186 protein-coding genes, 1 tRNA gene and 1 pseudogene (2 of these 188 running past the window's edge) are annotated in these 230,686 nt (G+C 34.5%); 85 read left to right on the forward strand and 103 right to left on the reverse strand.

The genetic code is table 11. The features are described 5' to 3' along the window. The 3 genes from NCC77_RS15510 to NCC77_RS15520 form a co-directional block, all read right to left on the reverse strand. Window positions 1-631, reverse strand: partial view of a beta-1,3-glucanase family protein gene (locus tag NCC77_RS15510; RefSeq protein ID WP_250836402.1) — the 5' end (the start) only. Its footprint begins 2,024 nt before the window's first position; 631 of the gene's 2,655 nt are visible here — the first part of the coding sequence; the start codon lies at window positions 629-631; the stop codon falls past the left edge of the window. A gap of 127 nt (window positions 632-758) precedes the next feature. Then, entirely contained in the window at window positions 759-4,070 is a 3,312-nt protein-coding gene (locus tag NCC77_RS15515; RefSeq protein ID WP_250836403.1) for a family 16 glycosylhydrolase, read from the reverse strand. Window positions 4,071-4,356: 286 nt separating this feature from the next. Then, complete coding sequence (locus NCC77_RS15520) at window positions 4,357-7,356, reverse strand: triple tyrosine motif-containing protein (protein ID WP_250836404.1); 3,000 nt, start codon at window positions 7,354-7,356, stop codon at window positions 4,357-4,359. A gap of 569 nt (window positions 7,357-7,925) precedes the next feature. Between NCC77_RS15520 and NCC77_RS15525 the strand changes: the two genes are divergently transcribed. After that, the gene (locus tag NCC77_RS15525) at window positions 7,926-8,444 is read left to right on the forward strand and encodes a hypothetical protein (RefSeq protein WP_250836405.1); all 519 of its coding nucleotides are present in this window, start codon (window positions 7,926-7,928) and stop codon (window positions 8,442-8,444) included. Window positions 8,445-8,557: 113 nt separating this feature from the next. Here the strand turns inward: NCC77_RS15525 and NCC77_RS15530 are convergent, their stop codons facing one another. Then, window positions 8,558-9,205, reverse strand: a complete 648-nt coding sequence (locus NCC77_RS15530) for an HAD family hydrolase (RefSeq protein ID WP_250836406.1) — start codon at window positions 9,203-9,205, stop codon at window positions 8,558-8,560. Between the two features lie 213 nt (window positions 9,206-9,418). Between NCC77_RS15530 and NCC77_RS15535 the strand changes: the two genes are divergently transcribed. Further along, window positions 9,419-10,588, forward strand: coding sequence for a BT3233 family polysaccharide utilization protein (locus NCC77_RS15535; protein WP_250836407.1), 1,170 nt, complete (start codon window positions 9,419-9,421; stop codon window positions 10,586-10,588). 122 nt (window positions 10,589-10,710) lie between these two features. On the opposite strand, the gene NCC77_RS15540 is transcribed toward NCC77_RS15535, so the two are convergent. Continuing rightward, entirely contained in the window at window positions 10,711-11,778 is a 1,068-nt protein-coding gene (locus NCC77_RS15540; RefSeq protein WP_250836408.1) for a substrate-binding domain-containing protein, read from the reverse strand. A 124-nt stretch (window positions 11,779-11,902) separates the two neighbouring features. Between NCC77_RS15540 and NCC77_RS15545 the strand changes: the two genes are divergently transcribed. The 12 genes from NCC77_RS15545 (at window position 11,903) to NCC77_RS15600 (ending at window position 33,041) form a co-directional block, all read left to right on the forward strand. After that, on the forward strand, window positions 11,903-12,352 hold the full coding sequence (locus NCC77_RS15545; protein WP_250836409.1) for a NanQ anomerase/TabA/YiaL family protein: 450 nt from the start codon (window positions 11,903-11,905) through the stop codon (window positions 12,350-12,352). Between the two features lie 3 nt (window positions 12,353-12,355). Continuing rightward, window positions 12,356-13,018, forward strand: coding sequence for a bifunctional 4-hydroxy-2-oxoglutarate aldolase/2-dehydro-3-deoxy-phosphogluconate aldolase (locus tag NCC77_RS15550; protein WP_250836410.1), 663 nt, complete (start codon window positions 12,356-12,358; stop codon window positions 13,016-13,018). Window positions 13,019-13,164: 146 nt separating this feature from the next. Next, window positions 13,165-13,977: an SDR family oxidoreductase gene (locus NCC77_RS15555; protein ID WP_250836411.1), complete on the forward strand. Its 813-nt coding sequence runs from the start codon at window positions 13,165-13,167 to the stop codon at window positions 13,975-13,977. Between the two features lie 118 nt (window positions 13,978-14,095). After that, the gene (gene uxuA / locus NCC77_RS15560) at window positions 14,096-15,280 is read left to right on the forward strand and encodes a mannonate dehydratase (RefSeq protein WP_250836412.1); all 1,185 of its coding nucleotides are present in this window, start codon (window positions 14,096-14,098) and stop codon (window positions 15,278-15,280) included. Window positions 15,281-15,556: 276 nt separating this feature from the next. Then, complete coding sequence (locus tag NCC77_RS15565; protein ID WP_250836413.1) at window positions 15,557-17,185, forward strand: hypothetical protein; 1,629 nt, start codon at window positions 15,557-15,559, stop codon at window positions 17,183-17,185. A 167-nt stretch (window positions 17,186-17,352) separates the two neighbouring features. Next, window positions 17,353-21,438 carry a two-component regulator propeller domain-containing protein gene (locus NCC77_RS15570; protein ID WP_250836414.1) on the forward strand — a complete coding sequence of 1,362 codons (4,086 nt, stop codon included), beginning with the start codon at window positions 17,353-17,355 and terminating at the stop codon, window positions 21,436-21,438. A gap of 339 nt (window positions 21,439-21,777) precedes the next feature. Next, window positions 21,778-24,780: a SusC/RagA family TonB-linked outer membrane protein gene (locus tag NCC77_RS15575; protein WP_250836415.1), complete on the forward strand. Its 3,003-nt coding sequence runs from the start codon at window positions 21,778-21,780 to the stop codon at window positions 24,778-24,780. Between the two features lie 12 nt (window positions 24,781-24,792). Next, window positions 24,793-26,313 (forward strand): RagB/SusD family nutrient uptake outer membrane protein, encoded by a 1,521-nt coding sequence (locus NCC77_RS15580; RefSeq protein WP_250836416.1) that lies wholly within the window; start codon window positions 24,793-24,795, stop codon window positions 26,311-26,313. A 278-nt stretch (window positions 26,314-26,591) separates the two neighbouring features. After that, the gene (locus tag NCC77_RS15585; protein WP_250836417.1) at window positions 26,592-27,782 is read left to right on the forward strand and encodes a glycoside hydrolase family 88 protein; all 1,191 of its coding nucleotides are present in this window, start codon (window positions 26,592-26,594) and stop codon (window positions 27,780-27,782) included. Window positions 27,783-27,862: 80 nt separating this feature from the next. Next, the gene (locus tag NCC77_RS15590; RefSeq protein WP_250836418.1) at window positions 27,863-30,277 is read left to right on the forward strand and encodes a glycoside hydrolase family 2 protein; all 2,415 of its coding nucleotides are present in this window, start codon (window positions 27,863-27,865) and stop codon (window positions 30,275-30,277) included. 213 nt (window positions 30,278-30,490) lie between these two features. Beyond that, the gene (locus NCC77_RS15595; RefSeq protein ID WP_250836419.1) at window positions 30,491-32,290 is read left to right on the forward strand and encodes a glycoside hydrolase family 2 protein; all 1,800 of its coding nucleotides are present in this window, start codon (window positions 30,491-30,493) and stop codon (window positions 32,288-32,290) included. Window positions 32,291-32,477: 187 nt separating this feature from the next. After that, window positions 32,478-33,041, forward strand: coding sequence for a DUF2911 domain-containing protein (locus NCC77_RS15600; RefSeq protein ID WP_250836420.1), 564 nt, complete (start codon window positions 32,478-32,480; stop codon window positions 33,039-33,041). Window positions 33,042-33,338: 297 nt separating this feature from the next. On the opposite strand, the gene NCC77_RS15605 is transcribed toward NCC77_RS15600, so the two are convergent. The 3 genes from NCC77_RS15605 to NCC77_RS15615 are packed head-to-tail and all read right to left on the reverse strand — an operon-like array spanning window position 33,339 to window position 37,166. Then, window positions 33,339-35,543, reverse strand: coding sequence for a xanthine dehydrogenase family protein molybdopterin-binding subunit (locus NCC77_RS15605; protein ID WP_250836421.1), 2,205 nt, complete (start codon window positions 35,541-35,543; stop codon window positions 33,339-33,341). A gap of 7 nt (window positions 35,544-35,550) precedes the next feature. Continuing rightward, window positions 35,551-36,531 carry an FAD binding domain-containing protein gene (locus NCC77_RS15610; RefSeq protein ID WP_250836422.1) on the reverse strand — a complete coding sequence of 327 codons (981 nt, stop codon included), beginning with the start codon at window positions 36,529-36,531 and terminating at the stop codon, window positions 35,551-35,553. Further along, window positions 36,528-37,166 carry a 2Fe-2S iron-sulfur cluster-binding protein gene (locus NCC77_RS15615; protein WP_095930758.1) on the reverse strand — a complete coding sequence of 213 codons (639 nt, stop codon included), beginning with the start codon at window positions 37,164-37,166 and terminating at the stop codon, window positions 36,528-36,530. The genes NCC77_RS15610 and NCC77_RS15615 overlap by 4 nt, the downstream gene beginning before the upstream one ends. Window positions 37,167-37,578: 412 nt before the next feature. On the opposite strand from NCC77_RS15615, the gene NCC77_RS15620 reads away from it, so the two are divergent. Further along, window positions 37,579-38,730 (forward strand): cysteine desulfurase family protein, encoded by a 1,152-nt coding sequence (locus NCC77_RS15620; protein WP_250836423.1) that lies wholly within the window; start codon window positions 37,579-37,581, stop codon window positions 38,728-38,730. A 297-nt stretch (window positions 38,731-39,027) separates the two neighbouring features. Here NCC77_RS15620 and NCC77_RS15625 read toward each other — a convergent pair whose 3' ends face one another. The 4 genes from NCC77_RS15625 to NCC77_RS15640 form a co-directional block, all read right to left on the reverse strand. Beyond that, the gene (locus tag NCC77_RS15625) at window positions 39,028-39,645 is read right to left on the reverse strand and encodes a nucleotidyltransferase family protein (protein ID WP_250836424.1); all 618 of its coding nucleotides are present in this window, start codon (window positions 39,643-39,645) and stop codon (window positions 39,028-39,030) included. Continuing rightward, entirely contained in the window at window positions 39,620-40,744 is a 1,125-nt protein-coding gene (locus NCC77_RS15630) for an XdhC family protein (RefSeq protein WP_250836425.1), read from the reverse strand. The genes NCC77_RS15625 and NCC77_RS15630 overlap by 26 nt, the downstream gene beginning before the upstream one ends. Before the next feature lie 149 nt (window positions 40,745-40,893). Beyond that, entirely contained in the window at window positions 40,894-41,364 is a 471-nt protein-coding gene (locus NCC77_RS15635; protein ID WP_250836426.1) for a copper resistance protein NlpE, read from the reverse strand. A gap of 56 nt (window positions 41,365-41,420) precedes the next feature. Then, on the reverse strand, window positions 41,421-42,164 hold the full coding sequence (locus tag NCC77_RS15640) for a response regulator transcription factor (RefSeq protein WP_250836427.1): 744 nt from the start codon (window positions 42,162-42,164) through the stop codon (window positions 41,421-41,423). A gap of 134 nt (window positions 42,165-42,298) precedes the next feature. On the opposite strand from NCC77_RS15640, the gene NCC77_RS15645 reads away from it, so the two are divergent. Both NCC77_RS15645 and NCC77_RS15650 read left to right on the forward strand, forming a co-directional pair. Continuing rightward, window positions 42,299-43,048: a DUF1349 domain-containing protein gene (locus NCC77_RS15645; RefSeq protein WP_250836428.1), complete on the forward strand. Its 750-nt coding sequence runs from the start codon at window positions 42,299-42,301 to the stop codon at window positions 43,046-43,048. Between the two features lie 145 nt (window positions 43,049-43,193). Further along, window positions 43,194-43,526, forward strand: coding sequence for a YegP family protein (locus NCC77_RS15650; protein WP_250836429.1), 333 nt, complete (start codon window positions 43,194-43,196; stop codon window positions 43,524-43,526). Window positions 43,527-43,595: 69 nt separating this feature from the next. Here the strand turns inward: NCC77_RS15650 and NCC77_RS15655 are convergent, their stop codons facing one another. From NCC77_RS15655 to rhaT, 7 genes are all read right to left on the reverse strand, one after another. After that, a complete protein-coding gene (locus NCC77_RS15655) occupies window positions 43,596-44,183 on the reverse strand; it encodes a LutC/YkgG family protein (RefSeq protein ID WP_250836430.1) in 588 nt (195 codons plus the stop codon). After that, window positions 44,176-45,576 (reverse strand): lactate utilization protein B, encoded by a 1,401-nt coding sequence (locus NCC77_RS15660; RefSeq protein ID WP_250836431.1) that lies wholly within the window; start codon window positions 45,574-45,576, stop codon window positions 44,176-44,178. The genes NCC77_RS15655 and NCC77_RS15660 overlap by 8 nt, the downstream gene beginning before the upstream one ends. Window positions 45,577-45,763: 187 nt before the next feature. Next, window positions 45,764-46,504 (reverse strand): (Fe-S)-binding protein, encoded by a 741-nt coding sequence (locus NCC77_RS15665; RefSeq protein ID WP_111289572.1) that lies wholly within the window; start codon window positions 46,502-46,504, stop codon window positions 45,764-45,766. A 96-nt stretch (window positions 46,505-46,600) separates the two neighbouring features. Beyond that, window positions 46,601-47,962, reverse strand: coding sequence for an FGGY-family carbohydrate kinase (locus NCC77_RS15670; RefSeq protein ID WP_250836432.1), 1,362 nt, complete (start codon window positions 47,960-47,962; stop codon window positions 46,601-46,603). A 65-nt stretch (window positions 47,963-48,027) separates the two neighbouring features. Beyond that, a complete protein-coding gene (locus NCC77_RS15675; protein ID WP_250836433.1) occupies window positions 48,028-49,302 on the reverse strand; it encodes a sugar isomerase in 1,275 nt (424 codons plus the stop codon). Window positions 49,303-49,688: 386 nt separating this feature from the next. Continuing rightward, the gene (locus tag NCC77_RS15680; RefSeq protein WP_250836434.1) at window positions 49,689-51,833 is read right to left on the reverse strand and encodes a bifunctional aldolase/short-chain dehydrogenase; all 2,145 of its coding nucleotides are present in this window, start codon (window positions 51,831-51,833) and stop codon (window positions 49,689-49,691) included. A 25-nt stretch (window positions 51,834-51,858) separates the two neighbouring features. Further along, window positions 51,859-52,908 carry an L-rhamnose/proton symporter RhaT gene (rhaT, locus tag NCC77_RS15685; protein WP_250836435.1) on the reverse strand — a complete coding sequence of 350 codons (1,050 nt, stop codon included), beginning with the start codon at window positions 52,906-52,908 and terminating at the stop codon, window positions 51,859-51,861. A 389-nt stretch (window positions 52,909-53,297) separates the two neighbouring features. Here rhaT and NCC77_RS15690 point away from each other — a divergent pair, with 389 nt between their 5' ends. Beyond that, the gene (locus NCC77_RS15690) at window positions 53,298-54,338 is read left to right on the forward strand and encodes a GntR family transcriptional regulator (protein WP_250837173.1); all 1,041 of its coding nucleotides are present in this window, start codon (window positions 53,298-53,300) and stop codon (window positions 54,336-54,338) included. Between the two features lie 87 nt (window positions 54,339-54,425). Here the strand turns inward: NCC77_RS15690 and NCC77_RS15695 are convergent, their stop codons facing one another. Then, window positions 54,426-55,604: a serine hydrolase domain-containing protein gene (locus NCC77_RS15695; RefSeq protein WP_250836436.1), complete on the reverse strand. Its 1,179-nt coding sequence runs from the start codon at window positions 55,602-55,604 to the stop codon at window positions 54,426-54,428. Window positions 55,605-55,826: 222 nt separating this feature from the next. On the opposite strand from NCC77_RS15695, the gene NCC77_RS15700 reads away from it, so the two are divergent. Further along, on the forward strand, window positions 55,827-56,582 hold the full coding sequence (locus NCC77_RS15700) for a response regulator transcription factor (RefSeq protein ID WP_250836437.1): 756 nt from the start codon (window positions 55,827-55,829) through the stop codon (window positions 56,580-56,582). A 256-nt stretch (window positions 56,583-56,838) separates the two neighbouring features. Here NCC77_RS15700 and NCC77_RS15705 read toward each other — a convergent pair whose 3' ends face one another. From NCC77_RS15705 to NCC77_RS15780, 17 genes are all read right to left on the reverse strand, one after another. Beyond that, window positions 56,839-57,015, reverse strand: coding sequence for a histone H1 (locus NCC77_RS15705; RefSeq protein ID WP_008467640.1), 177 nt, complete (start codon window positions 57,013-57,015; stop codon window positions 56,839-56,841). A 307-nt stretch (window positions 57,016-57,322) separates the two neighbouring features. Then, on the reverse strand, window positions 57,323-58,645 hold the full coding sequence (locus NCC77_RS15710) for a rhamnogalacturonidase (protein ID WP_250836438.1): 1,323 nt from the start codon (window positions 58,643-58,645) through the stop codon (window positions 57,323-57,325). A gap of 25 nt (window positions 58,646-58,670) precedes the next feature. Continuing rightward, window positions 58,671-59,960, reverse strand: coding sequence for a DUF4861 domain-containing protein (locus NCC77_RS15715; RefSeq protein ID WP_250836439.1), 1,290 nt, complete (start codon window positions 59,958-59,960; stop codon window positions 58,671-58,673). Window positions 59,961-60,166: 206 nt separating this feature from the next. After that, window positions 60,167-60,607 carry a hypothetical protein gene (locus tag NCC77_RS15720; RefSeq protein WP_250836440.1) on the reverse strand — a complete coding sequence of 147 codons (441 nt, stop codon included), beginning with the start codon at window positions 60,605-60,607 and terminating at the stop codon, window positions 60,167-60,169. Between the two features lie 153 nt (window positions 60,608-60,760). Next, window positions 60,761-61,294 (reverse strand): YcxB family protein, encoded by a 534-nt coding sequence (locus NCC77_RS23040; protein ID WP_432442325.1) that lies wholly within the window; start codon window positions 61,292-61,294, stop codon window positions 60,761-60,763. Between the two features lie 213 nt (window positions 61,295-61,507). Next, window positions 61,508-62,251, reverse strand: a complete 744-nt coding sequence (locus NCC77_RS15725; RefSeq protein WP_250836441.1) for a rhamnogalacturonan acetylesterase — start codon at window positions 62,249-62,251, stop codon at window positions 61,508-61,510. A gap of 300 nt (window positions 62,252-62,551) precedes the next feature. Next, on the reverse strand, window positions 62,552-63,907 hold the full coding sequence (locus tag NCC77_RS15730; protein ID WP_250836442.1) for a glycoside hydrolase family 28 protein: 1,356 nt from the start codon (window positions 63,905-63,907) through the stop codon (window positions 62,552-62,554). Between the two features lie 75 nt (window positions 63,908-63,982). Continuing rightward, window positions 63,983-65,983: a pectate lyase gene (pelA, locus tag NCC77_RS15735; RefSeq protein WP_250836443.1), complete on the reverse strand. Its 2,001-nt coding sequence runs from the start codon at window positions 65,981-65,983 to the stop codon at window positions 63,983-63,985. 7 nt (window positions 65,984-65,990) lie between these two features. Further along, entirely contained in the window at window positions 65,991-67,580 is a 1,590-nt protein-coding gene (locus NCC77_RS15740; RefSeq protein ID WP_250836444.1) for a glycoside hydrolase family 43 protein, read from the reverse strand. Window positions 67,581-67,727: 147 nt separating this feature from the next. Next, on the reverse strand, window positions 67,728-68,948 hold the full coding sequence (locus tag NCC77_RS15745) for a glycoside hydrolase family 88/105 protein (RefSeq protein WP_250836445.1): 1,221 nt from the start codon (window positions 68,946-68,948) through the stop codon (window positions 67,728-67,730). Window positions 68,949-68,970: 22 nt separating this feature from the next. Next, a complete protein-coding gene (locus NCC77_RS15750; RefSeq protein WP_432442326.1) occupies window positions 68,971-70,176 on the reverse strand; it encodes a glycoside hydrolase family 88/105 protein in 1,206 nt (401 codons plus the stop codon). A gap of 9 nt (window positions 70,177-70,185) precedes the next feature. Further along, a complete protein-coding gene (locus NCC77_RS15755; protein ID WP_250836446.1) occupies window positions 70,186-71,406 on the reverse strand; it encodes a glycoside hydrolase family 88/105 protein in 1,221 nt (406 codons plus the stop codon). 4 nt (window positions 71,407-71,410) lie between these two features. Beyond that, the gene (locus NCC77_RS15760) at window positions 71,411-72,376 is read right to left on the reverse strand and encodes a DUF4861 family protein (RefSeq protein ID WP_250836447.1); all 966 of its coding nucleotides are present in this window, start codon (window positions 72,374-72,376) and stop codon (window positions 71,411-71,413) included. A 14-nt stretch (window positions 72,377-72,390) separates the two neighbouring features. Next, window positions 72,391-73,329, reverse strand: coding sequence for an alpha/beta hydrolase (locus NCC77_RS15765; RefSeq protein WP_250836448.1), 939 nt, complete (start codon window positions 73,327-73,329; stop codon window positions 72,391-72,393). 99 nt (window positions 73,330-73,428) lie between these two features. Continuing rightward, window positions 73,429-75,102 carry a RagB/SusD family nutrient uptake outer membrane protein gene (locus NCC77_RS15770; RefSeq protein ID WP_250836449.1) on the reverse strand — a complete coding sequence of 558 codons (1,674 nt, stop codon included), beginning with the start codon at window positions 75,100-75,102 and terminating at the stop codon, window positions 73,429-73,431. A 13-nt stretch (window positions 75,103-75,115) separates the two neighbouring features. Next, the gene (locus NCC77_RS15775; RefSeq protein WP_250836450.1) at window positions 75,116-78,244 is read right to left on the reverse strand and encodes a SusC/RagA family TonB-linked outer membrane protein; all 3,129 of its coding nucleotides are present in this window, start codon (window positions 78,242-78,244) and stop codon (window positions 75,116-75,118) included. Between the two features lie 30 nt (window positions 78,245-78,274). Then, a complete protein-coding gene (locus NCC77_RS15780; RefSeq protein ID WP_250836451.1) occupies window positions 78,275-79,714 on the reverse strand; it encodes a glycoside hydrolase family 28 protein in 1,440 nt (479 codons plus the stop codon). Window positions 79,715-80,002: 288 nt separating this feature from the next. Here NCC77_RS15780 and NCC77_RS15785 point away from each other — a divergent pair, with 288 nt between their 5' ends. Continuing rightward, the gene (locus NCC77_RS15785; RefSeq protein WP_250836452.1) at window positions 80,003-81,031 is read left to right on the forward strand and encodes a LacI family DNA-binding transcriptional regulator; all 1,029 of its coding nucleotides are present in this window, start codon (window positions 80,003-80,005) and stop codon (window positions 81,029-81,031) included. Window positions 81,032-81,302: 271 nt separating this feature from the next. Here the strand turns inward: NCC77_RS15785 and NCC77_RS15790 are convergent, their stop codons facing one another. From NCC77_RS15790 to NCC77_RS15825, 8 genes are all read right to left on the reverse strand, one after another. Continuing rightward, complete coding sequence (locus NCC77_RS15790) at window positions 81,303-82,925, reverse strand: UxaA family hydrolase (protein WP_250836453.1); 1,623 nt, start codon at window positions 82,923-82,925, stop codon at window positions 81,303-81,305. A 32-nt stretch (window positions 82,926-82,957) separates the two neighbouring features. Further along, window positions 82,958-84,403, reverse strand: coding sequence for a tagaturonate reductase (locus NCC77_RS15795; RefSeq protein WP_250836454.1), 1,446 nt, complete (start codon window positions 84,401-84,403; stop codon window positions 82,958-82,960). A 220-nt stretch (window positions 84,404-84,623) separates the two neighbouring features. Continuing rightward, window positions 84,624-85,292, reverse strand: coding sequence for a bifunctional 4-hydroxy-2-oxoglutarate aldolase/2-dehydro-3-deoxy-phosphogluconate aldolase (locus NCC77_RS15800; RefSeq protein WP_250836455.1), 669 nt, complete (start codon window positions 85,290-85,292; stop codon window positions 84,624-84,626). A 12-nt stretch (window positions 85,293-85,304) separates the two neighbouring features. Then, window positions 85,305-86,324: a sugar kinase gene (locus tag NCC77_RS15805; RefSeq protein ID WP_111425577.1), complete on the reverse strand. Its 1,020-nt coding sequence runs from the start codon at window positions 86,322-86,324 to the stop codon at window positions 85,305-85,307. A gap of 178 nt (window positions 86,325-86,502) precedes the next feature. Further along, window positions 86,503-87,903, reverse strand: coding sequence for a glucuronate isomerase (uxaC, locus tag NCC77_RS15810; RefSeq protein WP_250836456.1), 1,401 nt, complete (start codon window positions 87,901-87,903; stop codon window positions 86,503-86,505). A gap of 24 nt (window positions 87,904-87,927) precedes the next feature. Continuing rightward, entirely contained in the window at window positions 87,928-88,719 is a 792-nt protein-coding gene (locus tag NCC77_RS15815; RefSeq protein WP_250836457.1) for a gluconate 5-dehydrogenase, read from the reverse strand. A gap of 1 nt (window position 88,720) precedes the next feature. Beyond that, a complete protein-coding gene (gene kduI, locus NCC77_RS15820; RefSeq protein WP_250836458.1) occupies window positions 88,721-89,560 on the reverse strand; it encodes a 5-dehydro-4-deoxy-D-glucuronate isomerase in 840 nt (279 codons plus the stop codon). Window positions 89,561-89,658: 98 nt separating this feature from the next. Then, window positions 89,659-91,128: an MFS transporter gene (locus tag NCC77_RS15825; RefSeq protein ID WP_250836459.1), complete on the reverse strand. Its 1,470-nt coding sequence runs from the start codon at window positions 91,126-91,128 to the stop codon at window positions 89,659-89,661. A gap of 409 nt (window positions 91,129-91,537) precedes the next feature. On the opposite strand from NCC77_RS15825, the gene NCC77_RS15830 reads away from it, so the two are divergent. After that, window positions 91,538-92,476, forward strand: a complete 939-nt coding sequence (locus NCC77_RS15830) for an alpha/beta hydrolase (RefSeq protein ID WP_250836460.1) — start codon at window positions 91,538-91,540, stop codon at window positions 92,474-92,476. Between the two features lie 88 nt (window positions 92,477-92,564). Here NCC77_RS15830 and NCC77_RS15835 read toward each other — a convergent pair whose 3' ends face one another. The 3 genes from NCC77_RS15835 to NCC77_RS15845 form a co-directional block, all read right to left on the reverse strand. Then, window positions 92,565-93,923 (reverse strand): PepSY-associated TM helix domain-containing protein, encoded by a 1,359-nt coding sequence (locus NCC77_RS15835; RefSeq protein WP_250836461.1) that lies wholly within the window; start codon window positions 93,921-93,923, stop codon window positions 92,565-92,567. A 137-nt stretch (window positions 93,924-94,060) separates the two neighbouring features. Next, a complete protein-coding gene (locus NCC77_RS15840; protein WP_250836462.1) occupies window positions 94,061-95,293 on the reverse strand; it encodes a DUF4374 domain-containing protein in 1,233 nt (410 codons plus the stop codon). A gap of 24 nt (window positions 95,294-95,317) precedes the next feature. Beyond that, entirely contained in the window at window positions 95,318-97,708 is a 2,391-nt protein-coding gene (locus tag NCC77_RS15845; RefSeq protein WP_250836463.1) for a TonB-dependent receptor, read from the reverse strand. Window positions 97,709-97,815: 107 nt separating this feature from the next. On the opposite strand from NCC77_RS15845, the gene NCC77_RS15850 reads away from it, so the two are divergent. From NCC77_RS15850 to NCC77_RS15880, 7 genes are all read left to right on the forward strand, one after another. Beyond that, window positions 97,816-98,847: a helix-turn-helix domain-containing protein gene (locus NCC77_RS15850; protein WP_250836464.1), complete on the forward strand. Its 1,032-nt coding sequence runs from the start codon at window positions 97,816-97,818 to the stop codon at window positions 98,845-98,847. Between the two features lie 528 nt (window positions 98,848-99,375). Further along, a complete protein-coding gene (locus NCC77_RS15855) occupies window positions 99,376-99,690 on the forward strand; it encodes a hypothetical protein (RefSeq protein ID WP_250836465.1) in 315 nt (104 codons plus the stop codon). Window positions 99,691-99,805: 115 nt separating this feature from the next. Further along, the gene (locus NCC77_RS15860; protein ID WP_250836466.1) at window positions 99,806-102,067 is read left to right on the forward strand and encodes a CocE/NonD family hydrolase; all 2,262 of its coding nucleotides are present in this window, start codon (window positions 99,806-99,808) and stop codon (window positions 102,065-102,067) included. A 15-nt stretch (window positions 102,068-102,082) separates the two neighbouring features. Further along, window positions 102,083-102,643, forward strand: coding sequence for a 2'-5' RNA ligase family protein (locus NCC77_RS15865; RefSeq protein WP_250836467.1), 561 nt, complete (start codon window positions 102,083-102,085; stop codon window positions 102,641-102,643). Between the two features lie 182 nt (window positions 102,644-102,825). Beyond that, window positions 102,826-103,749, forward strand: a complete 924-nt coding sequence (locus tag NCC77_RS15870) for a helix-turn-helix domain-containing protein (RefSeq protein WP_250836468.1) — start codon at window positions 102,826-102,828, stop codon at window positions 103,747-103,749. Window positions 103,750-104,065: 316 nt separating this feature from the next. After that, window positions 104,066-104,788, forward strand: a complete 723-nt coding sequence (locus NCC77_RS15875; protein WP_250836469.1) for an SDR family oxidoreductase — start codon at window positions 104,066-104,068, stop codon at window positions 104,786-104,788. Window positions 104,789-105,130: 342 nt separating this feature from the next. Then, a complete protein-coding gene (locus NCC77_RS15880; protein WP_250836470.1) occupies window positions 105,131-105,895 on the forward strand; it encodes an SDR family oxidoreductase in 765 nt (254 codons plus the stop codon). Between the two features lie 535 nt (window positions 105,896-106,430). On the opposite strand, the gene NCC77_RS15885 is transcribed toward NCC77_RS15880, so the two are convergent. From NCC77_RS15885 to NCC77_RS15895, 3 genes are all read right to left on the reverse strand, one after another. Then, window positions 106,431-106,904, reverse strand: a complete 474-nt coding sequence (locus NCC77_RS15885; protein WP_250836471.1) for a hypothetical protein — start codon at window positions 106,902-106,904, stop codon at window positions 106,431-106,433. A gap of 124 nt (window positions 106,905-107,028) precedes the next feature. Beyond that, a complete protein-coding gene (locus tag NCC77_RS15890) occupies window positions 107,029-107,733 on the reverse strand; it encodes a LytR/AlgR family response regulator transcription factor (RefSeq protein ID WP_250836472.1) in 705 nt (234 codons plus the stop codon). Continuing rightward, entirely contained in the window at window positions 107,730-108,767 is a 1,038-nt protein-coding gene (locus NCC77_RS15895; RefSeq protein ID WP_250836473.1) for a sensor histidine kinase, read from the reverse strand. The genes NCC77_RS15890 and NCC77_RS15895 overlap by 4 nt, the downstream gene beginning before the upstream one ends. 172 nt (window positions 108,768-108,939) lie before the next feature. Between NCC77_RS15895 and NCC77_RS15900 the strand changes: the two genes are divergently transcribed. From NCC77_RS15900 to NCC77_RS15920, 5 genes are all read left to right on the forward strand, one after another. Then, window positions 108,940-110,325 carry a TolC family protein gene (locus tag NCC77_RS15900; protein WP_250836474.1) on the forward strand — a complete coding sequence of 462 codons (1,386 nt, stop codon included), beginning with the start codon at window positions 108,940-108,942 and terminating at the stop codon, window positions 110,323-110,325. A gap of 12 nt (window positions 110,326-110,337) precedes the next feature. Beyond that, the gene (locus tag NCC77_RS15905) at window positions 110,338-113,628 is read left to right on the forward strand and encodes an efflux RND transporter permease subunit (RefSeq protein ID WP_250836475.1); all 3,291 of its coding nucleotides are present in this window, start codon (window positions 110,338-110,340) and stop codon (window positions 113,626-113,628) included. Between the two features lie 213 nt (window positions 113,629-113,841). Then, window positions 113,842-114,930: an efflux RND transporter periplasmic adaptor subunit gene (locus tag NCC77_RS15910; RefSeq protein WP_250836476.1), complete on the forward strand. Its 1,089-nt coding sequence runs from the start codon at window positions 113,842-113,844 to the stop codon at window positions 114,928-114,930. A 249-nt stretch (window positions 114,931-115,179) separates the two neighbouring features. Further along, the gene (locus tag NCC77_RS15915) at window positions 115,180-117,060 is read left to right on the forward strand and encodes an SIR2 family NAD-dependent protein deacylase (RefSeq protein ID WP_250836477.1); all 1,881 of its coding nucleotides are present in this window, start codon (window positions 115,180-115,182) and stop codon (window positions 117,058-117,060) included. Between the two features lie 61 nt (window positions 117,061-117,121). Continuing rightward, entirely contained in the window at window positions 117,122-117,814 is a 693-nt protein-coding gene (locus NCC77_RS15920) for a hypothetical protein (protein ID WP_250836478.1), read from the forward strand. 325 nt (window positions 117,815-118,139) lie between these two features. Here the strand turns inward: NCC77_RS15920 and NCC77_RS15925 are convergent, their stop codons facing one another. Further along, a complete protein-coding gene (locus NCC77_RS15925) occupies window positions 118,140-120,620 on the reverse strand; it encodes a hypothetical protein (RefSeq protein ID WP_250836479.1) in 2,481 nt (826 codons plus the stop codon). 4 nt (window positions 120,621-120,624) lie between these two features. Further along, window positions 120,625-121,395, reverse strand: a complete 771-nt coding sequence (locus tag NCC77_RS15930) for a hypothetical protein (RefSeq protein WP_250836480.1) — start codon at window positions 121,393-121,395, stop codon at window positions 120,625-120,627. A 646-nt stretch (window positions 121,396-122,041) separates the two neighbouring features. On the opposite strand from NCC77_RS15930, the gene NCC77_RS15935 reads away from it, so the two are divergent. Then, window positions 122,042-122,551: a hypothetical protein gene (locus tag NCC77_RS15935; RefSeq protein WP_250836481.1), complete on the forward strand. Its 510-nt coding sequence runs from the start codon at window positions 122,042-122,044 to the stop codon at window positions 122,549-122,551. A 48-nt stretch (window positions 122,552-122,599) separates the two neighbouring features. On the opposite strand, the gene NCC77_RS15940 is transcribed toward NCC77_RS15935, so the two are convergent. Then, a complete protein-coding gene (locus tag NCC77_RS15940; protein ID WP_250836482.1) occupies window positions 122,600-122,833 on the reverse strand; it encodes a hypothetical protein in 234 nt (77 codons plus the stop codon). 517 nt (window positions 122,834-123,350) lie between these two features. Here NCC77_RS15940 and NCC77_RS23025 point away from each other — a divergent pair. Beyond that, window positions 123,351-123,536 carry a GIY-YIG nuclease family protein gene (locus NCC77_RS23025; RefSeq protein ID WP_349306056.1) on the forward strand — a complete coding sequence of 62 codons (186 nt, stop codon included), beginning with the start codon at window positions 123,351-123,353 and terminating at the stop codon, window positions 123,534-123,536. Between the two features lie 274 nt (window positions 123,537-123,810). Here the strand turns inward: NCC77_RS23025 and NCC77_RS15950 are convergent, their stop codons facing one another. Then, window positions 123,811-124,359: a type 1 glutamine amidotransferase domain-containing protein gene (locus NCC77_RS15950; protein ID WP_250836483.1), complete on the reverse strand. Its 549-nt coding sequence runs from the start codon at window positions 124,357-124,359 to the stop codon at window positions 123,811-123,813. 458 nt (window positions 124,360-124,817) lie between these two features. Between NCC77_RS15950 and NCC77_RS15955 the strand changes: the two genes are divergently transcribed. The 10 genes from NCC77_RS15955 to NCC77_RS16000 all read left to right on the forward strand — a co-directional run bounded on the left by NCC77_RS15955 (window position 124,818) and on the right by NCC77_RS16000 (window position 135,657). Beyond that, window positions 124,818-125,495: a response regulator transcription factor gene (locus NCC77_RS15955; RefSeq protein WP_250836484.1), complete on the forward strand. Its 678-nt coding sequence runs from the start codon at window positions 124,818-124,820 to the stop codon at window positions 125,493-125,495. Beyond that, entirely contained in the window at window positions 125,492-126,850 is a 1,359-nt protein-coding gene (locus NCC77_RS15960; RefSeq protein ID WP_250836485.1) for a sensor histidine kinase, read from the forward strand. The genes NCC77_RS15955 and NCC77_RS15960 overlap by 4 nt, the downstream gene beginning before the upstream one ends. Window positions 126,851-126,947: 97 nt before the next feature. Then, window positions 126,948-128,234, forward strand: a complete 1,287-nt coding sequence (locus NCC77_RS15965) for a TolC family protein (RefSeq protein ID WP_250836486.1) — start codon at window positions 126,948-126,950, stop codon at window positions 128,232-128,234. A 25-nt stretch (window positions 128,235-128,259) separates the two neighbouring features. Next, window positions 128,260-129,348, forward strand: coding sequence for an efflux RND transporter periplasmic adaptor subunit (locus NCC77_RS15970; protein WP_250836487.1), 1,089 nt, complete (start codon window positions 128,260-128,262; stop codon window positions 129,346-129,348). A 33-nt stretch (window positions 129,349-129,381) separates the two neighbouring features. Continuing rightward, window positions 129,382-132,486 (forward strand): efflux RND transporter permease subunit, encoded by a 3,105-nt coding sequence (locus NCC77_RS15975; RefSeq protein WP_250836488.1) that lies wholly within the window; start codon window positions 129,382-129,384, stop codon window positions 132,484-132,486. Window positions 132,487-132,685: 199 nt separating this feature from the next. Next, window positions 132,686-133,129, forward strand: coding sequence for a hypothetical protein (locus tag NCC77_RS15980; RefSeq protein WP_250836489.1), 444 nt, complete (start codon window positions 132,686-132,688; stop codon window positions 133,127-133,129). A 267-nt stretch (window positions 133,130-133,396) separates the two neighbouring features. Beyond that, window positions 133,397-133,732, forward strand: coding sequence for a hypothetical protein (locus tag NCC77_RS15985; protein WP_250836490.1), 336 nt, complete (start codon window positions 133,397-133,399; stop codon window positions 133,730-133,732). Between the two features lie 84 nt (window positions 133,733-133,816). Next, window positions 133,817-134,611, forward strand: a complete 795-nt coding sequence (locus tag NCC77_RS15990; protein ID WP_250836491.1) for a helix-turn-helix domain-containing protein — start codon at window positions 133,817-133,819, stop codon at window positions 134,609-134,611. 258 nt (window positions 134,612-134,869) lie between these two features. After that, window positions 134,870-135,292 carry a DoxX family protein gene (locus tag NCC77_RS15995; RefSeq protein ID WP_250836492.1) on the forward strand — a complete coding sequence of 141 codons (423 nt, stop codon included), beginning with the start codon at window positions 134,870-134,872 and terminating at the stop codon, window positions 135,290-135,292. A gap of 20 nt (window positions 135,293-135,312) precedes the next feature. Next, window positions 135,313-135,657: a dimethylsulfonioproprionate lyase family protein gene (locus NCC77_RS16000; protein ID WP_250836493.1), complete on the forward strand. Its 345-nt coding sequence runs from the start codon at window positions 135,313-135,315 to the stop codon at window positions 135,655-135,657. 82 nt (window positions 135,658-135,739) lie between these two features. Here NCC77_RS16000 and NCC77_RS16005 read toward each other — a convergent pair whose 3' ends face one another. Beyond that, window positions 135,740-136,177, reverse strand: coding sequence for a cupin domain-containing protein (locus NCC77_RS16005; protein WP_250836494.1), 438 nt, complete (start codon window positions 136,175-136,177; stop codon window positions 135,740-135,742). 1,049 nt (window positions 136,178-137,226) lie between these two features. On the opposite strand from NCC77_RS16005, the gene NCC77_RS16010 reads away from it, so the two are divergent. The 11 genes from NCC77_RS16010 to NCC77_RS16060 all read left to right on the forward strand — a co-directional run bounded on the left by NCC77_RS16010 (window position 137,227) and on the right by NCC77_RS16060 (window position 148,817). Then, window positions 137,227-137,820, forward strand: coding sequence for a TetR/AcrR family transcriptional regulator (locus tag NCC77_RS16010; protein WP_250836495.1), 594 nt, complete (start codon window positions 137,227-137,229; stop codon window positions 137,818-137,820). Window positions 137,821-138,067: 247 nt separating this feature from the next. Further along, window positions 138,068-139,285 (forward strand): efflux RND transporter periplasmic adaptor subunit, encoded by a 1,218-nt coding sequence (locus NCC77_RS16015; RefSeq protein WP_250836496.1) that lies wholly within the window; start codon window positions 138,068-138,070, stop codon window positions 139,283-139,285. A 12-nt stretch (window positions 139,286-139,297) separates the two neighbouring features. Next, window positions 139,298-142,462 (forward strand): efflux RND transporter permease subunit, encoded by a 3,165-nt coding sequence (locus NCC77_RS16020; RefSeq protein ID WP_250836497.1) that lies wholly within the window; start codon window positions 139,298-139,300, stop codon window positions 142,460-142,462. 323 nt (window positions 142,463-142,785) lie between these two features. Further along, window positions 142,786-144,204 (forward strand): TolC family protein, encoded by a 1,419-nt coding sequence (locus NCC77_RS16025; protein ID WP_250836498.1) that lies wholly within the window; start codon window positions 142,786-142,788, stop codon window positions 144,202-144,204. A 405-nt stretch (window positions 144,205-144,609) separates the two neighbouring features. Next, window positions 144,610-145,071, forward strand: a complete 462-nt coding sequence (locus tag NCC77_RS16030) for a hypothetical protein (protein WP_250836499.1) — start codon at window positions 144,610-144,612, stop codon at window positions 145,069-145,071. A gap of 244 nt (window positions 145,072-145,315) precedes the next feature. After that, window positions 145,316-145,921, forward strand: a complete 606-nt coding sequence (locus NCC77_RS16035; protein ID WP_250836500.1) for a Crp/Fnr family transcriptional regulator — start codon at window positions 145,316-145,318, stop codon at window positions 145,919-145,921. 75 nt (window positions 145,922-145,996) lie between these two features. Further along, window positions 145,997-146,728, forward strand: coding sequence for a GNAT family N-acetyltransferase (locus tag NCC77_RS16040; protein WP_250836501.1), 732 nt, complete (start codon window positions 145,997-145,999; stop codon window positions 146,726-146,728). 300 nt (window positions 146,729-147,028) lie between these two features. Further along, the gene (locus tag NCC77_RS16045; protein ID WP_250836502.1) at window positions 147,029-147,409 is read left to right on the forward strand and encodes a DoxX family protein; all 381 of its coding nucleotides are present in this window, start codon (window positions 147,029-147,031) and stop codon (window positions 147,407-147,409) included. Window positions 147,410-147,422: 13 nt separating this feature from the next. Further along, window positions 147,423-147,632 (forward strand): hypothetical protein, encoded by a 210-nt coding sequence (locus NCC77_RS16050; RefSeq protein WP_250836503.1) that lies wholly within the window; start codon window positions 147,423-147,425, stop codon window positions 147,630-147,632. A gap of 180 nt (window positions 147,633-147,812) precedes the next feature. Next, complete coding sequence (locus NCC77_RS16055; protein WP_250836504.1) at window positions 147,813-148,322, forward strand: DinB family protein; 510 nt, start codon at window positions 147,813-147,815, stop codon at window positions 148,320-148,322. Window positions 148,323-148,349: 27 nt separating this feature from the next. Further along, on the forward strand, window positions 148,350-148,817 hold the full coding sequence (locus tag NCC77_RS16060; RefSeq protein ID WP_095931613.1) for a DUF1440 domain-containing protein: 468 nt from the start codon (window positions 148,350-148,352) through the stop codon (window positions 148,815-148,817). Between the two features lie 91 nt (window positions 148,818-148,908). Here the strand turns inward: NCC77_RS16060 and NCC77_RS16065 are convergent, their stop codons facing one another. Beyond that, on the reverse strand, window positions 148,909-149,070 hold the full coding sequence (locus NCC77_RS16065; RefSeq protein ID WP_008467744.1) for a DUF1328 family protein: 162 nt from the start codon (window positions 149,068-149,070) through the stop codon (window positions 148,909-148,911). Window positions 149,071-149,340: 270 nt separating this feature from the next. Here NCC77_RS16065 and NCC77_RS16070 point away from each other — a divergent pair, with 270 nt between their 5' ends. From NCC77_RS16070 to NCC77_RS16105, 8 genes are all read left to right on the forward strand, one after another. Continuing rightward, window positions 149,341-150,399, forward strand: a complete 1,059-nt coding sequence (locus NCC77_RS16070; protein WP_250836505.1) for a glycoside hydrolase family 130 protein — start codon at window positions 149,341-149,343, stop codon at window positions 150,397-150,399. Beyond that, window positions 150,380-152,650 (forward strand): glycosyltransferase, encoded by a 2,271-nt coding sequence (locus NCC77_RS16075; RefSeq protein WP_250836506.1) that lies wholly within the window; start codon window positions 150,380-150,382, stop codon window positions 152,648-152,650. The genes NCC77_RS16070 and NCC77_RS16075 overlap by 20 nt, the downstream gene beginning before the upstream one ends. A gap of 264 nt (window positions 152,651-152,914) precedes the next feature. Beyond that, the gene (locus NCC77_RS16080) at window positions 152,915-153,673 is read left to right on the forward strand and encodes an MlaE family ABC transporter permease (protein WP_250836507.1); all 759 of its coding nucleotides are present in this window, start codon (window positions 152,915-152,917) and stop codon (window positions 153,671-153,673) included. 4 nt (window positions 153,674-153,677) lie between these two features. After that, window positions 153,678-154,454 carry an ABC transporter ATP-binding protein gene (locus tag NCC77_RS16085; protein WP_432442327.1) on the forward strand — a complete coding sequence of 259 codons (777 nt, stop codon included), beginning with the start codon at window positions 153,678-153,680 and terminating at the stop codon, window positions 154,452-154,454. Window positions 154,455-154,477: 23 nt separating this feature from the next. Beyond that, window positions 154,478-155,314 (forward strand): MlaD family protein, encoded by an 837-nt coding sequence (locus tag NCC77_RS16090; protein WP_250836509.1) that lies wholly within the window; start codon window positions 154,478-154,480, stop codon window positions 155,312-155,314. Window positions 155,315-155,495: 181 nt separating this feature from the next. Next, the gene (locus NCC77_RS16095; protein WP_250836510.1) at window positions 155,496-158,315 is read left to right on the forward strand and encodes an AsmA family protein; all 2,820 of its coding nucleotides are present in this window, start codon (window positions 155,496-155,498) and stop codon (window positions 158,313-158,315) included. Window positions 158,316-158,317: 2 nt separating this feature from the next. Further along, window positions 158,318-158,833: a low affinity iron permease family protein gene (locus NCC77_RS16100; protein ID WP_250836511.1), complete on the forward strand. Its 516-nt coding sequence runs from the start codon at window positions 158,318-158,320 to the stop codon at window positions 158,831-158,833. Then, window positions 158,830-160,029, forward strand: a complete 1,200-nt coding sequence (locus NCC77_RS16105) for an NAD(P)/FAD-dependent oxidoreductase (protein WP_250836512.1) — start codon at window positions 158,830-158,832, stop codon at window positions 160,027-160,029. The genes NCC77_RS16100 and NCC77_RS16105 overlap by 4 nt, the downstream gene beginning before the upstream one ends. Before the next feature lie 77 nt (window positions 160,030-160,106). On the opposite strand, the gene NCC77_RS16110 is transcribed toward NCC77_RS16105, so the two are convergent. After that, on the reverse strand, window positions 160,107-161,060 hold the full coding sequence (locus tag NCC77_RS16110) for a bifunctional helix-turn-helix transcriptional regulator/GNAT family N-acetyltransferase (RefSeq protein ID WP_250836513.1): 954 nt from the start codon (window positions 161,058-161,060) through the stop codon (window positions 160,107-160,109). A gap of 468 nt (window positions 161,061-161,528) precedes the next feature. Next, complete coding sequence (locus tag NCC77_RS16115) at window positions 161,529-162,554, reverse strand: helix-turn-helix domain-containing protein (RefSeq protein WP_250836514.1); 1,026 nt, start codon at window positions 162,552-162,554, stop codon at window positions 161,529-161,531. A 160-nt stretch (window positions 162,555-162,714) separates the two neighbouring features. On the opposite strand from NCC77_RS16115, the gene NCC77_RS16120 reads away from it, so the two are divergent. Together NCC77_RS16120 and NCC77_RS16125 are read left to right on the forward strand one after the other, a co-directional pair. Continuing rightward, window positions 162,715-163,200, forward strand: coding sequence for a DNA-deoxyinosine glycosylase (locus NCC77_RS16120; RefSeq protein WP_250836515.1), 486 nt, complete (start codon window positions 162,715-162,717; stop codon window positions 163,198-163,200). A gap of 300 nt (window positions 163,201-163,500) precedes the next feature. Beyond that, a complete protein-coding gene (locus NCC77_RS16125) occupies window positions 163,501-163,935 on the forward strand; it encodes a DUF6526 family protein (protein WP_250836516.1) in 435 nt (144 codons plus the stop codon). Window positions 163,936-164,598: 663 nt separating this feature from the next. Here the strand turns inward: NCC77_RS16125 and NCC77_RS16130 are convergent. Both NCC77_RS16130 and NCC77_RS16135 read right to left on the reverse strand, forming a co-directional pair. Then, on the reverse strand, window positions 164,599-166,020 hold the full coding sequence (locus tag NCC77_RS16130) for an MATE family efflux transporter (protein ID WP_250836517.1): 1,422 nt from the start codon (window positions 166,018-166,020) through the stop codon (window positions 164,599-164,601). A 60-nt stretch (window positions 166,021-166,080) separates the two neighbouring features. Further along, window positions 166,081-166,557 carry a MarR family winged helix-turn-helix transcriptional regulator gene (locus NCC77_RS16135; protein ID WP_250836518.1) on the reverse strand — a complete coding sequence of 159 codons (477 nt, stop codon included), beginning with the start codon at window positions 166,555-166,557 and terminating at the stop codon, window positions 166,081-166,083. Window positions 166,558-166,731: 174 nt separating this feature from the next. Between NCC77_RS16135 and NCC77_RS16140 the strand changes: the two genes are divergently transcribed. Next, window positions 166,732-167,643 (forward strand): hypothetical protein, encoded by a 912-nt coding sequence (locus tag NCC77_RS16140; protein ID WP_250836519.1) that lies wholly within the window; start codon window positions 166,732-166,734, stop codon window positions 167,641-167,643. 359 nt (window positions 167,644-168,002) lie between these two features. Here the strand turns inward: NCC77_RS16140 and NCC77_RS16145 are convergent, their stop codons facing one another. The 6 genes from NCC77_RS16145 to NCC77_RS16170 form a co-directional block, all read right to left on the reverse strand. Then, window positions 168,003-170,021, reverse strand: a complete 2,019-nt coding sequence (locus NCC77_RS16145) for a glycoside hydrolase family 97 protein (RefSeq protein ID WP_250836520.1) — start codon at window positions 170,019-170,021, stop codon at window positions 168,003-168,005. 25 nt (window positions 170,022-170,046) lie between these two features. Continuing rightward, entirely contained in the window at window positions 170,047-171,291 is a 1,245-nt protein-coding gene (locus NCC77_RS16150) for a glycoside hydrolase family 99 protein (protein ID WP_250836521.1), read from the reverse strand. Between the two features lie 291 nt (window positions 171,292-171,582). After that, on the reverse strand, window positions 171,583-173,094 hold the full coding sequence (locus tag NCC77_RS16155; RefSeq protein WP_250836522.1) for a RagB/SusD family nutrient uptake outer membrane protein: 1,512 nt from the start codon (window positions 173,092-173,094) through the stop codon (window positions 171,583-171,585). Between the two features lie 28 nt (window positions 173,095-173,122). Then, complete coding sequence (locus NCC77_RS16160) at window positions 173,123-176,137, reverse strand: SusC/RagA family TonB-linked outer membrane protein (RefSeq protein WP_250836523.1); 3,015 nt, start codon at window positions 176,135-176,137, stop codon at window positions 173,123-173,125. A gap of 28 nt (window positions 176,138-176,165) precedes the next feature. Further along, the gene (locus NCC77_RS16165; RefSeq protein ID WP_250836524.1) at window positions 176,166-177,248 is read right to left on the reverse strand and encodes a hypothetical protein; all 1,083 of its coding nucleotides are present in this window, start codon (window positions 177,246-177,248) and stop codon (window positions 176,166-176,168) included. Window positions 177,249-177,256: 8 nt separating this feature from the next. Then, the gene (locus NCC77_RS16170) at window positions 177,257-177,778 is read right to left on the reverse strand and encodes a DUF5004 domain-containing protein (protein WP_095931634.1); all 522 of its coding nucleotides are present in this window, start codon (window positions 177,776-177,778) and stop codon (window positions 177,257-177,259) included. Between the two features lie 482 nt (window positions 177,779-178,260). Here NCC77_RS16170 and susR point away from each other — a divergent pair, with 482 nt between their 5' ends. Next, window positions 178,261-179,859: a SusR family glycan utilization regulator gene (gene susR, locus NCC77_RS16175; protein ID WP_250836525.1), complete on the forward strand. Its 1,599-nt coding sequence runs from the start codon at window positions 178,261-178,263 to the stop codon at window positions 179,857-179,859. 132 nt (window positions 179,860-179,991) lie between these two features. On the opposite strand, the gene NCC77_RS16180 is transcribed toward susR, so the two are convergent. From NCC77_RS16180 to NCC77_RS16220, 9 genes are all read right to left on the reverse strand, one after another. Next, window positions 179,992-181,215: a sterol desaturase family protein gene (locus NCC77_RS16180; RefSeq protein ID WP_250836526.1), complete on the reverse strand. Its 1,224-nt coding sequence runs from the start codon at window positions 181,213-181,215 to the stop codon at window positions 179,992-179,994. A gap of 305 nt (window positions 181,216-181,520) precedes the next feature. Beyond that, complete coding sequence (locus NCC77_RS16185; protein ID WP_172426956.1) at window positions 181,521-182,807, reverse strand: Glu/Leu/Phe/Val family dehydrogenase; 1,287 nt, start codon at window positions 182,805-182,807, stop codon at window positions 181,521-181,523. Between the two features lie 453 nt (window positions 182,808-183,260). Beyond that, entirely contained in the window at window positions 183,261-184,115 is an 855-nt protein-coding gene (locus NCC77_RS16190) for an EamA family transporter (RefSeq protein WP_250836527.1), read from the reverse strand. Between the two features lie 105 nt (window positions 184,116-184,220). Then, window positions 184,221-185,684: an AAA family ATPase gene (locus NCC77_RS16195; protein WP_250836528.1), complete on the reverse strand. Its 1,464-nt coding sequence runs from the start codon at window positions 185,682-185,684 to the stop codon at window positions 184,221-184,223. Between the two features lie 164 nt (window positions 185,685-185,848). Next, window positions 185,849-186,967, reverse strand: coding sequence for a vWA domain-containing protein (locus NCC77_RS16200; protein ID WP_250836529.1), 1,119 nt, complete (start codon window positions 186,965-186,967; stop codon window positions 185,849-185,851). Between the two features lie 106 nt (window positions 186,968-187,073). Next, entirely contained in the window at window positions 187,074-187,472 is a 399-nt protein-coding gene (locus tag NCC77_RS16205; RefSeq protein ID WP_250836530.1) for a YchJ family protein, read from the reverse strand. Further along, window positions 187,444-187,677, reverse strand: coding sequence for a hypothetical protein (locus tag NCC77_RS16210; protein WP_095931642.1), 234 nt, complete (start codon window positions 187,675-187,677; stop codon window positions 187,444-187,446). Before NCC77_RS16210 ends, NCC77_RS16205 begins: the two co-directional genes overlap by 29 nt. An 86-nt stretch (window positions 187,678-187,763) precedes the next feature. After that, window positions 187,764-187,910 (reverse strand): hypothetical protein, encoded by a 147-nt coding sequence (locus NCC77_RS16215; protein ID WP_095931643.1) that lies wholly within the window; start codon window positions 187,908-187,910, stop codon window positions 187,764-187,766. Then, entirely contained in the window at window positions 187,910-188,452 is a 543-nt protein-coding gene (locus NCC77_RS16220; RefSeq protein ID WP_250836531.1) for a hypothetical protein, read from the reverse strand. The genes NCC77_RS16215 and NCC77_RS16220 overlap by 1 nt, the downstream gene beginning before the upstream one ends. 87 nt (window positions 188,453-188,539) lie before the next feature. Between NCC77_RS16220 and NCC77_RS16225 the strand changes: the two genes are divergently transcribed. The 10 genes and pseudogenes from NCC77_RS16225 to NCC77_RS16270 all read left to right on the forward strand — a co-directional run bounded on the left by NCC77_RS16225 (window position 188,540) and on the right by NCC77_RS16270 (window position 196,405). After that, complete coding sequence (locus NCC77_RS16225; protein ID WP_095931666.1) at window positions 188,540-188,785, forward strand: hypothetical protein; 246 nt, start codon at window positions 188,540-188,542, stop codon at window positions 188,783-188,785. A 362-nt stretch (window positions 188,786-189,147) separates the two neighbouring features. Beyond that, window positions 189,148-189,588 carry a KTSC domain-containing protein gene (locus NCC77_RS16230; protein WP_095931645.1) on the forward strand — a complete coding sequence of 147 codons (441 nt, stop codon included), beginning with the start codon at window positions 189,148-189,150 and terminating at the stop codon, window positions 189,586-189,588. Between the two features lie 262 nt (window positions 189,589-189,850). Then, entirely contained in the window at window positions 189,851-190,612 is a 762-nt protein-coding gene (locus NCC77_RS16235; protein ID WP_248727376.1) for a DUF4369 domain-containing protein, read from the forward strand. 18 nt (window positions 190,613-190,630) lie between these two features. After that, window positions 190,631-191,017 (forward strand): annotated as a pseudogene (locus NCC77_RS16240) (TlpA family protein disulfide reductase); the annotation flags it as partial. Window positions 191,018-191,457: 440 nt separating this feature from the next. Then, window positions 191,458-191,538 (forward strand) — tRNA-Tyr (locus NCC77_RS16245). A gap of 302 nt (window positions 191,539-191,840) precedes the next feature. Further along, the gene (locus NCC77_RS16250) at window positions 191,841-192,131 is read left to right on the forward strand and encodes a transposase (protein ID WP_250836532.1); all 291 of its coding nucleotides are present in this window, start codon (window positions 191,841-191,843) and stop codon (window positions 192,129-192,131) included. A gap of 11 nt (window positions 192,132-192,142) precedes the next feature. Continuing rightward, window positions 192,143-193,006, forward strand: a complete 864-nt coding sequence (locus NCC77_RS16255) for an IS3 family transposase (RefSeq protein ID WP_250837175.1) — start codon at window positions 192,143-192,145, stop codon at window positions 193,004-193,006. 438 nt (window positions 193,007-193,444) lie between these two features. After that, complete coding sequence (locus tag NCC77_RS16260; protein ID WP_250836533.1) at window positions 193,445-194,365, forward strand: AraC family transcriptional regulator; 921 nt, start codon at window positions 193,445-193,447, stop codon at window positions 194,363-194,365. 129 nt (window positions 194,366-194,494) lie between these two features. Further along, a complete protein-coding gene (locus NCC77_RS16265; RefSeq protein ID WP_250836534.1) occupies window positions 194,495-195,418 on the forward strand; it encodes a helix-turn-helix domain-containing protein in 924 nt (307 codons plus the stop codon). A gap of 48 nt (window positions 195,419-195,466) precedes the next feature. Continuing rightward, entirely contained in the window at window positions 195,467-196,405 is a 939-nt protein-coding gene (locus NCC77_RS16270; protein ID WP_250836535.1) for a helix-turn-helix domain-containing protein, read from the forward strand. A 10-nt stretch (window positions 196,406-196,415) separates the two neighbouring features. On the opposite strand, the gene NCC77_RS16275 is transcribed toward NCC77_RS16270, so the two are convergent. The 11 genes from NCC77_RS16275 to NCC77_RS16325 form a co-directional block, all read right to left on the reverse strand. Then, window positions 196,416-197,036 carry a pyridoxamine 5'-phosphate oxidase family protein gene (locus tag NCC77_RS16275; protein ID WP_250836536.1) on the reverse strand — a complete coding sequence of 207 codons (621 nt, stop codon included), beginning with the start codon at window positions 197,034-197,036 and terminating at the stop codon, window positions 196,416-196,418. Window positions 197,037-197,139: 103 nt separating this feature from the next. Continuing rightward, window positions 197,140-197,574, reverse strand: coding sequence for a DoxX family protein (locus NCC77_RS16280; protein ID WP_250836537.1), 435 nt, complete (start codon window positions 197,572-197,574; stop codon window positions 197,140-197,142). 122 nt (window positions 197,575-197,696) lie between these two features. Next, the gene (locus tag NCC77_RS16285) at window positions 197,697-198,386 is read right to left on the reverse strand and encodes an isochorismatase family protein (RefSeq protein WP_250836538.1); all 690 of its coding nucleotides are present in this window, start codon (window positions 198,384-198,386) and stop codon (window positions 197,697-197,699) included. Between the two features lie 89 nt (window positions 198,387-198,475). After that, window positions 198,476-199,450, reverse strand: coding sequence for an alpha/beta fold hydrolase (locus tag NCC77_RS16290; RefSeq protein WP_250836539.1), 975 nt, complete (start codon window positions 199,448-199,450; stop codon window positions 198,476-198,478). 42 nt (window positions 199,451-199,492) lie between these two features. Continuing rightward, a complete protein-coding gene (locus NCC77_RS16295) occupies window positions 199,493-201,289 on the reverse strand; it encodes an amidohydrolase (protein ID WP_250836540.1) in 1,797 nt (598 codons plus the stop codon). A gap of 16 nt (window positions 201,290-201,305) precedes the next feature. Continuing rightward, window positions 201,306-201,995, reverse strand: coding sequence for an alpha/beta hydrolase (locus NCC77_RS16300; protein ID WP_250836541.1), 690 nt, complete (start codon window positions 201,993-201,995; stop codon window positions 201,306-201,308). A 341-nt stretch (window positions 201,996-202,336) separates the two neighbouring features. Beyond that, window positions 202,337-203,131, reverse strand: a complete 795-nt coding sequence (locus NCC77_RS16305) for an alpha/beta fold hydrolase (RefSeq protein ID WP_250836542.1) — start codon at window positions 203,129-203,131, stop codon at window positions 202,337-202,339. 115 nt (window positions 203,132-203,246) lie between these two features. Then, a complete protein-coding gene (locus NCC77_RS16310) occupies window positions 203,247-204,593 on the reverse strand; it encodes an alginate export family protein (RefSeq protein ID WP_250836543.1) in 1,347 nt (448 codons plus the stop codon). Window positions 204,594-204,675: 82 nt separating this feature from the next. Then, on the reverse strand, window positions 204,676-205,125 hold the full coding sequence (locus NCC77_RS16315) for a DoxX family protein (protein ID WP_250836544.1): 450 nt from the start codon (window positions 205,123-205,125) through the stop codon (window positions 204,676-204,678). Between the two features lie 11 nt (window positions 205,126-205,136). Further along, window positions 205,137-205,544, reverse strand: a complete 408-nt coding sequence (locus tag NCC77_RS16320; protein ID WP_250836545.1) for a hypothetical protein — start codon at window positions 205,542-205,544, stop codon at window positions 205,137-205,139. A 51-nt stretch (window positions 205,545-205,595) separates the two neighbouring features. Further along, on the reverse strand, window positions 205,596-205,895 hold the full coding sequence (locus NCC77_RS16325) for a phosphoribosylpyrophosphate synthetase (RefSeq protein ID WP_250836546.1): 300 nt from the start codon (window positions 205,893-205,895) through the stop codon (window positions 205,596-205,598). A 313-nt stretch (window positions 205,896-206,208) separates the two neighbouring features. Here NCC77_RS16325 and NCC77_RS16330 point away from each other — a divergent pair, with 313 nt between their 5' ends. From NCC77_RS16330 to NCC77_RS16340, 3 genes are all read left to right on the forward strand, one after another. Next, window positions 206,209-206,790, forward strand: a complete 582-nt coding sequence (locus NCC77_RS16330; RefSeq protein WP_250836547.1) for a TetR/AcrR family transcriptional regulator — start codon at window positions 206,209-206,211, stop codon at window positions 206,788-206,790. 96 nt (window positions 206,791-206,886) lie between these two features. Beyond that, entirely contained in the window at window positions 206,887-207,939 is a 1,053-nt protein-coding gene (locus NCC77_RS16335) for a proline iminopeptidase-family hydrolase (RefSeq protein ID WP_250836548.1), read from the forward strand. A gap of 37 nt (window positions 207,940-207,976) precedes the next feature. Further along, window positions 207,977-209,044, forward strand: a complete 1,068-nt coding sequence (locus tag NCC77_RS16340; RefSeq protein ID WP_250836549.1) for a TlpA disulfide reductase family protein — start codon at window positions 207,977-207,979, stop codon at window positions 209,042-209,044. Window positions 209,045-209,159: 115 nt separating this feature from the next. Here NCC77_RS16340 and NCC77_RS16345 read toward each other — a convergent pair whose 3' ends face one another. The 5 genes from NCC77_RS16345 to NCC77_RS16365 all read right to left on the reverse strand — a co-directional run bounded on the left by NCC77_RS16345 (window position 209,160) and on the right by NCC77_RS16365 (window position 213,290). After that, a complete protein-coding gene (locus NCC77_RS16345) occupies window positions 209,160-210,143 on the reverse strand; it encodes a type I glyceraldehyde-3-phosphate dehydrogenase (RefSeq protein ID WP_250836550.1) in 984 nt (327 codons plus the stop codon). Window positions 210,144-210,282: 139 nt separating this feature from the next. Beyond that, a complete protein-coding gene (locus NCC77_RS16350) occupies window positions 210,283-211,044 on the reverse strand; it encodes a sulfite exporter TauE/SafE family protein (protein ID WP_250836551.1) in 762 nt (253 codons plus the stop codon). A 2-nt stretch (window positions 211,045-211,046) separates the two neighbouring features. Beyond that, a complete protein-coding gene (locus NCC77_RS16355) occupies window positions 211,047-211,949 on the reverse strand; it encodes an alpha/beta fold hydrolase (RefSeq protein ID WP_250836552.1) in 903 nt (300 codons plus the stop codon). Between the two features lie 17 nt (window positions 211,950-211,966). Further along, the gene (locus tag NCC77_RS16360) at window positions 211,967-212,836 is read right to left on the reverse strand and encodes an alpha/beta fold hydrolase (RefSeq protein ID WP_250836553.1); all 870 of its coding nucleotides are present in this window, start codon (window positions 212,834-212,836) and stop codon (window positions 211,967-211,969) included. 43 nt (window positions 212,837-212,879) lie between these two features. Beyond that, complete coding sequence (locus NCC77_RS16365) at window positions 212,880-213,290, reverse strand: nuclear transport factor 2 family protein (RefSeq protein ID WP_250836554.1); 411 nt, start codon at window positions 213,288-213,290, stop codon at window positions 212,880-212,882. Window positions 213,291-213,831: 541 nt separating this feature from the next. On the opposite strand from NCC77_RS16365, the gene NCC77_RS16370 reads away from it, so the two are divergent. Together NCC77_RS16370 and NCC77_RS16375 are read left to right on the forward strand one after the other, a co-directional pair. Then, a complete protein-coding gene (locus NCC77_RS16370; RefSeq protein WP_250836555.1) occupies window positions 213,832-214,758 on the forward strand; it encodes a helix-turn-helix domain-containing protein in 927 nt (308 codons plus the stop codon). Between the two features lie 102 nt (window positions 214,759-214,860). Further along, window positions 214,861-215,799: a helix-turn-helix domain-containing protein gene (locus NCC77_RS16375; RefSeq protein ID WP_250836556.1), complete on the forward strand. Its 939-nt coding sequence runs from the start codon at window positions 214,861-214,863 to the stop codon at window positions 215,797-215,799. Between the two features lie 25 nt (window positions 215,800-215,824). Here the strand turns inward: NCC77_RS16375 and NCC77_RS16380 are convergent, their stop codons facing one another. The 5 genes from NCC77_RS16380 to NCC77_RS16400 all read right to left on the reverse strand — a co-directional run bounded on the left by NCC77_RS16380 (window position 215,825) and on the right by NCC77_RS16400 (window position 220,365). Then, complete coding sequence (locus NCC77_RS16380; protein WP_250836557.1) at window positions 215,825-216,802, reverse strand: AraC family transcriptional regulator; 978 nt, start codon at window positions 216,800-216,802, stop codon at window positions 215,825-215,827. A 696-nt stretch (window positions 216,803-217,498) separates the two neighbouring features. Beyond that, window positions 217,499-217,660, reverse strand: coding sequence for a hypothetical protein (locus NCC77_RS16385; RefSeq protein ID WP_250836558.1), 162 nt, complete (start codon window positions 217,658-217,660; stop codon window positions 217,499-217,501). A 66-nt stretch (window positions 217,661-217,726) separates the two neighbouring features. Continuing rightward, entirely contained in the window at window positions 217,727-218,728 is a 1,002-nt protein-coding gene (locus NCC77_RS16390; RefSeq protein ID WP_250836559.1) for an NADP-dependent oxidoreductase, read from the reverse strand. 82 nt (window positions 218,729-218,810) lie between these two features. Continuing rightward, on the reverse strand, window positions 218,811-219,578 hold the full coding sequence (locus tag NCC77_RS16395) for an SDR family oxidoreductase (protein ID WP_250836560.1): 768 nt from the start codon (window positions 219,576-219,578) through the stop codon (window positions 218,811-218,813). Between the two features lie 61 nt (window positions 219,579-219,639). After that, the gene (locus tag NCC77_RS16400; RefSeq protein WP_250836561.1) at window positions 219,640-220,365 is read right to left on the reverse strand and encodes an SDR family oxidoreductase; all 726 of its coding nucleotides are present in this window, start codon (window positions 220,363-220,365) and stop codon (window positions 219,640-219,642) included. Window positions 220,366-220,465: 100 nt separating this feature from the next. Between NCC77_RS16400 and NCC77_RS16405 the strand changes: the two genes are divergently transcribed. Beyond that, the gene (locus NCC77_RS16405; protein WP_250836562.1) at window positions 220,466-220,879 is read left to right on the forward strand and encodes a winged helix-turn-helix transcriptional regulator; all 414 of its coding nucleotides are present in this window, start codon (window positions 220,466-220,468) and stop codon (window positions 220,877-220,879) included. 118 nt (window positions 220,880-220,997) lie between these two features. On the opposite strand, the gene NCC77_RS16410 is transcribed toward NCC77_RS16405, so the two are convergent. Further along, window positions 220,998-221,729, reverse strand: coding sequence for a DUF3108 domain-containing protein (locus tag NCC77_RS16410; RefSeq protein ID WP_250836563.1), 732 nt, complete (start codon window positions 221,727-221,729; stop codon window positions 220,998-221,000). A gap of 354 nt (window positions 221,730-222,083) precedes the next feature. On the opposite strand from NCC77_RS16410, the gene NCC77_RS16415 reads away from it, so the two are divergent. Beyond that, window positions 222,084-223,388 carry an MFS transporter gene (locus tag NCC77_RS16415; protein ID WP_250836564.1) on the forward strand — a complete coding sequence of 435 codons (1,305 nt, stop codon included), beginning with the start codon at window positions 222,084-222,086 and terminating at the stop codon, window positions 223,386-223,388. A gap of 222 nt (window positions 223,389-223,610) precedes the next feature. On the opposite strand, the gene NCC77_RS16420 is transcribed toward NCC77_RS16415, so the two are convergent. From NCC77_RS16420 to NCC77_RS16440, 5 genes are all read right to left on the reverse strand, one after another. After that, window positions 223,611-224,351 (reverse strand): trypsin-like serine protease, encoded by a 741-nt coding sequence (locus NCC77_RS16420; RefSeq protein WP_250836565.1) that lies wholly within the window; start codon window positions 224,349-224,351, stop codon window positions 223,611-223,613. Between the two features lie 213 nt (window positions 224,352-224,564). After that, window positions 224,565-227,015 (reverse strand): glycoside hydrolase family 3 C-terminal domain-containing protein, encoded by a 2,451-nt coding sequence (locus tag NCC77_RS16425; protein WP_250836566.1) that lies wholly within the window; start codon window positions 227,013-227,015, stop codon window positions 224,565-224,567. Window positions 227,016-227,139: 124 nt separating this feature from the next. Then, a complete protein-coding gene (locus NCC77_RS16430) occupies window positions 227,140-228,030 on the reverse strand; it encodes an alpha/beta hydrolase (protein WP_250836567.1) in 891 nt (296 codons plus the stop codon). Window positions 228,031-228,043: 13 nt separating this feature from the next. Further along, window positions 228,044-229,084, reverse strand: a complete 1,041-nt coding sequence (locus tag NCC77_RS16435) for a nucleoside hydrolase (RefSeq protein ID WP_250836568.1) — start codon at window positions 229,082-229,084, stop codon at window positions 228,044-228,046. 127 nt (window positions 229,085-229,211) lie between these two features. Further along, window positions 229,212-230,686, reverse strand: the 3' portion of a protein-coding gene (locus tag NCC77_RS16440; RefSeq protein ID WP_250836569.1) for a glycoside hydrolase family 3 protein. The gene runs 838 nt beyond the window's last position; the window shows 1,475 of its 2,313 coding nt (coding positions 839-2,313); the start codon falls outside the window, past its right edge — the gene reads right to left on this strand; it ends in the stop codon at window positions 229,212-229,214.

Raw genomic sequence — 230,686 nt, forward strand, 5'->3', positions numbered from 1 at the left:
CGGCAACAATATCAGCGTGTTTTTTCAAGTCTCCCACTTTCTTTTGGTAGCCGTTAGCACCAAACAATTCCAATCCCATTGGATATTTGTATGAATCGACTCTTGTTGGATTTCCGAAAAAACCATATTGATTATTGGTCAATTCGATCATTTCATACAAAATTCCCTGATTTGGGTCTGTTGCGTTCTGCGGATTTGGAGATGCATATCCCGAAGGTGCTCCGCTGGCTCCAAAAAAGTAAAAATAAAGCTGAGAACCTTTAGAAATAAAAACTCGACATCCTGCAATTAATGGCAAAGTGAAGGTTTTGTTTGGAATTTCACTCAGTTTTGTAAAACATGCCGCATATTTTGAGTTTTGTCCCGGTCCTGTGTTTCCGCCGTAAGTGGGTCCTGTAACAGTATTATAAGAAGCATTCATGGGTAAAACCTGACTTGTCTTGGCATTGACCCAAACGTGGTTTCCTGTGGTATAATCGATTCCTACAATCGCAACATATAGGTCGCTGTCGGCAAATGTCGAATTATTACTAATCGTAAATGGTACAGGCCCTTGAGCATGTATTAGGCTTGAAAACACTAAAAAAAGTGTCATCAAAAAAGAAAATCTTTGAAGTCTAATTTTATTCATATCTAAATAATTTTGGGGTTACATAATAATTAGATTCTAAAACTAAAGTCATTTTCAAATGACTAAATAATTCCGTCAGGTACAACCGGTATGCCCTCCTTGAATTGCACCCAACGGATTTAAAAAATTATTTCTTAATTAACTTCTTACTCCAACTCTTTTGATCTGATTTGAAGTTCAGAATGTAGATTCCTCTGCGAAGTTTACTCACGTCTATTACACTTTCATTCCCTTGAGGTTTATTCTGTAAAATCAAAGTTCCAGAGTTATCATAGATCGTGATCACTTTATTGTCTAAGTTTTCAGGAGATGAAACTTGAACATAGTTTGTTGTCGGATTCGGATAGACTGCAAAAACAGTTTCTTCTTCCTGAGGCTCTTCGGCAACATTCAAAGCCATTCTGGCCGTTGACGAAGATCCATAAGCTTCAATTTCATACAATGAATATCCGTAAGGAGCTAAAGCTTTTGCTGTACATAAAATGCGAAGATATCTTCCTGTTCCGCTTACCGCTAAATCATCCGTTCCGCCATCGCTTGCCGTTTGTGTATTGATCGTTTCATTTTCTGTAAAAACATTGTCAGTTGAAAGCTGTATTTTATACTGAGTTGCATAAGCAGCTTCCCATTTTAAAACTACTCTGTTAAGTGTGTAATTGCTTCCTAAATCAACATAAATCCATTCGGTTGCATTGGCAAAAGAACTCGCCCATCTTGTACCTCCATCTCCATCTGTTGCTTGGTTTGCAGTAAAAGTCGCATTTTCTAATGTCGAAGCCGTTGCTGTTTTAGCCAAAGCTAAATTCACATTTGGAGTTTCTGTAGAGGCTAAATTTAAAGCTCTCAGATTATCAAAATAATAGGTGTTTCCAGAATTGGTTCCCGGTTCAAACAAGAAAACAAAACGGTTGACATCATTGTCTGGAGTTGAAGCGTCTGGCGTGCTTACATACGTAAAAGTAATAGTATGCCAAACGTTGCTTTGTTTTACAACTCCCTGATAAATACTGTGTCTTCCAACAGGATAATTGGACGGAACCGAGGCACTACTTTCTGCCTGCCAAGAAATAATAGATCCAACTGGAGCAGAAGTGTAAACATCCATTGCAAACTTTTTTGTTCCCGCTTTAAAATCACCTATGTTGTTTAAAGTCGTGTTGAAGGAGAAATTATCATATAATTCAGTCGATTTGCGAACGTATTTTCCAACATTAGAAGAAGTATTGATTCCGCTTGCATTTGGATTTGCTGTATTTGCCGTATAAGTTCCAATAGCATCTCTAAACGTGATATTGTGAATCGTTTGATAATCTTCATATACTACACCTTGCGTAAAAGTATCTGGAAGCTTAGTCGATCCAATTCTAATATTATCAAAATAATACGTATCGCTTGTGTACGAACCCGAATTAAACAATAAAACCATTTGATTCACTGCCAGATTCGAAGTTCCAGCATCCGGACTGGAATTATAGTAGAAAGTTAATGTTTCCCATTGGTTTTGTTTGGTTGTAATGGCTACGTAACTACTATTTCTTCCTGTCGGATAATTAGCTGGAAGCGAAGTGGCGCTATTTTCAAAATTCATACTTACAACCGTACCAATTGGCGCCGTTGTATAAACATCAATCATAATTTTATTGGTCTGACTTTTGAATAATCCCGCATCTTCAATTGAAGTTTGTGTATTAAAGAAAAGCACATCATACTGTTCTGATGCATTTCGAACATACTTCGCCACATTCGCGGAAGCATTAACCGAATTAGAACCTGGATTTGCCACAACAGAATACGTTCCTGTCGTAGTTCCTTTTACAATTTTATTTGCTCCGTCATAATTTTGCAAAACATCTGTGGCAATAATTGGTTTTTCTGGAGCTGCTTTTGTCAGCAGATTATCAAAATAATATGTTGCTCCAGAATTTGAATTCGATTCAAAAAGAATCACCACATTATTAATCGCTAATGCGCTCGTATTTGGATCGATTACTTTTTCAAATTCAAATTCAATCGTTTCCCATTTGTTCTGAACTGTTGTCGTAGCTTTAAAACCACTATGTCTTCCTGACGGATAATTGGTTGCAGTTGTTACATTGCTGTTTTCTAACTGCATCGAAATTTTTGTTCCAACTGGCGCCGAAGTATAAATATCAAACGAAAGTCTTTTTCTTCCGTAAACATAATCGTTCGCGTTGGTAATGGTTACGTTTCTGATATTCAAAACATCGTACAATTCGCTTGAATTTCGAACGTATTTTCCAACCAAAGCAGAAGTGTTAATTCCTGTAGCCGAAGGATTCGCAACAGCTTCTGTTAGAACTCCCGTTTTTATAGGATATACTACATTTCTATTACTCTGAAAATCATCATGTACTTTTTCAACTGGCAATGCTGGCTCGGTTGTAACAGCAAGTTTGTAAGTATTGACATTACAGCCAGAAACTGTTGCTGCTACAGAAACATCTCCTCCAGAGGTTCCCCAATTTACAGTAATCGAATTGGTTCCCTGTCCTGATGCAATTGTTGCTCCTGCTGGAACTGTCCAGTTATAGGTCGCCCCCGCAATTGCATTTACAGAATAGGTTTTACTAGTTTCATTTTGGTACACTTTGTTATCTCCTGCTACCGCATATTTAAAACTCCCATCGTAAACACGAACATAATCGACTTGTAATTTTGCTGGGAAATCACCTGGAACTGGCGCTACTCCCGCTCCATTTACACTGGTATAAGGCGTTCCTGCGCTACCAACAGCAAGGTTTAAAATGATATAAAACTGACTATCGTTAAAAGGCCATCCGCCATTAACGGTCGTATTTGGAGTTGCGGTATGAAATAAAACATCATCAACAAACCATTTGATAAAATTTGGTCCCCATTCTACCGCATAAACATGAAAATCTGAAGATAAATCTGTTGGAGAACTATAGCTTCTACCTGTAAAATGATATCCGTTTCCATCATAATGGATCGTTCCGTCTACAGATTGCGGATTTCTGTGTTTGGCTTCCATAATATCAATTTCACCCGTAAACGGCCAATTTCCGTTTACAGGAAGCATCCAAAAAGCGGGCCACGCGCCTTGTCCGTTAGATAACTTCATACGGGCTTCAACCCTTCCATATTTTAGAGAATACTTTCCTTCTGTAGTTAATTTTGAAGAAGCATACGGCTGATCTGGAAATGAAGCGCTCGGCTCATACTTTGCCTGAATGTTCAAATAACTGTTTGCGCCTTCTTTTACAATTGTCGCCTGATTCGGATCGTAGCGCTGTGCCTCAGCGTTTCCAAATCCGCAGAGCGACGGACAGCCATTTCCTGAGATGCTTTGCCATTTGGTCAAATCTACCGTAGTGCCATTAAATTCATCCGACCAGACAAGCGTATTGCATTGGGCCTGAGTTTTAAGAAATGGCAACAGTACAAATAAAACTGCCACACAAAATTGTTTTAATAAATAGGAATTGCTTTTCGGTGGTTGGCCGAAAAAAAAGTCTTTTTGCTTCATTTTAAATAGGTTTTAGTTAGTAAATGTTATTTCTTCAATACAAATCATTTAAAAAAAATAGTTTGTATTTTCCGACAATAACAAAGCAATATTAACTAAAAAATCAGGCAAGACTTACATTTTGGAGTACGGTTTGACTACGGTACTATCGAAGAAATGTAACAAATCATCGATGAAATGCATAAAATCACTTAAAATTTTACTTAAATGAGAAAAATTAAAAATTGAGAATAAATTCGGTGATGTTTGTATCTGATGGAAGCTGCAATTTTTTACGAATGCGATAACGGGTATCTTCAACACCACGAACCGAAATTCCTAAAAGCGGAGCAATTTCTTTTGTATTGAAGTTCATTCGCAAATATGCACACAATCGCATATCGCGCGGAGTCAATTCTGGGTAACTCGATTTTAGTCGCTGCATAAAATTATCATGCAATTGATTAAAGATTTCTTCAAATTCATTCCAATGTTTGTCTCCCTGCAATTCGTGGTCAATCAATTTGTTGATTTTCGTCAGCAAACTGAAATTTACATTCGAATCATTCTTCTTATCAATCTCTCCGATTAAATCTTTAATCGAAAGCAAAATCTCATTCAAATGAATTAAATTGACTGTATTTGAAGCTACTTTAGCATTTTTAAGATTTATCGTCGTTTCAAGATTCTCTCGAACAATAGCCATATTCTGTTGTTCGAATGTCAGTTTCTGTTCGTTAAGTTCTGCACGGCTTCGAAGCAATTCTCTTTCCTGATTCTCTATTAATTGACGGCGTTGACGCTCAGCAACAGATTTCTGATATCTCACAATGAAATAAATTACAATACTATAAAGCGCAAAATAAAATAAGTAAGCCCAAAAAGTTCTGTACCAAGGCGGTAAAACTTCAAATCGAAAAACAGCTTCTTCGCTAACCACATCATACATGTTTTTTGCTCTTACATGAAAAACATATTCGTTTTCAGGCAAATTGGTATATTCTTTTTCTGTTTGCAGACTATAATCTGACCATGTTGGCTCAAAACCTTCCAGCCAATATTCGTATTTTGTTGCATCGGCATCTTCAAAACAAAGCGATGCAAAAGAAAAATGAAGCGCATTGTTAGAATACGCTAATACGGTTGAAAGTTTATCTTTTACGGATACCGTTTTGTTTGGAAGAACATCATAACGGCTGGAAAACAGTAAACTATCTTTTGGAAAAATGCATTTTACTTCTGAAATAACCGCTTTATATTTCGTTTGATATTTTTTGTTTTTAATGGCACTGTAATGAATCAAACCTTCTTGCGTTCCAAAAAATACATCACCACTTTTTGTCGTTTGAATATTTTCGAATCCAGGAACATATAGGTATCGAAGTTTTCGAAAAGGAAGTTCGTCTGTCTTGAAACTTCCGTTTTTCTGTTTGCTCATTTTTCCTGTATTTTCACTAGAAATGTACCATATATTATCCTGCTGATCTGGTTTTAATAATCGGATATGATTTTCTAACCCAAGATATTTCTTGAAAACGGGATCTGGAATCATTTTTTTTGAAGATACATCTTGTCTGTAAACGCCTTTTGTGGTTCCAAACAAAATCTGATTATCGATTTTAAAGGTATTCAAAAATAAACTCGACGGAAAACCATTTTTGTCATTATAAAACTGAATATCAGCAACTGAATCATACACTGCATTGAATTTCAATTTATAAATTCCTTTATAACCGTGCGCAATCCAAATATTTCCTTGTTTATCGGTTTCCATAATTCTGCTGCTTTCTTCAAACCCTTTTATTCGATGCTGAAAAACCCACGAACCGTTTATTTGTTTCAGAAGATACAGTCCAGTATAACCGCCAACAAGAAGCAAATCAGGACGATTCGGGATTAGGATTCCTTGCCAAGCGCCATCAATTTTAGCCAACGCTTTCGCGGAATTTCCACTGACTTTAAATATCCCGTTTTTTTCAAATGCTAATAACGAATTGCCGAAAACACCCACATTCCAAACATTTTCAGACATTCCAGAAATATGCTGAAAAGTTACATTTTCCCTTTTTCCGCTTTTGTAAGCTTCCCAATCCAACCAAAATAAGCCGTTATCTGTACCGATATACAATTTATTATCGTAAATCTGACTGCAGTAAATTTTGGTTTCAGAATTAGAACTATCTATAATTTTTGATAAAGGAGATGAAATCTGAATTAATGAAATTCCGCCTTTGAGCGTGACCCACAGATTGCCTTCCTTATCGATTTTAAAATTGGTAACATATTCGTTCTGAAGTCCCATTTGTTTGTCAATATGCTGAATCAAATGACCTTCACTATCAATAACTATCAACCCCGATTGACGGGTTCCGATTCCGAAATATCCATCAGAAAGTTCAATTCCTGCCGAAATCTGATTTTGTTTTAATAAAGGATCAACTTCGGTTATAAATGGTCTAATCTGTTCTCCATCGAAGATAAAAAGACCATTTTTTTGAGTTAATAGCAAAAGTCCGTTTTGGGTTAGAAAAATCTTTCGAACCTGTAATCCAACAAACTGCTCACTATTTTCAACTGGAATTAATTCATTTCCTTTCAGCTTTAATAATCCTTTTCCATTGTCTGTAGCATAGATTTCTTTTCCCACTTCGAAGAAATCATCAAAAGAGGTTTTGGCATTTATTACCTTGATTGTATTGTTTTTGTAAATAAAAATCCTTTCGTAAGAGAAAAAAACAACTTCATTATTTCGAATTACAGTGTGAAGTACATCTCCAAAATTTCGAACCGATTTAGGAAGCAGTTTTACTAAAGAAGTATATTGATATTGCCCATTTGGAAGCCGAATCACAAACCCGAAATCACCTTGTGCGCCAACATACATTGTATCGTTTTTATCAATTGCCATCGAGCGCACCATACTTCGGTTTTCTGGCTGTGTCACAATCGCCCAACGCACACCGTCGAATTGCATAACACCAAAATGATTGGCAAAAAACATCATGCCTTTGGAATCTTGCAAAACATCCCAATTTTCTGATGCGGCTTTATAAACCTTCGGACTATAATTGGCTATAAAAGGAACCCCAATCTTTTTGATTTGAGAATGGATAATCGAAGAAAATAATAGGAATAGAAGTAAAATTCTAGTTTTAAATTTCATCATTCTGCTGTGTCTGTAGGTTAAGAGCGACTTTGGGAAATCACTGCCTAAAAAAGATTCTTTGGGAAAAATCATTCTTTGGGGCAAAAAACATTTTTTTTAAATGTAGTAATAACAATTATTCGATATTACCAAATCAAAAAAGAGAATGTCGAAACTCAAATATATAAAATTTTATTTTAATGCAACAAATTACATTTTAATAAGAGAATTTGATAATTAGAAAATGTGGTAATTAGATAATTTGATAATTAGAGAATGTGGTAATTTGATAATTGAACTTTGACAAGGTTCAAAAAGATGTTATTCATTCCGTTGGAATGTCTGGTTGGTAGATTTTTTTTTAATGAGATTCGGAGGTACACGTTCCGTAGGAACGTTTGAATACGCAAATAAAATTCATTTCACAAAACAGGTGTCCCTATAGGACATTATGCAAATTTATCATTGTTTTTTTTCTACCTACCAGATATTCCTAACGGAATATTTTTTTTTAAACAAACCCGACGAGTTTTAAAAACCTGTCGGGTTTAATTTAAAACCTGAAACTTGAAACAAAACATACATCCCAAGTTTCTTTCTTACAAATTGAAAGAAAAAACCTATTTGTTGTTATATTTGCTAAATTAAACATTTTGGCAATTATGAATAATTTTACATTACAGCTTTTAAAACAAATAGAAGATTATGCAAATTCAAAAGGTTTTTCAAAAATAGGAAAGATGTCATTTCGAAAAATAGAATCTACAACAATCGAAAATCTTTGGTCAATTCAGATTAGAAAAGGAAGAGCACCATATATGAATTATGATTACGTTTCAAGTACTGCAGGTATTTACAGTAAGGTTGTGAGAAAACTTGAAAAAAAAATCATAAGCGATTTTTTAAATAGTTATCCATTAGTAGGAGGCGCTACTGGACTATTTACAGATTTCAATGAATATGATGAATTTGCTGTTTTTGATAATGAGACCTTAAATATAACTTTTGAAAAATTAATTTTAGAATTTGAAAATGGTGGTTTAGCCCTATTTAATAAATTCAATACTCTAGAAAATATTATTTCAGGAATTGATTCAAAACATTATTGGTTTTCTGATTATTTTAAAAATGTTACTATAAGACAAAAAATCACTATAGCTTGTATGCTATTTGTTAATTAAAATAAACAACATGCCATTAATTGGTTAGAAAATAATTTACAAAATGAAATAGAAGAAAAAATTTTATTAGAAAAGTTTAGCGCTATTTAGTCTTAATTTAAATATGAATACTTTCATTTAAGACTAAGTTTCTCGCTCAACTCCTGGTAAGTGTAAAAAAGCTCTGCTCCTTCTTCTTTTAAATCATCATTATTGAAACCATTGGCAAAACCATAAACTTTAAATCCTCCTCTTACTCCTGCTCTTACACCAGCTTTACTGTCTTCTAAAACAATGCATTCTTTTACCTCAAAACCCATTACTGCAGCGGCATGAAGAAATATTCCTGGTTCGGGTTTCCAGCTCCCAATTTGATACGAACTGAATATTCGATCTTCGAATTTATCCAGCAATCCTGCCACTTCAAGATTCAAACGAATTTTATCTACTGGTCCGCTAGAGGCAACGCAATATGGAATTTTTAATTTTTCGATATTTCGGATAAAATCAACAATTCCTTCCATTGGTTTTACCTGAGTTTTAAAAGCTTCAAAACTCTTTTCGCGATATTGAGTTTCAAAATTTTCTGGAAGTTTCTGATCGATTGCTTCTTCAATATGTCTGAAACAATCCTTTAGATTTCGGCCATTAAAATATCTATATGCATCTTCCAATTCCATTTCGAATCCGTGTTCTTGCGCCATTGCAAGCAAGATTCCGTTACCGATTTTCTCTGTATCGACCAAAACTCCATCACAATCGAAAATTATGCATTTAACCATTTGTCTTGATTTTCATTTAATTATAAATTCTCCTGAAGTCAAAATCAGGAAATGTAAATTACAAAAAATAATCTAGTTCTTTCCTAAAGCTTTTCTGCTCATTTTCAGCATTCTGTACAGAATTACTCCTATTCTGTATTTTCAATTCCGTTTCAATTTGTACTTTTATAATCCTATCAAACCTATTTTTTAAAATATTAAAACCAAAGAATTTTGAAAAAACATCTTTTTATCATAACCATTCTGACAGCCAATTTTGCTGCTTTTTCTCAGAATAAAATCATCACAATTTCAAATTCATTAAAAGTTGACAGAGAATTTGAAACCATCGAATTGACTAAAAAGTCACTTGGACTAAATGCCAATTCGAGACTTGAAAATTATGCCGTAAAAGACATTAGCAGTAATACTTTCTTAGAAACTCAAACCGTAGATAATGATGGCGACGGAAATGCAGATATTTTGCTTTTTCAGCCCAAAATCAAAGCTGCTTCTAAACAGGATTTTGAAATATTAGTTGGCACAAACCCTAATGCTTCAAAAGTAGTTAGCTGTTATTCTCGTTTTGTTCCAGAACGCACAGACGATTATGCTTGGGAAAACAACAAAGTGGCTTTTAGAACTTACGGCCCTGTAGCTCAGAAAATGGTTGAAGATAAAATTCCGGGCGGAACATTAACTAGCGGAATTGACGCGTGGCTAAAAAGAGTAGATTATCCAATCATTAATAAATGGTACGGAAAAGCCACAAACGGAACCGGAACGTATCATAAAGATACTGGCGAAGGTTTGGATAATTTTCACGTAGGTGACAGTCGCGGTGTGGGCGGAATTGCTGTAAACGTGGATGGAAAATATTATTTCTCTAAAAATTTCATCAGCTGGAAAACCATTACAACAGGGCCTATAAGAACGAGTTTTATTCTGACTTATGCCGATTGGGATGCAAAAGGCAATAAAATAACGGAATCAAAATTAATCAGTTTGGATTACGGAAGCCAGCTTTCTCGCTTTGAAATCAATATTACGGGAACCAAACAAATTGCTGCCGGATTAACGCTTCATGATAAAAAAGGAACAATCGGAACAAATGTAAAAGAAGGTTGGCTGAGTTATTGGGAACCTATCGAAGATTCTGAAATTGGCACTGGTTTAGTGGCTCCAAAAAACACTTTATTAAGTTATGACAATCATGTAACAGACGAAAAAGATCTGAGCAATCTGTACGGAAATATTGCTGTTAAAAACAATAAAGCCATTTATTATGTTGGTTTTGGATGGAAAAAAGGAAGTCCGTTTCAAACTAAAAAAGAATGGGAAAAATATTTGAGCTCTTTTGCGGAAAAGGTTAATAATCCTTTGATTGTGAAGGTTAAGAAGTGATTTTTTTGCCACTAAGGCACAAAGTTTTTTAAACATAGCCCGTGGTTTCAACCACGGGAACACGATATATAATATCAATTCGTTTCCCGTGGTTGAAACCACGGGCTATACTTGAAATGTATTTATCTTTTATCAGCAAAATAATTCTCCTTCAAAATAATCTCCAACGGAATATAATGCGTTCGCTCAGTCTCTTCTTGTAGAACCAATTTCTTATACAAATAATTAATACCCATATAACCTTGATCTTCGGGTCTTTGATTGATTAAAAAATCAATTACGCCTTTGTTTAAATATTCGATATTCTCTTTCAACAAATCAAAACCAATAATTCGAACACCTTTTATATTGTTTTTTTCTAAAAATTCGGCAACAATATACGCTCGGGAATTAGGTACAAAAACGCTGTTTACACCAGAAAACATTTCTAAACTCAATTGATCGATTCCCGAATCTTTTAAGGTAAATTCAGAAAATTTAAAATTGGTCAATTCATCGTGGTCTTGAAAATACGAATAGAAACCTTTTATACGCTGCTGATAGACAGAAGTACTTTCGATTTCTCTAGTAATCTTAAAAATTAAAACTTGTCGCTCATTTTTTACGGCAAAACTAATTAATCTTCCAGCTAAATAACCGCTCTGAAAAGCATCTTGCCCAACATAAGCATGTTCGTTTTCTTCAGAAATATTCGAATCGATCATCACAATCGGAATATTCTTTTTTTCATATTCCTTTAAAAACTGAACAGAATCTTCGTAAAAAATTGGCGCAAACAACAAACCATCGCAATCAAACTCCAATACTTTTTGAGCCGATTCTTTAAACGATACCAAATTATAATCGTAGAAAAAATAATCCAATACAATTCCGAATTTGCTGAATTCCAAAGCTGCTTTTTCTATTCCGTCCGTCTGACTTTTCCAATATTCTAAAGTTTCCGATTTTGGAAGGAAAACTGCAAAATGAAACTTTTTGTTCAGTGCTAGATTACTTGCCAAAATATTTCGGGTATAACCAAACTCTTCAATTATTGCATTAACCTTATCTACGGTCTCCTGTGCTACTTGTCCGCGTTTGTGTATAATCCTGTCGACAGTGCCGGCAGAAACATTAGCTAGTTCGGCAATTTTTTTAATTGTTATGATATTGATTCTTTTTAAGTTAAAAAAATAAAAGTAGTCGGGCAAAATTAATTTATTTTATTAAAAATAAGTTGTTTTACATCACTTTTTGCATACATTTGTAAAACACCGTGTGCGCACACGCAAATATACACATAACATCAAAAAATAAAAATAATAACCAATAAAAATGATACTAGACTCATTACAAAATGCACCAAAATACTATGGTCTGCATCCAAATTTCAAAAAAGCTTTTGATTATGTAAATCAGAATGACATTGCCAATCTTGAAGAAGGCGCCTTTGAAATTGGAGAAGGTTTAAAACTAATTGTAATTGTTGGACAAGGAAATACAAAAGAAGAAGCCGTAAAAGGATTTGAATGTCATGATAAAAACATCGATATTCAAATTTCGATTAAAGGACCTGAAACTTTTGCGTGGAAACCGAGAGAAAAATGTGTAAATCCAAATGGCGACTACAGCGATGAAAGAGACGTTCGTTTCTTTCATGATGCACCAGATACTTTTTTTGAAATGCAGGAAAAACAATTTACTATTCTTTTTCCAGAAGATGTTCATACCGCAATGATTGGTGAAGGAACACTGAAAAAAATCGTTATTAAAGTAAAAATATAAGTCATGAGCACTATTCAGAATTCGATTGATGTCATTGTAAAACAAGGAATGCTTCCTTTGTATTTTAATGCAGACGAAAGCAAAAGCATCACGATTTTAAGAACACTTTACAACGCGGGAATTAGAGCGGTTGAATATACAAGTCGAGGTCCAGAAGCGCTTTCCAATTTCAAAAAAATGGTTGAAGTAAGAAATGCTGAAATGCCAGGAATGCTTTTAGGAATTGGAACCATCAAAAATTTAGCGCAAGCAGAAACGTATTATTTAACTGGAGCCGATTTTTTTATAAGCCCAGGATTTGTTCCTGAAATTGCTTCGTTTTTAATTTCTAAAGAAGTTTTATACGCGCCAGGCTGTATGACTCCAACTGAAATTATCGCAGCCGAAAATGCAGGAGTAAAATTTATTAAGCTTTTCCCTGGAAACATCTTAGGGCCAGATTTTATGAGTGCCATCAAAGATGTTTTTCCAAACTTAATTTTTATGCCAACTGGAGGCGTTGATACAACACGCGAAAGCATTGAAACTTGGTTTAACGCGGGTGTTTCTGCTGTGGGAATGGGAAGCAAATTAATTAGCAAAGAAGTAATGGAATATGGTGCTTACGAGACAATCGAAAAAGAAACCAAAAGGGTTTTGGATTTGATAGAAACAATCAAAAGTTAAATTCCAAATTTAAAAACCCAAATTCCAAACTCAATACGAACTGATAGGGCTAAATAAATCAAAAAAGTAAAAATTAATTATACAAAAATGTACTTTATTTCCAAATTGGAATTTGGAATTTAAAGTATTGAAAATTAGAAATTAAAATGGATTCAATATTTAATTTAAAAGGAAAAATTGCCTTAATAACAGGTGGTGCTGGAGTTCTAGGAAGCAGATTTGCAAATACCTTGGCACAACAAGGTGTAATTGTCGGAATCGTTTCTCAATCATTGGAAAAAGCCGAAAACACAGTAAAAGCCATAGAAGCAAACGGCGGACAAGGTTTTGCAGTTCAGGCGAATGTTTTAAATAAGGAAGAAATAGAAAAAGCCAAAGATTTTATTGTTGAAAAATACGGCCGTCTAGATATTCTAATTAATGCTGCAGGAGGAAACATGCCAGGTGCAACGATTCAGCCTGATCAATCTGTTTACGATATGAAAAGCGATGATCTGCAAAAAGTCATTGATTTAAATATTATCGGAACTATGCTTCCAACTCAGGTTTTTGCCGAACTTTTTGCGAAACAGAAATCAGGAAACATCATCAATATTTCATCGGCTTCAGCACAAAGACCTTTAACGAGAGTTGTAGGTTATTCTGCTTCCAAAGCGGCAATCGACAACTTTACACAATGGATGGCGGTGGAACTAGCTCAAAAATATGGCGAAGGACTTCGTGTAAACGCTATTTCTCCTGGATTCTTTATTGGCGAACAAAACCGTGCTTTATTACTGACTCCAGAAGGAAAACTGACTCCAAGAGGTGAAAAAATTATCGATCATACGCCAATGGGAAGATTTGGAACTCCAGAAGATATTGACGGTGCGCTTTTATTTTTATGCAGCGATATGTCAAAATTTGTTACTGGAACTATCTTAAAAGTTGATGGCGGGTTTGCTGCAACAAGCATTTAAGATTTCAACCCTTTCCTGCAAGGTTTCCAAAACCTTGTAGGTTTAAATTGTAGATTATTATAAATTAAAATACCTACAAGGTTTTAGAAACCTTGCAGGAAATAAAAAAACATAAAAAATGGAACAAACATTAAGATGGTTCGGACCAAATGATCCTGTTTCTTTACAAGATATCAAACAAACCGGAGCAACCGGAATTGTAACGGCTTTACACCACATCCCAAATGGAGAAGTTTGGAGCATTGACGAAATTATTAAGCGAAAAGTTGAAATCGAACACGAAAACGGTGATCCTAAAAAAGGAGCTTCTGGGTTAACTTGGTCGGTTGTAGAAAGTATTCCGGTTCATGAAGACATTAAAAAACAGACTGGAAATTATCTTCAATATATTGAAAATTATAAAGAAAGCATTCGCAATCTGGCTTTGTGCGGTATCAAATGTGTTTGTTACAACTTTATGCCTGTTTTAGACTGGTCAAGAACCGATTTATCGTATACAGTTGAAGACGGATCAAAAGCTTTACGTTTTGATATTAATGCTTTTGCTGCTTTTGAATTGTTTATTTTAAAAAGACCAGGTGCAGAAAACGAATATTCTGAAGAACAAAAACAAAAAGCAAAAAACTATTTTGAAGCCATGACTGCCGAAGATAAAGTAAAATTACAGCAGAACATTTTGGCTGGACTTCCAGGGGCTGAAGAAGCTTATTCTGTGGAAGATTTCTTGGTTACCTTAAGTGCTTATAATCATATTGACAGACACGCTTTAAAGAATAATCTTTTTCATTTTCTGAAAGAAATTATTCCGGTTGCTGAGAGTAAAGGCGTTTTGATGGCGATTCACCCAGACGATCCTCCTTACCCAATTTTAGGTTTACCAAGAGTCGTAAGTACCGAAGAAGATTTGATGGAATTAATGAACGCCGCTCCTTCTCCATCAAACGGATTTACAATGTGTACAGGTTCTTATGGTGTTCGCGCCGATAATGATTTGCCTGGAATTGTGAGACGTCATGGCGACAAAATGAATTTTATCCATTTAAGAAGCACGCAGCGCGATGAAGAAGGAAGTTTTTACGAAGCAAATCACTTAGAAGGTGATGTAGATATGTACGAAGTGGTAAAAGCCATTTTGGAAGTTGAAAAACGAAATAACAGTCAATTGCCAATGCGCCCAGATCACGGACATCAAATGCTGGATGATTTGAAGAAAAAAACAAATCCAGGTTATTCTGCAATTGGCCGTTTAAGAGGCTTGGCAGAATTGCGAGGTCTTGAATTAGGGATCAAACGATCTTTATAATTTGTTTGCCACGAAGGCGCTAAGACGCATTTTTTTTTAAAAGCCACAGATTAAAAGATTTTTTTTTTACGCAGATTGGACAAATTATAGCCGATTTTTTTTGAATAAATTATCTGCGTTTATCTGCTTAAATCTTTTTAAATCTGCGTGAAACAAAAAACTTTGCGTCTCAGCGACTTTGCGAGACTAAAAACACAAAGCTTTAAAAATCTTAGCGTCTTAGAGCCTTCGTGGCAAAACAAAAAAAACTAACTAACCACAAACAACCACAAAACCATGATTCGCCAAGCCATTCTTATATCCTGTGGCTTTTTTATAAACACTTTGTTGGCACAGGAAATACCCAAAATTATTACTTCAAAAACCAATTATCTTCCAGATTTTAGTTACGCAGGATATCACTTCGGCGAAAGCCAGATTCCTGAAACTAATGGAAAAGTTATCAATGCAGTTGATTTTGGCGTAAAAGCAAATGACCATTTAGACGATTCAAAAGCACTCTTAAAAGCCTTTAAAGCCGCGAATGCTGCTGAGGGAAATGTCATTCTGCAATTACCAGCTGGAAGCATTATCTTAAGTGAAATTCTCTATATCGAAAGAAGCAATTTTGTACTTCGCGGTGCAGGTTCTAACGAAAACGGAACTGAAATCTATTGTCCAAGACCGATGATGTATCTTAAAGATTCTGATGTTTTGGCTGAACTTCGCGAATATTTAACCACTTTTGACAAAAGACAGCGTGAAGCAGAAAACAATATCGATTTGCCTTTCTCGCAATATGCTTGGTCTGGAGGTTTTATCTGGACACAAGTTCCGGGCGAACGCGTAAAATCGTATTTGGATAAATACGAACCAGAGTCTAGTCCGTTGGCGAAAGTCAGTTCGGGAAAAATAGGCGAGCATGTTATTACGGTTTCTGACATAAAAGATTTAAAAGTCGGCGATGTTGTAGAATTGCAGCTTTTTAATAAAGATGGCGAAAATGGCGAAATCATCAACGATTTATATCAAGGAGCAAAAGTAAAACCTGGTTCGCATCATTGGAAATTTCCAAAACTTCCCATTGTGAGACAACAGGTTGAAATCATTAAAATTTCGGGTTCTAAAATTACTTTAAAAACACCTTTAACCATTTCGATTAAGCCAAGTTATCAGGCACAATTGGTCGAATGGAAACATTTAAACGAAGTCGGTATCGAGCATCTCCGTTTTACGTTTCCTGATATTCCGAGAGTTGCACATCATGTTGAACCTGGCAATAATGGTATTTTCTTGACTCGTCTTTTCAACAGCTGGGTTAAAGATGTCAAAATCACCAATGCCGACAGCGGAATTCTTGCCGAAGAAGTTGCTAATGTTACCATTCAAGATATTACAACCGATGGACCGCATTTATCGCATTACACCGTAACTTTAGGCGGCGTGCACAATATTTTGGTTAAGAATCTCAAAATCTATAATTCTGCCGTCCATCCTTTAAGTTTCAACACTTTTGCAACTAAAAATGTGTATCAAAACTGCGAGATATTTACTGACCCACTTCTAGATCAGCACTCGGGAGCTAATCATCAAAATTTATTTGATAATATTACCGTTCACATAAAAACAGACAAAAATAATAGTTACGCTTTGTTTGGAGGTGGAGGAGCGGATTATTGGAAACCTTCTCACGGTCCTTTCAGTACGTTTTGGAATCTGAATGTTCAGGTGGAAAATCCTGATGCATCCAAACCAGTTTTATTATACGGAATGAAAGACGGCGCTTTAGCAAGAATCATTGGCGTTCACGGAAATGCAAAATTTGAAATCAAATATGACATTGATCCATATATTGAATTTTTGAATGTGCCAATTGAGAAGATTCCTTCTTTGTACGATTATCAATTAAATAAACGTTTGAAATAGGCTAAAATATCTGCCACAGATTAAAATGATTTTTTTTAGCCACGAATTCACGAATTATTAAAAAAATTAATTCGAACAATTCGTGAATTCGTGGCTAATTTTCAACACACAGAAAAACAATCTTTATAATCTGTGAAATCTGTGGCAAAAAAACAAAACTAAACGCTATGAAATATAAAATAGCTTTTCTCGCAATTGTATTTGTTTTCGGAAATTTGTTTTCCCAAAATAAATACCGTCTTAAAAATTTCTCTACGACAGACGGGCTTTCGCAGAGTTCTGTCATTGCCATTCATCAGGATAAATTTGGGCAGATGTGGTTTGGAACCCGCGATGGTCTTAATAAATATGATGGAAGCCGATTTACAATTTTCAGGAATGATGCAACTGATAAATTTTCGATCAGCAACAATGATATTTTAGCCATTGAAGAAGACAATTCAGGAAAAATCTGGGTAGGAACTTATAACGGATTAAACTGTTATGATCCCGTTTCGAATCGTTTTACAAGATATCTTCATACCAAAGCCAATCATACTATAAGTAATAATGCGGTTTGGAGTATTAGGGAAATTGGCGGTGAAATGTGGTTTGGAACTTCAAAAGGATTAACGATTTTTAATAAAAAATCAGGATTATTTACTTCCGTTTTTCATTCCGATGATGATGCTTCTACCCTTCCGAGCAATAATATTTTAAGCATTCTAAAAACCAAAAAAGGCGAAATCTGGATTGGAACAACGAAAGGTTTATGCCAATTGACCAGTCGAAAAAATGGTAAATTATCTTTTAAAAATTATCCTTTAAATGCAACCGATTTATTAAACGTACAATCAGTTATTGAAGACAAAGACGGTAGTTTGTGGGTTGGGACAAAAAACAAAGGCCTTTTAAAATTCGATCTAAAAGAAAAAGCTTTTGTTTCTTTTTTACCGGCTGAAAAATACCGCGAAATCAATACCGACATTCGTTCTTTAGTAATTGACCATCAAGGTTCTCTGTGGGTTGGCGCTTATGACGGAATTTATATTTTAGGTAAAGAGAAAAATATTCAAAAAATCAATAATAGCAATAATGCCAACGGAATCGACAAAGTAAAATCTATTTTTATGGATAAAAAAGGTTCGATCTGGATTGGCTGTTATTACAAAGGCGTAAATCTGTGGGACGTTTCGAATGTCAATTTCTCCAATTACAATCAGAATTCTAAAAAGATTCCGTTGAGTTTTGATGTGGTGAGTTCTATTATTTCAGATAAAAACCAGAACATTTATTTTGGAACTGAAGGCGGTGGAATTAGCATTTACAATACAACTACCGAAGCTGTAAGTTATATCAATAGTAAAACTGGACAAACTCATAAAAATGATATCAAGGCCATGTGTCTTGCAGACGATCATATTTTATGGATTGGAACTTTTTCGAAGGGATTGTCGGCTTACAATACCATTTCCAAAAGAATGGAAGATAATAGAATTGCATCTGATTTAACCGAATTACTGAAAGAAAGTGGTGTTTATTCTCTTAAAGCTGAAAACAAAATTTTATGGATTGGAACTTTTGGTAAAGGTTTAATTCGTTACAATACATTAGACAAAACCTTCCAAATTATTGGAAATGATACTTCAAAACCTGTTTTTCTAACCAATAATATGGTTCGTAGTATTTTGATCGACAAACAAAATTCAATCTGGCTCGGAACACAAAATGGTCTAAATCGTATTTCGCTTCAAAATTTTGATTCTAAGAAATACCAAATACAGCATTTCTTTTATGATCATTCGGCTTTGTCGGGAGATGATATTTTGACTTTGTTTGAAGATTCTCAGAATAAAATATGGGTGGGAACAAAAGCTAAAGGGCTTCATGTTTTTGATGGAAAAAAGTTCACCAGAATCAATCTTAGAATTGGAAATACGGTTATTACCTCTATTCATTCGATTTTAGAAGATGATGATAAAAACTTATGGATCAGTACTAATCAGGGAATTATCAAGTACAATACAATTAAAAAATCGGTTGTCATTTATGATCAGAAAGATGGTTTGGCGAGTAATGAATTCAACGATAATTCGGCTTTAAAATTAGGTTCCAATCAGTTTTATTTTGGAAGTCCGTCGGGCGCAACTTTTTTCGATGCCACAAAAATTTCCTTGAATAATTATGCTCCTCAGGTTTTAATTACCGATTTGAAAATTAAAAACGAAACGGTAAATGCGCATGATAAAGACGGAATCTTAGAACAGAGCATCGGCTATACTAAAACAATCACTTTGGATTATGACAAGGCGAATTTCTCAATCAGTTTTGCGATTCCAAATTACATTCGATCTAAAAATAACCAATACAGTTATCGTTTGGTTGGTTTGGAAAATAACTGGACAACTACTAAAAACAGTGAAGCTAATTTTGCGATTCAAAATCCGGGCACTTATACTTTTGAGGTTCGAGGCGCCAACAATGACGGCGTTTGGAATCCAACTCCAACGACTTTAACCGTTATTGTAAATCCAGCTCCATGGCGCAGTATTTGGGCATTTATGTTGTACGGAATCATAATTGGTTTAGGTTTATATGGTCTGATTTGGATTATGAAATCGAAAGCGAGATTGAAACAAAAACTCGAACTGGAATATCTGGAAACGCAGCGTATTGAAGAAAACAACAAACTGAAACTAGATTTCTTTACCAATATTTCGCATGAATTTAGAACGCCTTTAACTTTGATTTTAGGTCCGTTACAACAAATTTTAGCCGATTACAACGGAACTAACGAAATGTATAAAAAACTTTTGGTAATTGAAGGAAGCGCGAATCATCTGTTGAGTTTAATTAACCGTTTAATGGATTTTAGAAAACTAGAAAATCATCAGGTTACGCTAGAATCTGCAAACGGAAATATTGTCAAATTTACCAAAGAAATCTTTCTCTCATTTATCGAATATGCCAAAGACGGCGGATACGATTATACGTTTGAAACTGAAAACGAAGAGATTCTAGTTTATTTTGACCGATACAAGCTCGAACGCGTATTTTATAATTTGATTTCGAATGCTTTTAGATATACTCCAAAAGGCGGTTCGATCAAAATTAAAATCAACCACGATCAGCAGAATCTGTTTATTGCTGTTGAGGATTCGGGCGTAGGAATTGCCGAGGAACATATTGACAAAATATTCGATCTGTTTTTTGAAGTTCCGACACACAATCAGGTTCAGAAAAACTACAATAAAGGAACAGGAATCGGGCTTTCGATCGTTAAGAACATTGTCGAGCTTCATAAAGGAAAAATTGATGTTATCAATAAACCTTCTGGCGGAGTTGTTTTTAAAGTGACTTTACCGCTTGGGCGCGAACATCTTTTGGACAGCGAAATTATTCCTGATTTTAAAATCAGTGATGATATTGCACAATATACAGCCCAATTAGAAACTTCAGAAATTGTAGAAAATGATGACATTGAAGATTTAATTGTAAACGAAGAAAAGCAGACGGTTTTAATTGTTGAAGATCATAAGGTCTTGAGAAAGTTCATGAAAAACCTCCTCAAAAAAGACTACAATATTATCGAAGCCGAAAATGGTAAAATTGCTTTAGAGAAAGCTTTAAAATTTGTTCCGAATCTGATTATCAGCGATGTGATTATGCCAGAAATGGTAGGAACTGAATTGTGTTCACGAATCAAAGAAAACATTAAAACCAGCCATATTCCAGTTATTCTGCTGACTTCAAGATCTTCATTGGTTTACAAATTTGAAGGATTAGAAAGCGGTGCCGATGATTATATTAGTAAACCATTCAATTTAATGGAATTCAGGCTTCGCGTTAAAAATCTTCTGAATACAACGGAACGTTTAAGAATCAAATTTTCAAGTGAAGACAGTTTTATTCCGTCAGAAATTACGGTTTCTTCTCTGGATGAAGAATTATTGAAAAAAGCATTCAAGATTGTAGAAGAAAACATTTCAAACGAACAATTTGATATTCCGTTTTTCTGTTCAGAATTAGGCGTAAGCCGAACGATGTTATTTTTAAAAATCAAAGCTTGGACCAATTGCACGCCAAATGAATTCATACATGAAATAAGATTAAAACGTGCGGCTCAATTATTAGAACAAAATAAATTGACGGTTTCAGAAATCAGTTATAAAGTCGGTTTCAACAATCCGAAATACTTTAGCAAATGCTTTCAGAAAAAGTACGGTGAAACTCCATCTCAATACGCTGACAAATTTTACGAAAAAACCTTCTGATGTATTCCTGCAAGGTTTTCAAAACCTTGTAGGTATTATTCAATACTGCCAAACGCTAACCTTGTCGCTATTTATACCTACAAGGTTTTGAAAACCTTGCAGGATTAATTATCATAAATTTTAAAAACCTAGTGTTTTAAAGACTTTAAAAAGGGTATCTGTATTTTTAGATACCCTTTTTTGTATTTCTATTTCTTTTTCGGCCTATACATTTGTGGTATGAAAATCAAAAAAACAAAATTCTTATTGCTGCAAATTTTCTTTGTCATCATCATAATCGGAATGAGTTTATTGCTTTTCTACTTTATCTAACTTATTAACCTTAAAACCAAAAAATGAATGTTTACAAACCACAAAAACAAATCGTTTAAATGGTGTTTTCTAGTATCTTTTTTACTGGTAAATATCGTGATGCATTCACAGGAACGAAAAGTAACTGGAAAAATAACTTCCAGCGAAGATTTGCTCGGGCTTCCTGGTGCTAATGTCTATATCAAAAACTCCTCTGTAGGCGCTTCTGCCGATATGGATGGAAATTATACTGTAATTGTAGGAGAGAAAAATGCTGTTTTAGTTTTCAATTTCGTAGGATTTCAATCGGTCGAAGTTCCAGTTGGAACCAAAAATGTTATCAATGTAAGTTTAAAACCAGATACAAAAGCGCTTGACGAGGTTATTGTAGTAGGTTACGGAACACGTAAGAAAAGTGATATTACGGGATCTGTATCTTCTGTAACGGCAAAAGAACTGACGGCTTTTCCTGTTTTAAATGCAGAACAAGCTTTACAAGGTCGTGCAGCGGGTGTTTCGGTAATGACCAATAATGGTGGCGAACCTGGAGCTCCTACAAAAATTAGAGTGCGTGGAGGAACTTCTATTAATGCCAGCGGAGATGCACTGATTGTCGTAGATGGCTTTGCAGGTGTTTCTATGCCAGCTCCTCAGGACATTGCTTCTATTGAAGTTTTAAAAGATGCTTCAGCAACTGCCATTTACGGATCTCGTGGATCTAACGGGGTTATCATGGTAACGACTAAAAAAGGAAAACCAGGAAAACCAGTAATTGAGTTTAGCAATTCAACTTCTATTCAATCCGTAAACAATAAATTAGATTTATTAGATGCAGATCAATTTGCGGCTTATAGAAAGAGTTTTACTACGCACACGCAAGGTCCTGCAAATACAGACTGGCAAGATGAGATTTATCGTGAAGGAATGATTTCGAATACGCAGTTGTCTTTCTCAGGCGGATCTGAAAATATCAGATATTATGTTTCTGGAACGTATTTCAACCAAAATGGAGTTGTAATCAATTCTGGAATTGACAAATACACAATTGTAGGTAATCTTGAGGCCGATTTAACTCCAAAATTTAAAGTAGGTTTAAATACTTTCACAAGCAAGCAGAACAAAGAAGGAATTGTAAGTCAGACAAGTGCTGGAGGAACTGGTGCTGCAGGTGTAATTGCTTCTGCCTATCGTTTTATGCCAGATAAAGGAATTTACAACACGGACGGAACTTATACCACAACGGCTCCAATTGGTGACGATATTGATAATCCATACGCAACGGCAATGGAAAATATTTTGGAAACTGTTTCTATTGTAAACCGAAACAATTTCTTCGCTCAATATCAAATTACTAAAGATCTTGATTTTAAAACTACTTTAGGTTTAACCGATAATAATTCGCAAACTGGAAGGTTTATTCCTTCCACTTTAATTGCTGGAAAAAACATCAAAGGAGAAGCTTCTGTAAACAACACAAGATTTTCTTCTTTCTTAACAGAGAACTATTTGACTTTCAAACGCGAAATTATCGACAAAGGAATGCTGACAGTTCTTGGAGGATACTCTTACCAGAAAAATAAAAACGAAAATTCGTATGCCGCTTCAAGAGGATTTTTGACGAATACGAATTCATACAGAAATTTAGGTGCCGGAACTGTTTTCTTGAAACCTGATTCTGGTTTATCTGAAACTGAATTAATCTCTGCTTTTGGAAGGTTGAATTTTGATTATGCCGACAAATATCTATTGACATTTACAGCAAGACGTGACGGTTCTTCAAGTTTTAGTAAAAACTACAAATACGGAACTTTCCCTTCTGGAGCAATTGGATGGAACATTAGTAAAGAAAACTTCTTAAAAGACAATAAAACGGTTTCAAACTTAAAATTAAGAGCAAGTTACGGAGCAACAGGAAACCCATCCATTGGTGCCTACTCTACTCTTTCTAGATTTTCTGAAATCTATTATGTAAGCGGTGACGTGATTACCAATGCGGTTCAGCTGACTTCATTAGACAATCCAAACTTAAAATGGGAAACGTCTTATCAGCAGGATTATGGTATCGATTTAGGTTTATTTGATAATAGAATAAGTATTACGGCAGATTATTATAAAACGATTACTAAAGATTTATTGTTCAACAGACCGCTTCCTGGAATTTCGGGAATTGCTTCTCAGCTTCAAAACGTGGGTGAATTAGAAAATAAAGGATGGGAATTAGGTATTAATACCAGAAACTTTATTGGTTCTGATTTTACTTGGTCAACAAACTTTAATATTTCTTCAAACAAAAACAAAGTTTTAAAATTGGCTGATAACAAAGATCTTTTAATCAACTCTGCTCCTGGGCATTTCTTAGCAACAGAATCGCAGATTTTAAGAGTTGGACAGCCAGTAGGTTCTTTCTTTGGATTTATTTATGATGGCGTAATTCAGCAAGGTGAAGCGGTTTTGCCAGGAAACTTTGAAACTGTTGCAGGTGGCGAAAAATTTAGAGATGTAAATGGCGACGGAAAACTGGATTCTCAAGACAAAACAATCATCGGAAATCCAAACCCAGATTTCATCTTCGGATTCAACAATGATTTCACTTATAAAAATCTTGACTTGAATATCTTCTTTCAAGGTTCGCAAGGAGGTCAAATCTTAAACTATACTTTGATGGAACTAGCTTCTGGAAACAACAATGCAACAACAGAAGTTTTAGATGCTTGGACACCAACTCACACTGATACTAATGTTCCTGCAAATGCAGCAAGAACTAAAAGAATCACTTCAAGATTTGTTTATGATGGAAGTTATATCCGTTTAAAAAACGTTTCTATTGGATATAGTTTAGATGAAAAAGTTGTTTCTAAAATGGGATTAAGCAAAGTTCGTTTTTACATCAGTGCACAAAACCTTTGGACAATTACAGATTATCCAGGTACAGATCCAGAAACAAACTACTTAAATGACACAAATTCTAGAAGTAATACCAATTTAGGATTGGATTATGGAGGATATCCAAACGTAAGAACATTTACAGCAGGATTCAATTTAAAATTTTAATCTAAAACAATTATGAAAAAATATATAGCTCTTCTTTGCTTTGGAACAATGGCGTTTTTTAGCTGTTCTGATCTAGAAGAAAAACCAATAGGAATTATTCGTCCAGAAAACTTTTTTAATAATACAGATGATTTACAGGCTGCTGTAAATGGCGCTTTTGCCAATATTGGCCACAATAATTATTGGGGAAGAGAATTTACAATTGCCCTTATGCTTCGTGACGACATGTCTGATATTGGCGACAGAACAACGCAAGCGGCTCGTATTGATGTAAACGATATGTCAATGAATGATACCAATGCGCTTGTCGCCAACTTTTGGCCTCAATCGTATGTAATTATCACAGCCGCAAATCAGGCGATTGAAGGTGCTAAAAAAACACCTGGTGATCCAGCAAAAGTCAACGCTATTGCGGCTCAAGCGTATTTTGCAAGAGCATTTGCTTATTATCATTTAGTGCGTCTTTTTGGTGATATTCCGTATGTTGATTTTGTAGTGAATGATGTGAATCAGGTAAACTCAATTGGAAAAACAAAAGAAGCAGATGTTTATCCAAAAATTATTGCCGATTTAGAATTTGCAAAACAATGGCTGGAGGATAAACCAAAAGTGAAAGCTGTTCCTGGAAAAGGTACTGCTGCAGGTTATTTAGCGTCTGTTTATTTGACTTTAGGAAATTTTCAAAAAGCATATGATGAAGCAAAATTTGTAATTACCAACGAAGCTAAATTTGGTTTAGGTTTGGATGCTGATTTTCAGGATTTATTTAACGCTACTAAAACAGCTACTTTAAAAGAGCCACTTTTCACAATTGACTTTAATAACTTAACATCAGGAAATTATGGTCAGGATTATACCGCCTTTTTTACTGGATCTTTAAAAGATGATAGCTATAGCTACGGACAAGGATTCTCTGTTGCCGTTCCGTCTTTAAAAGTGTTCAATACTTGGGATCAGAGAGATTATAGAAGAGCGGTAAGTTTTGATACCATTATCAGAAAGAAAACCGGACCGGGAGGAGCATTACAAGTCTTTCCTTCAAGCGATAACGAAAAAGCACCTCGCCCACACATTGCCAAATATTTCCGTTTTCCAGGAAAAGCAGGTGCTAACGGAAGAACTTCTCAGCACAACTACATTACCATGCGTTTTGCAGAAGTTTTGCTGACGGCAGCAGAAGCTTTAAACGAAATTAATCCGGGAACAACAGAAGCTAATGGTTATGTAAACCGTGTTCGTGCAAGAGCAAGAAACAAAGCGGGTAAATTAGTTTCTTTTCCAGCAAACGTAACTCCGGGCTTATCTCAGGCAGATTTCAGAAAAATGGTTATTGATGAAAGAAGATTAGAGTTGGCTTTTGAATATGTAAGATGGTACGACATTAAAAGACTTAAAATCGGACCAGAAGTATTTGGACCAGATGGCTTAGAACCACATGCTAATTTTGATCCAAACAAAGATTATTTATGGCCGTTGCCGGGAACAGAGTTGGCTATTAATCCAAATTTAAAACCAAATAATCCTGGTTATTAATTGAACGCGGATAACACTGATTTGTTATTGCAATGATTATAATGTTTTAGTTTCACGCAAATTAAAAAAGGATTTTAGCAGAGAGCGCAGATTTTTAAACGTATTTTAAAATTTCAATAATCTTATAAATAGATTATTCAAAAAAATCTATTTTAAATCTGCTTCAATCTGTACAAATCTGCGTGAAATAAAAAAATCCGCACAATACACATCTTCGCGATAGCGAATCCGTCAAATCCGTGTCTAAAAATCACGATCACAATATATATTATTTTAATATGAAGAATGTCAGTTTCATTTCTTTAATTCTTGGGTTTGCATCGCTGGTAACAGCGTGCAAATCCGGAATTAATACTCAGACAAAAACTACCTCAGCAGCGACAGAAAAACTGGAAACGCGTTACAAAATGTTACTCGATTATCCTGTAGATTCTATGTCTATGCCTAGAAGTATGAATATAAAAACTCTTGAGATTCGCAAAGTGCCGTCGAGAGATTGGACAAGCGGCTTTTTTGCTGGAAATCTTTGGCAATTATACCGATTAACAGGCGATTCAAAATATAAAGAACAAGCTCAAAAATGGACTCCTTTCAGCAAAAAAGAAAGTGTCAATAGTAATTCGCATGACGTAGGTTTTAAAGTGTTTTGCAGTTTTGGAGAAGCGCTGAAAGTGGAAAACAAGAAAGAATACGAAGCGGTAATTGTTAAAGGCGCCGAAACTTTATGCACAAGGTTTAATCCAAAAGTGGGTTCTATCCGTTCTTGGGATTTCAACAAAGAAATTTGGGATTATCCAGTTATCATCGACAATATGATGAATCTGGAATTGCTTTTTGAAGCATCCAAAATATCTGGAAATCCAAAATACCGCGATGTTGCAATTAAACACGCCAATACAACTTTGAAAAATCAGTTTAGAGAAGACAATTCATGTTACCACGTTATCGATTATAACCCAAATACGGGTGAAGTTAGAAAGAAAACCACACTTCAAGGTTACAATGACGATTCGGTTTGGGCACGCGGCCAAGGATGGGCAGTTTACGGATTTACTATGTCGTATCGATATACAAAAGATCCTGCTTATCTAAAACAAGCAGAAGCAACTGCGAAGTTTTTTATGACAAATAAAAACCTTCCAGAAGACGGAATTCCGTATTGGGATTTTAAAGATCCTAGTATACCAAATTCAGCACGCGATGTTTCGGCTGCAATGGTGATGGCATCTGCTTTATATGAATTGCATAGTTATACCAAAAATGACAGTTATCTGGCTTTCGCCGATAAACTGATGGCCTCGGTACAAACGGATAAATATATTTTAGATACTAAAATTAAAGCACCGTTCCTATTTGATCACAGTACAGGAAACTGGCCAAAACATGATGAAATTGACGAACCCATAATCTACGCCGATTATTATTTTTTGGAAGCTCTATTAAGAAAAAGTGACAAAGTAACAAAGTAGCAAAGCTTTTTTGCCTTTGTACTACTGAACCTTGGAACCTTGAAATCTTTGAGCCTTTGAACCTCTGAACCTAAACACACATGAAGAAATATCAACACAATACATTTTCAATTTTTGCGCTTTTTGTTTTGTTTCAAATTTGTCTGAGCAGTAGTTTTGCTCAGACAAAAATGAACATCAATGACAATTGGCTTTATTTAGAAAATGACACTCAAAAACTAAACGAAGCGCAAAAAGCTTCCAACTGGACTTCTTTAAACTTACCGCACACTTGGAATGCCGAAGATGCAACCGACCTCTATCCAGGATACAGACGCGATGCCTGTTGGTATCAGAAGAAATTAAATATTGCGCAAATCGATAAAAACCGTGTTTATTCATTATACTTTGAAGGTTCAAATGTAACCACAAAAGTATATTTAAATGGCAAAGAAGCTGGTTCGCATATTGGCGGTTATATTGGCTTTTCAATAGACATTACCAACTTTATTAAAGAAGGAAACAACGATATTTTTGTTCGTGTGGATAATAGTTATGATATTGAAATTATTCCGTCTCAAAAAAGTGATTTCTTTATTTATGGCGGAATCACGCGCGATGTGTGGCTGGTTTCGAAATACAAAAATCATATCGAAAATATAAAGATTACAACACCTGAGGTTTCTGCCAAAAAAGCTTCGGTGCAAATTGTTTCTTCTTTTGTAAACCCTGAGAATTCAAAAGATTTATCGTTAACCGTAACACTTAAAACTCCGAAAGGGAAAAAAGTGGCAAGTAAAACCGTTTTAGTTTCAGAAAAAACTTCAACCATCACTTTTGAAAACATCAAAAATCCAGAACTTTGGGATACCGAAAAACCAAATCTATACCGACTTTCTGCTGTTTTATCAGAAAAAAATCAGATTAGGGATAGTGTTTCTGAAAAAGTAGGTTTTAGATGGTTTGAGTTTAAAGATCATGGTCCGTTTTACCTTAACGGAAAACGTTTATTAATTCGCGGTACACACCGTCATGAAGAACAAGCTGGAGTTGGAGCTGCCATGAGCAACGAACAGCATTGGGCCGATATGAAATCGATTAAGGAAATGGGCGCTAATTTTGTTCGTTTAGCACATTATCCGCAAGATCCAGAGATTTATAAAGCTTGCGATGAATTAGGATTATTGGTTTGGGATGAATTGCCGTGGTGCCGCGGCGGAATTGGAAATGAAGTTTGGAAAACGAATACCAAAAATATGCTTGAGGAAATTATCAATCAAAATTACAATCATCCGAGTATTATCATTTGGTCTTTAGGAAATGAAATCAATTGGCTTCCTGATTTTCCTGATGGAGATAACGCGGATAAAACCAATGTGTTTTTAAATGAATTGAATGATATCGCTCATAAACTCGATCCGACAAGAAAAACGGCCATCAGAAAATATTATGAAGGATCGCATATTGTAGATGTCTTCTCTCCTTCTATCTGGTCGGGTTGGTATTCGGGAAGTTATAAAAGCTACCAGAAAGCAATTGATGTTTACAAAAAAGAATACAAGCATTTCATTCATGCTGAATATGGCGGCGACAGTCATGTTGGGCGTCACAGCGAAAATCCTGTTACTGGCGAAAATGTAATAAAAGCTGAAGGTTGGGAAGAAGCGATTGTACAGACTAAAGTCGCTAACATTGCTCAAATTGGCGATTGGAGCGAAAACTATATAGTTGATTTGTTTGATTGGCATTTGCATATATCCGAGAATGATCCAACGTTTGTGGGTAATATTCAATGGGCATTTAAGGATTTTGCAACGCCGTTACGACCGGAAGACGATATTCCGTATATGAACCAAAAAGGGCTTACGGATCGAAACGGGATTCCGAAAGATGCCTATTATGTTTTTAAAAGTTATTGGGCAAAAGAACCTTTCGCTTACATCGAATCGCATACTTGGACAGAACGTCAAGGTCCAGAAAATACGCCAAGAACAATCAGCGTTTTCAGTAATTGTGAGAAAGTGACTTTATTCCACGACGGCAAATCATTGGGAGAAAAACAGCGTAATCTTTCCCTTTATCCTGCAAATGGTTTAACTTGGGATGTCAATTTTAAAAAAGGAGAAAATATCCTAATTGCCATTGGTAAAAATAAAGATGGTAAAACGGTTTCTGACACGATAAAAGTCAATTATCGTTTCAATAAAAATGATACGGCTTCTTCGCTGCAATTATCATCAGAAAAATTAAAAAACGGCAATTATCTGGTTACGGCAATTGCAATTGATAATAATAATTTACGCTGTTTGGATTATGAAGCGAGTGTCTATTTTCAATGTCTAAAAGGCGGAAAAACATTAAAAAACCAAGGAACACCAACGGGAAGTGAATCTATTAGAATGGCAAACGGAAAAGCTTCTATAGAGGTTATCCCTGACGGTTCTGGAAATCCGATTGAAATGACGGCTTTGAACCAGAGTTTTAAAGGGGAATATTTGAAGATTCCAGTTGAGTGAAAAGATCCTAAGCTACTAAGGTTCTAAGATTCTAAGTTTTATCGCCTAGTTTGTCATCCTGACGAAGGAAGGATCACACTAGAAGCTCCGCAATCTTTGTCACCAATCTTTGTAGAGTTACGAGTGTGATCCTTCCTTCGTCAGGATGACAAAAAAGAGAAAACTTCATGCCTTAGCGCCTTTGTGGCAAAAAACATAATAAACAAATTTACAATGAAAAAAATTCTAACATTAATATTCCTCACATCGTTCGCAATTGGACAATCCCAAGGTTTAATTTCTAACGTTCCCAACCGAAACGCTACTTCTTTAAACGGAATCTGGAATTACATAATTGATCCGTACCAAACTGGCTTTTACAGCTTTCACCTTGACCAATACGACAAACAGGAAAAACCAGCAAAAGGAGCATTTTTCACGAATTATCATGCTCAAAACAAACAGGAATTGGTAGAATATGATTTTGATAAATCGCCAACAATTACGATTCCTGGCGATTGGAATTCGCAGGTTACAGAACTGAAATATTATGAAGGAAATGTATGGTTTAAAAAGTCTTTCGATTACAATTTAGCACCCAACAAACGTCTGTTTTTATATTTGGGCGCTATCAACTATAAAGCTGATGTTTATTTAAACGGAAAGAAACTAGGAACTCACGAAGGGGGTTTTACGCCATTTAATTACGAAGTGACTTCGATTGTTCAGCCAAAAGACAATTATTTGGTTATAAAAGTGGATAATACACGCCATAAAGAAGATGTTCCGACTGTTAATACTGATTGGTGGAATTATGGCGGCATTACACGCGATGTAACTTTAATTGAAGAAGAAGCATCTTTTGTAGAAGATTACACTATTCAGCTGAAAAAAGGCAATGCGAATGTTATTTCAGGATTCGTCAAGATCAACAATTTAGATGCATCAAAAAATCAGATTTCGATTGCTATTCCTGAATTAAAAATCAATTACAAAGGAAAAGCCGATAGTAATGGAATTTTAAGCTTCGAAATTCTAGCAAAAAAGATCTCTTATTGGTCGCCAGAAAATCCGAAATTATATGATGTTACCATTGACTTTAACGGAAAAAAATTAAATGACAAAATTGGTTTCAGAACAATTGAAACACAAGGTGATAAAATCTTATTAAACGGAAAAGCAGTCTTTTTAAGAGGAATCTCTATTCACGAAGAAAATGCAAAAGGAGGACGTGCTAATTCTGAAGAAGATGCGGTACGTTTACTAAATTGGGCAAAAGAATTAGGCTGTAATTATGTTCGTCTGGCACATTATCCGCATAACGAAAACATGGTTAGAGAAGCTGATAAAATGGGATTAATGGTTTGGGAAGAAATTCCGGTGTACTGGACTGTTGAATTTACTAATAAAAATACGTATCAAAATGCCCAAGATCAATTAACGGCTGCTATTACAAGAGATAAAAACAGAGCGAGTATTGTGATTTGGTCTATGGCAAATGAAACTCCAGTTTCTGACGCTCGAAATACTTTTATCACGAATTTGGTCCATCATACAAAATCATTGGATAATACAAGATTAATTAGCGCCGCTTTATTAACGCATAACGGAAAGATTGACGACGAAATTGGCAAATCTCTTGACATAATTGCTTTCAATCAATATTTAGGCTGGTATGGCGGTAACTTAGAAAATGCTGAAAAAACATTCTGGACTACACCATACAACAAACCTGTTTTCGTTTCTGAATTTGGAGGTGATGCAAAAGCGGGCTTTCATGGAGAGAAAAACGAACGTTGGACAGAGGAATATCAGGAATATTTATACATTCAGAATCTAAAAATGATTGAAAAGATTCCTCACTTAAGCGGAACAAGTCCGTGGATTTTGGTTGATTTTAGATCTCCGAAAAGATTGCTTCCCGGTATTCAGGACGGTTACAATCGTAAAGGTTTAATTTCAAATGATGGTGAAAAGAAAAAGGCGTTTTATATTATGCAGGATTGGTACGCAAAAAAGAAAAAGGAATATTAAAAAATTATTCTAACAGAACGTTTATCTGTAGAGACGCACTGCAGTGCGTCTCTACAGAAAATAGGATCGGAAATAAAATTGTTTTATCAAAACTGTTACCAATTCATTAACAAAAAACAAACTGTAAATTATATGATTTTTCTTCATTATTAACTTACTTTGTAGTTATTCTAAAAATTGTAATCCTATGAAAAAAATTTATTTACTGGCAGTTACATTATTTGCTGCCTTTACAGTTCAGGCACAAGAAGTGGTGAAATTTGCTCCATTAGATAACAGCCCTGTTGATATTTCTTATTTCCCAAACAAGGCAGTTAAATTCAAAAAAACAGATAATCCAAATCCGATTATCAAAGTTACTTACGCAAGACCTTCTGCAAAAGGAAGAACTATTTTTGGCGATGTTGTAAAGTTTGGAGAAATCTGGAGAGTTGGTGCTAATGAAAATACAGAGATTAAATTCTACAAAGATGTAACTATTGGCGGTAAAAAAGTTCCTGCAGGATATTACAGTTTATTTGCTATTCCAGAAAAAGATAAATGGACGATCATTATCAATAAAGAATTGGATTTATGGGGTGGTTATGCTTATGATGAAAGCAAAGACGTCGTAAGAGTTTCTGTTCCAGTTAAATCTGTAAGCGAAACGATCGAAGCTTTATCTATTGCTTTTACAACTCAAGGCAATGTAACAAATCTTGTTATTGGATGGGATAAAACAACTGTTGAATTACCAATTACGGTTAAATAAGTTTTAATGATATATGCCACAAAGGCACGAAGTCGCAAAGTTTTTTTAAGCTTTGCGACTTTTTTTGTTTACTCAAAAGACATTAAGATTTATGCAAGATCTTAAAGCTTTATCACGCAATCTTGTCATTTCGACGAAGGAGAAATCTCCGTAAGTAGCTCCGCAGTAATAATCCATTCTTTGTCGAGTTTCTCGCGAAGATTTCTCCTTCGTCGAAATGACAAAAATGAGGTTACTCACAAAAAAATCCCTTTAAGATCTTATTCTCAAAGGGATTATTGTAATTGTTTTTTATGCTTAAACCTTAGCGGTCTCTATAATTTTATCCAATGTAATTGGCAAATCTCTAACACGTTTTCCAGTTGCATTAAAAACGGCATTTGCAATTGCTGGTGCCATTCCGACTAAAGCTGTTTCTCCTAAACCTTTTGTTCCCATTGGGTTACTGATTGGGTCTTTTTTATTAACGAAGAACACTTCTTGTTTTTCTATATCTGCATTTACAGGAACATGATAATCAGCGAAATTGTTGTTGATTGGACGGCCAAAACGATGATCGATTTCTAATGCTTCCATCAATCCCATTCCGATTCCTCCCACTGCTCCACCAAACATTTGTCCCGCAGAAGTTTTTTGGCTGATTACGGTTCCAATATCAGCACAAGACACAACATGAGCCAATCTTATTTTACCCAAATTCGGATTCACTAATACTTTCACAAAATGAACCGAAAACGAATAAATGGAATATTTCTTCGCTTCTTCTGCGGCTTTAGAAAGATTTTCTACTTCAAAATCTTCCAATTTATTACTGCTTAAGAGCGCCGCTAATGTAACCGATTTAGATTTGTCTTTTTTGGAAGAAACTGCACCATTTTCAAAAGTTAAATCTGTGAGAGCGATTCCTTTTAAAGCAGGATTTTTACTTCCCAATTCAATTATTTTATTCAGCAATAAATTGCAAGCATCATGAACCGCCGAACCAACTGATGAAGTCGTTGCCGAACCACCTTGTGTTGGACCTTTTGGCAAACCGCTTTTTCCCATTTCGATAACTACATTTTCAGCTGGCAAACCAATTACTTCAGCTCCAATAGCAGTCATCATAGTTGCCGTTCCTGGTCCCATATCATTTACACTGCATTGCAATACCAAATCTCCATTCGCAGAAAATTTTGCTTTTACAGAAGTTGGGCTTCGATAACAGCCGAAAGTTCCAGTTCCCATTCCGTAACCCACTAGCCAGTTTCCTTCTTTAACAGAACCGGGTTCATTTTTACGGTTTTTCCAGCCAATACGTTCCATTCCGCCTTCGTAACATTCTAAAAGAAATTTACTACTCCACGGTTTATTTTGTTCCTGATCTTTTTCGGCATAGTTCAGCTTACGAAATTCAATCGGATCTAGGTTTAATTTATAAGCCAATTCGTCCATTGCACTTTCTAAGGCAAAAGAACCTGTCGCCTCGCCTGGTCCACGCATCCAGATTGGTGTGCACGTATCCAAAGGCACAATTCTATAACGTGTCGAAACGTTTGGGCAATCATAAATAAATCGGGACATGTTTACCGTTCCTTCCATGAAATCTTCATAGCTCGAAGTCATTGCAACAGCTTCATGCGTTAGTCCTGTCAGTTTTCCCTCTTTTGTTGCGCCAAGCCCCATTTTCTGAATCGTGTAAGGTCTGAAACCAACATTGGTAAACATTTGCTCGCGATGCAGCACTAATTTAACTGGATGATTTAGTTTTTTGGCTCCAATTAAAGCCGCGATTTCATACGGCCAAGTGTGCAATCCCATTCCGAATGCACCGCCAAGATATTCAGCATGAACTTCAACATCTTCGACAGGCACTCCAAAAACTCCGGCAACACTTCTACGCGTTCCCTCGACACCTTGACTTTTGGTATATAAAATGGGTTTATTTCCGTCCCATTTGGCTATGATATTTGCCAATTCCATCGGGTTATGGACCTCGGTTGGAATCGTATATTCGGTTTCCAAAATAACCTCAGCATTTTTATAACCGTCATGTTCACCACGATGGTAATCATTTCCTTTATCGGTTTCGACTTTCTTTTCTTTTTCAGCCGCTTTTTTAAGTTCTGTCGAATGTTCTTCTTTAAAATAATCGGCTTTAATTAAACTCGCCGCATATCGCATACGCTCAAAAGTATCGGCAATCACCAAAGCAATGGGCTGATCGTAATACAAAACCGAATCGTCCTTGAAAATCTGCAAGGGCTGACCAAAATTATGCTTGTCTTTTGCTTTTTCGTAGCCAACAGGTTTATCCACATTTAAATGCGTAATTACAGCCAAAACTCCTGGCGCCCATTCCGCTTTTTTAGTATCAATCGTTTTAATTCTTCCTTTTGCAATCGTACTTCCAACCAAGCAGGCATAAACAACGCCTGCTGTTTTATATTCTGCCGAATAAGTCGCTGAACCCGTTACTTTAGCAAATCCGTCAACTCTATTAATATTACTTGTCTTGCTCATAATTTAATTATTTTGATGCTGCTATTGTAAGTGCTTCTGCTACTGCATTCTCTCCAAGCGTTATTTTAAAATTATTATCCCCGAATCCTTTTGCGCCCTTCATAGACAAATGGCCTGCTTGTTTAAATAGATCTTCAGAAACTGTTTTTCCCTTCAGGAATTTTTCTGTTTCAGTCAATCTCCAAGGTTTATGTGCCACACCTCCCATAGCCAATCTGACATCGTTTATGGTGTTATTTTTTATATCTAAAGCGACAGCAACAGACACTAATGCAAAAGCATAACTCGTCCTGTCACGAACTTTAAGATAATGCACATTTTTGGTAAAATTATTATCTGGAATTTCAACAGCAGTAATCAATTCTCTGCTATCAAGCGTATTGTCTTTTTCTGGTGTATTTCCAGGAAGTTTATGAAAATCAGTAAACTTAATTTCTCGTTTTCCTTTTGGACCATCTACCAAAACTGTTGCATCGAGCGCTGCCAAAGCCACACACATATCACTTGGATGAACCGCAATACAACTATCCGAAGTTCCAAAAACAGCCGCCATTCGGTTAGAACCGCCAATCGCCCCGCATCCGCTTTTTGGAACACGTTTGTTGCAAGGCATATCGGTGTTGTAATAATACGAGCATCTTGTTTTCTGCAGCATATTACCTCCAACTGTCGCCATGTGACGAATTTGCTGAGAAGCTCCAGCAGCTAATGCTAACGCCAACAAAGGATATTTGTCTTTAATAGAAGCATCTTCGGCAACCTGACTGTTTTTTGCCAATGCACCAATAGAAACTTTTCCTTTTAAGAACTCTATTTTCTTTAAATCTAATCCGTTAATGTCTACTAATTTATCTGGAGCGACGATATTCTTCTTCATTAAATCCACCAGATTTGTTCCTCCAGCAATAAACATAGAAGAATCATCTTTGGCTTTTCCTGTAATTGCCGAAGACGACGACAAGGCTTTAATTATCTGAAAGTTTTTCATATCTCCTTCCCTCCTTCCTTCACTTCAGTTATAGCGTCAACTATATTATGATAAGCACCGCATCTACAGATGTTACCACTCATATATTCACTGATTTCTTCTCTACTGTTAGCGTGACCTTCTTTGATACAAGCAATTCCCGACATGATTTGTCCTGGAGTGCAATAGCCGCACTGAAAACCATCATGCTTGATAAAAGCTTCCTGCATTGGGTGCAGTTTTTTACCTTTCGAAAGTCCTTCAATCGTAGTTACCTGCGCATTTTGTTGCATCGTCGCCAAAGACAGACACGACAAAATTCTAGTTCCATTTACGTGCACCGTACACGCTCCACATTGTCCGTGGTCACATCCTTTTTTGGTTCCTGTAAGCTGTAACTGTTCGCGAAGCAAATCCAATAACGTAGTTCTTGGCTCAATATTCAGATTGTGTTTTGTGCCATTTACTTCAATAGAAAGCGGTACTGTTTCTAAATATTCCGCTATTTTTTCATCCCATTTCTTTTCTGTAGCCATTACCAATGAAGGCGGCGTCAGGGCAAGGGCGGTAAAAAGTCCTGATTTCTTTATAAAGTCACGACGCGAATTGGAATCTTCGGGTGTTACTTTATTCTGATTTGTTTTTTTAGAAGCCATTCAGTCTATTTGTTAAATTAGCATATTCGCTTTTGTCATTCTAACAAATTTAGCGATCTTATGTAAGAAAAAATTATAAAATTCAAACATTACTCTTATTTAGAATAATTACAATTTCTTTCTTTTTTTTAACCGCAAAGAGCGCAAAGGGTTTTCGCAAAGTTCGCTAAGTTATTTTTCTCTCGCAGATTTGGCAGATAATGCAGATTTTGAATACGATGAAAAGATTTACACAGATTCTTTATGGTAGAAATAAATAAAAAATCTGTTTAGATCTGCAAAATCTGCGAGAAACAAAAATTATACACATTAAAATTTTGCGTTCTTTGCGAAAACCCTTTGCGCCTTTGCGGTTAATTTTTTCAAGTAGATTAATTCTGAAATTGTATTTTTACTGAACTAAGCCCAAATTATGCCACAACAAAAAATCATTTATCTCGATAATAACGCCACAACTCGTGTTGATGAACGAGTTTTGAATGCAATGCTTCCGTATTTTACTGATTTGTATGCGAATTCAACAGGAACACATTTGGCGGGATTAACGGTCAAAGAAGCTATTGAAAACGCAGCATGGCAAACGGCTGATTTAATAAATGCCGATGCAGAAGAAATCATATTTACTTCGGGCGCGACTGAGGCAATTAATCTCGCAATTAAAGGTTTAGCCGATCAAGACCGAAAACATATCGTTACCATTCAGACCGAACATAAAGCGGTTCTGGAAACCTGTCACTTTATGGAAAGTATTGGTTTTGAAGTAACTTATCTTCCTACTAATTCCGACGGACTTTTAAGCCTTGAACTTTTAGAAGAAATAATCACAGATAAAACACTGGTTTTCATTGGAATGTTTTCTAATAACGAAACTGGTGTCATAAAAAACATTAGTGCAATTTCTAAAGTATTGAAAGCCAAAAATGTGCTTTTTATGTGCGATGCTACACAGACTGTTGGAAAAATTCCTGTTGATGTAAAAAAACTCGAAATTGATCTTTTGACTTTATCCGCACATAAATTTTACGGTCCGAAAGGAATTGGCGCTTTGTATATTTCAGCGAAAGCCAAAATAAAATTGTCTCCTCAAATTCTCGGAGGCGGACAGCAAAGAAAATTACGAAGCGGAACATTAAATGTTCCTGGAATTATAGGTTTAGGAAAAGCATCGGAAATTGCTGTAAATGAATTAGAAAAAGATCAAAATAGAGTTTCTCTATTACGAGACAAACTTGAAAAAGGTTTGTTGCAATTTGAAGGTTCTTTTGTAAATGGAAATATAGAAAACAGAATTTACAATACTTCTAATATTTGTTTTCCAGGCGTGAATTCAGAACAGCTAATTTTAGCTTTAGGAAATATTTCTGTTTCGAATGGCGCTTCTTGCTCTGCGGTTACTTCTAAGCCTTCTCACGTTTTAAAAGCAATGGGCTTGTCTGACGAAGAGGCTTTGAGTTCGATTCGTTTTAGTTTGGGAAGATTTACTACGGATGAAGAAATTGATATTGCTATTGAGCGTGTTTTGAGTTTAACTAGGCAATTTGCCACGAAGTCGCTAAGACACTAAATTTTTTTTATATATTTTTAATCTCGTAAAGTCGCAGAGACGCAAAGGTTATTTTTTGTCATCCTGACGAAGGAAGGATCACACGCGGGAGCCGACAAAGATTGAGGATTTACTTTATGGAGTTTCTAGTGTGATCCTTCCTTCGTCAGGATGACAAACTGGGATCTAGAAATCTGTGTAAAAAAAAACTTTGTCACTCTGCAACTTTGTCCCTTTCTTCAGGATGACAAACTGGATCTAGAAAAGCCGTGTAAAAAAACTTTGTCACTCTGCAACTTTGTCCCTTTGTCCCTTTCTTCAAGAGATCAACTTAAAATAATCCTCCTCTGTATCAATATCAATATTCCCTTTTTCAAAAAGAACAGAAACTACATCTTCAGCATATTTTTTAATGAGCTTTTTAGCGCCTTCTTGTCCTTTTAATCCCAGAAGTTCTTGAAAGTATTTTTTGTGAAATAAAACCGGTGTTCCTAAAGTTTCAGAGTAAGCCGAAGCTGCAATTCCTTTTTTGGTTTTATTGGCTTGAGTAATTAAATTTTCAAAAACAGCATTTGTCACAAAAGGCTGGTCGCAAACTGCTAAAATGCATTGTTCACAATCTGGATTTAAAAGCAATAATTCCTTAATTCCTTTTACAATTGAAGAAGACATTCCGTTTTCCCATTCTGAATTAAAAGAAAATGTTATTTCGGGCAAATCAAGCTCTTTTTCAATTAAATTATGGTTTGAACCTGTTACGACTATTACAAACGAATTTTCGACCTTCAAAGCTTCTGAAATCGTGTTTTTCAGTAAAGTTGATTCTTTATATTCCAGCAATTGTTTGGGTCTGCCTAATCTGGAAGAATTCCCCGCCGCCAAAATAATAATGCCTGTTTTATTTTGATATCTATTCTCCATAATGAATTTCATCATGAATTTTGCCTTCTTTATATTTCAGCGAAGTTCCTATTCTTTCTGAAGCTACAGCTTTTATTTCGGAAACAATCGATAAAGCGATTTCTTCTGATGTTTCTGCGCCAATATCGAGCCCAATTGGAGTATGAATTCTTTTCATCTGCTCTTCGCTTACTGTTATTCCTTCGATCGAAAGATCATCTAGCATTCGGTTGAATTTTGACTTCGGACCTAAAATTCCGATATAATGAAAATCGGTTTTTAGCAACTCTTTTAAAACTGCTAAATCATATTTGTAATTGTGCGTCATCAAAGCAAAATAGGTCTGATCGTCAATAACAATATTCTCTAAAAATTGTTCTGAATTTACCACCGAAACTTGATCGGCTTTAGGAAAACGCTTTTTAGTTGCATGCGTTGTGCGTCCTTCGCCAATAGTAATTTTCCAGCCTAAAATTGAAGCCAATTTTGCTAAAGGCTCAATGTCGTTTCCTGCACCAGCAATTACAAGCGAAATAGAAGGTTTTATGTATTCGATTAAAGCTTCGTTGTCGTTTTCTTCCTGAAGTTTTTTCACTACAGAAGTTTTGGTTTTCAGCACTTCTTTTACATCCGAAATTAAATTTAAAACTTCGTTATTATGATTTAAAACAGGACTGTCTTTTCTAAAAAACAAAGTTGTTCCAATCTGAAAAGCATTTCTTTTCAAAGAAAAAACAGTTACAATTACAGCTTCTTTTCTTTCTAATTCCAATTGCTGCAAAAGCTGAATTGGGTTATTTGAAACCTCTTCGTCAATATATTCAAAAAGAATATGAACGATTCCGTTGCATCCGAGCTGTAAACCAACTTCCGCATCATCTTCGTTATTCGTATTGTAAGTAACTAATTTATTTTGTTTTTGATGGATTGAAAGAAGTGCTTTTCGTAACGCGTCGCCTTCCAAACAGCCACCACTTATTGCACCGGTCAATTCTCCATCTTCTGTAACCAGCATTCGAGCGCCAGGCTGTCGATATGACGAACCTTCAACTTTAACGACCGTTGCTAGAGCTGTTTTTTTTCCTTCGGATTTTGCTTGCGAATAGGCTTTAAGAATTTCGTTGATTTCTTTCATAGATACTTCTTCATCAATAGAACCTTAATATTGATGATACTTTATTATTAGCCTAAAAGTAAAAAAATATTACAAACTTAAACACTGCAAAGTCATTTAAGTTTGTAATATTCTTTTTGAAAAGTCTTATTTAAACTGCCTAAATTATTTTATTCATTTAATTCTAAAAAATAATTCAGCTTAGACTTTATTATTTTTTTGTTTCGGTCTAACAGATACAGTTTTTCGGGATTTTTACTGTAATAACCGTAATAAACCTGATCTTTTTCTGGTTTATCCCAGTTTAAGATATAGATTGTTCCATCAGGATCTTTCTCTAAACCTCTTTCAGTATTGATATTGCCTTTTTCTTTAAAGTTTTTTTCAGGCTGTTTGCCTTTGTATGTACTAGATAGTTGGAATGTATTATCTGCAACATCAATTTTTAGAACCGTTTCTATTCCTTCACAATCTGCACATGGCAGCGTTCCTTCATAAACAGAAATAGTATCATCTGGTTCGTTTTTTTCATTACTAGTGATAGTATCTGTCAAAACAGCATTATTTTCATCTTTACTGTTTTTAGAATTACAAGATGCTATAAGAGCCGATGCAAAAGCAAGAATAATTATTTTTCTCATAATATTTTTTTTCTTCAAATATAAGGAATATTCTTACCTAAACAATAAATTTAAATTTACAGCGATATCACTCCCATAATAATAGCAGTCTGTACGGCCTCGGCGGTATTGGTTACTTTTAATTTTTCAATAATATTTTGTCTGTGGCGTCTTACAGTGTAAACCGAAATATGCATTTCTGTCGCAATTTGTTCACTTTTATTTCCTTTTGCTACACTGGTCAAAACCTCTATTTCTCTTTTTGAAAGTATATTTTCTGTATTGTTTTTATACTTTTCTGGTTCGATTACTTCGCCTGTTTGAATATTAAAAATTTTCCCGTCAATTCCATTTCGAGGCTGCAAATCTGTTGATGGCAGATATAAACACAATGCAAGAGAAATACTTCCGTTATTAAATGTGTTCAAATAAATCGTACGGTGATTTATGTACGTGATTTTACCGTTAGAATCTTTCATTCTCAGACGACTTAAAGTACTGTAATTACTATATTCTTCTTTTGGAATTTCTTTTAAAAACTGATAAAAATTGAGTTCTAAAACATGACGTTCAACCAAATCATCTGAATTAATTTTAGTAAAAATACATTCTTCGAAGGCAGAATCAATTACCGTATTTTCATCAGGAAGTCCGAAGATAGAACCAAAGCTTCCTGCGTAAATATAACTTTTGTCGGATTGATAATCGGACAAAACTGCTACACATTGTTCTATTTTGACATAATTGATAACAAATTGCTTGTACATTTCGATATCACTTGTTTCTCCAATTTCAAATTTTTGTTCTAAAAACGTAGTCATTAATTGGTTTTCTATTGAAGAATTTTGAGGCATTGGAAAGTATAATTGGTTAATTTTAGGTATTGCCTCTTTATTGAAGCCATTCTATTTTTGGAAAACTAAAAATATCACTTTCTATCCCAAAAAAATAATCTATGAAAACATTTTTTTACCACGCCATTATCCTCCTTGGTCTTTCTGCTTTAACGAGCTGCAATACTAAAAATGAAACTGCAAAAACAGCCATGAAAGAAGAAACCAAAACAGATTCTGTATTTGTAAATGGTTCTCCTTGCAATATTAAATTGTCTTCTATACATTTTACAAAAGCAGTGAACGGTGCTGATACTTTAATTAAAACTGAAGCTAACGAAAAAGTCATTTTTAAAGCTGGCGAGAAATCTGATTATTTTTCTGATCCAGACGGAAAATTGTCGAATACAACAGCGCCAATGCTTTTATCTGAAGTAGACAATACAAAACCTTTTACGCTTACCGCGAAAGTTACGCCTGAGTTTACAGAAAAAGGATTGTATAATGCTGGCGTCTTATATATTTATGTGAATGATAGTTTTTATCAAAAATTTTGTTTCGAGCAAGATGAAAGAGGAAATCATCGAGTTGTAACGGTTCGAACAATGGGTACTTCTGATGATAACAATCACGATATTGTAAAACAGCCTTTTGTTTACATGAAAATTTCTTCTGACACAAAAACAGTCGCCAGTTATTATTCGTTAGATAAAAAAAATTGGCAAATGGTTCGTTTATACAAAAACAATTATCCTAAGAAAATCTGGATGGGAATTAGTACTCAATGCCCAGTAGACAAAGGAACGCAGAGTATTTTTGAAGAAATTAATCTGGAAGAAAAAAGTGTTTCTGATTTTCGCTTAGGAATCTAATCTTGATCTTTTAAGTTCTTGAACAAAAACAAATTGTTATTGTTTACATAATTATTTTTTCAAATTGACGTATGATTTATATTACTAAGTTTTGTATTTTTATCTATAGCAAAATAAATATTACCTAACTTTAATAATAAACTACATGGGAAAATTTGTAATTACTACTAGAGCTAACGGAGAGTTCCAGTTCAATCTAAAAGCTGGTAATGGCCAAACCATTTTAACAAGTGAAGGCTATACTACAAAAGCGGCCTGCAACAATGGTATTGAATCTGTTAAAAAAAATGCACCAGACGATGATCGTTATGATAGATTAGAATCTAAAAGCGGAAAACCTTATTTTAATTTAAAAGCAGGAAACGGACAAATCATTGGTTCTAGCGAAATGTACGAAAGCACTTCTGCGAGAGAAAACGGAATCGAATCGGTAAAGAAAAATGCTCCAGATGCAACAATTGATGATCAGACAGCTTAATTAAAAACTGTTTTAGAAATAAAAAAGCGAGGAACATTCCTCGCTTTTTCTTTATAAATATGTGGTTTATTAATCCAATAAAAACACAATCAACCCTCTTGCGCCGTGTGCTCCAAGAACTAATGACTGCTCAATATCAGCTGTTTTTGAAGGCCCTGCGATGAAAGTTCCAAAACCATATTCCATGTTTCCAATTCTCTTATACGCTTGCTGCATTGTTGGAACAAGATCTTTTTTATGAACGATAATCGCTAAATACTGCGCGATAAAAGGTGCAACTCGCTGTCCTAAAATAGCATCCGTTACCCAAAGTCCGCTGTTTTCTGCCACTCCAAAATGTGCTTTTACAACCGTTAATTCAACATCTTGAAGCGAATGCGGATCAACTGTTTTCCAATCTAAAGAAGCAATCTCAGAAAGTTCTGGAAGCGTTGTAATTAATCTTTTCTCCAGATTGTAATTAGATTTAATGTAATTGATAATTTCATTATAATCAGCAACTTCTACAGGATCGCCTCCAATTCCTTTTAAAACTGTTTTGTAGGTTTCTAATACATCAAATTGTTCAGAACCTAAAAGGTTTAGATCAGGCAGTTCTGCAACCTCATTAGGCTGATTCAGTTTTATTCTTTTTAAAATTTCGCCTTTACTACTCATTCTTTTTATTTTTAGATTCTTTCGACTTTTTCTTGTACCATTCTCTAAAAGATTCTTCTGGAACATCTGGCATTTCACGCTGATCGTACCATTTATTCATTTTATTATTAACCATTCCTGGAACGTTCTTCATTACAAATCTTCCCGATTTTCCAGCAATATTAAAAACCGTTGGATTCGCCAGTACAGTCGCCATCGTTTTCATCGCAACCGTTTTGGCAGTTGGCGTATGTCCTTCTTTCACCAAAACCTGACGCCATTTGTACAATTGATCGTGAATATCAATTTTCACCGGACAAACGTTGGTACAAGAACCGCAAAGCGTACTTGCAAAAGGCAGATCGGCATTTTTGCTCATATCTAAATTTGGTGCTAAAATAGAACCAATTGGCCCTGCTACCGCATTATGATAACTATGTCCTCCGCTTCGTCTGTAAACTGGACAAGTGTTCATACAAGCTCCACAACGAATACATTTTAAGGAATTTCTAAAATCTTCTCTTCCTAATTGTGTGCTTCTACCGTTATCTACAATGACGATGTGCATTTCTTTTCCATCTCTTGGTTTTTTGAAATGACTTGAAAAAGTGGTGATTGGCTGTCCCGTTGCGCTTCTTGCCAATAATCTCAAGAAAACACCTAAATGTTCTCTTTTCGGAATCAGTTTCTCGAATCCCATACAGGCGATGTGAACGTCTGCTAAATGCGCGCCCATGTCGGCATTTCCTTCATTCGTACAAACCACAAATTCCCCTGTTTCAGCAACCGCAAAATTGACTCCTGTTAAAGCCACTTTTCTAGTCAAGAAAGTATTTCTTAAACTATGGCGAGCCGATTCTGTCAAATATTGCGGATTGAAATTTCCTTTTTCTGTTCCTAAATGTTCGTGGAAAGTTTCACTTACATCTTCTTTCTTTAAGTGAATGGCCGGAAGTACAATATGGCTTGGCGGTTCTTTTCGAAGTTGCACGATATATTCACCCAAATCAGAATCGATTACTTCAATTCCTTTTTCGGCTAAATAATCATTTAAATGGCATTCTTCTGTAAGCATCGATTTGGATTTCACCATTTGCTTTACATCATGTTTAGCCATGATCGAATGCACAATTTCGTTATGTTCTTTGGCATCGGCTGCCCAATGTACAATTATTCCGTTTCGTTGCGCATTTGCTTCAAATTCAACTAAATAATCATGAATATTAGAAAGCACATTAAATTTAATTTGAGAAGCGGTTTCGCGCAACAATTCCCAATCTTCAATTTGATGTGCTGATTTATCTCTTTTAGCACGCACAAACCATAGCGTTTCATCGTGCCAGTTGACACGCTCTACGTCTTTATTAAATTTTGCTGCGGCTTCGCTGTGCGGTATTATTTTTTCTGATGACATCTTTTGTCGGTTAAAAGTTGTTTTACCATTAAGGCATTAAGTAAATTAAGCTAAACTTTATGAACGCAATTTCTTAATGATTAAAAGAAAATTAAGTTTTTTAAAATCACTTAAATCTCTTGTTTTTTTTACCAATAAATTTTTAAACCAAGCTTTATGAACTTAATATCTTAATGGTAGAAAAAAATTAGTTTTCGAGTGAATTTAATATTTCAGCAATATGAATGGTTTTAATTCTGCTTTTTTGCCTTTTTAGAATTCCATCCAAATGCATTAAACAAGACATATCTCCACCTGTAATATAATCCACATCATGACTTTCGTGATCTTTAATACGATCTTGTCCCATTTTTACAGAAACTGCTTCTTCGGTAACGCAGAACGTTCCTCCAAAACCACAGCATTCATCTTTTCTCGTTAAAGCCACCAAATCAAGGCCTTCAATATTGTGTAATAATTGTTCAGGCTTAGAGAAAAATGGTGCGTTTAATTCAGACATTTGCGAAAGCTTTAATCCGCGCTGACCGTGACAGCTTACGTGCATTCCCACTTTAAACGGAAATTTTCCGTCTATATGGTCAATTTTTAAAACGTCGGTTATAAACTCAGTAAGTTCGTAAACTGTATTTCGAATTGCTGTTGCCTTCTCTTCTTGTTTTTCGTCATGCAAATGGTCTTTTACATGCAAAACACAACTTCCAGAAGGACAAACTATGTAATCAAATCCAGAAAAATTGGCAATAAAATTGGCGTCGCATCCTTTTGTTAAATGCGCATAACCGCTATTAGCCATTGGCTGTCCGCAGCAGGTTTGCCCCATCGGAAATTCGACGTCACAACCTAATTTTTGTAGTAATTCGTAGGTTGCGATTCCTACTTTTGGATAAAATTGGTCGACATAACAAGGTATAAAAAGTCCAATTTTCATGTTGTAGTATTTAGTGTGTTGTTCATTTAGGCGTGTACTGTAAAAATGTAAAAAATACGTTTCTCAGCAAATTTACAACATACAGATCGTTTTTACCTAATGTTTATAGAATTTCAAGTCAATTAAATCGTTCTGAATTGGTTTCGGATTCCAGTTATCGTGAATAGCCAAAGCTGCACCCAAAGCACTCGCCTGTGCCATCGAAGCAGCATAGACTTCAATATCTGGAAAAGCTTCTGCCAATAAATTCATATAAATGGAATTTTTACTGAAACCTCCATCCACAAAAATCTTTTTTACCGGACTATTATGAATGACCAAATTGGTAGAAAAAACTTGCTGTTCTACCAAATCCAGCATTAATTGATGATAGGCTGTTTCGTAATTTTTATAATGCGAAAGATCTCTTTTTTGAAAAGGGCATTCTTTTAAAATATCAAAATTATATTTCTTAGGATAAAAAATTTGATAATTAAGTGCTCGCAAATTGGCTACAATCTTCTTGTCAAAATAAACTTCTTTGTAGGTATCAATTGGAACATTAAAGTGCTGCGCCAAACGTTTGGTTTGCACTTCGTGTTCGTTTCCTGCAAATAAACGTGCCGCTTTTACGGGTTTCTCTGTGTACTGCATGTAACACAAACAATCGTTTTGCGATTCGTCAAAAGTTAAAGGCTTATTATTGAAAGGATTCAAAGAAATACTCCAAGTTCCTGTAGACAACAATACAAAAGGTTCTGTAAAATTGATTGTATACGGAATAATGGCCGATGAACTATCGTGAAGACCAACTCCAATTGCCAGATTATCGCGAGTCATAATGACATCTTTTCCAAAATGAATTGGCGGAATTTTTTCTGAAATTCCTTCTTCTTTCAGCCATTTATGATATTTCATTTTTTTGAAATTCCACAAATTGGTATGACAGCCAATACTGGTAATATCAGCGTAGGCTTCATTCGTTAAAAGAAAACTTAAAAACTGTGGCAAGTGCAAGCAGTATTTTACTTTTTCAAAAATTTCCGGTTTTTCTTCTTTCAATCGGTAAATCTGCATTCCCGAATTTAAGCTGCCTAAAACCGGAGAAGCTGTTTTTACAGCAAACTTCTTCTCTCCTTTATATTTTTCATAGAAATTAGCTTTTAAATCCTCTGGATAATCTTTTAGATAATTATACAGAGGAGTTAAAACTTTTCCGTTTTCGTCTATATAAACAAAACTCGCTCCGTAAGTGCTGAAATTGATGGCTTTTAAAACATAATCTTTAAGCTCTTTTATTTCAGATAATCGATCTAAAATCCAATTTTTAAGTACTTCGATATCTTCACACGGAAATCCGTCTTCGTCTTTGGTTTCTTCCAGATTCACCGATTTCTCCCAGACAATTTTATAATTTTCGTTAAATAAAAAAACCTTTTTGTTTGTTTTACCAATATCAAAAATCGCAACTACATTCATTCTTTTTAATTGTAAATTGTTAATTATCAATTGTCAATTTATAATTAACAATTAATAATTGATAATTATAATCCCGTTGCCATTGTTTTTAAACCTCTTTCCTCGATCAGATTTTGTCTTACTTGAATCGAACGATATAATGCTACCGGATTTAAAGCTGCTCCACAACGTAAACGAGCTTCTGCTACAAGAGCGCGAACATCTGTACGGAAAGCATTTTGAAGAATTTCTTGTGCTTTTACCACATCATTTTCTTCTTGCGCTTGTTCCAATGCTTTTCTATCTACAGAAAGTGCCTGAGCATAAGCGATCATAATTGCCTCAACAGATTGCAATAAATCTTCTAATGGATCTTTGATATTATGAGAAGCGTCGATCATCCAACCTAAATCTTTGGCGTGATTCATTCCTCTGGCATCCATTCCTTCAACCAATTCATTGAAAATCAAGAATAATTGATATGGTTTTAAAGCTCCTGCAGTTAAATCGTCATCACCATATTTTGAGTCATTAAAGTGGAAACCTCCTAATTTGTTTTCCATCAGTAATAAAGAAACGATTTGCTCAATATTAGCATTTGGAAGATGGTGACCTAAATCGACTAAAGTCTGCGCTTTGTCGCCTAACTTTTTAACATACGAATAAGACTGCCCCCAATCTGCTACAGTCGTAGAATAAAAGTTAGGCTCAGCACATTTGTATTCTAAAAATAATTTCCAGTTTGAAGGCAATGCATCGTAGATTTCCTCTAAACTTTCTAAAGTATTTTGATATGCTTTTCTGAAGTTTAACTGTCCTGGGAAGTTAGAACCGTCAGCTAGCCAAATGGTTAAAGACTCAGAACCTAATTCGATTCCGTGCTTAATAACCTCAATATTATGAGCAATTGCTTGTTTGCGAACCGCTTTGTTTACATTTTGTAAAGAACCGTATTTGTAAGTGTGCTCAGAGCTTGCTTGATCTTGAAAAGTATTCGAGTTCATGGCATCGAATTTTAACCCATGCTGATTTGCAAGTGTTCTGATTGCTTTATAATCAGTCGGGATATCCCACGGAATATGAAGTGAAATAGCTCCCGAAGCATTGTTTAACTTGTGAAGCAAACCAACATCTTCGATTTTTTCTTCTAAAGAACGAGGTTCTCCTCCTCCAGCGAAACGTCCAAATCTTGTTCCTCCTGTGCCTAAAGCCCAAGATGGAATGGCAATTTGAAAATCGATTAATTTTTGAATAATCTCTTCTGTATCATTAATTTCTGAGGCTGTAAAAACTAATTTATTCTGGTGTTTTTTGATTAAATCTTCGTTATGAGATTCGATGTGGTTTGATCCGATTAACATAGTTATTGATATTTTAATAGAGTTACAATATATAAATTTTATATGTTTAGTATATTTTTTTTAACACATAGAATCATAGGCTCATCTTAATCTTCAAAGGCGTGTCACTTGCATCAACACACATAGCTATGTGTTAATCACTAGTGATTTTTTTTAAACTTTTAATCTTAATAAAAAAATCTATGTTTCTATGTGTTTAAATATTTTTTCAACTTATAAATTTTATAGCAGTAAAACTCTGGTTGTACTTCACTTTTTTGTTAAGTTTTCTTTGTTAAAGCGAATTGTTATATGCTAAAAAAATCTAACGTTCGAAAGAATCGAACGCTAGACCACAAAAAACCACTTTTGCTTAAACAAACTTATATAAAAAACCTAAACAATCTTTATCTATAAAAGCCCATGGCTACGCCACCGTCTACGTTTAATGCATTTCCTGTAGATTTACCAAGTAAACCTCCAACAAAAGCATAACAAGCGTTAGCAATATCATCTGGCAATATGATTTCATTTAATAACGTACGTTTTGCATAGTAAGCCGGAAGTTCTTCAACTGTAACTCCGTATGCTTTTGCACGACCTTCTGCCCATCCGCCAGACCAAATATTAGAGTCTGAAATTACAGCATCAGGATTTACTGTATTGACACGAATTTTATCTGCTCCAAGTTCTGCAGCCATTAAACGTGTTAAGTGCGCCTGAGCAGCTTTAGCCGAACCATAACCAGGGTTATTCGGACCTGCAACTACAGCGTTTTTAGAAACGATATTTACAATATCTCCTCCAAAACCTTGTTTACGCATTACTTCGATTCCAGCTTTAGAAACAATAAATTGTCCTTTAACCAAGATATCATATAATCTATCCCACTCTTCAAGAGTATGTTCTGCAATAGATTTAGAAATACTGATTCCAGCATTATTCACAACAATGTCAACACCTCCAAAAGCTAAACAAGCTTCATCTAATGCCTTTTCTGTGCTTACTTCGTCTGTAACATTCAACAAAGTGCTAGAAACGGCATCTTTACCAAAAGCTTTAATAAACTCAGCAGAAGCACCTTGCAAACGCTCTTCGTTAATATCGTTGATTACCACACAAGCACCTTCTTGAGCGAATTTTTTAGCGATAGCTTTACCAATTCCGCCCGCAGAACCAGTAATTAAAGCTACTCTTCCAGACAATGCTTTTGGTTTTGGCATACGCTGTAATTTTGCTTCTTCTAGCAACCAATATTCAATATCAAAAGCTTCTTGGTGCGGTAAAGAAGTATATTCTGAAACTGCTTCAGCACCTTTCATTACGTTTACAGCATTGATATAATATTCAGATGCCAAACGCGCCATTGTTTTATCTTTAGCAAAAGTGAACATACCAACTCCTGGATATAAAATCACAACTGGATTTGGGTCACGCATTGCTGGCGAGTTTGATTTTTTACATGCATTGTAATAGTCTTTGTACATGGCACGGTAAGCCTCAAAAGCAGGAGTTAATTTTGCTTTAACAGCTGCAACATCAGACAAATCTTCGTTGGGATCTAATTCTAAAACCAATGGACTGATTTTAGTTCTCAAAAAGTGATCTGGACAAGATGTTCCTAATGGAGCTAATTTTGAAAGATCATTAGAATTAATGAATTCCAAAACCCTTGCATCATCTGTATAATGACCAATCATTTGGCGCTCTGACGAACAGAAACCTCTTAAGATTGGAGCTACTTTTGCTGCTTTTAATTTACGATCTGCTTCTGGAAGACTATCAATTTTTTTACCTCCAAAAACTGGACGTTTCTTTCCGTAATTATCTTCTAAGTAAGAAGCACATTTCTCGATTACTTCCAGCGTATTAATATAACTATCAAACGCAGTATCTCCCCAAGTAAATAAACCATGAGAACCTAACATGATTCCGCGTAGTTTTTTACCGTTTTTTTCTGCTTCTTCCAAACAAGCTCTCAACTGAAGACCAAGATCAAATCCTGGACGCTGCCAGCCTACCCAACCAATTTCTCCATTAAATAATTCTTCTGTGATTTTCTTTCCATCTTTAGCAGCAGCGATAGCAATTGCCGCATCCGGATGTAAGTGATCGATATGTTTGAACGGAAGAAAACCATGTAAAGGTGTATCAATAGAAGGTGCTTTAGAAGCTAAATCAAAAATACAGTGATTGAACAATTCTACCATTTCATCTTCAAACTCAATACCTCTGTAAACATTTTCAAGGTTACGAAGTCTGTCCAAATACAAAGCCGCACAACCTGATTTTGTCAATGTTCCGATATCTCCACCAGAACCTTTAATCCACATTACTTCAGAAGATTCTCCTGTAAGGGGATCTTTGTCTGTAATTTTCACAGAAGTGTTTCCACCTCCGTAGTTGGTCAATCTTAAATCAGCCCCTAACAAGTTAGAACGATAAATAAAAAGCGCTACTTCATCACCTGCTAGTGCTGCTGCCTTAGCCTCATCCCAAAGGTAGCTTACATGCTTAAAATTCATATTATTAATTGTGTTTGTATTCGACATATAGTATTTTAATTATTTCTTGTATTTATAATGAGTTACCAATTCCTACCAAAACGATTGCAAGCATAATAAGTCCGATTCCCCAGAAAAAAGTTCTTAAAGTTTTTTTAGAAACTCCTTTCCATTCTTTCAAATAAAATCCCCAAAAGTTTGCTGTTAAAATGATGGTTGCCATATGCAGAATCCATGAACTGGCACCATTTCCAAGTTTGCTTTCTCCCATTCCGTAAAAGAAAAACTGTAAAAACCACATGGTTCCAGCAAGAGCAGAAAACAAGACATTTTTAGTTATTGGAGTCGATTTGTCGGTGTAATTTTTAATTGATTTGTTTTTAAAATTCAAATATAGACACCAGATAAAATTGGACGTTAACCCTCCCCAAAGCAAAACCACATAAGTCACGTTGTTTTGAAATAACGGATTTGCACCATTTACTACAGCATGTTCTGCCATAGATTTTCCAGCTTCGATTCCGTAATTAAAGAAGGAACTCAAAATTCCTGAAATCACGGCTACAATCAAACCTTTTACTAGGTTGAAGTCTTTGTCTTTATCTTCGTGACCTGTTGCAAAATCCTTCTCTTTCAGCATTCCTGCTTTTCCAGAAATGGCAATTCCTATTAGATATACAACCACACCCAATAAAACGATCTGACCACCAGTATTAGTAAGCATGTGCGAAAATGAAATCTTACCCTCTGTTGGAACAATATCATAATAAATGGATGGAACCAAAGCTCCAAATGCAGAGCAGAATCCTAACGTAATTGAATTTCCTAAAGACATTCCTAAATAGCGAACGCCCAAACCATAAGTTAAACCGCCAATTCCCCAAATTAAACCCATTGTAAAAGTGAAGGTTTTTATTGATGGAGAAGCTGCCGCAATAATTTCTGTAAAATTTGGAATCGTTAAGTAAGCTGCAATTGGCGGAACAATCAGCCAAGAGAAAAATCCTCCTACAAGCCAATAGCTTTCCCAAGCCCAGTCTTTTACTTTTTTAAAAGGCATATAAAAACTACCTGAAGAAAATCCTCCGATAGAATGAAAAATGATTCCTAATAATGATTCCATTTAATAAATTTTAGTTTTTGGTTTGTTAGATAGTGATTTGGTTTTGTAAAATAAGAGAATGTCAAAAACAAAACTGTCCTGTACTATCCTTTACAGATTTTATATTTTTTGTTAAAACTAAAGATTATTAGAAATAACGGCCTACAATTATTGGGTAAATAAATTTAAAATGGCTATTTTAGCAATCGATTTCGTAATTATTGATTCTACATTAAGGTCAAAATTTAGAAATCATAAAAAAAAGATTACAAGCCTTGACGAATTCTCTTTTTTATGACAAAAATGATTCTGTGAATTAGATTCTTTTTGAAAAAAGAGATTTTTTAAAAAATTATTTAGAATTAAAATGAGTTTCGCTGAAATGCGGAATAAATTTCCTCACAATGAACATGATTAAACTTATTAAAATAGACGAAGACTCTCGAGTTCCTAAATACAAACAAATTGTTGACTCTATTCTTCAGAACATCGCCAACGGAAATTTAAAAATCAATCAAAAAATTCCTTCTATAAATAGTTTCAGCGAAGAATTCTATATGTCTCGCGATACTGTTGAGAAAGCCTATAATATTTTAAAAGAGCGAAAAATCATTTCTTCCATTAGAGGGAAAGGCTATTACATTACTCGAACAAAATTGGAATCTAAGGTCAATATTTTGTTTTTGACCAATAAATTGAGTTCGTATAAAATGAAAACCTACAGCTCATTTATTGATACTTTGGGCGCAAATGCACATGTTGATCTACAGATTTATCACTGTGATGAAACTTTATTCTTAAATATCTTAGATAAGTTTGAAGGCGCTTACGATTATTATGTTATTACAACGCACTTTAAAACAGATGAATTAAAACATTTGAGCTTTACTGATGATGTTGTAAATGCCATTAAAAAAATCCCACAAGAAAAACTCGTAGTTTTAGATAATATAAAATTAGGAACAGGTAACGATGTCATTAAGATTTACCAGGATTTTGAAAATGACATTTATAATGCCTTAAAAGAAGGTCTTTCTAAAATATCAAAATACAAGCGTTTAATTCTAGTATATCCTGATAAAGCGGTTTATCCTTATCCGAGAAGAATTTTGCACGGATTTAGAAAATTCTGTGTGGAACACGAAATCAATTTTGAAATTCTGAGTGAAGTTTACGATGATATGATTCTTAAAAAAGGAGATTTATTTATCACTATTGAAGAATCTGATCTAGTCAATTTAGTGAAACAGATTCGCGATGAAGAGTTTGTTTTAGGAAAAGATATAGGTGTCATTTCATACAACGATACCCCTTTAAAAGATTTGCTTGGCATTACTGTAATGTCAACTGATTTTAATGTAATGGGAGAAACTGCCGCAAGAATGATTTTGAACAAAGAAAAAGGTCAGGTAAAAGTGCCTTTTAATTTTATTGATAGAAATTCGATTTAATCTAAGATGCTAAGATACTGAGATACTGAGATACTGAGATACTAAGATACTGAGTTTTTTTTCTTAGCGCCTTAGAAACTTAGAAACTCATTTTTTATCATATGGAATATATTGATCCCATTCCCATGGTGTATAGGTGTCTTTTATTCCTGTTTCCAGTAAATACTTAATTATTTTTCCTGTTGGATAACTGTTCGACATGATGACCATTGCAGTTCCTTTATCTTGAAAAACAATTCCGTAGTGCTGAAAGCCTGATCCCTGCCCTTCTTTAAAAGCGCCATAACCATACGGGCTCTTTACTAATCCCCAGCCTAGACCGTATGAAAGTTCTGTTTTATCATTCCAGTTTCCATCTTCTAATGCTCCTGGTCCGAACTGGTTTTTAGAACGAATGCGAATCTGTGGACTAAACATTTCTTTGTATGATTTAGCATTCAATATTTTTTTATTCAAAATTGCTGTTATAAACTTGCTATAATCTTCTAACGTAGTTTCTAGCGTTCCTGCTCCTCTGGGTGCATTGTCTTTGTCTTTTTCCTGCATTTTTCCGTTTTCATCATATCCGTAGGCATAATCTTTTTCGAATTTCTCTTGCCATTTATAACTTGAATTTGACATTCCTAGCGGTTTGAATATTCTTTCCTGAGCCATTTCTTCTAAGGTTTTTCCAGTAATTTTTTCCAAAACCACTTGAAGATAGGTAAGCCCTTCACCCGAATAACTGTACCTTGTTCCTGGCTCAAACTTAACTTTGAGCTTTTCATCAGATTCAAACCAACGCCAGTTCGGCAAGCCAGAAGTATGATCGAGACACATTCTAGCAGTTATTTTTTTATATTCTGGATATGATTTTAATTCTGTAAAATCTTCGTGCCATACTTTAAAATCATATTCATAAATTGGTTTCGGAAGATAATCCTGAAGTGGCTTGTCTAATGTTATGACTCCTTCTTCTGCTAATTTCATAACCAAAACAGCAAAAACCGCTTTACTCAAAGAAGCTCCATAAAGATTAGTCTGCAACTCTAACTTCTTTTTGGTTTCGACATTACTAAAGCCAAAAGTCTTCATGTAAACAGGTTTTTTGGCATTAAACACGGTTATAGCCAATCCTTTCACATCGGCTTTGCTCATCAGGTTTTCAATAGTGGCGGTCAAACTATCGGTAGAAATTGTACTTCCGTCAAGCCTTTTTATGGTGGAATTTTGTGCTTGAACGGCAATTATACTTATAAAAAAAATGATTAAAAGAAGATTTTTCATGATTTTGATTTATTAAGCATTAATTAATCAATTCACTCAACTTTCACACAAAGCCTTTTGAGCAATATGTTTACCTCAAACAACTTGGTAATAAGTCAAGTAAAATGATTAAGAATTTTATAATTATTTTAAACCCCATTTTTTATTATATTTCAGTCCATATAATCATACAAATATATTCGGCAGAAAAACATAAGGCAATACTTATAAATAACCATTTTTATGAAAAACATAAAAGATGATTTGAGCAAACAGCTTTTGGAGCAAAAAAACTCAAGAAACTTAAATAATAAAAAGGTTTTAAAAACGTGTCAGGAAATGGCACAAAATTTTGCTGATTTAGAAAATGGCATTGCCGTTTTAAGCGATTTATACAACAATAAAAGTTACATCTATTCGGGCAAAATTGCTCAAGAACTTGAAATTTTCAAAGAAGATCAAGTGCAAGAAATTGAGAGTATTTGGGAAGAAGAGCTTTTTGGCAAATTAAACTCAGATGATGTACTGCAAAAATATCTTTTAGAACTTCATTTTTTTCAGTTCATAAAAACGATTCCGACTGAGGAACGAAGAAACTTTTGTGTAATCAGTAAATTAAGAATGAATGACGAAACCGCAGGGAAATCTTTATTGCACAAAATGTTCTATTTTTCAAATCAGTACGAAGATGTAGAATTGGCACTTTGTTTTTATAATTTTGATTTTTCACTAGCCCTTGACTATGAAGGTGCAATAATAAATACTGCAACTGGAAATATTGTAAAACAGAATGTGAAAGAAAATGAATTCTTTCTTTCTGCAAGAGAAAAAGAAATTCTTAAAATGCTTCAAGCAGGAAAACAAAGTAAAGAGATTGCAACGATCCTATTTATTAGCATCAATACTGTAAGCCGTCATCGGCAAAATATTTTGGAGAAAATGAAAGTTAATAATACCGCCGAAGCATGCTCCATTGCCACTAAGCTAAAGTGGATATAGTTTTTTTTAAAAGATGCTAAGGTTCTAAGATGCTAAGATTCTAAGTTTTTTTAGAAGTTAAGAGAAATTCTTAATTCTTAATTCTTAATTCTTAATTCTTAATTCTTAATTCTTAATTCTTAATTCTTAATTCTTAATTCTTAATTCTTAATTCTTTATTCTTTATTCTTTATTCTTTATTCCTAACCCTTAACTCCTAACTCTCAAAACTTTTCGACAAAAAAAAACCTCGTCGATTGACGAGGTTTTAGTTGTATTATTTTTTTGATTCTTCGATAGAAACTTTTCTAAACTCTTTTAAAAGTTTTTCAATTTCTAAAGTTGATTTACGTGCTCTTGGTCCAGCAGCTTTAATTCCTTTTTCAGTCAAAGATTCAGCTTCAGCTTTGAATGTTTCAATTTCGGCGTTGATTTTTACTAATAAATCTTTCATGCTTATATATTGTTAAATTAAGCCACAAAAATAAAAGTTTGTGTGATAGTTACAACAATTTTGCTGTTAAATTTAATGCAGTTTTTCATTCATTTCCTTTACAATAAATTGACTTCTGTTCTTTATTAAAAACCAGCAAATATAATACATTAGCAATCAACAACTTACTTTGAAAGTGTTTTTATAACAACTGTTTTAATACTCTCCAGAAAGTATCAAATTAAAAGTAATTTCATCCAAAAAGATGGCTTATACCTCTTCTATTTGTTAATTTTTGAGCGGAAAAATTCCTCAAAAAAGGAAAATTTTACTCAATAAGAGTCTTGTTTAGGTGCACATTCTTTAAAACAAGTCCGTCTATAATGCTTTTATCCATCTTAGTTTTTACAGACTCTATATTTAGATTTTCAAATCTAAAATTACTCAATCTCACATTGGGATCTTTTTCCACACCATAAAAATTAGTGCACTTAAGATTGATATTTTTTAAAGTAATCTGATCGCCATAAGATAAAGGAACATCTTGACGGTTTTTCAAATCATAAAACTGTCGCCAAGCAAAAATGGCAAGTCCAGTTTCTGCTTCACCTTGAATGTTTTCGACTACAATATATTCGTATCGCTGTGGCGTGTCTGGTCTCATTTTTAGCCACAACATTCTAGAAGCTCCTTTTATTTGGCTATTTCTAAAAATTACATTTCGATTGTGAATCGCTTCACTTCCATTGGTTAAAGCCGAATGGCAAAATCCAAATGTACAATCCTCAATTATAATGTTTTTATTAGGGCCGTTATTTGGATCTTTATCTGCGTAAGGGCCTTTTCCTCCTTTCAAAGCAACTGCGTCATCATTTACGGACATATAGCAGTTTTTTATCAAAACATTTTCGCAGACATCAAGATCAATGGCATCGGTACTTGGCGCTTTAATTTCAATATGTGGCGAAAAGATGTAAAGATTCAGCAGTTTTACATTATTACATTTATAAAAGTGATTCGTCCAAAATCCTGAATTAATCAATTTTACATCCTGAAACTGAACATTTTTTGAATTCCATACAAAAATTAATCTTGGCCTAGAGACTTCAAGATTCGTGCAATCAGGATTCTCACTACGTCTTTTCCAGAAAGTTTCCCAAAACTTTTTTCCATTTCCGTTTATTGTTCCTTCTCCCGAAATAGAAAAATGATCTACCCCATAAGCATTCACCAAGGCGGGAAAATAATCCAGATTTTGTCCTTCCATTCTTGAAGCCATAATTGGATAATCAATAATGTTATCCGAGCCTTTTAAAACTGCTCCTTTGGCTAAATACAAAGTCGTTTTAGGTTTAAAGAATAAAGCGCCGCTCAAAAATACTCCTTTCGGTACTACAATTACACCGCCACCATTTGCCGATGCAAGATCAATTATTGCCTGAATGGCTTGCGTTTGGATTATTGTGCTGTCTTTTTTAGCTCCAAAATCTGTTATACGATATTGCTTTCCTAAATCCTTTAATTGCAATTTCTGATCGTTTTTAAACCAGCTGCTGATGGGGGTGCCATCAGGAAAAACATCAGTTACCTGCTGCGAGAAAGAAAAATTCAATCCGCTTATAAAAGCTAAAACAATTAAAAACTCTCTCATTTGTACAACAGCCTATCGTTTCAAATTACTTTACTTCGATTTTTATTTTAGCAGAAAGCTGTTTGGCTAAATTGGTCACATAATTAGTGAAAAATGCAGAATCATTAAAACCTTTATCTGCACTCAATTCCCAAGCTGCAATCGCATAATAACTAATTTCTTTCTTATTATCAACTTTTAATTTTGCCAAATACGAATCAGTCAGCTGTCCTGTTTTAGGAGCTTCAATATAACCTTGATAAATATTTGCAGGAACTAAAATCGCTGTTCCTAAAATCCATTGGCGTTCATAAGTCAAATAATCGTGCTGAATTAGACATACCCAATCTCCAGCTTCTATAACCTGTAGCGGATTTTTATTATTCAAATTAGAAATTGCAGCCAGAAATGTCTCTTTGCCTTTAATACCATCTATTGAAACAGTATTTTTATAACCATACATTCCAGGCCAAATAGAAGTTGTTTCCTGTACTTGATAAAGATTTCCAGAGGCTTTCCAGTTTTGATAATGGTAGCTTAAAACAGAGTTTACCGGTCCTTCTGCAACAATTTTAAAAGTCGTCTTTTCTACATTATTTATGGTGTCATTACCTAAAATTCCAAGTCGGTTTATTTTATTGTCAATCAGCAATGCATAACCGCCTAAACCAACAGAATTCCCAACAGGAAAAATATCTCTTCCCCAATCGTACATTACGTGATAATTATCTTCAACCGCGCCTTTACTATTTATCCCAACGTTTTCGGGCGTTATTCCTGGAAGCTTTTTCCCAAATACATCTTTAGAATTTCTTCCATCTAGATAATGTCTAAAACCAACTTTGTCATTCTCCCAAGTCGGTCCGTCTGTTTGGTATTTTTGATAACCTAATTTTTTATGAACCTGATTTGCCATTAAAACCTCTTGTGTATCTGGATGAACAGGAAGATCCTTTCCTTCTCTTTTTCCAAAACGCGCACTGGTTTTTATCGTAAACTTCGGATCTATATCAGACCATTTTAACTGAATGACTTTTTCTTCGTTTGCTGAAAAATCAGTTGTAAAGAAAAGTTCATCCCATTTTCCATCGCCATTAAGATCGTTTGTCTGGGCTGGAATCGTATCTTTTTTTGAAATTAAAATAGGGAAAACTCCTTTTACATTGCTTTCTCCTATATTCTCTCTTTTTATAGAAATTGCTTTTTGCGAGAGCGCCTGAGAACTACTATTTTTTAAAACAATTGTTTTTACTGATACATTTTGAGAAACTTTGCAACTCGCTAATAATACTGTAACTAAAGTAATTGGAAGATAAAATAAGACTCTTTTTTTCATACTTTTTTTATTCTTTATTTTTTCAGAACAATTTAAGATTTTTAATTGTTATATTAACACTTAAAAATCAAAAACTTTAAAAAAAACTGAAAATCAATATAAAATAAAAAGCAGGATAACGAACAACAATTACCCTGCAATTTAAACACATTATTATCAAATAATATGATCGAAAAAATATAAAAAATAAAATAAAATAAATTACTTCACATTAAAAAATACATTGCTTTGTAATATTCATTAAACTTTGATTGTGATGGATTAGATGGCCTCACTGTCTTTTGTTCTTTTTTGAAATCTAATTTCTTTTTCAAAAAGAGCTTTACTTCTTTAAAAATTTCACGACTCGTTTTTGATTCATCAAACAAAATCAAATTATTGATTCCCTCTAGAAAAGATAAGCTCCTGTAAAGTTGCCCATTAAACAAACAAACCAGAGTATTTGCTCTTTTTTCCTCTTGTAAAAAACTAAGCAATTCTTCTCTCTTATAAACTACATAAATAGTTCGATCATATTGATTTTTTGTCCCTTCACATTGATCAGTAAAAGATTTTTCTAAAAATTCAAACTCATCTTTAAATTTTCTTTTAAACATTTTTAGAAAAAAACCTTGATTATCAACCACTAAAACTCGCTCCTTTTGCATCCTTTTGTTTTTTTAAAACAGTAAACCCTTGATTAATTGAAGGATTCACTACTAAAATATGTAGCAAAATTAGAGTGGCATAGATAATTCATTAGCTCCAATAAGCCATAAAACAATCAGAATAAGGTATTTGATGTGGTTATTAAAAATGCATTAGACCTTTATCACATGCATCACATGATTTTCAACAAATGAAACCAATTCTTCAATCTTTTGACAATTGTGATCTTTCTTTGAAATAGAAATTATATAAGCATTTCTTTCTTTTACATAGAGAAAAAGGAAATTTTTAGTCGAAATAACTTTTTCAATTTTTGTCCATTTATGTTTTAAGTCTCTTAACGGAGATCGAACGCAAACATCAGAATAGGTAAAAGTGAGTTTATATCTGCTATAAAATTTGTGATACTGGATAAGCCATTTTGTTAGGCAGAAAATCTTTCTAGAAATAGCGTCCAGAAAAAAGAATTGAATGACTACTAAAAAAACAAGTGTAACGAGACAACTTATCAGCCATTGAAAAAAATCAGCTTCATCAATAAAATCAAGAAAAAGCACAATTAATGCCACGACGAAAAAAACATAGATTAGACGCTCTTTAAACAAGTGTTCAAAGTACATTTTGTTAAGTTTTCTAATTTCAGAAATATTTAACTGAAACTCTAATGAAAAATTAGCCGCTTTCATAATTTTTGTCTTCTTAGGTATATTATTCAAGGCAAAAGTATATCAACAAAAAAGTACTAAATAGACTTAGAAGCTTTTATAATATTAAAATAGGGCAATATTTATTTCTTTAATCTTTACTTTTTTATCTTCTTTTTACATGAAATACCAAAAACAAAAAAGGGAAAATACAAATTTCCCCTTCCTTTTAATTACTTTAAACTTAAAAACGTTTTACTTAATTCCGCTTTTTAGATTCTTTAGCGAAGCGTCTTTCGAAAGCTTAATTTGGTTAATTACTATTTCAGCGATTTTATTTGCTCCTAACAAGGAAAGGTGCGTATCATCAGCTTTATCTGTATCATAAAAAGCATTTTCTCCCGCTTTGAAATGGAGATGAAGTTGCTTTGATTTTTCTGGCCCGTAAGATTGTTCTAATAATTCAGTGTAGTACTCTAAATCTATAAAAGGCACATTGTACTCCTGTGCAACCAATCGGGTTTCTAAAGGATAATCACCATGTGTTGGTACTAAAACTCCCTTTTCGTTAAAGTTACGTCTTGAAATAGAAGTTAATAATATCGGAATAGCACCTTTTTCTCTACTTTCTTTTACAAAACGAATTAGGTTGTATCTGTAAGCTGTATGCGGATTGGTGAAACGTACTGAATCTTCTATTTTCTGATCATTATGCCCAAATTCTATAAAAACATAATCTCCTTTTTCAAGTTTGTTATAAACAGAATCCCAACGTTTTTCATTGATAAAGCTTCTAGTGCTTCGTCCGTTTACTGCTTTATTGATTACTGTTATGTTTTCTTTGAAAAAAGGCTGCAATACCTGAGCCCAACCATGTTCTGGATTTTTATCCGGATCTTTTTTATTTGCCATTGTAGAGTCTCCAATGCAATACAAGGATGTTTTTTGGGCAAAACTTACTGTGGTGATAAGTAACGCTAGAAAGATATATTTTTTCATTTTCTTTTGTTTTTTTTAATGCTGAGTGGTTGTATTGCGAAGTGTTTTTTTAACGCAAAGTGCGCTAAGGTTACGCAAAGTTCGCTAAGTTTTTTATTCTTTATTTACTTTGTCAATGAGGACACAAAGCTTTGTGGATATTCTTTATGTAGATGCACTGCAGTGCATCTCTACGAAAAATCTTTGAATCTCTGAACCTTTGAGCCTTTGCCTCCTTTTATTAAACCTTTGCGAACTTTGCGCTTTCTTTGTGTGCTTTGCGTTAAAAAAAACGCTTAGCTATAAAATGAGGTTAAAAATCTAATGCTTTGAAACTGCTGTAGGCACTGTTGCTCTTTTACCTATAAAAACATCTGTCATTAAAACGTTTTCTGCGTTTTCATTCGAGAGTGCATTTTTGGCTTCTTTGATTTCTATGTTTTTTAAAGAGATATTCTTGATTTTTTTATCTGCAAATCCTTGAATTACGATACCAGATTCTGATGCTTTGTTGCAAGTGATATTAGAGAAATATACATTTGATATATCGGATTGATAACCTTTGCCTTCTCCGTGATAATTTGACGTAATGTATAGACAATCTTCTACTTGATCCAATTGAATATTTTGAACAAATATATTTTTGATATAACCTCCACGATCGGCATTGGTTTTTAAATAAATGCCTCTTTTTAAATATCCTGCCGTTTTGCAATTTTCTACAAATACATTCTGAACTCCAGCCGACATTTCGCTCCCGATTACCACACCATGAAGTCCTTTAAAATTGCAATTTCTAATTACAATATTCTCGCTAGGCGTTGCTGCATTAGCTCTTCCTTCATGATCTCTTCCTGCTTTTATGGCAACATTGTCGTCTCCGTTGTCAAAAGTGACATTTTCAATTAAAACGTCTTTTGCGTATTCTGGATCGATTCCGTCATTATTGTGATTTAAGGATTTGTAACTTATCCCGCGAATGGTAATACTTTCTGATTTTAAAAGATGCAGACACCAAAACGGCGAATTTTCGATTCTGATATTTTCGACTAAAATGTTTTTGCAATTTAAAAACTGAATCATTTGTGGTCTTAAAAAATAGCCTTCTCCAAATTTTCTTTCTTCTAATGGAGTGTTATTGTGATTCATTTCACGGCTTCGGTTTTTGCCTTCGTTTTCTTTTGCTTTAAAAGTTTTCCAAGTCTTTCCTCCTTCTCCGTCAATTGTTCCTTCTCCAGAAATGGAAATATTCGTGCAATTATTAGCATAAATAAGCGGACTGTAATTATACAACATCGTCCCTTCCCAGCTTGTTAAAACCATTGGAAGATAATCTTTCGGATTATCACTGAACTTTATTTTAGCCCCTTTTTCAATTCTAAGGTTTACATTGCTTACAAAATGTATCGGTCCGTTGATTTTATAAATTCCTCTTGGAACTATAATTGTTCCGCCTTTATTTTTTTTGCACAAAGCCATTGCTTTATCAAAAGCCTTTTTATTATCTGTAATAGAATCGCCTTTGGCACCTAATGTCAAAACATTAATCCGATAGGAAGTTATTATTGGAAGCTGAATTCGTTTCACAATAGAATCCACTTTAGCTGACGGAAAATCGCTATTCTGTGCAAATGATGCCCACGAAAGGAAGATTAGAAAGAAGTATTTGAAATTCATGTTTTTTTATTTTAAGTGCGTGCTAGTCGCAGTCCCAGTCCCAGTTTTCGGTGCCGACTGAAACTGCGACTGAGGCTAAAGAGAATACCAATTCGCAATCTTATCTTTAAGGATATTGTCTATCGAATATTGTGTTGCTTCTTTTTTTGAAAGCTGAAACGACCACTTCACTCTTTTAGATGGCTGAAAACCTTCGCCAGTGCAATTGTATTCGGCATAAAAAGCTTTTTTTTCAGCTTCTGGTTTAGACCAATTTTCCCAACCCTCTGGTTTTATTTGTTTTCCCATTTCGCAGTTTATAAAAACTGTTTTGGCATAAATACGCCACGGCCTTCCTAAATACACCTCTTTTGCCTCTGGATCTGCGGTCAGTTTACAATTTTTGAAAACAAAACCAAACGAAGTTCCTTCGGGGGTTGAAGCTGCTGTGATATAAGAACTTTTTATACTGTGAATAGTGCAATTTTCAAATAGAGCTGTTGCGCCTCCAAATATAAAATCGGTTGTTCCTTCAATATAACAATCTTTAAAATATTGTTTGGCATCTTTTCCAGACAAGTACAAAGTATCTTGATTTCCTAAAAGTCTACAATTCGTAATCTTAGCGCGATTAGCTACAACTGATAAAGCAATCGCTTGTCCGTGTTCGCCAGAAGTATTTTTAATCGTTAGATTTGATGCTGTAAAATCGTCTCCTTCAACCAAAAGTGTATAGGTATAAAAAGTGCTGTTTCTGCCTAAAGCTATTTTTGAAAAATTATCATCAAAAGTAATAATGGTATTTTCTTTACTTTCACCTTTTAGAAATACATGAGTATTCCATTCTGGAATTCGAACTTTTTCGTTGTAAATTCCGTTTTTAATAAAAATAGTTACTTTCTCATAAGGAAAAGCCGGTGTCGCATAAATTGCATCCTGAATTTTGGTAAAATCTCCCGAACCATCTTGTGCTACAGTAATATAATCTATAATTTTCTTTTCGGCTGCCCCTACTTTTGTACCGTTTTTAACTGCCCAGTCTGGAAATCTTTTTAAAACTTCCTGAGGTGCATCTGAGTACCATGAATAGCCATTTCTTCTTTCTGATCCTATTTGATCCAATGCTTTTTTTCTGATTCCGTCACGGTCACAAAAGAAAGGTTCATTGGTTTCCAAATCCATAAATCTTGCCCAGATTGGTTTGGCATTTGTTGCTGGAATCATTTTTTTATCTACAATTTTTCCAGCGTCGTTTAAAACTCTTTTTTCTTCTAAATTGGTAATTTTAGTTTTTCCGAACCATTCTACAGCGCTTTTTACACCGGTAACAACTTCTCTTGACGGTTTGTCAATCGACATTAAAAGCAATACTATTTTTGCTGATTCATAACCGCTTAACGAAGCCAATTCAAAAGCTCTTGCATTTGCTGGAGCCAAAGTCACTTCATCATGCTGCGCGCACCAGGCGGTTAAAACGCCATTTTGCTTGTATTGTGTTTTTAAAATACAATCGATTCCTTTATCAAATGATTTTCTGCATTTTTCCACAATTTCTTTTGAAGGTTTAATACTGTAATAATCCGATTCGTCTGCTACGGCTTTTATTACGTTCATAATATTAACCATCGAATCATCATTGTAAGTAATGTGCGTATAATATCCTTTTTTTAACGGATAAAACTGAGGCCATCCTCCGTTTGGATATTGAGCTTCCAAAAGATAATTTAGCCCCTTTAAGAAAGATTCTCTGTAACGTTCGTCTTTGACCTGCGCATACATTCTAGACATAAAAAGCATTTCCTGACAAGTTGCTCCGTTATCGGTAGTAGTTTCGACAGTTGTTTTTTTAAGAGCAATCAAATCTTTTTTCTGCTTTTCGTTCAGCTCATCCTGCATTTGAATATTTTTTGGCCAGCCTCCTATATCTCTTTGGTAGAGCAGTACATTTTCTGCTACTCTTTTTGCGTCTGCGGTTGCAAACCAAGCGGCATCACTCTTGCGAATAACATCTGACCATCTTTTATAAGTATTCTGAGCATTTACAGCAAAACTGCAAAGGCATAAAAAAAGCATTATTTGTTTTTTAAACTGTATCATTTCCTAGCTATTTTGTTACTCTGAACCAATCAACAGCAACATTCCCTGAATCATTTTTAATTATCTCGCCTAGAGCAAAAACTCCGACTTTAGCTCCAATCCATTTTCCTTCTTTAGCAGTAAAATCTTTTCCTATGGTTTGGTAATTTTTATCGTCTAAACTATACGAAAAACTACAGATTGCACCTTTGCTAATTTTTACTCTTAAATAAATTGTGTTTTGCTCAATTAATACAGGCTTGGTTTCAGTCTCTGAAACCGTTTTATCAAAAGTTCCTGTTTTCTGATTCAGATATAATTTTCCGTTCTCATTTTTGAAATTCAGATAACTATAATCCAAGCCCATAACGATCAAACCTGTACTTTCTCCATTTAATCTTGCGTTAAAAGTCAATTTTGTAGTCGCCGTAAATTCTTCTGCTGGAAATTTTTGCAAGAGTAAATTTGGAGCATTAAAAATATTTTTGGTTGTGGTATTGCAAAACAAATTCAAATAACCCAAACTAGTTGGAAAACCAAAGTTGGTCTGTTTATTTGCCTGCCATTGCCATTGCAATCCTAATTTTGGCTCGTTAAATTCATCTGAAGTTGCTGGAACTTCAATCGGATATTTTTTGCCAACATTTGGTTTCTTGTACGTTGTTACAGGCTCGCCTATTCCATTTTTATCGAAATCTTCTCCCATAACCGGCCAGTCATTCACCCATTTCATTGGTTGCAGATGCACAATTCGTCCATAAGCGCCTTTATCCTGAAAATGGAAAAACCAATCTTCGCCTGTCTGAGTTGTTACCCAAGCCCCTTGATGCGGCCCATTTATTGCGGTCGAACCTTGTTCTAGAACCTTCTTTTTTTCATAAGGTCCGAAAACATTTTTCGATCTTAAAACAGTCTGCCATCCTGTTGGAACTCCTCCTGCTGGTGCAAAAATGTAATAATATCCATTTCTTTTGTAAAATTTTGGCCCTTCAATTGTGCCTTCGCTTTCGTGTCCGTCAATAACCATAACTTCATCATTATTCACTACCGTTCCTTCAGGATTCATAGTACATACAACTAACAAACTTTTAATCTGAGCGCGGCTTCCTGCAAAAGCATGCACCAAATAAGCTTTGCCATCATTGTCCCAAAGCGGACTCGGATCTATCAATCCAACTCCTGCTTTAACTAAAAGTGGCTCAGACCAAGGCCCTTCCGCTTTTTTAGCTTTTATCATATAAATTCCGAAATCTGGATCTGGATAATAGATGTAAAATTCGTTGTTGTGATAATTGATGCTTGGCGCCCAAACTCCGTTTCCGTGCTGTACACTATTGTAGGTTTCAAATGGAGGCTGTTTAGCCAAAGCGTAGCTTATAATTTTCCAATTTACCAAGTCTTTTGAATGTAAAATCGGTAACCCCGGAATACAATTAAAAGAAGAAGCTGTCATATAATAATCATCGCCTACGCGAACAACATCTGGATCTGAATAATCGGCATGAATAATCGGATTGGTGAATGTTCCATCTCCGTTATCTGGCGTCCAGACTTGTGCGGTATTCTTCTGGAAAGGAATAATGCATAATAGGAATAGGATGATTTTTATGTTTTTCATTTTTAACTGTTCTTTTTTTTTAAACCCGACAGGTTTTAAAAACCTGTCGGGTTTGTAACTTGCTTATTCTTAAGAGTTACTTTGAGATGCTTCGACTTCGCTCAGCAAGACAAAGCTGAACATTCATAACTCATAACTTCAAAAAAATTATCTATTCAATTCCAAAGCTGCCAAAATAAATGGCCCTGTTGCTTTAGGGTCGTTGTCTTTTTTTCTTTCGTTTACGTAATATTCGTAAGATCCGTCACGATATGGATTACCACCTAAACCTGCTACTTGGCAACAGTTTGTTAATGTAATCCCTCCATCTTGATCTACTTTTTTGATTAATACAGTTGTTAATCCGTCAAAAGCTTTGTTGGCTGCTTTTTTAAATTTAGATGGCAAATATCCTTTGTTTGCTCCTTTTGCAAAAGCATATGAAAACATTGCAGATCCAGAAGCTTCTAAATAATTGTCTTTTTCACCGCCTTTATCTGTAACTTGATACCACAATCCAGATTTATCTTGGAATTTTAGTAAAGCCTCAGAAACATTGTTTAAATACTGAATCAACTCTTTTCTTTTTGGATGATCTTTTGGCATGTAATCTAAAACATCAACCAAAGCCATTACATACCAGCCCAAAGATCTAGACCAGAAGTTTGGAGAGTTTCCTGTTTCTTTATTTGCCCAAGGCATTTGTTTGCTTTCGTCCCATCCGTGGTATAATAATCCTGTTTTGGGATCTGTTGCTTTAAGCTGAATCACTTCAAATTGTTTTGCGATATCATCAAAGCTTTTTCCGTTTTCGAATTTAGCTGTGTATTCTGCGTAGAATGGCTCTCCCATATACAAACCATCCAACCACATTTGGTTTGGATAAATTTGTTTGTGCCAGAATCCGCCGCTTTGTGTTCTTGGCTGTTCTGAAAGCTGTTTACGAATTAATTGCAACGCTTTTAAATATTTATCTTCTTTTGAACTAGCATATACATCAAAAAGAAGACGTCCTGGCAATACTAAGTCAATATTGTATTTTTCAAATTCATACGTAGTAATGCTTCCGTCTGCCTGTACAAATTGGTCGACATAACTTCTTACATAAGCTTTATATCTAGGATCTGGATTTTTTTTGTAAAGCTCTTCTATTGAATGTAAAACTAAAGCGTGAACATAATCCCATTTTGGTTTCTTAGCATCATCTATCATATACGATTCTGGATGGCGTTTCATCAATGTCAAGGCCATTTTATCAGACCATTTTGCATTCTTTCCAATCAAAATCTCTTTTGCTGGTTCCTGCGATGTTACTTTACAACTTGTAATGGTCATAAAACAAGCCATCAAAATCGACATAAAATAACTTTGCTTTCTACTATTTTTCATTTCAAAATTTATTTAAATTCTACTATTTTTCTAATTCAACTGCCGCTAAAATAAAAGGCCCTAATCCATGGGAATTATCCACTTTTATTTTTTCGCTTATATAATATTCATAAGATCCATCACGATAAGGATTTCCTCCTAACCCTGCACTAGCACAAACTTGAGTAATATGTATTTCTCCGTCTGGATCTACCGTAACCAATTTCTTTGTAATTCCGTCAAATCCTTTTTCTGCTAACTTTTTATAGTTTTTTGGCAAATACCCTTTTTTTACTCCTTTTGCAAAAGCGTAAACAAACATTTCAGAACCAGACGCTTCAAGGTAATTTCCTTTTCTATTTCCAGCATCTGTAACTTGATACCATAATCCTGATTTATCTTGATATTTTGCAACAGCTTTCGAAATCTCATTCAAATACTGGATAAGTTCTTTTCTTTTCGGATGTTCTTTTGGCATAAAGTCTAAAACATCAACCAAAGCCATCATATACCAGCCTATAGATCGAGACCAAAAATTGGGAGATGTTCCCGTTTCTTTATTAGCCCAATCCATTTTTTTACTTTCATCCCAAGCATGAAAAAGAAGACCCGTTTTTTGGTCTAAAGTATGCTGGTGAATCTGCTCAAACTGTTTTGCAATATCATCAAAACTTTTTCCTTGTTCAAATTTAGCTGTATATTGTGCATAAAAAGGAGTTCCCATATACAATCCATCCAACCACATTTGATTTGGGTAAATTTTCTTATGCCAAAAACCTCCGGAATTTGTTCTCGGATGCGTTTCCAATTGTTTTCTTAAAAGCTGCAACGCTTTAAGATAACGATCCTCTTTGGTTTGTTTATAAATTTCAAAAAGTCCTTTGCCAGCATTTATATAATCAATATTGTAATCGTCTAGTTTATAATTTAGAATATCACCCGAATCGTTTATAACTGTTTCGTAATACTCTTTAACGTAATTGAAATAAATAGGATTATGTGTTTTATTGTACAGATTCTCAAAAGCAGTCATAATAAGACCTAACTTATAATCCCATTTTGGTTTTTCGTTATTATCAATCTGCCAAGCTTTTGGGTCACGCTTCATAATAGAGAGAGCCATTCTTTCAGACCACTTTAAGTCTTTAGAAATAACCATTGTCTTTTCTTGAGCTCTTGCATTCATAAATGAAAACAGCAGACTAATAATTACAAGCAGTAAACCAAAATATTTTTTCTTTTTATCCATTAAAAACATTTATTTATCCAATTCGATCGCACTTAATAAAAAAGCCCCCAATCCAATTGCACCGTTTTCTTTTGTTTTAGAAAGTAGATAATAACTGTTTGTTCCGTCGCGAAATGGTTTTCCGCCCAAACCTACATTTGATGAAACATTCAAAACATTCACTTCTCCTTTTTTATCTACTTTCACAAATTCTTTTACAAAATTGTCAAAAGATTTTTTAGCTGTGGTTTTGTAGCTTGAAGCCAAATAGCCTTTATTAGCTCCTTTTGCAAAAGCATAAATAATCATTCCAGAAGCTGATGGTTCTACATAATTTCCGTACAATTCTGGTTTATCAGCAACTTGATACCAAAGTCCGTTTTCGCTTTTGTATTGATTCACATTTTTGGCAATCTGATTCAAATACTCCACCAGAACTTTATGTTTTGGGTGCGATTTCGGGAAATAATCTAACGTTTCGACCAGCGCCACCATGTACCATCCAATTCCTCTTCCCCAGATTGTAGGCGAATTTCCCGTTTGTTTATCTGCCCACGCAATCTCTTTACTTTCGTCCCACGCTTGGTAAACCAAACCTGTTTTTTGATCTACAAGATGATTCTGAACCAATTCAAATTGTTTCGCAATATCATCCAGACTTTTTCCCTTTTCGTACTTAACAGTAAACTGCGCATAAAAAGGTTCAGCCATATACAAACCGTCAATCCACATTTGGTTTGGGTAAATCTGTTTGTGCCAAAATCCTCCGCTTGGTGTTCTCGACTGACTTTCTAACTGATTTCTAAGCTGCCCAATAATCTTCAGATAGCGAGAATCTTTTGTTATATCATATAAATTAAACAGCAGTTTTCCCGGATTTAAACAATCAATATTATACTCATTGATATCATATTTTTTGATATTTCCCGTACTGTCAATCATTCCATCAACATATTCTTTGATGTAATTCAGGTATTTTTTATGGTTTGTTTTTTGATATAATTTTTCAAATCCCGACAATACAAAACCCATTTTATAATCCCATTTTGGCTTTTCATTTCCGTCAAGCTGCCAAGCATTCGGATATTTATTTAAAATAGAAAGTGCTGTTCGTTCCGACCATTTTAAATCGTAAGGAATAACATTTTTTTCTGTACTTGTTTGATTTTGCGCATTGATTTTATTTCCAAAAATCAGCAGTAAAACCAGAATATTTCCAAAAATGAACTTTGTAGAAAGAGATTTACGCATAAAATTACATTTTGCCTTTTTTATTCAGTACTTCTAATTGTTTGTCTAAATATTGTGCAAATTCTTCTTTTGTTTTGATTCCGTTTACTTCTTGCTCCCAAGCCCCTAAAAGGTAAAAAGTCACTGCTTTTGTAGTTGGTTTAAAAACTAAAAGATAATCTAAATCTGTATCAGCAATATTTTCGATAGTACTAATTTCATAAAAAATTGCCATTCCTAACTTGTCTGGAACCAAAGATTGTTCTCCGTAAGTTGCCAAATATGCCCATTTTTTATTTTTGCTTTCTTTTTTAAGCAATTCACCCGTTTTTGTCTTAACAATTCCCGTACAGATTCCTTGTATTGCTTGCGAAGCTTTAATTGTATGCTGTGTATAAAGCTGATCTGGCTTAATAGTCAATTCTGAAATAAAATCAATCTTATCTGAAGCTGTTTTCCATCCATAGTAATTTACTTTTACTATAGATTCGTTCGATTTATTAGCCACTGTTGCAATTGTTGAATCTACTTCACGGAAGTGCAATTTTTCGCTGTTTAAATAACGATCGATAGAACCAATTCCGATTCCTTTTCCAGCTTTTAAAATATCAGCTCCCCAATCGCTCATATTGTGATAAGAATCAAATCCGTCTTGACCTACAAGTGGAAGGATGTTCTCTGAAGTCTTTTTTCCGAAGATATCGATAGCATTTCTCCAATCTAAATACAAACGGTATCCAATTCTGTTATTTTCCCAGCCTGGCCCTTCGTAACGAATGTCGAAAGAGTGATCTGTATGTTCAGGAGCCAATTTTAATCGGTCCACATTTTTAAAAACAGTGCCGCCTTTATACTTTCTTCCTTCCCATTTTCCGTCTGTTTTTGCAGATATTTCGGCGTAAGTTTTGTTCTTTTTAATATCGTATTTCTGCGCGTTTATGGCAGTTAAACCCGCGAAAAATAAAATTGCTGTGGTGATTTTTGCTTTCATTTCTGTATTCTATATTATTTAAAAATTTTATCTAAAAATCGTACACTGTACGTGATTGTTTGTGTAAACCAAGGATCATAAAACCAAAATGAATGTGGCGAATCTGGAATCGTCTGCACTTCATTGTAGATTTTATAATTGTTCAAAATCTGAATCATATCGTCTCTTCCTGCATGAAATCTCGGAATACTGCTGCAGATGTATAATACGGGCGGTGTATTTTTGTCTGTATGACTTAGTGCCGAGGCATTTTTCCAATTTTCTGGTATCTCATCTGATTTTCCTCCTAACCAAAATGCTGCCATATCTCCTTCTGATGATTCTGGATGCTTGAATGCCAAAACGCCGTCAACATCTATTATGGCATGAACTTTTGAAGAAGAACGGCTTTTAAAATTTTTATCTTCAAAAAGCAGATAATTATTTGTTGTACCAATCAAAGCTGCCATTTGCCCTCCCGAAGAACAGCCTAAAACCGCAATTTTGTTTGGATCTACCTTAAATTTCGCCGCATTGTCTTTTATAAATTTTATTGCATTCTTGACATCAATAACACCTTCAGGATATTTTGCCTCTAATGATAATCTGTATTCGATTGCAAAACAAGAATAGCCTTTTGCTGCAATTTCTTTTCCTATAAACTGCATTTGGCTTTTGTTTCCCGATCTCCAACCTCCGCCATGAATCAGAATCACTGCTGGATTTTTTTTCTTTTTTGTGTTGATAAAAGCATCAAAATGCAAAACACGATCTTGCTCTTGATTGTAAACCAGATCGAACATTTCTTTGACATCTGGATTTGCTTTTATTTCTGGAATTGTAATAAACGGATGCTTCTTAATTAACTTAGCGTAAGTGCTTTTTATGGTATACGACGTATCTACTTGGTACTGCTGACTTTGCATTACAAGGACATTAAAAAACAACACTAAGATTAACTTAAATTTTTGCATTTTTAATCTTTACTTTTTAGTTAAGAAAGGAGTTCGACTATAGTCAAACTCCTTTTTAACTACTTCAAAAAACATAGTTCTCAAAAAACTAACAAATTACTAATAACCAGGATTTTGAGGAAAATCTTTATTCTGATTCAAATCTAAAGCTGATTGTGGAATTGGTCTTAAAATTTTAAGCTTTCCATCTATACCAACAAAATTTGCTTCTTTAATTTTATAATTATGAGCTGAAGCTCTTGCTACTAAAGTTCCTGTACGTTTTAAGTCGAACCAGCGTTTGTATTCTCCTAATAGTTCACGTCCTCTTTCGTCTAAGATATAGTCGATATTAAATTGAGTTGCAGTTGCATTGGCAACACCTGCTCTTCTTCTTACTTCATTTAAACGAGCTAATCCTGTTCCTGGATTTCCTGCTTTTAAATAAGCTTCTGCTGCAACTAAGTACGTTTCTCCAAGTCTAGAAACAATAATATCTCTTGTACTTACAGGCCCTGTACTTGATGGAGTAGTTGGATCTGGATCGTCAAATTTCTTAACTGGAATAGTATAACAGTCTAAGTTTTTAATTAGCGTATGAGCTGCAGAATATTCTCCCCAAGGGTGATATACAAATGTCGAAGCTAATCTAGAAGCATTAGTTGTCATATAAGCCGCTTTATCTGCCGCTGTAAACCATTTTGGCTCGTAAAAATGTCTTATTTTTAAAGAAGATGGATTTGAGCTTCTGTAGTACGGATAGTATAAAATAGTTTTTGTAACTCCGTTTGTTGTTTCAGGTCCTTCTAAAATTTCAGTCATGAAAGTAGCATTCCATCTTGCATCACCTTTTTCATATAAGCCTAAAGCATAATCTGTTGGACATAAATTATAACTTCTTAATGGAGCTCCTGTTTCTGCTCCTCCTAAATAAGAACTGAAATAGTAAAACTGATTGTTCCCCAATTTTGTCGGATCTGTACTTGTAGAAGCTTTATCGTATTGCACAGAAAAAATCGTTTCTGCATTTAGATCATTTCCTGGTTTAAATAGTTGATCGAATGCAATTGCTAAAGTTTGACCTGCAATTGCTGCATCGGCGTAAGTCGCTGCTTTAGAGAAATCATCTGCTTTTCCGAAAGTTTCATATCCTCTTGTTAAATATACTTTTGCCAATAAATCGTTTACTGCTCTTTTATTTACTCTTCCTGTAGTACCATAAGCCGTAGTTCCAACATTCGCCAAAGCAAAATCTAAATCTGCAATAATTTGTGTGTACACTTCCTCAGCAGTATTTCTTGTAAAAGATAAAACTGGAGTGGTAATATTATCTAAAACAATCGGCACACCACCATAAGTCTGCACTAATAAGAAATAAGCATTTGCTCTTAAATAACGTGCCTCACCAACAAGTGTATTTAAATTTGGTGTCTGTTCTGTAATTGTAGAATAATATACCGTCTTGTTTACTGCTTGAATCTGCTGATAACAAGAAGTATACAAATCGGCTACGTTGTCTGACGAAGGAATTAAAAGTGTATACTGGCTTAATCCTGCTGGTTCTGGAGTTCTTCCTTCAGCATACATATCGGTTCCTGCTTCAAAAAGCCATGGGTTTCCGCCATAAATTCCTTTTAGCCAAGCATAGTTTGTGTTAACCAATAACTGGAATCCAGATGCTGTTTTATATGTTGCGTCTGCCGGTACAAAAGAGCGGCTATCTTCTTCAATATAATCACTACAAGAACTTACAGCTGCAGCGATTATTCCTATCATTACTAATATTTTTTTCATTTGAATATCTTTATTAAAATTTAACACTTAATCCTAATTGTGTAGTTACTGCCGCTGGTCGGTTTACTCCAAAAGGAGAAGCTGCCCATTCTGGATCATAACCATCAAAATCTGTAAACACAAATGGATCTAGAACATTCACATAAATTCTGAAATTAGAAATTTTTAGTTTTTTCAATAATTCAGAATCTAAAGTGTAACCTAAAGATATATTTTTGATTTTCACGTAAGAAACATCTCTATAATACCCAAAAAGAGAAGACCAATAGGCTCCTGCACCTGTTGCAACAGGTCCTGGTCTTGGGTTTGTATTATTTGCATTAGCCTCGATTCCTGTACCATTTGTTGGAATAAAGTAATCCATTGCTATTTTTTGACGTCCTCTATCGCTTACATCGGCAAAGTTTTGGTGGAAAGTACTTAAAACAGTCTGCCCTTGGCTTGTTAAGACAGAAAAATTAAAATCAAATTGTCCGACAACTAATTTAGAATATAAACTTCCTTGCCATTCTGGATTTGGATTTCCAATTACTGTTCTATCGTCTTGATTAAATTTACCATCTCCGTTTAAATCTTTTGGTCTTGCCTGTCCAGGAGCCATTCCGTAAGAGGCTGCCTGAGCGGCTTCGCTTTCTTGCCAAACTCCATCATAAACATAATTGTAATTTGGGTTTAATGGCGCGCCAAGTATCAATTTGTTTCCAATATCACTTACTTTGTCCTGATTGTAAATTGACTCTAATTTATTTACGTTTTTAGTAAAAGTAAAAGTCGTTTCCCAAGTTACTTTTCCAGACTTAATGTTTTTTGTAGTTAATAAAGCTTCTATACCTTTATTGCTAACAGATCCAACATTTGCAAACGTATTTTTCCAACCTGTTTCTGATGGCAATTGCTGTTTGTAAATCAAATTATCTGATAATCTATCGTAAACATCAATTGTACCCGAAATTCTATTTTTTAAGAATCCAAAATCAAGACCTAAGTTGTATTCTCTTGTTTTTTCCCAAGTTAAATTTGGATTTGCCAAATTCTCTGACTGCCAACCTGGAATAACATTTGAACCTTGCGCATAGAATGTCTGTTGGTTTAAAAGTGCTTGAGATGTATAAGGAGCTACGTTATCGTTTCCTGTATAACCAATACTAGCACGCAATTTTAAATCTGAAACAACTGAGCTGTTTGCTAAAAATGATTCTTTACTAAGTTTCCATCCTAAGGCTAATGATGGAAAACTTTCCCATTTGTTACCTTCAGATAAAACAGACGAACCATCCCATCTTGTAGAAGCGGTAATCAAATATTTGTCTTTAAATGCATAATTTAAACGCACTGCATATGAGTTTAAGGTATTTTTCGCAAAAGCCGATCTTATTACATAACTCGTTTGCGCACCAGAACCCATATTATCTGTTCCAACATCAAAAGGCTGACTATTAGAATACATATAAGAGTTTTCGTCTGTATTTGAATACAAACTTTGCAATAATAAAACACTTACATCGTGAACTTCATTGAAAGTATGTTTCAAATCGATTTGATTGTCCCAAGTATAATTGAAGTTGTTTATGTTTTCTAAAGTTGCTGAGTTTTTTCCGTTTAAGGTTACCCCTGCATTTGTTTGTGCAGTGTAAGCTTTAGAATTTTGAGTATCCATAATTCCTGCAGCAAATGTTGTTTTGAACGAAAGCCATTTTAGTGGCTGATATTGGAAATACGCGTTTCCTACAGTTTGCCATGTTTTTTCTGTTTGAGAAGAATTTGCAATCTCCATTAAAGGGTTCACTGTAGACGTTTTGTTAATTGCCCAAGAGCCATCAGGATACGTTAATTTTCCAGGCAAGAAAAATAAAGTTCCTACTTTCTCATTTCCTTGCGCATCAACTGCCCATGGAGACATAAGCGGGCTTAATCTAAATGCATCTTGCATTGCCAAATCACTTCCTAATTGATTATCTAATCTTGCGATTGTAACGTTTACTCCTGTAGAAAATTTGTCGTTTATTTTATGATTTAACCCTAATTTAAAAGAGTATTTATCTGTAGCATCATTTTCAATAAGACCACGATCACTCTGAATTCCGAATCCTAAGTTATAGCTTAAACCAGAATCTGAACGTCCAGAAATATTTAAATAATTATTCTCTGTCATTCCTGATTTAAGTACCGCATCATACCAGTCAAAATTGTAACCGCTGTTGGCACGAGAAACCAATAATGGACTTTGGTTTCCAGCTAAAGATGCTAATTGAGCTGGCGTTTGTGTAAGAGGCGTTGCGCTCATGTAAGCAACTTGATGGAATTTCCACCACTCTTCTCCGGTCATCATTTTTGGCAATCTAGTCGCAATTTTATTTCCGTAAGAAGTGTCAAAAGTTACACTGATTCCTGCTTTTGCGCTAGTTCCGCTTTTTGTTGTTACGATAATAACCCCGTTTGATCCTCTAGAACCGTAAATTGCAGCAGAAGAAGCATCTTTTAAAACATCCATTCTGGCAATATCCTGCGGATTTAAGAAATCAATTCCATCCATTGGCACACCATCTACAACGTATAAAGGCGAAGAACCAACCACACTTGGATTATTGGAATCTGCAATTAGGGAATTATTTCCTCTAATTACTACTTTAAATCCGTCTCCCGCACGTCCCGATGAAGATGAAATCTGAACCCCAGGCGTACTACCTTGAATAGCCTCTAAAGGATTGATCGTATTTCTTTCGGTGATAGTGGCAGCACTAATGGTACTAACAGATCCTGTAAGATCTGTCTTTTTTACAGAACCGTATCCTACAACCACAACTTCTGTTAATGCGTTTGATTGTTCTGCTAAACTTACATTGATTTTAGTTTTTCCAGCAACATTTACTTCTTGTGTCTGAAATCCTAAATAGCTAATTATTAAAGTCGCTTTACTGTTTGATACATTAATTTTGAAACTTCCTTCAAAATCTGTCGAAGTTCCGTTTTTTGTTCCCTTTTCATTAATGTTTACCCCTGGCAGCGACATACCTGTAGCGTCGGTAATCTTCCCTTCAATTGTTGTTGACTGTGCGTAAATAGAACTGCACAGCAAAAAATTCAGGAAAAAGAAAAATACAAAGTACTTATCTTTTTTCTCAGATAATTGTTTAATACTCATGTGGTTTAAAGTTTGGTTAATTGATAGTGTTTAATTGTTGATAGATTCTACTTTTTTCTCATTAATATAGGTATTTATAAAATTTATGTTTTTTACGTTTTTTAATAAATAAACAGAATCTACTTTCTGGATTTTTACATTTTTTAGTGTAATATTCTCTACTGGAGATGCTGCATAACCTTCTGCCCAAACGCTGTATTTTCCACCGTTTTTTACAGTTACATTCTCTAAGCTTACATTTCTGATTACTGGAATAAAGTTTCCTGTTTGAGATCCGTATACATTGTAAAACATGTTTAGTTTTAAAACACATTCTTTTACAGTTCCCACTTCTAGATTTCGTACATAAATATCTTCAATGACTCCACCTCTTTTCGAATTGGTTTTGATACGAATGGCACGATCTAAATGCGGACTATCCATAACACAATTTTCAACAAAAACATTATTTACTCCTGCTGAAATTTCGCTTCCAATTACAACACCGCCATGACCATCGATCATTTTGCAGTTTTGTACAATGATATTTTTACTTGGTATTGCCACTCTTCTACCATCTCCGTCACGTCCTGCTTTTATAGCAATACAATCATCCCCTGTATTGAACGTGCAGTTTCTGATTAAAATATTCTGCGAATATTCTGGATCGCAGCCATCATTATTAGGACCATGGCTATTAACCGTTACTCCGTCAATAATCATGTTGTTTGTTTTTATAGGGTGTAAAATCCAAAAAGGCGAATTAATAATTTTTACATCTTTTATTAAAGCCGTATTACATTCAAAAAACTCAATGAAATTTGGTCTTAAGTAGCGTCCTTCACCAAAAATTCTTTCTGAAACTGGAATTCCTTTTTCTGCCATATCTACCAGAACTTCACGATTCGTTGGATCGTTCTGAGACGGAATCCCTTTTTTCCACCCATAATCTTTTCCTCCCGACCAGATCCACCAATTGGTACTGTCTGCTTGACCGTTTAAGGTTCCCTTTCCTGTAACAGCAATATTGGTTTTGTTCTTTGCATAAATAAGCGGAGAATAATTCATGACTTCCGTTCCTTCCCAAGAAGTATGAACAATAGGATAATCTTTCGGATTTAAACTAAAAAGAATCTCAGCATGATCTTCTAAATGCAAATTGACATTATTTTCTAAATGAATGGCTCCTGTTAAATATTTTCCGTTTGGAACCAAAACTTTTCCTCCACCATTTTTTGAACACTCTTGTATTGCTTTTTGGAAAGCCAAAGTGTTTAACGTTTTTCCATCTGCAATAGCACCAAAATCATTTATGTTATATACTTTATCTGAGAAATGCGTTTGAGGAATGCTTTTTATCACTAAATCCATTCTTTTCCATGGATTCTCTGAAGAAATTGAAGAAGAATATCTAGCGCACGATGCTATCAAAAGCCCTAAAGCAGCTAAAAAAAGAATCTTTTTAAATGTGATTATCTTATTTGTAGTCATTTGCACAGATTTTTCTTATTTGAATATCAAAAACATCAGGTTTTATGTAATCGATTACACGAAAGTAGAAAAATTGTTCTAAGAGACCAAATTAATTTAGAAAAAAATTATATATTTAATTTTTATTACAAAAATTAATTACATTTAATGCAAAAAATTAGATAATTTATTATCATTGTAAAATCTAAAACGTTTGAGTTTTTCAATACGGTAATCGATAACAATTTTTATTAAGTAATGAAAAAAAATGTACTTTTGTCTAAAAATAATCCGAAAAACTTTTTTTGAATGAGTGAAAAAGTAACTATTTACGATATTGCTGAAAAATTAAACATCACTGCTGCAACTGTTTCCAGAGCGTTAAACAATAATCCTAAAATAAAGGAAGCGACGCGAGAGTTGGTAATCAAAACTGCTGCTGCGATGAACTATAAGCAAAACAAACTTGCTTTAGCTTTAAAAAGCGGTCGAAGTAATAATATCGGAGTTATTGTTCCGCGTATTGACAGCAATTTTTTTGCTTCTGTAATTCGAGGAATCGAAGAAGAGCTTTATCCTCATGGCTATCAAGTTATCATTTGTCAGACGCATGAAAGCATAAAAAGAGAAAACGAAAACCTTCATACATTAGTAGATGCACAAGTAGATGGTATTATGATGTCGGTTACTGGTATTTCAGATGAGAATGATAGTGCATTCAGAAATGTATTAGAAAAAAATGTACCGCTGATCTTTTTTGATAGAAGCAAACACATTGATGGAGTAAGTTCTGTAACCATTAATGACTTTAAAGGCGGTTATTTAGCAACTAAACACTTAATAGATGAAGGTTGCAGAAATATTGCTCATTTCTCTGGAGATCAATCGTTAGACATTTTCAAAAACAGGTTTTTAGGATACAAACAAGCTTTATTGGATAACGGACTTCCTTTTAACGAAGAGTATGTTATTTTTACTAAAAGTAGCGTAGAGGCCGGTAAAGATGCTGTGGATAAACTTTTACAATTAGAAACTCCTCCAGATGCTATTTTTTCTTCGAGTGATTTCGCTGCTTTAGGAGCAATACAAGAGCTAAAAGAGCGAAATATCAGTATTCCGAGTGAGTTTTGTGTTGCGGGTTTCAGTAACGAGCCTTTTACAAAATTCATGGAATTATCAATCACCTCTGTAGATCAGTCACCATTAGAAATGGGAAGAATGTCTGCGCGCGTTTTCTTAGAACAAGTAGACAAAACAGATACCATTAAAATAGAAAAGAAAGTTGTTCTTGCACCTGAATTACATATTCGTAAATCTTCTACACGAACTAATTTTTAATATTTTTTTTACCATATAAGTTATATAAGCCCGTTTTAGAATGGGCTTTTTTTTATGAAAGCTTCGGAGAAGCGAAATATTTTTTTTCAACCTAAATACATGTCCCTCCTCTGGAGCTTTATGTTGCAACCGGTTAATCTTTTGCTATAAATATTTCGCTTCTCCGAAGCTTTCTCAAAAAAAAAAAAAAAAAAAAAGACGCACTATTATTGTGCGTCTTCTATATAAACCTTTGTCACTTTGTATCTCTGTACCTTTGTACCTAAAAAACTTAAAGTGACACCCCTCTTTTCCAAGGAATAAAATCGTTCTGATTTAAAATTGCTGCTTTTGTTTTAATAGTACCACTTGCAACATCAATAATAAATTCTAACATTTCGTCAGCCATTTCTTCAATTGATTTTTCTCCAGTGATAATTCCACCAGTATCAATATCGATAATATCAGACATTTTGTTTGCTAATTGCGTGTTTGATGAAATCTTTACAACCGGTGCAATTGGGTTTCCTGTTGGAGTTCCTAATCCTGTTGTAAACAATACCATATTAGCTCCAGAACCAACCATTGCAGTAGTACATTCTACGTCATTTCCTGGCGTACATAACAATGTAAAGCCTGGTTCGTTAATATATTCTCCATAATCAAAAACACCTGTAATTGGCGATGTCCCACCTTTTTTAGCAGCACCAGCCGATTTCATAGCATCTGTAATCAAACCGTCTTTAATGTTACCTGGAGACGGATTCATATCAAATCCTGAACCTGCATCAACAACTGTTTTTTCGTACCATTTCATTAAGTCTAAGAAACGTTTTCCATCCTCATCATCTATGCAACGATTTACTAATTCCTGCTCTACTCCACATAATTCAGGAAATTCAGAAAGAATTGTAGTTCCTCCCAAAGCAACTAAATGATCAGACAATACTCCCAAGGTTGGGTTTGCAGAAATCCCAGAGAATCCGTCAGATCCACCACACTCTAAACCAATTCTTAGTTTAGATAATGGAGCTGGCTCTCTCTTAATTTCGTTTGCCTTTTTAATGGCTTCAAAAGTATCTTTTACCACACTGCTCAACATCGTTTCAATTGTTCCGATAGATTGCTGATCGTAAATTAAAACAGGTTTTTTACTGTTTGGATTAATCGCATCTAAAGCTTCTTTGAAAATTGAAATTTGAAGATTCTGGCATCCTAAACTTAAAACCGTTGCTCCAGCCACGTTTGGATTGTTTACATATCCAGCCAAAAGCTTCGCTAAACTATGAGAATCTTGACGAATTCCACCACAACCACCTTGGTGCGTGATGAATTTCACTTCTATATTATTAAACAAATTAGCATCGTTTGAAGCTTCTTGATTTCCTGCTCCACCCGTTTCTGATTTTACCAAAGAACGCAACAATAACTGATAATCGTTCTCTTTTGGCTTCATCAATTCCTTCTCAAAAATATCTTTTAAGATTTCGATGTTTCTGTTTTCACAAAAAACTAATGGAAAAAACAACCATACATTTTCTGTTCCAACCTGCCCATCTTCTCTATGATAGCCCTGCCACGTTCTGTCTTTCCACTTGTCCACATTTGGAGCATTCCAGCCAATAGTTTCAGTTTTACCTGTAACTTTATCGCTTTCGTGTTTTACATTTGCAGTAGAAAGCAAACCGCCTTTTTCGATTTTAGAGCTTGCCTTTCCTACTAAAACACCATACATAATGATTCTGTCCCCTACATTAAAAGGAACCATTGCAATCTTATGTTTCATTTTTACATCAGACTCTACGGTAATTGATTGTCCTTCAAAATCAATCACTTCGCCTGCAGTAAGATCCACCAAAGCAACCGCAACATTGTCGGTTGAGTGAACTTTTATTAATTTTTTCTGCGTTGCCATAATTAACCTTTGTTCTTTTTGTTGTGTTTTTTTTATTTTATTCTTTCTTGAAACTTAGCAAAACCAGCTTCAATTCCATTTGAATCTATTTCTTCTAAAGCAATTGTAATTGCTCTTGTTAAACCTGGAATTTCAGTTAAATCCTGGTCCCAGAAACCTTTGTTTTGTAATGTTAAACGAGCAATTTTCTCGTAATCATCAGACTTCCAAAGTCCGTTAAAGAATGTTGTAATATCTTCACCATCTTTAACTGGTAAACTTTGACCATTCCAAGTTCCTTTGTAGAAACGAATTAAGCTCGCTAATGAAAAAGTCAAATTAACAGGTAATTCTTTGTTTGCCTTATAATATCCTAATAAACTAGGCAAAACTCTTACTTTGAATTTTGATACAGAATTTAATGCAATATCAGCAAGTGCATGTTTGATAAATGGATTTTTAAATCGATCCATTACTTCCTCAGAATAGGCCGTAATTTCATTTTTGTCCATATCAAGAGTTTCACTAATTTCACTAATAACGCTATTTACAAATTTTCCTGTAAAATCTCCGTTAACAGTTTCCATTACTAATTTATTACCATGCAAAAGTGAAAAAGGAACCATTGCTGTATGCGCACCGTTTAAAATACGAACTTTAATCATTTTAAAAGGACGTATATCATCAACGATTTTTACATTCAAATCTGTTTTATGAAAAGGCAATTTTGCTTTTAGATCATCTCCACCTTCAATAGCCCAAAGGAAAAAAGGTTCAGCGGCAACAATTAAATTGTCCTCATAATCTAATTTATTATTGTATTCTTCAATTTCAGCTCTTGGATATCCAGGAACAATTCTATCAACCAAAGTACTATGATACGTACAAGCATCTGATACCCAAGTTTTAAATGCATCCTCTAATTTCCATAAATCAACATATTGCAAAATATATTTTTTAAGCGTCTCAGAGTTATAATCAATTAATTCACAAGGAATTATTGTAACTCCTTTAGAAGCATCTCCATTAAAATGTTTAAATCTTTCATACAATAAAACCGTCAATTTTGCAGGAAATGACACTGGTGGATGCATGTCTGGAGTATCACTTTCAATAAATTCAATTCCAGCTTCTGTAGTATTAGAAACAATAAACTGAAGTTCTTCTTCTTTGGCTAAAGCCAAATAATTTGCAAATTCAGTATATGGGTTTATAGTTTTTACAATATTATTAATTAACTGAATATCTTGTATCTTTTCACCTTTTTTGATTCCGTTCATAAACAAGGTATAAAGACCGTCCTGAGCATTAATCATATTTACCATACCGTCTTTCAAAGGCTGAACTACTGCAATACCGGCATTAAAATCAACTTCTTTATTTAATTTGTCAAAAGCATAATCAACAAAGGCTCTTAAAAAGTTACCTTCTCCAAACTGAACTACCTTAATTGGCTGTAACTTTTCTAATCCTGTATTTATTCTATTTAATTTTTTCATTTTAAATTTTCTTTAATGCGTTATAAATAACCATTTATAAACCTTATTTCTTCATTTCTGCCTTTAAAATTGTAAAAGAAGCATCACACTCGATTGAGTAAAATAAAAGCTGCTGTGAGGAATGGCGGACTCCATTTTTCAAGCGCAATGCTCTATTACAATCTCTAAAAATCTAAAAAAAACTTATAAAATAAGGAGTTAGGCATGATTACCCCTTAATCTATTTTCTAATATCTTTTATAATGTCAAGAACCTGTTTCACTTTTGCAGTTAGTCCGTCGAAGTCTTTGTTATCCAAAATATCTTTTGAAATTAATTGCGAACCTAAACCAACACAAGTTGCACCGGCATTCAACCATGAACTTAAACTTTCAACCGTTGGATAAACGCCTCCTGTCGGCATAATGTTGGTCCACGGACATGGACCTTTTATCGCTTTAATAAACTCTGGTCCGTAAGTATCAGCTGGAAATAATTTTACAATTTCACAGCCCAATTCTTCTGCTCTTGCAATTTCAGTCAAAGTACCGCAACCTGGTGACCAAAGCACTTTTCTGCGATTACAAGCTATAGCTATATCTTCTCTAAAAACAGGTGTTACAATAAAATTAGCTCCTAAACTCATGTACAATGAAGCCGAAGCTGCATCTGTAATAGAACCAACTCCTAGGATCATTCCTGGTAGTTCTGCCAAAGCATATTTATTTAAAGCTCCGAAAACTTCGTGAGCAAAATCACCTCTGCTTGTAAATTCCATTAATCTGGAACCTCCGTCATAACAGGCTTTTAAAACTTTTTTACTCAACTCAATATCAGAATGAAAAAACAACGGAACCATACCATTCTCTTTCATTGTCTGAGCTACTTCAATTCTTGAATATTTTGCCATTTTTATTTAAAATTATCTCGATACTAATGCAGAACCATCACCATCAATCATATTTTCAACTTCTTTTAAGGTAACCAAGTTGTAATCTCCTGCAATGGTATGTTTTAAACAGCAAGCTGCAACTGCAAAATCTAATGCTCTCTGGTTATTATTATATTCCAATAAACCGTAGATCAATCCGCCCATAAAGGCATCTCCACTTCCTACGCGATCTACAACAGGAGTAACTTCTTTTACTGCTGCGCTGTAAATTGCTTTTCCGTCGTATAAAATTCCGCCTATTCTCTGATGAGAAGCACTAACAGAATAACGAAGCGTCGTTGCAGCGATTTTCAAGCTCGGAATCAATTCAAACAATTTATCATATACAGCTGGAAGCGATTTTTCATCCTGATAATTCGGATTTACTTTCGGAATTCCTAACATAAAATATGCGGTATCGATATCTCCTAAAATCACATTGCTGTATTTTAGCATTTCTGGCATTACCTCACTTGGAGTTTTACCATATTGCCAAAGTTTTGATCTATAGTTTAAATCGCATGAAATTTTAATTCCTTTTTTATGAGCGACTTTAATCGCTTCTAAACAAGCTTCTGCTGCACTTTCTGAAATCGCTGGTGTAATACCGCTCCAGTGAAACCATTCTGCACCTTCCAAAACTTTTTCCCAGTCAACTTGTCCTTTTTGGATAGTTGACATAGCACTGTGAGCACGATCATAAACGACATTACTTCCGCGAGTTCCTGCACCTGTTTCTAAAAAATAAATTCCTAAACGCTCTCCTCCGTAAACAATGTTTTTAGATTCGACATTCATTTTTCTGATTTCTTTTAATGCAGAAAAACCAATTTCATTTTCAGGCAGTCTGGTAACAAATTCAGCATTTACGCCATAATTAGCCAACGAAACACATACATTGAATTCTCCGCCACCATACGTAGCACCAAATGCTGTAGATTGCGAAAAACGTAAATGTCTTTCTGTCGATAAACGCAGCATGATTTCTCCAAATGCAACTACTCTACTCATATTATCTTTTTTAAATTTTACCATTAAGGCATTAAGAAAATTAAGCTTTACTTTATGTTCTCTTTGCTATTAAAGGTTAAGTTTATTAAGCCCACTCGCTTAATTATCTTTATTATTTAAGTAACTATTTATTAAACCAAAAACTTAATTTTCTTAATGCCTTAATGGTTCAAAAAAATTAAAATTTAAAATATTCTTTAGCGTTGTTGTATGAAATATCAGAAACTAATTTCCCAATCCATTCCATATCGTTTGGAAGTTCTCCTCTTTTGATTTCGTCTCCCAAAAGATTACATAAAATACGTCTGAAATATTCGTGTCTTGGGAACGATAAGAAACTTCTAGAATCTGTCAGCATTCCAACAAAACAGCTAATTAAGCCCATGTTTGAAAGCGCGTTCAATTGTTTTGTCATTCCATCTTTCTGATCTAAGAACCACCATCCAGAACCAAACTGTACTTTTCCGCGAACGCTTCCGTCGTTGAAGTTTCCAATCATCGTTGCCATAACTTCATTATCAGCAGGATTTAAGTTATAGATAATCGTTTTAGTCAATTTATCTTTACTGTCTAAAGCATTTAAGAAAGCAGATAATTTTTGTGCTTGCGGATAATCTCCAATAGAATCCCATCCTGTATCCGGGCCTAAGATTCTGTGCATACGTGCATTGTTGTTACGCAACGCTCCTAAGTGAAATTGTTGCACCCATCCAAACTCATGATAAGTTTGTGATAAGAAAACCAAAATAGCACTATGGAATTTTAAAACTTCTTCTGGAGACAATTCGCCATTTTCTCTTTTCTTTTTGAAAATAGCATTTACTTCACTTTCTGTATAATTCTCAAAATCAATTTGATTCAATCCGTGATCACTTAATTTACATCCGTTTGCATTAAAGAATTCAATTCTTTTTCTTAATGCCGAAAGTAAATCAGCATAAGTATTAATTGCAACTCCGGACACATCCCCTAATGTGTCCAGATATGCATTATATCCATCATTAGCAATTAAGATGGCTTTATCAGGTCTGAAAGCCGTACTCATCTTGATTCCAGTAGAATTGTTAGCGAATTTTTGGTGAAATTCTAACGAATCAATTGGATCTTCTGTAGTACAAACTAATTCAGCATTTACTTTTTTAAGAAGGTTTTGCGTACTGTATGCTTGAGAATTTATTTTCTCAGAAGTTTCGATATAAATTTTCTCTGCCGATTTCTCATTCAACAAATCATAAATATCAAAATAACGAGCCAATTCTAAATGCGTCCAGTGATACAACGGATTACGCATTGTGTACGGAACTGTTTTTCCCCAGTTTAAGAACTTATCTTTATCTGAACCATTTCCAGTTACAAACTGCTCGTTGATTCCCAATGTACGCATTGCACGCCATTTGTAATGGTCACCATTAATCCAAACTTGTGTTATATTATCAAAGATTTTATCTTCTGCAATAAACTGCGGATTTAAGTGATTATGATAATCAATAATCGGCTGATTTTTAGAGTAATTATGGTACAACTCTTCAGCATATTTATTTTCTAATAAAAAATTATCGTGTATAAATTTCTGGCTCATGTCTTTTAAAATATAATTTGAAAATTATTCTTCGTTTGAAGGTTTTCCGATTGTTGCAAGGATTCCACCGTCAACATATAAAATGTGACCGTTTACAAAATCACTCGCTTTAGATGATAAAAATATCGCTGCTCCTGCCAAATCGCTTGGATCTCCCCATTTTGCTGCTGGTGTTCTGCTGATAATAAAATCGTTAAATGGATGTCCATCTACACGAATTGGTTTTGTCTGTTCTGTAGCAAAATATCCAGGACCGATTCCGTTAATCTGAACATTGTATTTTGCCCATTCTGTCGCCATGTTTTTCGTCAGCATTTTCAAACCTCCTTTTGCAGCAGCATAAGCAGAAACGGTATTTCTACCCAACTCACTCATCATAGAGCAAATGTTGATGATTTTTCCTTGTCTTCTTTCAATCATTCCTTTGGCAACATGCTTAGAAACGATAAACGGACTTACAAGATCAATATCTACCACTTCTCTGAAATCTGACACTTCCATATCTAGCAACGGAATTCTTTTGATAATTCCAGCATTGTTGATTAAGATATCGATTGGTCCAACTTCACTTTCAATTTTCGCAACAGCTGCTTTAACTTCTTGTTCTTCTGTTACATTAAATTTGTAACCAACTGCATTGATGCCTTCACTTTTTAATTCTGCTACAGCATTGTCAATTTTTTCTTGAGAAGAATTTCCATTCACCACAATTGTTGCACCCGCCTGACCTAATCCTTTTGCCATTGCCATTCCCAGTCCGTGCGTACTTCCTGTGATCAAGGCAACTTTTCCTTTTATATCAAATAAATTTGTCATCTTATCTTAAATCAGTGATTTTACAAACATCCATATCTCCGTAATCTAAGTTTTCACCAGCCATTCCCCAGATAAATGTGTAATTGCTAGTTCCAGAACCTGAGTGAATAGACCAAGGCGGAGAAATTACTGCCTGATGATTGTTCATCCAGATATGTCTTGTTTCCTGCGGCTGTCCCATAAAGTGACAAACTGCTTGATTTTCTGGAATATCCAAATAGAAATAAACCTCCATTCTACGATCGTGGACGTGCGCTGGCATTGTATTCCAAACACTTCCTGGTTTTAATTCTGTCATACCCATTTGCAATTGGCAAGTGGTTACCACGCTTCCAATAATCATTTGGTTTACCGTACGGTGATTTGCCGTTTCCATTGTTCCTAATTGCAGTTTATTAGCTTCAGCTAAACTTACTTTCTTAGTAGGATAAGTGGTATGCGCTGGTGCAGAGTTTAAATAGAATTTAGCAGGATTGTTTTTGTCGTCACTTTTAAAAACCACTTCTTTATTTCCAGCTCCGATGTACAAAGCATCTTTAAAACCTAACTCATACGTTGTTCCTTCTACCACAACCGAACCGCTTCCTCCAACATTGATGATTCCTAATTCTCTTCTTTCTAAAAAATAAGGAGCTTTAAGTGGATCAATAGTTTCTAGAGCTAAATCGCCTTTTACAGGAACTGCAGAACCTGCAATGTATCTGTCGTAGTGTGAATAAACCAATACTACTTCATCTTCCTGCATTAAGTCATCAATTAAGAATTCTTCTCTCAATTGCTGTGTATCATACTTTTTAACAGCTTCAGGGCTTGACGCGTATCTTGAACTATATTTTGTCATAATTTTAATTTAATGTAATCGATTGCACAAAATTATATTTTTATATTTAAATAGCATAATTGAAACGAAAAAAATATTTCAAATCTATTCATTTTTCTTTATAAATCAGTGATTGGGCTATATTTAGGAACCAATGATTTCATTACAATCCAACCAGTTAGGTAGCAAACAGCACAAATGGAGAAAATAATAAAATATCCAGCCTCAATTCCTTTGAATCCCATAAAGACCATATTGGTATCTTTTGCATAATCAAACAATACTCCAGATCCTTTATTAATCAATGTTGAACCCACACCACCTGCTAAACCTCCAATTCCGGTTATGGTTGCAATGGCTTTTTTTGGAAACATATCTCCTACTGTTGTAAAAATATTTGCCGACCAAGATTGGTGTGCTGCACCTGCAATTCCGATTATAATTACCGGAACCCAGTAACTGATATATCCTAAAGGCTGTGCGATTAAAGCCAACAATGGGAAAAATGCAAAAATTAACATCGCTCTCATTCTTCCTTCGTACGGATTCATTCCTTTTTTCTCTACGAAATAAGTTGGAAGCCATCCTCCAATAATTGACAATAATGTGATCATATATAGCACAAATAAAGGAAGTGCAGCTTCTGTAGAATCCATTCCGTAAACAGAACTCAAATAAGCAGGAGTCCAGAATAAAAAGAACCACCAAACCCCATCGGTCATGAATTTACCAAATGCAAAAGCCCACGTTTGTTTGTATTTAAAACATTCCATTAAAGAAACTTTTGAAGTCGTTTCTGGAACATAACCAACTAATTTACTGTCGGCAATATCATCTTGCTGAATATAAGCTAATTCTTCTGCCGTAACTTTAGCATGTTTCTCTGGTTTATCATACATAAACATCCAGAATCCCATCCAGACAAATCCTAAAGCTCCGATGATAATGAAAGACATTTCCCAACCGAAAGATTTTGCAATAAACGGAATGGTAATTGGCGCCGCTAAAGCTCCAACTGTTGCTCCCGCATTGAAAATACTAGTTGCAAAAGCTCTGTCTTTTTTAGGAAAATATTCTGCTGTCGTTTTAATTGCCGCCGGAAAGTTTCCTGCTTCTCCAACTGCTAAAACGAAACGAGCAAAAATAAATAAAGCCACACTTACATTGATTACCAATGCTGTATCGCTTATTGTGCTGATTATTTCTTTTGAACCGTGAAACCCTACAAACCATTCTCCTGTAATAATTCCTGAAGTCGCGATACCGCAGAAAGCATGAAGACAAGCTCCTACAGACCAAATTCCGATTGCCCAAAGAAATCCTTTTTTAGTATCTAACCAATCTACAAATCTACCTGCAAACAATAATGACACCGCGTAAAAAATAGAAAATAAAGCGGTAATATTTCCGTAGTCGTTATTGGTCCAGTGAAATTCTGGCGCAATAAAATCACTCCAGGTTAAGGAAAGCACTTGTCTATCCAAGTAATTGATTGTAGTTGCAAAAAATAACAATGCACAAATACTCCAACGGTATTTTCCTGTGGTTTTTACACTCTGATTTACTGCAACAGTTTCGGTTTGATTCATAGTAAGTGGGTATTATAGTTTTTGTAATTTTTGGTCATCTTAAAAGACTATATTTACTGCTTTCTAAAAATATTAAAATCAATAAATTAACACCTTCAAAGAAAAATAATGTAATCGATTGCACAAATATAGTTTTTAATCTGTACAATCCAAATAATATTGTATAAAAAATTATTTTAGCTCCTTAAATAAATACATTACATAAAAAAAAGAATACAAAATTACACATTAAACAATATATTTGTTAAAAGCCAACAGGTGAAATTCATACTTTTTAAGGGGTAAAATTGTCCTGAAATTCACAATTAAAAAAAGAATTTTTCATCAATTTTCGATAATCTAGGCCATCGGTTGTATTTTTTGAAGCAAAAAACGTATAGTATTACAAACCAAATAATTATAAATTAAATTGAAAACTACAAGAACACAATTTTCAAGAGGAATCACGTTGAGTTTTCTTCTTTTTTCAGGGCTATTTTCTATGAGCGCACAAAATCAAGTAATCCCGTTATGGAATAAAATTCCAGATGAAGTTAAAGCAGCCAATTACAAAGAAAAACCAGAACTAAAAGACGGAAAAATACAAAGTACAAGTCAGGTCTCTGTTCCTACTTTGAGTATTTTTATTCCTAAAGAAACCAAACCAAATCAGACTGCTGTTGTAATTTGTCCGGGTGGCGGTTACACGCATTTGGCTTTTGATAAAGAAGGCACAAAAGTCGCTGAATGGTTTAATAGCTTAGGGATTACGGCATTTGTTTTAAAATATAGAATGCCGACTGATTTAACGATGAAGAACAAAAACGTTGGACCATTGCAAGATGCTCAGGAAGCTATTCGTTACGTAAGACAAAATGCAGCAAAATGGAATATTGATCCTAATAAGGTTGGAATTTTAGGTTTTTCTGCTGGAGGACATTTGGCTTCAACGGCATCCACTCATTATGATGATAAAGTTTATGAATCTGCTTATAAAGTAAGCGCACGTCCTGATTTTTCGCTGCTAATTTATCCTGTGATTTCTATGGAAAACGAAATTACGCACAAAGGTTCTCAAACCAATCTGCTTGGAGAAAATCCGTCAAAAGAATTAATAGATTCTTTTTCTAACGAAAAGAAAGTGACCTCTCAAACGCCTCCTACTTTCTTGATTCATGCTACAGATGATACGGTTGTTATACCCGAAAACAGTATTAATTACTATTTGGCTTTAAAGAAAAATGGAGTCTCAGCAGAGTTGCACATCTATGAAAAAGGCGGTCACGGATTTGGATTAGGAATAAGCGACACAAACAAATTCTGGACTAGAGATTGTGCTGAATGGCTCAAGGCAAACGGATATAATTAAAAAACAGAAAGGCAAAACTTTTACAAGTTTTGCCTTTTATCAAAAAAAAAAAAACAAAAAAGGAATTATAAAAACCAATTTAATATGTCTAAGCAGTAATTTCTTGTTCTGCTGTATTTTTCAATTTAGGAGCGGGAATTGCTTTGCTTGCCACTTTTGGTTTTGCAGCAGGTTTCTTTTTACCAAATTTCTGTTTTCCCCACCAGATAATAAATCCTGTAATGGGTAAACTGGCAGAAATTAAACTCGCCAAAAATGCAATAATTTTACCCGTAAGTCCAAGAACGCTTCCTACGTGAATGTCGTAATTCATACGTCGGATTTTGTCCGGAATATTAGCTTCGATATACTTTCCTGAAAAAGGAGTTTTAATCGAAATTTCCTTCAAGCTTTGCTGATCAAAACTATAACGATCCATGTTATAAAAAGTGTTTTTTTGCTTGTAAACAAAAGCACCAATCGGGTCCGCAGGTTTTCCTGGAATACTAATCATGATTCCGGCTGCCTGAGGATTTTCTTTTCTTAAACTCAATAAAACTTTATCCGCTGTTGTGATATTAAACTCTTTTACATTGGTTGTATCAGATTTTGGAGATTCGCGGTTTTCAACCAATGGTTTCCCTCCCGAAGTTACCCAATACAAAGATTTACTCCACCATCCAAAACTCCATACCAAGCCTGTTACGGCAATAAAAAACAGGAAAATACAGCTGTAAAAACCAAATACATTATGCATGTCATAATTAACACGTTTAAAACTGGCATCCCATTTAATTTTAAAACTTTTATCTATAATGGATTTGATCCATTTGGTTGGCCACCATAAAACGATGCCCGAAATTAATAATACAACGAAAATTAAAACTGCAACTCCAACGATTGGTCTTCCAATATCATAAGGAAGCCACAATGCACGATGTCCGTTTAAGATCCATCTGAAAAAATCTGGTGAGTCTCCTCTAGAAAAAGTCTTAACATTTAACACTTCACCCGTATACGGATTCATGTAAACGCTTATAAAAGTTCCTTGTCTCCTTCCTCCTTTACCCTTCTTTTCCTTTCCTTTTCCTTTTTCGCTAGGTTTTCCTTGAGGTTTCAGTTCCGATTTTGCCTTTTCGTTATTTTGGGCTAGCTCTTTTTTTCTTTCTCCTCTTTTTTGTTCTCCTTTTTCACCTTCTTCTTTTTTCTCAACAAAATAACCTACAATCGCAGCTTCATCTTTTGCACCAAAAGTTACACTGGTAGCTTTTTTATCTTTCATTTTTTTATCGGCAATCGAAACCAATTGCGATGGCAGTAAAAATGCTTCTTTCTGAGGTTTTACAAAACGCCAGTCTTCAATAAAATCTTTGATTTCATTTTCGAAAACATAAATACAGCCCGTAAGACTGACAATAACTACAATAATTCCAGATGCCAAACCGAGCCACAAATGCAGCCAAGCCATGATGCGCTTAAAAAGCGACTTTTTACTTTTTTTCTTATTATTTGGTTTTGAAGAAGAAAACATAATTGGATAGATAAATAGGATAAATAAAAAAACCGCAAGTCCCCATAAAATAAGGACTTACGGCAAAAAAAATATTAGTATTTTAATTTTTGGATTGCAGTAATTTGTCCGCCTTCCACTTTCATACCTTTTGTTGCAACAGCAGTTGTACCGTTGATTGAGTAAATCCAGTTTCCGTCAGGAGTATTAATACCTACAATTGCAGAGCTTCCATCTTCTGAAGTAATATTGTAACGGCTAGTTACAGAAGTTAATGTTTCTGGAGCACCTGTTACCCAAGTAAATGTTTGGTTGTAAACATCGGCAATTGCCATTTTAACTGCACCGTTGTTTTTTCCAACATTTCCGTACATTAACAATAAGAATTTACCTTTTGAAATGTAGCTTGTAGAAGAAATTTTATATCCTCCAGATTTTTCTTGAACATTAAAGAAGTATGATTGATCAAACTCTGTAGTTCCTTTTTTGATTCTCACAACCGCAGACGGTTTTGTAGAAGTCATTACAGCATTGCTTGTAGCAATCGCTCCAGAGAAACCGTAAGCATCTCCATTTTCATCTTGGAATAATCCGTTTGTGAAATAAGCTCCCAAATAACTTGTACGGTTATCTTTGATTACTTTTTCTAACTTCAATTCTGGGTAGTTGTAAACAGCAACCCAAGTACTATCTGGATTTGCAGTTCCGAAGTTGTCTACACCGTCTCCTTTAATACTCATATAAGGCATGTACACTTTATCTCCCACTTGAGTTGCCCAAGTAAAGAAAGCTCTTTCTCCATTTTTAGCCAATACTTTAGTGTCTTGTTGCGCTTCACCTGTAATAAGCGATTTTGTAGCATCAATTTTGTACATAGAAGCAATAGAAGCACCACTTCTTGGAACTTTAATCGTTAAAATATCTTGGTTTACAGCAGCAAACACGTGTACCGTTTCTGCTTGAAAATCAGATTTCTTAACTAGTTTTCCTTCAGAGTTTAGGTTATAAGTGGTAACAGCTCCAGGGTTTCCTTGTCCGTAAAGTAAACTAAAGAAATTGTTTTGTGCTGTAATGTAATAACGGTATGTTCCGTCTTGCTCCAATCCGTTTCCTGTAGTCGTGATCACTCCAGTAGATACATCGTCTGCAGTTAATAAATAATCTGCAATTCCTGCTGCTCCAGTTGTTGCAGTAATAATATATTTCGTTTTTCCTGTATCGTTTCCTCCGCCAGTTTCATCTCCTGATTTATCAGAATCACTGCTGCAAGAAAATGCTGTAAAAGCTAAAACAGCTGATAATAAAGCTAATGTTGTACTTTTTTTCATTGTATTATGGTGTTTGTATTAAATTTAATTATTTGATTTACTGAAGTAATATCTCAACTTGATGTAAAAAGCTCTACTTGGTTTTTGTAAGGAGAAATTATCGTAAAGCTTATTGTCTAAAAGGTTTTTACATTCTAAAGCAATATTGTATTTTCCGTTTGCCATCGTATAAACGGCATTCAAATCATGACTAAACTGTTGTGGAATTTCCAGTTTGCTGTCTTTGCTTCCCATACTTGGCCAAGACAAATAGTAAGTGTGCACATAAAGCAAGTTGTAACCAACAGAAAGATTGTTTCCTTTTTTCCAAACATTATTAAAGAACATTGTCGCATCTGCATTACCAAATAAATAAGGCATATTCGGAATCCTGTCATTATAGAAAGGAGACACATAGTTCTGGTTAGGCTCGTACATTGTTTTGTTTCTAATGTTTTGATATGTAGCATTGAAACCAGCCGTAAAACGATTCCCGTACGAATATCTTACCTCACCATCAATACCATAATTCGTCACTTTTCCCTGATTGACATTGGTCGTCATGGTTTGATTATTATTCAATGTCGGACGAATAAAATCTACTGCATTTCTATGCAAAAGATTTACATCAAATGATAAAGCATTCTTTTCGCTGAAACTCGTCTGATAACTTGCTCCTAAATTATAGTTGTTGCTAGATTCTGGTTTCAAAGCAAGATTTCCTTCTAAGTTGTCATTGACATTACCAAATATTTCCTCTGGACTTGGCAATCTATACGTCTTTTCATAAGAGGCTTTAATCTGCAGATTACGTTTTAAATAATAACTCGTAGCCGCTCCATAACCCGTTGTAGAAGTATGGTCTACATATTTCTGATAAGCAATATCTCCTGTAGCTCCTGATGGATTGTAACTTCTAGAATAAGTAGTTTTTAATGAATAATCTTTTAAGAATACAGAAGTACTCCACTTATCATTGTAATCTAATTTATACCCCAATCCTAAAACATTTTTCTGCGTTTTTTTAGGCTGTTTATAAACCAAGGATTCAGGAACCAACTCGTCACTTTCTTTACGATCGAACGTATTAAACGTATTATTGACCATAAAAGAGTGTCTGTCATTAAGCGTATAAGTCGCGTTGGCTGTTGCTATACCATTGTTGTTATAGAACTTACGAAGCGTTCGGCTTCTTTCTCCTCCTGCTCCTTCATATTGTTTGTAATCGCCAAACCAATTGTATCTTCTAAAAACAGTATCAATATTCTGTTCGTAACCAAAATTGTAATTACCTGTTACATTTACATTAAGGCCTTTAGTAAACAAATCTTTTACCTGATATTTTAAAGTTGGCATTACAATGCTTCCTTTTCTGTAAATCTTTCCAAAAACGCTTACCATTCTTGCACCAGTCTGAATATCTGCTTGATTTTCTCCGCCAGTAAAACCAATCATTAATTTATCGGCATATTTTTTACCCGTTACCCCAACATTTACAATCACTGTTTCGTTGCGATATTTATCGTGAAAACGCCTCACTCTCTGGTTTGGGAAATAAGCACCCGTATTTAAATCGGCTACATCTACATTTACCCAATAATTATTATCTGAATAGTTCTGAAAAGCATTAATTTCTGTTGTAAAACCGCTTTTTGCCGTATAACCCGCGTTTATGCTTGAACGATGCGTATTAAAAGATCCGAATGAATAAGAAGCATCTACAAAAGTTCTTGGCTTACTATTCGTTACAATATTTATTGCTCCACCCAAAGCATCTCCTCCTAGCCAAATTGGCACAACTCCTTTGTAAACCTCTACACGATCGGCAAGATTGATCGGAATATTATTCATCTGAAAAGAAGAACCAAAATTATCCATTGGAACTCCGTCAATAAAAACTTTAATTTGATTTCCTGAGAATCCGTTTATAGAAAGCTCCGATCTAGAGCCTACTCCACCCGCTTCACGGTTACGAACCCCAGATACACGGTCCAAAGCATGTGATAAATCTAAAGTTGAGTTGTGCAGTTTTTTAGCATCAATAGCAGTTACACTATAAGATTGTTTATTTACTTTATCCGTTTGAGATCTTCCCAATACGGTTACACTTTCTAATTCCTGCAATTCGCCTTCCATTTTAATTAAAACATCCAAATTGCCTGAAACTTCAATCTGTTTTTTCTGAACCGCAAATCCCATTGCGGAGATTTTTAATGTATGTTTTCCTGATGGTACATTTTTTAAAATATAGTTTCCGTTTTCATCTGAAATAACACTTAATCCTGTTTTTTCGATGATAACTGTTGCAAACGGAATTGTTTCTCCAGAATTTTCAACAACTTTTCCAGACACTGTGAAACCTTGATTTTGCTGGGAAAATGATAAGAACGTGGTTAGAAAAAATAAACTGGCAAATAAAAATTTTTGAGTTGACATATCTTTAATTAGACTAATTATAAATAACTTTGCTGCAAAAGTACCATCAACGTCTCCAAAAAAGATAGGGAAAAACGGATTATTATTTTGTAAAAACGGATTATATTTTGAAAATCAAAGCCACTCTTCTAACTTCTCAAACGCCCATCATTAAAATTCAAATTGGAGATAAATATTATCCGAAAAGTATTTTAACCGAAGAAAATGTTCATATTGAAAATGACCATTCGGAAAAAATAATTAGTCGCCATTTCATAACCGACGGATTAGTTCTATTGGATACGCAATTGTATTTCTCCAATTCTAAAACTATTCTTTTTGAAATTGACGAAGAATCAATTGTTATGAATTTTATTTATAGCAGTAACATAGAAACCCATATTGATCAATTGGAAAGCGAAAAGTATTCTAAAGAAAATACGCACAATATATTTTACACTGATAATTTTAAAGGATCATTTAAAATTCCGGCTCACAAAAATGTAAACTTTCTTTCCATTATTCTTTCCAAAGATTTTTATTACAACATCATCAACGAAGATTGGCAGCTGCATGAAAAATTTTCAAAAAAAATCCTTCAGAAACAATCCGGCTATTTAACCTCAAAATATCTTCCATTTACGCCAGCAATTCAGTGGGTGACTTCTGAAATAAAAAATTGTACTCGAGAAGGTCTTTTAAAAAGAATTTATATCGAAAGTAAAATTAAAGAACTTTTTATTCATCAGCTTGAAACGCTAATTATCAAACCTTTGCAAATAGATAAAATCAACCAAGAAGATTATGATAAACTTTTAGAAGCCAAAAAAATATTAGAAAATGATTATAAAAACACGCCCACTCTACCCGAACTTTCGAGACTTATTTCATTAAACGAATTCAAATTAAAAAAGGGTTTTAAAGCTTGTTTTGGAACCACTGTAAAAAGCTATATCATTAAACTTAGGATGGAGCATGCCAAAGAATTATTTCAAGGCAAAACAGCTACAGTGAGCGAAGCAGCATATAAATGCGGTTATAAAGACGTTTCTCATTTCTCGGCGGCTTTTAAAAGCTATTATGGATTTTCTCCTCAGAAATTTAAAATCAACACCGATATCATTCAGTTTTGGTTTCTCGCCTTTTCATTTATATGCTAAAAAAAAAAGGGTTTTAAAATTCAGTCCGTCGACTTCCTCTTAAAACCCTTAATAAGACATTAATGTATAATCTAAACTTTTATACAAGTACCCACGATCAAATGAATATGTCAAAATTTAATTCAAAAAAAATGTTTCTCCAAAAAACATGAATTAGTTAAAATCTAAAAAATGATATTCTAAAAAAGGTAAAAACAGCATTTGTTTTTAAATTTCAACATGCCAAAAGTAAAGCCCTAAAAAGAGAATACCTTACGGTTTTCCTCATTGAATCAAAAAATTAACAACATTATTTACAATTAAAAACCTTAAGTTATTGTACTGCAAAATATTGTCAAAATATACTTTAACGAAATTTTAGCATAATAAAATATCGAATTCATACATAAAACCTGAAAAAAGAGCCGAAAAAAAATATTTCTTGTCCTAGATTAAGTCTCTTTTTCCCAAACCCTCCTACATTTGTATATAATTCATTAATTAGATAAATAGAATCTCAGAACTTTAGCATATTAGAACCTCAAAAAAATGAAACAACTGCAATTTTTATTACTCGGAAAAAACGAAGCTATTTTAGCTATTTTACTTCGTCTCGTTAATGCAGATGAAAACTGGAATGCCGTAGCTTTTAATAATGAAAAAGAAGCGCAAGAATACTTTCAAAAAAACACCATTGATATTGTTCTTTTGAGTTCTGCAATTGAAGATCATGTAGAAAAAGAATTTACTTCTTTCTGCCTAAAAAATCAGCCTAATGTTGAAGTAATTGAGCATTTTGGAGGCGGAAGCGGTTTATTGAAATCTGAAATTCTACATCGATTACATCTAAAAGGAAAGATTTAGTTACTTATTTTTTTCTTTTAAACATAATAAAGATCCACTTGTCGATTATAAGAAATTTATGCTATTTTTGAGAACACAAATTTAAACCAATACCTCAAAAAGTAAGTTTCTTAAGATGAAAAAAAGCATCATTCTTTTATTAATTTGTTTTTCCTTTCAAATAGGAACTTCACAAAAAATCTATTTCGAAAAAAGCAATTACAAAGACAGTATAACTCTTAGCAAAAGCATACCTCTTCTTGCCAAAAAAGTACTTCCACTTTATAAAAATCCAAGCAAGGCTTCCTATTTAGACAATTATGCCAGAATACAATCTGTTGCAGGAGATTTTAAAGGAATGCACGAGACTTTTGTGACCTATTCGCAAGAAATTTTAGGCGATAGTATTGCCAATAGACCTTTAGGGTTTATTTACAAAATTTATGGAAAAACAGCATCAAAAGAACCTAAAACAAAAGCTGATTTTGAAAAAGTTTTTACAACTGAGTTTTACAAATTATACAACACATTAAATACAGATGGAAAAAGCTGGGCAGAAGGATATTATGAATTAAAATTATCCGACATTAAAAAAGATTTTGAAACACAGCTTAAAGCGGTTCAAGATAATGACAGCATAAGTGTAGAAAATGCAGCGCAATTGTGCCGACAATATTCTCGCTATTTGATTTTAAGCAAAACACTTTCTATTGCTCATAAAATAATTGCAAAAATCGAAGCCGATACTTATATAATGGAACGCGATATCATTATTACATTGCCCAACGGAAGTACTATTTCTGCCACTATGGTCAGACTTAAAAATGTATCCGAACCACAGCCTGTTGTAATGAAATATAATATCTACGCAGGAAATGAAGTAAGCGACTGCAAAGAAATTGCGAATATGGGCTATGTAGGTTTTGTTGCCAATACTCGAGGCAAACGTTTAAGCAATGATCCAATAGAACCTTACGAACACGATGGCGATGATGCGTATCATATTTTGGACTGGGTTAGCAAACAGCCGTGGTGCAATGGTAAAATCGGATTATACGGTGGCAGTTATTTAGGTTTTAGCCAATGGAGTGCGGTAAAAAAAGTACATCCTGCTTTAAAGACAATTGTCCCTTTGGTTTCGGTAGGAGCTGGAATTGATTTTCCGATGCAAAATGGTATTTTTATGAGTTATGCCTTAAAATGGATTCATCTGGTTACCAATACCAAATTAACAGATCTCAATAGCTTTTTGAACAGCAAAAAATGGGACGAAGTTTTTACGCAATATTATAAAACCGGAGCGAGTTTCCGTTCCTTAGACAAAATTGAAGGCAATCCTTCTCCTTTATTTCAAAGATGGCTAGAACATCCTGCTTATGATAGCTACTGGCAGAATATGACGCCTCAAAAAGAAGCTTTTGCTAATATTAATATTCCGATTTTAAGCACAACTGGTTATTACGATGACGATCAGCTTGGGGCGATGTACTACTACAATCAGTACCAAAAATATAATAAAAGCGATAATTATTATCTTATAATCGGGCCGTATGATCATGGCGGTTCGCAAGGAACTCCTCGAAAAGAATTAGGAGGATACACCATCGATGAGGCGGCAAATATTCCAATTAATGCCATTATTTTTCAATGGTTTGATTATATTTTGAAAGGTGCAAAACGTCCTGAAATTTTGAAGGATAAAGTAAACTTTGAAATTATGGGCAAAAATGAATGGAAAAGTGTTTCTTCGTTAGACAAAATGCACAATGAAAACCTAACCTTTTATTTAAGCGGTAGCAATTCGAAATACTCCTTACAAAAAACAGCTCCTAAAAAAGCCGTTTCTATTAACCAAACGGTTGATTTTACAGATCGATCTGAAATTAATATCTATAATGATGACTACGTAAATGGGTTTCCTAAAGTTATAGATTCGATTTTTAAACCAGAAAAACATCTGTTGGTTTTTGAAAGTGATCCTCTTGAAAATGCAACTATAATTAGCGGTTCCTTAAAAACATCGTTAAAAATAAGCACCAACAAAAAAGATATTGATGTAGAAATACAGCTTTACGAAAAAACAGCCAAAGGTCAATATTTTGCTTTAACCAATAATTTGCAAAGAGCAAGTTTTGCAAAAGATAGAACCAAAAGACAATTATTGACTCCTAATAAAATAGAAACAATTGACATTGAACAAACTTTTATAATTTCTAAAGAATTAGAAAAAGGAAGTTCGATTGTAATCGTATTAGGAGCTAACAAAAATCCAAACTGGGAAGTTAATTACGGTACCGGTAAAAATGTGAGCGACGAAACCATTGCTGATGCTAAAGAACCTTTACAAATAAAATGGTATTCTGACAGCAAAATCATAATTCCGATTTTAAAATTGTAAAAATATTTTTCAGTTATGGAAAAAACATATTCGGTTGTATTTTATTCTAAAGGATTAGTAGAGCCAGTTAAAAAATTGAAAGATTTTTTGAAAAGCAAAATCGATTGGTACAACAGCTGCAATTCTGAAGCGCATATTACGATTTGTGAGTTTACAATTGAAGAGTCTCAATTTGATTCAATCAGACAAAAGCTTTCTAAAGTTTCGGATACTTTTTCGCCTTTTGAAGTGTCTTTAAATCACTTTGATTCTTTTCCGAATGCTGGCGCTTTTTTTATTGGTGTAAATGAAGATTCAGAAAAAAATCTTGTTCCAATTATGAAAAAGATTCATGAAACTTTGAAGTTTTTAAAACTCAAAAAAAGCGACAATCCGCATCTATCATTAGGACGCCGATTAACTCCCGAAAATCTGAAAATTGCTTCTGAGCTTTTTACCACAATTGATCTTCAATTTGAATGCAATGAAATTATTTTAAGGGAATTTGATCCCAAAGTAAAACAGTTTTTTGTGATTGATGCTTTTCCTTTTGGAAGTAATCCAGCACCTGAGTTTGTGCAGGGGAGTCTTTTTTAACCGCAAAGGCGCTAAGATTTACGCAATGCCCGCCAGGTTTAAATTCTTTGCGAACCTTGCGAAAAAACTTTGCTCCTTTGCGGTTAAATAAGCGCAAAGCAAAACAACCTGAAACTTGAAACCTGAAACTAAAAAACAAATCACTCATTTTTTCGTATATTTGAATTTTGCAATTCACAAATATGAAATCCCTAGATTCCTTTTACCAAGATATTACCGAAGGCTCAACTGTTGATCCTACTTCATTATTGCCAAATGACATTCAGAAAGAAATCGGGCATTTTAATGTTTTCGATATCAAAGAACTTTTGGAACGTATGAAAGGAAAACCTGGAATGCCTTATGACCGCAGAGCGTATTACAAAATAAGTTTAATTAGAGGCCACAATAAAGCGGAATACGCAGACAAAGTAATCGAAATCGAAAAACAGGGATTGCTATTTGCAACACCAAAAATTCCTTACAATTATTTGCCGCAAGACACCAATCAAGGCGGACAGTTTTGTGTTTTTACGAGTGAATTTTTATCTAAAAACAAAAGCGGAATTGATTTGGACGAACTCCCAATTTTCGCTTCAGACGGATATCCCATTTTTCAGCTTTCTGACGAAGAAGTTGAAGAAGTTGCTTTGATTTTCAACAAAATACAAAAAGAAATCAACTCGGATTATATTTATAAGTATGATTTAATTCGAAATTATGTGGCGGAGTTAATTCACTTCGGACAAAAATTACAACCGATTACAGCTTTATATTCTAAGCACAATTCGGCAGCAAGAGTTTCTTCTTTATTTGCTGAATTGTTAGAAAGACAATTTCCTATTGAATCTCCAAATCAGCGATTAGAATTGAGAACAGCGAAAGATTTTGCCGAAAGATTATCTGTTCATGTGAATCATTTAAATAAGGTTCTAAAGGAAAACACCGGAAAAACCACAACCGAATTAATCAGCAACCGACTGACAAATGAAGCCAAAATACTTTTAAAACAAACCGATTGGAACATCTCTGAAATCGCTTATTCGCTTGGTTTTGAAGAATTAGCGCACTTTTCTAACTTCTTTAAAAAGCAAACTTCATTTACGCCGATTGCTTTTAGAGCTTAAATTTTGTTTCAGGTTTCAGGTTTCAGGTTTCAAGTTGATATTCTTTGTGAGTTTTAACCGCAAAGAGCGCAAGGTTTTTTCTAAGCTTTATGTTATATAAACATAATGTTCGCAAAGCTTTACGTAAAAAACTTTGCGAACCTTGCGTAATCCTTAGCGTTCTTTGCGGTTAAACCTGAAGCTTGGAATTTGGAACTTCTAAAAATTGGAATTTATCACTCGTGATTTGAATTTCGCAAACATCCATTTGATATTTACAACTCCCCAACTCTACTTCGCTCCTACCTTTGTCTCATCAAATTAAAAGAACGAAAAGATGAATGTATCAGACAACAAAATCTTAATAACTGGCGGTGCAAGCGGTATCGGACTTGGACTTGCCGAACGATTTATTCAGGAAAACAATACCGTGATTATTTGCGGAAGAAGAGAATCTGTTTTAAACGACGTAAAAGCAAAATTCCCTTCCATCATAACAAAGGTTTGCGACTTATCTGTAGAACAGGAACGAATCGCACTTTACGAATGGATTGCAACAAATCATCCTGATTTAAACGTTTTAATCAATAATGCGGGAATTCAAAAATGGGTTTCGGTTACTGATGCTGATTTTTACGAAAGCATGAAAGCTGAAATCAGCACCAATATTGAAGCGCCTTTACATTTAACATCCTTATTTATTGAGTTGCCGTCGCTAAAAACAGTGATGAATGTAACTTCTGGATTAGCTTTTTCTCCTTTTGCAAAAGTTCCGGTTTATTCGGCTACAAAAGCATTTTTTAGATCTTTTACTCTTTCGCTTCGTCATTTATTAAAAGAAAAAAATATTGAAGTAGTCGAAATTATTCCACCAGCATTAAATACCGATTTAGGCGGAATTGGTCTTCACGATGCACATCCAAGCGTAAGCAGTTTTATCGAATCTATTTTCGAGCAACTAAAACAAGGCAAACAAGAACTGACTTTCGGCACAAGCGAAACCAGATTAAACGCAAGCGCAGAAGAGTTACGAAATCATTTTAATCTGATGCATCCATAGTTTAAATTTAAACACATAGAAACATAGATTTTTGGAGTGAATAAAGGCGTTTCGCTTTTAATAAAACACATAGCTATGTGTTAGAAACTAGTTTCTTTTTGTAATCTTTTAAAGAGAAATAAAATCTATGTTTCTATGTGTTTAAAAAATATTCGAGCTGTAAAGATCTTCGACTACGCTCAGACTGACAAACGAAAGTAAAATACAATAAATAAAAATAATCATTGTCCTCCTGAGCGAAGTCGAAGGACATTGGTGCTGTAAAAGTCTTCGACTCTAGACTGACAACAAAAAACAGTAAGTAATTCACAATTAACCATTCACAATTAACAATTAAAAAAGATGGCAGTAAACACAAAAATAGCTCTAGTTACAGGCGGTAGCAGAGGTTTAGGAAAAAACATGGCAATAGCAATTGCAAAAAAAGGACTTGATGTAATTATCACATACAACAGTAAAAAAGAAGAAGCTGATTTAGTAGTAAAAGAAATTGAAAGTTTAGGTCAAAAAGCGGCTTCATTACAATTAAACGTAGCTGAATCAAGCACTTTTGATTCTTTCTTTCAAGAAGTAGAAGCAACTTTAAAAAGCACTTTCAAAACCGATAAATTTGACTTTTTAGTAAACAATGCCGGAATCGGAATTCACAATTCTTTTGTTGGGACAACCGAAGCTGAGTTTGATCAATTGACTAATATTCAATTTAAAGGTCCATTTTTCTTGACTCAAAAAGGATTAAACGTAATGAATGACGGAGGCGGAATTGTAAACATTTCGACAGGTTTAGCTAGATTTTCTTTCCCGGGTTATGCGGCTTATGCATCTATGAAAGGCGCTATTGAAACTTTAACCAAATATCAGGCAAAAGAATTGGGAGCAAGAAAAATTAGAGCCAATGTTGTGGCTCCTGGCGCTATCGAAACTGATTTTGGAGGAGGTGTAGTTCGCGATAATGAACAAATGAACCAGCAAATTGCTTCTGTGACGGCTTTAGGAAGAGTTGGTCTTCCTGATGATATTGGCGGTGTTGTTGCCTTTTTATGTACTGAAGATGCAAGATGGGTAAATGCTCAAAGAATCGAAGTTTCTGGCGGAATGATGTTGTAAGAGGTTTCAAGTTTCAAGTTTCAAGTTTCAAGTTTCAGGTTTCAGGTTTAACCGCAAAGAACGCTAGGGATTACGCAAGGTTCTCAAATTTCATAGACAAAGCTTTGCGAACTTTGCGTTTATATAACATAAAGCTTAGAAAAAACCTTGCGCTCTTTGCGGTTAAAACACACAAAGAATGCCAAGGTTTGCGCAAGGTTCTCAAATTTCATAGACAAAGCTTTGCGAACTTTGCGTTTATATAAACATAAAACTTAGAAAAAACCTAGCGCTCTTTGCGGTTAAAACACACAAAGAATGCCAAGGTTTACGCAAGGTTCGCAAAGTTTTTACATAAAGCTTTGCGAACTTTGCGTTTATATAACATAAAGCTTAGAAAAAACCTTGCGCTCTTTGCGGTTAAAACACACAAAGAATATCAACTTGAAACTTCAAACTTCAAACCTGAAACAAAAAAACATAAAACAAAACCCGATAAGTAACCAAAAACTCATCGGGTTTGTCATTTCAAATAATATTTGAATTAGTAAAGCATTTAGTTTTTTTCTACAGAGACATTAAAACCTCCCTCTGCGTCAAAAACAATATCATAAAATTTAGTATCTTTTTCTACACCGACTTCGTAGGTTGTTTTTTTCTTATCGTCTACCACCATTGCAATTTCTAGAATCGCTTTTGCTTTATAATTCTTTTTTAAATACGACTGTGCTTTTATCGGAAGCTGTTTAAACGGGATCTGCAATTCATACGCTTTCATGTTTCCGAGATTATCGTAAATCGCTACTGCTTTGGTTCTGTCATCTACATTGTATCGCGCTTCATACCTGATCTCATCTGCGTCGTCACCAACATATTCTTCCGACCAGACTGGTACTTTTCCCGGATATTCCCTTTCAAAAGCAAATCGGATTTTTTCTGGAGGCGTGACCACTTTTTTCATATTGGTTCCCTCCTGCGCAATTAAAAAACTACTGCATAAAAAAGTAAAAGACAAAAGCACGTTTTTCATAGTTTCATTTTTTAAATTAGACTTTAATAACGTATTAAAATTACTACTTTTTTATTTAAGATAACATGAAGAAATTAACATTTTTCATCTGCACGAAAAACGCCTTTAAAATCAAAGCTTTAGATTACAATTCAAGCTTTTTTAATCGGTCTGTTAGTTCTCTTTTATACGTAATTCCGATTGGGATTCTTTCGTTTTTAATGACCACAAAATCTTTTTCGGTTGCATCAATTTTATCCAGCGCTACGATGTACGATTTATGAATACGCATAAAACTCTTTTCAGGAAGACATTTTTCAAACTCTGTTGTCGTGATAGAAGCCAGATACGTTCTCTTGATGGTATGAAGTTTTACGTAATTACCAAAACTCTGTGCGTATAAAAGCTGGTCCAATTCAATTTCCATTAAATAACCATCAACTTTTACACTTACTGAATTTACAGTTTCTTCTGTCTTTTGTTTGGTACTTTCAGTAGCAAAAAAACGGTCAATTGCTTTTAGAAATCTTGGAAAATAGATTGGTTTTAATAAGTAATCAATCACGCCGTAATCGTAGCTTTCCAATGCAAATTCAGAATAGGCTGTAGTTAAAATAGTTTTGGGATGCGTTGGAAGAATTTTAAGCAATTCCATTCCTGAAATTTCAGGCATATTGATATCCAGAAACATTAAATCGACTGAATTCTCTCTGAGGTAATTCATCGCTTCAATGCCGTTATAGCCTTGAAAAACCAATTCTAACTGCGGGTTCTGTTTAATGTAATTAGCCAGAACATAATGTGCAGCGGGTTCATCATCAATTATAATACATCTTTTTGTTTCTCTCATCCTACAAACTTTTTTAGCTGTATTTCTAAATCAACAATGTAAGTCTTTTTATCGTCCTGAATATCTAATTTATAATCTTTTCCATAAATTAAATTCAAACGTTCGATCGTGTTTTTTAAACCAATTTTAGTCGAAATCACATCATTTTTCTTCGGAATTGAATTGGTAACATGAAGATGCAATAATCCATTTTCAACTTTAATAGCAATTTTTACAAAGCAGTTTTCAATAGCGCAAGTTCCGTGTTTAAATGCATTTTCTATAAACGCGATTAAAAGCATTGGCGAAATTTTATACGTATAATCTTTGTCTACCTTACTGTCAAAAGTAATATCACAGCGATAACCAACACGTTCTTTTTCCAACTGAACATAACTGTTTATAAATTCGAGTTCGTCTTCTAAAGAAACACATTGTTTACTATTGCTTTCTAATTGATAACGCATTAACTGCGAAACCTTCATAATTAAATCTGGCGTTCTGTCTGGAAATTCCAGACTGATTCCGTACAGTGTATTAAAAGTATTGAACAAAAAATGCGGATTTAATTGTCCTTTCAATGAATTTAATTGCATTTGATTGAACAATAAAGCCGCATCGGTTTGTTTTCTGTGAATACGATAAAACTTAAAAACAATAATCGGACTCAGAATGCAGACCAAAGTTCCTAAAACACTCGCCAATTGGTACGCATAACTTCTCTGATGCGAGTTTTGGTACAAATGGCATTTGGCAAACATATCCATCCTTGTAATTTCATACAAAATGACAGAAAATACAAAAACTCCAAAAAGCGTTAAAATGATATAGGTAAAAGGTTTGTTTGCTTTGAATAAAATAGGAAGCAGAAAAAAGCGATTAAACTGGGCATGCATGTACAAAACGCAATAGAAAAATATACCCATTGCAATAGAAATGAATGAACTAAATAACATCCAATCATTTTTTAGGGTATATATTGTAAAGGAGAAAAGGACAACGGCAACTTCTTGCCACCATTTGTTATCCAGTATGTTATCGATTTTTTTGTTCATTCTTAATTTTAAAATAGTTTACAAAGTACGAACAAATATTTAATTAATTTTTTCAAAAAATGACCAATTCAATTCGTCATTTACTAGTGCAGTACATCACTTAACCTGACTTTTATCAGTATAAGAGAAATAAATTTGTTTCATCAAAAACATTTTATATCACCTTGAGTTTATGTATTTCAAAAAAATTACCTTATTATTTTTATTGATTTTTGCCTCAATCGGTTATGCTCAAACCCTGTCTTTAAAAGAAGCATTAAAGATAGGTCTTGAAAACTACGGTTCTATCCGAGCAAAAAACAATTACACCAATGCATCAAAAGAGACTCTAAAACAATCTCGCCGTGATTACCTGCCAAACCTTAACTTATCGGCACAGCAGGATTATGGAACCGTAAACGGACAAAACGGACCGTTGTACGGTTTTGGAGGTTTAGGAGTTGCTTCATCAGGACTTCCGTTACCAGAACAAAACTGGAATTCGGCTTTTGGCGCACTTTATTTAGTCAACATGAACTGGGATTTTTTCACTTTCGGAAAAACACAAGAAAAAATCAATTTATCTAAAATTGATGTTCAGGCTAAAGAAAAAGATTTACAGCAGGAAAAATTCCAGCAAGAAATCAAAATTTCGGCTGCTTATCTCAATCTATTGGCGAGCCAGAGATTAGTGATTTCACAGCAAAAGAATTTAGATCGTGCAGAAGTTTTCAAAAAGACTGCTGCCGCACGAGTTAAAAACGGATTATTGGCTGGAGTAGATTCTACTTTGGCTACAGCCGAGGTTTCTAAAGCTAAAATCGCTTTAAACCTTGCTAGAAACTTCGTAAAAGAACAAAACAACAAATTAGTCGATTTAATGGGCGTTGCGCCTCAGGATTTCGTTACAGATACTTTATTTGTAACTCAGATTCCGAAGGAATTAGTAACAAAAGAAGCTTCTACAGATAGTCTTCACCCTTTATTACAATTCTATAAAACGAAAATCGATTACAGCAACCAGCAGGTTAAATTGTATAAGAGATTTTATTATCCAACCATGAGTGCTTTTGGGGTTTTACAAACCAGAGCTTCGGGATTTGAGAATACTTATGCTACAGACCAAAATGCCTTTAGCAGAAACTATTGGGATGGCGTAAATCCGGATCGTACCAATTATTTGGTCGGTGTTGGAATTACATGGAATCTAACCACTCCTTTCAGATCAAGCAAACAAGTTAGCGCTCAGAAATTTGTTTCTCAGGCTTTGCAGGAAGAATACAATCAGGCCGATAGAGAATTGAAATCGCAATTGAATTTTGCCGAAGATAAGATCAAAATTACTTTAGAAAATTATGCTGAAGCGCCAATTCAAGTTGATGCGGCAAAAAGAGCTTATGTTCAAAAATCGACTTTATACAAAAACGGTTTAACTGATTTGACTGATTTAACACAAACGATGTATGTTTTAAATCGTGCTGAAATCGATCGAGATATTGTCAATAACAATGTGTGGCAATCGTACTTATTGAAAGTCGCTGCAACAGGAAATTTTGACTTATTTATAAATGAATTTTAATTATAAATCCTAATGAATTTAATACGTTTTGCACTCCGCAAACCCATTTCCATTTTAGTATTGGTTGCGGGTCTATTTTTCTTCGGAATTGGTGCCATCAAAGACATTAAGGTAGACATTCTGCCCAAAATGAATTTGCCGGTTATCTATATCGCGCACCCATTTGGAGGTTACACGCCAGACCAGATGGAGGCTTATTTTGCCAAAAACTACGTAAACGTTTTACCTTTTTCGAACGGTATCAAATCGGTAGAAACCAAAAATATTCAGGGGTTAATGATTATGAAATTAACCTATTATGAAGGAACCAACATGGCTCAGGCTGCTGCCGAGTTAAGTGCGCTTTCGAACAGAATTCAGGCGGCTTTTCCTCCAGGAACACAGCCTCCGTTTATCATTCGTTTTGATGCTTCTTCATTGCCAATTGGACAATTGGTTTTGAGCAGTAAAATACGTTCAAACAACGAACTGCAGGATTTAGCCAACGTTTATGTTCGTGCTTCCTTTACTGCAATTCCTGGATTATTATCTCCAGCTCCTTTCGGCGGAAGCCCAAGAACTATTGAGGTAAACGTAGATCCAGATTTATTGCGTTCTCATAATATGACGCCAGACCAGATTGTTGATGCGATTCGTTTGAACAACCAAACGGCTCCGTCTGGAAACGTGCGTATGGGCGATAAAAACTATATTACGCCAACCAATAATACGATTAAAGAAGTTAAAGATTTTGAACAGATTCCGTTATTCAAAGGCGGCGTTCAGAACTTAAAATTAGGCGATGTTGCATCTGTAAAAGACGGTGCCGATATTACGGCAGGTTATGCTTTGGTAAACGGAAAACGTTCGGTTTACATTAGTATTGCAAAAGCGGGAGACGCTTCGACTTGGGATGTGGTTCAGAAATTGAAAAAAGAACTTCCTAAAATTCAAAGTACGCTTCCTGAAGATGTAAACATTACGTACGAATTTGACCAGTCGGTTTATGTAATCAACTCGGTTAAAAGTTTGATTACTGAGGGAATTATCGGTGCGGTTCTAACGGGTTTAATGGTTTTATTATTCTTGGGCGACCGTCGTGCGGCATTAATCGTAATTATGACGATTCCGATTTCGATTATATCTGGGGTTTTATTCCTGAAATTATTCGGACAGACGATCAACTTAATGTCTCTTTCAGGATTGGCTCTTGCAATTGGTATTTTGGTGGATGAAAGTACAGTAACCATCGAAAATATTCACCAGCATCTCGACATGGGAAAACCCAAGGCACTCGCCATTTGGGATGCCTGTCAGGAAATTGCTTTGCCTAAATTATTGATCCTTCTTTGTATTCTAGCCGTATTTGCACCAGCATTTACCATGGTCGGAATTCCAGGAGCATTGTTCTTGCCATTGGCTTTAGCGATTGGATTCTCAATGGTAATTTCATTCTTGCTTTCGCAGACTTTTGTTCCTGTAATGGCCAACTGGATGATGAAAGGTCATGAAAAACACGCACACGAACCAAACATTACAGACGATGAGGCAGAATTTAACGCCTGCGGATTAACGCCTGAATCGGAGCAAAATTTAATTGGTCAGAAAAAAGATTTGGTTGAAAGAGAAGATTTCAACAACGACGGAAAAGTAAGCGGTTTTGAAAAATTCAGAAATCGTTTCATGCGAACTTTAGATCGTTTGTTTGTTCATAAAAAAGCAACGACTATAATTTATCTAACGGGATCAATTATTCTGGCGATTGTATTTCTTACTTTTATCGGAAAAGACGTTTTCCCGAGAACCAATTCAAGTCAGTTTCAGTTAAGAATGCGTGCGGTTGACGGAACGCGTTTGGAAAGAACAGAAGAACAAGCCAGAGTTGTTTTAAAAGAATTGGAAAAAATGGTGGGTAAAGATCATATCGGAATTACGTCTGTATATGTCGGCCAGCACCCTTCTCTATTCTCGATCAACCCGATTTATCTGTTCATGGCAGGTTCTCACGAAGCGGTTTTCCAAGTGAGTTTAAAAGACTATCACGAAGATATGGACGATTTTAAAGATGAGTTTAGAGCAAGACTTAAAAAAGTATTGCCAGACACTAAACTTTCTTTTGAGCCAATCGAATTGACGGATAAAGTTTTAAGCCAAGGTTCTCCTACTCCAATTGAGATTCGAGTAGCTGGAAAAGACAAAAAACGAAACGAATTGTACGCCACTCAAATTGTAGACAAACTAAAAGCGATTTCGTATTTCAGAGACGTACAGATTGGTCAGCCAATTCATTATCCAGCAATGAACATTGATATTGACAGAACCCGTGCTGCTGAATTGGGAGTTGACATGAATGATATTTCACGTTCATTGGTTGCTTCAACCTCATCTTCTCGTTATACAGAAAAAAATAACTGGGTAGACGAAAAAGCAGGATTATCATATTCTGTTCAGGTTCAAGTGCCTTTGAATAAAATGAAAAGCAAAACCGATATTGGAGAAATTCCGGTATTGAAAAACTCGCTTCGTCCTGTTTTAAGCGACGTTGCCAAAATTACACCGGGATTTGTAAGCGGTGAAAATGACAATTTAGGGGCCATGCCATACATTACCGTTACGGCAAACATCTACCAAACCGATTTAGGTACGGCATCAAAAGATGTGAGCAAAACAATTAGCGATTTGGGCGAATTACCTCGTGGTTTATTTATCACGCCAATTGGACTAAGTACTGTATTGACTGAAACATTAAGCAGTTTGCAAACGGGGTTATTGGTTGCCGTTTTCGTAATCTTCTTAATGTTGGCCGCTAATTTCCAATCGTTTAAAGTTTCGCTGGTTATTTTAACAACAGTTCCTGCGGTAGTTTTAGGATCTTTATTAATGCTGACACTTACAGGTTCAACGTTGAATTTACAATCGTATATGGGAATCATCATGTCGGTTGGGGTTTCTATTGCCAACGCCGTTCTTTTGGTTACGAATGCCGAACAGCTTCGAAAAATAAACGGAAATGCCTTAGAATCTGCGCGTGAAGCTGCTGCATTGCGTCTTCGTCCGATTATCATGACTTCGGTTGCTATGATTGCGGGAATGTTGCCAATGGCAATTGGACACGGCGAAGGAGGCGATCAGGTTTCTCCGTTAGGAAGAGCGGTTATTGGCGGATTATTATTTTCTACTTTTGCCGTATTATTAATCCTTCCGCAGATATTTGCGTGGGCACAAGAAAAAACATCGACAAAATCTGTTTCTTTAGATCCTGAAGACGAAGAAAGTATTCATTATATCTCATCAATAAGTAAGTCGAAAGTTGGAAAGTCATAACTCGTTGAGTGTAATTATTTTTTTAAACACACAGAAACATAGATTTTAGTTTTAAATAAAAAAAGGTAAAAGAAAAAACTAGTTTTCACACATAGCTATGTTTGTTTAAAAAAGTGAAACGCCTTTTATGCACAAAGAAAAGCTATGTATCTATGTGTTAAAAATAATTAATCCTAAAGAGTTAAAAACATATTCATTATATAAAACCAAAAAATGAAAAGTAACATTATAAAATCATCTGCATTATTATTTACAGCACTAGTTGTATTAAGCGGTTGCGAAAAGAAAAAAGAAGAAACTGCGAAAGCAGAAATCGAACCTAAAGTAGAAACTTTCGCTTTAGCGAAAGAAAAACTAACAACCGAATTGCGTTTACCAGCCGAATTAACAGGTTTCCAACAAGTTGATTTGTATGCAAAAGTGAGCAGTTTCGTAAAATTATTGAAAGTTGATATTGGTACGAAAGTAAAAAAAGGACAACTTTTGATTGTTTTAGAAGCACCAGAAATCAGTTCGCAATTGGCTGCAGCCGAATCGAGATTGAAATCGATGGAAGCGATTTACGCAACCAGCAAAAGCACTTACAACCGTTTGTATGAAACAAGCAAGGTGGAAGGAACGATTTCTAAAAACGATTTAGAAATGGCAAGCGGTAAAAAGAATTCTGATTACGCACAACTTCAAGCGGCAATTGCGGCGCATAAAGAAATTGCGATTATGAGAGGTTATCTTGAAATTCGTGCTCCTTTTGATGGCGTTGTAGCGGCTAGAAATGTCAATTTAGGTACATTTGTTGGTCCGGCAGGAAAAGGTTCAGATTTGCCTTTATTGACGATTCAGGAGCAAAGCAAATTACGTTTGGCGGTTTCTGTTCCAGAATTGTACACCGGATATTTACACCCAGGCGACGAAATGAGTTTTAATGTAAAATCGTTACCTGAAACTTTTACCGCTAAAATTACCAGAATGTCTGGCGCTTTAGATTTAAAATTACGTTCTGAAAGAGTTGAAATGGACGTTCACAACACCAAAGGAAATTTATTGCCTGGAATGGTTGCCGAAGTTTTGTTACCGCTTAACGCGAAAGACAGTACGTTTGTAGTGCCAAAATCGGCGGTGGTGAATTCTGCGGAAGGTTTATATGTGGTGAAAGTAGTAAACCACAAAGCGACAAGAGTTGACATTAAAAAAGGAAGAGAAATCGAAGATAAAATTGAAATTTTCGGCGATTTGACTCCAAACGATAAACTGGTAAAAATTGCCAGCGAAGAAACTAAGGAAGGCGATGTCATAAACGAATAATACCGATTATGTATTCAATACAGTCTAATAAAAATTAGACTGTTTTCATACTATATCGGCATTAATAACCTGCGTTTAGTCTTCATTTTAGTGATTACCATAAACTGTACGCATTCTTAGGAATGCAAATTTAAAAATTTGCCTTAGGACAGCTCTTCATTAATTTGGGGGGCTGTTTTTTTATAAACATAAGTAAGTTAATAATAGAAATATTATTAAATTGGTCAACTATCTTAAATTACAATAAATATGGCTAAAGAGAGAGTTTTTGAACTTATAAGAAATGAAGAAGTTGTTTTGTTTATCGGAGCTGGAATGTCTATATCTGCAGGTTATCCATCTGGTGCAAAACTTGCCGAAATCTTGCATGAAGGTCTTACAACGGAATTAAAAAAAGATATATCATTAAATTATGATTTACCTAAATTAACTGAAGAAATCTGTAATATGAAGACTGGAAATAAAAACTACTTATTCTCATCTCTGAAAAAAGTATTTCAAAAACCACCTACCTCAACAGAAACTCATCAAATATTAGCTAAAATCCCTCATTTTAAAAGTATTATAACTACGAATTATGATACTTTAATTGAATCCACAAATACTAATATTGAAGTTATAAGAAAAAGTGCTGATTATACAATTGTTGACCCTAAAAAAACATTACTTTTTAAAATACATTCTGATCTTACAGACACAGAAAATATTATCTTAACTACTTCAGATTATAATAATTATTTTTCAAGATCAAAAGAAGATAGTGTATTTTGGAATGCAGTTAGAGATAGACTTGCTTCTAATCATATATTGTTTATTGGATATGGAATGGAAGATTCTAATATCAATGTTTTACTTGATAAAATTTTACAAGAATTAGGGGCGAACAGAAAAGAACTCTTCTTTGTGTCCCCATCTATACCTCCTGCTAAATTAAAGTATTTTCAAAGAATAGGAATTGAGTATATTGAATCAACTGGTGAAAAATTTGTGAATGAGATATATGAAGATTTAAAATTAAATTATTTTCCAAATTTAACAAAAGGAGTTGGTGTCGCTGGAACAGCTTTGGATTTTGCAAATGCAAATCAAATTAATGTTACGTTAAGTCAAAAAGATCAAAGGATAGAAATTGGAGATATAAAATCTACCAACGAAATTAGTGATCATAAAATTGAAGTTAAATTTGAGATGCCAACAAGTGAAGAATCAATGAATATTCTAGCTTCAATTAATGGCAAAAATTTTGAAGATGTCTATTTAGATAAAAATTCTTTAAAAGAATTTAATCTATTTTTTAAAGGTTTTCGGTTTAAAACTGAAGAAGACATTCAAAATCTTATAATAAAGAAACTACCTGTTTTTGATTTTAATATGCACATTATTTTCGAAGACGGTTTTGAAATTGATAATTATCCTTTCAAATTATTTGTTATTACTCCAGGTGAAAATGAGGCGCATTTAAAAATTCAACTTGAAGATTTTACAGTTATTATAAAAATTGAATTTCAAACAGAAAAAGATTCAACAAAATATAATCTAGAAATTTTTCCTAGCGAACAGATAAGATCAACTAATTCTGGTTTTAAATTCTATAATATGCTATATAAAATTATTTCTAATCAGAAGTTCAAAATTTATAAGGAAAATGAAATCTTTTACAATTACATACCGAAAATCAAATTTGAAGATGATTCATTAGATGCTAAACTGCTACTTAAATATTTTGAAGATCTTAAGAAAATAGAAAAACAATTTAATCTAAAATTTTCAAAAATCAATCTTGAAAAAAAATTTGAAAAACTTGTTAAAAATATCTTAGCTTATATTGATAAAACATCATTTACAGAACATTTTGTGGGAGAATCTTTTGGTATTGAAGGTCAAAAAAATTTTGAACATTTAATTAGTCTTGATGGAGGGGATTTATTTCTGACATGGGCGAATAACAAAAAAACAATAATTGATTTATATGACAAAAAATTTGATTTAGGTTATTTACATTCTTCTATACATGATGGTTATATTGAAAATTTGAAAGATTTACAATTATCCAAAACAAAGGATATATTTCTAAAAAGTAGAAGTGGATTAATTCATTTTAGATATGAGGATGAACAAAGTATAATGTAGTATTTTTTTAAGTTTAAGAAATATAGAAATTAATTAATTCTCACAGAAACTTTCAAATGATATGCTAAAAATTGATGAATATAAAATAATACGAGACTTTATAAAAAAGAAATCTTTGTTATTAATGGATCATGAAAAGAAGAATCATGCAAGAACTGGAATAGCAATAAATAATTACAGAACAACTGAAATTAATGGAAAAATATACTATTTAATTCCAACAAATTTATTTACAGCCATAGTAGATAGATATCTTGGAATTGCAAGTGCAAAATATCCAAATCAATTTGGAACTGGCAACGCAAATGACGTTATTAAGGCCATATATGATTTAGAGCCTTGGTTTGATTTAAATAGATTCAATGAAATTTTAAAAACTGAACAATTCTGTTACGTAGTAGAAGTAAAAGATGGAGTTATTAATAAGAAACTACTCCGAATTGATTTATATCGTGATATCAAAGAAAATAAAAATGGTGGTTTTGACTTTGTAGGTGGTGTATTTCATTGCTATAAACATTTTAGTTATGAAGGGAATCCATTATCAACAAGTAAAGAAATAAATGATATTAAACATCCTTCGGTACTTATATTTAAAATAATTACTGCTTTTTTTCAAGGCGATGTAACAGTTGTAGATAAATTTACGTCGTATTCCGAAGTAGAGATTAATAATAATGAAAAATTGAAATTAGTATTTTATTATGAACAAAATACAGAAGTTTTTTTTGTGAAAACTGTTCATAGAATATAAGTATTTCGATTATGAAAAATTAAAAACCTCGATCTTAAAAAATCGAGGTTTTTCCATTTTATAAATCTTACTCCTCACTCAAATAAGGATTCAAAATCTCCGCCAATTCATTGAGCCAATAATAATTGTCTTCAAAATTGGTTAGACCAATTTGGAGGGTTTCGTGTTGTCGCATTACGCCGAGAGCTAAAATGCAATTTACTTGTCTTAAGATTTTAGTCCTATCTTCGGGAGCGATGCTATGGTTAAAAAATCAATCAGCCTGTTTGAAAGTCTTGATAAGAACCGGATCAAAAGATTTAAAAATTGCTCTAAAGACAATCTATTAAAACTTGAGATACACTAAATAACCCACTTGAAATTCGCCATATCCATTGGTTCCCCAATCAGATGTATTTGTATAACGATACCTAAAGAAAAACTTATTATCCCCTTTTGGCGAAGGTGCATAGTAAGTACCCAATTCAAAACGATGTAACCATTTTGATGTAAGCTTTTGCTCGTCCACAAAATCTTTTTCTGAACTTACCGTATAAAACTCTTCATTATTAGGTACAATGGCCTTAAAAGGTCTGAATCTCAAATAAGCACCAAAACGTTCTTCAGGTCTAATTCTTAAAATAAAATCTGGATATGCTCTTATCATATTAACGTTTTTATCAAATCGCTTGGTTACATCGGTTGCCAATGTATCTACTACATTTACTCTTCCATAATGTATACCAGCATTCAACTCAATACGTGCTTTGAGTAACGGAAAATCGAAAGAAGCTATATTTAAGTCAGCACCTACGGAAGTGTTTTCATACTTAATCATGTCTAAAAAAGTAACATATCTATCTGGACGATACTCATTATTCACATAGCGATCTGCATATTTGACCTGTAATTGCCTGTCCTCATCACCTATTTTAGCCCAGGTTAAATTAAAATTGATATAATTAGCGAGACCGAAATTAGAACTTCTTCCTATCCCCAATTCCATTCTTTTTGTCCAAAGTGGAATATTTTTTTCAACTTCAAATTGCAGCAATCCGTTCGGATTTGCTTTCTTTAGGCCTAAAAAATCACTATAGATATTAACGTTTAATATTTTTGAAGAGGTTTCCTTTTTCAACTCAACTGCATTGCTTTTCGCAAAATCGTCAGATGGTAAACTCACCACTTGATCTTTGGGACTAAAGTCTAAACGGTCATTTTGATGTCTTTGAACATATAGTGTTATAACATTCGTTACAGGCAAAGAGAATATTTTTTCAGACCCTTCAAAAGCATATAAAGTATATTTATGTAAATCGGCAAAATCTGATTTTGAGCTAAACCCTATTGGAAATTCATTTTCAAATTTTAATTCTTTGCCTATAATATTGTTAAAAATTTCCTTCACGATGCGTTCATTATAGAAATTTTCGAGCATTTTTTTTATATCGTTGTACTTAGTGTTATTATCATTGAAAGATCTAATCAGATTTTCATCAATAAATGGAAGTTTTACTCTTCCTACTGCTGTTATGTGTTCTATAAAACCATCGTTGATATCTATCTCAATAGTTTCTACATCAAAATTCCACAATGGTATTTTCTTGATTTTTAATCTACGTTCTGATATGAAATCATCTATATCATTTTGAATATTTTTTATCTCAACTTCATTTGTTTTGATTATGACGTTAGATTCATTTATTTCCACATTCAAATTATCTTTCTCATTTTTTGCTTTTTTGGAATCCTCCAATATGCTAGCAGGTATTTTTAACGAAAAATCATTATAAAACTTGGATATTGAATCCATTTTTCTAGCTTTAGTTTCTATTTTTTCTATTTTTTTTATATCTGCATCAATTAATGTCTTTTTATTTTTATTAACTTCTTCCAATGACAAAATCTCTTCTTTACAAGATATATAATACATCAAAAAATCATCTTTACAATATCCTTGAATTTGATATACATTATAAAGCTCTTTTAATTTTTTTTCTGCATAATGTTTAAATTTTACTCGGGCTCTATAAGTTCCTGAACCTTTGGTGTTTTTATAAAAATCAGAAAATAATTCGTATTTATCAAAATCATATACAAATTTCATAAATTCATCTCCTTTTCCTATGCTCTCTTTCTCTTTATTCTCTTTCTCCTTTTCTTCCTCTTTCTCTTTGCTCTCTTTCTCTTTATTGTCTTTCTCTTTATTCTCTTTCTCTTTATTCTCTTTCTCCTTTTCTTCCTCTTTCTCTTTATTGAAAATAATATCCCTCAAATCTTTTGCACGTTTAGTAAAATAAACATCCGCATCAAAACCTTCAATATTCTTTTTTGTAATTGTAGTGTTTAAAGAATATTTTAAAACACCTGCAACAGGCTCTGTATCATACGCAAAAGCAGTAATGACTAATGCATTAAAAAATTGATAAATGTTTCTGACATCCTGAACTGCAATTTTCTGTTCTTGAGAGATGGGAGTATCACTTAAATTCTTGATACGCTTTTTTATAATTTCATAGGTGTTTTCAACATCATTCTCTTTCGGTTTAATGCTGTTAATTGCATCAGTAAGATGTGTTCCAAAAGAAACTTCGGTAAAAGGGAATACCTGGAAACTTATTTCCTTACCATCATTATTAATCAATACCTCATCTTTAGCGTTTTTTAATGTAAATGTTAAATTATTGACTGAACTGGCCGCAGCATAAATCATAATCGTTTCTGTTTTATCCTTATCTGAAACAGAAAAATTATAGGGCTGTATTTGTTTTTGGGCATGTAAGCCTAATACTGTAAAAAGAAAAAGAAAGTGTAGTTTTAGTTTCATAAAATCAGTTTTGGTGAGTTAGATTAAATTGTAGTATGCGCTTATTACTTTCTTCAGTAATTGACACTTTACCAGATAAGTTTGTTCCATTTAAATTTAAAAGGTCACTGGTAATATTTACTATTGGAGATAAATTGGTGCCATCTCTTTTCAGAATTTTACCCGAAATCATATTTCCTGTGTTAATATTTCCTTGTAAAACCACTATATCATCCTCATCATCATCTTCAACAAAAAACATAAATTTTCCTTGATAATCTATATATCCTGTACAGGTAAGGCTTTTTAAAAATTCATTACCATCGTTGTAAATATTTAGTTCCCCTTTATAAAATCCGTTTAGTTTGTGGTCAGAAATAGCATCATTAAAATTTAAAATCGATGCGATAACATTGTTGTCTGAAAACAATAGGTTTGTCTGTTCCATTTGAATGTCGGCCTGGCTTTCATTTTTGCTTAAACTTAAAATATCACCTCTCTCAATAAAGGAAAGATTATGATAGTTTTTTTCATTTTTATTGAATGCTAGAACAATAAATTCTCCTGAAATATCGGAGTCACTTATATTCCTTAAAATCAAACCATTATTATAAGGAATAATAGAGCTACTGTTTTTTGACTGTTGAGAAAAATCAAAGCTAATTCTATTGGGAATAATGTAAGAGTATTTTTTGGGTGTTAATTCAGGCTCTAAATACGTATCATTTTGACAAGAACTAAAAAAGACAAATAACGATAGAAAAAATGCATTAATATATAGATAACTTTTACTCATAAATTGATTAATTAAGGTTAGTAATAAATAACTTTTCCAATATTGGACTATCATTTAGTTAATGTAAATAGAAATAAACTCAAAAAAACAACAATTTTTAACACTATATCTTTTAAAAAAATGAAATCTTAACTAATAATTGGAAATGGTAGACAACTACAAGATTGCAACGAACAGCGAGAATGAATATCTGATATGATCAAAATTATAGGAAATGAATCAATCAGACATAAGTATTTATACCTGATTTTTAGCGTTTTAATTATATTTACTTATGCAACCCACTAAGCTAAGGTTAAGCCGAGAAACATTTTATAAAAACTAAAAAAATATGATATTAACATCTGATAAAAATATCTACAAACGAAACGAATAGTGCTTGGAGAAACCCAATGATAGATCAGATTTGCAATCCGTGCCCGCAAAGTAAGGAACATATTTTATCTTTAAGAACTAAAAACCTCTACCTTAAAAAATCGAGGTTTTTCCATTTCATAAACTCTACTCCTCACTCAAATAAGGATTCAAAATCTCCGCCAATTCATTGAGCCAATAATAATTGTCTTCAAAATTGGTTAGTCCAATTTGGATGGTTTCGTGTTGTTGCATTGAGAATTACTAGGAAAACGATAAACTTTTTATAAATTTGATTTTCACAAATAACGTTCGGTCTATTAAAATCAATAATGTATGCCTTCTGAAAGTATTAGAATATAAATATGGAAAGCTTTGGGTCAAAGATGGCTTTTTGTTGGTATTTTATATTTTTCTCTTTGACGAACTAAAAAATGATAATAAATATTTAATTGAACTAAAAAAGGAACTCGTTCAAAACATCGATAATATATTTATAGACATGTTTGCATTTCTTGATTTTAATGAGTTTATAATTTCAGATGAAATAAAAAATATTTTAATAAATCATATCGAAAACATAATTTTAAAAATGGACGAAGAAACTAATTATTTTTCACTAAAAAATTTAGACGAAATATTATCTCAGGTCAGAATTTATCATTTAGAAAATTTGGATTATGAGCCTTCACAGGAAACGATAAGCGGGCAGTATTCAAAGGATTTTAAAGAAGTAAGGAATAATTACATAGAAGAGTTCGCTGATATAAAATCATTACTTGAAAAAGACTATCGTATTTAAATAAAAAACCTCGATCATAAAAAATCGAGGTTTTCCATTTTATAAGCCCTACCCCTCACTCAAATAAGGATTCAAAATCTCCGCCAATTCATTGAGCCAATAATAATTGTCTTCAAAATTTGGTAGCCCGATTTGGAGGGTTTCGTGTTGTCGCATTACGCCGAGAGCTAAAATGCAATTTACTTGTCTTAAGATTTTAGCCATATCTTCTGGATCTATAATATGGTTAAAAAAATCAATCAGCCTTGTTTCGGCTTCTTTGGAAAGGGTGTTGTTTTTCATAAAGTGAAGAATTTAAGAAAAACCCTCATACCTTAGCAGTCTTACGCTTCTTCACGGCGTCAAAGTCCTTTCGGAGCTTTACTACATAGCACGAGGGCAAATTTTATGTTGTCTTAATGTGAAGATTTAAGAACTTCAAATGTAGAGAAAACTATTTTAAAAAGAAAGATTTTTCTTTCAATCAATATATTGCTTTTATCAAATATACTAAATCTATATTTCAGGAGGTATTAATCGCATTTTTGTCATTTCGACGTAAGGAGAAATCACACTAGGAACTCTGCAAAGTATTTCGACAAACTTTGTCGATATGCGCGTGTGATTTCTCCCTTCGGTCGAAATGACAAACAAGTAAAAAATATGTATATTCGTACAAAAAAAATAAAATGTTTAATCCTCAAATTGACTTTCATACTTATTACATCTACATAATAATAAATGAACATCGAACATCTTTTCACATTGGCGTACCAATAATTTAAAACAAAGATTGGCAAAACATAAAGAAAACATAGACTTGAATATAAACAGTTTTGCGGCAAAATATAATATTCAGTTTTTAGTTTATTACGAAAAATTCACTTGGATACAGGAAGCAATCGCCCGAGAAAAAGAATTAAAAAAATGGCGAAGAGATAAGAAAATTGAATTGATAAGAAGTTTTAATGAAACTTTTGAATTTCTTAATTTTCATTTTGAGTAAAAACATATATCTCATAATGTTTGTTAGTTCTGAAATTGTCATTTCGACGTAAGGAGAAATCACACCAGAAATTCTACAAAGTATTTCGCCAATCTTTGTCGATGTACGAGTGTGATTTCTCCCTTCGGTCGAAATGACAAACTGGAAGCAAAACGACGAAACAAATTTTAGGATGATCGAAGTCAAAGCACCACAATATTTATAAAAAAAATGCAAGACCAAAATTGATCTTGCATTTTTTATAATTTGATAAATCTAAATAGAAATTTCTTTTTTAGACTCTCTGGCGCTCATGAATTCCTTCTTTAATTTCTTCCACCATTTTTTTATTAAAAGCGGGTAAATCATTTGTGTTTCGGCTGGTTACTAATCCGTTGTCTACGACTACTTCTGAGTCTTCCCATTGTGCTCCGGCATTTTTCAAATCGTTTTTAATAGAGAAGAACGAAGTTACTTTTCGACCTTCTAAAACATCCGCATCTACCAGAATTTGAGGTCCGTGACAAATAGCGGCTACTGGTTTTTTACTTTCAAAAAAGGAACGTACAAAATTTACTGCCGCTTCTTCTCTTCTCAATAAATCAGGATTTATTACTCCTCCTGGAATAACCAAAGCATCGTAATCGGCTTCATTTGCCTGATCTAATACGACATCAACATTGTATTCGTTGCTCCAATTTCCGTCTTTCCAAGATTTGATTGTTCCAGATTTCAAACTGACGATATCTGCATTCCAACCTTGCTCTTCCAGATACGCTTTAGGCGATGCTAATTCTGATTCTTCAAAACCGTTTGTTGCTATTATGGCGATATTCTTTTTCATAATTATACTATTTAAAATGTTATTAATTTTGATTTAAGTTAAAATTAGTTATTTCAAACAGTCAGCAGAAATACACGCTGTTAAAGCTTTCTTTAATAAAAGTTAATTAATTGGAAATCAAATTTTTATTAAAAATTAAACTAAAATTATATAAGATTGATGTCGATTTGGTTTAGTATTTTATACCGTGTTTTTGTCATTTCGACATAAGGAGAAATCACACTAGAAACTCTGCAAAGTATCTCCAATCTTTGTCAACAAACGAGTGTGATTTCTCCCTTCGGCCGAAATGACAAATAATGCGTTTACAATAAAAAACTTCAATAACGTATATGACCTTATATGGTTCAAAAAAATAATTGCTATTTTTGATAATCCTATTTTTTTGAAAACAACTTATCAGATGATTAAAACATTTCCGTTTTAGTCAAAACAGCAACCATTATAATATACCATTTATGAATGTTTTACTCATTGAAGATGATAAACGCATTAGCGAATTTATAGTAAAAGGTTTGGAGGAAAACAACTTTACTGTGCATCTTGCCGAAACGGGTGAGATTGCCAGAGATCTCATTCAACAGGATATTTGGGATATTATTTTAATGGATATTATGCTTCCAGGAATTGACGGAATTCAGTTGGTAAAACTAATGCGTTTCAAAAAAAATCATACACCCGTTTTAATGTTAAGCGCTTTGAGCGACACCGATGATAAAGTAACGGCTTTAGATTCCGGTGCCGATGATTATTTGGTGAAACCGTTTCATTTTAAAGAATTAATTTCGAGAGTCAACGCGCTTACGCGAAGAACTAAATTTAATTACGACAAAGTAGAAACCTTATACAAATTAGGAACTTTAACCATAAATCCTGAAGAACATAAGGTTACCGAAAATGGTAAACTAATCGATTTATCGCCAAGAGAATATAAACTGCTTTTGTATTTATTAGAAAACAGAAACAAAGTAATCCCGAGAACGCAGATTTTAAATGCCGTTTGGGGAATTAATTACGATAACAACACCAATGTTGTAGATGTTTATATTTCTTATTTAAGAAACAAAATTGAGCAAAACCATAAATTTATCCATACCATAAAAGGAACGGGATATATGCTTAAAGAAGAGTTATGAAAATACGCAATAGATTTACCTTAATATCGTCTCTTACGTTTAGCGTTGTCTTTGTGATTGCTTCCTTTATCACGTATTTTTCTTTCTACAGCTATTCGGAAAAGATTGTCTATAACGAACTGCAAAAAACATGCTTATTGACGGGGATTTTCTATCTCGAAAAAGACGAATTGCCCGAAAATCAGCATTTGCTAATCGGTCAGCAATTCAGGGAAAATTCGCTGGAAATCATTACGCGTGTATACGACAATAAAAATCAGATTGTATACGGCGACAAAACAATCGACAACAATATCAATGCAGAAAGATTAGATTATATTCGGAAAAACAGAAAGCTTAGTTTCAAATCCAAACATCATTTTTATTTCGGAAGTTATTACCATGATAACCAAGGGGATTTTGTAGTTTTCGTAAAGAAAAACGACGTCGAATTTAAAACCATGACTGACCGATTGCAAATCATTATGATAATGGTTTTAATCATCGGGTTAGTTACGATTTATATTGTGAGCCGTGTTCTTTCTAATCTGGCTTACAGTCCGATAAAAAATATTATTGATCAGGTAAACGAAATTCAGGCTTCGTCACTAGATCGTCAGATTGTTTCTCCAAATACCAAAGACGATATTCAGGAATTGGTAGAAACGTACAACAATTTGTTTACCCGTTTATCGGATGCTTTTATCATCCAGAAAAACTTCATCAATTATGTTTCACATGAATTTAAAACGCCTTTAACCGCAATTTCAGGAAACTTAGAAGTGTTTGCTCAAAAAGACAGATCAAGCGTTGAATACAAAGAAATGTCTGAAAAAGTATTAGAAAATGTCTATCAAATCGAAGATACCATGAATACTTTGATGATGCTTTCGGGCTTGCGAAACAATACAGAACTCAACGAAATTTTCAGGGTTGATGAATTGGTTTGGGACATTAATGATCAATTGCCTGCCATTTACGATCTAAAAAATGCTCCGATACAAATCGTTTTGGAAGTCGCAAACGATAAACTGCTTTCGATAAAAGGAAATAGCAACGAAATCAAAATCGCTTTATACAACATTATAGAAAATGCCCTAAAATATTCTAACGGAAATCCTATCAAAATAAGTCTGCTGGAACAAGACAATCAGCTCAAAATTGTCATTGAAGACCGCGGAGCCGGAATTAGCGAAGACGACTTAACTTTCATTAAACAAACCTTTTACAGAGGCAAAAATGTAAAAGACATAAAAGGGAGCGGTGTCGGACTTTCGCTGGCCAATATTATCTTCAAACAAAACAATATCGATTTTAATATTGCATCCAAAAAAGACCAAGGAACCACGATAACGCTACTATTTCCGAGACTCTAATCGTTTTCTAATGTTGCTCTAACCGTCTTATAACACACATCAAATTAAGGGCTAATATGTCGCCAATAACTTTGCGACATCATTAAAACAACTTAATTTGAAACGTTTACTTTTAACCTTACTCGTAATTGTATCGCACAAAGGTATGGCGCAGATTGCTGCCATAAACGATACAATTGTGCTGTCCAGAACACAGGCCGAGGCTTTGTTTTTGGAAAAGAATATTTCTCTTATTTCCGAAAAACTGAACATCGATATTGCCGATGCACAAGTGATTCAGGCAAAATTATGGCCCAATCCTACGCTGACTATCGGTGAAATCAATCTTTGGAACAATGCTACTGCACAGCAATTGCCTCCTTTATGGGGAAATTTCGGAAAGACTTCACAAGTCAATGCAGAACTGGAACAACTGATTCAGACTGCTGGAAAAAGACGAAAAATGATTGCGATGGAAAAAGTGGGTGTTGACATCGCCAAAGAATATTTCAAAACTTTTTTACGTAATCTAAAAATCGAATTCAGAAGCAATCTTACGGAACTGCAATACAATCAAGCACAAGAAGCGATTTATAAAAAACAGCTTTCTTCTATGCAAACTTTACTGAAAGCTTACGGAAATCAGGTAAAACAAGGCAATGTGGGCAAAGGCGAATACTTCAGGCTAAAAGCAACTGAACTTCAATTCTTAAAAGAAATAACCGATTTGCAAAAGGAAAATAATTCGTTGCAGAAAGAGCTTAAAGTTTTAATGAATCTTCCGCCAACAAATTATATCAAACTTACCGATGAAGGTTTTGTTCCTGATAACAAAAACATAGACAACATAAACTTAGGCAATCTGATGGCTTCGGCTGTAGAAAACCGACCTGATATGAAAGTGCTTAAACTCGGAAACGATTATAACAACAACAAGTACAAATACGAAAAAGCCATGCGAACACCAGATGTTACACTTGGTGTGAGTTATGACCGTGGAGCGAGTTTAATGAATGATTTTGTGGGAGTTGGTTTCTCTCTTGATCTTCCTTTCTTTAATCGAAATCAAGGGAATATAAAAGCAGCAAAACTGGCAATTGATCAAGGGAAATTATTGGCCGAAGAAAAAACGATCACTATACAATCTGAAGTTTTGCAATCGTATGAAAATTTATTGGTTACAAAAAAATTGTACGACAGCGTTGAAGCTGATTATGAAGGAGATTTGGACAAACTTCTGGAAGCATATCGCAAAAACTTCCTTCAAAAAAATACCAGCATGCTTGAATATCTTGATTTTGTTGATGCTTATCTAGACAACAAATCGATCCTGCTAAATTCTAAAATGGACCTGAATAAAAATCTGGAAGAACTGCGCTATATCTCAGGTCAGGAAATCAACTAAATCTAATTTTCAAATACAAAAACAAATGAAGAAATATATTGTACTCCCAATTGTTGGGTTAATGCTCGTTTACGGATGCGGCAAAAAAGAAGAAGTTAAAGAAACGAAAGAAGAAAAGTTTTGCATCGATAAAGATTTAAAAGAAAAAATCACCATCGAACCAATTCAAAAACGTTCTGTGAGCGAATCGATAAATCTTACCGGAAATATTACGTACAACGGCGATCACGTTGTTCAGTTTAACAGTCTTGTGGAAGGAATTATTACCAAAACTACTTTTTCATTGGGTGATTATGTTCGAAAAGGACAAGTTCTGGCCGAGATAAAAAGTACCGAATTAAACAGCATGCAGTCTGAAAGCAAATCGCTTCAATCGCAGATCACTGTGGCACAACGCAATTTACAAGCTGCAAAATCAATGTTTGACGATGGAATTTCGTCACAAAAGGATTTACTGCAAGCACAAAGCGAACTGGATGTTTTAAAATCTTCCCTTGAAAATGTAAAAGCCAATCTGGCAATGTTTAGCGCGAGTAGCGAAAGATCTGTTTTTCTAATTAAAGCGCCTACAGAAGGTTATATCGTAGACAAAAACATAAGTCCAGGAATGCAGATTACAGACGGAAGCGAACCTCTTTTCACCATTTCTGACTTAAAAGAAATCTGGGTTTTGGTGAATGTATATACGAGTAACTTAAAAAACGTATCTGAAAATATGCCTGTAGATGTTACAACACCAGCGTATCCGGGAGAAATTTTTAAAGGAAAAATAAAAATGATGTCCAAAGTTTTTGATGCCGAGGAACATGTTTTGAAAGCGAGAATTGTAATGGAAAACAAAAACTTAAAACTAAAACCCGGAATGACCGCAGATATCATTATTGATAAAAGTCTAGGCGGAGATATGCTAGAAGCTGTTCCTGCAAAAGCCGTGATTTTTGACAACAATCGTGATCATATTTTAATTTATAAAGATGATTGTACAATCGAAACCAGAGAAATTAATCCGATAGTTAAAAACAACAACTGGCTTTATTTTAAAAACGGAGTTAAAGAAGGCGAAATGGTAATCACCAAAAATCAGCTTTTGATTCACGAAAGATTAAAAAACTAATTATCCTCAAAACGGATAAATACAATACAAGACATGAAAAAATTTGTACAAGGATTAGTTGCTTTCTCGCTAAAAAACTCGCTCATCGTTTTTTTCCTGACCGCAATATTACTAGTCGCCGGTATCGTGAGTTACATTCACACACCAATTGAAGCCTTTCCCGATGTAACCAATACAAGGGCAAGAATTATTACACAATGGCCAGGAAGAAGTGCCGAAGAAGTAGAAAAATTCATCACGCTTCCGATTTCTAAACAAATGAATACGATACCGAAAAAAGCCGAAGTTCGTTCTATTTCGCTTTTTGGATTATCGGTTGTAACCGTATTATTTGATGATGGCGTAGAGGATTTTTACGCACAGCAATATGCTTCAAACCGTATGAGCGGACTTGATCTCCCCGAAGGAGCCGATGCAGAGATTGATCCGCCTTCTGGAGCAACGGGCGAGATCTTTAGATATGTTATTAAAAGTGATTTGCCTATAAAAGAAATTCAGGCCATTCAGGATTGGGTTATTGAAAGAGAATTGGTAGCCGTTCCCGGAGTTGCCGATGTGGTGAGTTTTGGTGGTGAAGAAAAAATGTTCGAAATCAAAATTAATCCAACGCAATTAGAAAATTACAATCTTTCGGCTTTAGATGTTTACGAAGCCGTTTCGAAAAGTAATATCAATGTGGGCGGAGACGTTATTCAGCGTGGCGATCAGGCTTATGTCGTTCGTGGCGTTGGGTTAGTTAATAAAGTCGAAGATATTGGCAATATTTTAATCGAAACCAAAGGCGGAGCTCCCGTTTTAGTAAAACACGTAGCAGAAGTTTCGATCTCAGCAAAACCAAGATTAGGACAAGTCGGTTTAGATGAAAATGATGATGTAGTTGAAGGAATTGTCGTAATGCTTCGTGGAGAAAATCCGGGTGAAGTAATTAAAAAACTTAAAGAACGTTTGACGGAACTTAACGAAAGAGTTTTACCCGATAATGTCAAAATTGTTCCGTTTATCGATCGTACCGAATTGGTGAATACAACCGTAAAAACGGTTACTAAAAATCTTGTTGAAGGTATTTTATTGGTATCGTTAATCGTGTTTATTTTCCTTTACAACTGGAGAACTTCATTGATTGTGGCTTCTGTAATTCCGCTTTCTTTTTTGTTTGCTATTGTAATGCTGAGAATTCAGGGATTGCCTGCCAATTTAATTTCGATGGGAGCGCTGGATTTTGGATTACTGCTCGAAGGAACGCTCGTTATTGTCGAACAAGTCTTTGTCTCGCTCGAAAAGAAAGCACATAAAGTGGGAATGGAACGCTTTAACAGCATGAGCAAAATGGGATTAATTAAGAAAAGTGTCGGCAGCGTTGCGACTTATATTTTCTTTGCCTTAATCATTTTGATTGTGGCGTTGATGCCTATTTTCTCTTTCACGAAAGTAGAAGGAAAAATGTTCTCTCCCCTAGCCTTTACCTTAAGTTATGCGCTATTAGGATCATTGCTTTTATCGCTTACCTACGTTCCTGCAATGTGTAAAGTCATGCTGACCAAAAACATTGTTGAGAAAGAAAATATGATTTCGCGTTTCTTTAGAGAAAACCTTTTTAAACTGTTTCAATGGAGTACCAAACATCGTAAAGCTACTTTTTATGCCTTTTTAGCTTTATTAGCGGTTTGCTGTGCAAAGTTTGCTTTTTACGGATCAGAGTTTATACCGAAACTGAATGAAGGTGCTATTTATGTAAGAGCGACATTGCCAAATAGTATCAATCTTGACGAATCGGTGCGATTGACTAAAGAAATGAAAGCCAAGATTAGAAAGTTTGAAGAAGTAAAATTTGTGCTTTCGCAAACCGGAAGACCAAACGACGGAACAGACCCTACTGGATTTTTTAATATCGAATTCCATATCGAATTAAAACATAAAGACGAATGGAAACACGATATCAGTAAAGAAGAATTAATTGCCGAAATCAAAAAAGTACTCGATGTATATCCCGGAATTGCCTTTGGTTTCAGTCAGCCCATTCAGGATAATGTCGAAGAATATGTTGCCGGAGTTAAAAGTCCGCTCGCGATTAAGATTTTTGGAAGTGATCTTTTTCAATTGGAAGAAATGGCTGCAAAAGTTGCCAATTCAATCAAAGACGTAAAAGGAATTGAAGATATTAATGTCTATAAAAACATTGGTTTACCAGAGTTAAGAATTCAGCTTGACGACGAAAAAATGGCGCGTTACGCGGTTACCACCGCCGATGCGCAAGCCGTAATCAGAATGACAATTGGCGGACAAGCGGCAACCAAATTTTATGATGACGAAAAGATATTTGACATCATGCTGCGTTTTGAAAAAGAATATCGTGATTCTAAAGAAAAAATTGAAGGGATACTTATTCCGACCCTAAATGGTAAAAAAGTGCCGTTAAAAGAAATTGCAACGGTAGATTATAAAACAGGTCCAACCTTTATTTACCGTGAAGGAAACAGCCGTTATATTGCCGTAGGATTTAGCATTGAAGGACGAGACCTTGGGAGTACGATTGACGAAGCGCAGAAAAAAGTTGCTGCTGAAGTCAAACTTCCTAAGGAAAATGTGATGAAATGGGCGGGAGAATTTGAGAGTAAAGAAAGAGCAACCAAACAATTGGCGATGATTATTCCTGTGGTTTTGGTTCTAATTTTATGCCTGCTGTATTTCAACTTTGGAAATTTCAAAGACACCATGATTGCTGTAACTGCTATGCCTTATGCTTTTATCGGTGGATTCCTATCGCTTTGGGTAACGGGAACTGTATTCGGAATCTCGGCGGGAATTGGATTTATTATTCTCTTTGGTGTGAGTGCCATCGACAGTATTGTCCTCATTGGAATGATTAGGGAAAATATGCGAAACGGAATGCATTTAAGAGACGCGATTTCGCACGGAATTCACAGCAGAATTCGACCTATTGTGATGATTGCCCTTATGGGATCTTTAGGATTATTGCCTGCTGCGTTATCCACCGGAATGGGTTCTGAAGTGCAAAAACCACTAGCCATCATGATTGTGGGCGGATTAATAACGTGTATGATTTTATCGCTTACCGTTTTACCGCAAGTGTTCTACTGGTTTTACCGTAAAAAAGATCCAAGCAACACAGCATCTTAATCTTACTTCTATATCAATTGAAAAAGCACCTTTAGACATTTGGTTTATAAGGTGCTTTTATTGAAATAGAACGAATCGTAAAAATACCCTATAATGATACAATTAAAACTTTTAAGGGTGTATTATTAAAAAAACACATTTTACAAAACATCAACTAAGTAATTTAAAACCATAGTATTCTTTTTTAAATTTTCTTTTTATGAAACAGAAATCTGACCATCAAAAAGCTGGCGAAATAGCAGAATCGGAGTTACTGCATCATGTCAGACTTAGTATCAATCCGAAGTTTCAGGATTGGGTTTTATTTAAAAACGGAACGTATATCATTTTTGAACATGCAGAAGAAATTCCCGATTTAAAAAGTGTTGCGCTAAAATTTATGGAAGAATTTGGTCCTGTTTATATAGGAGAACGTTCTGAAGAATTTGATGTCACCGATTTAAAAAATACAGAAGGCTGGATTGTTTCTGGACATGGATATGGAATGTATACGTATGTAAGTCCGCAAGAAATAAAATCTAAAAAGCCAGATACAATAACCATTGGTTTGTCAGGTCGAGGAAAAAGAGATTTAGACGGCAGAAATCCTATTATTATTCATATTAATAGACAAAATTGTCAGCAAAGAGACTATGAAAGATGATATTGTAAACGAATGACTTTTATTATGTTTTCTTTCTGGCAGATTACAAATTACTTTACACATTCTTAGAAATATCACATTCTATTTTTTTTTGCAATTTACTCAAGGACAGCACCTCATTGGTCGCTGTCCTTTTTATTTGCTTTTTTTTAAAACTACTCTTTTTATTCAAAACTTTTAACTTTAAAAAAAACTTTTTATAATACTATTAGTAAAATGTGTAATTTTAATTTTACTGTTTCAAAGACAAATCAAATTCTAACTCTTATGCCACTAACAAAAAAAATCACAGAATTAACGTCCAAAAAATACAGCACCAATATTACTATTATGGGTGACTATGAGGGCAGCAACAATACTTCGATTCTCGACAATGACAACGGGACAATCTTAGTTGTTTCAGATAGAGACCAATTCTATTTTAGAGACCAGCAGCGTAATCTCTGGCTGTCAGTTCTAGATTCATTTCATATAGACGGAAAACAACATCATCCAGAACTTGGAGATTCTTATACACTTAATCACGGAGTACAGTACAGTTTTACAACAAAAGAGACAATTGTAGAAATGGCTTCCAATTATTTTGAAAGGCATGCAGATTGATATTGCGAAAGAATTAAAATAAATTCTCAAAATACTATTTTAGCTATCGATAGCTATCGGGATTGTGATTAAATAAAAAAACAAATGATTGATATAAAGACGTTTGAACAGGCAGAAGATTTAAAACATCCTCGGCGTGTATTAAAATATGTCCTTCTTTTTTGTACATCTGGCGAAATAACGCTTTCGGTAGATGAAAACGAATATCTAATCACAAAAAATTCGGTCTTAACGATAACGTCTGGTCAAATTCATTTTATAAAAAACAACAGCAATGCAACCGGATTTGTTCTCGAATTTACCTATGATTTTTTCTGCAAAAATGATAACGACATCGAGCTCATTTTCCACAACAGTTTGTTCTGCCATTTTGCAATGAATGAAGTGATAAAAGTAGATGACGACAAATTGGTTGTCGATGCTTTACAGCTTATTCAGCAGGAAATTGCCCAAAAACCGTATCAATATCTCATTTCTATTCATTCTAGAATTCAATTGATTTTAATCGAAATCAATCGTTCTAAAATAAAATTAGGAGAAGAAATCTACAAACCAGACGCTTTGTTTCTTCATTTCCTAGAAGCTATTCGAGGGAATTTTCATAAAAATCTTTCGGTAAATGAAATTGCCAATTTAATCGGCACAACCGAAGCCAAATTAAACGAACTCTCTAAACTGCATTGCAATAAAACTGCACAAAATATCATTTTTGGACTGATAATTTCTGAAGCAAAACGTTTGTTTACTTATGAAAAATTATCGGTAAAAGAAACCGCTTATGCTTTAGGTTTTAATGATCCTTTCTATTTTTCAAACTTCTTTAAAAAACACACAAATATTTCTCCGAAGTCGTATAAAGAGAAAGTTGTTCAATTGTAGCTGTTTTACAAGTTTTTTCCTTTCGTTGCAAAAATTGCTCGCAAAGTCGCAGAGTCGCAAAGTTTAGATAAAAACTTAAAAAAAATGCTTTGCGACTTTGCGACTTTGCGAGATTAAATAAAAACATTTTGACTTTGTTTCTATTTGCAATTGCACTGTACATAAAATTTAATTACATGCTTTTCCTAGGATTCTCTATTCTTTAAAAAGAGCCACTGTCTGATCTTTGTATCTGAATAATTACTAATAAAATAGTTTATGAAAAGATATCAGGATTATGCCATTTTCCTTTTACGAATCGCAATGGCAATTGGATTTTTGTCTGCGGTTTCGAGTCGGTTGGGTTTATTTGGGAAACAATCTTCAGGCTGGGAAAATTTTCTGGCGTACGCCGAACAAGTAAATTCTTTTTTACCTAAAAGTTTTATTCCGTCAATTGCAATTATCAGCACTTTTCTGGAGACCTTATTTGCTGTTTTATTGCTGATTGGGTATCAGACTAGAAAAACTGCTCTTGGCGCTTCTGTCTTAACTTTTCTATTTGCGCTGGCAATGACTTATTCTTTCGGAATAAAAGATCCTCTTGATTATTCTGTTTTTGTCTTTTCTATGGGCGCTTTTCTCTTAGCAACCGCCGACAAATACCGATGGAGTTTGGATGAATATCTTTTGAAAAATTAACTAATTAAATTTGAATAATTATGGAAACTAAAATCACAAAAAGCAATGAATTAGAGTGGAAACCACTTCAAGAAGAAGGTGTAAAAACAGACGGAATTTATGCTAAAGTATTGCGCTTTGATGCAGCTACTAACCGTCCACCTACTTTTCTTTTAAAATTTGAGCCCGGCGCGTCCTACCCAAATCACGTGCATCCCGCTGGCGAGGAAATTTATGTTTTAGAAGGCGAAGTACGCTCTGGAAAAGACGAATTAAAAGCTGGCGATTATTTGTACATGCCACCAGGAAGCACGCATTCTGTATTTTCTAGAACTGGCTGTACGCTTTTGTTTATGATTCCTGAAGAAGTTGTGGTATTGAAGTAAATAAAATATTCAATAGCCTCCCGAACAGCTGCGTAAAGTAAGAGACATTTGCGCAGCTCTTACAAGATATTACAAAAGATTTTTACCTCAAATCTTTTTTAATGACCAAATATTTCAAATCTGTTTTCCCTGTATTACTAATTCCGTGCTCAGCATTTGGCGGACAATAGAAACTGGTATTTGGACCAGCTGTAACGGTTTTTCCGTCCAAAAAGAATTCAGCTGTTCCTTCTAAGATATAGAAAAATTCTTCTTCCGGATGATGATGTGGTGCGTGCGTCGATTTTCCAGGTTCGACAATGCTCATTTTTAAAGTGTTTTCCTGAGTGAAATCTTTATTGGCAAACCAATATTGATAACCAACCTTCGTTTTGGTGGCTTTGTTTATATCAAAATGATTGACACAGTTTTCTATTGTGTATTGTGGTGATGCAGTTTCTTTTTTGATTTCCTGAGAAAAAGTCTGCTGGAAAAATAAAACTGCAATTGTGGTTTTTAGGATAGTTAGAGTTTTCATCATTTTTTGTTGTAATGTTACGAAAAAAATTGAATACAGACAGTTGCATTCATGTTTTTGTCATCCTGAGGAACGAAGGATCACACTAGGAATTCCGCAATCTAAATCGACAATCTTTGCCGAGCTACTTACGAAGCTCCCTCCTTCATCGGGATGACAAACTAAATGGAAATTCTAATCTTTGTCGATTTGCGCGTGTGATCCTTCGTTCTTCAGGATTACAAACTCAATATTAAAATCATTTTCTACAAAAGTCCCAGAGGGACGAAATATTTATAGAAATAATGATTCCCTTTTTACAAGAGCCCTAGCAGGGCGAAACATATTTAGATTTACGATAATGAATATGTCGCTCCGCTGGAGCTTTTTGTAAACCGCGTATCAAACAATCTATAAATATTTCATTCCTCCGGAATTACACGGGATGAGAATTTTGTGCTTTGTTTATTTGTGAAATTCTAATCTTTGTCGACTTGTGAGTGTGATCCTTCGTTCCTCACGATGACAAAATCAACATTAAAATCATTTTCTAAAAAAGTCCCAGAGGGACGAAATATTTATAGATGGTTTGATTCCCTTTTTAAAAGAGCCCTAGCAGGGCGAAACATTTTTAGATTTACGATAATGAATATGTCGCTCCGCTGGAGCTTTTTTGTAAACCGCGTATCCAACAATCTATAAATATTTCATTCCTCCGGAATTATACGGGAAGAAAATCGATCTTGTCCACCTTGACAAAGTTTGAAATTTTGTCAAAATTCTAATGAAAAAATACATGTTCTCTCCTAGCCCCGATCGAAATGGCATCTTTTTGTGGTGGGGTTCACCACAAAAAATATAATGTAGAGCGGGACAAATGATCTTAAAAGTCGAAAAACATCTGCTCCAAAAAAAAATACATCAATTAAAAGTTCAATAAAATAAGGACCTCGAAAAGAATTTTAAAAACACTTATTGTACGATAAGAAAATATTATGATAAAAATATTTTGAAATTCGAAAATCTGCCATACATTTGCCTAACAGTGTTAAACGATTTAATACTTGAATACAATGGCTAGCAAAGATCGAATTTTAAGACAAAAAGAAGAGACAAGGAATAATATCCTTGGCGCTGCTTATGATATCGTAAAAGAAGAAGGCTGGAATGGTTTGAGTATGCGTAAAATTGCCGACAGAATCGAATATACTGCTCCTATTATTTATGAATATTTCTCAAATAAAGAAGCAATTTTAGAAGAACTGACTGGCAAAGGCTTTATCAAACTGACAAAAGAATTGCAAATTGCAATTGATAAGTTTGAAAAACCTGAAGATCAATTGGAAGCCATGTGGATGACTTACTGGGACTTTGCTTTTACTAATACTGAATTATATCAACTGATGTTTGGTGTTCAAATGACGTGTTGCGCACAGCGATGTTCGGCTCAAGAGGGACCTTACAAATTATTCACTCAGGTTATTGCTGAAGTAATGAAAGACAGTAATCCGAGTCAAGATATCATTAAACAAAAATATTTTACTTTCTTTTCTGTTATTCATGGTTTAATCGCCATCAACATCATTAACAAGAGTGATATTTTAGAAACAATAAATGCTCAGATTTTGAAGGATGCCATTGGTGGTATCATAAAATCTATACAATAAAAAATTTTCCAATTTTACTTAACAGTGTAAAATGATTTAAACGGGATAATATAAAATCCTTTTTTTTATAACTTTCGCTTAACACTGTTAGAAAATTTAATAAAGGTAATAAAAGCTCTTTTTTTAGACTTTTACTTAACATCGTTAGATAATTTAATACTGATTCGAAATAGAATTGGAAAGGCTTACTGTATGGAAATTTGTGCACTTTTACTTAACAACGTTAGATAATTTAATTCAATTAAATATGAATCCCGAGAATGCCAGAATACCAAAGAATTTTATCCGAGAAAATGTTCAACCAATTAAAACCACTATGAAAATGAAAAATGTAATTATAACCAGTTTTATTCTGGCCTTAGTATTAAGCAGCTGTGGCGACAAAAATCAAGCGCCTACTGCTCCACCTCCACCGGTTTTACCAGTTTTAGCAATCACAAGTGCCAATACCACTACTGATGCTGAATATCCTGCTTCTATACAAGGAACTGTTGATGTTGAGATTCGTCCTCAAGTAAGCGGAAACCTAGACAGAATTTTTGTTGATGAAGGTGCTTACGTAAGCAAAGGACAAACTTTATTCAAAATCAATGAACGTCCGTTTCGCGAACAGTTAAACAATGCTTTAGCAAGTTTACACGCAGCAGAAGCTGCTTTGATCAACGCTAATTTAGAAGTTGACAAATTGACTCCGTTAGTTCAGAACAAAGTAGTTTCTGATTATCAGTTAAAAACAGCTAAAGCTTCTCAAAAAATTGCTGCTGCCAATATCGAGCAAGCCAAAGCAATGGTAGGTTCTGCTAAAATTAATTTAGGATACACTAACGTAACTGCTCCAGTTAGCGGATACATTGGTAGATTACCTAAAAAGCAAGGAAGTTTAGTTTCTGCTTCTGATGTTGAAGCGTTGACTACTTTATCAGATGTTCATGAAGTATTTGCTTATTTCTCTTTGGGTGAAACTGATTTCATCAACTTCAAAGAGCAATACAAAGGAAATTCACTTGGTGATAAAATTAAAAAATTGCCTCCAGTTACTTTGATCTTGGCAGATAACAACGCTTATCCTCAAACAGGAAAAATCGATATGGTTGACGGTCAGTTTGATAAAACTACAGGTGCAATCACAATTAGAGCGACTTTCCCAAATGCAAACGGAATTTTACGTTCTGGAAACACAGGAAGAATCAGTTTAGGATTACAGCATGATGATGCGATTTTAGTACCGCAGTCAGCTACAGTTGAAATGCAAGACAAAGTATTTGTTTTCACTGTAGGTAAAGATAATAAAGTGACTAAAATGCCTATCGTAGTAGTAGGTAAAAGCGGAACCAATTATTTAATTAAAGAAGGTGTAAAAACGGGTGACCAAATCGTGCTAAGCGGTATTGACAAACTTCAGGACGGGCAAGCGATTCAGCCTGAAAAATCAACTAAAGTTGCCGAAGTAACTAACAAAAAATAATCAGAAGAAATAATGTTCAAAATATTTATACAAAGACCTGTACTGGCAACCGTAATTTCCATTTTATTGGTGATTCTGGGGGTATTAGGTTTAACTAAACTGCCTTTACAACAGTTTCCTGATATTGCGCCTCCATCGGTTTTGGTAACGGCGGTATATCCGGGAGCCAACGCAGAAACGGTTTTACGTTCTGTGGCACCTTCTATCGAAGAATCTATAAATGGTGTAGAAAACATGACATACATGAGTTCTACAGCCAGTAACGACGGTACTTTGGCTATTACAGTTTTCTTTAAACTGGGTACAGATGCCGATCAAGCTGCGGTAAACGTACAAAACCGTGTGGCTCAGGCAACGAGCCAACTTCCTGCGGAGGTTGTACAGCAAGGTATTGTTACGGCGAAACAACAAAATAGTTTCATCATGGCAATTGGTATGTACACCGAAGATGAATCAAAATACGATCAGACTTTCGTTGCCAACTATGCACAAATTAATATTATTCCGGAACTAAAACGTATTCCGGGTGTAGGTTCTGCTAGTATTTTTGGTGGTGTAAAAGATTACTCTATGCGTGTTTGGTTGAATCCAACACAAATGTCAACTTATAAAGTGACGCCAAGTGAAGTTATGGGCGCTATCCAAGACAAAAGTTTGGAAGCGGCTCCAGGGAAATTTGGAGAGCGAAGCAAAGAAGTTTTTGAATACGTTATTAAATACAAAGGGAAATTAACTAAACCAGAAGATTATGAAAATATTGCTATACGTTCTAATGCAGATGGCTCAGTACTTCGCTTAAAAGATGTAGCGAGAGTTGAATTGGGTGCTTACTCTTACAACAGTTTAACTCGTTTAAATGGTAAAAAAGGAATTGTAATTGGGGTTATCCAGTTAGCTGGATCTAACTCAAATGATATTCAGATTGCCATTAACAAAATGATGGAAAAGGCCTCTAAAGATTTTCCAAAAGGCATCAAACACAATATTTTCTATAGTACAAAAGTATCTCTTGACCAATCTATCGAACAGGTTGAGCATACGTTAATAGAAGCTTTTATACTGGTATTTATTGTGGTATTTATCTTCTTGCAAGATTTTAGATCAACATTAATCCCGGCCATTGCTGTACCTGTAGCAATTTTAGGAACGTTCTTCTTCATGCAGTTATTCGGATTTTCGATCAACCTTTTAACGCTTTTCGCATTAATTCTGGCGATTGGTATTGTGGTCGATGATGCCATTGTGGTAGTCGAAGCGGTGCATGCGAAAATGGAGCACAAACGTTTGTCTCCAAAAATCGCAACCCATGAAGCAATGCACGAAATAACGGGTGCTATTATCTCGATTACGCTGGTAATGGCTGCTGTATTCCTGCCGGTTGGTTTTATGGAAGGCTCAACAGGAGTTTTCTATCGTCAGTTTGCCTTTACTATGGCGATTGCAATTGTAATTTCGGCTGTAAATGCCTTAACATTGAGTCCTGCGCTTGCAGCATTATTCTTAAAAGATAATCACGGAGCTCACGATCAGGACACGCCTTATGTAAAAAAAGGATTTAAAGAGAAATTCTTTACCGCTTTCAACAGCAGTTTTGAATCGTTGACAAACCGTTACACAGGCGGACTTAAATTCTTAATTAGAAGAAAATGGTTAAGTTTAGGCGGATTGGCTTTAATTACATTGGCAACATTGGTAATGGTAAAAACAACTCCTCAAGGGTTTATTCCAACAGAAGATCAAGGATTTATTGCGATTGCAGTAAATACGCCATCTGGAACATCATTGGACGGAACTCAAAAAGTAATGACTGAAGCTGAGAATACTTTAAAAGCATTAGACGCTTCTCGATTTGTAACCGCAATTTCAGGTTTCAACTTATTGACCAACTCTACAAGTCCATCTTCTGCTGTTGTATTCGTATTGCTTAAACCAAACGAAGAACGCGGCGAAGTAAAAAACATTGACGAAATCATGAATCAGGTTCGTGGTAAACTGGGCGCTATTTCTGGCGGAAGTTTCTTCGTATTCAGTTTCCCTACTGTTCCCGGATTTAGTAACGTTGAGGCTTTAGATTTAGTTCTTCAAGATAAAACAGGAGGAAAACTGGATAAATTCAGCGGTATTTCTCAAAACTTTATCGGTGAATTAATGAAACGTCCGGAAATTGCAGTTGCCTTTACCTCTTTCAAAGCAGATTATCCACAATTGCAATTGGAAGTTAACGACGAAAAAGCAAATCAATTGGGTGTTAATGTAAAAGACATTCTACAAACGATGCAGGCTTACTTTGGTAGCGCACAGGCATCTGACTTTAACCGATTTGGTAAATACTACCGTGTGGTTGTTCAGGCCGATATCGAAGACAGAGCTGATCCAACAGCAATTGACAGAGTTTTTGTAAAAAACAAAACAGGCGAAATGGTGCCAATAAATACATTAGTTAAACTAACTCGTATTTATGGTTCAGAAACCGCTTCTAGATACAATTTATTTAACTCAATTTCTATTAATGCGATTCCGAAACCTGGATTTAGTTCTGGAGACGCCATTAAAGCCATTGAAGAAGTAGCAGCACAACAATTACCTGCAGGTTACGGGTTTGAATTCTCGGGCCAGACTCGTGAGGAGATTTCTTCTGGAGGGCAATCGGCTACAATTTTCTTATTGTGTTTGATATTCATTTATTTCTTACTTGCTGCACAGTATGAGAGTTATATCCTTCCTCTAGCCGTTATCTTATCGATCCCTGCAGGTATTTTTGGAGTATTCGTTGCTATTGGTTTAACTGGAATTGAAAACAATATTTACGTACAAGTTGCTCTTGTCATGCTGATCGGACTTCTCGCCAAAAATGCCATCTTGATTGTGGAATTCGCGGCGCAGCGAAGAAGATCAGGACAAGGTTTAGTAGCAGCTTCAATCATGGCAGCAAAATTACGTTTGCGACCAATTATCATGACGTCTCTTGCTTTTGTGGTAGGTTTAGTGCCAATGATGAGTGCCAAAGGCCCATCTGCACAAGGTAACCACTCCATCAGTATTGGGGCAGCTGGAGGGATGCTTTCGGGAGTAATTCTAGGATTATTTATTATTCCTGTTTTATTCATCATCTTCCAGCATTTACAAGAAAAAGTGAGCGGAAAACCAATCGCTGTAATTCATAACGAAGAAAAATAATAAATGGAAAACTATATTACAACCCTACTTGTCGCCATCATATTTGGCATCGGATATATATCGTACAGAATCTCAAGAGATCTAGAAAGTAGAAAAGATACGTGTACAGAAATTTAACCTTTTTGGGAAAAAATATTTTAACACATAGAGACATAGATTTCTTATTTCGAAATAAAGAGAATAAAAGAAACTAGTTTCCACACATAGAAAACTATGTGCATTAAAATAAGTGAAACGCCTTTTTTAAATCCTCAAAAAACTATGTTTCAATGTGTTTAAAAAACTAAACCCAACGGATAAAAAAATTTTAATAAAAAGACTAAATGAAAAATCATATAACCAAAATCGTGACCTTCGCCATTCTGATCACGACTTTAATATCCTGTAAAGTCTCAAAGGATATTGAAACTCCAAAAGATGCATTTCCTGAGAATTTCAGGAATGCATCGGTTTCGAGTGATACAACCAGTATTGCCGATATGGAGTGGAAAAACTTCTTTACAGAAAAAGATATTATAAAATTAATTGACAGTGCCGTTGCGAGAAACAACGACCTTCAGATTGCCGAAAAGAACATCGAAATTGCGCAATACCGTTTTACACAGTCAAAATGGGGAAATGTACCTCAGGTTAACTTATTTGTAAACGCAAGTACAAGCAATCCGTCTGACAATAGTTTTACGGGATTGAACTTAAATCAGGCAATTGGTGCTAAACATATTGACGACTATTCTGCTGGAGCTTCTCTTTCTTGGGAAGCTGATATTTGGGGAAAGATCAGAAACCAAAAGAAAGGGGCTTACGCAGGATATCTTCAATCTGAAGAAGTAAAAAAAGCATTGCAGACCAATATTGTTGCTAATGTTTCTAGAGGATATTATAATCTTTTGATGCTAGATGCACAATTGGATATTGCCAGACAAAACCTTCGTTTAAATGATAGTACAACGAATATTATCAAATTAAAATACGATGCGGGTCAGGTAACCACTTTGGCGATTCAACAATCGGAAGCACAGAAATTAAACTCAGCACAATTGATTCCGTTATTGGAACAAAATATTGCGATTCAGGAAAACGCTTTGAGTGTTTTAACGGGTTCTTTTCCAAATTCTAAAGAAAGATCTATTCAATTAAGTGCAATTGAAGTAAAACACAATACAGCAATCGGAGTTCCATCTGCCTTAGTTAGCAGAAGACCTGATGTAAAAAGTGCCGAATTGGCTCTTAAAGCGGCTAATGCAAACGTCGGTATCACGAAAGCGGATTTATACCCAACTCTCAGAATTACGGCTCAAGGCGGCTTAAACTCTTTCGAAACCAGCAATTGGTTCAATATTCCGGCTTCATTGTTCGGAACTGTTGCAGGCGGGTTAACTCAACCTCTTCTAAATAACAAAAGAGTGAGAACACAATATAATATCGCTGTCGCAGAAAGAGAAAAAGCGGTTTTAAGTTTTAGACAAGCTGTTTTGGTTGCTGTAAGCGAAGTTTCGGATGCTTTGGTTAAAGTAGAGAAATTACAGCAACAGGAAACTTTCTTAAAAGAGAAAGTAAAAACATTACAGCAAGCGATTAAAAATGCTAACCTTTTATTCAAAAATGGTATGGCAGAATATCTTGAAGTTTTAACTGCGCAGGCTAATTTATTGCAAAGCGAATTAGAACTTGCCGATATCAAAAGACAACAACTTACAGCCAATACAGATTTGTACCGCGCTCTAGGCGGTGGCTGGAAATAATACCTGTTACATTTACCCGTTAATTATTTATTTTTTGAGATGAAAACGCTGTGAGACCTCTGGGTTTCATGGCGTTTTTTGTTTTTAAATTTGCCGCGAAGGCGCTAGGGCTCAAAGTTTTTTAAGTTTCTTGTAGTCTCAATGTTTTCGGGATTGGAGATTAAGCGGATTTTCATCTTATTTTGTGTCCTTTTGAGTCCAGTTGAAGGATACGAAAAGTAATCGCTAGAAACAATAAATCTTCTCTACAAGCTCTAAACAGCAATTAAATCATCTTGCCTCATTTCGTGGGATTTCTCTTTCTGAAAAAACAATAAATCTTAACTTATTTTCTTACTTTTGAACAAGAAAACTTAGCGTTTTAGCGCCTTCGTGGCAATCTATTAATTAAACAAATTTAAACTAATGAAGAAAATAGCATGTTTAGCACTTTTAGCTTTACTATTTACAAATTGCAAACAAAACAGTTCAGAGCAAGAATTAGAATCTGCTAAAACTCCAGCTGATACTGTTACCGTAGCCAAAAAAGAAATAAAAGAGGAAAGTCCAGAAGAAGGAGATTGTAAAGATATAGAAGTTGAAATGGGATCTGGAAGAGAATGTATTCTAAAAGATACAGACATTAACCAGGTTTATCAAAATATCATTAAAAACAAAGAAGTAGATGAATCAGAATACTATTTAACCACTCTTCCGACAGAAAAAAAATCTATTGAAGTAAATAAAGAGGGATTAATGTCTATCGATTATGAAATCACTAAAGACAAAGTAGCGATTTCAATGAACTATGCAGGTGGTGTAACCGAAGTAACGCTAGAAAAAATAGATAATACAGTTAAAAGAAGTATTTATCATTATGCTGATTAATGCAAATAATTACTATTCTTTTGAGAAACCGCTATAAAGCTTTTTGTTTTTTGGCGGTTTTTTTATTTTGCCACGAAGACGCTAGGACACAAAGTTTTTTTGTCTGCCACGAATTTCACCAATTTTTACCAATTTCTTTTCTCCAATTATAGAATAATTCGTGAAAATTGGTGAAATTCGTAACAATAAACTTTGTGGCTTTATCCCGATAGAGATCAATATAGTGGCAAAACCAAAACACTCTATGACTTTCAATAAAGAAATATACCTCAATAATCTAAAACAGATTATCGAAAGCTACTACCCGCTTTCTGATCAGTCTTGGAAACAGATTGAGAGCACCACCTATTTCCAAACACTTAAAAAAGGAGAAATACTATTAGGAAACGGAGAAATTGCTAAAAATCTTCATTTTATTGCAAAAGGAATTTTAAGAGCTTTTATCACAGATGAACAAGGAAATTTCTATAACAAAAATCTTTTTCTTGAGAATTATTTTGCGGGTTCTAAAGTTTCTCTGATGCTCCAGACTCCCTCTAATTTTACAATTGAGGCTTTAGAAGATTCTATTGTAATCAACATCAATTATAAAAAATATATGGAGCTGATCTACCAAAACGACGATCTCAAAAACTTCTATATTGCACATTTAGAGAAAAACTGGATTATCGAAAAAGAACAAAGAGAAGTTGCCTTAGTAATGCAAAACGCAACAGAAAGATATGTTAATCTTCTGGAGAAACATCCCAGTATTGCTGATCGCGTTCCGTTACTGCATATTGCTTCGCACTTGGGTATTACTCCAACCCAGTTAAGCCGAATTAGAAAAAGTCTCGAAAAAGATTTGTAAATCAACATATGTAAAGGTTTTTCAGGAAAGCTGGTTTTATCTTTGCTTTAGATTTAAATTCGATATCCAAAAAAAATGAAAAATACAGATCTCATCAAAGACAATATTGACAATCTTACCGCACTTTGGAAAACTGTTGCCACTCCTCTACTTTCCTATCATAAAAATGATCCATTCCAATTCAGTCAAATAAAAAATTCAGGCTGGCCAAATAGATTATGGTTTCGAGAAGATATTACTGAAGAAAACTTTCGGCAGATTATGGAAATCATGGAGAAAAATCCTGGTTTGATTATTCCATACTGGGATATTTTTGGCCGCAATTCAAAATCATTTTTTGAAAAAAACGGCTTTAATATCCGTATTCAGCTTGTAGCAATGGCTTTAAAATTAGGTGAAAAATTTCCGCTTCAAAGCAACCTTACTTTCAAAAGAGTTCTAAATGAAGAAGATGCCAAAACCTGGTCAGATATTTATCCGCTATCTTTTAGTTATGTCATTAGTAAAGAAACACTGGTTCATAATTATGAAAATGTCAAGTTTTATTTGGTTCATTTTGAAGGAAAAGCGATTGGAACACTTACACTTTTTCAAACAGGAGAAATAATGGGAATTCACGGAGTCGGTGTTATTCCAGAAATGCGCAAAAGAGGTTTCGCAGAAGAAATCATGAAATTCGCCATCAACGAAGCCATTGATGCCAATTGTGAATATGCACAACTACAAGCTTCTGCTTTAGGAAAAGGCATTTATACCAGATTAGGTTTTGAGGATTTGTTTACTATTACGAATTATCAACTGGCGTAAATTCCAAAATTTTTAAATTCCAAATTCCAATTAATTAGCTAATTCAATTTCTCGCAAAGACGCGAAGTCGCAAAGTTTAATTTTTTTAAGTTATTTTCTTTGTGACTTCGCGTCTTTGCGTGAGCTATATTCTATATTCTATATTCTAAAAATCTAAAATCTACACTCTAAAATCAAAAATCTAAAATCTAAATCTTGTCCCAAATGCCCCCAAAATAGTCATAAATAGGTATTTCATGAAAAAATAAGAATAGTATATTTGTAATACATTAACTAACAACTATTTAAAACAAATACCCAATGAAGACAACAAAAATTATTTTTTGGACTACTACTATTTTAATCTTTTTATTTGAAGGCGTTATGCCAGCTTTAACTTCTCAAACTGAATTGGCCAAGGAAGGAATCAAACATCTAGGATATCCAGAGTATTTTGGAAATGCATTAGTTGTATTTAAAATTCTCGGAGTTTTAGCTTTAATTATTCCACAAGTTCCGGGACGTATAAAAGAATGGGCGTATGCAGGATTTGCTTTCGATTTTATATTTGCCTCAATAAGCCATTTTGCTGTTGACGGAATTGGTTTTCAAGGCTTCTTCCCTCTAATCGTTTTTGCCGTTTTAATTGTATCGTATATAACATATCATAGAATACATCGTTATAAAAACATAGCACTCTAACAACCAAAACTTTATGATTGAAGTTTTTAAAACAAATGTTCAAGAAGCTACTCAATGTTCGATTATCATTGAGAAGCTTCTGGAGCATTATCCAGACAGCTCGATCAACTTCGATTTAGAAGATTGCGACAAAATCCTCCGTATTCATGCATCCAATTTTTCGAATACAAAAATCATTGATATTTTAAATTCGCACGGTTACTTCTGCGAAGCACTTCCTTAAAAATTAACACTTCCAAATACTTGACTTATAGTATTTTAATATTTTTTATTGTATATTTGAAGGAGTACCAATTTCCCTAATTCTATAAATTAAATTTCACAGATAATGTACTGAGGTTTTTTTAATAAACCAATCGGCGAACATGAACTGTCGAATTTTCTATTTCTAAAATTAAAAAAAATGAAGAGCGCTATTCAAAATACCATACTGGAAACCTACACTAAATTGCACGATTTAGTTTCCTCTTTTTCAAAAGAAGAAATCAATATTGTTCCATTTGAAGGGAGCTGGACTGCTGGGCAAACCACACAGCATATTATTCTGGCCTGCTCTGATCTTACCATGCTTTTTGCAGGAAAAACAGAAAAAACAACTAGAGAACCTGATGCAAATGTAAAAGCTCTTGATGCTATATTTTTAGACTTCACTACCAAATACCAATCACCAGAAAATATAAAGCCCCCAGATATCGAATATGAAAAAGGCATTTTGTTAGCTTCTATCAAAAAAATACAAAATGATTTGTTTGAAGCGGCAGAAACATACGATTTAACGCTTACTTGTCTGGACGCTAAAATACCTGGATTTGAACATTTTACCATTTATGAATGGCTCCATTTTGCCATTGTACATACGCAGAGACATACACATCAGTTAAAATCGATTTACGAATACATTAAAAAACAATAGAGCAGTATTTAACTCAAAACTATTTTTATGAGATCAAAAGTTAGAACCATTGTTTCATCTGGTTTAGTTGCAGGAACATTAGACATCACTGCCGCTATTTTGATTTATGCAGGAATATTACATAAAACAACAGCAGAAAAAATTTTACAGTCTATTGCAAGTGGTATTTTTAAAAAAGAAGCGTACACGGCAGGTACAGAAATGACTTTTGTGGGTTTGGGACTTCATTTCTTAATTGCTTTTATTTTTGCTTGGTTTTATTTTAAGATTTTTCCTTATATCCCATTTTTTAAAATAAATACCTTACTGTCGGGAGTCTCATACGGCTTCTTTATTTGGGTAATCATGAATCTTGTTGTTCTGCCAATTGTATTTCCTGTCTTACCCGAGAAGAATTTAGATTTTCCGCTTCTGCTTTCTATTCTTATTGTAATTTGCTGTGTCGGGATTCCGATTGCTTTTATAACGAGAAAGTATTATGCTAAATGGTATTAGAAAAAGTGACAAAGTGACAAAGACTCAAAGGTGCAAAGGTTAAAACTTTGAACCTTTGTAACTCTGAACCTTTGAACCTTTATAAAAAAAATTAAACTTTTCTTCTTCCTGTAATTAATGAAATGATAAACAGGACCAAAAAAATAAAGAATAAAACTTTTGCAATGCTTGCAGCTCCGGCAGCAATACCACCAAAACCAAAAATTCCAGCTATAATAGCAAGAATTATAAATATAACTGTCCATCGTAACATAATATTGATTTTTTAAGTTCTTAATATGACTGTTTTAGAAGCCTTTTTTGTTTGATTCAAAGTTCTTTTATTCTTACAAATCTTATTAACTCAATACGCTTAATTGTTATCCCTATAAAATTAAACTAAAGCCAGAGTACACAACAGTTTCACTATTATTTGCAAGCCTTACAGAATTACCATGTTTATGCTTTTGAGTTAATTTTTTGATCGATTGGATTAATTGCCGCTTCTATACTAAAGTAATTTTAGATAAAATTTTTAACCATAATGATGGAAGCTACAAAACATGGTGTCATTTTAGAAAAAACAGATCGAAATTTTGAAGAATTAGGTGTTTTAAATCCTGCGATTTATCAAGACGAAAATACTGTTCACATGTTTTATAGAGCTGCAAAAAGAGGGAACTTTTCTACTATTGGTTACTGCCGTTTTGAAGGACCAACAACATTAGTCGAAAGAAATACACAGCCCATCTTTGTACCAGATTATATTTATGAAATTCATGGTGTAGAAGATCCGAGGATTACCAAAATTGACGATAGGTTTTACATGACTTATGTTACTTATGACGGAATTAACGCCTGTGCCGCATTGGCGATTTCAAAAGATTTAAAAGTTTTTAAAAAGAAAGGAATTATAACGCCAAAATTCATGCTTCACGAATTTACAAATTTGATTCGAAAGCATTTACAAAATCCAAGCATCGCTAAGATTTTGGCTTTTAATACCGAAAGAAATTATCCGCTGACGGAAACTATTAAAGAGAATCTGTTTGTTTGGGATAAAAATGTAGTTCTTTTTCCGAAAAAATTCAATGGGAAATTTGTTGCCTTGCATCGCATATTTCCATCGATTCAGATTTTTTCGTTTGAAAAGAAATCAGAATTAACAGAAGATTTTTGGAAAAACTATTTAAAAAATCTTCCAGATTACATTGTAATGGAACCTAAATATGATCACGAAACAAGTCATATCGGTCCAGGAGCCCCGCCAATAGAAACAGCAGATGGCTGGCTTTTAATATATCATGCTGCAGAAAGAAGAGAAAAAGGATTGGTTTATCATGCCGCCGCTGTTTTACTGGATTTAGAAGATCCATCAAAAGTTATAGGACGACTGCCAAAACCCATTATTACTCCTTCTGAATATTATGAAAGACATGGTTATGTCAATTATGTGGTTTTCCCGACTGGAACTGCCATTTTTGACGGCCAATTATATATTTACTATGGCGCTGCCGATGATAAGATTGCGGTAGCCTCCTTGAACCTGAACGAGTTATTAACCGAGCTAAAAAAGAATCCCAATGAAGACAATATCAAATAAATCAAAAATAGTTTTTTTATCTACTTTTCCGCCAACGCAATGCGGCATAGCAACTTATACGCAAGATACCATAAAAGGAATTACAGACGTTTACGGTAAATCTATAAAATGTGAAATTTGCGAACTGGTTAATGAACCAAAGGAGCATCCGACACAGGCATATACCTTAAACACAAAAAATAAAGCAGAATATGCTAAAGTAGCAGAAGAAATCAATAAGGATGAAGCTGTGAAACTAGTTCATATTCAGCATGAATTTGGTTTGTTTTCAGGAAATTACGGAGATGATCTTTTAGAATTTTTAAATGTTATTAAAGCCCCTGTTACTTATACTTTTCATAGTGTTATTCCGAATCCAAATGACGAATTGAGAACATTCGTAAAGCTATTGTTGAGCTACAGCAATTCGGTTTTTGTGATGACTAATAGATCTAAAGAAATTCTAATTAATGACTATGAAATTGATGAAGAAATAATTACTTGCGTACCCCATGGAACCCATATTGTAATATATGAAACTCCAGAAAAGGCAAAAGAAAAATTAAATATTCAAGACAGATTAGTACTTTCAACTTTCGGCCTTTTGGGTGAAGGTAAAAATATAGAAACAGGCTTACAGGCTCTACCAAAAATTATCGAAAAGGCACCAAACGCTTTATATCTAATTATCGGAAAAACACACCCCAATTTAATAAAAGACGGTGTCGATACTTACAGAGACAAATTAGAAGGCATCGTGAAAGAATTGAACCTTCAGGATAATGTTCGTTTTGTCAATCAATATTTAGATACCGATGCACTTTTAGAATATCTACAAGCAACAGATATTTATATGTTTACATCCAAAGACCCGAATCAGGCAGTAAGCGGCACTTTTGCTTATGCAATGAGTTGCGCATGTCCGATTGTGGCTTCCAAAATTCCGCATACCAAAGAAGTATTAACTCCAGATTCTGGTATTTTAGTTGATATTGGAAATGTCGATCAGTTTGCTGAGGCCGCAATTAAATTGATTGGAGATGAGAATTTGAGACACGAAATGGGGATCAATTCTTTTACAAAAATGCGTGCCTCTTCTTGGGAAAATGCTGCAATAACTCATATGAATACGTATAAAAACCTGATCAAAAACCCGTCAGAGATCAAATACAGCTATCCTCCTATTCAGTTAAAACATATCAAAAAACTAACTACAGAATTAGGAATTATTCAGTTCAGTAAAATTTCTATTCCAGATTTAGATTCAGGATATACTTTAGATGATAATGCAAGAGCTTTAATTGCGTTCTGTATGCATTACAAACAAACTCAGGACAAAGACGATCTAGCTTATATTTTAATTTATTTAGATTTCATTCAACGCTGTCAAAAACCAAAAGGAGACTTTATCAATTATGTCGATCAGGAAAACCGCGAACATGTAGAACAAAATGCTGAAGTAAATTTAGAAGATTCTAATGCAAGAGCTATTTGGGCTTTAGGAACTGTAGTCTCTATGTCAGACATTCTTCCTGAAGCTATTACAAAAAAAGCAACAAAATGTTTGTTAAACTCTCTAAAATGGACCGAAACTATTCAGTCGCCACGTTCTATTGGTTTTGCAACAAAAGGTTTGTATTTGTACCATACTACAGTTCCTAATTTATACGTTGCCGCAATCATCAATAAATTGAATGCTAAACTTTTGGCCAACTATGAAGACACGGCAACAGAAGATTGGCAATGGTTTGAAAATTATCTGACTTACGGAAATGGAACTCTTCCAGAATCGATGCTGTATGCTTATTTAATTACCAATAAACCGGTCTATAAAAAAGTGGCACTAGATTCATTAGACTTCTTAATTTCTAAAACATTTGTCGATGGAAACTTTAAAGCCATTTCTAACCAAAGTTGGCATCATAAAGGTTCAGAGCCTGATCAATACGGTGAACAGCCCATTGATGTTACTTACACAATTCAAACTTTAAATGCATTTTATAATGCCTTTAAAACACCAGAATATAAAAAGAAAATGAAAGCGGCCTTTAACTGGTTTTTAGGTAAAAATCATTTGAATCAGATTATGTATAATCCTGTAAGCGGCGGGGGTTATGACGGACTTGAAAAACACAATGTAAACTTAAACCAAGGCGCAGAATCTACTGTTTGCTATTTAACCGCAAGATTACTAATGGAAAAACTAGCCATGTCACAATCGCGTGTTATTCCGATACAAAAATCAAGAAGCGGCATTGCTATAAATTTATAAGAAAAAATACTGGAGCTAACCAAATACTTCATTTTTAAACCCTGAAAATCCCTTTCTTAATGAAAGGGATTTTTTGTTTGCGGGCAGCAACGTCAAAGTGTTTTAATTATTGTGAGCTTATGAAAATTATATAAGGCTGATGAAAAGTTGTGTAATATATTTTAACAAGTATTGAGCTAACTTTCCTATATAATTTAATGATTTGAAAAAAGTGTTAAATAATTGATTTTCATTTCACATCATTCACCTTAAAACCAAAACATTTTGATCGTTGCTATTAAAAATACATTCGCCGAAATTGGAGAGACCACCTTATTCGCCAAAAGGTTTTTTAAGGAGGTTTTTATTCCGCCCTATGAGACCAAGGAGTTTCTAAAACAATGTTATGTTATAGGATATAAATCTCTGCCATTGGTCGCTATTACCGGTTTTATAATGGGATTGGTACTTACACTGCAATCGCGTCCGACGTTGGTAAAATTTGGTGCAGAATCTTGGCTTCCTGGAATGGTGGCGCTTTCGCTGATAAGAGAAATTGCACCCGTAATTACTGCATTGATTTGTGCCGGAAAAATTTCATCTGGAATTGGAGCCGAATTAGGATCAATGAAAGTAACCGAACAGATTGATGCTATGGAAGTTTCTGCCGTTAATCCGTATAACTATTTAGTGGTAACAAGAGTGCTAGCCTGCACTTTGATGGTTCCGCTTTTAGTGTTTTTTGCCGATGCTGTCGGAATAATTGGCGGTTATGTAGGCATTAACATTCATGGCGATGTCAACTTCTATAGATTTTTAACCCAGATCATTCAATCCTTAGAATTCTTAGATCTCTTTCCAGCCACTATTAAAACTTTCTTTTTTGGATTTTTTATAGGAATGATTGGCTGTTACAAAGGTTTTAATGCTTCTAACGGAACAGAAAGTGTGGGTCAGGCTGCCAATTCTGCTGTTGTAACAGCGTCGTTGAGCATTTTTATTATAGATATGGTTGCTGTTCAAATAACCGATTTATTCTTTTAAAATGATGAAAGAAAAACTACATAAAGAACCCAAAACAAAAGAGAAAGATAAAACTCCCATTATCGAGATTAAAGATCTTCATAAAACTTTTGGAAAAGATAATGCCGTTTTAAAGGGCGTAAATCTTACTTTGAATAAAGGCGAAGATTTAGTGGTTTTAGGACGTTCAGGTTCTGGAAAATCAGTCACGATAAAATGTATCGTTGGGCTAATAGAACCGGACAAAGGCGAAATCAAAGTTTTTGATGAAAACGTTCTTAATATTACAAAAAGCGAGCTGAATGAAATTAGAGTCCGAATCGGATTTTTGTTCCAAAGTGGTGCACTTTACGATTCGATGTCCGTGAGAGAAAATCTCGCTTTTACCTTGACCAAACACAAACGTGATTTAAGCCAAGAAGAAGTTGATAATGAAGTAATGGAAGCATTAGAAAGTGTAGGTCTTGCCGATGCCGTTGACAAAATGCCTTCTGAACTTTCGGGCGGTATGAAAAAAAGAATTGGTCTGGCGCGCACGCTAATCTTAAAACCAGAAATTATTTTGTACGATGAACCCACAACGGGTTTGGACACGATAACTTCAAGAGAAATCAGCGAATTGATCTTGGATATTAAACACAAACAAAAAACTTCTTCCATCATTATTACTCACGATATGGCCTGCGCAAAAATGACCGCCGATCGAATTGTAGTTTTAAAAGAAGGAGTAATTCACGCCGAAGGAACATACGAAGAATTAGAAAAAGACGAAGACGAATGGGTACGCTCATTTTTTGAATAAAGCAAAATAAAATAATAGAAATCATGGAAAAGGAATCTGGATATACTTGGAAATTAGGAATGTTTGTAACGATAGGTTTACTGCTTTTTATAATGGCCGTATATTTTATCGGAAAACAGCAAAATCTTTTTGGTTCAACCTTTCATATTAGTTCTCAGTTTAAAACTGTAAGCGGTTTAGAAGTCGGAAATAATGTTCGCTTTTCTGGAATTAATGTTGGAACAGTAGAACAAATTCAGTTAAAAAATGACTCGACAGTACGAGTTGTTTTGGTCATGAAAGAAGAAGTTCGAAAATTCATTAAAACGGATGCCACGGCCAGTATTGGTTCAGATGGTTTAATGGGCGACAAAGTTTTAACCATTTCTCCAGGCGCTAAATCCCAAAAAGAGATTGAAGACAACGGGCAGATTGCTTCTGTTGACGGAATTGAAATGCACGATATAATGAAAAGCGTTAAGAAAAGCGTCGATAATATCGGTGTGATTTCAGACGAAATAGCCATTTTTAGCCACAGCATGAACAACGGAAACGGCGCTTTAGCAAGATTGGTCAAAGATGATAAAATGGCCAACAGCGTTTCGAATACGCTTTCTAATCTAGAAACAGGTACAAAAGGCTTCAGTGAAAATATGGAAGCGGCAAAAAGCAATTTCCTATTTAGAGGCTATTTCAAGAAAAAAGAAAAAGAGAAAAAAGAGAAGCAAGAAGAAAGAAAAGAGAAACAAGAGGAAAAGAAAGAAAAGCAAGAAGAAGCTAAAAAAGAGAAAGAAGAAAAAGCTGCCAAAGAAAAGGAGCAAAAAGAGAAAGAAGAAAAGCAAAAACAGGAAGACGCTAAAAAGGCAGAAATTAAAAATTAAATTCCAAATTTTTAAACTCCAAATTCCAATTCTCATTTTATGTCTTCCTGAGCGAAGTCGAAGGATCGCATGTTTAATCTATTCTGTGCGTTCTTAGGACGTGTCCTTCGACTTGGCTCAGGAGGACAAATATTTTGAAAAGCCTAGTATATCAAAATTCACAATTCACAATTAAAACTATATGCCAAGTCAATTCAAACATACCGCCTTAAAAGTTTTAAAAATTACTGGAATTACGATTGCGGTAATTTTGTTTTTGCTGTTTATTATTCCGTTGCTTTTTCCTGGAAAAATCGCTTCGGAAGTGAAGAAAATTGCTAACGAGCGTCTGGATACTAAATTGGAATTTACTAAATCTAAACTTTCGTTTTTTACGCATTTTCCATCATTAACTGTTTCGCTAGACGATTTATCTTTAACAGGATCTAAACCTTTCAGCAATGATACTTTATTAAGAGCTGATCAAGTTGCATTTGGAATTGATATCAAAAGGCTGCTTTTTGATAACGAAGTTAAAATCAATAAACTTTATGTTTCCGATGCTTTAATAAATGTAATGGTCAACACAAAAGGTCAAGCCAATTATAATATTTATGTAGCACCCGAAGATCGAAACAAAAAAGAAGATCCGAATGCTCCAGAAGAAGGAACAGCAATTCGATTGGAACGTATTGATTTACAAAACTGCCACGTCAAATATAACGACCGTTCGGCAAAGATTCTAGTTGATGCAAAAGGCTTTAATTATATTGGAAAAGGAAATTTGAGCGAAGATATTTTTGACTTGGCAACCGATGCTAAAATTGACGAACTGGATTTCTATTATGATCGAACTGGCTACTTAAGAAAGAAAAAAGTCAGTGCCGATTTAATTACAAGAATCAATACACACGCACTTACTTTTATTTTACAAAAAAATGAACTTCATATCAATAAACTGCCTTTAAAGTTTACTGGTCTTTTTTCCATTTTAAGAGATGGGTATAAAATCAATATTAAAGCGGCTTCAGAGAATACAACGGTAAAAGATTTATTGTCTGTAATGCCACCCGAATATTTAACGTGGCTGGAAAGAACAGAGATTTCAGGACGTAGTGATTTACTGCTCACTTTTAAAGGAGACTATAACGTTCAGAAAAAACAAAAACCAAACTTGGCTTTCAATTTAAAAATTAATGAAGGCTCGGTAAATTATAAAAATGCTCCAGTTCCTTTAACCGATTTTCAAATGGATTTGAATGCCATGCTTCCCTCTTTAGATACCGAACAATTACTGGTTAATTTGCGAACCTTGAAGTTTAAAGTGGGCGAAAAAGATTATTTTAATGCTTATCTGCACAGCAAAGGTTTAAGCGAAATGTCGATTAATGCGAGCGTGAAGGGCGCTTTAGACCTTGCTGTTGTTGATGCTGCTTTAGGATTGGAAAATATGGATTTGAAAGGAATTCTAAAAACCGATATTAAGGCTCGAGGCGTTTTTAGCACCACAAAAAAATTATTTCCTAAAACGATCGGAGGCATTTCTTTGCGAAACGGCTGGCTTAAAACAAAATATTATCCCAATCCTATTACCAATATCACTTTTATAGCTAATATGCTGAATAAAGCGGGAACTTATCAGGATCTGATTGTTGCAGTCGCGCCTTTTTCTTTTGTTTTTGAAGGAAATCCGGTTTATGTCAATGCCACTTTATCCGATTTTAGCGATTTGGCTTATAATGCCAAAATTAAAGGAGAACTGAATGTAGGCAGAATCTATCAGGTTTTCTCTCAAAAAGGGCTTGACTTAACAGGTTATGCCAAAGCAGATCTTTCTTTAAAAGGAAAACAAAGCTACGCTACAACCGGCCAATATGATAAATTGGATAACAGAGGAACATTGCTGCTAAAAGACATAAAAGCAACTTCAGAATTATTTCCGAAAGCTTTTTATATCAAACAAGGGAATTTCCGTTTTCAGAATGAAAAAATGTGGTTTGAAAAATTCAATGCTTCGTACGGAAAATCAGATTTTGACATTAACGGTTATCTGCTCAATACCATCAATTATTTCTTAGAATCAAAAGGGACTTTGAGCGGCAATTTCAACTTAAAATCAAAACTGATTAATGTAGATGAATTTATGGCGCTTGAAGAAGGCGAAAATAAAGATCGAAACCTAGAAGTCGAATATGCTAAAGAAGATCATCCGAAAATGAGCGGTGTGGTCATTATTCCAGAAAACCTAAATGTCACTTTAAATGCAAATGCAGACAAAATAGAATTCAATAAATTGATATTTAACAAACTGAATGGAAAAATAGGTGTGAAAAAAGAAGGATTTTACTTAGAAAATATTACCTTTAATATCATCGACTGTGTTTTAGGGATTAATGCATTGTATAAAGACGAGTCTCCGACCTCGGCCCATTTTGATGCTCATTTTACAGCAAAAGACTTTGATGTACAGCGAGCTTACAAAGAAATTCCGATGTTTCATGATATGGTTACTGCCGCTGAAAAAGCGCACGGAAAAATCTCTGTTGACTATAAAGTAAAAGGAGATTTGAACGGAAATATGGGACCTATTTATGAATCTATGCACGGCGGAGGAACCATTAATTTACGTGATGTTCAAATTAAGGGTCTGAAACTTTTTGATGGAATTAGTTCTAAAACAGGACAAAATGGTTTGAACAATCCGGACATGAAAGGAATTGAAATCAAATCGACTATAGATAAGAATCTTATAAATATTGAGCCATTTACCTTTAGCGTAGCGAGTTTTAGGCCAACTATTAAAGGAACTACAAGCTTTGACGGACTTCTGGATTTAAGAATGCGTTTAGGACTTCCGCTTTTCGGAATTATAGGTTTTCCAATTGTAATTACTGGAACACACGACGCTCCAAAAATTAAAATATTCAGTAAAACAGGACAAGAAATTAATCCGGCTGTTTATGATGAAAAAAACAATAAAGTAATTCGAAAAGAAAAAGTTAGCAAACCCAAAACAAAATAGCAATGAATTCAAAATCTCAGCATAAAAACAGTTCATTCGAGAAGTTTGCTTTAAAAGTTTCTAAAGCCGCTGGAAGCACACCCGCTTTTATAGGGGCTCTTTTTCTTGTTATTGGATGGGCTATTTCAGGGCCAATTTTCGATTATTCTGAAACTTGGCAATTGGTAATCAATACAGGCACAACGATTATCACTTTTTTAATGGTTTTTTTGATTCAGAAAGCACAAAATAAAGATTCTCTTGCCATTCAGTTAAAATTAAACGAGCTAGTGGCATCCAACGATTTATCGAGCAATAGCCTTGTTGATGTCGAAAATATGACCGAAGAAGAGATGAAGATTATTCAGAAATATTACCATCACTTAAGCCAGTTGGCAAAAAAAGACAAAACGATTAGAACATCGCATTCTATTGCCGAAGCAGAAGAAGTTCATAGTCGCAAAAAAGAGAAAAAAAGTAAACCAAATAACACTAAAAATAATACCAAAAACACCTCTAAAAAAATAACCAAAAAATGAAATTGAGCTCTACTGAAACGTATTGGCCATTAAAAAATGCCATTAAACAAAGTTATCCTTCAATAGATTCTGATATCCACACCGACATTTTGATTATTGGTGGAGGCATAACAGGAGCTTTAACAGCTTACAAATTATTAAACGAAGGAAAAAAAATTGTTCTTGTAGACCGCAGAGATGTCTGTGGCGGAAGCACTTCTGGCAGTACAGCCTTATTGCAATATGAAATTGATGTTCCTTTGCATCAGCTCATAAAACTACGTGGCGCTAGATGTGCCATAGACAGTTATCAAAATGGAAAAAAAGCCATTTTCGATCTTCGAAATATAATTGATACTGTGGGATGCGATTGTGGTTTTGAGTTTAAAAAAAGCGTCTATTTTACTACACTAAAAAAAGATGTTCCTTATCTAAAAAATGAATTTAAAGCTAGAAAACAGCATGGTTTCGAAATCAGCTGGTTAAGCAGATCAGAATTGCAAAAAATGGGATTGAATGCAATTGCTGGTGTAGAATCTAAAACCGCTGCTGTTATGGATCCGTTTAAATTGGCAACCGATCTTCTGTTTCATTGCCATGAAAAAGGAATGCAGATTTTTGACCGAACCAATATCGCTTCTATTCAGCATCAAAAAGGCAAAATTATTGCAACCACTGACAATAAATATTCTATTACAGCAGATCATATCATACATTGCACAGGTTACGAAAGCACAGAAATGCTAAAAGAAAAAGTGGTGGATTTAAAAAGCACTTACGTTATCACTTCTGAAAGTCAGTCCGATCTTCCAGAGAATTTTAAAAACACGATTTTTTGGGACACAGCATCTCCTTATCATTACATTAGAACTACAGATGATAATCGCATCATAATGGGCGGAGGAGATGAGGATTTTAAAGACGCAGCGAAACGAGATAAATTGCTCCCTAAAAAAGAAACCTATCTTTTAAAACAATTCTTTAAAAGATTTCCTGACTTAAATTTTAAAATTGATTATTCCTGGGCAGGCACTTTTGGAGAAACCAAAGACGGTCTTCCCTATTTCGGAAAACCTAATCCGAGAAAAAACGAACATTACATTTTGGGTTTCGGAGGTAACGGAATCACTTTTAGCGTAATCGGGATGAATTCAATCTTGGATTCACTTAATAATAAAAAAAACACAGATTTAGATTATTATAGATTTGGAAGATAGAAAGATGCTAAGGTTCTAAGATACTAAGTTGCTAAGTTTTTTTTCTTAGAGTCTTAGCATCTCAGAACCTTAGTAACTTAACCAAGCACCAACTCCATCTGAATATTACATCTTTTATAAGGAGTTTCCAGACCAAACACTTTCTCAAAACCCAATTTATAATAGAGATTTATTGCGGGTTTTAAGATGGTGTTGCTTTCTAAATATATTTTTTTTGCTCCCAATTCTTTTGCTTTTTCTGCGATAGCTTTACCTAAAAGCCAGCCAATGCTTTTTCCTTGTGCTTTTGGAGAAACAGCCATTTTTGCCATCTCAAAATCATATTCAGAATTATTCATTTTAATCAAAGCGCAGACACCTACAGGTTCATTCTCATACAGCGCCACAAGAATTTTTCCTCCTTTTTTTATAATATATTCTTCAGGATTATCGAGCGCTTTATAATCGGCTTCTTCCATTTCGAAATACTTGGAAATCCATTCTACATTCAACGCCCTAAAAGCTTCCTGATATTCTGTCTTATAGTTAACTATTTTCACATCTTTGCTTTCTCTCTTTTTCTTTTGTTCGCTAACTCTCTTAATTAAAGATTTTTGCTCCAACAAAAACTCCCATTCTTCCAGTGCAGCCCATAGATTGTGTTTGCTTTCCGCAATTATATCTTCAATCGCAACATCAATATCTTCCAACTGCTGTTTGATTTTCTTCGAAATCAAAATTCCTTTTTCAGTAAGAACGACATTATTCTTTCTTTTATCATCTGTTTTTGCGCTTTCCTTAATCAATCCAGCACCAATCATTTCCTGAATAATTTTGCTGACAGAAGGCTGAGAATGTCCAATTTCATTAGCAATTTCAGTAATGGTAATTTCGCGTTCTTCTGCCAAGGTATAAAATACAGGAAACCATTTCGGTACAAATTCAACCCCATACAATTCATATATTTTAGCAGCATCATCTGTAACAACAGCAGTCATTAAACGCAAACGACTACCAAGAGCCGCTTTTCCAACTTTATCAAAAAATTCCATAACCAATAATTAATTATATAATTAGTTATGCAAATGTATGTTTTTTTTAGACACTAAGAAACTAAGGTTCTAAGATTCTAAGTTTTTTTTGAAAACTATAGAATTTTAGAACCTTAGCGTTTATATATTGTGCTTTAGAGCTAGCGACAGTATTTTTTTGAAAGGTTAAGTTGCTAAGATTCTGAGTTTCTAACTTTTTACAATAATAACTTTAGAATCTTAGCAGCTTAAAAATATATTATGCTTTTTAGCTAACGACAGTATTTTTTTGAGAGGCTAAGTTGCTAAGATTCTGAGGTTCTAAGTTTTCCTTAAAAACGCTTAGAAACTTAGCAACTTAAATATATTATGCTTTTAAGCTAACGACAGTATTTTTTTGAGAGGCTAAGTAGCTAAGGATATGAAACATAAGTTTTCTCAAAAAAAGCTTAGAATCTTAGCATCTCAGAACCTTAGCAACTCCGGCCGCTAGGCCGTAATAGCCAACGAATTCAAATTAAACTTATATTCTTTTGGGCTGCAGTTGAATTTTTGTTTGAATATTTTAGAGAAATAGCTTCTGCTGGTGAAACCAATGCAGTATACAATTTCTGAAATATTTAAATCAGATGTTCTAATTAGAATTTCGGCTTTTAGAACACGCATATGTGTGATGTAATCGTTTACTGTACGATTATGAATCATTTTGAAACCCTCTTGAAGTTTATTTGGAGACAAACCAGATCTTTTACTTAAGGCCTTAATAGAAAATGCCTCTTCTGGACTTGTTTTAATAAACTCTGACAGTTCTTTTATTTCTTCCATTTCTCTTAAAGTCAATCCGTTTGATTCATTTGCAAAAGCATGCAAATCATCTGAATGCTGTTGGATTTCCATTGCCAAAATAATTCTCATGATGCCTTCTTTCAGCAAATTTCTCACAATTCCTTTTTGTGTGATGGAGTTAAGCTGCTCTATTTTTTCTGCGATCTGCAAATTATACGAACCAATGTAAAAGAAATCTGTTACTTGATTATTTTCAAAAAAAGTATCTTTTACTTGCTGATTTAAAGAATGAGTTTGATTAGCAGCATCAATCTGAGTACCAACAATAATTAAAGTAAGCTTTGTTTTTTTACCTTTTTCAAAAAAGAGAACATTATCTTGGTTTTGTTTAGAAGTTACAATTGCGGTCTGAAAAGTTTTTAATTTTCTTTCCTCACCATTTAATCCAAAACTATGCGAAAGGTTTCCTTTAGAACAATAAGCAAAATAAATAGGCGACGATTTTACGTTTAAAAAATCCAATCTCACATCTGCCGAAAATGTCATATCAAACTGCACATAGGAGATATTATCATTAAAGGAAGCTCCAATAATAGAACCTTCTGCAAAACTGTTTTCTACTTCAAGTGCATATTCGTCTAAATCAAAATTCACTTTTCCGCCAAAACTAGTCTGAAGTTCATCAAATATATTTTGAGTTTTTTCTGTATTTATAGTAACTATTTTCATGGTTTGCCGGATTTAAAATTATAATTTGCTAAAAAGATTATTTTCTAGAAATCTGAAATTCAAAGTTCGTTTAAAGACACGCCAAAAATGTTATATAATTTTTTGGTTTTGTTTTATAATTCCTTATAAATGTTTATTTTAACATATCTATTTATCCAGCATGAAAAGTTTTTCCTTTGCCCCTATTAGTTCTCCCTCTTCTAAAATTCTTATTTTAGGCACAATGCCTGGAACAAAATCTTTAGAGCTAAATCAGTATTATGGTCATAATCAGAATAACTTTTGGAAGTTTATGTTTCAGATTCTAGGAGAAGAGTTTTCAAATGATTACGAAACGCGAAAAAAGTTATTAGTCAAAAACAATATTGCACTTTGGGATGTCTTACAATTTTGCGATCGAGTTGGAAGTTTGGACAGTGCAATTAAAAACGAAATAGCAAATGACTTTGAAGATTTCTTGTCAACACATCCTCACATAGAAAGTATTCTTTTTAATGGACAAAAAGCAGCCGCGTTTTTTAAAAAATATGTTCACTTAACAAAAGAATACAGAACATTCACACTTCCATCAACTAGTCCGGCCAATGCTGGCAAGACTTTTCAAGATAAATTACACCAATGGAACATCATTAAAACCTTATTATAAAGACCTGCATTTTATACAATTAAAATGCAAATATTGAAATCATGTAACTTTTTCTGTTTAAAGTATAACAAAAACCATCCACTCTCGATCTAATTTTACATCAAAGAAAAATAAGCCATAGTGAAGATTTAATGAACGAAATGGAAAGGCTTTCTTCTTATTAAAATTGACAAAGCAAACTGTAAAAAGTTTAGTCTATAAAGAGAACATTGGTTATGTTAGTTTATTTTTGGGAAAAAGCTACTCTATAGAAATATAGAGTAGTTTTGTTTTTATAGGCTACCATTAAAAGATAAAAACATGAAAATTCAGACCTATTATAATCATATACGGTTTTATACACCGCATCATTTTATATATTATCCCATTTTAATTTTATTCTTGGCAACCAGTATTTATTTGGCCGTTACGACAGAAGATCATTTAATATGGATATTTATTAGCGTGGCTTTTGTGTTTCTTTTTGCACTCGCTTATATGCTGCGCCAACATTATGCATTGACACTGCAAAACAGAATTGTGCGTTTAGAAATGCGCTATCGCTATTTTACCTTAACAGGCAAAAGATTCGAAGAATTTGAATACAAACTTACAGACGATCAGATTTTTGCCTTACGTTTTGCACCCGATAACGAATTAGTCCCGCTTGTTGAAGACACTTTAAAAAATAGCTTGACAGGCGATGCAATCAAAAAAGCAATCGTACACTGGAAAGCAGATTATCATAGAGTTTAACAATATCAATGGCAATTACAATTTCAAAAATCAATGTAAATGTCAATGTCGAAAATCAATAACAATAGCAATTTTTAATTTTTTAAATTAATTATTGAATTTTGTCATTCACATTGAATTTTGACATTGAATTTTGCCATTGTCATTGATTTTTGACATTGCTATTGAACTCTCTTTTTATTGAAAATAAGATAAAACAGAAAATCTGGGCGTGCCACCATTATAAAAAAAGGGCAAATAATAGCAACGCATATTCGCCCTTTTTTTATAATGCTGTCGGGCTGTCCATGCTGCTTCGGCAGCTTATTCCCATCCCTCACGCAATCACGGTTTCAAAACAACTTTCTGAAACATTTAGCCACAATAAACCCTATGGACAATGAATTTCTGCCAATTTTTGGTTACAAAGAGACAAAGTTGCAAAGAGACAAAGGTTTTATAGGTATCTATATTTTGTAAAAAGAAGTTCTGATACAGAAATCTGATTTTGCTAATCGCCAAAGAATTTCCGTAGAGACGCACTGCAGTGCGTCTAAAACACAGATTATCCTTAATCTGCCAATCTTTGGTTAGATGCACTGCAGTGCATCTCTACAGTATAACAGAATTTGATTTTGCTAGAAAAAAACCTTAGAACCTTAGTATCTTAGCATCTCAGAACCTTTACTTAGAAATATCAAACCCTTCCTTTACTATTTCGCTTTCCACTTTGTCAATCAGTTTATTGGTTTTACCCGTAAGTCTTTCTTTCTTCCAATCGCCTTTTATGTATATGACAACAGTAATTAAAGCCGTCACAACAGAAGCGATTGGGAAAGCCCACCAGATTCCAATTTTACCTAAAGAAGTATTATGAGACAAAATAAAAGCCAGCGGAAACTGAATTACCCATTGCGAAACCAAAGTTAGAATCATAGGCAATTTGGTATTTCCAACAGCTCGAAAAACACCCGTTAAACAAAGCTGTATGCCTAAAAATCCCCAAGAGAGACAAGTAATTCTCAATAGCTCCGTTCCACCTTCAATAACAGCTTGATCATTCGGAACAAAAAAGGCGATTAGATACGGCGCAAAAATAAAAGCAATGATTCCCAGACCAGTCAATAATCCGAAACCCAGATAGGCTCCTAGTTTTGAAATTTCGGCTGCTCGCTCAACATTTCCAGCTCCAATATTTTGCCCGACAAGAGTTGCAATCGCCATGGATAAACCCAAAGCGGGAATTAAAATAAGCTGAATCAAGTTGGAACCTGCACCATAAGAAGCAACAGTTAAGGTACCAAAACGAACAATCAAAAATGTGATCGCCATCATTCCTAAAGCACGCATTGACTGCTCAATTGAAGACGGAAAACCAATTTCAAACGCTCTTTTGATATGTTTATAATCAGGCTTAAAATCGGCAATGCGAAGATGGATACCGTGTTTTCCCCTAAACAAAATTGCAAATCCGATAATAATAGCCAGAAGCTGTGTAAATAAAGTGGCCAAAGCCGCACCTTTTACGCCCATAGCTGGAATAAATTTCCATCCGTAAATAAACAGCGGATCTAAGGCAAAATTTAAGATAACGGTTCCTAAAACAATATAAACAGGAAGTGTTACACGTCCAACTCCACGCATAATCGATTGGAAAATCATAAATCCGAAACTAAAAACCAAACCTACAAACGCGACACGCATAAATCCTAACGCATCAACATAAACTGCAGGCTCAACCTTGAGTAGATATAAAAAATACGGACTCAAAATATAGCCTATAATCGACAAGAAAACAGATACGATAATCACCATCGACAAAGTCTGTGCTGCCACGTGGTTGACCATTTTCTGATTTCCTGCTCCAAAATATTGTGCAATTAAAATAGAACCCGCAATAGCCAATCCAGTTCCTAAAGCAATGGTTAAAAATATTACTGGCGTACTTATCGAGACCGCCGCAACGGCATCTCCGCCCAGACGTCCAACCCAAAAAGCATCTACTAACTGATATGCAGCTTGCAATAAATTAGCAATCATAATCGGAACGGCTAATTTTAATAATGAAGAAAGGATTGGTCCTTCTAATAATTCATTTTTTTTCATTTATTCAAAATAATTATTCAAAAATCAGTTGACATGTCAACTTTTAAAGTTCAAAAAAAATTAAAGAGTTTCTAGCTTGTCTGCATAAGATCGTACCGCGTTCAACGCTTCAATTCTTTCTTTTGGAGAAAAAACAGACATTACTTCTTCTTCTGCCCTTTTCATCAGCAAGCGAATGCTTTTTGCTAGCGAAATTCCTTCATCAGTGAGACTTACAATGTTTTTACGTTTATCTATTTTATCTTTTACCACCTCAACAAGATTCTTTTTTTCTAATGCTGATATACTTCTTAATATAGACGATTTGTCGCGCATTGTTTTATCTGACAATTCTCTCTGCGAAAGACTTTTATGATGCAAAATCATCAACAATGGCAACTGTTCTAGCTGTAATGTGATTCCGGCTTCATTCATCAACGCATTGGTACGCCTGAAAATTGCACGTTTGATACGATGAATCTGAAAGAAGAAACTATCTGATATTTCTTCTTTCCAAAAATTTGAAAAACTTTCTTTATCGGCATGTTTTTTTTCCATGATGCAAAATTACAAAAAAGATTGACATGTCAACTATTTTAAAAATAAATCCTTATTTTATTGATATACAATTAATTCACTAAAATAATTCGGTTAAAAAAAGAAAAATGAACGATTATTTTTACTAACTTTAAATGTTAAATATTGCCTAATAAAAACTTAAAAATTAATCTGATGAAACAATTATTTATTTTTTTGGTAATGATGCTCCTTTGGATTCCGTTAAACGCTCAAACTGTTGCTGAAGCCAGTAAAGAGGATAGCTTAACAACTTTTAAAACTGAAAAAGACGACTTTCAAGATAGTACTGTGGATGATCTGCCCTGGCACAATAGACGCTTTAAAGTTACTGCCGGAGCTTTTTTTCCTGTAAATAATACTCAAGTTAAAGTTGAAGGCAACAACGGAAATATAGGAACTGAGATTGATCTTGAAAATGATTTAGGGTTTTCTAAATCGACTGTATCCTTTTTAGGGACATTTGATTGGCGCATATCCAAAAGGTCTCGACTAGGTTTTGAATATTTTGTATTAGACAGAACTGCAACAAAAACGTTGCAAAGAGATATTAATTTCGGAGATCATACTTACCCATTGGACGGAAGGGTTCAAGGTACTTTTAACGTACAGATTGCTAGAATTGCTTATGGGTATGCTATTTTATCTAAACCTAAATATCAAGCTGGTTTATTGATTGGGGCGCATGTTCTTTTCGCAGATTTAGGATTAAAATTAGAAGCTAATACGCAAAGTGTAGAATATCGTGATACTTTTGATTTTACTGCGCCACTGCCAGACGTTGGAATTTGGGGCGAATTTGTTCTCGGAAAACGCTGGGGTTTGTATGCCAACGTTAATTATCTTGCCGTAAAAATTGATGAAACCGATGGACGAATCATAAGCTACAATTTATCGGTTTTATATAATGTTGTAGATAACTTTAGCCTTACTGCAGGTTATACTGGTTTGAACTTTAGAATAGATACGATTCAAGACCGATTAAACGGTTTCTTAAAATGGGGATATAACGGACCAACTATAACAGCGGTTTACACTTTCGGTAAGCATGTTAAAGTTACTAGATAAAGGTTCTGAGTTTTTTTAACCGCAAAGAGCGCAAAGAATTACGCAAAGTTCGCAAAGAAGCTTTTATTGAGAATCTAAAAAGCGTAAAAAATAAGTTCGCAAAGCTTTATCAAAACAAGCTTTGCGAACTTTTTCATTTTAATGACTCTAAAAAATCTTAGCGAACTTTGCGTAATTCTTTGCGTTCTTTGCGGTAAAATTACACTCAAAGTTACTCAAACTTGAAACCTGAAACTTGAAACAAAAAAAATAAACCCGACAACTCTCCAGCTATCGGGTTTATTACCAAACTTAAACTTACTTAACTCAAAATAAAACTTTATAAATTTAGAATCTTAGAAGCTTAGAATCTTAAAAAACTATTTTTCGATTGGAGTGAATTTTACTGCTGTTCCTCCTCCAGCTGCCAATTTGATATTTAAAACAGTTTTGCTGTTTACTTTTTGTTTAGAGATTGTAACTGGATACGGATTGGTTTTATAATTTGCTCCTTCTCCATCTGCGTAGATTTCTGCTTCGTATTCTTTGTTTTTGTCTAAAAATGAAAGCGTTACTTTTAGGTCTCGTGCATTTCTATTTGTGATCGAACCCAAATACCAATTTTTCTCGTCCCAATCTTTACGGGCAATTGTAGTATATTCTCCAATTTTAGAATCCAAAACTTTAGTATCCGACCAAGTGCAAGGCACATCTTTTACGAATTGAAATTCTGGTTTGCCTTCATAGTTTTCAGGTAAATCAGATGCCATTTGCAACGGACTGAAAATAATCACGTACAAGGCCAATTGATTGGCCAAAGTCGTCTGCACTTTTGCTCCAGATGGCGTTTTGTAATCAAAATTGAAATTTCCTGGTGTGTAATCAAACGGTCCAGAAAGCATTCTGGTAAAAGGCAAAGTCGTTAAATGCTCTGGCGTATTTCCTCCATCTACAGACCATGCATTATATTCTTGTCCACGTCCGCCTTCTTGCGACATAAAGTTTGGATACGTACGCTGTAACCCCGTTCCTTTCATTGGTTCGTGGTTATCGATCATGATATGATATTTAGCCGCCGTTTCGATTACTTTTCTGTAATGACGTGCTCCGTACTGACTGTCGTGCCATTCTTTTTTATCCAAATATTTATTTACGTAACCTGTTTTAACCGAATTTACTCCCATTTTTTGATACAGTTTGAAAGCCTCTTCTAACTGGTTCTCATAGTTTTTAGTAGCACCAGCCGTTTCGTGATGCCCTATTAAACGAACATTTTTTACAGCAGCGTATTTGGTAATTTCTTCCAAATTAAAATCTGGATACGCTTTTACAAAACTAAATGCAGAACCATCTGCAGTCCAGTCACCATCCCAACCTTCATTCCATCCTTCAACCAAAACTCCGTCAAAACCATTTTTCGCAGCAAAATCAATATATTCTTTTGTGTTTTTGGTTGTTGCACCGTGTTTTGGGCCTTGTCCCCAAGTATATTTTTCTAAGTGCATTCCCCACCAGATTCCAATGTATTTTGAAGGCGTGATCCAAGATAAATCTTCAATTTTTGAAGGCTCATTAAGATTCAGCATAATGGTCGAAGTTGCTACTTGTCCAGGATTCTTCCCAACCACAATAGTTCTCCAAGGTGTTTTAAATGGTGTTTCTGCATATACTTTTACACCATCTGCCCATGGCACCAAATCACTTTTATATTGCTTGTCTGTCGTTTTTAAAAGTGTCATTGAGGCAAAATCTGTTAAGTTGGCTTCGTGAATAGCAACATATAATTTGTCTTTGGTTTCGAAAGTTGCTGGAGTATTAATAGTATCTGTTTTACTCATTAACGTTTTACGGTATTCACTTTCGTAATAACTATTTTCACGATGAACTGGAATCCACCAAACTTCATTATTATCTTTAAAAGTAAATTGTGTTACTTCGTTAGAGATTTTCACTTTTCCTAAATGAGGCTGTTTTGGAAATTCATAACGAAATCCTACTCCATCATCAAAAACTCTAAAAATAATATCGACTAAACGCTCCTCGCCTTTTGCTTCTTTTAAATGAACGATCAGTTCGTTATGATGATCTCTAACTTTTTTGAATTCGCCCCAAGGCTGTTCCCAAGTTTCATCTGCCGATTTTTCTTCGGTCGAAACGACTTCAAATCCATCTGTCATTTTAGCTAAACCTTGAAATTCAAATCCCATAAGAGATGGCTCAATAACCGATTTTCCGTTAGAAGAAAAACTATATTGAGGCTGTCCAGAAGGCGTTAATTCAAAAGTTAATTCAGAAATCTTTTCAGGAGAACTGATTTTATACGTTTTTTTAGTACTGCAAGCCATAACGAGCATTGTGGCAAAAGCTATTAGACAGTATCTATATTTTCTGTTTTTCATTATTTAAATTGTATTAATTACAGCTCTATTTTATTTCGCTTAATGTTTGTTTTGCTTTTGCAGGCTGCATAGAAACAAAATAATTAAACACCTGATCGAGTTTTTTCTGGGCTTCGACATTTCCTTTTTTCTGTACGCGTAAATCATACAATTTGCTGATCTCTGGAAATACGCTTTCTGTATTTTTTACTCCAGCAAAAGCTTTGATTTTTTCGATGAAAGAATATCCAAATTCAACTGTTGGCTCAATCATGGTTCCTTCTCCGAAATCATTCCATGTAATCAGCTGCAGATAATTTACATTGGCATTTTTAGCTAAGGCAAGAGTTTCATCCAATGTTGCTCCATTCTTATGTTCAATCGTCCATCCAATCGCTGCTCCGCCTCCGCCTTGAGCGTAAAAATCTTTAAAACCAGGATAAGCGCTACCCATTGCAACACCCAATTTTGGTTTGGTATTGGTGTAAAAATTAGTTAAGTAACTATTGTCTTTGTATACCCACGCATATTCGCCAGAAGCATTTTCTCCTGCCATTGAAGAGTGGTCCCAAAGTGTCAAGAAAGTGGGTTTTGCTGTTAAAGTATTAAAGACGTTTGCCCATTCAGCGGGGGTCTGTAGCACAATTGGTCCAAAATTCATTAACAGCGGTTTACCATTGATCTTGATATAATTGGCATCAGAAAAATAATTCTTTTCTACATAAGCCAAATCTGTTTTTGCTGCACCGGTTACCGAAATTGCTTTTCCTGCATTAACCACATTGGTCAAAAATCGGTCTTCGTATACAATAGCATATTCTAAACCTACTTTATCAAGCATTTCGATTAATTGATCTGTATTCTCTTTGATCATTCCGTAATCGTTTACATCGTAAGTGCCGTACCAATCAATAAGAATTCCATCAATTCCTGAATATTTCATCAACAATAAATGATTTTCGATCACATTTTTATCGCCTGAGTGATAAGGTCCAATCAGCGGATAATAGTACGATGCAATTTCTCTTCTTCCGTTTGCTCCTACGTTGTTCGGATTTTTATTGGCCATTGTCCAATGATATCCCCATTTTTTATCGGCACTACTTTCGTTGGTTTCAAACCACGGCATGTAATGCATATAAATTTTAGTGCTGTTGGTTTTCTCAATCGCAACAGGGTCTGTTTTCTCTGGTTCTACGGGTTTGTCTGAGCCTTTGTCATCGCTGCTGCAACCGGCAACCATCGCAATGCTCATCAAACCAAAAACCAACGATGTGATATATCTTTTCATATTGATGTACTGTTTGTTATTTTTATATTTTGCCACAGATTAAAAGATTAAAAAGGATTTTATTGTGATTAATTTATTTCACGCAGATTTAAAAAGATTTAAGCAGATATGCGCAGATTATTTTTTTTACATTTAAAATCAAATCTGCTTTAATCTGCAGAATCTGCGTGAAACAAAATCTTTTTTAATCCTCTAATTCAGTTTCTAATCTTTAGAATCTGTTACTAAAAAAATTAAAAACATGTCAGCCTTCCACGACTAACCAACATGGAAGACTGACATTCTAGTAACCTAATTTGGATACCCAGGATTTTGTTTAAGGTTTTTGTTTGTGGTTAAAACAGTACTTGGAATTGGAAAAATTGCTCTATATTTCTCTGTTGTCCCTTTTGACCACCATGGTTCGAAGAATGTTCCAAAACGAATATTGTCTGTTCTTCTTCTTCCTTCGAATGTAAATTCTTTCAACAATTCTTGATTTATAAATGCAAGGTCTATTATTGCTGGCAATTCTTCACCTGCGCGAGATGCTACTTGCTGTACAAATGGTCTTGCTAAATCTGGCGAACCTAAACGAACGTAACATTCTGCTTGCATCATTAAGATTTCTGCATAACGAATCAATACAAAATCGTGATCACGCTCCCACTGCTCTCCTGCTTTCATTTCGTATTTATGCAAACGAACTCCTTCATTTTCTTTTGCATCTTCCAGACTTGTTAGGTTCTCTGTATAAGTAAGCGGTTCTCCATTATCCATCATAATTACAGTTCCTGTCGCAAGATTAATCTGATCGCCCTCTAGCATACATTTTTTTCTCTTGTCTGTGTCTGCAAATGCAGAATAAACTCCAGGCTGCGCGCACATTCCGTTTGCACTCCAAGGATAATTGTTTGGAATGGCAGAAATAGCTAATTTTTGATTATAATGACAAGACATTGAATTCATGTAGTTTCCAACTGTTCCAGCTTTTGAATCGTAAGGAATAGCGAAAATAATTTCTGTAGAAGTTTGATTTTCTGTCACGAAATTCGAAAAGAAATCTGGTGTTAAACTGTATCCAGTAACCTTTTGGCACATATTGATACAATCTTGCCAACGTGGCTGACCGATAAACGCTTCTGAATTAAGATACAATCTAGCCAAAATAGAATACGCAACATTTCTAGTCATTTTAGAATACACCGCATTTGGATTTAAATGTGGAATAGCGTCTGTCAATTCTTTTTCAACAAAATCATACACCTCTTTTCTTGTTGAATTGGTTGGAAGAGCTGTATCTTCAAAATCGGTTACAATTGGCACATTTCCGAATAAATCTAAAAGATTATAGTAGTAATATGCTCTAAGCGCTTTTAATTCTGCATAAATTGGTTCTTTTGATTTATCACTAAGAGATGATTTATCGATTTGATAAATGATAGCATTAATCTTAGCAATTCCAGTATAATTGTAACGCCAAGCCGAAAGAATCATTCGGTTATCCGATTTCCAAGTATGCTTTTGCGCGTCTTGATATTGTCCGCCATCGTACCAGTTTGTACCTCTTGTCGGAATTGTTGCTTCATCTGAAACTACTTCATTCAAAAAGAAAACATACTCACAAGTTGGAAAATTATTTGAGATTGCATCAGAGAATCCTCTTAACGAAGAATAAGCTCCACCTACCAGAGCATCAATCTCTTTGGTTGTATTTCCGAAATTTCCATCTTCTACCTGATCATACAACTGTTCGTCCAAATCAGTACAGGATACCGTAAAAAGCATGCTTAAAAGTATTGCTGCTGTTATTTTGATTTTCATTGTTACTATTTTATGGTTATCAATTCACTTAGTTATTCAGCGTAAAATTTAATCCAACAGAAATTGTAGTTGGTCGAGGATAATTATTGTATCTGTCAATTCCAGGAGCTGCCAAACCAGTTTGATCCATTACTCCAGTCTGATTAATTCCGTCCTGAGCATTTAAACCAATCTCTGGATCTACACCTTTGTAGCCTGTAATTACAAATAAGTTTTCGCCCATTACATACATTCTAAATTTCGATTTTTTGTATTTCAATGGTAAAGTATAACCAAAAGTCAAGGTCTGAAGTCTGAAGAAAGAAGCATCTTCGATCCAGTAATCTGAATATTTTGGAGACGAAGTAATACCGCTGCTCAAGAAAGAATCTGGCACATTAAAAGCTGGCAATCTGTTCGGGTCATTTAACATCATGTTGGTCGCATTTAATGCTTTTTGTCCAAACATTCCGTATCCAGAAAATCCAAGATCAAAGTTTCCATAAGTAAAATTCATTCCGATACCTAAAGTTAAATCTGGCTGAATATTTCCTAGATCTCTTTTATCAGCATCAACCAAAGCACTTTCAGCGACTACTTCATTAGCAGCATTGTAGTATTGAATTTTTCCATCGGCATCTAAACCAGCATTTTTGAATCCCCAGAAAGTTCCAACTGGATAACCTTCTGCAATAATTTGAGAATATTGTCCAGACATACCTGCCAAACCATGAAGAGATCCGCTGTAGATCACGTCTGTTTTATACGTTGGGTTAGAAAGTTTTTCAATTTTTTGAACGTTATGTCCAAGTGTCAAATTAGCATTCCAGTTGAATTTATCCCCTTTAATGATGTCTGCATTCAGAGTTAACTCTACCCCCTTGTTTGACATTTCGCCCACGTTAGCCAACATTGTTCCTACTAAATAAGGCGGCTGAGGCACTTCGTAAGTGTATAATAAATCTTTTGTTTTTTTAGAATAATATTCAAAAGATCCTGTAATTCTATTGAAAAGTCCGAAATCAAAACCAACGTTAATTTGCTCTGTAGATTCCCATTTCAAATCAGGATTTGGATTTTGTTTTGGAGAATAAGCCAAACTCCAAGTTTTAGTAACCGGATCATAGTAACTGTCGCTTCCAACTCCTAAAATAGAAAGTGATTTATACTCCCCAATTCCATCTTGATTTCCTGTAACTCCATAACCAACTCTCAATTTTAAATTGTCTAACCAACCTTTTGAAGATTCCATAAATTCTTCGTTAGAAATTCTCCACGCTGCAGAAGCAGATGGAAAAGTTCCCCACTTATTGTTTTCTCCAAAACGGCTTGAACCATCACGTCTTACGGTCGCTGTCAATAAATATTTACCATCGTAACCGTAATTAGCACGAGCATAAAAAGACACTAGGTTCGATTTTCCTTTGTATGAATACACGTCGGTTAAACGATAGTTGTAACCCGCACCTAAATTATTATAACTAAAAGCATCTGTAACAAAACCACCTCTTTGTGCTCCAAAACCTTGATAGATATTTTCTAGATAAGAATATCCAGCCAAAGCGCCAATGTTATGTTTGTCTATAACTTTGCTGTAATTTACATATAGCTCTCCTTGTGCATTTGTATATTCTGCATAGGTTCTTTGTGCAAAACCGCCTTCTGTCTGTCCTTCCATAACCGCATAAGATGGTTTGTAAGTACCTGCTTTTACTGCATTGTGCTCAAGCGAAATATTTGCTGTAGCAGTAAAGTCATTCAAGAATTTCACATCTGTTTTAAAGTACCCTAAAAGTCTGTGTCTTTCATTATCAAAAGTTCTGTTTGTTAAAATCTCAACTGGATTCTGATAAATATTTCCTACTACTGCACTGAAATTTCCTTCTGAATCGTAAACTGGAATCGTTGGATTTAAGTTATAAGCTCTTTCAAAAATTCTGTAATCTATTGGATGCCATTTGTCAATATTTGCAAATAATCCCATATCAAATTTCACTTCTTTGTTGTCTCCAAGAAATTGGTAAGCGCTAACATTACCGCTTAATCTTTCTAATCCAGATTTTTTAATAACTCCTTCATTATTTAAGTACGAAAGTGAAGTTCTAAAACCGCTGTCTGCTTTACCAGAATTAATGCTTAACGTGTGCGATTGAGAAATCGAAGTCTGCTCGATTGCTTTTTGCCAATTTGTATTTCCACCATAATCTACTGCATCTGCAATTTGATTCTGGCGTACATATCCTCTCCACTGATTTGCCGAAAGAAGATCTAAGTTATTATTTACATAACCGATACCCGTTTGTCCATTGTAAACAACAGAAACACCTTTTGTTCCCGATTTTGTAGTAATCATGATTACTCCGTTTGCTCCTCGAGAACCGTAAATTGCTGTTGCCGAAGCATCTTTAAGAACATCAACCGATTTAATATCTGAAGGTTGAACGACGTTGATATCAACTCCCGCAATACCATCTACTACAATTAACGGACTGTTACTTGCTGTTAAAGAAGTTCCTCCACGAAGACGAATTGTAGAAGCTGCAGCTGGATCTCCAGAAGGACGAATAATGCTTAATCCCGCCACTTTTCCTTGCAAAACCTGCTCTGTAGAACCAATAGTTCCTTTTAGCAATTCATCTGCTCCAACTGTAGAAATTGCTCCAGTCAAATCTGATTTTTTCACTTTTCCGTAACCTACAGAAACTACTTGCACTTCTGCCAATGCATATCCGTCATTTTGCAGTCGCACTTCGTAATTAGAAGTATTGGCTGTAATCTGAACTTTTTGTGTTGTCGAGCCGATAAACGAAACTTCGATTGCACTTCCTACGGCTACATTCAGGCTAAATTTACCATCAAAATCTGTTGTAGTTCCGTTTTTAGTTCCTACTTCAATGATAGAAGCTCCTGGCAATACATTCCCTGTATTGTCATAAACAGTTCCTGATATCTTTTTCGTCTGCGCGAAAGAATTGGCAGTAAGAAAAAGCATAAAAATCATCAATACCGCTGCCTTAGCAGTCCACATTTGATGCAGGACGCTTTTTGTATTTTTACTATTCATTAGAATTGGTGTTTTAATTTAATAGTGATTATTTATCTAAAGTTTTTAGCGGAATAGTCGTATCCGAAATCGTTTTGTCTTTATTGTCTTTTACCAAAACATGGATCTCGCTTAAGCTTGGAACTCCATTAAGTTCTGAAACTAAATTGACAAAACCTTTAATTTCTGCAGTTCCTCCAGTAAACTCACCCGAAATTGTTTTTGTACCAGCTGTAATTGTGTAGATTAATTTGTTTACACCTGCTTCATTATTTTTTCTAGACATTCCAAGAAAATCTTTTTGACTGATTTGCGATGGAAAGAAAGCAAAACTTGGCGGTGGCGGCGGAACAAATTCTCCTGCGTAAATAACCTGATCTCCAGAATTTGCTGTCCAATTCTCTGCTACCATCAGAAAATTTATCTTTTCCATTACAAAATCATCTGGAGCATTGAAATACTGTTTAGGAACAAAATCCATTTTATAAAAACCGTTACCTAAATCTTTTAATTTTGTTTTTTCGGCAATTTCTGGCTTTGCAGCTTCATACATTTGCTGAATAGCCCAGTCATTCAAACCACCATGCATATGTACACTTGGAGTGCCAGCAAATGCAGGATTAAGATTTGCATTAAAAACAATACTTACCGGTTTATCGATTAATGGTTTTGATGGATATGATCTAAATAATTCACCTGAAGTATAGAAAGATGAAAAATCAATATAAGCCACATTGGCAACATCACTTTGTTTAGATCCGTTTTTGTTTTTCAAGCGAAACCAGAATCCATCACTCTTCGCTATTTCTTCTGGAGTTTTAGAAAAATAAAGCGTTGGAGTTAGCGTAAAACTCCAGATTTTGTTCCCTTCATATTTCAGTTTTGCAAAGTCCGAAGAATTTTCCCAATGTCCAGCATCTGGTTCAGATGGAGACCAGATCCAGATGTACAAATCTTCTGTTTCAGCAAATGTCGATGCCGACATATCAAAATACCAAGTAACTTGTTCATCATACTTGTAAACAACAGGAAATGATGATATTGGACCTACAGCTCCAGCAGCTTCTTGTGCTTGAATAAAATTAGGAGCCATCAACAAGGCAAGTAAAATTGTATATATAAACTTTTTCATATTACTTTTTAATTAATAGCATTTAATTTAAACACATAAGACACGAAATCTACACCACCAGAAGAATGCGCCAATTGAATCTGCATTTCTTTGCTTTTACCTGGAACTGAAATCAATCTAAGTTCATCTGTTTTTTGCGTTTTCTGTGCGTCGCTATACAGATAGATTTTTGTTCCAACACCAGTAGTCGATTGAAACGCTGAGCTAAGTGCCCAATACCCTTTAGGAGCAAATAATGGAGGAACGTCTCCAGTTACTTCATAACTTGTAGGATTGTTATTTCCATCTACGTTAAATTTGATTTTAAAATCTTCGTAGTTGAAATAAGTACTCAAGTTTTCTTCATTTGGTTCGATCTTATTTGCTTTCGCAACTTCATCAACCATTTTCAGATTTGTTAATCCCCAATTTCCATTTACTTTTTCATAAAGGGTAATCGGTTCTACATAGCTTCCGTCATCTGTGTTATCGCATCCAATAGCAAATAAACACATCATAAAAGCTAGCCAATAAAGACTTTTACATTTCATAAATTTTTGGTTTTCGTTAGTTTGTTATCCCCTTCAAAAGGATACAGCGAAACTAGACGTTAAATAAATCCTAAAAAAAAAATCTGAAAAAAATCAAGATGAAATTCAAACATAAAAAACATTAAATTGCTAATAATCAATATTTTACACATTTTTACAAGAGTGAAAAATCAAGACGCTGTTTAGATAAAAATTAGCTGTTTTTATATGGTAAAAATGACAATATGTAAAATAATCAGCATATTTTTTTCACTATGTACATATATAACCAGTTTTTATTGTATAATTGCAAATAAATTGCTTTTTTTTAACATTTACAGCTTATTTTCACTCCGAAAATCACCTTTTAAAGCTATGTTATTAAACATTTTACCAGATTCTTGAAAAACAGGTTTAGCTTAATCTCCAACTTATTCTTAATTTTAAATCGAATTAACTAACTATATCTATCAACCCACTTTTCCCTAAACCAAAACCCAATCATGCAAAGAATATTGATGCTGCTTTTCTTCTTAGGAGGTTTTTCTCTTACTGCGAAAGAGACGAATCCTTATTTAGAAGAATTAGATCAGGTTCTCTTGAAAAAAGAGATTTACCTGAAACAGAAATATCGAAAAATAGAAGCTTTAAAGAAAAACGTATCTAAGTTTACGCTTAGTCAGAATAATGAAGAATTGTATAATTGTTATATGTCTTTGTTTGATGAATACAAATCTTTTAAATATGACTCTGCCTATTACTATTTAGAGCAATCTAAAATCAAAGCCAAAATCCTAAAAGATCCGAAGTATTTATCTAAAAGTAGAATCAAGGAAGGTTTTGTGCTTTTATCTTCTGGGCTTTTTAAAGAAGCGATTGACACGCTAAATGTTATTGATGACACTAAACTGGATCAAAGAAATAAATTTGAATACTATAACATTAAAGCTCGTGCTTATTATGATCTAGCCGATTACAATCGTGATCAGCGTTTTAATATTCATTATGTACAGCAAGGAAATCATTTCTTAAAGAAAGCTTTAGAATTAATTGGAACGAATACCAATGAATATTGGGCTGCAGAAAGCTTGAAACGCTTGAAACAGCAAGACTGGCGCGGAGCCGAATTTGCTTTCAGCTACTGGATCAACAACTACAATCTGCCTCCTGATTATTACGGAATTGCCACTTCGAGTCTCGGATATATTTATTCCGAACGGGGTTATACCAAAAAAGCGATTCAATATTTAGCTCTTGCCGCAATTGCCGATGTAAAAAATGCTACGAAAGAAACCGTTGCGCTCCGAAATTTGGCCAATGAACTTTTTAAAATGGGCTATTTGGATAAGGCAAACGAATACATCAACATTGCAATGGATGATGCTACTTTTTATAATGCAAGACATCGAAAGATTGAGATTTCGTCAATTTTGCCTATTATAGAAAAAGCGCAGCTGAATAATGTAAAGGATAAAAATGATAAACTGGAGAAGATTATTATTCTCTTGACGATTCTTACCGTTATCATTTTCATTTTCCTCGGCATCATTTTCAAACAATTAAAAGAAAAGAATAAAGCAAGAAAAATTATGGCCGATTCGTACCTGCAATTGCAGGAAATGAATGTGAGTTTAAGCGAAGCCAATGCCATCAAAGAAGAATATATTACCTATTTTATCAAAGCAACTTCGGCTTTCATTAATAAAATAGACCATATTCAGAAAAGTACGCTGCATAAAATCATTACCAAAAAAACAGATGAAGTTATTGCTAGTTTAAAGCGTTATAACGTAAAGGAAGAGCGCGAAAATCTGTTTCATCAGTTCGATGAAATCTTCTTGAAATTGTTCCCAACGTTCGTAACAGATTTCAATAATTTATTCCCAAACGATCATAAATGCATTGTCAAAAAAGGTGAGCTTTTAAATACCGAATTGCGAATTTTTGCTTTGTACAGATTGGGTATTCAAGACAGCAGTCAAATGGCAGAATTCTTAGAACTTTCTGTAGCTACAATTTATACATACAAAACCAGAATTAAAAGCAAATCTGATTTTAAAGATACTTTTGAGCAGAAAATTATGGAGATTAAGACCATCTAAGTTGCTGAGATGCTAAGTTTTTTTTAGCCACGAATTCACGAATTTTTATTGAAAATGATACGTGAAATTTGTGCGCAATAATTACACGAATAGATAATAAAAAAAATTCGTGAATTCGTGGCAGAAAAAAAATTATTCTGCGGATTCCAACTGCAAAATTGTATTCTGATAAATCCTACTCAATGAAAACAATTGCTCTGCAAAAATCATTACAGCAATTGGAACAAAGAAAAATACCAGCAAACCTTCTTCATATAAAAAGTAAGTCGAAATCATCGCCAGACGAGTATATTCTAGATAATAAATCCATTTTCGCTGTTCTAATAAAGCACCACAATTGATTAAAGTGATAATTACCAAAGAAAGCACAAACACTTTATCATACAATTCTAAATAATCAAAATAATAGGTAAAAACCGTTAGAATCAAAGTGCAGATTCCTAATTGTATATAAAGATAATTTTTAAATCGAAGTCTCTGGTTAGGAGCTGCTTTATCCTGCAAAAAACGCTTTTCTAGAATCGGACGAATATCCTGATCCATATCGGCTGGGCTTCCGAAGACAGCATTCCATCTCGCTTTGAATCCGCTCGAGCGCTTCCATAATTCGTAAATTTCGAAGTAATAATGAAAATGCTGCCACAAGAAACTATAGCTTTTTAGCGGATGCGTCAATCCATATTTTGGTTTTTCTTCTTCGGTTTGGAAAGTTCCAAAAAGACGATCCCAAAAGGTAAACATATCACCGTAATTTTTGTCCAAATACTTTTCGTCAGAAGCATGATGAACTCCGTGAACAGAAGGGGTTACAAAAACATATTCCAGCCATTTTATTTTGCCAATAAGCTGTGTATGGGTAAAGAAAGAATAAGCGCCATGAACAATAAGCATGGTAATCACCATACTGGGATGAAAACCAACAAATGGCAAAACGCACCAAAATCCCGTTCGAATTATAGCCTGAAAAGTAGTAATTCTCGCTGCCGCAGTAAAATTAAACTCTTCGCTGTGATGATGTACAATATGCGCTGCCCAGAAAAAATTGACTTCATGGCCTAAACGATGATACCAATACCAGACAAAATCGGTTGCAAGAATTAGGGCAAACCAAACCAAGGCATTACTCGGAATATCAAAAAGTCTATAATCATCATAAATTAAATAATACAGCTGATAAAAACTGGCTGCAACAAATAAGTTAATCAAACGCTCTGCAATTCCGATGGAAATATTGGAAACAGAACTTTCATAGTTAAAAATTTCAGGCTTTTTTCTGCGTTGAGCAAGCTTATATTCCAAAAACAAAAAAAGAAAAAAGGCCGGCATGGCAAATGCTAGAAAATTGATATTTTTCATTTATTTGATACTTTTCGATTCTAAAAATTATGTATTGAGTCATTTTATTTTTAACACATAGAAACATAGATTTTTATCACTTTTGCTTGAGATTACAAAAAAGCAAGCTTTAAAACATCGCTATGTGTATTGTTATTTAGTGAAACGCCTTTTTACAGGCTTGCAAATACTATGTTTCTATGTGTTTAATAATTTTCTTCTCTTTTTAATAGTTCAAACGAAAAAGACACTTCCATCAATTACGTTTTTAAGAGCGCTAAAAACGTAATCAACGAAAATGATCTTTTACGAATTAAACCTGATTTTTAATTCTGTTTAAATAAAGGCGCTTCCAAGGCAACTTCTTTAACTGACTGCGTTTCGGCTACTTTTTTCAAAGCAATTATATAAGCCGCAATACGAGGCGTTACACTATGTTTTACTGCAACTCTAAAAACAGTATCAAAACCTTTTTCTAAAATATCCTCCAAACGTTTGTTTATCTGATGGATTCTCCATGACTCCAAAAGTGAATTCTGAAGCCATTCAAAATAAGAAACGGTAACACCGCCCGCATTGGCCAAAATATCAGGAACAACTAATATATTTTTATCATGCAAAATCTGATCTGCATCTGAAGAAACGGGCCCATTGGCACCTTCAACAATAATTCTGGCTTGAATCTCTCCTGCATTATGCTTCGTAATAACATCTTCTTTTGCAGCAGGAATCAATACATCGACATCTAGAAGCAATAAATCTTCGTGTTTTATGGCAACCGAATTTGGATAGCCTTTTATCGTTTTGTTATTTAAGTTATAGTATAAAATCAGTTCTGGAATATTAATCCCGTTTGGATTATAAAATGCTTCTGAAACATCACTTACCGCCACAACTTTCACTCCTTTTTCATGCAGAAATAACGCAGAATGCAAACCAACGTTTCCAAATCCTTGAATTGCAGCAGTAGCTCTTGCGGGCCTGATTTTTAGTTTCTCAAGTGCCAGAAGCGTAATAATACTCACTCCTCTTCCTGTTGCCTCTACTCTACCTAAAGATCCGCCAGAATGAAGATGTTTTCCGGTTACAACCGCATGAATTGGTCTTCCGTGCAACAGTGAAAACTCATCCATTAGCCAGCCCATTTCGTCTGGTCCTGTTCCCATATCAGGCGCAGGAACATCTTTCTCTGGTCCGAAAATATCAGCCAAAGTTTTGGTATAAGCTCTTGTAATTTTTTCTAATTCTGTTTTAGAATGCTTTCTCGGATCGCAAATAATGCCGCCTTTTGCTCCACCAAATGGAATTCCAGTTACAGCAGATTTCCAGGTCATCCAGGCGGCAAGTGCTTTTACTTCATCCAGATTTACAGCGGTGTCGTAACGAATTCCGCCTTTTGAAGGTCCTAAAGCGGTGTTGTGAATGACACGGTATCCTTCAAAATTCTGAACGTTTCCATTATCTAAAGTAATAGAAAAATTTACTGTGATTTGTTTTTCTGGGCGCTGCAATTTTTGTTTGATAGAATCATCCAATTTTAAAATATCAGCAGCGATATTAAAGCGATCAATCATGGATTGAAACGGATTATGTTTTATAATTTCTGAACTCATAATATATAGTTTTTAGGTTTGGGTTACTTTTTATGTTATGATCTTCTTTGGTAAGAAGATTTACTTTCTCTTTTAATCTTCAAACTAAATGCAACACGGAATTTTTATCAGACAACGGCGCATCAAAATTTTCATATTTCTGTTGGTTCTCATATCTTGATTTTTTAATGATTCAAAAAAAAGCCTTTCATGGTGCAATGAAAGGCTAAAAAAAAAAAATAACTAACAAGTACTTTCTCTATTAACGCCATTTCAAAACGTGATTCATCATACAGCACATCGCAAAGCTGCATGGAAAAGACGTCATAATATTTCGGCTATAGTTTTTCATTGTTGAGACAAAGCTACAAAAATATATTTATAAATTCTATAGAATTAGTCGAGTTTATTTTAATTAATTAAAATTTAAACATTAAATCAATTGAAAATAAAAGAGTTACCGATTAAAAAAAATTACTTTAATTGCGACAAAACAATAAAAATGACAGCGACCAATGCCAAAACTAGACCTAAAACATTGACTTTAGATAATTTTTCTTTGAAGAAAAAAGCACCAATAAGAGTTCCTAAAATAATTACGCCCATGTTCATCCCAGCAAAAACTGTTGATGGATTTTCTGCAAATGCTTTGTGCGCTTTTAAGTAGAATAATATATTTCCGAAGTTGAAAACGCCAACTAATATCCCAAAAGGAATACTTTTTAAAACAAAATTTTCTTTGGTTACAAACAGCTTATACAATACGATTAAAATAGAAACAGCAAAAGCAATTAGAAAAACAAAGAATAACGATGTGGTATAAGGAACGACCGTATATAAAGCTATTTTCTTAAAAAGAATATCAATAATTCCAAAACCAAACAAAACTGCAGCTGGATAAATCCATTTGTTTTCTGTATGGCTTGAGGGCTTTTTTAAAATGAATAAAAGTGCCGCAAAACCAATTAAAACTCCAATAACCTTATAAGTATTAAATCCTTCATTAAATAGCAACCAAGCTGCCAAAATCGGAATAAATAAGGACAATCTTTGGGCTGCATCTGTTTTCGCAATCCCCATATATTTTATCGAAAGTGCCAAGAATAAAAATAAGATCGGAAGCAAAATTCCAACAGAAGTGTAAATTTCTAATGGCGCATTATTGTCTAATGCATTTAGATCTGGCGTAAAAGTAAAATAACAAAGCGTTATCGCAGCGATGTAATTGAACGAAATAATTTGTGACGGATTAGCATTGTATTTTCTAGAAATCTTAAATATAACACCAACAATAACACTGCAAAGAATACTTAGTATAAGGAATAACATAAATTTATTTTAGAACTGTAAAAGTAAGTATTGCAAAATAAAAAAGTCCAGCCGGTTTAAAAAAACCAGCTAGACCAGATTAAGTTTTATCTGTATTCTTTTTTTTTAGAATTTACTGATATAGCTTCCGTAAATATCTCTAAACTGACTTCCTTTCGCAAAACGATCTTTGCTCAGTTTCTTATATTCTACCAATCCCCAAAGGATGAATTCTTTCATAAAATAGACATCTTCTTTTACCAATTGCGGCTGGTATTTTTTCAATAATTCATCTAATGGAGTTACTTCATCTAGAATGTTTTTATAATCCTGATCAGAAGCATCATCTAACAACTCGAAACCGCTCTCAGCAAAAAACCATTCTACAAGATCTGAATATGGTGTTTTTTCATCAGGTTTTTCTAATTTTTCAATTTTAGGAAAATATTCAGGGAATAAGGTTCGAATGGCAGAACCAATTAAGCTTTCGGCCACAACATCAGCTCCCTCCTGCTCTCCTTCGTAAACCAATTCGACTTTTCCTGTTATCGCTGGAATAATTCCGATAAAATCGGATAAACGAAGCGTAGTTTTATCAGCTCCAGAAATCAAAGCTCGGCGTTCTGCTGTGCTTATTAAGTTTTCGAATGCCGTAATACTCATCCTTGCACTTACACCGCTTTTGTTATCGATGTATTCGCTTTCACGAGCTTCAAAACTAATTTGTTCCAAAATATCTCTTGCTAAACTTGGAACATAAACCACATCGGTCTGATTTTGATCTAATTTAGATTCCTGCTCTGTAATTGTTCTCGCAATTTCGATACTTTCAGGATAATGTGTCAGGATCTGAGAACCAATTCTATCTTTTAAAGGTGTTACAATACTTCCTCTATTGGTATAATCTTCAGGGTTTGCAGTGAAAACAAATTGCATGTCTAAAGGCATTCTTAATTTGAATCCTCTAATTTGAATATCGCCTTCTTGTAAAATATTGAATAAAGCAACTTGAATTCTAGCTTGTAAATCAGGTAATTCGTTAATTACAAAAATACAGCGATTCGCTCTCGGAATCATTCCGAAGTGAATTACGCGATCGTCTGCATAAGACAGTTTTAAATTTGCAGCTTTAATCGGGTCGACATCTCCAATTAAATCGGCTACTGTTACGTCTGGAGTTGCTAGCTTTTCGAAGAAACGATCGTTTCTATGCAACCAAGAAATCGGAGTTTCATCTCCTTTTTCTGCAATTAAATCCTTCGCAAAACGAGAAATCGGGTTTAACGGATCGTCGTTTATTTCTGAACCTTCCACAAACGGAATATATTCATCTAATAACTCGACCATTTTGCGCGCCAAACGCGTTTTTGCTTGTCCGCGAAGCCCTAGTAAATTAATGTTATGACGAGATAAAATCGCGCGTTCCAATTCTGGAATTACCGTATTTTCAAATCCGTGAACACCTTCAAAAACAGGTTTCCCCGATTTGATTTTCTCACGAAGATTATTACGCAATTCATCCTTTATGCTTGTAGTTTTATATCCAGTGGCTTTTAATTGACCTAATGTCTTTATAGTATTTATTTCCATTGTATTGAAATATAGATTGTTTATTTTTTTTTATGACAATATATTGTGTCATTGCCGTGTGTTAGACGCACTGCGGTGCGTCTCTACGATATACGAACGGAATACAGAACGTATTCAGGTGCAAAGAAACCTTAGTATCTTAGCATCTCAGAACCTTAGCAACTCTATTTAATTCTCTTCTTCCTATTCGCTTCATAATCCTCGAAAATCATCTCACCCAAACCTTTAATTCCGGTATAAAATGCTTTTCCTTGATTGGCTTCTGTAAACTGATTCACAAAACGCTGTAAATAGGGATCTCTGGCAATCATAAAAGTCGTAATCGGAATATGAAGTTTTCTTGCCTGTTGCGCCTGAGTGTAACATTTATCGACAATGTATTCATCCAAACCGTTACTATTCATATAATAAGAACCATCACGTTCGCGAACGCAGCTTGGCTTTCCGTCAGTAATCATGAAAATCTGCTTGTTGGTGTTACGCTTTCTGCGAAGAATATCCATCGCCAATTGCAAACCCGCAACCGTATTGGTATGATAAGGGCCAACTTGCAAATATGGCAGATCTTTGATTGGAATCGTCCAGGCATCATTCCCGAAAACCAAAATATCTAAAGTGTCTTTAGGATATCTCGTTGTAATTAATTCTGCCAAAGCCATCGCTACTTTTTTGGCAGGAGTAATTCGGTCTTCTCCGTATAAAATCATACTGTGGCTAATATCAATCATTAGAACAGTACTCATCTGTGCCTTGTATTGAGCATCTTCTACAACCAAATCATTTTCGGTCAGCATAAAATTTTCGACACCATTATTAACTTGAGCATTTCGAAGGCTTTCAGTTAAAGAAATTCTTTCTAAGCCATCGCCAAAATTATACTCACGGAATTCTCCAGTGTGTTCATCGCCACTTCCCGCATATTTTGTTTTATGGTTTCCGCTCCCAGATTTTTTCAGGTTTCCAAAAATCTGATCTAAAGCTTGCTGTCTTATTGCTCTTTCTGTTTTTGCAGTTATTCCAAAACCAGAACTTCCATCGCCTTTTACTTCATCTCTGATGTATCCTTTCTTTTTCAGATCTTCGATAAAATCATCAATAGTATAATTTTCGTCGGTAAGTTTGTATTCTTTGTCCAGTTCCCGAAGCCAGTTTATGGCTTCATCAAAATCGCCCGAAGTATGGGTGATCAACTCTTTAAAAATCGTAAAAAGTTTGTCAAACGGAGACTGAAAAGGAGCTTCGTAAGTCTTAAAATAAAAGCCTTTTTTAAATTCGTTTTTCATAAATCTAAAATTACATCTTTTTAGAATTATGAAAAACGAATCGTTTATTAATTTTTAGTTAAAATATTTAAACAAAAATCTCAACTAACAGTGTTAGATATAATAATTATTCAAACTTTCCGTCTACATAATACCAGGCACCATTTTCGAATTTAAAAGTTGAGAATTCGTAATGTATTTGAAGTTTATTATCTGAATCTAAAAAGTAAGCTTTGAATTCAACTGTGTTTTCAGAAAAACTCAAAATTTCCAATTTCTGCCATTTATTAGAAACGGCCCATCTTAAAATTTCAGATTTCGAATAATATTTTCTTTCTGAAATATAAGTCGTTTCCATAAGATAATCGGCATTATGAGTTGCATACGCCGAATATCTTGACCGCATTAAAGTTAAGGCCGAAGGCGCTTTTTGATTATCATTTAAATACAATCCACAGCAATTTTCAAAAAGCAACCCTGTGTCACAGAAGCATTTTTTACTCTCCATCAACTGGTTCTTCTCCATTAATTTTAACGTGAAGCTGATTTAATAAAACTTGATAACGGGTAATTTCTCTCACTTCTTCATCTTCTTCAGCAAAATCAATCATTTCGTCAAGTGTCTCACTTACTTCCAATAATTTGTTGTTTGCTTCTCTATCATTTTTCGCCGCAATCAAATCAATGATCTCTTGTACGTTTGCTTTTAATTCTTCGAATTTACTATTCATTTTTTTTTTGTTTCAGGTTTCAGGTTTCAAGTTTCAGGTTCACAATGATAACTTGGAACCTGAAACTTGAAACTTGAAACTATTATCTACTCTTCGTTTTTACTTTCGTTGAATTTCTTAACGATTTCTTTTAATTTTTCTTTACGTGCAATTTCAGCTTGTTTGGCTTTCGCTTGGGCTTTATGCAATTTATCATTGTGTTTTTTGATGTTCCTTTCGTTATTACGTCCCATTACACTTCTCTTTTAATTTGTTCTAGCGTTTTTTCAGTAAAAATCAATTCGTTGATGATTTGTTTTCGCAATTCATCAATATCGTCATAATCAAAATGTTTTGCCCAATTGGTCAGCTGCTGTAAGTTTCTAATCTGTTTTAATCTTTTTGCGGTTTCAAAACTTGTTCTTAAAACTGCTTTTCCATCATAATCGGGATTATTTTTGTGCTCATAATTGGCAAGATTATTTTCGAAATCAGCTTTTATATAGTATAATTTTTCTTCGGCATTATCTGGATAAAACTCTTCCCATTTTGCAAAACCAATTTTAGTTTTCGAGTCCGTTTCTGGATTTCGGGCAATTAAACGCCATTTGCTATTGGCCAATCTCCCCCAATGATTCGAAACACGGTACATTCCTTCTTCCGTATAATAATAGGCACTTCCCGCTCTGCTTTCAAATTGCTTTTTCAATCCTTGAATTGAATCTGGAAGTACTTCATTAAAAGCACAAAACGTATTTTTAAAAGAATTAGGATGTGGTTTAAAGTTCTTTTGCATTGTGCAAATATACTCAGATTACAGCGAACTCCCCAAACCAAACCTAAATTGCTTACCTTTGCTCCTTTAATTCAAAACAAAAAAATCATGTCTAAAGATTTAGAACAAAAAATGCCTCAAAAAGGAGTTTTTACAGGCATTATCGAAAAAGATGAAAATAATAATTATTTCTGTGGAGAATATCTTTTAGACTATAAAATGGTTCAAGCCAAATTTGAAGTTGGAGATTGGATTACTATAAAATCTGTTATTGAAAATCCAAGCGATATCAGCTACGATAAATATCCTAAAAAATCAAGAAACTTCGATAAAGCGAATCATAAGCCGGAATAGGTTTATTTTGTTTCAAGTTTCAAGTTTCAGGTTTCAAGTTTTTTGTTGGAACGGTTAAGTTTTACCGCAGAGAGCGCTAAGGTTTACGCAAAGTTCGCAAAGTTTTATTTATACAAAGCTTTGCGAACTTTGGTTTTATATCTATTCTTAAATCAATTTCTTTGCGTTCTTTGCGTAAACCTTTGCGCACTTTGCGGTTAAAAAAATCCTTTGCTACTAAATAAACTTACAGTTAACTTTTATCAATATTTTTTCGATCAAAACTGAAAAGTTAAAAAAAAGTGTACCTTTGCAAAAAATTTGTCGATTTGAACTAAAACAAAACGATTTCAAACTAATAGACAAGTAGTTACCTTTTATTTATGAAAAAAATAGTTGAATACCGCAAGTTACTAAACGTAGAAAAAACTGCAGAGTTAAAAGATTTAAAGACAATTTATCGTAATGCGATGAAAGAATCTCATCCTGATAAATTTGTGGGAAATGAAGCTGGTTTAAAAGAAGCTGAAGAAAAAAGTAAAACGATTATCGAAGCTTACCACTTTTTAGTAAGTATTCACCCTGATACAATCAAACTTAATTTACCTGAGTATACAGAAACAATTTCAACTTGTTCTATCACAGATTATAAATTTGTTGAAGGTCGTTTAATTATTGACTTTTCTAACGGAAGCGTTTACGAGTACATTAGCGTACCAAAAGCAACTTACGTGAAGATGGTAAATGCAGATTCTCCTGCAAGATTTGCTAAAAGACATATCTTAAACTCTTTTACTTGGAGAAAGAAAACAAATCAAGAATAGTTTTATACTACTATATTTTACAAAAAAGCACTCTATTAAAAGAGTGCTTTTTTTATGCCTTAAGTTCAAATATTTGCACACGGGTCGCTCAAATAACCGTCTTATTAAGAGTATTTGATCAAATCGAGCCAATAAACACGCTGATTTAATGGGTTTTAAGCCCGAAAAAACTATAACAAAATTTTAGGTTGCAAAATTCTGTAAGTTTTATAATTTTAGATACTTTTGTTGCACAAATCAATTAACTAATTAATTTTTTATAATGAAAAAAATACTTTTTGTACTTACGGCTTCTGCAGCTATCATTTCTTGCAGCAAAGTTAAAGATGGAGAATACCTTATCACAGGTACTGCTACAGGGATTGAAAACGGAAAAACAATCATTTTACAAGGTGCAGATCCTGCTACAAGAATGCCTGTTTCTCTTGATACAGTAAAAGTTGAAAACGGAAAATTTGAAATAAAAGGAAAAGTTACTGAGCCAGCTTTCCATACATTAATATTACAAGGTGCTAACGGACCTATCCCATTTATCCTAGAAACAGGAGAAATTAAAATTGCTATTGATAAAGATAGTATCCATAAATCTAAAGTTTCTGGAACTTACAACAATGATGAGTACGTGACTTTTATGGAAGACATGAACAAAACTCAAAAAAGTTTAATGGATTTCCAGAAAAAGAACAATACTAAAATGCAGCAAGCTCAACAGGCACAAGATACAGCAACTATCAATGGCTTGATGAAACAATACATGGAACTACAAAAAGAAGTTCAAGAAGGCAGCAAAAAGAAATATTTAGCTTACGCTGAAAATCACCCTAAATCTTTTATTACAGCTTTAATTATTCAAAGTTTATTGAATGATCCAACAGCTGACACTAAAAAATTAGAGAGCTTATACAGCACTTTGGATGAGTCTTTAAAAAATACTGCTCCAGGAAAAGAAATCAAAACTAGATTAGGTCAAGCAAAAATGCCATCTGTTGGTGCTACAGCTCCAGCGGTAGGTAGCGCTAAATGAAGAGCTGATTTTTCGGCTCCAAATCCAGAAGGAAAAGTAATATCGCTTAAAGAAAGTTTAGGTAAAGTAACTATTGTAGATTTCTGGGCTTCATGGTGCGGACCATGCAGACAAGAAAACCCTCACGTTGTAGCTTTATACAAAGAACTTCATTCTAAAGGATTAAACATCGTTGGAGTATCTTTAGATAAAGATGCTGCAAAATGGAAAGAAGCTATTGCAAAAGATGGATTAACTTGGACTCAAGTTTCTAACTTAAAATTTTGGGAAGAGCCCATTGCAAAACAATACAATGTTGAAGCAATTCCTGCTACTTTTATTCTTGATGCATCAGGAAAAGTGGTAGCCCAAGATTTAAGAGGCGCTGAATTAAAAGCAAAGATCTTAGAATTGTTAGCAAAATAATTCTATCACTCTTATAAAAATAAAAAAAATCTCCCTTGTGGAGATTTTTTTTTGCCCTGTCAGAAATTCAAAAACGGACTTTCATCAAAAAGAATTAAAAAATTCAATATAAAAAGGAGCATTAAGCCGAACACAAAGCTATATTAAATAGATATTTTTTAGTCAAGATTCTTTTAACTTGTCAATAAAAGCAATATCTCACGCCTTAATCAAAGATTAAATTCAAAGTAAAAACCAAAGAATTACTATAAAAATAATCTTACTTTATGAAATAATTTAAAAAAAATGCATTTGGGAAGTTTTTTATTTTATTCAATTCCAATGAATTAAAAAACAACATTAAAATAACTTAAAATTAAGTCATTTTTTTGTTTGGAAATGTACAAAGAGTTGCTATCTTTGCCACCGCTAAGAACAACAAAGCGCAACAAGCTGAGATCGGGGAGATACTCAAGCGGCCAACGAGGGCAGACTGTAAATCTGCTGTGTGAACTTCGCAGGTTCGAATCCTGCTCTCCCCACGGAAAGGCCAAAAAGGCGGAAAATATAAAGTTTTCAATCTTTTCAAAAAGCCACAAAAAATGTCTGAAGACCTGCAAATTCAATGATTTGCAGGTTTTTTTTATTTTAGGCTTGTTTTCAATATTTATAAATCCTCACAAAATTAAAGGTGCAGAATCGGTGCACTTTCCGGCGTGGAGTTGCTACCTTTTTCGCGACTAAAAGCTTAGGCAGTATTCATCAGAAAGTGCAAAAAAAGGAGGATATGCCACTTAGAATTTCTTTTTGAAAGCTAACTTTATGAGTGCTAATTTTTATGGGCATGAAAAATACAAGGAGAACCTTTACTTTAGGCTTTAAGATTCTGGCCGCCACAATGAGCATCCACTGCGGAAGGATCAGTGACGTGGCTAGAGAGCTCAATATCAGTACAAGCACCCTGCAGCACTGGAAGAAGCTCTATCAGGAAGGCGGATTTACAACAAAAAAGACCCCAGCCGAAATATCCCATAAAAATGAACTACTGAAGCTGCGGAAACAGATAAAAGAGCTGGAAATAGAAAGAGACATCCTAAAAAAGGCTCAAAATATCTTCTCCAGGAGCGGCGGGTAAAATATGAATTCATAAAGGAAAACTCTAAAATATTTCCCGTTGAGAAGATGTGCCGGATTTTTCAGATCCATAAAAGCAGCTTTTTCCGATGGCGAAAAAGAACACCAACCGCAAGGTCCGAACGAAAAGCCCGCATCATAAGCGAAATTACAAGAATCTACCACTGGAGCCAGTGCCGATACGGAAGCCCGAGAATTGCTAAAGAACTGGATTCCCTAGGCATAAAAGTTTCCAGAAAATTTGTCGGGCAGATCATGAAGGAAAACCATCTGAGAAGCATTTCTAAATCGAAATACAAAAAGACCACTAACCCATCCCGCATTAATAATGCCGTCGAAAACAGATTGGAACAGATTTTTAAAGCAAGCAGAATAAATGAAATCTGGGTTTCTGATATGACCTACATCGAAACAGCAGAAGGCTGGCTGTATCTAACTGTTGTGATAGACCTTTTTGACCGCAAAGTGATCGGCTGGTCCATCAGCGAAACAATGAGAGCGAAAAATACCAGCATCGCATCTTTAGCAAAAGCTCTTTTAAATCGTCCCCTTCAGCATGATCAAGAATTACTTTTTCACTCAGATCGGGGGATACAATATACATGCAGTGAGTTTACTGCATTATTATCAGATACCGGACAGATAACCCAGAGCATGAGCCGTAAGGGAAACTGTTATGATAATGCAATTGCAGAAAGCTTCTTCAAGACATTAAAGGTAGAACTGGTATACCAGAATAAATATAAGACAAAAGAGAAAGCTAAAAAATCCATAGCTGATTATATAGAAAACTTTTACAACACCTGCAGAAGACATTCTGCACTAGGAAACTTAACTATCGAAGAGTTTCAGAATCAGCAGTCAATTAAAAAATAGGCAGGAATCATTTTAATCATTTTACTGTTTTAGTTTTGCGACAAAATCCTACTAGGCTCAATTAATGCTAACAATACCACAAAGCAAAAACACAGTTTCATGTTAATCTCCATTTAATTTTATCTACGAAAATCATAATTAAAATAAATCATTCTCTGTGAATAAACCACTAATGATTATACAAAGCTAAGATTCAGAAAAGTTTTACATTATAACATTAGCAGAACTCATTTTTCTTTAGTACTTATGCATAATATAAGAAGTTGAATTTAAATGTTTTATAGCAAAAACTCATCATAAAATACTTTCAGTGTCTCGTAATTATGCCTCGACTCTTATTAGGATTATAAATAGTGTAAACATGGAAAAATAATGCCATAGCAAAATAACACGCTCATGGAACTGTAAACATTATTTTTTCTTTTATATATCGTTGATATGGAAACCAAAATAGAAATGTTCAAGACCTTAGCTGAAATCCGCAACTGGTTTGGAATATCTTATACTGAACCTGCATGCGAAGATTTTATGCTTCAAGAAATAGATACGTTAAATCAAGATAAACTGCTTAAAGCGGCTAATTCGTATAGGGCAAATTTCTTCACTATATTTATAATTTATGAGGGGAGCGCAACGCATCTTTATAACAATAAAGAGATGAAATTGGAATCGTCAAGTATCTTTATAACTACTCCTGGAAATTTTCGAAATTATAAAATAAATCATATCTCTAAAGCGTATTTTATCTGCTTTACCGAAAATTTCATTGCTAACTACTGCATTCCTGATATTTATAAAAAATTTCCGTTTTTACTGTCAGACTCTTTTATGTACAGCATCGCTGACTCGGAAAATTATCCAATAGTAAAAAGCAACATCGATCAGCTTAGGCAAGAAACGAAAAGAGAAAATCAAAATATGATTCTAATTGGCAATATGTTAGAATTTCTGCTTATAAAAATTACCGAGCTTTTTCACAATCAATCGAATCCGATTCTAGATAAAAATATCAATTCAAACGTAGTTAACAGATTCTATCAAGATTTAGATAAGCACTTTGATGAAGTGTTAGGTGGCAAAAAGCCTAAACAATTAAAAGCTAGTGATTTTGCTGCATTGCAATTTTTAAATGAAGATTATTTCTGCAGAATGATAAACACTAAGACGGGTAGAACTCCAAATACATGGATTAACAGCAGACTATTGGCCGAAGCCAAAACCTTATTAACTAATACACCAACATCCATTACAGAGATCTGCCGCTTATTTCAATTTACCGACAATCGTTCTTTTAGCCGTTATTTTAAAAAACAGACTACTATGACTCCTAATGAATACAGAAAAAATCTACAGTCATAATCAAATCTTTGAATATTATAAATTAATGCCAGTTTTAACGTATAATATAAATAAGCCTTTACTATATCTTTGAATATTGTAAGTTTCCAGATTTGCCAGTTGACTTTCCATAACCAAATATTTATAACTATGATAATGCAACCAACCAACCTCAGCACCTATAAAGATCAGATTGAGTTTTTAAAGCTTTCTTATCATGATTATATTGATAACGACGAATTTTCAATTGTAAAAGTACATGAATGGGATTTGACTTTTCCATTTAGCTCTCCAACTTTCAGATCGGATTATTACAGCTTTACTATTGTAACCAATGCAAATGGTAGCTTTACTGTCGGAGACGATAAGTTTGAACTGCATCCCAACCATGTCGTATTGGCCTGTCCTGATTCTTATTTTAAAATCCACTGGACCGATATGGAAAAAGTTTACAATATAGCATTCAAGAAATCGTTCATTTTAAAACACTTTCCGGGTGGAATTGATAATATTATGGAATTTAACACGAAGAATGGCTACTGCTGCTGCCTCACGGAAGAGACCATGAATTATTTTGAACAGACCTGTCTTGAAATGCATAAAATAGCAACCTCAGAGTTATGCTTCAAGAATGATTTAATGGCAAACATGGCACTAAATCTTTTATTTTTAGTGCAGCTGGAAAAGGAAAATGAAACAGATGTCAAAATAAATACCGCAAAAAACAATAAAATTGTCGTCGATTTTCGCCAAAATATTGAAAATAATTTCAATGAACTTGCTCAAGGCAGATGTCTTTCGGTAATGCGCATCAAAGAGCACGCCCGTTTGCTGAATTTAGATGAGAATTATTTATCTAAAACTATAAGTGCTATCACAAAAAAAACGGTAAACGAATGGATTAACAAAAAGCTTATCGATGAGATTAAGTATCTGCTGAAAAATTCAGAAAAATCAATGAAAGATATTGCTTTTCTTTATGGATTTAACGATCTGAACTACTTTTACAGCTTTTTCAAAACACAAACCCAATCTGCCCCAGGAATCTACAGAAAACTTCATCAGAATACTTAATGCATTTATTACAGCATATTAATGCAATTAATTTAAGTTTTTTTAATAATGAGTACAATTAAAAAAAAGGATACATACGAACTCTATGATAATGTAAGAGTCATGGGAATGGATTACTCTGAAGGGCATCTTGGTGACGATGATTTTTCATTGATAATCTCCAAAGTACTGCACCCAAAAGAAAGGCTTCCATACACCTATTCATTATTTCGCTCTACTCTTTTTACCATTGGAATTGTTATTGATTCCTATGGATCAATGAAATATGAGGATATAACTGTAGAAATAAAACCTAATATGCTTTTCATGAATAAACCTGGGGATCTGCAGGAATTACATTGGGAAGAAGTAACCGAAACTTATGGATTACTATTTTCTGAAGATTTTATTTTGAAATATGCCGGAATCTCCATCTATGAAATGTTTCCTTTCTTATTATTTGAAAGACATCTGCCTTTGCATACCTCGTCAGAATTTCAGCAGGAACTCAGAGCCATCATTCAGCTGATTCATCAGGAATTGAAAAAAGACTCACCCCTTAAGAAAAAATTATGCGCCAACCTGCTGACTAGGATTCTGCTTAAAATCAAACAAGAGTTTTGGGTGGGTTACAGCGTACATAATGCCCAGTCCAGAAATCCTGATATCTTAAATGATTTTACGCAAAATCTGGAATACCATTATGACCAGCTGCTAAAAGTAAAAGTAAAACAAGTGCTTCATATAAAAGATTATGCTGAAATGCAGCAGCTGCACGAAAATTATCTATCCACTATCCTAAAAGAAAAAACTGGTAAAACTGCTGGTCAATTAATTGCTGAAAAAACACTTGCTACGGCAAAAATTCTAATTCAGGATTCACAATATACTATGAAAGAAATTGCATTTATGCTCGGATTCAGCTATACCTCCTATTTTAGTATTTTCTTCAAAAAACATACTGGAATGACGCCAGTAGATTATCGTAAACAAAGTTTACTGGACTAATTTCAAAATATTATTTTGATTTTTGAGCCAGTTTTTCTTCCAATTCTTTAATTGTATTTTCCAATTTGGCGATATATTCTTTCTGAGGCTGAAAAGCCATTTCAACATCCTCTTTGGTAAAACGAGGAGTAATATGCTGCGGACAATTCCAATCGTACGCCTGAATCTCAAATAGTATCATTCTCTCTGGCCTGAACTTGTAGTCAGAAGGTTTTAGCGCATTATATAGTTCCTCGTTGTCTTTCAATTCAACAATTTTCGCATGGGCATAAATTTTTAGCCTGGCTCTTTGCGGATAGGACATCAGGAATAAAGCCACTTTATTATTATTAGAAATATTTCCTAACGAAATATATTGTCTGTTTCCTGAAAAATCCACAATACCAATTGTTTTGTCATCAATAACTTTGATAAAACCAATTGGTCCACCCCGATGCTGTATGTATGGATATTCATTCTCACCATAACTGGCCATATAAAAACTGTCTCTTTCGGAAATAAACCCAATTTCATTTTCAGTCAGCCCATCAACTATAGATCTCTTTTCCATATTTTCATACGCTGATCTGCTTCCGTTTTCTTCCTGAAGCTTTTTAATGGCATCCGTAAATGCTAATTTTTGATAATTCATAATCGATAATTTTTACACAGTTAAAAATTCTTAGCGCTTTTAAAGAATCATAATTTTGATGGTTTGATCCGAGTTCGATTCCTGGCGAATCAAAAAGATTTTTTTAAATTTTTCTTCGGCTAATGATATAATGGTCAATCGAATACTTGCCTGCGCCGGTAAAGCAAATCAGTAAAAAACAAAGGCTGTACATTAACGGAGTATCTTTTACCATTATCGGATCATTAAAATGTACTACAAAATAACCTGTCAGCGTAACTGCTAAAATAGGCAGAGTTGCAAAACGGGTCATAAAACCTGCTATGATAAAAATCGGCATAACAAGATTAGCGGCCGTCGCAAAAACTTGATTGAAAACATCAGGCAATCCCAAAGGATTTGGAACTACTTCTGCCAATTCAGTTCCTACACCTATTTTCTTTAGTCCATGTGCAAAAATAAGTTCCAATGAAACGGCAATCCTAAAAAAGAACAAAACAAAGTTATTCAATCTGGTTCCAACATTTGAATATAGCAGTGAAAAAAAAATACTTATCATGGTTTTCATTTTTATATTAAATTTTAATTTTATTGGCCTAGTTAAGTACATTCTCCAAATTATCAATTCAGAGGTTGTCTTATTGAAGGCCAATAAATTAAACTATTGATTTATGCAATAAATTAGTGTTTAAGCATTGCTCTGCTGTATTGGACTCCAATTCCATAAGAACCGCCAAATCTTTGGACTAAGTCTGTAACAGCTGTATACGTTTCCGATCTTCCCCAGTCGCGCTGCAATTCTAATAAATATTGCATTGATGTAATTGGTCTTGCTCCAGCCTGAACCATACGGGTTACAGCCTGATTGTGTGCTTCGTCTGTTACATCTCCACTTGCGTCAGTGATTATGTAAACGGTGTAGCCGTCATTGATGGCTGATAATGCAGGACCTACAATACAGACAGAAGTCCATAAACCTCCCATTACAATCGTTTTATTTCCTTTACTGACTACCTCTTTGTAGGCATTCGCATCTTCCCAGAAATTCATCGTACTTCTGTCAAAATATTTGGTGCTTGATTTAGGATAAAATTCCTGAACTTCAGGAAAAACAGGACCGCTAAAAGATGCTTCAGCTACCGTTGTAATTACTGTAGGCACCTTAAAAATCTTAGATGCTCCGGCAACCATTCCTGTATTAGTTCGTAGTTGATCTACAGGAATATTACCTACTGCAAACGCCATTTGGCCTTCATGATCTACTAAAACCAGTGTGTGATTTTTAGGTGTTAGCAATTGCGGACTTGGTTTTTGTGCAAATGCAGTTAGAGATGACAATACAACTGCTGCTGTTAAGAGTAACTTTTTCATAATAGTTGAGATTTATTGATTAATTTAATTGGATTGATAGATAATTTCTTGGATAGATTTAAAGTATTGCAAAGCGTAGATGAATACTGTTATTTAATTTTTTTACTCAAAAAATTTATAATCAGCTTTGAAACTTCTAAGTAGTGTTCTTCTAAGGCAAAATGACCTCCATTTACGAAATGAATTTCTGCACTTGGATTATCTTTCTTATAAGCATTTGCTCCTGGTGCGGTAAAAAACTGATCATTTTTACCCCAAATGACCAGCATAGGCGGCTGATATTTTGCAAAATACTGATGCCATTTTTCATATAGTGCGATATTGGATCCGTAATCGCGAAAAAGTGCCAGCTGTATAACGTCATTTCCAGCTCGATCCAAATAATACTGATCAACAATATAGCTTTCTGGCGCAATGTTTTCAGAATTTTCAGCACCTGTTAGATACTGCCATTTTGTAGCATCAAGCGTCAGGAAAAAACGTGCTGCCTTTTCTGTTTCAGTATTTTGATTTTCGATGTATGCTGTAAGAGGTTTTAAAATTTCGCCTAAGCCTTCAACGTAAGCATTTGCATTTTGAATTATAAATGATTGAATAAGTTCAGGTCGTCTCGTTGCTATCCTCAAACCGATAGGTCCTCCATAATCCTGAATATAAAAACTCGCTTTTTTAATTTTCAGTTTATCTATAAAGTGCTCTATCGTAACTGATAAGTTGTCAAATGTATATTGATACTTCTCTGGAGTTAGAGCACTGCTTTGTCCAAAACCCGGATAATCAGGAGCAATAACGTGATAATTACCCGCTAGTTCAGTAATCAGGTTTCGATACATATGAGAAGAAGACGGAAACCCGTGCAATAAGATAATTGTAGGCTTTGATATTTCGCCCGCTTCACGGTAAAATATATTTAAACCGTCAACAAGTACCGTTTTGTATTGAACAGGATTGTAGGTAATATTATTTTTTACCTTTCCATTTTGCTCCGCAGAAAACTTTGCATACAACTTAAATTGATTGACACTCACTATCGTCAGCATCAATAGGATAATCTTTATTTTCATTTTATGATATTATTTAGATGCATTTAATGCTTTGGAAATATCTTATTTTTGATAACCTCCATAAAAGTTGACTGGTGACCATTCAGGAATTGCTTTTTCTGATGCAGGTCCCAATTTTGAAAACTCTTTATCTCCAAAGACTATATTCCCTCCGACTACTGTTAATACAGCTGATAAATCTTTTATTTGGCTTTCTTCAATAGTGAAATAATCATCAGACAATAGAACAAAATCGGCAAACATTCCTTTTTCTAAAGTGCCTTTAACATTTTCTTCTTTGGATACCCAAGCACTGCCTTTGGTATATAAGAATAAAGCTTCTTGACGGCTAAGCAGGTTATCAGGAGCGCTTAATTGCATTCCTCCCACCGTTTTACCAGAAACCATCCAGTATAAAGCAGGCCACGGATTATAACTGGCAACTCTTGTCCCGTCGGTTCCTGCTCCTACAGGAATTCCCATTTTAATCATTAATTTTAAAGGCGGTGCGTATTTGGCTTTGTCCGCTCCGTACCTTTCAACAAAATATTCTCCTGCGTAAGCCATTCTAGACTGAATGGCAATTCCTCCATTAAGTGCTTTTATTCTTTTCAGCTGTGGTTCTGTAACTGTTTCTGCGTGATCAAACAGCCATCTTTCCTTTGCTAATTTCCCATTAGTTTCTTTATTGACTTCTTCGATAACATCTAATAAATTAGCAATGGTTTCATCATATGTAGCATGAATTCTGAACGGCCAGCCGCTATCGACATGCAGGCGGATCACTTTCTTAATATCATTTCTCCACGATGGCCTATCTTCAAGCATAGGCTGCGGTGCCAAGAAATTTTCAAAGTCACCTGCGCTCCATGTCAGGAATTCTCCTCCTCCTTCTAATTCGTATCCATGTTCCAAATGAATTTCTCCATTGTGACCTACTTTATTTGATGCGATCCAATTTTGAAACTCTTCGAATTCACTTCCTTTATTTTGAGGAAATAAATAATAAGACAATCTTATTGGCATTTTCCCCTGATCTGCAAGTTTTTTTGTAGCACCATAATCCTTCGGAAACACATGCCCTCCACCTCCGGCATCGATACCGCTGGTGATACCAAAGCGATTCAATTCTCTATAAAATTGTCTAGTCGAATTAGACATTTGCTCTTCAGTCATGGAAGGAAGCGCTCCAATACCCGCATAAAGTATTGTTGGATTTGGTTCTGCGAGAAAGACTCCTGTCAATTTACCATCTGGACCTTTTTCATACGAGCTTCCTTCGGGCGGTTTCGTATTCTCGTCAATTTTAAGTGCTTTTAAACCGCTTTTATTCATCCAAGCTCTGCTGTAAAGAAATAATACAAAGGCGGGAACATCACCTGTTGCCTCATTAATTTCCTGAACGGTGGGGAATCTTTTTTCTTCAAATTGAAAAGGGCTCCATCCTCCTACGACACGTACCCACTGCCCTTTTGGAGTTCTTGCTGCCTGTTCTTTTAGCATTTGCAGTGCTTTTTTTAAAGACTTAACACCATCCCATCTTAATTCGGCATTATAAAAACGTCCGCCTCTAGTGAGATGCAAATGAGAATCATTCAATCCCGGAATAACTGTCCTTCCATTAGCATCAATAACTTTGGTCTGTTCTCCTTTGAGTTTTAGCATTTCCTCATTCGTTCCAAATGCCAATACTTTTCCTTTTTTTACTGCTATTGCTTCTGCAATTGTGCTGTTCTTGTCCATAATGACTATTTTACCATTGGTCACAATTAAATCGGCTGCAGTCAAATTTTCTTTTTTCTCCTTTTGACAGGAAATAAATAGTATTATGATCAATACTGAATATAAAATTTTTCTCATTTTGCTTTTTTTAATATTATGATGAGTGTAGAGAAGCTTTAATAATTACTTCAGCCACAGCTTCAGGTTGCGATATATAAATGGCATGGCTTCCCTTTACGTAAGTAACAGCTGTTTTAGAACGTTTGTACATTGCTTCCTGAATTTCGGGCGGAATACTCTTGTCCTCGGTCGCAATTACAGCATAAGAAGGTTTTGATTTCCATGCTGCTTTTTTAATTGGTGTTATAAATCCTTTAGCATAAAAAGCACCTTGTGAAGCGCACATAAAATCTGCATCTTCTGGGCTTAAATCTGCACATATTCCCATATGATATTTATCCCTATCATAATAAATAATACCATTTTGATCGGCAGGCAAAACTCCGTTCTCTGCTGCTGGAGGAGCAGTCTGCAGCCATTGCAGAGCCGTTTCGCCATCTCCAGGCTGAAATGCCGCTACATAAACTAACCCTGCCACATTCTGATGATTACCAGCCTCAGTAATGATTGCTCCACCGTAAGAATGTCCTACTAGAATAGCACTTTGCCCAATTTTGTCTAAAGCGATATTTACTGCCTGAACACTATCTTCTAGCGATGTTAATGGATTTTGAACCACTGTTACATTATATCCGTTAGCTTTGAGAATGTCATATACACCTCGCCATCCCGAACCATCTATAAATGCACCATGAACAAGGACTATATTTTTGATTATATTCATATTGATTATTTTATAATATTAAATACCGTTGAGAGTTTAGAAATAGAAAATAACACTATCTATTTCTTTACTTTAAAGTTTAAAAATGACTGCTCTTTGTTTAGAAAATTTGGAGTTTATAAAAGTTTCACAAACGAACCATTATTATTGTTGAAGCAAAATTACACCCAATGAAGAGCTTCTTTTCTGTGAATAATTCACTATAAATTATAAAAAACTAAGATTTGAAAAACTTCGATGCTTAATCTCATTGAAAACAATCTGAAAGACTGATAAATACGGTATAAAAAACTTCTGCTAATCATTAATGCAACTAGCAGAAGCTTAATAGTTACTGCAATTTATTTTGCTTCTTCATTTAATATGGAAGCCACCACAGCTGGCTGTGAGAAAAAAGGAGTATGACTGGTTGGCAAAGAATATGTTCTGGTTACATTAGCTCCTTTTGCCATACTTTTTTGCAGTGTAAGCCCTATTGCATGATCAAATTCAGTAAAAATATACACCTTATTGATCTTTCCAAAATTAGCAGATGTTAGTACAACTGGCGTTGCCAAAGGCCCTAATGGTTCCGGCTTAAAGTTAGCAACTAGCCTTTCAGCTGTATTACTTGGAGCGTCTGCTGCGAAGAAATCTAAAATTCCATTTTTGGCAATTCCAACTACTCCTGCTTTTTCATCTGGCTGAATGTATTGTCCTATGTGAGTTTCTTTATCTGCAGCTGAAATAGAGAAAAGACTTTCACCATTATTTGGCAGAAATGCGCAAAGGTAAATCAGTTTTTTAATCTGTCCCGGAATTTGCTCTGCGGTCTCACTGACCACCATTCCGCCAAAACTATGGCCAACAAGAGTTACATTTTTTCTTGTTCCGATTGCTTTTTTGACTGTGTCAACATATCCTTGTAGCGTTAGAGATGAGACATGTGTCTGGTCATCTCCATGTCCTGGCAGATTTACTACTATTACTTCATTGCCACTTTTTTTAAGTGATGCTTCAACATCCTTAAAATCCTTAGCCGATGACCATGCACCATGAACAATAACAATTGTGCTTGGATTAGCTGTATTAGCCTGAAGCGGTGCTCCGATAGCAGTCATTAAAATAATTGCTGCTGTTGTAATTGATTTTCTCATTTTTTAAAATTTTTATAGTTAAATTCAATGCTTATTTATTAGTGATTTCTTTATGAATTGATCTACTATTTTGGTTTAACGCTCTATAGCTATCAATTACAGAACAAAAGGTATTTTATAAGATTAAAGTCAAAGTTGCTGCTGTAAACAACATGTCTTTGCCATTACTGACATCCTTAATAAAATTGCCACTTTTAAACCATGTTCCTTCAATGGTAAAAATCAGGTATTTATTAAATTCATAATTAAATGAAGCTCCCAGCTGATTCCCTATTCTTTTTGAACTTGAACCTGAGCTGTCAAATAATATTGAAACGTTTGGCTGGTATATGGCATCGCTTGATGAGGCTCTCCAAAACACATCATAATCCATATTAAAAAATAGTTTTCGTGTTAACTGACATTCCAGAAATGGGTGCACATCAATTAAATTTGAAGGCCCGATTAAGGAAGCTAAACCAAAATAAGCTCCTCGCGGGAAAAGCGGATTAAATGTTTCTAATGATTGATTAGTTTGTATTTTGTCTCCTGAGATATATTCTGCTTTTAAACCTATTTTCTGTATTGATTTTTTTATACTGTAACTGTAATAATTATTCACTGAAAATGTCCATGCCTTAATATTTTTCCTTTCAAATCTTCCAAATTGATAGGCCGCTTCTATATCATAAAACCAATTGGATTGATTTCCAAAAATTCTAAACCCTACAGTATTTCTATTTTCCGATCCCGAAAATGTATTGAATGCGCTTTTAGATTTCTGAAGGTTAAGGAGATATATTTCTACGTTATTAACATATTTAATTTCACTCAAAAGTGAATAGAAACCAATAAGTTTAGTATCATCGCCAATTTTATCGTTGAAATTTCCGAATCTATTTTTTACATGATAACTGTAAAATGCATCCGCAGAAAAATTCTTTTTGTTGAAGGTGATTTTCATAGCATCAAATGCCTGTCTGCTGTTTGGCCCTTCGCGCACTGAAATCAATCTTTGCGATCCATAATACAATTCCTGCCTTCCTATCCTAAATTTTATATTTCGAAAATTAACGTCAATAAACAGCTGGTGGAGATCTAAAGGATTTTCTTCAATCGGATTTGGATTTTCTCTGCTGATCCCAACGCTGCTTTGCAGCTGACTAAATAATCGAAATGAGTTGCCTACTTTTAAATCACCATAAAATAGAGTTCTGTTGAGTAGAAAACCATTATTATCCTTCAAATTTTCATCCCAATTTTCATTCTCAAAATATTGATATTGAGTTCTGTTTTCGGCTCCAAAAAAAAGAAATGACTGAGACTTTTTCGATATTGTAATCTGTTTGGCTTTATAATATAAACTCTGATTTGTACTGTCTATTGAAATGACATCATTATATCGTAAAAAGTTGAATTCATTTATCTGCTGCGAATACAAAACGGAATGGAATGCTGCCATAATAAGAATATATTTTTTCACTCTTTTTAATTTATTTTAATCAGCATACAAAAGGTTTAGAATCACATTCAATTCCGAACATTAGAAATTGCACATCAAATAGTTATAGATCTTTTTTAATACAAATTCTGTCTGCAGCAAATTTGCCTCCTCCCAAAATGAGCAATGCAAGAGCTATTCCTATCCATAAAATAAAATATTCATAGCCTTCTCCTTTTAAAGTCCCAAACCAATTCATAAAGAATCCGTTTTTAAAATGGGTCGTAACGATCATGCCAACAGGGAGAGCTACATACGCAGCCGCGATGACTCTTGTTCCCAATCCTGCTATTAGCGCAAATGCTCCAACAGTTTCAAGCATAATTACTAAAAAACCAATAATCCAAGGCATTCCCACTGATTCTGTGAAGAAAAGCATCGTTTTAGAAAATCCGAAGCCGCCAAACCATCCCAACAATTTTTGCATGCCATGCATCAGGACAACAGAACCTAGAATCAGCCTTAAAATTAAAGGCGCATACGATTCGCTTGTTTCAAATAATTTATTTTTCATAATGTTCTTAATTAAAATTCAGGTTCAGTAGCCAGCTTCTTAAAACTAAAAAATGCTGCTATTCGTGATTTAATATTTTTCAAATCCAAAAATGAAGATTGAGCCTTTACTTTTAAAAGGCCAGTATTGTGCTCTTCTCGGATAGTTTGACCTAAAAGAAATGAACCTCCAGAAAAAACGGGATTTTCTATACCGTACAAATTTTCAATTTCGCGGTCTAATGAGACAACACAATGCCCATCCTCTGAAATTTGGAAATTGTAATCATAATTTTCGATCACTTTTCTAAGTATCGCATTATTTGTTTCCTCAAAATTGGGTTTATTGGTGACTTCCTGTTGAGTATGTGGATAAATGCCTGTCTGAAAATCTTGTCCAAATTCATTTTCAAAAGACATAAAGTTTATTGTTAAATCCATATTTTTTATTTTTTGATTAATTACCTTATTTTATTTAGGATCAAGAAACACTTATCTCATTTGCAGTTTTTGAATCATTGCCGCATTCAAATTATCACTGTAAGCTCCATAAGCATCTACCAATAATCCTTTAACACCACTCTGGGTGCGAATGGCGTAGAGTATCGATGAATCATCTGGGTTCGAATCGCCTTCAAATCGATAAAAAGCGTCCACATGAAACTCATTTGCTTCAAAAGTTTGGTTTAATGTTTTACAGTTTAATGTCGAGTTGCTGAGATTAAAATCAAACGTATATCCTTCAGCTTGTTTTGTGTTAATTGCTTCTGTGAGCGTATCGTAATTTGTCATTTTTTAGATTATTTTAGTTGGTTAGCATTTTCAGATCTTCAGATTTTATTATCGTCTGCTCTGTCTCATGTTTCTATACTTTGCAATACTCTTTAGGCTGTAAACTTTTATTCTTCTAAATTGTAATCAACAGATTTTCTTTTCGTTAAAACAAAATTAATTCTAAACACAGCTTCAAATCCTATGGAAAAGTTGTGAAGAATTATAAATATTAAAGATTTCCCCATGTACTATAAATTTTGTCACTTAAAAAATTATTCTTTTGAATTTGAAATAAAAATTCTAATTTTGTATTAAATACTACAGAAATAAAATGCGAGGCAGACCAGCAATATTTAATGAGGAAGAACTTTTAAAAAAAGCCCAGATTTTATTTTGGGAAAAAGGCTTTACTCCCACTTCGCTTGAAGATCTCCTGGAGGCCATGCAAATTGGAAGCGGCAGTTTTTACAATACCTTCAAAGGAGGGAAAAAGGAACTTTTTGCTAAAGCGCTTCAACTGCGACGAAATGATTTAAATCATTTCAAACAAGAACTTATGGAGAGCGAATCGCCTATTGATCTGATAAAAGACTTTTTTCGATCTCTCGCCGAAGCGGAAAAAAACAGCCATTTAATGGGGTGTCTGATTGTGAACACCATCATCGAAATGAGTTTTGTTGATCAGAAATTTCAAGATGATGCCTTGAACATCTTAAAAGAAATGGAGCAGATGTATATTTGGGCAATTGAAAAAGCACAGAAAGAAGGCAGATTGCAGAACAAAACCCATCCCGAAATTCTTGCGAGATATCTCGTTACATTTTGGAGCGGACTAAATGTTTTAAGAAGAATGTATCCAGACAATGCAATACTCAAAACTCAAATAGAAATGCAGCTTAGCATCATTAGCTAAGCCTTTTTTTTATCCATTTTTGTATCGTTTAACACAAAATTAAATTTCAAACACTTTCAAGCATATATTACTGATTACTAATTTAAAACAATATTCATGATTATTTACAACAGAGTTATTTTACTGATTTTTGCAATGCTTTTTCTAAACGCCTGCAATACGAAAGAGAATCAGTCTCAAACCGCCAGTACAGAACAAATTGCTTATTTCAAGGACAGCTCTAAAGGCATTAAGACGGGTGGAATTAAAATGGTAGAAATTACTACTCCAAAGGGAAAATTTAAGGTCTGGACAAAAACTGTAGGCAATAATCCTAAAATTAAAGTATTACTGCTTAATGGAGGTCCAGGAGCAACACATGAATATTTTGAATGCATGGAGAGCTTCCTCCCTGCCGAAGGAATTGAATTTATTTATTACGACCAACTTGGCACCGGTAATTCTGAAACCCCGAATGATCCTTCATTTTGGGATCTGCCGCGATTTGTGGACGAAGTTGAACAGGTTCGCAAAGCATTAAATCTGGACAAAGACAATTTTTATCTATTAGGACATTCTTGGGGTGGCATTCTGGCGGCAGAATATGCCTTGAAACATCAAGAGCATTTAAAAGGTTTAATCATTTCTAATATGATGATGAGTGCTATTGACTACAGCAATTATTCTGAAGTTCTTGCCAAGCAGATGAATCCATCTGTTTTGTCTCAATTGAGAGAAATTGAAAAAAATAAAGATTATAAGAATCCTAAATATATGGAACTGCTGATTCCTAATTTCTATGCAAAACATATTATAAGAATGGATATCAATGACTGGCCGGAACCGCTTAGCCGTTCATTCGCAAAAATCAATGAATCTCTATATGTCACAATGCAAGGACCAAGCGAATTTGGTATTTCGGGTAAATTAGAAAAATGGGATATCAAAAATCAAATTTCTAAAATCACAGTACCAACATTATCTATTGGTGCAAAATACGACACCATGGATCCAAAGCATATGCAATGGATTGCCTCAGAAGTCCAAAACGGAACTTACCTGTACTGTGATAAAGGAAGTCATATGAGTATGTACGATGATCAGCAAATATACATGAAAGGACTTATTAAGTTTATAAAAGATACTGACAAGGCATCACAAAAGTTATAAAGAAACTTGATATTATTTACTGTACATACATTTTAAAATGATAAATATTAAAACCCTAAAACTAATTTTCTTCTTCGTTGCTTTGAATGCTACGATTTACAGCCAAAATACAGCAGATCAAACCATCAAAACCTTTACTTTAAAAGGAAGTGTAAAAGGATATTTCACGGATCATTTTGCATATTTATATTACGGAGATATTCAGGATAGCGTAAAAATTGAAAATAATCAATTTGAATTTAAAGGCTCTGTAAAAGATACCGTTGTAGCGAAAATATATTTGCCATCTGCTGCTAATGCTCCGCAATTCTATCTGGAAAACAATGCAATAACTATTAATATCAGTGTTGACAAAGCTCTAAAAGATGGAAAATCTATACAGACTATGCATATCGATACCGTTGAAGGATCTTATTCTTCAGAATTGCAGAAAGAATACTTAAATTTCTATAAGTCGAATTCAGGCAAAAAAGATTTCAGCAAATTGTTGTATTCAAAATTAACAACATTTTTTAGTAAACATCGTTCTCATCCTTTCAGCGGGGCAATTTTGGCAGAGCTTGCGCTTATAAATCCAATTTTGGACAAACAGCAGCTTACTGCATTGTATTCTATTTTAGACATCTCAAAGCAAGACAGTCAATACCTTAAATTATATAAAAGAGGAATTGAGAAATTTGATACTTACGCTGTTGGAAAACCTTTTTTAGACTTTAAGCTTCCAGATCAGGATGGCAATTTAGTTGGTCTTGAGAAATATAAAGGAAAAATTGTGCTTATTGATTTCTGGGCTTCTTGGTGTGCACCCTGCAGGAAAAAAAATCCTGAATTGATTGGTTTAAAACAGCAATTTGCATCTGATAATTTTGAAATAATCGGAATTTCAAGAGACAAAAACAAAAAGCAGTGGGTTGCTGCTATAGCAAAAGACCAGTTAAATTGGACAAATTTATTGGATCAGGATCAAAAAATGGAAGATACTATGGGAATAGAAAACATCCCTTATAGTTATTTGCTGGATGAAAAAGGCATAATAATAGGTGTCAATCTTACCGCAGAGGAAATCAGAAAAACGGTATCAGATTCGCTAAAGAACAAAAGTTAAGATGCTTGCCAGCTGGAAAAACAGGCTTAAAAAAGAATAGATTATAAATGTAAAACCTCCAAAGTTTCATATTTTGGAGGTTTGCTTTTTTAAATAAAGTAAGATGATTTCTTTTTTACAATTCTTGAATCTGTCTGATCATTTGGTTTGTAAATCCCCATTCGTTATCGTACCATGCCATAACTTTTACAAGGTCACCATCGACTACGCGGGTCATTTCTAGATCTACAGTTGCTGCAAAAGCATTTTTGATCATATCGGAAGAAACCAAAGGTTCATCACTTACATCCACTACTTTTTTGTATCTATCGGTTTGGGCTTCCTCTTTTAGAATAGCATTAATTTCCTCGACAGATGTTGGACGTTCTGTAACAAATGTGATATCCGATATAGAGCCAATCGGTACTGGAACTCTCACTGCAATACCATCAAATTTTCCTGCATATTCAGGAAGTGCTTTTGTAACTGCAATTGCCGCTCCTGTTGCTGCCGGTGCTGAGTTTATTGCCGCGCCGCGCCCCATACGAGGCTCTTTTTTTGATGGCGCATCTACCAATGTCTGAGATGCTGTATAAGCGTGTGTCGTATTAAGTATTGCCTTTTTTATTCCAATTCTTCTTCCGATTATTTCTATAATTGGTCCAATATTATTGGTTGTACAGCTTGCACAGGAGAATATAGACACTTTTCCTTCTTCGGTATTTACACCGTGCACGATTGTCGGAGTATCTTTTGTCGGACCAGAAATCACTACAAACTTAGCGCCCGCCGCAATATGCTTTTCTGCATCTGGTTTATTGGTGAAAAACCCTGTGCTTTCAATCGCCACTTCAACATCTAATTCTCTCCAAGGTAATTCTGCAGGGTCTTTTATTGCTGTATAGCGAATTGATTTTCCGTCAATCACTATTGAGTCTCCATCTATACTCACCTTTTTTTCAAATCTTCCATAGATACTATCATACTTTAAAAGGTAAACCGCATTTTCTATGCTCATTAAATCATTAATCCCCACAACTTCAAGCTCAGGAGTTTCTAAAATAATTTTAAGAGCAGCTCTTCCTATTCGGCCAAAGCCATTGATTGCTATTTTTTTCATTTCAAAATTTTAGTAGTTATTATATTTTTACGATTGAGCTTAAAGATAAGTATTTTCCGAATACACAGAATTCAATCGCTTCATTTTAAAACACTTACACCTAAAAACGTAATATTTTTTAATAGTTTATAGAAGTTCATTACATAGTAAAAAAGTATACCGCAATGATGCCTCCGACCACAATTATTAATTTTCTGACCAGTTCCTGATTCATATTTCTTGAAAATACTGCCCCGTAATAACCGCCGATAATTCCTCCTATTGTCAGTACAAGAGTAATTTTCCAGTCTATTAAACCCGAAAATATAAAGCATAGCGCAGCAATTCCATTGTTTACTGTAACCATCAGCACTTTTAATCCATTCATTTCATTTAAATCTTTCATTCCGTAAAGGGTGAAAAGAGTAAGAATCATGATTCCTATTCCAGCATTAAAGTACCCTCCGTAAAAGTTAATCAGAAACAATGGAAGTATTTTTCCGTGTGAATATTGAAAATGCCCGCTTCCGGAAGCAACTTTTTGAAAATAAGCCAATATAGGTTTGCTAAACGCAAATGTTCCCCATGATATCAGGTGAAAATAAGGAACCAAAGATTTAAAAAGTTTGGGATCTGTCATGACCATTACCGTTGCACCGCATAATCCTCCGATACCGCTAATCAGTAAAACAATTTTCAAATCTTTTGACTGTATGCGAATGTCATTTTTGAATGCCTTAACACTGGCTACATTTCCAAACCACATGGACACGCAAGTCATCGCATTGGCACGGATGGACGAAACTCCGTTTAAAACCAAACTTGGAAAAACGATAAACCCGCCCCCGCCTGCAAAAGCATTTACAGCTCCGCCCACTATTGTGGCTAAAAGTAACAGTCCGTATTGAAGATAATTTTCCATTTTTAGTGTTGTTGCAGTGAGTTGTAATAATCGATTATTGCCCCAGCAATCTCAACTCCAAATTCTTCTAAGGCAAAATGGCCTGTGGCATAAAAAATTAGCTTTGAACTTGGCAAAGCATTATAAATAGCTATCGCTCCTTCCTTTAGAAACACTTCATCATTTTCCCCCCAAACGATTAATGTCGGAAATTGTGATGCTATCAATTTTTCCTGCCAAGCTTTATAAAAGGCAAGATTATTTCCGTAGTCTTTTTTAATAGCCAAATGAATTTCTCTTAAGCCTATTCTCTGCATTAAAAATTGATCTAAGTGATACGATTCTGGAGCAATTTTAGACAAATTGGAAACGCCTGTAAGATATTCCCATTTGATATAATCGAATTCAACCAGTTTTTCTAGTTTTGCTCTGTTTTCGCTGTTTTCGCTAGTTTCATTATCAAAGAGAGACATTGAATTTTTAATTCCCTGTCCGAGACCTTCTTCATAAATGTTTCCATTCTGAAAAATGAGCATATCAACTTCTACTCTATTTTTTGAAATTACATGCATCAGAATAGGTGCTCCGTAGTCAAAAAGGTAAAAGCTCGTTTTTGTAATGTTCAGTTTTTCTAAAAATCCTTCTATAATCAGAGCAAAATTTTCAAAAGTATACGCAAACTTATCTTTTTCTGGAACAGCACTAAAACCAAAGCCTGGTAAATCGGGAGCAAGAATGTGAAATTGCCCTGAAAGCATCGGAATTACATTTCGAAACATATGCGATGACGACGGATATCCGTGAAGCAGCAGGAGATTTGTTTTCCCTTCCTCTCCTGCTTCTCGGTAAAAAATTTCCGTATCATTTACATAAATGCTTTTGTAAGCAACTGCGCAGGCTTGCTCCGTGATCGATTTATAAGTCATTTATCTCTATTAAATGATTAATTTTTACCCGTTTTTCTGATAAGGAAATCTTTAATAAGTTCTGAAATTTCATCTCCAAAACTTTCCAATGCAAAATGTCCTGTTGGAAACAAATGAAACTCAAGATTTTTCACGTCTTTTTTGAAAGCTTCAGCACCTACGCCCGGAAAAATATAATCATCTTTACCGTAAACAATCAGCATTTCTGGATTGTATGTTCTAAAATATTCCTGCCATTCAGGGTATAAAGGCACATTGGTTCTGTAATCATAAAAGAGTGCCAGCTGAATATCCCCATTTTCAGGACGTTCCAAGTGTCTTAAATCAACTTCCCAATTGTCTGGAGAAACTACTGAAGTATCCGGAACGTTGTGTGTATATTGCCATTTCAGTCCATCAGGAGCATGGAAAGTACTCAATGTGGCTGCCGCTTCTTTATCATTTCTGTCTTTCCATAACGCTCTAAAAGGATCCCAGAAAGTTTCCAGTCCTTCTTCGTATGCGCAACCGTTCTGCACAATAAGTGTTTCTATTTGGTTAGGATTTCTGCTTGCAATTCTAAAACCAACAGGCGCACCGTAATCCATTAAATAAAGACTGAATTTTTTGATTTCCAATTCATCCAATAACCTTTTAACTATGTTGCTGAAATTCTCAAATGTATAGTCAAAATCCTTAATTGGCGGCTGCTCACTTCTTCCGTAACCAGGATAATCTGGAGCTATTACGTGAAAATCATCTGCAAGATAATTTATCAGATTACGAAACATGTGCGAAGATGTCGGGTATCCGTGAAGCAGTACTAATGTCGGTTTTTGTTTATCTCCTGCTTCTCTGTAGAAAATTTCGACTCCGTTCACTTTTCTTGTGTGGTAACTTGTTTTCATAATTTAAATTTATTAGGGTTATTAATTCTTTAGTTTTTTTAAATCAGATAAATTTTCGTTCACTCTCTTTAATAGGCAGATCATTAATGCTTGCGTATCTTCTTCTCATTAATCCGTCTTCATCAAACTCCCAATTTTCATTTCCGTACGCTCTAAACCACTGGCCGTTTACATCTCGATATTCATATTCAAATCTCACAGCAATACGGTTTTCTGTATGCGCCCAGTATTCTTTTTTTAATTTATAATCGAGTTCTTTTTCCCATTTATGAGACAAAAAATCAATAATTTCATCTCGACCGTTTATAAATAGGTGGCGATTTCTCCATTCGCTGTCTATAGTGTAAGCTTGGGCAACTCTCTGCGGATCGCGGCTGTTCCATCCATCCTCCGCAAGCTGTATTTTCTCAAGGGCAGATTCTAAAGTAAATGGTGGTATTGGAAATTTTTTCATTGCTAAATTTTTAAAGTTTACTGAGTATTGATGCTTGATTTGTCTAAGAAATAATCAACTATAAATGAGTCCATTAAAAATCATTTATCTTGTTTTACTAATTATATGAGGCAAAATTATATTGGTAAAAAGACTTCCTAACTGTGAAAAATTCACTAAAAATTATAATTATCCAAGATTTGAGTTTTTCGCTGATTTTTTGTGTTGCAAAAAAGTATACAGCTTCACAAACCTTTATAATCAGGTGTTTAAAAAAAAAATTAGATTTGGATATAATTATTCTAATTTGAAAAGAAAAAAATAATGGATATTCAAATACCTATATTCGATAGTATTAGAGATGTTTATGATTGGACAGGACTTTCTGCGGAATGTTTGATATACGAAGAGATATCGCAAAAGTCTTCACTTTAGCTAAAATCTTTAAATTTTATAATTTTATGTCAGAAATGGTGCCTGCCAGATATTATTTTTTTACGCAACTTTGAAAAAAATAAAAGCGCAGTTTCAAGCTTAAGAAATTGTTTATAAGCGAATTAGAATGATACCACAGCTGACTACCTTAAGTAAACTTGATGATTGTCTGGCATTTATGAAAATGCCAGACAATTACAGCAACAATACGGATTTTGCTGCATTAAAACTGCATGAGATGAGCATCAATACACCATGCATATCACCTACTTTTCGGCCTTCCTTTTATAATCTCACCATAATTGCAAACGGCTCTGGAAACTGTATGGTAGGAAATGAGAGCTTTGAACTTCGTTCTGGCAATGTATTTATTTCTCGCCCGGATTCATTTCTTTCGAGCAACTGGAGTGTTATCGGAAAAGTCTATCATATATGTTTCAGTAAAGATTTTGTTTCAGAACATTTACCAGAAGGAATCAATTCTATTATGAATACAGACAAAATGAACGGCTGTACAAAAACGCTGTCAAAAGAAACTATGCTCTACCTTGAGCAGACTTTCATAGAAATTTTTGATGAGAATAATTCTTTTTTGCCTTATAAAGAAGAGATGCTGGCCAACCTTACCCTTTGTCTGCTGTTTACAATACAGCAGCAGGATAAAGAAAAACCGTATTCCAAAATAGAAAAAAACACCTCAATTGTTAATGCTTTTCGCCAAAATCTAGATGATAATTTCAACAATCTGCTTACTGGAAAAAGCAGTGTCGTAATGCGTACCAAAGAGCATGCAAAGCTTCTGAATTTAAATGAAAACCACCTTTGCAAAGTAATCAGTAATTCAACAAATAAAACGATTAATGACTGGATCAACGAAAAAATGGTTGATGAAATTAATTATCTCTTGAAGCATTCAGACAAATCAATCAAAGAAATTGCAGCATTGTTTGCTTTTACTGACGTGAATCATTTTTACACCTACTTTAAATCACAGACATTACATGCCCCAGGCGCTATTAGAAAAGAATTTTTAAATAATAAATTTAACTCCTAAAAAACAATAAAACTATCGGCAAATCGCTCCCTTTTCTTCCTTATGATGACCTTCACATTCTGTAATCTGTACTCAATTATTAAACATTTAAGTTTTTAGAAAATGGAAAATGATAAAAAGCCAAAATTCACTGATTTTTATGAAACAGTGGAAGTCATGGGGAATGAATTATCCCACGGACATCTGGGTGATGCCGAATTTTCATTTGTGAACTCTCGCATACTCCATCGCGATCATACCTTTCCATGGAGCACTCCTCCATTTTATACTACCTTTTTCTCAATAGGATTTCTCATGGAAGCTCATGGAAAAATTATTGTAGACAAGGAGCAGTATATTGTAAAATCGGGAATGTTTTTTGTGAACAAACCTGGAGAGTTACAGCAGCTTACATGGTATTCTGTTGAGGAATCTTACGGACTGCTTTTTACCGAGGACTTTATTTCAAAATATGCAGGAGTTTCAATTTATAAAACATTTCCGTTCCTTTTATTTGAAAGGCAGGTTCCATTACAAACTACAATGGAATTTAGACTGGAATTAAAAAAGATTCTATTGCTTATTGTACAGCAGCTTCAAAAAGAATCTCCATTTCAAAAAAAAATGTGCGCTAATTTACTTACCCGTTTCTTACTTAAAATTAAACAGGAGTACTGGGAAGGATATAAAATTCATACCGCTCAAAATCGAAATCCCGACATTCTTAAAGATTTTACACAAAACCTGGAATATCACTATGATCAATTGCTAAAGGGGAAAGTCAACAGAATACTCTATATTAAAGATTACGCAGAAATGCAGCAGCTTCACGAAAATTATCTTTCAAGTATTCTAAAGGAAAAAACAGGCAAAACTGGCGGACAATTAATTGCCGAGAAAACACTGAGCACGGCTAAAATTTTAATTATGGAGCAACGATTTTCAATGAAAGAAATTGCTCATATGCTAGGTTTCTCTTACTTGTCCTATTTTAGTATATTTTTCAAGAAACATACAGGGCTCTCCCCAGTTGATTATCGAAAAAAGAACAGTAAGCCTTAATTTCAATTCTCTATCTTAAATAAAGTTACCAGTTTGGACGGATAGGAACAACGTTGCCTTTATAAATGAGATCGTGTTCGCTGTGAGAGGCATTAAAATCATTCCTTACCACAATGGCACTTTTATGAGCATGTTTTTTAAAAAAGCTGTAAAACTGCTTTAATTCATTAAAAGCATACACTTCTGCTATCTCGACCATTGACTTGTCTGTGTTTTTAAGAAGATATGTTATTTCATCTATGAGTTTTTCGTTTATCCATTGATTGACCGTTTTTCCAGAGCTTTTGCTTATAATTTTTGAAAGGTTACTTTCACTGATGTTTAATAATTTTGCATGTTCTTTTATTCGAAATACAGAACTGCATTCACCAGCGATGAGCATGGTAAAGTTTTTATCCATGTTACTGCGAAATGCGGTTACAATGGCAGCATTCTTCTCATTTAAAACTTCTGCATTAATTTCATTTTGATGCTTTTGAATGAGCAGCAGAATATAAATAAGAATATTAGACATTATTTCATCTTTAATTGGCTCCATAGAAGTCGCATGACCATACAATTCCAGACATAGCTCTTCCATGCGACTAATTGCCTCGTCATTAAGAAGATAGTTTATTCCATTGGATTGATCCATTTCCAATAGTTCGTCCACTCCCAATGGCAGACAGTGCGCAATAAAATCTTTCCGGAAACTAATATTGTACACACTCTTCATCTCGGTCCATCCACTGGAAACGTAAACATCAGGGCGCTTCATAAATACGTGCCCAGAACTTACTTTAAAAACCTCATTTCCAGATACAAAATTTCCTTCTCCCTCTTTTACTATTATTAAAGTGTAATGATCAGGCCTAAACGTAGGAGTTATATAAGGCATTTTTAGTCCCATCTCATGTACTTTTAAAATAGCAAAATCATCACTGTCTATATAGGAATAAACAGGGAGATTCATGAATGCGAGCATGTCACGCAGTTTTTTTAAAGTGGTGAGTTCTGGTTTCATTTATTAATTTGTTCTGCTTTTTAATTAGTTATGATTAGATAAATTTACTAAAATAACTTAAAATTACAACTCAGGCCAAAGTCGAATTATAGAGTTTATACCTTTTAGCTATAAATCTTAAGTTATAACTTCTTAATCAGAAAAATTAAGTATTTTTAATATATTTGTAATACAAAAAAAGAATAATACTGCTGCTTATTAATTCATTAGTATTTAAGTTTTGTGAATGATTTAATATTGAAATAGCAAAATTGAATTTGGGTGCAGAATCGGTGCACTTTGGTCAAAGACATTTTATAAAACCAGTATAGACAGGACTTCAGCGATAAAGTTCGAATCCTGCTCTCCCCACGAAAGTCCTAATCAATGATTAGGACTTTTTTTTGCTAAAAAAACAAAACCTACAAATCCTAAAATTTGTAGGTTTTTCTATTTTACACTGCTTTTCATATTTTTTTAACCCGAACAAAATTTCTGTGGCAAAATCGTGTCACTTTTAAGTTGGAATTCCCTCCCAAAGTCCCACAAAAAGTTGAAGACGGCTTTTAAATATAAGTCACCTTTATCAAAGTAGATTTTATAAAAATTAGTAAGGATGCAAAATGCACTTACACTTTTTCGTTAGCTCATTCAACAGGCAAAAAAAAGTTAAGTTTCTAAACAGCATTTTATTTAGCTGATAATTTTTAACATCCCCTAGACAATCGGGAACATAGAACTGCCACTAACCGTTTTGTCTGCTGTCACTTCTTCTTGGAGCACGTCCCAATGTTCTACCAGTTTTACGTCTTTCACTTTGAAAATATCCACAGCGATATAGTTTTTCCCAAACCCATTAGAAAAATGTCCGTGCACCATTACAATGTCATCGTTTTCGGCTAGAGTTATCGGGTCATAATTAAAATCGGGCAGTAAACAGGGTGCTTATTTTACCTGCACCACTACTTTTCCTCTGGCTCTTCCGCTGTTCACATAATCAAAAGCCTGATTCATTTCCTCAAAGCGGTAAACCTTATCCAATACTGGCTTTATAACTCCCTGTTCCACCAGCTTGGTAATTTCGGATAATTGCTGTCCGTTGGCTTTCATAAATAAAAAGGAATAACCAACTCCTAATTTTTCTGCCTGTCTTCGTACTTTTCTGCTGATAAAGCCTATGATCAGTTTCAATAGCCATGGCATACCCATTTCATTGGCAAAAGCAGGATCTGGCGGACCTGAAATAGAGACCGTTTTACCGCCTGGCCTCAAAATGCGAAGGGATTTTTCCAAGGTCTTACTGTCCTGGCTGTTGAGCACCAAGTCGTAATCTTTCAGCTGATTCTCAAAATCCTGAGTTCTGTAATCAATCGCCACATCTGCACCAAGATTTTTGACCAGTTCAAAATTACCTCTGCTCGCAGTGGTTGCAACCGTAGCGCCCAGATGTTTTGCCAGCTGAATGGCAATCGTGCCCACACCGCCTGAGCCAGCCTGAATAAAAACTTTTTGTCCCTTTGTCAAATGTGCTTTTTCCATAAAAGCCTGCCGGACCGTCAACGCGACTAAGGGTAGAGACGCTGCTTCATTCATGGAAATGTTTTTCGGCTTCAGGGCAACATCTGCCTGATCAACCGCTATAAATTCAGCAAATCCACCGATATGGTAATCAGAAGGACGGCTGTACACTTCATCTCCTACTTTAAAACGTTTTACATCAACCCCAACCTCACTCACAACGCCTGCCACATCGTGACCTAAAACTAAGGGCATCTGGTATTTGAGCATCATTTTAAACTCCCCGCTTTTAATTTTGGCGTCGAGCTGATTAATTCCTGCGGCATGAATTTCTATCAAAACCTCATTTGGTTTTATAGCAGGCCTGTCTACTTCGCTCAGCTTTAAAAGGTCTTTTTTGCTGTAGCGGCTAATAGTGTATGCTTTCATTATATTTAATTTTTTTAAAATTATGGCTGCATGCTTGAAAGACTAATTTATTAAAAAATGAGTTACATAACATGCAATATGATTAAGGCAGCAATAGCCGATCTGCCTTCTTTTTATTTACAAGCCCGTAGGCTAGATTTGGAAACAGCCTATTGATAAGGTAAACCGCTTTGCTGTCACCAACCCGAATGGTGAGCGTATTTTTCTTAATGCCTTTAATCAAACCCTCTACCAACTCCTTAGGGCTGATTTTTTTATCGTCTCTGCCAGCCACCATCTCGGTATCCACCAGAGGCGGCAGCAGTTCAAAAACTTTCACTTTGCTGTTGATCACCTGCAGATGTCTGCGCAGTGAAACCGTATAAAATGCCAATGCCGCTTTTGATGAACTATAGGTGGCTTCGGCTGCTGAAGGAACAATACTCAGTATCGATGTCGTGTGAATGATAGCAGCTTCGGATCTACTTTTGAGCATACTCATAAAAAGATTATTGAGCCTGATGACGCCAAAGTAATTCACATCCATTTCATAGACTGCACCTTGCAGATGTTTTTTATCCGGAATTCCTAAATTCGCAGGCGGAACCCCTACACCGGCATTATGGTACAAAATATCGATGCCTCCTAAAGCTACTATTTCGTCATACAGATTTTTTGCATCAGTTTCATCTGCCGCATCACTTTGGATGGCTTTAATTAAGGGATAACGTTTTGACACTTCATCCAGCTTTGATTGATTTCTTCCTGTAATAATCACTCTGGCACCAGCGTCCAGAAACTGTCTTGCAGCTTCCAATCCTATACCAGATGCTCCTCCAGTGATCAGAATAGTTTTATTTTGAATATTCATTTTGATACGTTTAATGGCTTAAAAAGTGGATAATCTTCAATGATTTCCGCTTATCCTTTTTTTACTGAGCCAGTTTAGCCATTGCCTCGCCTATGGCAGCAGCATACTTTTTTGTTTCGCCTACTGGTATGTCAAACTGGTTTTTCTCTAAGCCCCAGAAAAGCTCGTCGGCTACTTCTGATGCCGGAATACCGTCAGCCCCGCCTATTTCGGCAGAAAATTCGGTATTTACCAAAGGCGGATACACTTCATAGATCTGAACATTTTTCTGCTCTTCATAGGTGTATCGCAAAGCCATTGTGTAACTGTGCAGAGCTGCTTTGGTAGCACCATAGGTAGGCAGAAATTTATGGCTTCCATAAACCGCAAGCGAAGAAATATTCACAACGGCCGCAGCTTCTTTTTCCAGCAAATGAGGCATCATCAATTCTGTAAAATGAATAATAGCAATATAGTTGACATTCATCTCAATTTTTGCCTTTTCGTGGGCATTGGCGGTTTCGCTCAATAAATAGGCAAAAGCGGCACCTGCATTATTGATTATGATATTGACATCGGAATGATAGTTTTTTAATTGATCTGCAATACGGATCCTGTCTGCCTCAGATGCAAAATCACCCTGAATTCCTACTGCACCGGGCAGTTCCTTTAATGCATTTTGCAAACGCTCTTCGTCTCTTCCGTTGATGATGATGTTATTGCCTTCGGCGGCTAATTTTTTAGCGATGGCCAAACCAATTCCGGCACTTCCGCCAGTTATAAATACTGTATTCCCTTTTGTCTGCATTTGTATATTTCTTTAAATTGTTGTAAATTCGCTTGCAAATTGCAAGTACAAATATATAAAACCACTTTCGTTTTGCAAGCGAATTTTTAATTTTTTTTTTATGGCAGAAAATAAGAAGCGTTCCGACTGTCCTGTAAGCCAGTCGCTGGATATTTGGGGAGACAAATGGTCACTGCTGATTGTGAGGGATTTAATGTTTGCCGGACAGTGCACTTATGGCGACTTTCAGAAATCAGACGAGAAAATAGCCAGCAATATATTGGCTTCACGACTTCAAATGCTTGAAGAAAGCGGGATTATCAAAAAAGAACCTCATCCGGAAAGTAAATCCAAAGTTTTATACAAACTCACTGCGAAAGGTATCGACCTTTTGCCGCTGATGATTGAAATCAATTTATGGGCAGATAAATACTGCAGCATCACGTCTGAAAGAAAGGCACTAATCCAAGAGGTGAAAAAGGATAAGGAAGGGTATATAAAAATGTTTTCCAAAAAATTGAAAAGTCTGGTTTAATTTGAAGAAAATCAGCAATTGGAATTGACTGCAATTATATTGCAAAATACTAAATGAGCTGGGGCATAAAAATGACCCAGCTCAAATATTGAGATGATTACTATTGAACACTTAGAAATTAATTTACTTTTTCCATTATCATTTTGTTTTTTCCCATATCAATTTCCTGTTTCAAAAATTGATTGGTTTGGGAATCAATATAATAAGTATTTATCGTTTTGTTTTGCGAAATACCATCTGTCACAGTAATAATCCACACCGATTTTCCACCAAGGAAACCTTTTTTGGTGTTCGTTATATTTGCTTTAAGAATTGCAGCTTTTGTGACAAGATTATAATCAAAAATAGTCATTTCTGTTTTATAATTTTCTTTTAGCGGAAGCCAGCGGATTATTTGAGGATAAATATTGCTGTCAAAAAAGCTTCCTATTGTTTCTTCTTTAATATCTATTTTTTTGCTATCCTTTTTATCGAGATAATAACCAGTTGTTTGTTTCCCGAAATTAAGCTCTATGTCTCTTTGGGTGTTGACAGAAGTATGTTTTACAGGGTTTAAGTTAGGAAGTTCCGCTATCGTTTCATCAACCCAGTCCGGCATATTTTTCATTTTTATCGTCGTGGTTACTTTTATTGTGTTTTTTGTTTTAGCTATTTTAGTAAATACCTTTCCAATTTCAATTTTTGCAGTATCTCTAACTGCAAACCAATTCATTTCATACTCTTCATTTTTAATTAGTTTCTCAATAATTTCATTGTGATCAGGGGACTGTGTTTTTTCTTGGGCATTTGCAGTAAAACATAATAAAAAAAGGCCTGCATAAAGAAGAAATAAGGATTTCATAGATTTCATATAGAATATTTTTATGTTAGTTGGTGTGCAAAAAGGAATAAATGTTACAGCAGGCTGATTTTTAACCTATTATAATAACACATGAAAATCACTAAAAATAGTAAACCTAGGGGCCAAACAATCTTAATTTCAGGGCCACCTACTTCAGAATTTGAAAAGTCAATACCTGCTTCGACATTTATTCGTTTTATTTTGTGGCTTACCCGTTTAAAAATTCGCAGCAAAGTGAAAAAGTTATATATTGATTATTCATTCTTACTTATGAACGCAGACGGAAAACAATTTAACTGGAAAAACAATTCTTTCCTGTTGCTTTTGAATTCGTATATTCGGCCTTTATTTTGAAAAAAGAGAATGATTGCAAAATTGAATGAAAAAAAATCCTATCCATGGATTGTTGTCGGCCTGCTATGGTTTGTTGCTTTATTGAATTATTTAGACCGGCAAATGCTCTCCACTATGAAATCAGCGATGATGGATGACATTCCTGAATTGGCTAAAGCTGAAAATTTCGGACTTTTGATGGCAGTTTTCCTTTGGATTTATGCGCTTATGAGTCCTGTTTCTGGAATTATAGCAGATCGGTTTAACCGAAAAAGAATCATTATAGCCAGTCTTTTTATTTGGTCTGGGGTGACTATGGCAATGGGTTATGCCACAACTTTCAATCAGATTTATATTTTGCGTGGCATTATGGGTTTTAGTGAAGCCTTTTATATTCCGGCTGCCTTATCCTTAATAGCAGATTATCATCAAGAAAAAACACGCTCTTTTGCAATTGCGATTCATACCACTGGAATTTATTTAGGACAGGCACTCGGTGGTTTTGGAGCCACTATTTCTAAGTATTTTTCCTGGCATTTCAGCTTTCACTCCGTAGGTTTATTCGGTGTGCTTTACAGTTTAATACTGATATTTTTTATACAAGAAAAGAAAACTTACTTTTTAGATCCTACAAAAAAGTCATCTGTCCGCTTTGAATTCAAGCAAATGTTCAAAGGATTGGGAATATTATTCGGTAATATCTCCTTTTGGGTTTTGCTCTTTTATTTCTCTGCACCAAGTTTACCAGGCTGGGCGGCCAAAAACTGGTTACCCACCTTATTTACTGAAACTTTACATTTGGACATGTCTCTGGCGGGACCAATTGCAACGGTAACCATTTCCATGTCTTCCTTTTTTGGCGTTTTAATTGGAGGTGCCATTTCAGACAGATGGGTGATGAAACACCTTAAGGGAAGAATTTACACTAGCGCTATTGGATTGTTTCTTACCATCCCGGCATTATTTTTATTTGGCTATTGCTGTGACACAACCGCTATTGTTTTTGGCGCTGTCCTTTTTGGACTTGGATTTGGAATATACGACACCAACAATATGCCTATTCTTTGTCAGTTTGTTGCTCCCCGATACAGGGCTACGGGATATGGAATTATGAATTTTGCAGGTATTTCAGCCGGAGCTGTTATCACAGAGTTTTTAGGAAAAGCCGCTGATAATGGAGGAATGAGACACGTTTTTGTTCTACTGTTATTTGTAGTGTTTACTGCCATCGTTTTACAGCTGGTGAGCCTTCATCCAAAAACTATTGATATGATTGATGAGAGTGAAGCGACAGGGTTTCAATCTAAAAAAGATACAAATTTGGAAATTAAATAAAATTACATTCTTTTACCATAACCTAATTTTAAACATAAGGTAAGCCAAAATCATTCTTACTAATTAAAATAATAAGAGACGACCTGATGGCCGTCTCTTATTATTTTATAAAAACACCTATTCTAGAATACTGCCAGCTTCCACTTTTTAGTTGTATTTTGACAATCGGGTTTGCCAAAAAACAACAGCCTCGCGCTACCCCCTTTTTACAGGAAAGGCTTTCTATTTATCATGCTTTCTGTTTTCCATAAAAGATACTAAATTCGTTATTGCGCATGGAGAGAAAAACTTCTTATTTGAATCTGGATCAACTGTTCCATTTGAGACAATCCCAACAAGTAAACCATTTTCATCTACTAGTGGAGCCCCACTAAGTCCTCCGAATTTCTCTGGCACAAGAATATCTTTTAATAAAATGCGATTTGAAATTGTTTTATAATATTCAAATTCATATACCCTTTGAGGTCCATTTTCCATCGTTCTGGTCCAACCCACAACATATAATTTTTCTCCCTGAATTAAAGGAGTATTTCTTATTTCCAAAGGTATAATACTGGAAGAGTTTTGCTTTATGGAAAATACCAGCCAATCATTATCATAAGTTGACTTGGCTTCCAATAACTCAGACTTGTCTTCATTTAATAATTTATCACAAATTACAATTTCGGACTTATTGTTTAATGGGTATAATACCCAATTTTTAATATAGCTCTCCAACGACAGGGTTGTCATTTTTTCGGGCTTAATAATCTTAAGTATATGTTTTGCTGTTACAGCAAATGTTTCATTGTTATATTTTATAAGAAAGCCGCAACTGAATTTTGGCTGGTCATATTTCGGGTTTATAAATTCGATCCCGTTCACCAAAGCGATTTCTTTAAATGCTTTATTTGAAGAAATCTCCTGTCCGTAGCAGCCTGCTATCCACAAAATCGCAATAGCAGAAAAAAGTTTAAATTTCATAATAGTACCAAATTTAGATTTCACTATCAGCCAATGCAAAACTTCCTTTTCTTGTATGCTGAGTTTCAAATATAGAAAAACAAATGTTATAAATGATAGAAGAGATTCACGAAAACAGAACCGGGATCATTATAAAATACAAGCCCTCTTCAACCAAATGAAAAAAACCGCCTTGAAAAATCAAGACGGCTTTCAGAAATAACTAACTAAAATTTATGGTTTAAGCTCTGTAAACTTCGAATCTAATTCAAAAGCTTTCTTCACTTTCTCCACTGTAATTTCTTTTTCTACTGAAAACGATGCCGTTTGTTTAATATCTAAAGAAGAAGCTCCAACTAGAACTTTGTAAGTTCCAGCTTCAGCAATCCAAGCACTTTTGTTTTCTAAGAAAGAAGCCAGGTCTTTTGGAGATAATGTTAAAGTTAACGTTTGGCTTTCGCCTGGTTTCAATTCTTTTGTTTTTCCAAAAGCTTTCAATTCTTCTTTCGGTTTATCAATAGATTTTGAAGGAGCTGAAAGATACAACTGCACTACTTCTTTTCCTGCCACTTTTCCAGTGTTTTTTACCGTAACAGAAACAGTCAATTTATCCTTGAAAGTTGGAGAACTTAATTTAACTCCTGAATATTCAAAAGTTGTATACGAACTTCCAAACCCAAATTCATAAGACGGTTTAATGTTGAACGTATTGAAATAACGGTATCCAACATACACGCCTTCTTCATATGTTACGTCTTTCGGATTATCAACTGGAAATCCTGGGAAATTTTTAGCTGATGGCGTATCTGAATATTTCGCTGGGAAAGTCATCGTCAATTTTCCAGATGGATTAATTTTTCCTGAAACCACATCGGCAACAGAATGTCCGCCTTCCTGACCTGGCTGCCACGCTAATAAAATTGCATCTACTTTATCTTTCCATGAAGCTGTTTCGATGACACCGCCAATATTTAAAATAACAACTACTTTTTTTCCTTTAGCATGAAAAGCTTTTGATATTTTATCCAGCATTTGAATTTCTTCATCAGCCATATTAAAATCATTATTGACAACTCTGTCTCCGCCTTCTCCAGAATTTCTTCCTAAAGTCACGAAAGCAATTTCAGAGCTTGCTGCTTTTTTAGCGATAAAAGCATCATCCATTTTTAATTCTGGAAGTCTTTCTGGCAAAGCCAAAATTCCTCTTGCTTTTCTGTTTTCTAGTTCAGCTGCCACTTCTTTTTCAGCATGCGGTTTGTACAAATCAACCAATTCTTTGTCTAGTTTGTAACCCGCAGCAGTTAAACCTTCCAAAAGAGAAACAGTGTGTTTGTTATTCACACTTCCGCTTCCTGTTCCTCCTGTAATCCAAGCGTAAGAAGTAACTCCAAATACCGAAACTTCTTTTTGTTTGTCTGCAAAAGGCAGTGCATTGTTTGTATTTTTAAGTAAAACCATTCCTTCTGCAGCCGCATTTCTGGTTACTTCAGCATTTTTAGTCAGGTTTGGTTTATCGCTGTATTTGTATTTAGCAAAAGTCGGAGTACGGAAAACATATTCTAAAATTCTTTTCACGTTTACATTTGCCACTTCCTGAGACAATTTACCAGAATCTAAGGCAGCCAGCAACGCTTTTTTCTGAACTGGAATTCCTGGCATCAATAAATCATTTCCCGCAATCATCTGCTGTACAACATCAGAGTTTGATCCTTTCGAAATCGATTCAAAACCTGGGAAACCACCAAACCAATCCGTCATTACAATTCCTTTGAAACCCCATTCGTCTCTCAAAACCTGCGTTAGAAGATCTTTTCGGTCAGATGTGTAAGTTCCGTTTAATTTGTTGTAAGAAGACATTACTGTCCAAGGCTGAGATTCTTTAACCGTGATTTCAAAACCTTTTAAATACAATTCTCTAATTGCTCTTTCAGAAACATGAGCATTGATGGTTAAACGGTTACTTTCTTCATTATTAACTGCAAAATGTTTGATTGAAGTTCCAACGCCTTGCGACTGAATTCCGTTTACAATTGCCGCCGCAGTTTTTCCTGAAATTAAAGGATCTTCAGAATAATATTCGAAATTTCTTCCGTTCAATGGATTTCGGTGGATATTCAAAGCTGGCGCTAATAAAACATCCACACCGTATTCTTTTACTTCGTTCCCCATTGCTTTTCCAACTTCTTCCAAAAGCGCTTTATTCCACGTTGAAGCCAAAGCCGTTCCAACTGGAAATGCCGTTGCATAATACGTTTTAGAATCATTTTCTCTTGTTGGTGCGATTCTTAATCCAGCTGGACCATCGGCAACAACCGTTGCAGGAATTCCGAAACGTTCGAAAGCAGCCGTTCCTCCCGCTGCTCCAGGAACCAAACCTTGTTTAGAATCTCCAACAGGACCAGTCAAAACTTCGATTCCCGGCATTCCAGTTCCAATCAAAAGTTCCACTTTTTCTGCATTGGTCATTTCTTTGATGATGGCATCAATTCTTTGATTAGCAGTAAGACGCGTATCTTCCCACGGATCTAGTTTTCCGTTTCTGTTGAAATCAGCAAACGTAAATCCTTTGATAGTTACAAGCGGCGGATTCGTTTCATCATTCGGAACAGTATTCCAAGACAAATTAGAAAGTACTAACGCCGTTAAAAGCGTCATTTTTCCTGTTTTTATAATTTTATGTTTCATACTATATAGTTTTTAAAGTCCTAATTAATTTTCACGCAGATTTAAAATGATTTAAGCTGATATTCGCAGATTTTTTTTTAATCTAATCTCAAATCTGTCTAAATCTGCGTGAAACCTTTTCTATTTATTTAGATAAAAATCCTTCTAAAGAAAGCCATTCTTCAAAGCGGGTTTCCCATGAATCAACAGGTAGATTTTGTTTTCCAGTTCCAAAACCATGTCCGCCTTTTGAGTACATATGAAGCTCAACAGTCTGTCCTGCTTCAAGCCATTTATTATACATTTGAATACTTCTAGGAGCCAGTTTTAATTGGTCATCACTCGCGGCACATACAAACATTGGAATCTTTTTTTCTGGTGCAGGAACACTCAAAAGCTCTGGTCTTGGTCCGCCGTAAATATTCGCTACAAAATCTGGAAGCTGTTCTGCTTTATTATCCAAAACGGTTTCCATCGCCACCGTACTTCCTGCCGAAAACCCGATTATACCAACTTTTTTAATGTCAATTCCATATTTTGAAGCATTCGCTCTAACATAATTCAGAGCATTTTTCCCGTCTTGAGCTGCCAATTGAATAGTAGCCAAAGAGTTTTTTTCAAAAGCGGCTCTGTCTTTTAATTTGTCCATCATTTCTCTTGCAGGATCGTTGGTCTCGGTTTTATTAAGACGGTATTTTAAAACAAAAGCAGTAATTCCTTTTTTGCTTAAAATTTCTGCTAATTCTTTTCCTTCCCTATTGATGGATAAACTTTGAAAACCTCCTCCTGGAGCAATGACAATGGCAGTTCCTGTATTTTTAACTCCTTTTGGAACTTGATAAACTAATAAGGAGGGATCTGTTACATTGTAAACAACTTCAGTTTTAAAAAGATCGGAATACATTTGAGCTTCTTTTTGTGTCCAGCTTTCAGATCCTGGTGATTTTCCTTGATACAATTTTATGGTTTCTTGTGCTTTAACAGAACTTCCAAATAGCAGAAATCCTGTTGCTAAAAATGTGTATATAATTTTCATAATAGTGTGATTGTTATTTAGTTGTTTTAAACAGTTGCAGTTTGGCAAAGAAATCTTCAAACATCAATCGTGTATCTAATTGATTATAAACCCGAATATTCCTTCCGTTATGATTCGTTTCATAAAGTCCTTGCAAATTGATCAATGGTGAAGATTTTAAGACATAAGAACTCGAACTCGGATCTGCTTCAAAAGAAGATTGCAGCGCCGTTAATAAAACTAACGGACTGTCTCCCATAATGTAAGTTTCGCCAATATGAAGATTGAATTGCTGTACTCTTTTCATCAGACTTTCTATTTTTTCTGAAAGATATTCTCCCGTTTTTCCTTGCGGTTTTACTTTTAGCAACAATTCAGAATACGACAATAAAGTCTGGCGATACGCATTTCTTGGAATTTGCCAAATTGGAATTTTTGAATCATTAAAAATGACTTGTCCTGCCGTAATATCAATTCCTAAATTGTATTCTAAAGAAGTGTAACCTGGCGGCGGTGTTGCTAAATCTGAATATTCAGGACCGCCAATCCAAACTAAAATAAGGCGATCTGCAATTTTAGGTTCTAATAAATAAGCACTTGCAATTTCAGTCAAACCTGCTCCGCAAACTACATAAAGTGGTGTTTTTACATCGTCACGCATTGCCTCTTTTACAATCGCTTTTGCTCCTTCCGAAATATTTGGTGTTTTAGCATCTTTCAGTTGTAAATTGGAACCTTCATAAACGGGAAAAGCATTTTGAAGTTTCATTACTTCCAGAAGTTCTTTTACTTTTTTAACCGCATTTGTGGCAGTTTCTGATGAAGAATCAAAACCATCTCCCGGTTTTAAATGAGAACCAATAATACCTTTTATTTCTGCCGAAGGCGATAAAATCTGATGCACCAATTGAAACAATCCGTCTGGATCTCCGCTAAAATCATTGTCGACAATAACACGCATTCTAGGCACTACCAAATCTTTTGAAAATGAATTTTTAGCTGTTGATTGGGCTTGTGAAACGAATCCTGTGCATAATGAGAATATCAGAATTAGTAAATGTCTGTATCTTTTCATAAAAGTTCTTTTTAATAAAGTGATTATGCCTCTTGTGTGGTTTCTCGCAAAGTCGCAAAGACGCGAAGTTTAAAAACTTAAAAAGAAAAAAACTTTGCGCCTCTGGGTCTTTGCGAGATTAAATCAATTACTTCTTTTTATAAACCTCAGTACGGGCATCTTTAATAACCCCTTTCCAGTTCAATCCAAAAGCAAAATCATAGATATTTCCCTCACTGTCTTTATGCGGAATCATATCATAAGGAACGTCTTCAAATTGTTTTTCAACCGTTTCCATGTTTGCCGGCATTTGCACTGGAAGCAATCCTGAAGGTTCTGTTTTTCCTGAAATAATATCTAAAACAGCTTGAGATGAAACTCCGAAATTCAAAACAATTCCATCAACCTGTTTTTCGAATTCATTAAAAATCATAGGTTTTGAAGCCGTAACCGAAACGATAACAGGCTTTCCGTTCATCATATCTTTGGTATCGAGAATCGTTCTCAAATCCATAGTATTGGCAGCGGTAACGGTTTTGTTTTTGTACGTTCTATCTTTTATAGTTGGGTCAATAACCTGATCTCCGGCTGCGATACTTTTTGCTCTTGCTTCCGTTGCGGTATAAGTTCCATATTGAAGTGAAATCGGCACATAACCATTGCTTCCGTTTTGTCTGTCTTTTAAATCATAACCGCCTTCTAAACTCTGCGGACTTGTTACAAAAACAATGGCAAAATCTGCTTTTGAAGGATCTTCTGTAACATTGTAATATTTCTTAACCAATTCTAGATTTACTGGATATTCTAGTTTTGGCTGGCTCGCAACGCCCCACCAGTCTTTGGTTGAAGCCGTATAGATTTTCGGAATAAAAACGGTTTTCTTTTCTTTTACAGGCAAAACCGCAGCTTTGTTTTTCAACAACACAACCGACTTCAATTGCGCATCATAACCCGCTTTCATAAACTCAGGATTTCCAACAACCGCTTTTGTTTCCTCAACATTTAAATATGGATTTTCAAAAAGTCCAACTCTAAAAATGTTTTTCAATAAACGAACTGCTGATCTTTCAAATCTGGCTCTCATAAAAGATTCTCCAAATTCTTTAACTCCCATTTCATAAGCAACCAAAACTGGTTTCTTATCATTGTTCCCGCCAAACTGATCAACTCCGGCAATAATCGCTTTGTAATGTCTTTGATCGATTGAAAGATTTTCAACTCCCCACGGTTTTCCTGCAAAAAGATTTGGTGTCTTTCCTTCGTCACCCGTTACTAACCAATCGGTGCAGACTACGCCATCATAACCGTATTTATCTCTTAATAAATCGGTAATGATATATTTGCTGTAACCGTTGGCTACATTTTCATTGTATTTTTTATCTTGATCAAAAGTGATCGTGTAATAAGGCATTACTGCCGAAGCTTTACTGGTTTTTCCTTTCAATTTGAAAGCTCCATTAATAAACGGATCAATGTGCTGTTGTAAATTATTTCCTGGATAAACCGCAAATTTCCCGTACGCCCAGTGTCCGTCGCGTCCGCCTTCTTCAGCACCGCCACTTGGCCAATGTTTTACCATGGCATTTACACTTTTGTAACCCCAGCCGTCTTTGATTTCGTCTT

This window comes from Flavobacterium tyrosinilyticum, assembly GCF_023656565.1.
GTDB classification, from domain to species: domain Bacteria; phylum Bacteroidota; class Bacteroidia; order Flavobacteriales; family Flavobacteriaceae; genus Flavobacterium; species Flavobacterium tyrosinilyticum.

Excerpts from the sequence above, each read along its gene's own strand:
- NCC77_RS15520 (WP_250836404.1), bottom strand. The coding sequence starts at position 7,356 with ATGATTTTTCCCAAAGAATCTTTTTTAGGCAGTGATTTCCCAAAGTCG.
- NCC77_RS15525 (WP_250836405.1), top strand. The coding sequence starts at position 7,926 with ATGAATAATTTTACATTACAGCTTTTAAAACAAATAGAAGATTATGCA.
- NCC77_RS15530 (WP_250836406.1), bottom strand. The coding sequence starts at position 9,205 with ATGGTTAAATGCATAATTTTCGATTGTGATGGAGTTTTGGTCGATACA.
- NCC77_RS15545 (WP_250836409.1), top strand. The coding sequence starts at position 11,903 with ATGATACTAGACTCATTACAAAATGCACCAAAATACTATGGTCTGCAT.
- NCC77_RS15550 (WP_250836410.1), top strand. The coding sequence starts at position 12,356 with ATGAGCACTATTCAGAATTCGATTGATGTCATTGTAAAACAAGGAATG.
- NCC77_RS15555 (WP_250836411.1), top strand. The coding sequence starts at position 13,165 with ATGGATTCAATATTTAATTTAAAAGGAAAAATTGCCTTAATAACAGGT.
- uxuA (WP_250836412.1), top strand. The coding sequence starts at position 14,096 with ATGGAACAAACATTAAGATGGTTCGGACCAAATGATCCTGTTTCTTTA.
- NCC77_RS15565 (WP_250836413.1), top strand. The coding sequence starts at position 15,557 with ATGATTCGCCAAGCCATTCTTATATCCTGTGGCTTTTTTATAAACACT.
- NCC77_RS15570 (WP_250836414.1), top strand. The coding sequence starts at position 17,353 with ATGAAATATAAAATAGCTTTTCTCGCAATTGTATTTGTTTTCGGAAAT.
- NCC77_RS15575 (WP_250836415.1), top strand. The coding sequence starts at position 21,778 with ATGTTTACAAACCACAAAAACAAATCGTTTAAATGGTGTTTTCTAGTA.
- NCC77_RS15580 (WP_250836416.1), top strand. The coding sequence starts at position 24,793 with ATGAAAAAATATATAGCTCTTCTTTGCTTTGGAACAATGGCGTTTTTT.
- NCC77_RS15585 (WP_250836417.1), top strand. The coding sequence starts at position 26,592 with ATGAAGAATGTCAGTTTCATTTCTTTAATTCTTGGGTTTGCATCGCTG.
- NCC77_RS15590 (WP_250836418.1), top strand. The coding sequence starts at position 27,863 with ATGAAGAAATATCAACACAATACATTTTCAATTTTTGCGCTTTTTGTT.
- NCC77_RS15595 (WP_250836419.1), top strand. The coding sequence starts at position 30,491 with ATGAAAAAAATTCTAACATTAATATTCCTCACATCGTTCGCAATTGGA.
- NCC77_RS15600 (WP_250836420.1), top strand. The coding sequence starts at position 32,478 with ATGAAAAAAATTTATTTACTGGCAGTTACATTATTTGCTGCCTTTACA.
- NCC77_RS15605 (WP_250836421.1), bottom strand. The coding sequence starts at position 35,543 with ATGAGCAAGACAAGTAATATTAATAGAGTTGACGGATTTGCTAAAGTA.
- NCC77_RS15610 (WP_250836422.1), bottom strand. The coding sequence starts at position 36,531 with ATGAAAAACTTTCAGATAATTAAAGCCTTGTCGTCGTCTTCGGCAATT.
- NCC77_RS15615 (WP_095930758.1), bottom strand. The coding sequence starts at position 37,166 with ATGGCTTCTAAAAAAACAAATCAGAATAAAGTAACACCCGAAGATTCC.
- NCC77_RS15620 (WP_250836423.1), top strand. The coding sequence starts at position 37,579 with ATGCCACAACAAAAAATCATTTATCTCGATAATAACGCCACAACTCGT.
- NCC77_RS15625 (WP_250836424.1), bottom strand. The coding sequence starts at position 39,645 with ATGATGAAATTCATTATGGAGAATAGATATCAAAATAAAACAGGCATT.
- NCC77_RS15630 (WP_250836425.1), bottom strand. The coding sequence starts at position 40,744 with ATGAAAGAAATCAACGAAATTCTTAAAGCCTATTCGCAAGCAAAATCC.
- NCC77_RS15635 (WP_250836426.1), bottom strand. The coding sequence starts at position 41,364 with ATGAGAAAAATAATTATTCTTGCTTTTGCATCGGCTCTTATAGCATCT.
- NCC77_RS15640 (WP_250836427.1), bottom strand. The coding sequence starts at position 42,164 with ATGACTACGTTTTTAGAACAAAAATTTGAAATTGGAGAAACAAGTGAT.
- NCC77_RS15645 (WP_250836428.1), top strand. The coding sequence starts at position 42,299 with ATGAAAACATTTTTTTACCACGCCATTATCCTCCTTGGTCTTTCTGCT.
- NCC77_RS15650 (WP_250836429.1), top strand. The coding sequence starts at position 43,194 with ATGGGAAAATTTGTAATTACTACTAGAGCTAACGGAGAGTTCCAGTTC.
- NCC77_RS15655 (WP_250836430.1), bottom strand. The coding sequence starts at position 44,183 with ATGAGTAGTAAAGGCGAAATTTTAAAAAGAATAAAACTGAATCAGCCT.
- NCC77_RS15660 (WP_250836431.1), bottom strand. The coding sequence starts at position 45,576 with ATGTCATCAGAAAAAATAATACCGCACAGCGAAGCCGCAGCAAAATTT.
- NCC77_RS15665 (WP_111289572.1), bottom strand. The coding sequence starts at position 46,504 with ATGAAAATTGGACTTTTTATACCTTGTTATGTCGACCAATTTTATCCA.
- NCC77_RS15670 (WP_250836432.1), bottom strand. The coding sequence starts at position 47,962 with ATGAATGTAGTTGCGATTTTTGATATTGGTAAAACAAACAAAAAGGTT.
- NCC77_RS15675 (WP_250836433.1), bottom strand. The coding sequence starts at position 49,302 with ATGTTAATCGGATCAAACCACATCGAATCTCATAACGAAGATTTAATC.
- NCC77_RS15680 (WP_250836434.1), bottom strand. The coding sequence starts at position 51,833 with ATGTCGAATACAAACACAATTAATAATATGAATTTTAAGCATGTAAGC.
- rhaT (WP_250836435.1), bottom strand. The coding sequence starts at position 52,908 with ATGGAATCATTATTAGGAATCATTTTTCATTCTATCGGAGGATTTTCT.
- NCC77_RS15690 (WP_250837173.1), top strand. The coding sequence starts at position 53,298 with ATGATTAAACTTATTAAAATAGACGAAGACTCTCGAGTTCCTAAATAC.
- NCC77_RS15695 (WP_250836436.1), bottom strand. The coding sequence starts at position 55,604 with ATGAAAAATCTTCTTTTAATCATTTTTTTTATAAGTATAATTGCCGTT.
- NCC77_RS15700 (WP_250836437.1), top strand. The coding sequence starts at position 55,827 with ATGAAAAACATAAAAGATGATTTGAGCAAACAGCTTTTGGAGCAAAAA.
- NCC77_RS15705 (WP_008467640.1), bottom strand. The coding sequence starts at position 57,015 with ATGAAAGATTTATTAGTAAAAATCAACGCCGAAATTGAAACATTCAAA.
- NCC77_RS15710 (WP_250836438.1), bottom strand. The coding sequence starts at position 58,645 with ATGAGAGAGTTTTTAATTGTTTTAGCTTTTATAAGCGGATTGAATTTT.
- NCC77_RS15715 (WP_250836439.1), bottom strand. The coding sequence starts at position 59,960 with ATGAAAAAAAGAGTCTTATTTTATCTTCCAATTACTTTAGTTACAGTA.
- NCC77_RS15720 (WP_250836440.1), bottom strand. The coding sequence starts at position 60,607 with ATGCAAAAGGAGCGAGTTTTAGTGGTTGATAATCAAGGTTTTTTTCTA.
- NCC77_RS23040 (WP_432442325.1), bottom strand. The coding sequence starts at position 61,294 with ATGAAAGCGGCTAATTTTTCATTAGAGTTTCAGTTAAATATTTCTGAA.
- NCC77_RS15725 (WP_250836441.1), bottom strand. The coding sequence starts at position 62,251 with ATGAAAAAATATATCTTTCTAGCGTTACTTATCACCACAGTAAGTTTT.
- NCC77_RS15730 (WP_250836442.1), bottom strand. The coding sequence starts at position 63,907 with ATGAATTTCAAATACTTCTTTCTAATCTTCCTTTCGTGGGCATCATTT.
- pelA (WP_250836443.1), bottom strand. The coding sequence starts at position 65,983 with ATGATACAGTTTAAAAAACAAATAATGCTTTTTTTATGCCTTTGCAGT.
- NCC77_RS15740 (WP_250836444.1), bottom strand. The coding sequence starts at position 67,580 with ATGAAAAACATAAAAATCATCCTATTCCTATTATGCATTATTCCTTTC.
- NCC77_RS15745 (WP_250836445.1), bottom strand. The coding sequence starts at position 68,948 with ATGAAAAATAGTAGAAAGCAAAGTTATTTTATGTCGATTTTGATGGCT.
- NCC77_RS15750 (WP_432442326.1), bottom strand. The coding sequence starts at position 70,176 with ATGGATAAAAAGAAAAAATATTTTGGTTTACTGCTTGTAATTATTAGT.
- NCC77_RS15755 (WP_250836446.1), bottom strand. The coding sequence starts at position 71,406 with ATGCGTAAATCTCTTTCTACAAAGTTCATTTTTGGAAATATTCTGGTT.
- NCC77_RS15760 (WP_250836447.1), bottom strand. The coding sequence starts at position 72,376 with ATGAAAGCAAAAATCACCACAGCAATTTTATTTTTCGCGGGTTTAACT.
- NCC77_RS15765 (WP_250836448.1), bottom strand. The coding sequence starts at position 73,329 with ATGCAAAAATTTAAGTTAATCTTAGTGTTGTTTTTTAATGTCCTTGTA.
- NCC77_RS15770 (WP_250836449.1), bottom strand. The coding sequence starts at position 75,102 with ATGAAAAAAATATTAGTAATGATAGGAATAATCGCTGCAGCTGTAAGT.
- NCC77_RS15775 (WP_250836450.1), bottom strand. The coding sequence starts at position 78,244 with ATGAGTATTAAACAATTATCTGAGAAAAAAGATAAGTACTTTGTATTT.
- NCC77_RS15780 (WP_250836451.1), bottom strand. The coding sequence starts at position 79,714 with ATGACTACAAATAAGATAATCACATTTAAAAAGATTCTTTTTTTAGCT.
- NCC77_RS15785 (WP_250836452.1), top strand. The coding sequence starts at position 80,003 with ATGAGTGAAAAAGTAACTATTTACGATATTGCTGAAAAATTAAACATC.
- NCC77_RS15790 (WP_250836453.1), bottom strand. The coding sequence starts at position 82,925 with ATGGCAACGCAGAAAAAATTAATAAAAGTTCACTCAACCGACAATGTT.
- NCC77_RS15795 (WP_250836454.1), bottom strand. The coding sequence starts at position 84,403 with ATGAAAAAATTAAATAGAATAAATACAGGATTAGAAAAGTTACAGCCA.
- NCC77_RS15800 (WP_250836455.1), bottom strand. The coding sequence starts at position 85,292 with ATGGCAAAATATTCAAGAATTGAAGTAGCTCAGACAATGAAAGAGAAT.
- NCC77_RS15805 (WP_111425577.1), bottom strand. The coding sequence starts at position 86,324 with ATGAGTAGAGTAGTTGCATTTGGAGAAATCATGCTGCGTTTATCGACA.
- uxaC (WP_250836456.1), bottom strand. The coding sequence starts at position 87,903 with ATGAGCCAGAAATTTATACACGATAATTTTTTATTAGAAAATAAATAT.
- NCC77_RS15815 (WP_250836457.1), bottom strand. The coding sequence starts at position 88,719 with ATGACAAATTTATTTGATATAAAAGGAAAAGTTGCCTTGATCACAGGA.
- kduI (WP_250836458.1), bottom strand. The coding sequence starts at position 89,560 with ATGACAAAATATAGTTCAAGATACGCGTCAAGCCCTGAAGCTGTTAAA.
- NCC77_RS15825 (WP_250836459.1), bottom strand. The coding sequence starts at position 91,128 with ATGAATCAAACCGAAACTGTTGCAGTAAATCAGAGTGTAAAAACCACA.
- NCC77_RS15835 (WP_250836461.1), bottom strand. The coding sequence starts at position 93,923 with ATGGCTTGGCTGCATTTGTGGCTCGGTTTGGCATCTGGAATTATTGTA.
- NCC77_RS15840 (WP_250836462.1), bottom strand. The coding sequence starts at position 95,293 with ATGAAAAAAAGTACAACATTAGCTTTATTATCAGCTGTTTTAGCTTTT.
- NCC77_RS15845 (WP_250836463.1), bottom strand. The coding sequence starts at position 97,708 with ATGTCAACTCAAAAATTTTTATTTGCCAGTTTATTTTTTCTAACCACG.
- NCC77_RS15855 (WP_250836465.1), top strand. The coding sequence starts at position 99,376 with ATGAAACAACTGCAATTTTTATTACTCGGAAAAAACGAAGCTATTTTA.
- NCC77_RS15860 (WP_250836466.1), top strand. The coding sequence starts at position 99,806 with ATGAAAAAAAGCATCATTCTTTTATTAATTTGTTTTTCCTTTCAAATA.
- NCC77_RS15865 (WP_250836467.1), top strand. The coding sequence starts at position 102,083 with ATGGAAAAAACATATTCGGTTGTATTTTATTCTAAAGGATTAGTAGAG.
- NCC77_RS15870 (WP_250836468.1), top strand. The coding sequence starts at position 102,826 with ATGAAATCCCTAGATTCCTTTTACCAAGATATTACCGAAGGCTCAACT.
- NCC77_RS15875 (WP_250836469.1), top strand. The coding sequence starts at position 104,066 with ATGAATGTATCAGACAACAAAATCTTAATAACTGGCGGTGCAAGCGGT.
- NCC77_RS15880 (WP_250836470.1), top strand. The coding sequence starts at position 105,131 with ATGGCAGTAAACACAAAAATAGCTCTAGTTACAGGCGGTAGCAGAGGT.
- NCC77_RS15885 (WP_250836471.1), bottom strand. The coding sequence starts at position 106,904 with ATGAAAAACGTGCTTTTGTCTTTTACTTTTTTATGCAGTAGTTTTTTA.
- NCC77_RS15890 (WP_250836472.1), bottom strand. The coding sequence starts at position 107,733 with ATGAGAGAAACAAAAAGATGTATTATAATTGATGATGAACCCGCTGCA.
- NCC77_RS15895 (WP_250836473.1), bottom strand. The coding sequence starts at position 108,767 with ATGAACAAAAAAATCGATAACATACTGGATAACAAATGGTGGCAAGAA.
- NCC77_RS15900 (WP_250836474.1), top strand. The coding sequence starts at position 108,940 with ATGTATTTCAAAAAAATTACCTTATTATTTTTATTGATTTTTGCCTCA.
- NCC77_RS15905 (WP_250836475.1), top strand. The coding sequence starts at position 110,338 with ATGAATTTAATACGTTTTGCACTCCGCAAACCCATTTCCATTTTAGTA.
- NCC77_RS15910 (WP_250836476.1), top strand. The coding sequence starts at position 113,842 with ATGAAAAGTAACATTATAAAATCATCTGCATTATTATTTACAGCACTA.
- NCC77_RS15915 (WP_250836477.1), top strand. The coding sequence starts at position 115,180 with ATGGCTAAAGAGAGAGTTTTTGAACTTATAAGAAATGAAGAAGTTGTT.
- NCC77_RS15920 (WP_250836478.1), top strand. The coding sequence starts at position 117,122 with ATGCTAAAAATTGATGAATATAAAATAATACGAGACTTTATAAAAAAG.
- NCC77_RS15925 (WP_250836479.1), bottom strand. The coding sequence starts at position 120,620 with ATGAAACTAAAACTACACTTTCTTTTTCTTTTTACAGTATTAGGCTTA.
- NCC77_RS15930 (WP_250836480.1), bottom strand. The coding sequence starts at position 121,395 with ATGAGTAAAAGTTATCTATATATTAATGCATTTTTTCTATCGTTATTT.
- NCC77_RS15940 (WP_250836482.1), bottom strand. The coding sequence starts at position 122,833 with ATGAAAAACAACACCCTTTCCAAAGAAGCCGAAACAAGGCTGATTGAT.
- NCC77_RS15950 (WP_250836483.1), bottom strand. The coding sequence starts at position 124,359 with ATGAAAAAGAATATCGCCATAATAGCAACAAACGGTTTTGAAGAATCA.
- NCC77_RS15955 (WP_250836484.1), top strand. The coding sequence starts at position 124,818 with ATGAATGTTTTACTCATTGAAGATGATAAACGCATTAGCGAATTTATA.
- NCC77_RS15960 (WP_250836485.1), top strand. The coding sequence starts at position 125,492 with ATGAAAATACGCAATAGATTTACCTTAATATCGTCTCTTACGTTTAGC.
- NCC77_RS15970 (WP_250836487.1), top strand. The coding sequence starts at position 128,260 with ATGAAGAAATATATTGTACTCCCAATTGTTGGGTTAATGCTCGTTTAC.
- NCC77_RS15975 (WP_250836488.1), top strand. The coding sequence starts at position 129,382 with ATGAAAAAATTTGTACAAGGATTAGTTGCTTTCTCGCTAAAAAACTCG.
- NCC77_RS15980 (WP_250836489.1), top strand. The coding sequence starts at position 132,686 with ATGAAACAGAAATCTGACCATCAAAAAGCTGGCGAAATAGCAGAATCG.
- NCC77_RS15985 (WP_250836490.1), top strand. The coding sequence starts at position 133,397 with ATGCCACTAACAAAAAAAATCACAGAATTAACGTCCAAAAAATACAGC.
- NCC77_RS15990 (WP_250836491.1), top strand. The coding sequence starts at position 133,817 with ATGATTGATATAAAGACGTTTGAACAGGCAGAAGATTTAAAACATCCT.
- NCC77_RS15995 (WP_250836492.1), top strand. The coding sequence starts at position 134,870 with ATGAAAAGATATCAGGATTATGCCATTTTCCTTTTACGAATCGCAATG.
- NCC77_RS16000 (WP_250836493.1), top strand. The coding sequence starts at position 135,313 with ATGGAAACTAAAATCACAAAAAGCAATGAATTAGAGTGGAAACCACTT.
- NCC77_RS16005 (WP_250836494.1), bottom strand. The coding sequence starts at position 136,177 with ATGATGAAAACTCTAACTATCCTAAAAACCACAATTGCAGTTTTATTT.
- NCC77_RS16010 (WP_250836495.1), top strand. The coding sequence starts at position 137,227 with ATGGCTAGCAAAGATCGAATTTTAAGACAAAAAGAAGAGACAAGGAAT.
- NCC77_RS16015 (WP_250836496.1), top strand. The coding sequence starts at position 138,068 with ATGAATCCCGAGAATGCCAGAATACCAAAGAATTTTATCCGAGAAAAT.
- NCC77_RS16020 (WP_250836497.1), top strand. The coding sequence starts at position 139,298 with ATGTTCAAAATATTTATACAAAGACCTGTACTGGCAACCGTAATTTCC.
- NCC77_RS16025 (WP_250836498.1), top strand. The coding sequence starts at position 142,786 with ATGAAAAATCATATAACCAAAATCGTGACCTTCGCCATTCTGATCACG.
- NCC77_RS16030 (WP_250836499.1), top strand. The coding sequence starts at position 144,610 with ATGAAGAAAATAGCATGTTTAGCACTTTTAGCTTTACTATTTACAAAT.
- NCC77_RS16035 (WP_250836500.1), top strand. The coding sequence starts at position 145,316 with ATGACTTTCAATAAAGAAATATACCTCAATAATCTAAAACAGATTATC.
- NCC77_RS16040 (WP_250836501.1), top strand. The coding sequence starts at position 145,997 with ATGAAAAATACAGATCTCATCAAAGACAATATTGACAATCTTACCGCA.
- NCC77_RS16045 (WP_250836502.1), top strand. The coding sequence starts at position 147,029 with ATGAAGACAACAAAAATTATTTTTTGGACTACTACTATTTTAATCTTT.
- NCC77_RS16050 (WP_250836503.1), top strand. The coding sequence starts at position 147,423 with ATGATTGAAGTTTTTAAAACAAATGTTCAAGAAGCTACTCAATGTTCG.
- NCC77_RS16055 (WP_250836504.1), top strand. The coding sequence starts at position 147,813 with ATGAAGAGCGCTATTCAAAATACCATACTGGAAACCTACACTAAATTG.
- NCC77_RS16060 (WP_095931613.1), top strand. The coding sequence starts at position 148,350 with ATGAGATCAAAAGTTAGAACCATTGTTTCATCTGGTTTAGTTGCAGGA.
- NCC77_RS16065 (WP_008467744.1), bottom strand. The coding sequence starts at position 149,070 with ATGTTACGATGGACAGTTATATTTATAATTCTTGCTATTATAGCTGGA.
- NCC77_RS16070 (WP_250836505.1), top strand. The coding sequence starts at position 149,341 with ATGATGGAAGCTACAAAACATGGTGTCATTTTAGAAAAAACAGATCGA.
- NCC77_RS16075 (WP_250836506.1), top strand. The coding sequence starts at position 150,380 with ATGAAGACAATATCAAATAAATCAAAAATAGTTTTTTTATCTACTTTT.
- NCC77_RS16085 (WP_432442327.1), top strand. The coding sequence starts at position 153,678 with ATGAAAGAAAAACTACATAAAGAACCCAAAACAAAAGAGAAAGATAAA.
- NCC77_RS16090 (WP_250836509.1), top strand. The coding sequence starts at position 154,478 with ATGGAAAAGGAATCTGGATATACTTGGAAATTAGGAATGTTTGTAACG.
- NCC77_RS16095 (WP_250836510.1), top strand. The coding sequence starts at position 155,496 with ATGCCAAGTCAATTCAAACATACCGCCTTAAAAGTTTTAAAAATTACT.
- NCC77_RS16100 (WP_250836511.1), top strand. The coding sequence starts at position 158,318 with ATGAATTCAAAATCTCAGCATAAAAACAGTTCATTCGAGAAGTTTGCT.
- NCC77_RS16105 (WP_250836512.1), top strand. The coding sequence starts at position 158,830 with ATGAAATTGAGCTCTACTGAAACGTATTGGCCATTAAAAAATGCCATT.
- NCC77_RS16110 (WP_250836513.1), bottom strand. The coding sequence starts at position 161,060 with ATGGAATTTTTTGATAAAGTTGGAAAAGCGGCTCTTGGTAGTCGTTTG.
- NCC77_RS16115 (WP_250836514.1), bottom strand. The coding sequence starts at position 162,554 with ATGAAAATAGTTACTATAAATACAGAAAAAACTCAAAATATATTTGAT.
- NCC77_RS16120 (WP_250836515.1), top strand. The coding sequence starts at position 162,715 with ATGAAAAGTTTTTCCTTTGCCCCTATTAGTTCTCCCTCTTCTAAAATT.
- NCC77_RS16125 (WP_250836516.1), top strand. The coding sequence starts at position 163,501 with ATGAAAATTCAGACCTATTATAATCATATACGGTTTTATACACCGCAT.
- NCC77_RS16130 (WP_250836517.1), bottom strand. The coding sequence starts at position 166,020 with ATGAAAAAAAATGAATTATTAGAAGGACCAATCCTTTCTTCATTATTA.
- NCC77_RS16135 (WP_250836518.1), bottom strand. The coding sequence starts at position 166,557 with ATGGAAAAAAAACATGCCGATAAAGAAAGTTTTTCAAATTTTTGGAAA.
- NCC77_RS16140 (WP_250836519.1), top strand. The coding sequence starts at position 166,732 with ATGAAACAATTATTTATTTTTTTGGTAATGATGCTCCTTTGGATTCCG.
- NCC77_RS16145 (WP_250836520.1), bottom strand. The coding sequence starts at position 170,021 with ATGAAAAACAGAAAATATAGATACTGTCTAATAGCTTTTGCCACAATG.
- NCC77_RS16150 (WP_250836521.1), bottom strand. The coding sequence starts at position 171,291 with ATGAAAAGATATATCACATCGTTGGTTTTTGGTTTGATGAGCATTGCG.
- NCC77_RS16155 (WP_250836522.1), bottom strand. The coding sequence starts at position 173,094 with ATGAAAATCAAAATAACAGCAGCAATACTTTTAAGCATGCTTTTTACG.
- NCC77_RS16160 (WP_250836523.1), bottom strand. The coding sequence starts at position 176,137 with ATGAATAGTAAAAATACAAAAAGCGTCCTGCATCAAATGTGGACTGCT.
- NCC77_RS16165 (WP_250836524.1), bottom strand. The coding sequence starts at position 177,248 with ATGAAAAAGTTTATATATACAATTTTACTTGCCTTGTTGATGGCTCCT.
- NCC77_RS16170 (WP_095931634.1), bottom strand. The coding sequence starts at position 177,778 with ATGAAATGTAAAAGTCTTTATTGGCTAGCTTTTATGATGTGTTTATTT.
- susR (WP_250836525.1), top strand. The coding sequence starts at position 178,261 with ATGCAAAGAATATTGATGCTGCTTTTCTTCTTAGGAGGTTTTTCTCTT.
- NCC77_RS16180 (WP_250836526.1), bottom strand. The coding sequence starts at position 181,215 with ATGAAAAATATCAATTTTCTAGCATTTGCCATGCCGGCCTTTTTTCTT.
- NCC77_RS16185 (WP_172426956.1), bottom strand. The coding sequence starts at position 182,807 with ATGAGTTCAGAAATTATAAAACATAATCCGTTTCAATCCATGATTGAT.
- NCC77_RS16190 (WP_250836527.1), bottom strand. The coding sequence starts at position 184,115 with ATGTTATTCCTTATACTAAGTATTCTTTGCAGTGTTATTGTTGGTGTT.
- NCC77_RS16195 (WP_250836528.1), bottom strand. The coding sequence starts at position 185,684 with ATGGAAATAAATACTATAAAGACATTAGGTCAATTAAAAGCCACTGGA.
- NCC77_RS16200 (WP_250836529.1), bottom strand. The coding sequence starts at position 186,967 with ATGAAAAACGAATTTAAAAAAGGCTTTTATTTTAAGACTTACGAAGCT.
- NCC77_RS16205 (WP_250836530.1), bottom strand. The coding sequence starts at position 187,472 with ATGGAGAAGAACCAGTTGATGGAGAGTAAAAAATGCTTCTGTGACACA.
- NCC77_RS16210 (WP_095931642.1), bottom strand. The coding sequence starts at position 187,677 with ATGAATAGTAAATTCGAAGAATTAAAAGCAAACGTACAAGAGATCATT.
- NCC77_RS16215 (WP_095931643.1), bottom strand. The coding sequence starts at position 187,910 with ATGGGACGTAATAACGAAAGGAACATCAAAAAACACAATGATAAATTG.
- NCC77_RS16220 (WP_250836531.1), bottom strand. The coding sequence starts at position 188,452 with ATGCAAAAGAACTTTAAACCACATCCTAATTCTTTTAAAAATACGTTT.
- NCC77_RS16225 (WP_095931666.1), top strand. The coding sequence starts at position 188,540 with ATGTCTAAAGATTTAGAACAAAAAATGCCTCAAAAAGGAGTTTTTACA.
- NCC77_RS16230 (WP_095931645.1), top strand. The coding sequence starts at position 189,148 with ATGAAAAAAATAGTTGAATACCGCAAGTTACTAAACGTAGAAAAAACT.
- NCC77_RS16235 (WP_248727376.1), top strand. The coding sequence starts at position 189,851 with ATGAAAAAAATACTTTTTGTACTTACGGCTTCTGCAGCTATCATTTCT.
- NCC77_RS16250 (WP_250836532.1), top strand. The coding sequence starts at position 191,841 with ATGAAAAATACAAGGAGAACCTTTACTTTAGGCTTTAAGATTCTGGCC.
- NCC77_RS16260 (WP_250836533.1), top strand. The coding sequence starts at position 193,445 with ATGGAAACCAAAATAGAAATGTTCAAGACCTTAGCTGAAATCCGCAAC.
- NCC77_RS16265 (WP_250836534.1), top strand. The coding sequence starts at position 194,495 with ATGATAATGCAACCAACCAACCTCAGCACCTATAAAGATCAGATTGAG.
- NCC77_RS16270 (WP_250836535.1), top strand. The coding sequence starts at position 195,467 with ATGAGTACAATTAAAAAAAAGGATACATACGAACTCTATGATAATGTA.
- NCC77_RS16275 (WP_250836536.1), bottom strand. The coding sequence starts at position 197,036 with ATGAATTATCAAAAATTAGCATTTACGGATGCCATTAAAAAGCTTCAG.
- NCC77_RS16280 (WP_250836537.1), bottom strand. The coding sequence starts at position 197,574 with ATGATAAGTATTTTTTTTTCACTGCTATATTCAAATGTTGGAACCAGA.
- NCC77_RS16285 (WP_250836538.1), bottom strand. The coding sequence starts at position 198,386 with ATGAAAAAGTTACTCTTAACAGCAGCAGTTGTATTGTCATCTCTAACT.
- NCC77_RS16290 (WP_250836539.1), bottom strand. The coding sequence starts at position 199,450 with ATGAAAATAAAGATTATCCTATTGATGCTGACGATAGTGAGTGTCAAT.
- NCC77_RS16295 (WP_250836540.1), bottom strand. The coding sequence starts at position 201,289 with ATGAGAAAAATTTTATATTCAGTATTGATCATAATACTATTTATTTCC.
- NCC77_RS16300 (WP_250836541.1), bottom strand. The coding sequence starts at position 201,995 with ATGAATATAATCAAAAATATAGTCCTTGTTCATGGTGCATTTATAGAT.
- NCC77_RS16305 (WP_250836542.1), bottom strand. The coding sequence starts at position 203,131 with ATGAGAAAATCAATTACAACAGCAGCAATTATTTTAATGACTGCTATC.
- NCC77_RS16315 (WP_250836544.1), bottom strand. The coding sequence starts at position 205,125 with ATGAAAAATAAATTATTTGAAACAAGCGAATCGTATGCGCCTTTAATT.
- NCC77_RS16320 (WP_250836545.1), bottom strand. The coding sequence starts at position 205,544 with ATGGATTTAACAATAAACTTTATGTCTTTTGAAAATGAATTTGGACAA.
- NCC77_RS16325 (WP_250836546.1), bottom strand. The coding sequence starts at position 205,895 with ATGACAAATTACGATACGCTCACAGAAGCAATTAACACAAAACAAGCT.
- NCC77_RS16330 (WP_250836547.1), top strand. The coding sequence starts at position 206,209 with ATGCGAGGCAGACCAGCAATATTTAATGAGGAAGAACTTTTAAAAAAA.
- NCC77_RS16335 (WP_250836548.1), top strand. The coding sequence starts at position 206,887 with ATGATTATTTACAACAGAGTTATTTTACTGATTTTTGCAATGCTTTTT.
- NCC77_RS16340 (WP_250836549.1), top strand. The coding sequence starts at position 207,977 with ATGATAAATATTAAAACCCTAAAACTAATTTTCTTCTTCGTTGCTTTG.
- NCC77_RS16345 (WP_250836550.1), bottom strand. The coding sequence starts at position 210,143 with ATGAAAAAAATAGCAATCAATGGCTTTGGCCGAATAGGAAGAGCTGCT.
- NCC77_RS16350 (WP_250836551.1), bottom strand. The coding sequence starts at position 211,044 with ATGGAAAATTATCTTCAATACGGACTGTTACTTTTAGCCACAATAGTG.
- NCC77_RS16355 (WP_250836552.1), bottom strand. The coding sequence starts at position 211,949 with ATGACTTATAAATCGATCACGGAGCAAGCCTGCGCAGTTGCTTACAAA.
- NCC77_RS16360 (WP_250836553.1), bottom strand. The coding sequence starts at position 212,836 with ATGAAAACAAGTTACCACACAAGAAAAGTGAACGGAGTCGAAATTTTC.
- NCC77_RS16365 (WP_250836554.1), bottom strand. The coding sequence starts at position 213,290 with ATGAAAAAATTTCCAATACCACCATTTACTTTAGAATCTGCCCTTGAG.
- NCC77_RS16370 (WP_250836555.1), top strand. The coding sequence starts at position 213,832 with ATGATACCACAGCTGACTACCTTAAGTAAACTTGATGATTGTCTGGCA.
- NCC77_RS16375 (WP_250836556.1), top strand. The coding sequence starts at position 214,861 with ATGGAAAATGATAAAAAGCCAAAATTCACTGATTTTTATGAAACAGTG.
- NCC77_RS16380 (WP_250836557.1), bottom strand. The coding sequence starts at position 216,802 with ATGAAACCAGAACTCACCACTTTAAAAAAACTGCGTGACATGCTCGCA.
- NCC77_RS16385 (WP_250836558.1), bottom strand. The coding sequence starts at position 217,660 with ATGGTGCACGGACATTTTTCTAATGGGTTTGGGAAAAACTATATCGCT.
- NCC77_RS16390 (WP_250836559.1), bottom strand. The coding sequence starts at position 218,728 with ATGAAAGCATACACTATTAGCCGCTACAGCAAAAAAGACCTTTTAAAG.
- NCC77_RS16395 (WP_250836560.1), bottom strand. The coding sequence starts at position 219,578 with ATGAATATTCAAAATAAAACTATTCTGATCACTGGAGGAGCATCTGGT.
- NCC77_RS16400 (WP_250836561.1), bottom strand. The coding sequence starts at position 220,365 with ATGCAGACAAAAGGGAATACAGTATTTATAACTGGCGGAAGTGCCGGA.
- NCC77_RS16405 (WP_250836562.1), top strand. The coding sequence starts at position 220,466 with ATGGCAGAAAATAAGAAGCGTTCCGACTGTCCTGTAAGCCAGTCGCTG.
- NCC77_RS16410 (WP_250836563.1), bottom strand. The coding sequence starts at position 221,729 with ATGAAATCTATGAAATCCTTATTTCTTCTTTATGCAGGCCTTTTTTTA.
- NCC77_RS16415 (WP_250836564.1), top strand. The coding sequence starts at position 222,084 with ATGATTGCAAAATTGAATGAAAAAAAATCCTATCCATGGATTGTTGTC.
- NCC77_RS16420 (WP_250836565.1), bottom strand. The coding sequence starts at position 224,351 with ATGAAATTTAAACTTTTTTCTGCTATTGCGATTTTGTGGATAGCAGGC.
- NCC77_RS16425 (WP_250836566.1), bottom strand. The coding sequence starts at position 227,015 with ATGAAACATAAAATTATAAAAACAGGAAAAATGACGCTTTTAACGGCG.
- NCC77_RS16430 (WP_250836567.1), bottom strand. The coding sequence starts at position 228,030 with ATGAAAATTATATACACATTTTTAGCAACAGGATTTCTGCTATTTGGA.
- NCC77_RS16435 (WP_250836568.1), bottom strand. The coding sequence starts at position 229,084 with ATGAAAAGATACAGACATTTACTAATTCTGATATTCTCATTATGCACA.